The organism is Prevotella sp. oral taxon 313 (assembly GCF_003043935.1).
Taxonomy (GTDB): Bacteria; Bacteroidota; Bacteroidia; order Bacteroidales; family Bacteroidaceae; genus Prevotella; species Prevotella jejuni.
On record NZ_PYXE01000001.1, the window covers coordinates 115343 to 346028 of the forward strand.

Genomic DNA, 230686 nt, shown 5'->3' on the forward strand with positions numbered 1-230686 from the left:
TTACCCCTTGACAATCATGCACATGCTACAAAGGGTTTTTGTAAAGATATTTCCAAACCTTTACAGTACTAAGTTTATTGGATTGTCACAAATAAAAAACTCCCTACAAATCCGAAGACTTATAGGGAGCGAACGGTTCTTGTTCGACGAACTAACTATTTCAAATACTTTTTCAATCGCTTTTCGAGAAGCATATAATGCGCTTTAAGGTCGGGTGTAGACACATGTGGAATGTTCGTTTCTAACAAAGACAGCAGCTTTTGCGCATACTCTAATTGGAACTCAGAAGTGCGGTTAACCGTTGTTCCCCACAGCGGTTCTGGTTCACCATAGCCATTACCGAAGTTGAGGAAATGGGTGTCCTCACTTAAACCTCGTTGCTTGTCGGTCAGATAACAACATGCCGTCTGTTCTACGTCAGCCTCTTTCTGCTGTAACAGACTGGTAATAATATTATTAGCCGACACCACCCCCAACTGAAGATTATGCACATTAGGTGCTTGCTTCATGTCAGAGACGCCCTCTTGTAATAGGTCGACATAGAGACGCTGCATGGAGAGGTCGGCCACTGAAAGATTCTCTTTACCAGCAATCGTCTTGCCAAAGACATCTTGATAAACATCCTCCATATACTCAATTGGTGAGTAAGAAGTAGAGTCAAGATAATAAGAAATAGCGAGCTTTGACGTTGCCATCATAGCAAGCGACTGCACATCACGAGCTAAAATCTTAAAAGGCTTGTTGGCTCCGAATGGTAGTTTCTTCTCAATCGTATCGTTACCCAATGTCGCAAACGTACGGGCCTGCTTCAGAAGCCACTGTACAGACTCCTTTTGTTTAGCCTTTGGTACAACCTTATAGCGAGGCAAGCCTGACTTCTCACTTGTCTGATAGAGATAGATACCAGGTACGTTGACACTGACATTACGCACATAATGCATGGCTTGAGACAAGATCTCGTTGTATAACTCAGCTTTTCTGCTATCGCCATCCTCATCGCCAATCCAGTGGTCAAGGTTCTTGAGAATCATCCTAAGATTCTGCATACCATAAGTAGACGACTTCACAGGGTCGTCACCAAGGTCTTCCTCAATGGCTGAGGGGTCATACTTCGTACCCGTCTGCTGTAGACCATAGCGATAGAAGGGGTCGCCTTCATGCTTATCAGCCAACAAGCGCAGCTGCTTAGCGTCATCCTCGAAGCCCTTTGAGCCTGGGAAAAGTTTATAAGCCCACGCAACAGCATAGTAGTCATAGACCCCAAGGCGTGGAGGAGTAAGTTTAACGCCATGGTCAGTAGGTTGTGCTACGTAATTGAAACGCGCATAATCCATGATAGAAGCCGTTGTACCATACTGCTGTGTGAAGGCCACAGAACGCAAGGAGTCGGTAGGAAGTGCCGCCGATGCCGCCATATTGTGCATAAAACCAAGCGTGTGACCCACCTCGTGCGCAATGATGTATTCCAATGTCTCCTCTATTATACTATCAGGCATTTGTGCTCCTCGAGCACGAGGGTCAATCTGTGCCGTTTGTACAAACCGCCAGTTATTAATCGTATTAACAACGTCATTATAGACAAGTACGGTTGCGTTGATCACTTCTCCCGTCCGTGGGTCAGTCCAAGAAGGTCCCATAGCATTCTCGACATCTGTAGGTAGGTATCTGATACATGAATACTTAAAGTCATCTGGGTCAAAGTTAGGATCGTTCGTAGGGAAGTCTGCCACCTGCATAACATTCTTAAAACCAATCTTCTCGAAGGCCTTATTCCACCATAGAACACCTGCTTTAATAGCTTGCTTCCAAAGAGGAGGGAACGTGTTCTCTACATAATAGACGATAGGCTTAGTCGGTTCGCATAGTTCACCAGCAAAGTAAGCAGTCGTATCCTTCAGTATAATGCGCCAACGCTTGACGAATGTTGCCTTATCAATAGACCCATCTTTCTTAAGTACATCCTTGTTCATTAGGAACATCCCCACACGTGTATCACTCAAACGAGGTGTCATCAAGTCGTTAGGCAACAGTGCTAACGTGAAGTTTACGCCTATGGTTACAGGATAGTTCGTGATAGGTGAGCCCTTTTTACCAGACAGGCTAATAATGTAATGTCTGTCCATTCCGACACAGGCATTCGTGTCGAACACCTTTAACTTCGTCACTCTCGTGAGGTTCTCTTTAAGCGAAGCGTTCACAGAGTACGCCCCCACGTTCTTAGCAATTACTGGGAAGAAGCGGTTCTCCTTGAGGACAAACGACGAAGCATCGAAGAGTACAGCCCCAGTGGAGTCGTTATGCGCCTTTATAGGGAATGAAAAGAAATCGAGATTGTCGTAGTTCAATCTTGCAGCAAGCTTTGCTGAAGGTTGGTCCTTAGGCACATACAAATCGGTGTTGACGACCTGCATCACCACAGAACTATCTTTCTCAATGAAGCGTACATGCACTAAATTGGAGTTCTTGAAGCCTAAGTCGCCCATCTTTGGATTGGAGACAGACGAGATAGTGACGCCAATAAGCATGTCACGCCCCATCGACTCTTTCGGAAGCTCCATCAACAAGCGTCCATCTGTCTTATGGAACGAAACGAAACTACCCCGTACTGACTCCGTTAGTTGCTCAGTAAGGGCCCTTTCGTAGGCTGATTTCTTTTCGGTCTGACTGCTCTGTGCCTTCTTCTTACGTTTCATCAACGGGAAAGCCGACCCCGATGTGACTGCCAGAGAGAAGAGAAGTAGAAGTAATAATATGCGACGCATTAACTTATTAGCTATTAATGAATATTTCATTGACCATCCTCCAAAGCTTTGTTCACCTTAAAGAGTAACATAGAATAATGTGAGTGTGCCTCAGGAGAGAGCTTTGCTTTGACACACGCCTCTAACATTGGCTTCAACTTCAACAGTGAGGTGTAGAAATAGATAGCCGAACCATCTAATAAGGCCGCATCCACTGTTGGTGCGAGTGATGCTGTAGGATTCCCAAAAGATGCGCTATTAGTCTGATTACCAGTAACCATTGTAGACTGAAGAGCTGCTGGTCCGTTGCCGCCTTGTTTGTTAGCTTTGTCAATCACCGCACGTGAATAAGTAAGATAAGCACGTTGCAGCACACGCTCTTCCTGTGATGGTGCTTTGCATAATTGTGCACTCTGGAAGAGAGAAGAGAAGAGGTCGTCAAAGTATTCCTTCTGACTATAACTCTGTGCAGACAGGTGTGACGCTACAGCCAAGCGTGTACGAACGCCAAAGAGGTCATAGCCAATAAACTCTAACAGCTGGTCATAATAGCTTATAGCCATGAAGCCCTTACGTTCAAAGCTTGGGTTGGCATATTGCTTAAAGTGTTTTGCCTGATTTAAGCACCATAACATCGCCTGACGCTGACGTGCCTTAGGTACAACCTCATAGCGAGGAACACCCGAAGAGACTTTCATGTCGTTCAGGAAGATACCTCCGACATTACTCAGTACACGCTTGAAGAAGGCGTATCTCTGCTGAGAGATTGTCAGATACAGGTTCTCTTTAATTCGACTATCATCATCGTCTTTCACCCAGTTATAAAGGTTGTTCTCAACGATTTGCATGTTACGCAATCCGTATTCACTTGCTTTAATGGCGTCATTACCCAATGCCCCCTCCTGAACACGTGGGTCCCAAATCAATGAAGAGGTGCGGAAGAAACGATAACGAGGATTTTGTACACGCTTATCTACCATCTTTTCGAGTGTAGAGGTCTCTTCGCTTAAACTTGTCTTTGCTGGGTCAAAGTAACGATAAGCCCATTCAATGGCATGCTTGTCATACTGTCCGATATTCTCTGGCATATAGACAACACCCTTATCGCTCGGTTGAGCAACATAGTTAAAAGGTGTGTTAGCCATGATAGAAGCCGCAAGATTGTTTGCACGTGTGAATGTGCTGTTACGGAGAGAATCGACTGGATAAGAATAAGAAGCCCCTATATTATCGAGCAAACCAAGACTTCTACCCACCTCACGTGCGACAAGATACTTCAATCCTTGGTTGAACTTGTCTTGTGGAAGATGGGAGGTTCGCATGGAGACATCGGATGCTGCTGACCCTAAGAACAACCAACGATAAATCTGATTACCAACGTTAGCAGGGACAAAGACCGACGCATTGATAATCTCTCCTGTCTGTGGATTGGCCAAGAAAGAAGAGCTAACCTTATCAGAGGTACTGGGTACGTAGCGAATACAAGAATAAGCAATATCGTCTGCATCAAAGTTACGATCATTCTTAGGGAAGTCTAAGGCCTCAATAGCCTTTTGATAACCCGCCTGTTCGAAGGCTTTATTCCATAGCTCCACCCCTTGTTTTATTGCATTCTTCCATTCTACAGGGAAGGCGTCATCGATATAAAAGCATATAGGCTTTACTGGTTTAGAGAGCCTTCCCTGCTCGTAAGCCTTAATACTCTGCGGTACAAGGTTCCAACGTTGTGCTATGAAGGTCTGCTTACTTTTAGCAATATTATTATTAAAGGTGAGCTTTGACACGGATGTTATACCTACTCGCGAATCTGTTATACGCTGGCGCATCTTACTATCTGGCAACAATGCTAAACTATAGGTTACTCCAACGGTTGTCGGAATCTCACTGGCTACAGGTAAGGACATGAGTGATGCTGTGAGTAGATAGTTGAAGTCAACATTCACAACAATGTTGTTATCGAAGCTTTTAATTGCTCTGACAAAGGACATCTCACTCTTAGGTGAAGCGCTCAGTGCCAAGTCGCCCGACTTCTTTGGGATAACAGGTAACATACTGTTAGGGCGTGCTAAGAGGTCGGTTACATCAATCACAAGAGCCGTACTGTCGTTGTTGTAAGCCGCAATCTTAAATCCCATCAAGACTGGATCACGGTAGCTAATCTTCAAAGCCTCTTGCATCTCGGCACTTGCACTACCATCTGAATAAACGACACTGTTAGGCGTCTTCATCACAAGACTACTGTCTTGTACCTCAAAGAAGAAGTGGAGAGGGGTGAAGCTCTTGGTACCGATGGTCAGATAAGTTGGGTCGGTGGTAGAAGAGATACCACCTCCTAACAACATCTCTTTATGCAAGTATTTGACAGGAACCTCCAAGTAGAGTTTCCCATCACACTTATGTACCGTGATAAACTTACTACTTGCGGTCTCTTTCTTCTTGTCTTTGAATAGTTTATCGTATTTGGTCTCCTTCTTAGCCTTCTTGTCTTCGTCGCCTTTCTTATCATCGGCAAAGGCCTTAACATTAACGCACAATAGTAATAAGGCTATTCCTATTGTGCGTATGGTAGCTATTAGATTGTTTGTTTTCATGTTGGAATTATAGTTTGAATGTGGCATGTAGTCATCTTACATGCCACTTTCATTATTGTCTGTATGTAATACTCTTGATACGTCCGGTAATATTCTTCTTCTGCCAGAGCAACTTGTTTTCATTCAAATCATAGCAGTAGATACTTCCTACAAGCTGTCCTGTAGCTGCGTTTGTGGCAACATAAAGCTTATTGCTCCCTTCTGAGATAAGCATGTCAGCGATGGTTTCGCCTGTATCACCAAATGTTGTCAAGGCATTCTGAGGGAAGTTACCACCAGACAACACGTTATAAGCATACAGCTTATTACCTGCAGAATAGTAAACTAAGTTCTTCTCTGCAGATACGCGTACAACTGATTGTGTGGTCAAACCCGCAGTGGCTGGTACAACAGCCTCGTCTTTTACAACGGCAGCCTCAACCTTTGTAGCAGTAGAAGGATAGAAGCCTGGGAAGATATAATAGCACTTAAACTTTGATGAAGTAGCATTCCATGTGAGTAAAACGATGTTACGCTCGTTGTCTACAGCGCCCATGCCAACCAGAGTCTCACCCGTAAACTTACCTTTCAATAGCTCAACAGGTACCTTACCAGTAGCTTGCACCTTCTGTGCTACCAATCGTCCTTCGGCATTATCAAACATTACGTAGCCTTGTACATAACGTAGGTCTTGTTGCTTCCAAGCTGTGGCTGCATCAGCCAAGGAGATGTCTGAGCCTAAAGCATCCTTTATTGACTTACCTAAATTGAAGGGTGTTGTCTCAGAGAGTGTCAATCGGTTTGGAACATGATCAACCATTGTCAGCATTGACTTAGGATAGGTCAAGGCACTCTTCCTAAGGTATGACACGTCGCCTGTACAGGTAGTTGTGAAGCGCTTAACCATCAGATTGCCATCAAACTCATAAATAGTACTTGGACTACCCACCGCTACAAACAAGAGTGGAGTCTTGTTATCACGAGCCAAAGCATAGTCAATTCCCTTAGGTTCGCCTGTGAAATCAATGCTTGGATTGTTCTTTTGCAGCACGTCTAAGTCAAAGGTCTTAGTACTACCAGCCTCTGGCAGATAAGAGACGATTGTCTTTCCGCCATTACTTGCTAATATGTAAAGACCGTCAACATAAGAGTATTGTACGTTAAGACCGAACTCGTAATATTGAATATTGTCTCCATTGCTCACCTTTAAACGGCATGGAAAAGAGCCAAAGTCCTTACATACATATTTAAGAGAGGCATCAGTCGATACGACCTTACCATTTATCTCCCATTCATAGTCAACTTTCTTTTGCTCGTTTGTCTGTACGACATTAGGCGTGATCTTCAGTGTATCCCATCTATTGAGGGTATATTTCTCCTGTAAGTCCTGTGCCAATGATAATTTTGACGAATTGCCTGAAGGACCGTAAGAATCGTCTTTTATGCATGACTGAAATGACAATACCACTAATGGGAGTGCCAAGAGAAGATATAAATATTTCTTTATCATCTTATTGCTTATTTATCTGTTTACCATTATTCTATTATTATAAGGTATGTCTTAGGCTATCCACACGAAGGTTGTTGATAAACCGCATGATAAAACAAAAGAACAGACCTTAACACAAGTAGTGTCTCCTACCCTATCCTTATAGCTCATCTGGATGAGCTGCGAAATAGGCAACAACCTCTTGCACATGCTGATAGAGATAGCCTTGTGCCGTAACATCAGAGCCTTCGATGATGTCTCTGATCGTTGCCTCATTGCTATCATAATACGAAAGGAGCTTACGATACTTGTTTTTGGTAAATGGTCCTAACCCCCAATAACTCTCCATTACCACCCAGAAGTCTGGCTTTGAAAGTACATTATTAAAGGTTATCTTTACCGTGTTACTCTTGGTGAGTCGTGTACCCAACGTCCCCTTTCCAACTAAGTTTAATACTAAGCGGATTGAGTCGTCCTTATCTTCTGATAAGTTAGCACGTATCAGCGTCACAGGGACATAGGTGCGATAGGCATTAGGAGCAAAACGTAAGGTGTCAGCATTCAGTGTGTAATGCTTTCCAGCAATAGCTGTTGTCCCTTTGCCCGCCTCTACGCTGAATGCTTGTGGCTCTGCCGAAAGATTACCAACGAGCTGCACAGGGAGGTAGACGACATGCGTAAGTGTATCAACAGGCTTCACTCCAAATGAATAGTTCACAGTGGTATCGCCTGGCTGTGCATAATAGAAACGAACTTGGTTTGTCGGTTCAAACATACCGTCAGAACTGTGCTCACCATCATAGTCAACGTTGCTGCACGCTGCAAACATGGTTACACCAGTGCAAACAAGTAGTATATTTCTTATTGCTTTTTTCATCTTCATAAAGTGTTTAATTACTTACTGTCCTCCGAACTCTTTCTCCGTATCTGGCCAAGGCAAGACGAAGATGGAATTAGATGGCTGACGTGTGGTAATACCTCTAAAGTCAGTAAATGGTTTGTTGTAGTGCTTCAACGCATAGAACGTTTGTCCCTCACCAGGCATCTCACGCATGCGCTCACGCAACATCTCCTTATTGAAGGCCTCTCTTGTTGCTACCTTAGCACTGTCAACATCCTCCAAACCACGGCTCTTCCTTACCTCATTAAGTAGTCTAACAGCCTCTGTCTTATCGCTATCGTATGTACATTCACTTAAGATATAATACATCTCTGGCAGACGGATGAGTGTCAAACCTTGTAAAGGATTACTACTTACCTGTGCATCGCTCTCTAAGAATCTCACAAAAGAGTAGCTTTTCAAACCGTCTGATGTGGTGTTCTGTCTGTAATAAGCTGTATAGCGCAGGTCGGTACTTGTGGCCGAGAAGGCTGATGTCTCATACAGATTTTCAAGGTCTCTACGCCCTTCAGTAAATGTTCCACGTGCTGTCTGTGATAGGAAAAGGGTGGAGATAGTACTTGAAAGGGTGTTATTATACAAGCCGAATATCAACTCTCCTGCTGCTGGGAAGCGTTTTACATCGCTCAATGAACTATATTTCTTCAGCGAGAAGTTATTGGTTGCGTCGATTACTTGCTTAGCATACTTAGCTGCATTAGCCATGTCGCCCATAGAATAATAGACTCTTGCCTTCGTAGCGGCCACAGCATACTTATTAAAGAACACTGCACGTCCCTTTAGATAATCGCTGGTTGCTGTTGTCTCAACATTTACTACATTATCATTCTTTAGGAGTTCTTCTGCTTTATCAAGGTCGGACAATATCGCTTCATACGTTTTATGCAAAGTCAATAATTGCTTATTGTTGAGGTCGAAAGTCGTTGAGTATGGTATACCACGTGTTGCCTCATTACTTTGACCATAATCCTCAGCAAAAAGACGAACGAGGTCGAAGTGCATGAAAGCACGTAAGCCATAGCACTCACCACGCATCAAAGGCAGCTCTGCATGCTCAAACTTAGCATTCTCTGTATGATAAATTATATTATTGACGTATGCTATTGCTTGATATTGCTTTGCCCAAATAGCATCAACAATAGTACGTACATCACTACGCATATAATCGTATTGACCTACGAAGTAGCTTGTCTCTGACGAGTTATCGTAACCAAACATTTGTCCTAATTGGTCAACAAAACCAAAGCCTAAGTTTCCACCATATAAGTCTGACGTTGCCATGCTACCATAAGCACCATACATCGTATTACGGAAACCACGGATTGATGAGAATTGCTCATCCTCATCAACTTGTCCTGCTGGTTGAACATTGATAAAGTCACTGCATGATACCACCAACAGCACCATCACAGCACTTATCAACAGTTTAGGGTAATATGTTATTTTCTTCATCTTCTTTTTTATTATTGTTACCTAATAGTCTTTCTACATTATATTAATGTGTCTGCTATCTACCGGCTTAAAATCCAAGTCTAACTGATAACTCTACGCTACGTTCGTATGGATAACTTAATCCGCGCTCACGTTTTACTGATGAGAGATAGAAGAGGTCGTTGGCCAACATCTCAAGATGTAAACGCTTAAGTCCATATCTTTGTATCAATGTCAATGGTACCTCGTAGGCAAGTGAGAGACTGCTCAACGTGATATAATTATTTGTCTCAACAAATCGAGAGGTCTGCATTGGTACACTTGAATCGCTGATACGCTTGTACTTAGCCTGCTGACCTACTTCTTTCCATCTGCTGCTAAATACGCGTTCGTCAGCATTATAGCGTGGGTCGGCCCCCTCTACCTTTGTTGCCAATGTCTGATTGTAAACAGCTCCACCAAAGGAATAACGCATAGACATTCCCATTGAGAATTGCTTATAGGTAAGGTAAGAACCGATTGAGCCCATACCGAATGGTGTGGTATCACCATATACAACCTTATCGTTAGGGTCGTAGACGAATGTAAGACTACCGTCACGCTTAATGAAGACTTCATCACCCGTAATAGGGTCGATACCTGCTGAAGAGACTACCTTCAATGCGGTCAATGACTGACCTTCTTCATAGATAGGCAATGGGACCACGCCGCCCTTTGCTTGGTTCTTCTCGTTTTGTTCACGAAGTGCGTTACTGATCTTCTTAATCTTATTCTTGTTGTAAGCATAATTAAGACTTAACGACCACTCCCAGTCCTTGTTCTTGATAGGAATAACACGTGTCTGGAACTCGAAACCATGGTTTTCTACCTCTCCTACATTCTCACGGGAGGTAGTAATACCCAATGATGGGGCCTTAGTGATGTCAAGCAACAGGTTGTCTGTGTTCTTCCTATAGACATCAGCCGAGAAGTCCCAACGTCCCTTAAACATTGTGAGGTCAAGACCGACGTTCGCACTGAGCGTTCTCTCCCATTTAAGGTTCTTGTTTCCGATACCCATTGGGATGGCACCAATACCTTTTATATAGTTAAGTCCTGCCAAGCTGGTGTACATAGTCAATGCCTGATATGGCTCAAAGGAGATGTTACCAAGGTAACCCACACTTGCACGGAGCTTTAACAGCTGAAATGGTGAACCCTTAAGGAACTTCTCATTGTGAATATTCCATCCTGTTCCCACACTCCAGAAAGGTGCAAAACGTGAGTTCTTACCAAACTTAGACGATCCTTCATAACGATAGATGACATCTAAGAAATAACGATTATCCCATATAGAGTTGAGGTTCACGAAGAAACCTGCACCATTATACTTACTATCAACACCACCTGGTTTACCCGTTGGATAGTTGCCTGCCAACAATGGGTGGGCTACATTATCTGAATAATATCCTACTGAACCATACGTACTACCATCGACTGAATTTGACTCAATGGATGTACCGGCCATCGCTGTGAGGAATAACTTACTAAATATGTAGTTGTTGTATGACACCATCAACTTACCTTGGTAGGTCGTTGTACTGGTGAAGGTCTCTGTCAGACGTCCTCTACGTGACACATCGGCCACATTCTTAATCTGATCAGCTGAGAAAGGTGACACAAAATTACGTCCCTCGTATTTCGTCTTTTGTATAGAGAAATCGCCATCAATTCTGAATTTCTCGCCTAACCACACCTGTAATGTTGTTGTGTTTAACACATCAAGCGTGTTACCTTTGTTGAAACTGCCTAAAGACGCTTCATATAATGGGTTAGAGAGGTCGTAGTTCAACTTTGGTTTCAATGCACCATATTCATCGTATGGATACTCGTATGGGTTCTGCTTCACCCAATCAGAGAAGTCACCGTATGGTGATTGATTTGATTTCACTGATGAGATGGTAGCCGTGTTACTGATAAAGAACTTACCAGAAAGGTTGTAGGAGAGTTTGAAATTCGTTGACAAACGCTCACGACTCGAACCTTTCATTACACCTTCTTCGTCTCCATAACGCACACCTAAATTATAACGTGCATGCTCGTCACCACCATCAATACTTAAACTGTGCTGTGAAGAAAGTGCATTACGCAATGGTTTCTTAATCCAATCGGTTGTTACACCGTCTTGAATCTGGTTGTAATAGTATGCGTACTTGTTTTGTAATGTATATAGTTCAGCTAAGTCGGTCGCTGTATAAAGACCTGCTAAACGTTCATACTCAAGCTTTTGTGATGCTGAAAGCAACTTATAATCACTCAAATCAGGGGTTGACAAACGCATAGTACCGCTGTAATTAAATCTCAACTTACCTCCCTTGAGCGCCTTTGTCGTGATAACGATAACACCTGCAGAAGCCTTCGCTCCATAGAGGGCAGAGGCAGAGGCATCTTTGAGTACGGTTATCGACTCTATATCGTTCATATCCATGTCATTGACATAGTCTACCTTTACCTGCGAACCATCAACAACGAAGACTGGTAAGTTGGCTTGACCAGAGAAGGTAGCGCGTCCACGAATATTGATATCAGCTATCTTATTTGGGTCAGATCCGCCGAGGTTGTCTTCTAACACACTAAGACCTGGCACAAAGTTAGCCAAACTTGTAAGTACATTCTTTGTACCCACTGACAAGAGCTCGTCCTTCTTTATAGATACTTGTGAGCCCGTAAAGCTATTTCTGTTCTTTGTAGCAAAACCTGTTACAACGACTTCGCCTAACTCACCAACGTCTTCTTGCATGGTGAAATTACCTGCCGTTCCGTTCTTCACCTTTTTCTCTAAAGGTTTATATCCTATATAATTAAAGGTGAGCGTAACCTCTGGCTGGTCGGTATTTATCTCATACTGACCATCTAAATTCGTTATATAACCACCATTAAAACCTTTCATTCGGATGGTTACACCAGGTAGAGGCAGACCCTCTTTATCGGTTATCTGCCCATACACTCCCTTTCGCTTCTCCTGCGTAGGTTTACGACTAAGTTTGACATTGTTGCCTTCAATACTATAACTGAAGCCTGACTTATTGAACACTTGCCCTAAAACGGCACGAACAGGCTGTCCCTGTGCCTCAATGCTTACTTTCTCCGCTTGAGACAAGAGGTCGGGAGCCACATCAAACTGCAACCCCGTTTGCTTAGACACCTCGTCTAAAAAGGTCTTTAATTCTGTTTGCTTCATAGACAGCGTCACCACCATCTTATCGACATCCTGCGTTTGTGCCGAGACGGTAGACCCTATACTAAGCATTAACATCAGAGCCAGTACTGCCCAAAGACGCAATACAAGATTACTTTTTTGCATTTCTTTTCTCATTTCCCTCTGGTACTTTAATGTTTAGATTTACTCTAATGAGTAAAAAGAATAATATTGCTTATTGTGAGAATAAGGTTTCATTACTCGCTTTTTTAACAGCGAATTTGCAAAAATACATAAAAATTAAAAACCTTGCAAATAATTATGTGTATTATCCGACATTTCGAATGATATTACAGCCCTTTGTAGTAAAAGTGATACATGTACGTGATTATTACCGTTAATCTCTCACAGGACACAAGGACAAAATACACAAAAGACAGAATAAACGGCTTTAGACAGGGTATGGAAAGACAGAGTAACAAAGTGAACGGATTTAGACTGGATATGGGAAGACAGGGTAACAAGGTGAACAATTTTAGATAGGGTATAAAGGAGACAGAGTAACAAAGTGAACGCCTTTGACTGGAGTAACAGAAATATATAACCAAGCTAAGACTGAAGGAGTAATCTATTGCCCTAATAACATAACTATTTTCTCTCAGTTCTCTCGAGCATAGAGCAGAAAGACTGTCAACAGAAGTCTGGATTTATTACACATTACTACGAGAAATAGTTTTATTCTTATTTGCTGTCACTTTTAACATTTCGTGTAACCTCTCTGTGTACTAACAAGTTAAGTGGAGAGCAAGGCTGACAGAAATGACAGGAAACTTTGTTTTGACTGAATACCGTTGTTGTGACGGTATTAACCGAGGACAGGGTATGCAAGAGACAGGGTAACAAAATGAACAGCTTGTAGACAGGGTAAGAGAAAAGACAGGGTAACAAAGTGAACGGATTGTAGACAGGGTACGATAAGACAAAGTAACAGGGTTAACGCCTTTAGGCGGAGTAACAGATTTTTATAGCCTATTTAATACTGTAAAGGGTGAGTAGACTAATCTATTACCATCTGTCTTTTATATATCACCAACTCATACTACCTAACAAAAAACTTGCCCCCAAAACGCCACAGGAACGTTAGGAGGCAAGAAAACGAAAATTAAATTACCATCATATTAGATAATACAAAACCAGAAATTATCAGATATAACTTTACTGGAAGAGTGCAGGCTGAACTTGGAAACCCCAGGTACGATAACTTGGAGCAACAACAGTCATTTCTTCTTGTACACCTAATGCATAGCCACCGCTACTGTACCATGGGGAACTTGTAGATGACCAATAGAGACCCTTTATGCCAATAGAATAAAGCTGTGCATTATCATAAAATCCTATTGTCGGCAAGAAGAAGTAATCGCTTACCGCATTCAATGTAGACACTGAAGAAATATTATGATTTTCAAACTTAGTCCATGGCCAAGTAGTCTTATAACGCCAATCGGTAAGAACATTAGAGTTATCAGGATCAGGATATTTTTCATCAAAGATTTGTGATGATATTCCTTCATCAGATATAATCTTTGCACGCTTTTTTATCCACATTCCACCTTTTCCTAAATGTCCCATTAAACTCCACAAACTATCATCCCAATGTGGGTCACCTTTCATTGCAAACCATAACATAGCATTAACAGTCGGTAAATTGGCACAACTTTGTGTTGCTGTATATGGAGTAGGAGTGGTTCCATTATACTCAGCAACTGTACTCTTATATCTTGGGTCACCTGGTTTAGGATAATTATTGTTTGGTTGATTCGGTGCAACTGGTTGCCAAGGATCAGAGTCTTTCCAATTATGTCCACTCCAATAGTTTGTCTGAGCATCCCACATATAATAATTTTTCGCAAACTCATTCGAATAATCCTTTGGCGTAAGGTTAGCCGTAATATCATTTATCTTACCCTCCTGACAATTATAGCTTGAAACAGTCTTTACGATATCACCCTCAACATTAGTTGTAGGGTCTTTAATCGTATAAGTGATTGTAAAGTTATACGTACCTGGTGCAACAACCATATAAGCTCCGTTGGTAGCGAGAGATGAGGTGGTTGTGTTTAGTGAGAAGTCGCTTGTATTAAGCGTAACGGTGTTTGAATAAGTTTCACCTGCCTTCTGTGTAAGGCTTCCTGTTGAGAAGTCATACTTACCTGCGATAGGCTGGTCGGCTGTTACCTTAATCTTTGTCAACTTGATATTTGGACCAAGGTCGGTATTCATACAACGTGGGACGAAGCAGAGGTAACTTGCCTTATGGTTGAGTGTAAAGGTGTAGTTACCATTGCTGCCTGTTGCTGTTGCAGTACCGCAATCGCCTGATGTACCAAGATGGCTAAAGTCGTTGGCTGTGGTCTGTGTCTGTGTGGTTGCAATGGTCACAGTGTTAGCGTCCGTTCCGTTCTCACCCGTATAACGCACCTCACGGTTGTTCAATGTAAATGAACCAGAAGCAAGACTGAATATTGCCTTTGCTTTATTGGATGGGTTATAAAGGTTTGCAGCATTACTCTGATGGAAGGTATTGGCATCGTCCTGTACGAAAATCTTGTCAGCTGATGACCAGAACACCTTAGCATCGCCACCAAGTGTATAGGTAGCTGTTGTACGTGTCAATGCACGAGTGTCATTCCCTGGCTGTGAACCATCAAAAGTAGCAACACCCTTAGCGGTATTCTGCTTAGCATTGTCCTGCTGTGCACTGTCTTCACTTGAACAAGCCACAACAGACAAGGCAGCTAATGCACACGCAGCAAATTGCGTTAGTTGTTTCATTGAATTACTCATAATTATAGTCTTTTTGTTTCTTTAGTTACTTAATTTATTAATCCCATAAATCGCTTCTTCTTGTTGAGACCCATGAAGACTTCTCCTCTTCCTCATCCTCTTCATTGTCCATCCAGACAGGTGCCTGCTTGGCATCGCCAGCTTGACTGCCATGACCAATAGTTCCTGCAGAACCACTTGCCTGATTCATTAAAGTCTCAATTTCTGTGCAGACAAATCCACACGCAGGCTGTGTGTAAGCCCTCTTTACCTTTTCCATAATTTTCATTTGAGTTTAGCGATACACCTTCGTGCATCATGTTTATTTTATTCTACTTTTTATTATCGTTATGAGTTGATTATTTGTTGGGGTTATCGTCTTGCTTTCCCACCGCTTGTTTGCCTTAACTCTCTATTGCCATCAAGCAAACAACACACGAAAAAAGACAAAGGGAAATCACAACAATTCCTTTGTCTACATGGGTTCACACGGCGCTCCTCGCGCGCACGCGTATGAAGAAAGAAGTGGTGAGGTTAGGCCTGGCCTATATGAGAGAGAGAGAGAGAGAGAGAGAGAGAGTACACAATTATTTGGAACTACCAAATAATTCTCGCTCTTTTTTCTATCTTTTTTTGTTAAAGAATCCATTACGCCACAGAAAGTCTGTGCACCCCTTGTGCGGAGGTCACATCCCATAGCCGTAATAATATTCTTTATCATTTCCATTTGAAATACTGGTTAATTTTAACTTAACTGGGTGCAAAGACAAAAATAAATATTAAATCCCACAAAGAAAAGGCAAAGAAAAATTAAAATAAAAAACTTCCTCTTCTCTCAAAGCATGGAGAGCAAAGGCTTTCAACGCAAGACTGGATTTATTACACATTACTACAAGAAAAAGTTTTATTCTCATTTGCTGTCACTTTTAACATTCAGTGTAACCTCACTGTGTACTAAAGAGTTAAGTAAAGACCAAGGCTGACAGGAATGACAGGAAACCTCGTTTTGACTGAATAGCATCGTTAAGACGGTATTAACCGAGGACAGGGTAGACAAGAGACAGGGTAACAAAGTGAACAGATTTTAGACAGGGTAAGACAAGAGACAGGGTAACAAAGTGAACAGATTTTAGACAGGGTAAGACAAGAGACAGGGTAACAAAGTGAACAGCTTGTAGACTGGGTATGCGAAGACAAAGTAACAGGGTTAACGCCTTTTGGCGGAGTAACAGAACTCTATAGCTGATTTAAGACTGTAAGGGGTGAGTAGACTAATCTATTACAATCTTTGGTATAAGTGACGAAAAGAGACCTAAAACATCTTATATCCCTTTATCTACAAGGGGAATGAGCCTTTAAAAAGTCTTGAATAATGACTTTTCTCCTTTCTTTGCTAATGCCCTTATGTAGGTTTAATTTGGTTCTTCCGTTAAATGTGTAGATTGTTAATAGAATGAGATTAATCCACATACATAGTAAGCTTACCTCCAATAAGATTGTTTTATAAGGGAGGGGTAAACTATATGATAAATAAAGAATATGATTGCCAATCATCCCTTTTTAATTCTATAAGAACCAATAGAAATGTAGCCTATCATACTGTTTTATCACATTTTTATACTTCTTAAACGCAGTTTTTCCATTGGTTATACTGTATTTCGAAATAAAAAAGTTATCTTTGCGGTGTAAAATATGATACTAATATCAAAAATAGTACTCTAATATGATATTTGAACGTAAGAAATATTTGGATGAACTTATCGCAGGACGTGGGAATGGACTTGTGAAGATTATAACAGGTGTCAGACGATGTGGAAAGTCTTTCCTGCTGTTTGACATCTGGCATAACTGGCTGTTGGAACATGGGGTAACTGATAGTCACATCATTGAGATACAACTTGATGATTTCCGAAACAGGCGGTTGAGGAAGCCTGATACCTTGCTCGACTATATAGATTCAAAGGTTGTGGATGATGGCAAACCTTATTATATTGTCTTGGACGAGGTACAGTTGGTAGAAGAATTTGTGGAGGTTATTCTTAGCTTGACACACATGAGGAATGTAGATGTGTATGTGTCGGGCTCAAACTCTCGCTTCCTATCAAGTGATGTTGTGACTGAGTTCCGAGGTAGAGGGGACGAGATACGCATATGGCCTCTCACCTTTGACGAATACTTTAGTGGTATTGGTGGAGATATACGCAAAGCTTGGTTGGATTACTATACTTTTGGAGGACTGCCACAGGTGGCTTTGCTTGAAACGGAAGAAAAGAAAACAGACTATTTGCGTGGTCTGTATGAAACTACCTATCTGCGTGACGTAATTGAGCGCAACCATCTGCGTAATCCTGAAGGAATGAAGGAATTGGTGCGTGTAATAGCCTCGGGCATTGGTTCGTCAACCAATCCAACGAGAATAGCCAATACTTTTCAATCTTCACAAGGGGTAACCATAAAAAGAGACACTATAAAACAATACATTGACTATCTGAAAGACTCTTTCTTGATAGAAGAAGCTTTGCGCTATGATGTGAAAGGAAGAAAATATATCAGTACCGAGACGAAATACTACTTCGCAGACATCGGCATACGTGCTGCCATTCTCAACTATCGCCAACAAGAGGAAACGCACATTATGGAAAACATTATCTATAATGAGCTTCGCAGTCGAGGATATAATGTGGACGTAGGATTGGTTGAACTTGGTGGCAAGGATGAGAACGGTAAGTTTGTCAGAAAACAGTTGGAGGTAGACTTTGTGGTGAACCGCCCTCCATACAGAGTGTATATCCAGTCAGCCTTTCACATGCCTACGCCAGAAAAGGAACAGCAAGAGCGACGTCCTTTATTGTCAATCAATGACCACTTCCGTAAGATTGTCATTGTAGGTGATGATATCCACCGCAAGGAAGACGAACTCGGAGTATTGACTGTCGGACTCTTGGATTTCTTGACAGACAAGAAAATACTTGAACAGGGTTAAACGCAATCAGATAAAAACAGATTCTTTTAAGGACGAAAAACTTATACCTCATATAATAATACGCAAAAAGCATTGGGGGCAGTGTGCACTTCCGATGCTTTTTGCGTTTATATAGTTACCTCAATTCCGCAGCATTATTCTTTGCGATCTACTTTTATATATTGACGTGACATTTTGGTATTTATCCATTGATTTGGGATTTTTCTGGGGTTCTTGGTTCTTGCATAGGCATAAAATCCCCCATCCAAACCCAATGGGGGATATGATAGCCACAAAGAAATACTGTTTATTCAAGGAATACTTCAGAGTAGTATGTTTTATTTGTATATAGGTTTAGAACGTTCTGCCTTCCCGTTCTCACCCATTTTGCTGGTACGCTGACAAAATGCAGGATAAAGGCTTTCAGCCTGCTTGTCTTCTTCAGCGGCTTGACCTTTTCGCTGATATGACGGACGAGATAGAGATAGAAGTTCTTCAGCATGGCGGTAACCATCATGAAAACCATGTTCTCAGCCATAAAGGAAAAGGGCAGATGTGACCATCCAAAGTTATTGTTCTGTATGTCGAAGTTCTTTTCACTTGCCCCACGCTCATTATAAAATGTAATGATGTCTTTCTCGGTAGACACCCAGTCATTAGTGAGGATACAGCGGTATGTGTATATTACTCCGAACATATCCGTCTGTTACTTGCCATCCTTGTCTTTCAAAGGACTACGCTGTACGACAAGTCTGTATGACTTTCCTTCTATCAAGCTGTCCATGCTGATGGATGTGACATCGCATTTCTCATAGCCAATCTCAACGTTTTTCCATTCCTTCAACTGTTGGAAATTCTCGTAGCGACTGCCGCAGTTGGCAGCACGAATGTAGAACGTGTTGCAGCGCTGCTCTACGGTTTGTATGATTTCCTTTGAGAACGACCCGCAGTCAGCACGGAAACGCTCTATTACCACACCAAGTTCTGAGGTTACACGGTCCATAATGCGACGGAGCGTGTCTTCCTGATGGAATCTCACATTGGTGTTTCCGTCACGATTCTCACCTCCGACTATGATTCCTCCAATGGAAGCCCAACCAGGGAAATAGCCATGGTCCTGCTTGTAAGAATACTTTGCATCAAACTTGTTGGCAGGAACAAACTGGTGGTCAAAGTCCAGGTCAACATGACTGCCCGCCTTTATAAGCCCCATTCTCCGTATCATCCGTAAAAGTAAGGTATTCAACTTTTCTGCCGTGTTGAAACTATACGACTTGCCGGGGGTTTCGCTCTTATAGACAGTATTTTCCTCGGCAAGCTCCTTTAGTCCGCGCCCCACAGTGTCGGCACCGGGTAATAGTGTATTAGATCTCTGCCTGAACTGCCCTATAAGCGCATTGATGTCCTCAAGGCAATCTTCACCACAAAGGTAGCTGAAGAAGAGAGAGCCGAAAATACTTCCATGGCTGAATGCCTTGCCGCTACTTCCACGTTTGCCCAATACAGATTCGGTAAGTTTTTCAAAGTCCAGCTTTGAGAAAACGTCCATAATATGATAAATTCCACCGAAAGAAGTGATATTCTCGTTTTTAATTGCTACCTTTGTCATGTCAGATTTTTGCTTACTTATTATGTTTGTAGCACCAAGATAGGTGAAATTTCTGACATATCCAAGTGTTTTGAGAACTTTGTTTCTCAGACACTTGGAGTTCTCACAAGAATTTATGCTGCGGAATTAAGGTTTATGAGAACAGAAGGTTCTTTGTAAGGGCGTATGCATTCAATAAAGCCACCAGCAAGTGCAAAATTATAATATTTTTTTGTAGAACTCGTATTTTGATATTTGAAAATTTAGTGTAAAGCCAACCAGCAAGTACAAAATAATATTTTATTTTCTTTTAGAATATTACAAAAAAATTTATATCTTTGCAACTGGGCATATTATATGCCCATACATTTTGGTAAAAAGAGGCGTTATGCCCTATTCTTGTATGTACGAAGCCTGAGAAACTTCCAAACAATGTGACAAGAAAGGTCGTAATGGTCTCCACGCATATAGCGTGGGGCTGTTATTCCCACATCTGTCACAAAAGGTTTTCTCAGGGCCTGTACATTAAGACGTGGAGCATACAGTTCCACGCTTCTTGCATATTAACTTGAACGGTCCATAGGAATTGTACGACCCAAAGAAAGAAAACTATTATGGCAATTTCAATGATTGAGCGCCACGGTTCTTGGTATGACATCTTTGACGAACGTGGTAAGAAGACAAAATCTGTTAGTGAAAACATTGGAGAAATAATGGGGCATAGCTCAAATTTCTTTATTGTTTTGAAAGGTAGTTGGTATGACCTTTATGACGGGCAAGGGAAAAAGTATAAGTCCTTAAGCTCCAATATAGGTATGTTTGTAAGTGTTAGTGGTGATACTTTTGTTGTTAGAAAAGGCTCATGGCTTGATACTTACGACCGATTCGGTAAAAAAATCAGCTCAAGAGCAGCACGCTAAATTCATTTTGTGTCCTCCAATTCAAAATTTGAATTGGAGGCTAAAATAAAACATCATAATGGAATCATATACAAACATATCAACACTGTTGGCAGGAAAGTCAATTAGTGTGCCTAACTATCAACGAGCTTATTCCTGGGATACAGATAGCTCTAACAAAAGCCCCAAACAAGTCAATACATTCCTGTCAGATTTACAAGATTATGTAAATAGCCACTCTTCTACGCCATACTATTTTGGTCATTTTCTCTTTGAGGAGAAAGGTGAGAATAAATATGCTATTATAGATGGACAACAGCGATTGACAACTACCGTTATCTTTCTGTCAGCCCTCTATAAGCAATTAAAACAAATTAGAAACATAGAGAAGGTGGACGAATTTGATGATGACTTGTATATATTATATTGCAACACCATCAAACAGAGAAGTCAATATCGCTTTTCAACTGTGGGTTATGACAATCAGATGTTCCGAGATTATGTGATAGACCAGACGATCCATAATCGAAATGAGATAGATACTGTTTCAAAGGAAAGAATAGTAAATGCCTTTGATTTTTTTTGCAACGAACTAACCGATAAGACAGAAGAAGAATTATTACAGCTTCTTGAGGCTATGACAAAAGCATCTTGTACAACCCATGTAGTAAAAGATGAGAGCGAAGCTGTACAAATGTTTATTTTCCAAAACAACCGTGGTAAAAAGCCCACAAAGTTGGAGATTATCAAAGCACAGTTTATGTACGACATACATCTGCATGCGCCCGTAGAGGATAAGCAAAACCTATTATCTGAGATTACAGAACGCTTTGAACATATCTATAAATCTATCTCCAAGATTGAGGGAAATATAGATGAAGACAATGTATTGAATTATACCATAAAAGTTTATCGGAATTCTCTTGACGATATAAACTCAACAGACTTTGTAAACAAAGAATTAGACAAAGCCGATAGTTGTATATCATTCATTAGGGAATTTACGCAACTACTATCGTCTTGTTTTAGCCAAATAAGCAACTTTTTAGACGAAACAAAGAAAAACATCACTTATCATGCTTTGCTTGTTGCAGCAGATCGAAGTATTATGTTCCCTTTTGTTATCAAAGCATTATTAAAAGGAATGCCTCAAAAAGAACTAGAAGAATTAGCAAGAGCATTAGAACAAATATTCCTCCGTCATCGGATTATAGGTACACGAGCTAATCTTTTGTGGCGTTTACATGAATGTTATAAGAATATGGATAATAGCGCTAAAACAGTAGTCAATCACATCCAATGGATGAAGAGTAGGAAAGACTGGTGGGGCTATTGGAATAATGATGAATTATTACGTACTCTAAATATGGGAATGAACCACAACACAGCCAAAATACTCTTATGGAAATATGAAAATCACCTTATTCAGTGTGGGAAAGCAGGATATAAGGTGTTGAGATATGACGACATTGAGCAACCTCATCTTGAACATATCGCTCCACAAACAGAAAACAAAGAACCGAATAATGGATATTGCTCTTATGATGAGGACTTCTATAATCGTTATTTGGAATGTTTGGGAAACTACTTGCTACTGTCTGGTAGCCATAACATGTCATTAAGCAATGAAAGATTCCAGAAAAAGCGAGAAAGTTATACATACTTGCAGCAGCAACGGGAAGTTTTAGGAATGACGGAAAAAGACCCAATTTGGGATAAAGATAAAATTCAGCAACGTCACTCAAAGATCGTTGATTACTTAATGCAAATACTTTAAATATCATATTTATGAGTAACAAATTAGAAAAAGTCATAGAGTGGTGTATCTTTCAAAGTCGATGGCTCCAAGTTCCTGTTTATCTCGGTATGTGCGTAGTAATGGGAATGTATTCATACGTCTTTTGTAAAGATGTCATACATAGCCTTATAAATATTGAGACATTCACAGAAGAAACTATGCTTATGCTCGCTATAGGGATTGTGGATGTCTCAATGGTTCTGAATTTAATCATCGTATGTGTAATTGGAGGATATTGGTCGTTTGTTAGCAGACTGGAAATCATAGAGAAAGACAAGGATAGTAATCAGTTTAGTTATCTTGGTAAGATAAATCCAAATGCATTAAAACATAAATTGATGATTTCGCTTATCAGCATTTCTGCCGTTCATTTGTTGGAAACATTTGTAGCAGAAAATATAGATACACAACACACAATTATGCAAATCAGTATTCATATTGTATTTGTTTTGTCTGCTTTGGGCATTACATATATGGATAAAATCGGAGAAACGCAGCATTAAATACAGGATAGAGAATAATGTTAGAGCGACAGCTTGTAGAAAGGGTATAGTCCTTCCCAATCCTTTGTATGCCATAGAATAAGCTCAGCCCCTGCAGCCTTAGTTTGTCTATCTTGCAAAATAGCCGAAATGCAAATAAGGCGAGAAAGATTTTATTCCAAGGAGTTGCATATATCGGATATTTTTAGTAGTTTTGCATCATAAAGCACTTATAATCTTCTACCCCCATGAGAGGTCAGAGAGATAAGAGAACTCCCAATAATAGTTTCTAATGATTGACGTTATAAAAGCAGCTTCTTATATCTTTAAAAGGTATAAAGATGAGAGGAATACTGAGATAGACGAGATGAAACTTCATAAACTCATGTATTTTTCTCAGCGAGAGTCTATTATCCGTACTGGTCAACCCATGTTCGACGAACAGTTTGAGGCATGGAAATATGGGCCTGTAATCGTTAAGGTACGCGATAAATATAAGGCTAAGGCACTCAACGAGCTACCATCACAGACGGAGTTGGCCCCTTTCCTTGAGTCGTTCGATTATGTTTTTCAGCATTATGCCCCTAAAGATTCATGGTCATTAAGTATTCTTGCTCATGGAGAAAGTTCTTGGCAGCATGCTCGTGAAGGCTATGGAGACGACGACCGATGCGATGTTCCGATGGCACTCGATGATATCATACAAGACGCAGAACGCATAAAGATGCGGCGGTTCTATTTCGATGAGATATTACCTCAGCTCAACAAAGAAAACTAAATGTCTAAAGTAATAGAAGAAGCATTAACCTTAATAGATGCCTTTGAGGTAAGAAGAGTACGCGAAATAGATAAGAGTATCTTGGACGCTATGACTGGTCCAACCGTTGAAGGTGTGGAACAGAGAAATATCATAGCGTGGTTTAATTCCGTAGAATATGTAGAAGATGACTTAAAAGGTCATCTTGCCTCTTTTGTTGTAATGTCTCCAACAAATATTCCTTTAATCTTCTTCTCTATACGATGTGGCGAACTATTCGAGATGGCCCAGCCCGAGAGGATGAGAGTAGGCTATAATGCAAGGGAAGCGCTTCGTAGGCTGATGAATAGAGATTTTTCGTCTGATATAGAAAAGGACCAATTATTAAGGGATGTCAAGGCAACCAAAGACTACAATATGACACCTGACGACATCTTTAGGTATGCTGGTAAGAAGGAATCTTGGGAGAAAGACGAGAAAATAGAAAGAACAAAAGAGGTTACAAAGGTGCTCGCTTCCTATCCAGCCGTAGAGCTGAAACTGTTTGGAATCAATGACGCTGCACGAGCGTATTGGGCTTCATTGGGTCTACCAAAGCATATAAGGATGGGCGAAACCCTGTTTTGGTTAAAGGTTGTAGAGACACTTGAAGCGATGCACAAGTATGTTGGTTGCCAATATGTATATTTATTTGCAGCCGACAAAGAAGCTGAAGGAAAATTAGTTCAGTATTATAGAGTGCGCCTAAAGTTTAAGTCTGATGCAAACTTATCGGCTAACAAGCCACAATTCGATTGGCAAAGTCAATTCCTTTACCAAAGCATTGAGGAGTTATTCGAGCAGAAAATTCGGTTTAGAGAATTGCTTATAAAAGATTAAGAGGAGTAAATTTTTTTCCGTTTTAATAAACTTCTCCAGTCTAATACTTACCCTTAATGATTAAAGAAGACGCCCTTCTTTATTCGAGGATATGCCCTTCTTGTGTGTAGAAGGGCCCCTTCTTCGAGCAAGGAGAGGCCCTTTTTGAATGGAGGAGGTAAGTAGTTGATTTTATGTCAGTTGCGAAGTAGGTTTTATGGGGAGTCTCGGCTATGGATTAATGGGTAGTTCTTGTAGTTTTATCAAGTATTTTCATACCATTTGAGAGTGGCTGGGAGTTTTACATCTCACAGAGTTTAGAACGCAACTGGCTCGTTGGATAATTTATCCTCTCACAGAGTTCACAGAGGAACAGAGGCCTTTCAGCGAACAGGGGGAGCACACAGAGAAGAGCGGCCCCTCCCCCATCCCCTCCCCCGAAGGGAAGGGGCGTGATCACCGAGATACCCATGTGGGGTGGATGTAGGCAGCTTGTAACCTCCTTATTTGTATCTACATTAGCAGTAACGCTCTGTGTCATCGGTTGACTTAATGTCTCTGTGGGCCTTTGTGTGTTCTATTCTTCTGTGCATTTCTGTGAGAAAACTAAGATAAGTGACTCGTTGGATAATTTATCTCTCACAGATTTTCACAGAGGAACAGAAGCTTTTCTGCAAACAGGGAGAACACGCAGAGAAGAGCTGAACACTCCCCCGTCCCCTCCCCCGAAGGGAAAGGGCATAATCACCGAGATACCCATGTGGCTAATCATCAACACCTAACACCCATCACCCAACACCCATCAGAAGCCTCACCCCCAGCCCCTCTCCGAATGGAGAAGGGAGTGATTACCGAGGTTACCCCTACTTCGCTGTTTGTGTCGTAATTAGAATGTGGACCCACCCCAACATCTTTATAACTTATCATCAACACCTAACTCTCAACATCCAACACCCACCTTTAGGTATAACGTTCTGTGATATCTGTATGCCGGAGGCCTACTGTGAGTTCGAAACAGTGTGCTAAAAGGTTCTGTTAAATCTGCGAGTTCTGTGAGAGAAAAAACCTTTACGAAGTATGTAAGCAGCCTAATAGGGGTAACCTCACATATCACGCCCCTCCCTGCGGGGGAGGGGTTGGGGGAGGGGCCACTGTCTTATGAGTTCGAAACAGTGCGCTAATGAGTTCTGTTAAATCTGTGAGTTCTGTGAGAGAAAAAAATCCGCAGCGAGTCTCATAGGCCTAATCTCATATCGAGGGTGTGTTCTTTTTCTCACAGAAAAACACAGAAGAACAGAACACACAGCATTCCACAGAGACATTAAGTCAACCGATTTCACAGAACCTTACAGCCACCTTTAACTTAAACGCTCTGTGTTCTCTGTATGCCGGAGGCCTTCTGTGGGTTCGAAACTGTGCGCCAAAATGCTCCGTGAACTCTGTGCGCTCTGTGAGAGAAAAACCTATCCACACACACATACAATGTTCTTTTTCTCACAGAATAACACAGAATAACAGAACACACCAAGGTTCACAGAGACATTAAGTCAACCGATAACACAGAACCTTACAGCCAACATTAGCTGAAACGCTCTGTGATATCTGTATGCCGAAGGCCTTCTGTGGGTTCGAAACTGTGCGCCAAAATGCTCCGTGAACTCTGTGCGCTCTGTGAGAGAAAAACCTATCCACACACACATACAATGTTCTTTTTCTCACAGAATAACACAGAATAACAGAACACACCAAGGTTCACAGAGACATTAAGTCAACCGATTACACAGAACCTTACAGCCATCTTTGGCAGTTACGCTCTGTGATATCTGTATGCCGGAGGCCTTCTGTGGACTCGAAACTGTGCGCAAAAAGGGTCTGTCAAATCTGTGAGATCTGTGAGAGAAAAACCTCCCCACGAATTAAACAGTACGCAAAAAGTTCCTGTTAGATCTGTGAGTTCTGTGAGAGAAAAAACTCTGCAGCGTGAGAGAAAAAACCTCTACAAAGTATGCAAGCAGCCCAATAGGGGTAACCTCACATACTACGCCCCTCGCCATTCGGAGAGGGGTTGGGGGTGAGGCGAGGCCAATAGGGGTAACCTCACATACTACGCCCCTCGCCATTCAGAGAGGGGTTGGGGGTAAGGCCGAACGGGGCTGGAGGTGAGGCCACCATCTATTTGTACAGGTGAAAGCGTTACAATGTGATGACACCTTGATGTTCTTGCGTGAAAAACGGCTCTTTGGTAAATTGTTCTATCCTAACTTTCGCATTGAATCTTTAGCTTTCTATCACAAAGAGGAAATCTTAAAATATATTTTCCTGTCATATCTGTCATCCAAAATAACGACGTAACTCAATAAAAAACAGCACGTTAAGTCGAAGTGTTAAATGTGACAGCAAAACAAAATAAAACTTATCTTGTATTATACGTAATAACCATGCTGTTGTTAGGAGGAGCATTCAGCCCTGCGTCGGACGAACAAAAAGAACATAGTAAGCCTGTGTCGGAGAATAAGAGTCAAACCATGCTTGCTATATCGAACGAATAATAAGAACATAGTAAGCCTGTGTCAGGGAATAAATATCAAACTATGTCTGCTATATCGAACGAATAATAAGAACATAGTAAGCCTGTGTTAGGGAATAAATGTCATACTATGCTTGCTGTATCGAACGAATAATAAGAACATAGTAAGCCTGTGTTGGGGAATAAGAGTCAAACCATGCTTGCTGTATCGAGCGAACAAAAAGAATGCCGTAAGCCTGCATTGTGGTAGGAACCACAGCTGCATACTTACGGCATTAGCCTTTTTCGAACTTATCTTTTTTACTGTTTTATCTCTTCTTCAAGAATGCTGCAGGCTTAGCACTTGTGCTCAAAGGATGGAAGAGCATCACTGGTTGAAGAATATAAGAAACATTGTTAAAAACTTGCGTGCGTCCTTGTTGGGCATACTTATAGATAGCGAGTGCATTTCCATTAAATGAACCAATAGGGAAACCCAGTTTTCCTAAAGCATTATAAGACTGGATGTAAGCAGCACTCGCAGCATTACTCTCAAGGAGACCAGCAACCATGCCATCCTCCTTAGAGTAAGTCATTCGTGCTGTCATTGACAGATTAGGTGAAGCATAGATATCATAGATAGCAGTAACCACTCTCTGGAATTTAGCAAAGTCGTCATCACTCACTTTACCAGCGTTATGTGCTGCCGTCTGCTGTTGGATAAGGTTCATCAATACAGCATAGTGTTTAATATCCCAAAAAGCTGTACGATAGCGATACGTCGTATTATCCCTCGTTTGTGTAAGGATATATTCACCACCTTTCAATGTCAGTGAGAGGTCAGCAGGATCAAAATAGAAAAGCATCCTCAAACCTGTATCATCAGAGGCGAAAGACAACTTTGTATCAGATTCCTTCTTAAAAGTACCAACAAACTGAGTAACCAATGAGTTGATATCAGTTGTTGAGCTTGTCATCTTCAACAAGTCATATCCATAGAGACTATACGTTTTACCAACGAAATCATCAATGCTTCCCTGCGTTACAGTAATCGTATCACGCTGCTCTTGGTTCTTCAGAACGAGCAAGAACGTACGAACCTCGCCTGTTGAATTGGCATTGATATGTGCCACAAAAGCAGAGTCCTTGTCCTCAACAGATGATACCGCAGAAGCATCAGCAGAGTCAGCAAGCATTAAGGCAGGCTCAGCACCTACCTTTGAATAAGGCAACGTAAGCGTTGTATCTTTGTCGCTAACAACAATATTCTTAGCTCCTTTATATTTAAAGACAGCTCCCGACTGCAAGATAGGCAGATTAGTAGAGTCATTCCCATTCTTGATAGTCAACACAGCAGAACGACTGTCGACAGCTGGGTTGTTAGTAACACTGACAACGACCGAGTCATTCAGCAGTTGTGCCGTAGCCCATGAGTCACTGACAGAGACGGTTGAGCCAGCTGGTGCAGTAAACTTCACCCCACCCTTCTGTGCCGCAGCAGAGAAGAAAAGCTTAGAGCTTACCACATTGACAGGATTCTTACGCAAGTAAGTACTACCTGCATCATTGTCGTCACTGCAGGCAATAAAGCCTGCAGCAACAGCAAAGAGAATACAAATATTAAATATCTTTCTCATAAAACATTTACTTGTTTAGTTTTACTTGTTTCGCTACAGATGTGGTGAGGCGTGAGCTAAAGTCTACATCAAAGCTTGGAATACGATTTGGCAGATACTGTGGCATCTGTAATGACAGAGTATTGTCGGATGTCTCCTCTGGTAAGATAGCAGGCTTAGCAGATGAGGATGAAGAAGACTTCTTCGTTATCACTGGGTTAATCCACATATCCAACATAGCAAAAAGATTCCCTTCGCTAAATGGTTCGCTCGTGTAAGCATTCAGAACAAGGCGATCAGCAGTCAATTTCACATACTTAAGCTGTCCTCCAGCGCTAACGAACAATGGACCACAGAGTGATGCACTGATATCACCACTTTCATTTACAGAGAAGGTAATCAGGTTATAGAAATCTGTATATGTACCCGTACCACGATTTTCATCGATATTAAATGCGTTAGCAATGTAGAAGGTTGCTCTACTATTTCGTATTGTTATCACATTCTGACCACTCTGCATTAAGAACGCTTTTGCGGAAGCCACATAGGTCAATGGGAATACAAAGTCGTCACCATAAGGACTGGAAACATTCAAATAGAACTTACGGTTCGCACCAGAGCCTTCATATCTCAGTCGAGCTTGGCGTGTATTGACCTTGAGAACATCCTTGTTATTGTCACCAGCAACGTATGAAGTCATCTTGAGTTCATAGTAACCCATGAGAGCAGAGAGGTCATATTGCATAACCGCTGCACTTGCTTCATCAATACCATTAGAAATCTTAATCTTAGCACCACGAGCCTTGGTAGCAATCGCGTTGGCGTCTACATCGATGGTAAGCGTGTTGCCCTCCTTTGTTAGGTGAACCCATGAAGCGTCACAGCTGACGTTGAGCCAACTAAGATAAGGTATTGTCTTCTTAATTTTCTTAGCACCATTAGAGACATCAACAGTACCAATCAGATTGGCAATAACGTTGACATCAATCTTTGAAGAAGTAGTCTGAACACCGTTACCAGAGAGTTTTGCAGTCTCTTTATCAAAGGTCAAGTCATAGACAACAGCCCCATTAATCGTGATAGGTTCGTACAAACGGATTCCCCTATCAGTAAAGGTATAAGCAGACTCAGCTATAGGAGTATTGCCATCATAGATAGCTAACTGACGATTATCCCTATCGGTAATAACGAGCGTGTAAGTCTTTCCACCGATACTGAGATTGAAATCAGAGAAGACAAAGAGGTTGGTGAGGTCGGTCACCTGCTCTATATAGTCAGTTGCAGGCTCAGAGAGCTTGCGAAGATACATAGTATTCAGCGAACGTTTGCCATGGACCTTGATGTAGTCAGCCTTAATTTCGTCAATAACAAACTCGAAATCACCTTCCATACCACGATACTCACCCTTCTTTGGAGTAGCATACTTATGGAGGAAAGCATTGTAAGTATCGAACGACAAAACAGGTCCGTCGTCCTCTTTCATCTTATACAACGACTTCACTTCGCCATCATCAGGGTTTTTCTCATAGCGTACGATGGCATCATCATGAGTGAACTTAATAGTATAAGCCACGCCACCGTACCTCTGATTACTCTGTGGGTAATAGTCTAACACCCAGCCATATTGCGATGCTGTCAATGTATCTTGAGCCTTCTGCAGGAACTCTCCCATGCGCTCAGAATAAGGCTTATCAAAGACATTATCCTCCTCAGTCTGACAAGACTGAAGGAAGAATGCTGGCAAAGCAAGTAGGAGATATATAAATAATTTAGTTGCTTTCATTATAGTAATCCTTTCTTGTTAGTTAAGACTTGTAAGATTATAACTGCCACTAACAACGTTGTTCTCACGTCTGATGACAGCATCACGCACCTTATCAAGGTCGACATTAAAGGTCTCCTTATAGTAACGTTTGCAAATCTCAAGCTTCTTCTCAAGTGCTTCTACGCCTGGTTGAGGAGCAGGTTTTCCTGTTTCCTGATCCTTGATAGGGTCTCCATTCGCATCAACAAGAGTAGCCTTCTTAATAATAGCATTCCACTGCGCAGGTGTTGAGATAATGTAAGTACTTACCATCTCAGCAAAGTCCTCGCGCTCTTCCTTCTGTGAGTATGCTGAAACGAAACCACGCTTCTCAAAGCCTTCTCCATACGTATCAGAACTCCATGAGTCATTAACATAACCATTTGGAGTCACCTTACCGAAGTCACGTGGGTAGTCTTTGGTCTGGTTAACGATATGAACAAACTCGTGGTGAATGGTCTTAAGGAAATATTCATCAAGTAGAGGACGATTGGTCTTATACTTATCAATATAGTTAACACCCAAGAGACGTATCTTCTTTCCACCCTCTGCAGTACCGAGTTTCTGGCTACCACTGTTCTCGTATTCGAACTCACCTAAGAAGCTAAAGAGCTTTGGGAAGTAACGACGTGTGAAGTCAATGCCTGCAGCTTCGGTATAAGCTTCCACACAGGTGTACTTAATGATATGTGCTAACTCGACTGACTGAGCAGAATCAGCAGGTACGTCATAGTAAGACATGTCTGACTCATTGTCCTCATAACGCCACTGAATCTGGATGTTATAAGGTACTACAAAATTCTTATACAGCCACTTGTCAAAGGCTGTGTCTGCTGTCTTGGAAGACTTGATAACGCTCTCACTTGACAAAGCATCATCTGAACAAGCAGTGAAACCAGCTGCTACTGCTGCCAAGAGCGATAAAGCTAATATGTTTTTCTTCATTTCTTAATCCTTTAATTAGCTATTAAAAAGTATGTGCACCAGCCTGAGCAGGATACTGATTGACCACTGAGAAACCTGGTCCGCTGTAGGCAGAAGGGTTGATGAGTGTAGCATTTGGCACAGCTGTCTTGGTAGGGTTACCTTCAACACCAGCCTCACGAATACTCTGTGGAATCTGAACTGTCTGACGTGGATCGTCCTTCACCAACCAATCAAGGTTCTTAGAAGGTTTACCATTAGCACCGATGAGTCGACGAGGTATCTCGATGTTGTAACGTCGGATATCCATCCAACGCAAGCCCTGATGTACTGTCTCGATACGACGGAAGTTCAGCAAGCACTGCAAGAGTGACTCCTGTACTGACCCTTCAGCATCAATAGCGAAGCGAGGACTGATGTGCTTCTTGAAACTTGGCACCATCTTATCGGCATCAGCGTATGCGTATGGCACTGAATTAAAGTAAGTTTGTACACTTGAAGGCGTCAGCGTCACGCTGGTATTGAAGTAGTTGTGCATCCAAGTGTTCATATCTGCACAGGCAGCATCGTTCTGTCCAAGCATGATTTCAGCCTCAGCACGATTGAGCAAAGCCTCATCCATCGTGAAATCTACATTCAGAGTGCGGGGATAACCCGTACCAGTTGTCGTATTGATAATCTGCACCTCACGTGGAAGTTTCATCAACAAAGCAAAGTTAGCCTCACCTTGATTAGCAGTAAATGGCTTCCAGATGGTGTTTGCGGCTGAACCCCAAATATTATTACTCATAAACAACTCGGTGTTTGCCAAGTAGTTAGTGAGGGTATAACGCTTATTTGACACCCATGGAGCAAGTGCCATACCAGCACTGCTGACACTGGTCTGAACGAGGAGGTTACAGCCTGCAGAAGCACTACAATAAGCCTCAGCAATCTTCACTGCTTGGTCTGAATTACTCAAAGGCATAGCCTGCAATGTTTTATAGTCACGCAGATAAGCTGCAGGATTACTACCCAACAGTTTGTCAGCATATTCTTTTGCCTTCTCCCACTTCTCATAATAAAGATAGAAGCGAGTAGCAAAGGCGTAGGCAGCCTGCTTATTGAAGTGATACTTTGGCACCTCGTATGTATCGTTAATCAATGGTATACCCGCCTCGATATCAGCAGCAATCTTTGCATAGACATCAGCTACCGTACCACGATTACTCTGCTCAGCAGCAGCAGTGAAATCTGCTATTCCGGTTGCATAATAGAGTCCCGGATCAGTCTGACTGGTCTTACCATTATAAGGACGGCAGAACTCATTGGAAAGAATGAAGTGGTTATAAGCACGGAGCAGCAGCGCCTCACCCTTGGAGTTACTGAGTTGCTCATTCTTTGCACCACCCTGTTCCTCAATAGCAGCCAAAGCCTCATTAGCTTTGTAGACGCCATCATAATATAACATCCACACCTGTTCAGGAGAGTCATTACCTCCCTCTGTCTGCTCTTGCCAGAAGAAGTACTGGTCATTACCACGGCTTCCAAGACTGTTATCACGTCCCATATAGTCCGTATTATCAGACATCCACTCGTTAAAGAGGGTCGGTGTACGGTCTGGATAGGCTGTTACGAGCAGCCCCGCAATCTTCTTTGGTGTATCCAAAGTAGTACGGTTATCTGGCAACGTATCCAATTGGTCAGAACAAGATGCAAGTATCGCCACAGATGCAAGCATCAAACTGCCCATATATATGATATTCTTAATTTTCATATTCGTTCTATATTAAGTTACTTCTGGTGCTGGTTCAGTTTCTTTCACATAGCCTGTCAGTTGTCATCTGACAATCCTCAGTCTTGTTAGGGTTTATTCTTATTATCATTAAAGATAGTGATATTCCCAACTGAACCTCCACCTAAGTTAAAATATTAAAGACCTAATCTCAATGTCAAGGTGAACTGCTTTGGAACTGGTGCAGCCACACCACCTGTATTGAAGAACTCTGGGTCCTGACCATTCAGCTTCTTGTCAGAATAGAACAGGAAGAGATTCGTTGCCTGAAGCTTCAATCCTAAGCTGCTAACGCCGATACTTCTAATCATCGTTGCAGGGAAGTTATAACCCAATGAGATTTCCTTCATACGAATGAAATCACCCTTTGCGATACGAACATCAGAATAGTTATAAGCATTGTAAGCAACATCCAACTGCGTGTTGTTACGGTTCTGACGACGTGAAGCAATCACTGGGATATTCGTAACAGCCTCATCACCACTGTATGCCCAGCGATTACGGAACTCCTTAGGTAGGGCGTCCATATCGTCATAGCGGTTATTGAATATATGGTTCAGTCGAACTTTATTGCCAAAGCTATATGTTACGAACACATTGAGGTCCCAGTTCTTATAACGGAAGACGTTACCAAATGAGCCTGTTGTCGTTGGCTCAGCAGGACCTTCGTACTTCAAGTACTTAATCTTCTCCTGATCACGCTCTTGAAGGTTAAGGTCTGAGACCGTTCTTCTACCATTCTCGTTCATATATGTTGGTAGACCCTCACCATCAAGTCCTGCGAATGGGATACTAAAGATAGAGTTTGCAGGATAACCAACAAGACTATAACCAGTTCCCTGTACGAGGTCAACGACACGAGCATGGGTGAAGAGACTTGTAATCTCATTATGTGTCCATGAGAAAATGAAGTTTGTTTCCCAACTGAAGTCCTTTGTCTTGATGTTTTGTGTATTCAATGAGAACTCCACACCATTTGATTTCATTGAGGCAACGTTCGCAAGGTTGTAAGAACCCAACTGTGGATGGTTCACGTAACCAATAAGGTCACTATTGCGACGCCAGTAGAAGTCTGATGTAAGATTGATACGGTTATCAAGGAAACCAAAGTCGAATCCGAGGTTGAACTCACGCTTCTTCTCGTAAGTAAGGTTAGTATTACCGAACTCCTCATCGTATCCTGTCTCTTGAATAGAGGTGAATGGACGCCAAGGCACTGTTGCTGTGAAGATTGGCAATGAGTTGGTTACAGGAGGACGGTCACCAGTAAGTGAGTAGCTGAGGCGCAATGTTGCATGTGTCAACGCCTGCTTGAACAGCTTACTGAACCAACCTTCCTCGTGTGCATTCCATGCACCAGAGACGTTATAGGTTGGCAGCCATCGAGCTGAGGTAGCCTTACCCAGATAGTTCGTACCTTCATAACGGAAGGTACCCGTTACCTGATAGCGACCCTTATAAGAATAGGTACCCGTACCGAAATAAGCAAGACTGCGGATGTGGGTATTTGACAAACCATAGTAGTTAGATCCCTGCTCTTGGAACATCTTGAAAGCACGATAGTTCAGCTTTGCAATCTCACCAGCATCGAACATCATACCCCACTCACGGTCGAAGGTTGCCTTACGGTCAACGCTGTTACTCTCCACACCTGCGTAGAGGTTTACGATATGAGTGTCGTTGAATACATCATTATAAGCGGCAGAGAGACGTGTGTCCCAGCCGAAGAAATTGTTACCAGTCCTATCGAGAATACCGCCTTCTTTGAGGATTGACTCTGGAAGAGCAAATGGGTTATCAGGATCAGTATAAAGGTATGGATTCGCATCACGGATAGTTGTCGTACTCATAGCACGATAAGCCAATGCTTGATTAGAGTTCTCTCGAACAATATGTTCCATCGTTGAGGCTGCACTCTTCACTGCTATCAAGGCTGTAAGTTTAACTTTTGTGATAGGCTTATAGTCTACGCTGGCCTGAACACGGAAGTCGTGCACATTAAGATCCATATAGTTATTGTCCAACTCATTGAAGATGTTGAACGGAGCATAGTTACGTGTGTAAGACTCGTTAGGGTCGAGAGTACGTGAGGTGTTCAGAGAGTAAGAGTAAGGGTTGATGTCGAAAGCACGACTAACAGCACCCGTTGTAGGGTCGATCGTACGGCTCAACGAACCAGGAGCTCTCTGTTTACGATAAGAAGCATTAGCGATAAGGTTCAAGCCTATCTGCTTGTTAATATTATAAGTTGTGTTGATATTACCTGTGTAACGCTGAACACGACTTGACTTATACCATCCTGGATCATACATTGCAGAGAGGGAAGCATAGTACTGACCCTTGTCTGTACCACCAGAAGCACTCACTGAGTGGTTGTGCATGATTGAACTTGAGAAAAGCTGGTCGAACCAGTCGGTGTTACGATACTCTGCAGCACGGAGATAAGCGTCACGTGCATCCTGTGTGTTCTCAAGACCGAACTGTCCCTTTGTAGCATCATACTCAGAGATGAGCTGATACATACGACCATAAACGCCACTTGTAGAGGCGTTAGCGATTTCGGCATAGTTCAAATAGCCCTTCTTCTCCAACTCACGATAAATCTCCATCTGGTCTTGTGAGTTCATGATATTGAAGTTCTTATAGCTTGGCTTCAAACGGAGAGTGTACTCACCGGTATAGCTTAAATGGCTCTGACCAGCTTTACCCTTCTTTGTTGTCACAACAATCACACCCGCCATAGCACGAGCACCATAGATAGATGTAGCCGAACCGTCCTTTAATATCTGGAAACTCTCAATGTCGTCAGCATTCAGTCCTGCGATAGCAGAAGAAATCAAAGTCTTTGCATCACCTGATGACAACGAACTTGCATCAACATTAGCAATGTCTTCCATGATGACTCCATCCACAACCCATAATGGTTTTGACGAACCAAAGATTGACGTATTACCACGCACACGAATCTTAGGTGCTGTACCGAACGTACCAGATACGTTCTGAACGCTCACACCAGCAGCACGACCTTCGAGCGAACGGCTCACATCCGCCATACCATCGAGCTTTGCTTTTGAAGCATCAATCTTTGTTGCAGCACCAGAGAAGAGGCGCTTGTCTTGTTGAGTCATACCAGTTACAACGACCTCATTAAGCTGATGATTGTCGTTACTAAGGACAACCTTCATGCCGTCTTTGGCTGCTACGGTCTGCGTGACCATACCAATGTAACTGACTACGAGTTTCTTTCCTGCAGGAACATCAAGTGTGAAATGACCGTCAATATCAGTGACAGTACCCGTCGTAGTACCTTGTACCATGACAGACGCACCGATAACGGCCTCTCCATCGTCCTGAGAAACTACGGTACCATTAATCTTTGTCTGACCAAATGCTGTCCCTAAAGATAGAAGAAGACCAAACAAAAAGAGAGTAAATCTTTTCTCCATAGATCTCTTTTGATTATTATAAATATTATTGTGTAGTTGTTTCGCTAAACGTTACCCTTATGTTTCACAATGAAACATATCATCAGAGATAGGTCGTAAAATCAAATATATTATCGCTTTCCAGCTTAATTTATAAAGATTTTTACGTCCAATAGATGCAAAAATAAGTATTATTTATAAAAGACACAAGACTTTCCTGATTAAAATTACATTTTCTATTAAAATTTAACTGATTACTTACTAAATTCAACAAAATAGTATGCAAAACACCTATAATTATTAATCTACGCAATTAAAAGACGAGTTGACAGGTTTAGGAGTATGTTGGATAGTCCTTTAACTGATTTTTGTTTATGACAAGTAAACTTATTGACAAATTAACAAAATTCTGTCTTCATTCGGCCTCACCCACAACACCAGCAAGCCACACCCACAAGCCCTCTCGGCCTCACCCCCACCCCCTCTCCGAATGGAGAGGGGCGTGATTACCGAAATAAACCTGTCATTAGGAATAACAAAACCAAATTCTATCGCCTTTACCGCAAAATTCTATTTATACTTTACACCCAGTCTTTATTTGTCATTATGTCATTCTGTCTCTAAAAAAACACTCTGTCATTACTCGTCCCTATGTTATTCTGTCTCTAAAAAACACTCTGTCATTATATGTCTCTATGTCATTCTGTCTCTAAAAAAACTCTGTCATTACTCGTCCCTATGTTACTCTGTCTCCAAACACCCCTCTGTCTCCATCTGTCACTATGTTACTCTGTCTCTAAAACATCCTCTGTCTCTATCTGTCACTATGTTACTCTGTCTCTAAAACATCCTCTGTCTCCATCTGTCACTATGTTACTCTGTCTCTAAAACATCCTCTGTCTCCATCTGTCACTATGTTATTCTGTCTCTAAAATATCCTGACTAAAACCCGTACAAATGTCTGACAAAAACACTGAGGGATATACATAAAAAGCAAGTCTATAACCCACCTATAATCAGTAAGTTATAGACCGCAAAGAAGAAGACGCCCTTCTTGAGGTAAGAAGGGCGTCTTCAACGCTTAAGAAGGGCATGTTCTTAAACCAAGAAGAGCGTCTTCTTAAATCTTAAAGAGAATGTATAGCTTTTATGTTATCTGTCTTTTCTTATCATCAGATGAACAACATACCCACTTGGAAGACCACCGCACTGACTATCCAGGCTAATGCTGTGGTGTATCCAGCAGCAAAGAGCGCCCATCCCCAACTACCTGTTTCACCCTTGATAGCCGCTATCGTTGCTACACAAGGGAAATAGAGCAGTACAAAGAGTAGGAAAGCAAAGGCCGTCAATGTTGCTATAGGCTCAGCTTCCTCATAGCTTACATGGTGCATGGTTGCCACATCCTTTGTTATTAGATTATGTAGTTTGGAGTATTTACCCACCTCACTACTATAACCACTGTCGTCAGAGAAGCTATCATCATTAGAATAGAGCACACCCATTGTTGATGCTACAATCTCCTTCGCACCCATACCTGACAGCAAGCCGACATCCAATTGCCAACTAAAACCTTGTGGACGAAATACGGGTTCGACGGTTTTACCGATTCTGCCGATATAACTCTGCTCCTGTCGAGCCTGTTTCCCCATGTTCGGATCATCTGGAAGAGGGAAATAGCCTAAGGCCCACACGATAATAGAAGCTACGAGAATGATACCTCCCATCTTCTTGAGATACTGCTTACCCTTCTCCCATGTATGGCGACCAATAGCTTTCCATGTTGGGAAACGATAAGGGGGTAGCTCCATCACAAAGGGAGTGTCCTCTCCTTTTACTACAAAGGCAGAGAAGAGACGACTCATCACTACTGCCATCAACACACCTATTATATATAAGGAGAGCATGGCCAGCGAACGATACTTCAAGGCAAAGAACGAGCCTGTAATCATCACATAGATTGGTAGACGAGCCGAACAGCTCATCAAAGGGAGTATCAGCATTGTCACCAACCTGCTCCTCCGGCTTTCTATCGTACGTGTTGCCATCACGGCAGGTACGTTACAACCGAAGCCCATGATAAGTGGGATGAACGACTTACCATGTAGTCCCATCTTGTGCATAAGCCTGTCCATGATGAAGGCGGCACGTGACATATAGCCACAGTCCTCCATATAGGAGATGAAGAAATAGAGTATCAAGATCTGAGGGAGGAATACGATAACGGCACCTACACCACCGATTATACCGTCGACAATCATATCCTTCACCGGACCGTCAGGCATATTCGTAGAGACAAACTGCCCTAACCAGCCCACACCTGCCTCAATCCAGTCCATCGGATACTGTCCGATGACAAAGGTAGCAGTGAACATTACCAACAAGACAAGGAAGAAGATTGGGAAACCAAAGTATTTGTTTGTCAAGACATGGTCGATAACATGGGTGGTCTGATAGGTGTCTTTCTTATCTCCTGTCGAGTAGTTCGCCTCTTTCAGTGCTCCATTAATAAAGCCATACTTGGCATCCATTATCGCAGTCTCGCTGTCATTGCCTGTCTCTTCCTTAACTCTTGCAGCCGCTGTATCACGATGTTTGAATATCTCGACCGAGTCGCCTAACGGACTAATGAGCTGTTCTACATCCTTGTCATGCTCTAACAGTTTGATTGCGAGATAACGGGTTGAATAGCGCCGATAAAGTTCTGGGTACTTCTTCAGGTGCTCTTGCATCTCTTCAATACCATGTTCTATCTCATGACCATGGTTGATATGGATGTGACGAAACTTCAGTGACTCGTCTTCTGTACCTTCATAAACGGCTATTATCTGTCGGAAGAGTTCTTGTACGCCCCTGCCATTGGTGAACACCGTCGGTATCATCGGTATTCCAAAGAGCTCTGAAAGCTTCTGTGCATCAATATGGTCGCCACGTTGTTCTGTCTCGTCATACATGTTAAGGGCACAAACCATACGTATGTGCATATCTATCAACTGGGTTGTCAGATAAAGGTTGCGCTCAAGGTTTGAGGCGTCTATCACATTGATGACGACATCTGGCGTCTTGTCTACCAACTGTTTACGCACATAGAGTTCCTCCGGACTATAAGCCGAAAGACTATAAGTGCCGGGAAGGTCTACGAGGTTGAACTCGTAACCATCAAAGGAAGCATGCCCCACCTTCGCATCTACCGTCACTCCCGAGTAGTTTCCTACTCGCTCGTGTGCACCTGATGCAAAGTTGAAGAGCGATGTCTTACCACAGTTCGGATTACCGACAAGGGCCACATTGATGGTGCGGCTCTTTTGTTCTACGGCATCTGACAGCTTCTCTGGGGTTAGTTCTTTGTCGGTACTATCGTAGGATGTAGAGCCAGCTGATTGCTCACTTTCCTCATACTCTACGTCTTCTACCTGCGCAGGGTCGACTGTGTCGGGCAATACTTCTATCTGGTCGGCCTCGCTATGACGGAGACTAACCTCATAGCCCATAATTTTGTATTTGACAGGGTCGTGCAAAGGCGCATTGAGCAACACCTCAACAGTCTTGCCTTTGATAAATCCCATCTCTATTATTCGTTTCCTAAATCCACCGTGTCCCGATACCTTTACGATAACACCAGTTTCTCCTGTCTTCAATTCTGATAGTTTCATAAGCCTCAATCATCATTTTAATTCTTATCCAAGAATTATCGTTACTTATTCTTAGTTCGCCATGTGTAGCAAGCTACTCGTCTACTTCTTCTCTCGTAGACTCGTCTACTTGTACATATTTGAACAAACAAAGGTAATGAAAAAAAACAAGATAGAAAGTGTTTACAAGAAAAATACCTAATAATGGGGATGGCTAACGACCCTAAACAATGGTTTTAGCTGCTCTATTCCTCACTATAATAACAACACAAGAAGTGGCTTTTGCTGTTCTATTCCTATCTATAATAACAACGAAAGATTCGCTTGCGAAAGGAGCTAATAAAATGTCTCTAAGCTGACAAGAAACATTACTTAATATACAAAAAAAGTTTTATTTTGTTTTGCTGTCACATTTAACATTTCACGTAACTATACTGTAAACAAACAAGTTAACATTCCTCTCCGACTGACAGTAATGACAGCAAATTTCGTTTTAGGTTTTTTCTTGGTTATTAGAACACAGCGATAACAACTCTATCGACAAATGAAACCAAACCTACAAAGCCTATCATCAATGCAAATGTATTATTTCTTGATTTCATTACTTATAAGTTTAATTCCTTAGACTTGTTATGGTTGGACTGATGTTGACGTACCTGATGCCGTGTAAGTCTCCCCATCCAAATCCTCTTCGGGGGTAGGAACGAATGGTGTAACGTCTGTGGTAAAAGTGAGTTCATGCTTAGATTATGCCAAAATCGTCTCTGCCTCTACAATGTTATATACATTGATAGTGGGCGAAAAATACTTCTGTTTCATTCTTTTTAATAGCTATCTTTGTTTTATAAATTACGTTTTCTTGCTCATGTGAGCGATAAAACAGAGGAATGAATAATAGTTATTCTTGTCCTATACAATTGTGACTAAACTGTTTATGTGGCGTAAGAATTATCTTAGTTAGGCATGTTAAGCGGTTACGAAGTTACTACATTTATTACAGATTATCAATGAAATAGACTGAATGTTTAATGTATTTTAACCACATAAAAATACTATAAGATTTCCAAAAAAGTCACGGAAGCCTTGGTTTTAGTTGGCTTTTTGGTCAATTATAAGGTTTTGTCTTATTGCTCACGGACATACCAAAAAGTAGGTATAAACACTGAGATACACGCTCGCTGTGGCACGATATTAATATTACTAATGCAGTTTGGCAAACTATGAAACAATCGACTTTGTAAAGATAATTCATCTTCTTAAAACCAGACTACGGTCTTTAAGGATTAAGAATACGCCTTTCTTGCTCGAAGAAGACGCCCTTCTTGGATGTAGAAGATGCCCTTCTCCACCCTTGAAAGGCAGCTTCTTCTTTACTACTACTTAAATTATTGAATACAAAAGAGTTACAACACCAATAGAGACTACTATCCCCATCCTAAAAGAAGAACACGAATACGTAGTTTTGTAAATATATTTTATTATAAACAAAAGCAGCGTTTTCTGTTTATCTCAGCCTTACAAACGACAAATACGCAATTTCTCAACCATATAATAGACAGACTTTCTGGCACAGAAACAGGGAGAGCAAGCCGAGAAAAGAGGGTCGCCAAGATACCACATAGATGGTATTTTCATCGTCTTCGATAAACTTTTACAGCGTTTTTATGGATAGAAAAGAGAATTATCCCTATCTTTGCAACTGTTAAAATGATAAATTCAGTGCTATTAGTCACACACAGCTACATTTATATAAAAGGTGGGATTGGTGCGCACTACAAGTTGAACAACATAAAAAGAAAGGATTATACGATATGAAAACAGTAGAATTATTATTCCCAAAGGTTGAGAGTACAAAGGCATCCCTCCTTTTGTTGGCATCACGTCTCGTGTTCGGTTTGACCTTTGCGAGCCACGGCCTCGACAAACTGCAGCATTTCGCAGACACTGCAGCACATTTCCCTGCACCCTTCGGGTTGAGTGGTGAGGTAGCTGTAGGACTAAGTATTTTCGGCGAGTTGGTATGCGGTTTGGCTTTTGTCTTCGGTTTTCTCACACGATTAACACTGTTGCCGATGATATTCACCATGATAGTAGCCTTCACAACCGTCCATGGCGGTTCGGTTAGCGGTGGCGAGTTAGCCTTCCTCTACCTTGTCATCTTCGTCCTCTCATGGTTCGCTGGTGCTGGTAGATTCTCTGTTGATGGCATCATCAGAAGCAAATTTTCCCATTAAGAGGTAACCAGCTTCGTAGCGATTCATCCGTTTACTCTGGGAGAGATGATCTGTGAGTTCTGTGAGAGAAAAAACTCCCCAGCGAATTGCTTGTGTGTCATCTCATAGGGTGGGGGCATTCTCTTTCTCACAGAATTACACAGAAGAACAGAACACACAAGGTTCAGTGAAGATAGTGGCCCCTCCCCCGTCCCCTCCCCCGAAGGGAAGGGGAGTAATCACCGAGATACCCCTACAAGGAGGATGTGCGTCTCGTTCTATTATCTTACTGGCTGTCTTGTAGGGGTAACCTCACATACTACGCCCCTCCCTGCGGGGGAGGGGTTGGGGGAGGGGCCACTATCTTGTGGGCTCGAAATGTGCGTCAAAAGGTTCTGTTAAATCTGTGAGTTCTGTGAGAGAAAAACCTCCCCAGCGAGTTGTTTGTGTGTTATCTCATAGAGTGGGTGCGTTCTATTTCTCACAGAAAGACACAGAAGAACAGAACACACAGTATTTCACAGAGACATTAAGTCAACCGATATCACAGAGCGTTACAGCCAACATTAGCTGAAACGTTCTGTGAATTCTGTATGCCGGAGGCGTTCTGTGGGCTCGAAATGTGCGCCAAAAACCTCCGTGAACTCTGTGCGCTCTGTGAGAGAAAAAACGCCCCCACCGAGTCTCGCAATTGTACTTTTTCTCACAGATAACACAGATGAACAGAACACACAGCATTCCACAGAGACATTAAGTCAACCGATAACACAGAACCTTACAGCCAACGTTAGCTAATCGTCAACACCTAACACTCAACACTCAACACCCGTCTTTAGCTGTAACGTTCTGTGAATTCTGTATGCCGGAGGCGTTCTGTGAGTTCGAAATAGTGCGCAAAAAGGGTCTGTTAGATCTGTGAGTTCTGTGAGAGAAAAACTCCCCAGCAAGTCTCATAGGCCTAATCTCATCGAGAGGGTGCGTTCTATTTCTCACAGAAGCACACAGATGAACAGAACACACAGCATTCCACAGAGACATTAAGTCAACCGATATCACAGAGCCTTACAACCAACAGAAGCCTCACCCCCAGCCCCTCTCCGAATGGAGAGGGGAGTGATCACCGGGATACCCCTACGTTTCCTCCGTATGTTAAGCAGCTTATCTCCTATCATTAGCAGGCCAATAGGGGTAACCTCACATACTACTCCCCTCTCCATTCGGAGAGGGGCTGGGGGTGAGGCCTCTGTGTTCTCTGTATGCCGAAGGCCTTCTGTGTGCTCGAAATGTGCGCCAAAAACCTCCGTGAACTCTGTGCGCTCTGTGAGAGAAAAAACTCCCCAGTGTGAGAGAAAAACTCCCCCACCGAGTTGCTTGTGTGGCATCTCATAGAGTGGGTGCGTTCTTTTTCTCACAGAGGAACACAGATGAACAGAACACACAGCATTCCACAGAGACATTAAGTCAACCAATATCACAGAGCCTTACAGCCTTCATTAGCTGAAACGCTCTGTGTTTTCTGTATGCCGGAGGCCTTCTGTGGGCTCGAAATGTGCGCCAAAAACCTCCGTGAACTCTGTGCGCTCTGTGAGAGATAGAAATACCCTCCGTGAGAGAAAGAAATACCCTCCGTGAGAGAAAGAAATACCCACTGTGAGAGAAAGATACTCCCAACAATCTCACGCAGCATAAACCTAAAAAAGGAAAAGAGCTTACCACCAGCACAAGTAAGCCCCTTCCCTCCTACCAACATTCAATATCTTTTTCGATATCAGGCATTGTCTCGCGTTTGAAGACAGGACTCTTCACACCTGCCCGCTTCTGTTGTCGATAGTCATCGAGTAGGCGGAAGGCATATTTACCAAGTGTGATGATGGCTATAAGATTGCATATTGTGACGAGCGCCATAAAGAAGTCGCCAATACTCCATACAAGGTCAAGACTGGCGATAGCACCAAACATCACCATCAAACCGCCTGTGATGATACGCAGAACGAGGATGGCTGAAGGACGCTGGGTGAGGAAGCGCACGTTAGCCTCACCATAATAATAGTTTCCAATAATACTACTAAACGCAAAGAAGAAGATAGCGATAGCAACAAATATCGGTCCACTCGAGCCTACCTCATGCTCTAAGGCATTCTGTGTAAGCATAATACCCGACGCTGAACCGTCTGTATAAAGTCCGCTAATGATAATAATAAAAGCCGTACAACTACAAACGAGCAGCGTATCAGTGAACACTCCGAGCGATTGAATAAGTCCTTGTTTGACGGGATGGGTCGTTGATGCGGTCGCAGCAATGTTCGGTGCCGATCCCTCACCAGCCTCATTACTAAACAGTCCACGCTTTATTCCATTCATCATCGTGGCTCCTAATCCGCCACCTGCAAGCTGTTCAAAGCCAAAAGCATTCTCTACGATAAGGCGGAAGACGTGTGGGATGAGTTGAATATTCATAACGATAACCACCAAGGCAAGGACGACATAGCCCACTGCCATCAATGGAACGAGGACACTACTAACCTTCGCAATGCGCTGAATACCACCGAAGACGATGACCAAAGAGAGTACTGCAAGGGCAACACCCATCCATGTGGGATTGATAGAAAAAGCCTTCTGCATTGCACCACATATCGTATTGCTTTGTATGGAGATATAAGCCATACAGAAAGTCATCGTTATCAGGATGGCAAAAAGCTTCGACATCCATTTGCAATGCATACCATGAAGGATGTAATAGGCTGGTCCACCAATGAACGAGTCGGCATGGCGACGCTTATACAATTGGGCCAGCGTAGACTCGATAAAGGCCGTGGCCGACCCCAGGAGAGCGATGACCCACATCCAGAAGACGGCCCCCGGACCGCCAATGGCTATGGCACTCGCCACACCAGCAAGGTTTCCTGTACCCACACGGGACGCAATAGAGACTGCAAAGGCTTGAAAGGAAGATACATGCTTCTCCCCTTTATCGTGTGTATCAGTCGATTCACCCAAGAGGCGAACCATCTCACCTACCATACGAAACTGCACGAAATGCGTACGAAACGTAAACCATAACGCACAGAGAATAAGTGCCGCAACAAGAATATACGACCATGTAAAATCATTGATTGACACGATGCTCTTATTCAACCATCCGTCAGCAGAAAAGATCTCAACCATAGTATAATCGGTTTATTACTGACCACAAAAATAATAAAAACATCTGAAAGTTGCCCTATTATCCCATAAAAGTTTTGCTATTCACTTGACATTCACAATATTTTCACTAACTTTGCACAAAGCTAATGGTTGACAAACACATGGTAAGAAAAAGAAAGAATAAGTTAAGAGATGTACGCGAGTTCCTGATGATTGCGTTAGCTATGCTCATTGGGAGTTTCGGCTGGTGTGCTTTTCTGTTGCCCCACCACATTACAATAGGTGGTATTGCGGGTATTGCGTCTGTCATTCAGTGGGGTTTCAACATCCCAGTGCAGTACACCTACCTTATTATTAATGGCATACTGCTCTTTGTCGCGTTAAAGATATTGGGTTGGAAGTTCTGCGTAAGGACAATCTTTGCCGTATTGGTCTTTGCCTTCTCGACATCAGTATTGCGTGAGGCCTTCGCCGGCCATCCCTTGTTCTCTGACGAGCCATTCCTTGCCTGCGTCGTAGGTGGTGTGCTCTTAGGGGTCGGAGTGAGCATTGCTCTGCAGTATAATGCCAGTTCGGGTGGTTCAGATGTTATTGCCGCAATGATTCATAAGTACCGAGATATATCGCTCGGACGTGTCATCTTGGCATGTGACCTTTGTATCATCACCTCCAGTTATCTTGTATTAGAGAACTGGGAGAAGGTTATCTATGGTTATATTGTCCTCTTTGTGATGACCTACGTGGTAGACTATCTTATCAATGGTATGCGTGGCTCGGTGCAGTTCTTTGTCATCTCCGAACATTGGGGAGAGATAGGTTCAGCCATAAACAACGATGTCGACCGTGGTTGTACGGTCATTGAAGCACGCGGATTCTACACGGGTAAGAAGGTGGGAATGCTCTTTGTCATCGCACGACGGTCTGAAGCCCACTCTATCTATCAAGTGATTGACGAGATAGACCCTAACGCCTTTGTTTCACAAGGTGCTGTCAACGGTGTCTATGGCATGGGATTTGATAGAATGAAGGTGGCCCACAAGAAGAAAGCGGCCGACGAGAAAGTAAAAGAAAAAGTATAAGTAAGAAGGGAAGAAAGTAAAGATGGATATTCAGGAACTCGAAGGTAAGCGTATTGCCGTTCTCCTTTCTGGAGGCGTCGACAGCTCAGTTGTGGTCTATGAGTTTGCACGCTTAGGACTACATCCCGACTGTTTCTATATAAAGATAGGACCAGAAGAGAAAGAGGACTGGGACTGCAACTCAGAAGAAGACCTTGAGATGGCTACGCTTGTGGCACGTCGCTTTGGCTGTAAGTTGGAGGTCATCGACTGTCATAAGGAGTATTGGGACCAGGTGACACGCTACACTATGGAGAAGGTGAAGGCTGGCTTTACACCAAACCCAGACGTTATGTGCAACCGACTGATAAAGTTTGGGGCCTTTGATGAGAAGAAGGGACATGACTATGACCTCATCGCAACGGGCCATTATGCACAGACTGAGTGGATTGATGGGCGTAAGTGGCTCACAACAAGTCCTGACCCAGTGAAAGATCAGACCGATTTCTTGGCACAGATTTACGACTGGCAGCTGAAGAAAGCAATCTTCCCTATTGGCCACTACGAGAAGAATGAGGTGCGAGAGATTGCCGAACGAGAGAATCTCATCAATGCCCATCGCAAGGATTCGCAGGGTATCTGCTTCCTTGGGAACATCGATTATAACGAGTATGTACGTCGTTATTTAGGCGAACAAATAGGCGACGTCATCGAACTTGAGACGGGAAAGAAGATAGGCGAGCACAAGGGACTATGGTTCCATACCATCGGGCAACGTAAAGGGCTCGGTCTTGGCGGTGGCCCTTGGTTTGTGATTAAGAAAGATGTAACTAAAAATATCCTATATGTAAGTCATGGTTACGACCCTGCTACAGCCTATAAAAAAGATTTCCCGCTCCATGACTTCCATTTCTTAACAGAAGGTATTACAACCTTACCAGAGAAGATTACCTTCAAGATTCGCCATACACCTGAGTACCATCCAGCAACTGTTAATCAGTTGTCGGACGGTAGGTGTTTGATTCACTCTGCCAAAAACATCCATGGGGTGGCCCCTGGACAGTTCTGTGTTGTCTATGATGAACACCATCACCGATGCTTTGGGTCAGGCGAAATAGCGTTGTCAGTGGACGAGTGAACGAGTGGAACTGTTAGCAAGTTGACGAGTTAACGGGTAGACAGGGTATGTCTTTTGCTGATAAGTAGACAGGGTAACAGGTAAACAGGGGGTTTTTTGTAAGTAAACAAGTTGACGAGTTAACGGGTAGACAGGGTATGTCTTTTGCTGATAAGAAGACAGGGTAACAGATAAACAGGAGTTTTTTGTAAGTTAACAAGTTGACGAGTTAACGGGTAGACAGGGTATGTCTTTTGCTGATAAGTAGACAGGGTAACAGGTAAACAGATTTTGTCGTAAGTGGACAAGTAGACAAGGTAACAGATAAACAGGCTTCGCTACATGGTAACAAATTGATAAAGTAACGAGCTTAAAAGTTATATCTCTAACAAAGGATATATTTTTCTCTCACAGAGCACACAGAGTTAACAGAGTATTTTTGCGCACAGTTTCGAGCCCACAGAAGGCCTTCGGCATACAGAGATCACAGAGCGTTACTGCTAAAGATGGGTGTTGGGTGTTGGGTGTTAGGTGTTGATGATTAGCTAACGTTGGCTATAAGGTTCTGTGAAATCGGTTGACTTAACTCCATTTCACTCCCCTTCACTCCTTAACTCCTTCATACTTTATCTCCATTCCACTCCCCTTCACTCCTCAGCTCCTTCACCACTTGTTAAGAATTTTCGCTTCTTTCGGACTGAACATACGCCTTTCATGGGTGAAGAAGAGGCCCTTCAACGTTCAAGAACAGGCTCTTCTTGCATGTAGAACATGCCCTTCTTGAGGCAAGAAAGGCATGTTCTACAAAGCAACTTGTAATATACTGATTTATTGAACGTTATCACATCACATGCACAAGACTTTATCCTCGGATTTAGAGAGTATGATAGTCGACGTATTGTAATACTTTTTTATCATCAATAGGTTCCTTTACACTATGATGAACGGGTATATAGACTATGTCGACTCATTGTTAATAAGCTAATTATCCCATATTTTAACAATCAGCTAAAGCGTCAGCTTAGATATGTGTATTCTGTCGACTCGTCGACTAAACCCGCTTATTTTATAACAACAAGTGTTTTAGTTACGATTTTGTTTGAAATAGATACAAATAAGACTAATTATGAATTAAAATATAATTTTAAGCGAAAAAACTTTGTTCTAACCATAAATAATAACTACTTTTGCAATAGATTTATAAAAGAACAAATAACCTGTAAAAGTGTTTGCTCGGTATTTATCACAACAACTCCTCTGCTTTTAGTGCAGAAACCATAGTGAAAAAGCTTATATCCGATATTTGGTCAATAATAAAATATATGTCTATGAAGCAGGTTTACTCTTATCTATTTTTAGTACTATTGGTGTTCTCATCAGTAAACGCAAAGGCTGATACGCCCGTTAAAATCAATATTGATGATGTTAATAGAGTTACCGTGAAGGTTAATTATGTCCCAGTGGCTGACCTTGCCAATGGTACAAACACGGTTAATGTACCTCAATATGCCTCTTTAAGTATAGAGGCTAAGGAGGGTTACTACCTTAAGGATGTTACAAAACAAGGTAAAGACGGAGCAGTTATAGCTCAAAACATTTCAAATCTCACGTCTTGCAATATCTATCTATCAGATGCTGACAAGAATATACTCATTAAGGTTAAGAGTGGAGTCTTAGCTGATGTTCGCACAGGTTCATGCTCTGTAAAGGTCGATAATGCCTCAAAAGTGAGGGTATCTCGCTATGAGTCACACACGTCAGTAGCGTTGAAAAATGGTGAAAACATTGTAAAATGGATTCCTAATACCGAGAAAACGCTTGTGATAACCAATGCTAATTATAGCGATGCCCCTATATATAAGGTGACAGTCGACGGTAATGACGTAGCTTCTTCGGGTGGTCAATACTTTGTAACGCTGGAAGCAGGCTGTGTTGTAGATATCAAAGCCGATTATCCAGACGTATCTTATCCAGTGAAGTTCAACTTTTCTAACGAGGCTGCGAAGGGTGTTATCTCAAAGGTAATGGCTGATGGTGTGGAAGTTAAGAACTACAATGACGCCGATTTCAAGCTCAAAGCAGGAACGAAACTATCCTTAACTTTCGACCAAAGCAACTATGCCTTAGATGCTTTTAAGGTCAATGGGACTGCCGTTACGATATATGGTAACTACGAATGTTACGTGAAAGACAATCTTGTCTTTGATGTTCAGGCACATAAATATGCTACTGTAAAGGCTGTGTTGACTGTTGACAACGCAGCAAATATCACCGCTTATGAGGGACAAAGCTATAATAATAAGGTGATAACCCTACAGAATGGCAGCAATAATATAGAGTTAGGTGAGAAGAACAACCTTATCCAAATAAAGCCAAATAGCGGTTGTAAGATTGAGTCACTGAAGGTAAATGGAAATCCCGTAACCGCCAATTACGAAGGAGCATACGAGATAAGATTAACCGAAGGAATGACGATTGAGGTTACGACATCAGCCATTGTACGCGACCAGAAGGCAACAGTTTTCATTGACGACATCAGCCTTGCGAACTATGGATTCAACTTCTATCGCTCTGACCACTCAACGGTAAAGATGCAGACAGGTGAAAACACCGTCATGTTCTCAGCCGACGACCATCACTTCATGCTTGGTGCATACGGCAACGACTTGAGTAAGATGGTGGTTAAACTCAATGGAACGAAACTTAACCCACCTTATCCTGGCGGCACAAGCTTTGAGTTTGATTTGAATAATGGCGACCGTCTGGAGGTCTTACTCAAGGGCGAAACAGATGGCATTGAAGCCATAGAAGCCGTAAAACAAGGTAAGGCTGTAGTCTATCGCCTTGATGGAACACGTGTAGAAGGTAGTCAGCTACCTAATGGAGTCTACGTAATTAATGGTAAAAAGATTATAATAAAGAAGTGATGAGAAAATTTCTACTTACAGTATTAAGTATCTGTACGGCAGGAATGGCATTCGGTCAGTCGAAGCTCGACTTACAAAGTCAGTTGGAACTGTATAAGCTCCGCAATACAGCCATACCTACGTACAATAGTCGAACACGCGCGTTTGAACGACCTAAGAGTGTACCAGAAAACACAATGGCAATGGTCGAAATGAAGGATCAGAACGACCGAGCAGACTTAGAAGCACAAGGAGTAAAGGTGTTGCGAGTACGTGGTAATATCGCTATTGTCGTAGCTCCAATAAAAGACATAGAGCGTATTTCAGCCTTGAAGTGCGTTCGTCGTATGGAACTCCCACGTCGTGTCTATCAGAAGATGGATGTCGTTCGTAAGGAGATTGGTGTCGATAAGATTCACCAAGGTGTCGACCTCCCGCAGGCTTACACTGGTAAAGGGGTTGTAACGGGTATTGTTGACGGTGGTATTGACCCTAACCATATCAACTTCCTCAAGCCAGACGGTAGCACACGATTTGGTTATATCAGTAAGATTACAGCCAGTCAGTCGAATAAGGATGGTTATCAATTTGATAACTATTACCCTCGTGCCGTACTTGACACCCTGACTAATCGTGATAACGCATACGCTATTGAGGACTTTACGACCGATTCCTACACTACATTCCATGGTACTCACACTACAGGAATCATGGCGGGTGGATACAAAGGCGATATCACCTATGCTAAGACTAACGATAACGACAAGTCTTATAAGGTGGTTGGTCCTAATCCTTTCTATGGCTGTGCAACAGAGTCAGAACTTGTGGCTTCATGCGGAGACTTGCGTGACCAGTATATTGCATTTGGTGTTGATGATGTCGTACAGTATGCACAACTATCAGGAAAGAAGCCTAAACCATGTGTTATCAACCTTTCATTAGGTAGTAACATTGGTGTACACGACTCTACAAGTGTAATGAATCGCTTCCTTGCAGAGGAAGGAAAGCACGCTATTATCTGTGTTGCTGCTGGTAACGAGGCTAACATGGGCATCGCATTAAAGAAGGATTTTGATGCTGCGGGAGAGACAGTTAAGACCTTCCTTACGCCAATGCAGCCAGATAGTTTAAGTTCTGGAGGTAAGACCTACTATAATCTTCGTAACGGACAGATAGCTGCTTATAGTAATGACTCTACTGCGTTCGAGCTACAAATAGTTGTTACTAACACGAAGCGTGGCAATAAAGCTGCTGTTAGAATCCCTCTTCCAAATAATACAAAAGGCCAACCTATAACCTACGCATCAGGTGGTGACTATTCAATGTCAGGTGCTGTTATCAACCAAACCTTTGCGAAAGCGTTCGATGGATACGTCACAGCAGCTTCTATGATAGACCCTGAAACAGGCCGTTACTACGCTATGGCACAGATAATGACCAGTGATAACCAGAAAACTAACCAAGACGGCAACTATAAACTGGCGTTGGAAATAAAGAGCAAGAAGCCAGGACAGCGTGTTGAAGTTTACAGTGATGCACAGTTTATCTACTTCGATAGCAACAAACAGGAGGGTTTCGTAAGTGGAACACGCAATGGTTCTATCAGTGATATGGCATGTGCTGCAAACATCGTTACTGTTGGTAGCTACAATGTACGCAACCACTGGTCATCTCTCGACGGCTTTGTTTATGGCTACAACAAGCGAGGTGACGAAGATGACTTCCCTGAAGGCGAGGCTTCACGCTTCTCTTCTTTCGGTACATTAGCCGATGGTAGAAATCTTCCACACGTATGTGCTCCGGGCGCATCTATCATCTCTTCTGTCAATACATACGCTGTAGAGAATCCCGACTTAGGCTATGGTGACATGGCATTGCAGGGTAAGTTGGAGAAAGGTGGTAAGAAATACTACTGGCATCAATCACTTGGTACATCCATGGCTACGCCTGTTGTGGCTGGTGCTATTGCCCTCTGGCTTGAAGCGAACCCAAGTTTGACAGTCAAGGACGTAATCCGTATCATCCAGCAGACCGCTCGCAAGGATAAGTATGTTACTGGTACAGGTGACCCAGTACAGTGGGGAGCAGGTAAGTTTGACGCTTACGCTGGCTTAAAGCAGGTACTAAAAGAAAAGGAAACCGATGGTATTAATGGCGTGAAATACGCTGAGAGTCAAGAAGTACCTGTCATCACAATGACTGGCGAACGCTCTTTTTCAGCCTTCCTTGCTGGTGCAAAGCAACTGAACTTACGTGCTTATTCACTCAGCGGACAGTTAGTTCACTCGCTCTCAGCACAAGGTGACGAACTCAATGTTAATGCTTCTTCATGGAACAAGGGCGTTTACTTGATTCAAGTAAATGGTGGTAAGGCACAGCGTATCGTTATCTATTAAGGCTTGATAAAGGTCGGATAATATTCCCAAAGGATAGGAAGAACACTCCTCATCCTTGGGAATACGATAATTAATCACATGCTATAATATAAGAAAACTATAATATTTATAAATATATGAAGCATAAATTTACTTTTCTGCCATCCTTTCTTCTCTTAGTGATGGCAATGTTTTGGAGCTCGCTTGCTGCCCATGCGCAAGACGATCAACAGATCATCAAGTTCCATACTAACATTCCTGCTAAGGCTAAAAGTAGTGGAATTACAGCACAAGTATCCTTTGTGTTGGGCGCAAAAGACAATGCAACTACCGTTAGCATCGATTGTGGTTCAGGTGACGAAGAGTTCGATGTGAATAAAACCATAGTAGAGAATGAGAATGGCGAACAGACCATGAAAGGCTCTCTCTACACTGGTACAGTGTCAGATGATGGGTGGGTAACGATTAAGGGTGACCCAGCTAACATCTATTACTTTAATGCCTCTGGTAACGAGATCGACCAGATTGAGTTTAATGACAACCTAAAGCTACAAGTATTAAACTTGGAGCATAACAGCTTAAAGTCACTCAATATTGATAAGTTACAGAGCCTAAGTGTTATCTACCTGCAGGACAATCCGTTCACAGCCGAGACTCCATTGATGATTGGTCGTATGCCTAATCTTATGGTGTTGGAGGTTCCACAGATTGGACATATCTCTCCTAACTTCACACTGAAGAACTTTCCTAAGCTCCGTTCGTTTGATGCCTACCACACACTCAGCCTTAAGGTAGCAGACCCAACAGAGTGTCCTCTGCTGCAGCGATTGAGCCTTGACATGACAAGCGTGGAGAGTGTAGACCTCTCAAAGAACCCATTACTGCAAATACTCAACGTGGGTGACTCTCGTGTCAAGACCCTTGACCTTAGTCATAACCCTGAGATTACACAGCTCTACATCTCTCACTCTTCTGGAGCAGTCAATACTGACGTAAAGTTTGAGACCATTGATGTGTCTCACTGTCCGAAGCTCTACTACTTCTATTGTGGTGGTAACAACTTGAAAGAGCTTGATTTAAGAAACAATCCAGAGCTCTTCACACTCTCTTGCGACCGTAACCTCCTACGGAGCCTTGACGTTAGTCAGAACGTAAACCTATATAGTGTCAACGTAAGATACAACTACATGGACTTTGCTACACTGCCAGAACCAGGCAACTGGTTTGAGTATTACCACGAGCAAAACCCTATGGAGTTGAACGATACATATAAGGTAGGTGATGTCATCGACCTTAGCAAGCGTGTACTTCGTCCAAAAACAACGACTCAGGCAAGGCTTTACCGTGTTCCAAAGGCCGACCCAACAAAGCCTGTAGAGTTGGATGACAGCTATTACTCATACGAGGCTGGTAAGGTGACATTGAAGAAAGCACTTAATGATCAGGTCTTTGTACAGTTCACGAATAGCCGCCTTAAAGACTACCCTATCCGTACTGAGAACTTCAGAATAAAGACTGTTGCCGAGTTTGGAAAGGACGAGAAGGCTGTTGAAATGTCAAGTCTTGGATCTGAAGGCGACCCAGTTAACATGTCAGTGGGTATCCTTGGTGCTACTGCAGCTAATCCTGTAACAGTAAAGGTTGACTTAGGTAATGGAGAGACAAAGCCATTCCAGATTAAGGAAGAGCGTCCTGCTACACCTAACATTGCTACTACACGTACTGGCGCAGGTAACATTATCGTATATGTTCCACAAGATAAGTACGTAACAAGTCTTGAGTCTAACGGTCAATACATTGATAACATCGACCTCTCTGCACTTACAGAACTTCGCATACTGACGCTGAAGAATGCAGGTCTTACTACTATTGACCTCTCTTACAACAATAAGCTTGAGAAGCTCGACTTATCTAACAATCAGCTAAGACGTGTTGATCTCCGTGGTCCATCATCTTACTTTAATAAGAGTAATTTGACTGATATCAACATTAGTAATAACCAGATTGACTCATTACTCTACTATACCATCTATGGTGTAACGAAGCTGAATGTAAGTCATAACAATCTGAACAAGCTGGATCTTAAGGATGCCGACAACTTGCGTATGCTTGATATCTCTTACAATAAGTTCACTCGTCTCCTCCTTAACCACAGTGAACTGATAGAAGACGTCAATGTTGCTAACAACGAGTTGACCGAGATTGGAATACCAAGCGTTGCACCTGTAAAGAAGTTGAACATCAGTGGCAACTATTTCACATTGGCTAATATGCCTAACGACTTCGGCCTTTCTCGTGGCAACTTCATCTATGCTCCGCAGCACGTTCTACAGATTTCAACCTCTTCACCAGGTATCGACCTCTCTGAACAGTACATCACAAAGAATGGTGCTAAGACTCAGTTTGTATGGAAGAAGAAGGATGGTACACCGTTACAGTTGGGTACAGACTATACCATTACCGATGGTTCTGCTAAGTTCAAGAACCTTGCGCTCGACTCTATCTATTGTGAGATGACGCATGCAGCCTACCCTGATTTCGAAGGCCAGAACGTCTTCAAGACAACATACGTTCATCCTATCGCCTTCCCTAAATATGAGTTGGCATCATTTACTACTGTCAACCAGACTGATAGCGTGGCGCTTTCTCTCGCAAGCTATGTTCCTGGTAAGTCTGTCTACATCGAATGGGAGGGTAATGGTAACGTCACACAGTATGCACTTGGAGAGACTTACAAGCTCTTCCGAGCTAAGTCAAAGCCAAATACAAAGGTACGTGTACTTGTTGCTGAGCCTGATGATAAGGTGAAAGTCTTCAGTATCTCAAACGTTAAGATGGCCGATGCTGACTTCACTGGTATGAAGGAAGCAAAGCTTATCACTGTTTCGAAGGCAGGACTTACAACTATTAAGCTCCCTGTAGCACCAAACCTTACCGACTTGAACCTTGATGAGAATGAGTTGACAGACGTTGACTTGTCACCGTTCCCAAAGCTTTTCTCAGTTTCATTGATTGGTAATAAGATTAAGAACTTCGACTTATCAAAGGCGCCAAGCCTTAATGTTGCTTACCTATCAAGCAACAAGATGAAGGATATCAAACTTGATAACCCTATGCTTTGGAACCTTGACTTGAGCAATAACGAGCTCGAAAGCGTATCACTCGACAAGCTTCCTCAGTTGGAGCAGTTGTGGTTGAACGCTAACAAACTTACAAAGGTTGACGTGTCAAAGAATACTAATCTTAGAGTTCTCAACGTTGTTGGCAACCGTCTGAAGTTCTCTACAATGCCATTGCCAAGCAACAACGGCAGGCGATTTGATAAATACTCTTACAACCTTCAGGCACCAATTGATGTTAAGTGCGTTGATGGTAAGGTCGATCTCAGCTCTGAGGCGGTTGTAGGAGGTGAGCCTACTACCTACCGCTGGTTCGATGGCAATGTGCAATATGTTGATGGTCAGTTACAAGGTGAAGAGCTTACAGCCAACGACGAGTACACCGTTGAGAATGGTGTAACTACTTTGAAGCTTAGTGAAACCTTCACGAAACTTGTTTGTGTGATGGCAAACGATAACTTCCCTAATGCCCTTCTCCACACAAACTACATCACATTCACTCCTTCAACAGGCATTGATAATGTCAGTGCAGATAAGGATATTAAGATCCAGTTCTACGATGGTGCTATTAATATCTTGGGTGCAAAGAATGCTACAACAGCTATCTACACTATCGATGGTAAGCTCGTTTACCAAGCTAAGATTGCTGACGACAGCACTCGCATCTCCCTCGCTCGTGGTACCTACATCGTACGTGTAGGCAACAAGGCTGCAAAGATTAGCGTTAAGTAAGAACGATAACACGTAAATAAAAAGTCCCCTTGTTGGTTGCTGAACACTTGTTCGGCAAACAAACAAGGGGATTTCTTTGTCTAATTACCCCACCCTATACCCTCTGTCATAAGCAACGAACTAAACTCATGAAAGGCTTGGTCATAAGTTTCTAAAAACCTTTGTTATAAACGTCAGAACACTTCACTATAAGTATCAGAAAGCTTTACTATTATCATCTGAGAAACCTTCTTGTAAACCTTTTTCGCTCTACTCCCTCCCTGTACACGCCCGTCAACATTCAAGAAGACGCTCTTCTTGCTTCAAGAACATGCCCTTCTTGCATGTTGAAAACGCCCTTCTTGATGCTTATTAGGCGTCTTCTTCTTTGCTACCTATAACCAACTGAATACATGATAGTTACATACTACGCTTTTATACATATCCCCATTCTTTATCCCAGAGCCTTATACGCATCATTGTCAAGACTTTTCAACACGATACAGACAGAATAAATGAGAGACAGAGTAACATAAGGACAAATAAAGACAGAGGAAGTTTTTGAGACAGAATAACATAGGGACGGATGGAGACAGATGATTTTTTTGAGACAGAATGACATAATGACAAATGGAGACAAATGATTTTTTTGAAGACAGAATGACATAATGACAAATGGAGACAAATGATTTTTTTGAAGACAGAATGACATAATGACAAATGGAGACAAATGATTATTTTTGAGACAGAATGACATAATGACAAATGGAGACAAATGATTTTTTTGAGACAGAATGATATAATGACAAATGGAGACAGATGATTTTTTTGAAGACAGAATGACATAATGACAAATGGAGACAAATGATTATTTTTGAGACAGAATGACATAATGACAAATGGAGACAAATGATTTTTTTGAGACAGAATGATATAATGACAAACGAAAACAGAGGATGGTTCGTACTACGAATGACGCGAATAACACGAATGTAAACTATGAAATCAACCATAAACGGGCTTGTGAGGAAGATGAACGAGATATTATATAGATGTGAAACCATATATTATATAATGATGAGCTAACTATTACATACGTCTACAAAAACCTATTGACTATCAGGAGAAAACAGGTGTAAAGGCAAGGAGAGGAGGCTACCCTTCTATCCTAACTATTCTTATCATTCTGATTGATAGTCATCTACAAATATTGTACATTGTACCAACAAAAAACTTCAGCGTCCTAAAAATTGTCATAAAAGATTAGTTTATATTCTTTTAAATCACTACCTTTGCACCCACTAAACAATACCTTATGGACTGGTTAATTGATATTTTCTCAACAGCAAAACAGGATACGGTAGCACATATCGTGTTGCTTTATTCGATTGTCATTGCCGTAGGTGTACTACTTGGCAAGATTAAGATTGGAGGTATCTCACTTGGAGTAACCTTCGTTTTGTTCGTCGGCATTGCAGCCGGAAGCATTAAATTCACAGGACCACTCCCTGTGTTAAGTTTCTTACAAGACTTTGGATTGATTCTATTCGTCTTTATGATAGGTCTGCAAGTAGGGCCGGGTTTCTTCGAGAGCTTCGGTAAAGGTGGACTAAAACTTAACATTCTCGCCTCGGTGACAATCCTTCTTAACATCCTCGTGATGTTTGCGTGCTACTTTATCTTCTTCGACACGAAAGACTCAAGTAGCCTTCCTATGATGGTAGGTACGCTCTATGGTGCCGTAACAAACACCCCTGGTCTTGGTGCAGCGAATGAGGCTTTACACAGCGTCTTTAAGAACGGGATGGATTTCGACATCACTTCCGGTTATGCTTGTGCCTATCCTTTGGGTGTCGTAGGTATTATCGGTGCAACAATTGCTATACGTTATATCTGTAAGGTAAACCTCGAAGAAGAGAATGAGAAGCTGAATGAGGAAGAAGCAGAGAACCCAAATGCAAAACCTCACACCATGTATCTGAGGGTACAAAACGCTTATATCGCAGGCCGAAAGCTCAAAGAAATATCAGAGTTCCTCAACCGCGATTTCGTTTGTACACGTCTTATGCACAATAACGTACTCAGTGTTCCTACTTTAGACAATGTCTTTGAGTTGGGTGATGAGATACTTATCGTTAGTGCAGAGGTTGACGCACAGGCTATCCAAGCCTTCATTGGTCCAGAGATTGAGGTAGACTGGCATGAGGAAGACCAGCCTCAACCACTCGTTAGTCGCCGTATTATCATCACCAACAGTTCTATCAACGGTAAGACCTTAGGCAATCTACACTTCCGTTCAGTCTATGGCGTGAACGTGACACGTATCATCCGCCAAGGTATGGACCTCTTTGCGGGTCGTAACCACCGCTTTATCGTTGGCGACCGCATCATGGTTGTTGGTCCAGAAGAGAATGTAAACCGTGTAGCAGAGATGATGGGTAACTCCGAGAAACGCCTCTATGCACCAAACATCGCAACTATCTTTATCGGTATCATGGTAGGTATTCTCTTTGGAAGTCTGCCTATCAGCATCCCTAACATGCCTGTAGCTATGAAGCTCGGCTTGGCTGGTGGTCCGCTAATCATAGCCATTCTCTTAGGTCGTTTCGGCCATCGTATAGGTCTTGTCACCTATACAACGACATCAGCCAACCTGATGTTACGTGAGATGGGATTGGCCCTCTTCCTTGCTTCCGTGGGTATCAAGGCTGGCGCAGGGTTCTGGAATACGGTTATCCAAGGAGACGGTTTGAAGTATGTTTACACTGGTTTCCTCATCACCATCATCCCAATTCTTATCGTAGGAACCATCGCACGAATGAAGTATAAGTTCAATTACTTTACAATCATGGGTATGTTGGCCGGTACCTATACCGACCCTCCAGCATTGGGTTACGCTAACTCCATCTGTTCAAGCGAGGCTCCAGCTATCGGATACTCAACTGTTTATCCGCTCAGTATGTTCCTAAGAATCTTTATGGCACAAGTGATAATACTCTTCTTCTGCCATCCTTAAAATGAGAAACAGCATTATTTAGAATAAAAAAGAGTTGGGTGTATCAGCAATCTGATGCACCCAACTCTTTTTGATTATCCACGAGAAAGAAAGAAGAAAGCAACGGTCTCCATCATAGAACGACTAAATCATGTTGTCAAATAAAGATGATAGATAATTCTGTAGTTGCTTAACCCCTATTTGAGAAAAGTTTTGTAAATTTGCCTTTAGATTATAGATTGACTGCGACAAAGACCCTATAAGATAGATGAAGAAAGCAAGAACATACGGTAAAATACAAGGATGGGTAGCCAGCCTACTCCTTCTGTTATGTGTTGCTTGTAGTACGCCCAATCAGAAAGAGGTCGACCTCTATAATGATAAGGCCTACGCTCTCCATTATCGCAACCTCGACTCTGTCACAATCTATGCTAATAAAGCCTATAACTTAGCGAAGAACTATGACGCAGGAAAGGCAGAAGCACTGAACAACCTTGCCTTTGTCGACTTGATGAAGATGCGCTTTACGGCAGCTAACGCTAAGCTCGATTCCGTATTAAAGATTACTGATAACCAGGTAGAATTGCTGGTTGCTGACATCCAGTTGATGCGTCTCTGTCAGCGTGAGTCGCTCAATAAGGAGTTCTACGACTACTATGAAAAGGCGCAGAAAAGACTTCATCGTATTGAAGAAGACGAAGCACTGCTCTCTCCTCGTCAGCGTCGTCGTATGGTCTATGCCCGCTCTGAGTTTGCTATCGTCACCTCCACCTATTATTATTATGTAGGTTTGGAACAGCCATCTATCAAAGCCATCCACCAGATAAACCCTGATGGAGAGATCCAAACAGACATAGCACAGCTGTTGGCCTACTTCTATAACATCGGCTCGGGTGGTATTATCAATACGAACACACAGAAAGCTATTGAACAAAAGGAGTTTGAGTATCTCATAAGATGCTATATGCTTGCACGACAACACAACTTCCCTTATTGGGAGGCAAACTCCTTGCAGGCTATCAGTGAGCTGATTGTGAACGATAAGAGTCGAGAGACACTGATGCACAATAACCTCCCCTCGTTCCAATACATCAATCTTGATAATATGCCTGATAGCCTCCTTGCAGGTAACTTGGCACAGCGTTCGCTGCATATCTTCCAACGTTATGGGGATGTCTATCAGACGGCAGGTTCTTATCGAACCTTGGCTTCATGCTATTGGCAGATTAAAGACTATCGTTCAGCTATCATTTGTCTGAATAAGGCATTAAACAACAATCCTGCTATAAAGCAGGCTCCAGACCTCGTTGCGTCAATCCGTGAGCAGTTGAGTGTGACTTATTCGGCGATTAACAACAAACAACAAAGTGATTACAACCGTAATATCTATCTTGACTTACAGGACGAAACACGACAAGACAGGTATCTCACCTCACGTGCGGAACAATTAGAAAACACCTCACAACAGCTTAACCTCATCATTATTGCTGTGGCTCTTTCTATCATCATCGTATTGGGGTCGCTCGTTCTCTTCCATTACCTCCGTAGAAGAAAAGATACACAAGGGTCGTTAGACGACCTCCTTCAGCCTCTTGAACAATGGCGACAACAGAACGAACAGCACATGGCGGAGTTGGCTGAACAGTATGAAGAGATATCCGAACAACTGGATATCAACAAGTTACACCTCACTGATAATAAACGTAAGAACCTTGAACAAAGGGCCAAGATATCACTCGTAAACGGTGTTATCCCACTCATCGACCGTATGTTACATGAGATAGAAAGACTCAAGAAGGGCGGTGAAAGTGAGACTGTAAAGGCTGAACGTTACACCTATATACGGGAGTTGACGGATAAGATTAATGAATTAAACGCTGTACTCACAGAGTGGATCCAACTCAGACAAGGACGACTGTCGCTACACATCGAGAGCTTCCCTGTGCAACAGGTGTTCGATATCGTGAAGAAAGGACGTATGGGCTTCCACATGAAAGGTATAGAACTACGTGTAGAGCATACCAAGGCTATTGTCAAAGCCGACCGTGTTCTGACGCTTTTCATGGTGAATACCTTAGCTGATAACGCCCGTAAGTTTACAGAGAAAGGCGGGAAAGTGACGATTACATCTACCGAAGCACCAGACTATGTAGAGATAGCTGTTAGCGATACGGGCTGTGGACTCACAGAAGAAGAACAACAACATATCTTCGACCATAAGCCTATTCATGACCAGAAAGACAGTTCATCGCATGGCTTCGGACTGATGAATTGTAAGGGTATCATCAATAAGTATAAGAAGATTAGCCAGATATTCGCTATCTGTGAGATTGGCGTTGAGAGTAAGAAAGGCAAGGGTAGCCGCTTCTTCTTCCGTCTGCCAAAGGGTATCAGTCGTGTCTTGTTGGCCTGCCTCCTTGCTACTGCCTCCTTATTGACTGCTCAGGCTCGACCAACAAGGACCTATGATAAGGCTGCAGCACTTGTAAAGAAGGATTACACCACCCTTGCGGCTATCTATGCTGACTCGGCTTACTTCTCTAATATCAATGGTTCATATAGTAAGACGCTGGCTTATGCGGATACTTGTCGATACTACCTTAATAAACGCTATCTACAGCTTCAGCCTAAAGGAAAGGAACTGATGAAGCGACTTGGGAGCCTATCTATTGTCCCAGCAGAGATTAAATGGTATCATGATAGTATCCCGATGAACTATGGAATTATCCTCGATATACGCAATGAGAGTGCTGTTGCGGCACTTGCCTTGCATGAGTGGGACCTTTATAAATATAATAACTCTGTCTATACCCACCTCTTTAAGGAGCGTTATGCCGATAACTCTTTGGGCGAATACTGCCGAATGATGATGAAGTCGGAGACCAATAAGAATGTGGCTGTTGCCCTTCTCGTGCTCTTCCTACTGTCCATTCTACCAGTGTATTACGTGATGTATTATCGTCACCGTCTCGTCTATCAGTTCTGTTTGGAACGTGTAAGACAAATAAACACTATCCTCCTTAGCGATGTTAGCGAAGAGAACAAACTAAGAGAGGTTGAGAAAGGAGTGAGCGACAGATTTCCTGAACGATTATTGGCTATCGTCAACCAGATTAAGGAGGCACTTGTCGCATCGGTGGAAGAGAACCAGAAGAGCCAGTCTGATATCGAACTGCTCGAAGATGAGGTGCGTTGTGTGGAATACGAGAACGAACGTTTGCACATTAGTAATAGTATTCTTGATAACTGTCTGTCAACGCTGAAACACGAGACAATGTACTATCCTTCACGTATTCGCCAGCTTGTCGACGAAGCTGACGGTCAACTTGAAGCGATTGACGAGTTGGCTATCTACTACAAGGAGCTCTATCAGATTCTTAGTCAGCAGGCTATGAGCCAGATTGAGGCCGTGAAACTTGTGTCGCGTCCTGTGGATATCACGACTTTGGTGAGCCCTGCAAAACTGACGACAGCCTTTGAGTCACCACTTATCAATGGTGACCCTGTCTTCCTGGCCTACTTATTTGAGATCTTATACCTTATTAATAATAACCAACCACTGACAGTCACTGCCGAAGAGCATCAGCCTGGTTACGTGACCTTACACGTCATCATGTCTACGCTGTCACTCTCTGATGATGCTTGTCGCAACCTCTTCCAACCATCTGCCGACCGTTTGATGTTCTTCATCTGCCGACAGATTGCCCGCGACAATGGCGAGGCTACGAACAAACGTGGCTGTGGTATCTCAGCTAACGAGACACAAGAGGGAGTGAGAATAGATGTGGTCTTGGCAAAAGCAAATTAAGAAACAAAATAAAACAAAAGATATCTATGGAGAAGTTTAGAGTCATTATCGTTGAAGACGTACCCTTGGAATTAAAAGGAACGGAGGGTATCTTTAGAAACGAAATACCGGAGGCGGAGATTATCGGAACAGCTGAAAGCGAAGTTGCCTACTGGAAACTTATTAAGCAGAACCTACCCGACCTCGTGCTACTCGACCTCGGATTGGGTGGTTCAACAACGGTGGGCGTAGAGATATGTCGCCAAACAAAGCAGACCTATCCGAACGTGAAAGTACTTATCTTTACAGGTGAGATACTGAATGAAAAGCTATGGGTCGACGTTCTTGATGCTGGTGCTGATGGTATCTGCTTGAAGAGTGGCGAGCTACTGACACGTGGTGATGTGGCAAGTGTCATGTCGGGTAAACGAATGGTATTCAATCAGCCTATCCTTGAAAAGATTGTGGGTCGATTCAAAATGAGCGTGAGCGGTCAGCTAATGCACCAAGAGGCGATGGTCAGCTACGAGATTGATGAGTATGACGAACGCTTCCTTCGCCACCTTGCACTCGGCTATACTAAGGAGCAGATAACCAACCTGCGTGGTATGCCTTTCGGTGTAAAGAGTTTGGAGAAACGACAGAACGAACTCGTACAGAAGCTCTTCCCTGATGGTAACAATGGGATGAGCGTCAATGCTACGCGCCTTGTAGTAAGGGCATTAGAACTGCGTATTATCGATATCGACAATCTCCACGCTGATGAGGAATAAGTTAGGATATATTGTCTTAGTACTTCTCGTTTCCCAACTGGCATTGATACTGCTTTCATGGCTTGTTACGGCAGCTTTTCCTGAGCTCCCGATGCGGTCTGTATTGAGTAGTGAAGGTATCAGATGGTTCTTTGGCTCATTTGTCAGCAACCAACTATCACCACTGCTTATCTACTTTATTATGGCGGTGATGGCAGTGGGTGCGTGTGTTCGTAGCCGCCTCTATGATGCGTTACGTGAGACATTATCCAACACGAGAAGTAGCCTAACAACATCTTCTAACCATCAGCATAAAGTCCATTATCGTGAGAAAGTTGGTCTGCGCATAGCTTTGGTCGAGTTTATCGTCTATGTTATCATTATGATTCTCCTCACTGCTATTCCCCACGCTATCCTCCTAAGTGTGACAGGACAGCTATTCCCCAGTTCCTTCTCGTCCAGTTTTATACCTTCCTTATCGCTCATCATCATCATTATGTCACTTACCTACGGTGTGGCAAGTGGTACGATTGACAGTGTTGCAAAGATGCACAAGGTCCTTGTGGGTGGTTTGGAGGTTGGCTCAAGACTCGTTCCTACCTACGTTGTCGGCATTCAACTCTATATGTCGATAAGGTATGTATTCATCTTATAAACTCCATGTAGATTGTTATTGGTTTGCAAACAGACTGCGAGGGTATGATGCTGTCTGTTTGCAAACCTTTTTGGCTCTTCAGATATTTGGAATGATAAGGATGTAGCCTATGCTTTGGTCTCTAATGAAGTCTCACACAGAGAAAAGGAGAGTACGGAGTTTTCTTAAACACAGCACGGTAGCAAGAGATTCGTTGGGGAGCTTATCTCTCACAGAACTCACAGATTAAACAGATACCTTTCTGCGAACAGGGAGAACCCACAAACGCCGATTGACGGCGACAGATTTATGTCTATTCATCAACACCTAACACCCATCACCCAACACCCATCTTTACCTGTAACGTTCTGTGCTATCGGTTGACTTAATGTCTCTGTGCCCCCTTTGTGAAATCTGTTCTTCTGTGTAACTCTGTGAGAAAAAGAATACAAGAGATTCGTTGGGAATATTATCTCTCACAGAACTCACAGATTAAACAGAAGCCTTTCAGCGAACAGGGAGAAGCCACAAACGCCGATTGACGGCGACAGATTTATGTCTATTCATCAACACCTAACACCCATCACCCAACACCCATCTTTAGCAGTAACGCTCTGTGCTATCGGTTGACTTAATGTCTCTGTGCCCCTTTGTGAGTTCTGTTCTTCTGTGTAACTCTGTGAGAAAAGAACACAAGAGTCTCATAGGAGTACCTCTCACAGATTGAACAGAAACCTTTCAGCGAACAGGGGAAACCCACAAACGCCTGCAAGCAGGTATTATGTCTTTTATCTATAACAAATCACAAGGAGCCACCACCTTCTGATTTGGATCCATACCTCGCCTTTTCATTAACTTTCCAAGTCCAAACACATGGTAAGACTTAATCGGTTTGGGCGTAGCGAGTTGAATACCAAATTGGTCTTTGTAAATATCGTATATAAGTTCTGAACAATAATATTTATTATTATTGAACTTAAAGGCTAAATCATACTTCTTACCAAGATATTTAGCATACCTAATCTTAACGGGTTTGTTAAGTACTCGTCTCCTCTTATACTTACCAAACTTTCCTCTACTAATCCATTTCTTAAGTGGAGTGAGCTTAACGACATTAGAGGCTTCAAGCACATAGACTTTTCCGCCTTTTTCTACTATCACTCCACAATGTGACCACGGCGAATTAGTCGCTAACTGAATAAAAGGAGACTGATTACTTTGTGACACTTGAAAGATTAAATCTCCCTCTTTGAAATCATTTACTATCCGTGGCGTATGCTGTGCATATACTGCTATAGCAATGAGTAGTAACATGATTATTGTATTAAACTTTTTCTTCATTCTTTTCTTTATTTGTTAATGCTGCTTTTATAGGTAATCCTAATAAAAATCGACAATACCAAGCAGGTTATACTTAAACCTATGAATATTGAGCATAGAGACAAGATACCCCTTACTCTTATGCTGTGTAAGCTGTAAGAAACAATTTTTGCTTTCAGCTTCAAGGTTTCTATACTACCTAAACAGACTATATTCACATCTACCATTTCACCCTCGAACGAGGCAATTACATTTCACTAAATATCAACACCAATCTACCTCTTAAAACACGAAAATAGTTTTATTTATCGTTGCTGTCACTTTTAACATTTCGTGTAAGTCATTACTTACTAACCAGTTAACTCCAACATTTGCATGACAGGAATGACAGCAAATTTATTTTTCACCGAAATCAAGCTTTTGGATGACCGCCCTCATAATTGCTATTTTGGGCCTTCTCCATCAGTCCCTTCATGCCTCATCTCCGCTAATGAATGTCATTCGGAATATAATGTTACCAACAACTCATTCCCAAGACTTCCCTACCCTAACCACCAAGAACTCTACTCCCAAAGAGCCATGAGTACTAATGGAAAGCAACTACCTAAATCCACATCGCCATGAACAACGAGGAAAACGATGTATCTTAATCCTTGTTTTAATGGAAAATGCTCTAAGAGTTACTACTTTTGAACACGACACAATCATCAATCAGTCTTTATCCTTGTTCTAATGGAGATTACGCTCAGCATTATGAACATTTTTCCAAGTCTTCGTCAGTATGCAGGTGTTTTAATCCATGTTCTAATAGAAGAAGCCCTCGGAGTTCCTAATTGAGTTCTTATAAATTTAATTTATTCTGGCATAGACATGTTTACCATATATATAATGAGATAAGATAGAATAGAAAATAATCCTACAAATACCCATCTTAAGATGTTAGGTATTTTTCTCATATCTAAATATCTTATATTTTGCAAATCTATATCCAGACGCAGGAAACATCGATTTTTGCTTGAAATCAGAAACCCATTGTTCACCATTCCATATTGCTATATGCCCAAAGATATGGTTTTTAATAGCAGGAAATACGATTATATCACCTTTCTTATAATCTTTTGTATCTATTACCTTAAAACCATATTTCGGTAATACTTTAGAATAATAATACGCTGGATAAATTCCTATTGGACATCCTCCTGCTTGCATAGCCCGCATAACAAACCATGCACAACAAGTATGTGATCTACTTAATGCATTATTTGTGACATATACAGCCGTCTTTTCTGGATTATAACTAAAATTTCTACTCCATATAACAAGAACGGATATCAGAATAATTACTATTGATAAAATCTTTTTCATTATTTAATTGAATCTAATTTATTCATACTATATTATTTGCTATCTTGCACCACAGAACTTGCTGTCATCTTAGTCCTTGTTCTAATGGAACATACTCGCGGAGTTCCTGATTGAGTTCTTATAAGTTTAATTTATTATGGCATAGACATATTTACCATATAATTTCTAATTTCGTTGTTTGATAGATACATTTAATAAATCATATATACAGGCATCAACATAAATATCAGAGTTTGGAGATTTAATCTCTACGAAATCATGATCTTTAGTGAAGTTCTTTAATCTATTATTAAAACTAAAGATACTACTAACTAATGAACATAAGTTAATCCCAGCAAAAGTTACATCTCCAACTACAGGATAAGCTGTTGCATCTATATGATTTACTTGAAATGCATAATTACATACAGAAGCTAATACTTTAGCATACAATACACAATGAGCATTAGTTTCCTTCTTAAATGTAACTGGACTACATTTGTCAGAAAACTTTAATGTCTCAGCAGTTAGCTCAATGCTATAATCAATTATCTCATCTTTAGACATGTTTTTTGTCTTAGACTTAATAATTTCTTTTTGAAACTTTGGAATAGTTATTGAACCATCTCTATTATGGCTTTTTACTAATCCCAAACGAAGAAAAGGAATAACCAAACTTATTAGTAAAATAGTAATTAATCCTCTTTTGAGTAATTTATTTTTAACTCCTATATTAATTAAGTAGATAATAACATATAATACTAATACTACTATTATTAATAAAGGTACTAAAAATAAAAAACTCCATCCAAAATCACCATAGTGTTGAAATGAATAATCTAATTGTTCACCCATAATATAATTGTTATTATTGTTTATATTTTCCTGCTTTAATATCTCTAATCCTTGTTATAATGGAAGATACTCTCGGAGATGTTACGTTCAAGTCAAATCGAATGTCAGATGTTGTGTCTTAATCCTTGTTATAATGGAAGGTACTCTCGGAGTTTTATTAACCAATTAAAGTAAACCATTATGACGTCTTAAACCTTGTTCTAATGGAAGATACTCTCGGAGTTAGTGAAGCTTTGAGAATCCCCACTGGAACTATTGTCTTAATCCTTGTTCTAATGGAAGATACTCTCGGAGTACGCCGTGTATTGTCTTTGTTGCCAAAAGAAGAGTCTTAATCCTTGTTCTAATGGAAGATACTCTCGGAGTTAATGTGTCCGCTATGAACTATTTAGAGCAATTCAAGTCTTAATCCTTGTTCTAATGGAAGATACTCTCGGAGTACATCGTTGGTGAGCTCGAGCGTCCAATCATCCTGTCTTAATCCTTGTTCTAATGGAAGATACTCTCGGAGGGTTAGGGGCGTGAAGGCTTTGTTTTAGGCAGGGGGAGAGTAGTAAGACTTATAAATCCGGGGTTTGTTAACAGAAATTAACTACTTTCTAAGCGGGTGCAAAGGTCGTTATTTTTGGACAAAATGTCAAGGAACGCAGGGTAAAATAACACTAATCAAGAGCGGAAAAACTTATGAGTTCGTTCCTACCTGATGTTTCCAGAAGCGGGAGGTGATATCCTCGAAGGAGCCATCTGGGCATCGGCGGTACATCCGCTGATTGGTGCGTGGGGAGTCGAGGGCACCGAGATGGCGGAGATAGGGCCCCACTTTGATATAGTCGAAACGCTGTTGGTCGATGAGTGGGGAGATTGCTGTGCGCCCAGTGTACCAACCAACTTTCAGTCCTTCGTGGTTCTGTCGCACGTGTTCAGCGAGCCTGTCGACCTCAGCTGGGTCGCCATCGCCCCCCATAAATCCCACACATGTTATCGTGTCTTTCGCTTCATGAATCAGTGCAGACAACGCCTCTGTCGTCAGGTCATGTCCCCTATCCGCCCACAGGAACTGACTATGGCAGCCAGGACAGTGACACGGACAACCAGACACGTTGATGGCAAGGGTCACCTCATCGGGGAACTCCTGAAAAACAATATCTGTATTTATATAATGAAGCATTTCTATCTGACTCTAAACGATAAAACACACTCACGTTCAAGGGGTTATATTCATCCGCATAACAGTGTGTCACATTCTATCGAACGGACGACTATCTGGCCTACAAAGATATAAAGAAAGTATTAAACACGGCAGAGTTTATGCAAAAAAAATAAAAAAGAAACAAATGTTATAGGGGGTGAGAAGAATAAAAACGAAACACTTTTTTGTAAAAGAAAATTATATTCTTACCTCCAACAGAGGCCTACTTGGGTTCAAGAGGAGGCCTTTCTGCGTGGGAGAAGACGCCCTTCTTGACCCTTGAAGGGGCCCTTCTCGACCCTTATTAGGCATCTTTTACTTTACCACCACATAACTTCTTTATAACAAAAGAGTTACAAGAACATTAAAGACTACATTTCTCTCTTATTTTCAACACATATAGCAATGAATAATGTAAAGTAATTTCATGATAACTCAACAGCAAGATGTGGCATCATTAAGCCTCATCCTATTCTCCCAAGTGATGTTCCCAACATACCTTATAGCCGTAACTGCTGTTAAAGCATAGTATTATCCTACATTCACAAATGACGTTCCCAACATTCTTTATAACCGCAGTCACCGGTCAAGCACAGCCTTTATTTTTGCGCCTAATTCTATCCTTTCGCCCTCCTCCCTTTGCCTCTATGCGTCAAAATTCATGAAGTTTTATCGTGGCAAAGTAGCTTTTCATGGAACAAACAAGTACACTCTTCGCACACATAGAGAACACATGAAAAGCAGTATAAACAACCGAGTCCATAGAAAATAATGCCATACATCGGCAAAAGCGACCAACGATTTTGCTTGGCTACAACACCTCCGAGACTCCTACCCGTAAACAGATTACAATGCCACACAGCGATAAGAAAAACCCTTCCACTACGCACATTGAGACCCTCCTTACCATGGTTGGCCCATTACTCCCTCGTTCGGCAGAGCTAATAAAAGGCTCGGTCAGCGCTCTAACCAAGCCTTTGGCATAACATTACAAAAGATATATTGAAGGCTAACGACATAGCCTCTCCAATTATTAGGCAAATGAAAACGAACACACAACATGCCATGTAAGGATTGAAGGAAACCACCCCAGCCACGCTGCCTTCTCGTCCTTATCATCGTAAGCAGCGCATGTAAGGACTAAAGAAAGCCACCCCAGCCACGTAGAATCCCCCCTCCCCTGTCAAGGAGAACAGGGCATACGAGGACTAAGAAGGTCACTCCATCCACTTAGAGATCTCTCCTTTATCAAAGAGAACACGCCATGTAAGGATTGAAGAAAGCCACCCCTGCCTCGTAGAATCCCCCTACCCTATCAAGGAGAACAGGGCATACGAGGACAGAAAAAAGTCACTCCATCCACTTAGAACCCTCTCCATTAATAACATAAACAGGGCATATAGGGGCTGAAGAAAGACACTTCAGCCACTATACACATTGTTCGTGTGCCCACAGAGCGTGTTAGTTACTTCTTGGGTTCTGCTCTAAGTTGCCCTTATAAGCATTGATAGCCGACTGCGGAATAAAGTAGATTACACGGTAGTCGGTCGCTGGGATGTCAACCATCGGCTGATGTGGACCAGGGAAGCGACGTGTTAGTGTATCGCCATTACGGAACACGTCGTAGCTACGCTCAGCTTCAAAGGCAAGTTCCAATTGGCGTTCTTTGTCCACTAAGGTCTTTGCCGTAGCGGCCGTAAACTGTGCACTCGTATAGCTACCACCCACGATAGCACGCTCACGGATAGTGTTCACGTCGGCCATCGCACTACTGATGTTACCCAACTTCACGTTAGCTTCAGCACGATTGAGGTACATCTCATCAAGACGAGAGATGACAGGCGAGTACAACTGGTTCTCCTTACCACCCTGACGAGAGCATTTCACCACATAAAACATAGGATAAACGCGGTTAAGCTTCATCTGATAATCAAGCACACCACGGTAGGTATGCCCCTGATAGTTTATCGAGTAGAGGCGTTGCGCAGGGTCGATAGGTGTCAGAACAAGCGGTGTGGTGTGTCCTGTCCCCGTCGTATCGCATGTCAGACTATTGTCCGGCTGCCGTGTATAACGCAGTTGCACGTAGTTGAAGTTCACCTGATTACCGCTCGCATCATAGACGTTCTTGATGAAACGGAACACTGGGACGTACTTATCAGTCTTATCCTTTACATACTGAGGTTCAATGAATTGCGCACGAATATCAGTATATTTCTTATTAAACCAATCGTTCTGACCCGTCTCATTGAGCAAGTCGAGATATTTAGCCGAGGCATACATCTCTCCCCAACCCATACCGCCAATATTCGAATACATACCGCCGATGGTGTAATAATAGTCCCAACCAGGAAATTCAGAGTCTACCCTCTTCACCACAAAGATGTTTTCAGGGTTGTTCTCAGGCTCCAGCGTGTTACTAACACCATAGTCTTTACGACTTAGCAGACTAAACTTACCAGAGTCAATCACCTTCGTTGCGTACTCAACACTCTTCTGTGCGTAGGCCGTGTTAGGGTTTTCATAGGTACCACTCATATAGAGGTAGACCCTACTCAACATTGCCCAAGCAGCTTCCTTAGATGCGAATATACAGTGTTCCTCGCCATGTATGTCCTCAGTCATCAGTGAAGCCGCCTTCTCCAAGTCGTTAATAGCCTGCTCGTAAGTCTCCTTCACGGTAGAACGATTAGGTAAGACAGCATTAGCAGGGTCGTCAGGAGTACCGTTAACAATCGGCATACCGAGGTTCTTCTCAGGGTTCTGAGCGTACGGTCTACCGTATGCACGACAGAGATAGAAGTAGATCATGCCTCGTAATTAGTAACATTCGCCCAGCTGAGTATCCGTAGTAGTATTCTTACCTTCGGGGATTGCCTTAATAATATTAGATGCTTGAGCAACGACCTTATAGCTGAAATCCCAGAAGTTCTGTAGTCGGTAGTTGTTAGGAGTGCGTGAGTAAGAGATAAACTCATAGAAAGCATCGGTAGAAGTACCACGTATCATGATATTATCTCCAGCGTATTCACCACATCTATACATAGGGTCCGACCATGTTTTTAGGTATCCATAGCATCCCTTCAGTAGTGCCGGAAAACTCTCGTCGATGTTCTTTATCATGGCATCCTCATCCATCATATATTCAGGATGACGCTCAACACTACACGAAACCATTGTGATAGCTGCCAAAAGCAGCAGATATATTTTCTTCATGATAGACTCTTTTGTTTAGAATGTAACATTAACGCCAAGCATAAACTTACGTACGGAAGGATAGACACCAGCGCCAGTAGAGATAGAGAGAGCTGTCGAACGCTCGCCAGAGGCATTGCGGCCACCGTCAGCAGCAGGCAGTTCTGGATCGACACCAGAGTAATCGGTAATGCAGAAGAGGTTTTCTCCGCTTACATACACCCGTAAAGCCTTAACGACATCACTCTTGAGATGGAAATTATAACCCAAGGTTAGAGAGCGAAGCTTTAAGAAGTCGGAGCTTTCTAAGTATCTTGTAGAGGCCTTGTTAGCGTTAGAAGGGTTATTGTATGCGGCTGCTGGGTGAGTAGCAATGTCTCCCTTTTGTCTCCAACGCTTCCATCCTTTCTGCAGACTGAACTGGTTACGGTCGGTATAGGCACCGTCTGAGTCGTACTCCTGTCGTGAGTAGTTATAGATAGAAGCACCCAAAGAATAGCCAAACACGGCATTAAAATCGAAATCCTTATAGGTAAGTGTGGTAGAGAAGCTACCGAACACGCTTGGTGTAGCACGTTTGTCGAGGGCTATCTGGTCGGCTTTAGCATAGCTCTTCGTGATGACCCGCTCGCCATTAGCATCTGTTGTGTACCACTGTGGAGCACCCGTCTCTGGATCAACACCAGCCCATTCGCGCAGGTAATAAGTGTCGACACTCAGTCCGGGGCGTAACAACGTGTTAGCAGAACCCGCTATACCATCGCCTACAATGATTTGGTCTCTACCGCTATACAGCTTCTTAATCTTGTTAGAGTTGGTCGACAAGTTAGCATCAACAGTCCATGTAAGGTCCTTTCCCTTGATGATGTCGGCCGAAAGTGTTGTCTCAAAGCCCGTGTTTGTCAGCTCACCAATATTCTGCCAGATACTTGTCACACCGATAACACCTGATATAGGCACAGCGAAAAGCAGGTTACTCGTGCGCTTGTGATAGAAGTCGAAGGTCATACGAAGGCGGCGGAACATATTGAGGTCGATACCTACACCTGTCGTAAAGCTCTTCTCCCACGTTAGTTTCTTGTTCGCTAACTGAGCGATGACAGCACCCGGTTTCTCGTTATAGTTGGCTCCTAAGCTGTATAACCCATATTGTGGATAAAGGCTGTTAGGTCGACTACCAACCGAGCCATAGGATGCGCGCACCTTCAGATAGTCTATGCAAGGCACCTTAAACCACTTTTCTGCCGTAGCTACCCAGCCCCCACTGACCGAGAAGAACGTACCGTAGGCCGCATCCGAACCAAAGTTACTTGCGCCGTCTGTTCTCAATGACAGTTGAAGGAGGTATTTATTAGCATAGTCAGCATTGAGGTTAGCGAAGAAAGACTGCACTGCCCACTCGTATTTATTACCTCCCACCGACTCAGGTGTCGACGTGATGTCGAGTTGTGCAAAGCCTGGAACAAGTCCTGTCCCACTCCCATTATGATAACGATACTCGCCATCATTAAACTCATAACCGAGCATTAAGAAGCCATGATAATCCCCGAAGCTGCGTGTCGCTTTGATTAACTGGTTCGTATAACGGCGTGTGTTCGTACTGGTACTCTCGCTCACACGACCCTTGTCCTCCGCTCCCGACGTACGAGGGTCTACATAGCTCTTGTCAAGGTGGGTACTCCAACGATAACTGTTCACTGATGAGAAGGTCAGCCAGTCAGTCAGATAGATATCGAAATCGAAGTTTCCATTAAATGAATAAGAGTCATACTTGCTCCAATTATACTGTAACTCATAGAGATAGTTAGTAGAGTTACTGTTCACCCAAGCCGATGATCTATTGCCGACAATCTTCCCATTTTCATCGTAAGGGCTGTCCCATGGCAGCATAGAATACATAGAATAGGTGGAGCGTTGGCGGTCGTCAATAACACCCTTACTACCATTCAAGGACGGACGAATAGCTATCCATGAGAATGGTTTGAAGTTTAGTTTCATCATGGTGTTATATCTCGTGAAGTCATATCCACGTACTGCACCATCTTCCTTATAGACTCCACCAGTGAAGACAGCACTCAACTTATCTCCACCACTATTAATAGTAAGGTCGTAGTTCTGCACGTTTCCCGTGTGAGTAGCCAGTTTCCACCAGTCGAAGTTACTATCTCTCAGTTGTTCATTCCATCGTGGGAAAGCAATCTCGGCAGCGTTGGTAAACGACTTATAGTAGTCGTATAGTTCGGCACCATCCATCATCTTGACCTTTCCATTATTCAAGGTTGAGAGGCCCATCTTGGCTGAGAAGGTGATTGACGTCTTACCAGCTCGTGCACTTTTGGTCGTCACCACGATAACACCATTAGCTCCTTGCGAACCATAGATGGCCGTAGAAGCAGCATCTTTCAGTACGGTGAGCGACTCAATATCGTTTGGATTGATGTCGCCAGGGTCCTTTCCTACGATGACACCATCGATGACCCAGAGTGGAGCCGTACTGCCGTTGATAGTTGACTTACCACGCACAATGATTGCACCAAACGACCCTGGCTTGCCAGAACCAGGCATAACGTTCATGCCAGGTATCTTTCCTGTGAGCATGTTAGTGACGTTTGCGGTCGTTACATTCGTCAGTTCCTTATTGTCAATACTCTTCAGCGAACCCGTCAGACTGTTGCGTTTCTGCGTACTATAGCCCACCACGACCGTTTCACTAAGCATTGTGGAGGTAGCGACAAGGCTAATTGTCATATTCTCAGCAGCCCTCACCGTCTTCTTCTCATAGCCTAACGAAGTGACAACCAGCTCATCACCAACTTGTGCATCGATAGAGAACTCTCCATCAATGTTCGTTATGGTCATCTTCTTAGTACCATTTACGGTAATACTGGCACTGATAAGCGGTTCACCTGACTGTGAATCAACAACTTTACCTTTGATAATAGAGGTCTGCGCTTGTATCGTCATCGCATGTGTAGCGCATGCTTTCTGCACCACGTAAGGGCTACACATAAGAGGGACCGCCAAGAGCAGCGATCGTCCAAGGTTAGTTTTTCTCATAGTTCTCATGTTTTTATAGGTTTTTACTTATATTGTTTTCACATCTCACAACACTTGTGTGCTGTTTAACTTGTCGTAGGTTAGCTATCTGCAAATTTATAGTATTTTTTTTAATTGTAGCCTATTTCAGCTTCTTTAACACGTCTTTATCCTGTTTTTCTACTCACAACTACCCACGACCCACCCATTCACACGCCTCTTGGCAAGTACTAAGTAGATGCTGTCCCCTCCCCTTGTAGAATCGAAACATGCGCTAAAAGACTCCGTGAACTCTGTGGACTCTGTGAGAGATAAAAGTCCTCAGCGAGTCTCAAGTGTTCGTTTTTTCTCACAGAATTACACAGAAGAACAGAACACACAAGCTTTCACAGAGACATTAAGTCAACCGATATCACAGAACCTTACAGCCAATTTTAGCTGAAACGCTCTGTGTTCTCTGTATGCCGAAGGCCTTCTGTGTGCTCGAAACTGTGCGCCAAAAAGCTCTGTGAACTCTGTGTGCTCTGTGAGAGAAAATACTCCCCAGCGAGTTGCTTGTGTGTCATCTCATAGAGTGGGTGCGTTCTCTTTCTCACAGATTTACACAGAAGAACAGAACACACGGGCTCATAGAAGATAGTGGCCCCTCCCCCTTCCCCTCCCCCGAAGGGAAGGGGAGTGATCACCGAGATACCCCTATGGACTGGATGTAGGCTGCTTTTTGCCTCCTTATTGGTATCTTCTTTAGCAGTAACGTTCTGTGTATTCTGTATGCCAGAGGCCTTCTGTGGAATCGAAACAGTGCGCAAATGGGTTCTGTTAAATCTGTGAGCTCTGTGAGAGAAAGAAATGTCCTTCTTGAGAGAAAAAACTCCCCAGCGAATTACTTGTGTATCATCTCACAGAGTGGGTGCGTTCTCTTTCTCACAGATTTACACAGAAGAACAGAACACACGGGCTCATAGAAGATAGTGGCCCCTCCCCCTTCCCCTCCCCCGAAGGGAAGGGGAGTGATCACCGAGATACCCCTATAAGGAGGATGTGCGTCTCGTTCTATTATCTTACTGGCTGTCTTGTAGGGGTAACCTCACATACTACGCCCCTCCCTGCGGGGGAGGGGTTGGGGGAGGGGCCACTATCTTGTGGGCTCAAACTGTGCGCCAAAAACCTCCGTGAACTCTGTGCGCTCTGTGAGAGAAAAATATATCCTCTGTGAGAGGAAAAGCCCCCAACGACCTTAACAAACACCCATCACACGAGTAATTTACTCATCCATACACCCTTTAGAGTTGTCAATAAGAACATAAAAAATCATTACATCTCATCAAGTTAAGGACGCTCAATATAGGAGAACAACACAGCTTTTCATCGGCACTATAACCTACAAGAAATCAAACGATTACAAACACCATTCGAGAACATGCCCTTCTTGCATGAAGAACATGCCCTTCTTGGGCCAAGAAGAGCATGTTCTTGAACGTTGAAGGGCCTCTTCTTCTATCTTGAAGAGCACATACTCCATCCAAGAGGAGCGAAAAATATTGACATAAAGACACGAAGATGGGTGCATGACGTACGTCAAGACGGAGGGAAGACATACGTCGTGCTGACAGAAAACGGGTGTAGTCTGTGTAGATAGTAAGTAATAAGATGTGTGCTTTTAGATAGCGTTACGTATCTCAATATAGTTCTTAAACAGCCAAGAATTGCCCTCGGCGATAACCTTAACAACCTCAGCACAAACGAAGAGGCCGATAAGGACCGAAAGAACAAACGCTATACTGAACCCGAAGAATATCCAGAGATCACCGTCAGCGTACTTCTCTTGAAAACGACGCAGGCGCGAAGACGACTTATTAACAAACTCGGTTGTGGTCTCGGTTGCGTTCTTCAAAGTCTCACCAGCTCGTTGAGACGCTTCAACAAGCTTCTGTCTCATCTCCGCAAGCTTCTCTTTTGAAGGCGTGTGGAGGAGGTGCGTCGGTACAGTCGGTAAGTTTTTAGCCTTCTTAACAACGATAGGTGAGGCCTCAGCCAATGGAATAACGGAGCGAGCATGCGTACGGATAGGTTGCGGTTCATCAAACCTACAAGTCAAGACGTTACCACAATAGGGGCAACGATACTTCATTGTCCCATACTTCTCGGTCTCGGCCACAAAGTCGCGACCGCAGTTATTACATTTGACAGTATATCTCATGATGGGGACAAAAGTATAAAAAAATGTTGAAACAACCGCAAAAAACGATATTATTTATGTGTTGTAAGGCGTTAATTCAGCTTAGAACGAGTAGCCAAGGTTGACCATTATGGAGTTGCTGGCAGCATGATACTTGCCGTAAGCGAGGTTCAGTTTGAACTGTTCGAGGTTGATTCCCGCTCCTACACTGAACCCTGCGCCATGTGCACTGGCGTTCTCTGCCGTTCCGATGGTCATCTCGTCGGCCTTGCGAAAGTTATATCCGCCCCCAATCCATATACTTTCCGATAGCAGAATGTCTGCTCCAAGATTTAAGTGATTGATGAACCGATAGTCATAATGGGTCATATCGACAAGCGTGGCAGACACTCTTACGGGCAAGGCAACGAAGGTCTTGCTCACACCTAACTGTACGTCAATAGGCATCTTACCATAGTCTTCCTCGTAGGCCTTTATCTGTCCACCGAGATTCTTAGCCACTAACGACACCGACCATTGGTGATCTGGCTCATACCAGTTAAGGCCGAGGTCGACACCTACAGCCATGGAGTTGTATTGTCCGATGTAGGATGTGATAAACTTTGCCGTGATACCTCCCACAAGGTTGCGTGCTAACTCGTAGGAAAAGATACCTTCAACGGCAATGTCGCTGGCATTGAACGTACCTGTCTGTACGTTGTTAGCATCGACCTCCTTCATCTTCCCGTAGTTCATATAGAGTACACCGCCAGCGAGGGTAGCCTTCTCACCTAAGGCTTTAGTGTACGATGCACTCATGAAATGGGCTCCTCGCATATAGTTCATATAGTTGAGTCCAACGGTCTTGTCGCTCACTGACGAAGCTAAGGCAGGGTTAGAAAACATCAACGAGGGGTCGTCCTCGATAATTGAAATATTCTCTCCGCCTAAAGCAGCAGCATGGGCACTGACCGGAAGACGCAAGAAGTTGTATTCAGTTTGACTCTCCTGCGCTCGCATAACAGCCGCAAAAAGTGTTAATAGGAGGGTGAAAACGATTTTTTTCATCTGTTCTAAACTAATTTCTCGGCAAAGTTACAGCTTTTTCCGAATATCTTATTACTTTTGTCGTTGCAACCTTTTATATGGCAATAATTAGCCATCTATGGTTTGTATAACGGCAGAAACGAGCGTTTAGTATATCTTATATTGGAAATAAAGAAGTCAAATAGAGCTGATTTAGAGAGTAAACGGTGGGTTGGTTTCCTATTGGGAATCATCGTTGCACTGTCTATTTTCTTTGTTGCCATGGAGTATAATTCATCGGGAACAGAGGACGACTCGGCCAATACCAAGGCCATTAAGAATGTCACACTACACGATATGGACATGCTGCCGGCCATCGACCAGCAAGATTTAGCTAAGACACAAGAGGACAAGAAACCCACGATGGAGGACTTACTCAACCTGAAACGGCGTGATGTACCTAATAAGGTAACACCGCATGATGCGGGGAGTATGAACTCAAACGACAAGAAGACGGGGGCTCCACAAGTAAGTGAAGAACCCATCGTCATGCCTATGGTGACTACAACTCCCGAACCTCCGAAGGTGAAAGAAGAAGCTAAAAAGGAGATGGAGAAGATGTCTGACGATACATCCGACAAGGTTGTAGAACGTTATGACGATAAGGTTAGCAAGCGAATCCTATCCCAGACGCCTACACCCCCAGGTGGTTGGGTGGAGTTTATGAAGTGGCTTACGAAGACATTACAGTACCCTGCCGATGCTAAGGACAATAATCTGCAAGGGACAGTGAATATTACTTTTATCATCAATGCCGATGGTACGGTGCATGATGTGACTGTTAAGAATGGTAAGATACCTGTCCTTAATGCTGAGGCACTGCGTGTCTTGAAGACAATGGGCAAATGGAAGCCTGGCATCGAACGTAATAAACCATGCCGCTCGTTGGTAGAGATACCTTTTGTCTTCCAACTCTCTTAACGCACACGATGGCTGTCTGCCGTCACAACGATTATTCATAACATAACTTTTAACACCTACTCTATATGTACACTGCTGACGAAATCCTATGTAAAGTTAACGAGTATATAAACAATCTGACCTACGATCGCAAGCCACAGAGCTTGTATGACCCTATTAAATACGTACTCTCACTGGGTGGGAAACGCATCCGTCCTACGCTGATGCTCCTTGCCTATAATCTCTTCAAAGATGATCCGGAGACGATACTATCACCGGCTTGTGCCTTGGAGACCTACCATAACTATACTCTCTTGCATGATGACTTGATGGATGATGCACCTCTTCGACGCGGACAGCAGACAGTCCACGTGCGTTGGGATGCTAACACGGCTATCTTGTCGGGTGACTCTATGCTCGTATTGGCCTTCGAACGTATGGAACAGTGTGACAGTAGGCACCTGCGTGAGGTGTTGCATCTCTTCACGACGACGGCACTCGAGATAGGAGAGGGTCAACAGTATGACATGGAGTTTGAGAACCGCAATGACGTAAAGGAGGCCGAATACATCGAGATGATACGCCTGAAGACAAGTGTACTATTGGCTTGTGCGATGAAGATTGGCGCTATCCTTGCTGATGCACCAGCCAATGACGTAGACAACCTCTATAAGTTTGGCGAACAGATAGGACTGGCCTTTCAGCTACAAGACGACTACCTCGATGTCTATGGAGACCCAAAAGTGTTCGGAAAGAAGATAGGTGGCGATATTATCAGTAATAAAAAGACTTACATGCTGATAAATGCTTTCAACAAGGCGAACGTCCGCCAACGTAAAGAGTTGGAGAGATGGATTGGCTGTGAGAACTTTAATCATAACGAGAAGGTGGCTGCCGTCACTGCACTCTATAATAGTATTGGGGTAGACAAGATGGCTATCGAACGTATTAACTACTATTTTGATGAGGCTAATAAATACCTCGATGCGGTGAAGGTGAGTGCTGACAGGAAAACTGAACTGGTGGCATACGCACAGAGAATGCTGCATAGGAAGAGATAACGGGGGACCTCCCCCAGCCCCTCCGAAGGAGGGGAGCCCTAACAGGACAGGCTGGATAAAAGCGAAATAAACGTGGAGTAACTGTTCTCAACATCTATCATTCCTCAGCTTATATACGCTCCTTCAATATCCTATAAACATTTCGTTAACACCCAACACTCATCACCCATCACCCCAACAGACATCACCCAACACCCTTATAAACACCCCATTAACACCCAACACTCATCATCCAACACCCCTATAAACACTCCATCAACACCCAACACTCATCATCCAACACCCCAACAAACATCACCCAACACCCTTATAAACACTCCATCAACACCCAACACTCATCACCTAACACCCAACACTCACCACCTAACACCCAACACCCAACACCCAATGATCATCGACACTCACGCTCATTTAGATGTAGAAGAATTTGCAGAAGACCTCCCAGAGGTAATCAGTCGCGCTCGTGAAGCGGGCGTAGAAAAGATATTCATACCAGCTATCGACCTCAAGTCAATGGACACAGTGATGGCTGTATGCCGTCAGTTCCCTGACACCTGTTACCCAATGATAGGATTACAACCCGAAGAGGTGCGCAAAGACTGGCGTGAGGTATTAGACACAATGCACCAACGTATCATGCTTTCCCTCAAACAGAAGGAGGAAGGAACGGCCTTACCTGGTGAGACAATCATCGCTATTGGTGAGGTAGGACTTGACTTCTATTGGTCGAGAGAATACGAACAAGAACAGTTAGCAGCCTTTGAGGAGGCCGTGAAATGGAGTGTGGAGACACGCTTACCACTGATGATTCACTGTCGGAAGGCCCAGAACGAGATGATACATATCATGCGACACTATGAGAAGGAACTGCCGGGTGGTGTCTTCCATTGCTTCACTGGCAATCAACGAGAGGCTGAGGCATTCCTACGCTTCGACCGTTTTGTATTAGGCGTGGGCGGTGTCTCTACGTTTAAGAGTAGTCATCTTCGTGAGGACCTGCCTGCTGCAGTACCCCTCGATTGCATCGTTCTCGAAACAGATAGCCCTTACATGGCACCTGTCCCCTACCGTGGTAAACGCAACGAGAGTGCTTTCATCGTTGAGGTGATGCGTACCCTTGCTGCAAGCTATGGCCTTGACGAGGCCGAGTTCGCCCAGAGAACCAATGAGAATGTGCGTAGAGTGTTTGGTATTGGGTGATGGGTGTTGAATGTTGGGTGATGGGTGTTGGGTGCTGGGTGATGATGCTTTGATAGGTTGCGAGGGAGGTAGATGCAGCGAGATAAGGTAATGATAAATACGAGAAAAGTAAGTATATGAAGAAAATAACTATCGCCATCGACGGCTTTTCATCATGTGGAAAGAGTACAATGGCAAAGGACTTGGCCAAAGAGATTGGCTATATCTATGTGGACACAGGGGCTATGTATCGCTCTGTAACCCTTTATGCACTCCGTCATAACCTCTTTAACGCTGACGGAACTATCCGTGAACGGGAACTGAAGGAGCAGATGAAGGATATAAACATTAGTTTCCAACTTAATAAAACGACTGGTCGTCCAGACACTTACCTCAATGGTGAGAACGTTGAAAACGACATCCGAACGATGGAGGTATCGTCTCATGTGAGCCCTATCGCCACCCTTGCCTTTGTTCGTGAGGCTCTTGTAGCACAACAACAACGCATGGGTGCAGAGAAGGGTATCGTCATGGATGGGCGAGACATTGGTACGGTAGTGTTCCCAAAGGCTGAATTAAAGATATTTGTCACCGCCTCTGCAGAGGTGAGGGCACAGCGTCGTTACGACGAACTAAAGGCGAAGGGGATGGATGCCGACTATGCCGATATACTCAAGAACGTGGAGGAACGCGACTATATCGACTCTCATCGTGCCACGTCACCACTCCGTAAAGCTGATGATGCCATCGAACTCGATAATAGTAATCTCACAATTGCTGAACAAAAGAAATGGCTTTACGAACAGTATCTTAAGGCTGCCAAGGAATAGAATTCGCTTTACCCTTAGGTCGTTATTAGGGCTAATAGGACTAATAATCTATTAGCCTTATAGGCCCTATAAGGCCAATTAACTATTAGCCCTATAGGCCCTATAAGGCCTATAAGGCCAATAAATGAGCCTAATAGGCCCAATAACAAAGCTCTTTCTGTAAGGTTGAGGAGCATTGTCTTGTCGAATTATTTACGTGAAAAGAAATATTTCCAGTCGTGAAGAAAAATATTTCCAGTCGTGAAAATAAATAATTATTATCGTGTAAATAATTCGCTACGGACAGTTAACACGATAAGTAACGACCGACAATTACATACGAATCATGGATTAAGAAATACTAAAAGAGAGATATTTATACATCCTTCACTCCGCTATCTCAACTTAAAATGTTACCTTTGCAGCTATGAAGTTAATAAGAGTAATATTCCTCATAGCCTGCATCTTCTCTTTTGCAGGTACTAAGGCGCAATATACTATACAATGCGAAGACACCTGCAGGCACATCCACGGACTCGATATGAGCCATTATCAAGGTGACGTATGGTGGGAGACAGTGGCCGAGAACAGTAATCACAAACTCAATTACGTGTACTTAAAAGCTACTGAAGGAGGCTCACGTATCGACCAACGCTATCTTGACAATATCGAAGCGGCACAACGCTACGGTATGAACGTAGGCTCATATCATTTCTATCGTCCGACTGTCCCACAAGAAGAACAGCTTAGGAACTTTCGCATGCAATGCCGCCCACAGGACCAAGACCTCATTCCGATGGTAGATATTGAGACTACTGGTGGACTGGGCCGAGAGGCTTTGTGCGATAGTCTTCAGCGTTTCCTCGTACTCATGACAAAGGAGTATGGGGTCAAGCCGTTGGTCTACACTTACACAAACTTCTATGATCGCTACCTCAGTGGGGCCCTTGATGGCTATAAGCTCTTTATCGCACAGTATAACGGACGAGAGCCGGTACTGCAAGACGGAAGGGACATCTTCGCTTGGCAATACACTGGTAAAGGGCGCATCAATGGTGTAAACGGATATGTCGACAAGTCGCGCTTGATGGGAAGACACAGTATGCGCGAACTAAGATTCCCACGACGACGAAGATAGCCGACAAAGAGAAAAGAAAAAGATAATTATCCAAACTACTATAATCTTACGTTAGATAAATGATCATCAAATGCCCTGAATGTGGCCATCAAGTGAGCGATAAGGCTCCCGTATGCCCCAGTTGCGGTGTAGAGATTGCTGGACATATCATTAAATGTTCTCATTGTGGTGAGTTATACCTCAAGGAAGAGACGTCATGTCCTAATTGTCATCATACGGAAAGTCACTTTGAACCTTCCGAAAATACTACTGAACAGAATTCAAACAAGCTTTCTAACGAACAGGCTACAGCCGCTCCTACTGTCGTTGTCCCTGTCGACAAGAACGAAGCAAACGAGGAGAAGGAGGTTGAACGTCCTGCAGCTGAGGAAGAATCAAGCCATAACAACGTTGAACCACAGCAGCCTTTCGAAGACGAGGGGATTGAGGATGGGACGGTAGATGCCGATTTCATCATGGACAACAAGGCCGATGAGGAGGTGATAGCAAAGGCCGAAGCAATCGCAGAGACCACTGAAGAGGAAGAGGAAAGTAAGTCGTCTAAGGATAACCACCTCTCTTTGGCTGTCTCTTTGCTCATCGCTGCCATCACAGCTGCCGTCTTGCTCTTCCTTTACAACCAAGAGATAGGGTCAAGCAAGGCTAACACTGAGCAGGATGCCTACGCCCAAGCGATTAGTAGTAACGAGGCTACGGTGTTAAAGAACTACCTTGATGGGAACCCATCAGCACCGAAGGCGCATCGTGACAGTATTGCTGCACGACTGAAAGCACTGACAACAACGACGGCAAATGCCCAACAAGCCAATAATGACTTGGCTATTGCCTTAGCAAGCAATTCAAAGGATGTGTTACAGCAGTTCATCGCTAAGTATCCTAACTCTACTCATCGAGGGGAGATAGAGGCTAAGATTGACGAGATAGACTGGGCGCAAGCCGTGGCTAAAAACGATGAGAATGCTTTCCTCGGATACAAAGCTCAACACCCAAATGGCCTCCACAGTAAGGAAGCCGATGAGAAGCTGAAGACGATCCTCGTACCAACTGTATCGGAGGGGGATAAGACGAAAGCTGTCAGTGCGGTACGTCAACTGCTGCAGGGAATGAACAGTAAGAGTACTGACAAGATTTCTGGTGCTGTTGCTTCATCGTTTAATTTCCTCGGCGCGAGCGGTGCCACGGTGAAAGACGTGCGTCGTTACATGACCGACAAACTCTATCAAGCTGACGTGAAGACCATTAACTGGCATCTTGGCTCACCTGCGGAGGTGAAGAAAAGCAGTAATGATGATGACGCAGAACTACGTATTAAAGTCCCTGCCACACTGGACATCGATCGTAAGGGGGGTAAGTCTAAACGTAGCTACGTCATTTCTGCCACCGTAAAGGGCGGCCGAATCACGCAAGTCAACTGGAACCAAATTTAGTCTTAAGGCTGAGCTCGTTGGGAGGATAGAATGGGCTATCCTTCTAAAAGGCTTTGCCTGTCGTATTTCTCATAGCTGTCACAGGGAGACGAAAGGTTTTCTTTTACATCTATAGAGTCCGCAGGCGACCTGTCTCCACTACCCTCTTCCCACTTTATGAGTAGGGGCAACGATTGTAGGAACCAACTATTAGAGGGGTTCCTACCTTTTTGTTTATATCCCCTCGGCCCTCACTCATTCCAAGCACATAACGCCTTCTATCACAACAAAGTCATGTGAACAATCAAGAGTGACGCTACCACAAAGGTAAGACTTACTATATAATAAGGTGTAACGCCCCCTTCTACCAGAGAGCCTTTGCCCCACGACTGCGGTTAGACCTACTATATAATAAGGTGTAACGCTTCTTCTATCAGAGAGCCCATGTCCCACAACTTCGGTAAGACCTAATATATAATAAGGTGTAACGCCTCTTCTATCAGAGACCCCATGTCCCTCTCCGTCTCAAAAGGGCTAAAAACAAAAGGATATAACAAGGCTTGCTTGCTATATCCCAATCGTAATATCGTATGAAGCAAAGGCCGAGCCCTAATTATCTATCTGGTCGATAGTAGGCTTCTTAATATCTGGCACAGGAGCTTTAATAGCCGGCTCCGACTGCCCATCAGGGTTAGTAGGAACGATGACAGGTTCCTCCGGCTCCTGAGACTCCTCTGTCTCAGTCGCTTCAGGCTTATCACTATCCTTCTTCTTCTCCTCTTTTATCTCCTCGTCTTTTACCTCCTCCTTTGTTAACACAGGTATTTTCGGACCATTATCAATACCGATTACCTCACCAGACATGTCCACCTCATACTTACGAGGGGGTGCCATCTGTCGCGTTTCCATAAGAATAGCAAGTACAATAGCCCCGACGAACAAGACAATAGCACAGATAGACACTGGCACTTTATAGGTTGGTTTCTTCTTCATTAGCTTCTTTCTTATCCTTTAATTCAATCCCTTATCGACTTACTCCGTTATCTGCAGGCAGTAAGGCAACGGCTGTTGGAGCGTAAGGAAACTGATGGTGGGCTGATTGTCCTTCGTACATATCAGCGTACTCTTATCCCCTTTCACTGCCGAACCCATGTCGTAGCCCATCGCCTTCACCTGTGCCTGCAGTCCTGCAAAGGCCGTACGATTAAAGACATAGACATAGACCGTCTTACCATCTTGCGCCAGAAGGACCATACTGGAGTTACCACGTCCCATCGCAGTAGGCAAGAAGTCGCTCGTTAAATTCATGTTCTTCACCCAGTTATAGTCTTTTCCGTAAGCGTCAGACGACACACCCTTATAGACATAACCTTGTTTTTCAAGCACCTGTTTGCCCATCTGTAGCGTCTTGGCTTGGAAGATCTTAATCATATCAGCAACCGAGACAACATCTTTCTGAGCATGTGCACCTACCGTAAAGAGGGAGATAGCGAGTAAAAGGAGTATTTTCTTCATTCTTCTTCGTTCGTTTATACCGTATCAATAGGGCCCACCCTCATTTTGACGCAGCCCCACTCCGACACGTTACAAAATTATGAAAAATATGGAGAATGAGCAAGAAAAGGAGGGAAAAAAGGTTGGGGAAGAAGAAAGAACAAGAGAGCCTCACCCCCAGCCCCAGCTGGCCCCTCCCCCAACCCCTCCCCCGCAGGGAGGGGCGTAGTATGTGAGGTTACCCCTACAAGACTGCCAATAAGAGGTATCACGAAGCCAATATCCACTCTATAGGAGTATCTCGGTGATCACGCCCCTCCCTTTTGGGGAGGGGAAGGGGGAGGGGCCAGCTGGCAGTTAGTATGTGAGGCTAACCCTATTGGGCTGCTAACACGGTTCTTGGGTAGTTTTTTCTCTCACAGAACTCACAGATTTAACAGAACCCTTTTGCGCACAGTTTCGAACTCACAGAACGCCTCCGGCATACAGATATCACAGAACGTTACTGCCAAAGATGGGTGTTGGGTGATGGGTGTTAGGTGTTGATGATTAGCTAACGTTGGCTGTAAGGTTCTGTGAAATCGGTTGACTTAATGTCTCTGTGGAATGCTGTGTGTTCTGTTCTTCTGTGTTATCTGTGAGAAAAAGAATATTGGAGAATTGTCGTGGGGAGTTCCTTCTTTCACGAAGGATATTTCTTTCTCTCACAGAACTCACAGATCTAACAGAGCGTTTTGGCGCACATTTCGAGCCCACAGAAGGCCTTCGGCATACAGAGAACACAGAGGCCTCACCCCCAACCCCTCTCCGATTGGAGAGGGGAGTAATATGTGAGGTTACCCCTATTGGGCTGCTTGCACATATCATCGAGTTTTTTCTCTCACAGAACTCACAGAGTTCACGGAGGTTTTTGGCGCACATTTCGAGCACACAAGATAGTGGCCCCTCCCCCAACCCCTCCCCCGCAGGGAGGGGCGTAGTATGTGAGGTTACCCCTACAAGACAGCCAGTAAGATAATAGAACGAGACGCACATCCTCCTTATAGGGGTATCTCGGTGATCACTCCCCTTCCCTTCGGGGGAGGGGAAGGGGGAGGGGCCAACTGGTAGTTAGTATGTGAGGTTACCCCTACTGGCCTACTGATAAAAGGAGATGGGCTGCTAAACATACGGACGTCGTGCAGGGGTATCTCGGTGTTCACTCCCCTCTCCATTCGGAGAGGGGCTGGGGGTGAGGCTTCTGTGGCTGTAACGTTCTGTGATATCGGTTGACTTAATGTCTCTGTGAAACCCTGTGTATTCTGTTCTTCTGTGTTACTCTGTGAGAAAAAGAAATGTCCTCAGAGAGAAAAAGAAATGTCCTCCGTGGGAAAGAGAATTATACTCTGTGAGGGAAGAGACGCTATTCAAAAAGATAGGGACTATCAAGATATTTCAGCAGCTAAGCCCCTCTCTTTTCGAGGACACGCCCCTCTCCATTGAAGAAGACGCCTTTCTGCAATCGAGAAGAGGCCCTTCAAGGGGCAAGAGCATGCCCTTCTTGAGACAAGAAAGGCATGTTCTCGAATGCTACTTGTAAACTTCTGATTTCTTGTGGGTTACAAACTCGAAGAGAGAGGAGAATATACTTCTATTTCGTAGAGCATTAGGTCTATCGCATGTAAAGGTTTTTCACAGCGTTACATATACGAATGAGACGTATAGCGAAACTGACGCTATAAAAATGAGGACCGTGTAGGACATCCCGCAGAAGACAGTATAAGCCGAGAGAAAACCATCCCCGACACAGCAAGGGGGCAAAGGGTAGAAACACAACAAAGGTGTATCAGGACGGAGAAAAACATCCATGATACACCTTCGGTATATATTCTGAAAACCAGTTAACGCACTTTACCGTCTACGTCTTTTAGAGGCTAAACGCTCTTCGCGCATCTTCTCCATCACAGCCTCCTTCTCCTTCGCACGCTGTTCAGCCAGATGAGCAATCAAGCGGTCGAGGTCTAAGGCTATTTCCTTAAATCTATTCAACTCCTCCTCATCCTCAAACAATTTATTGACCATACAAGAAGGGATGTCCTTAGCCTTCTCTTGTAGTTCCTTACCATGCTCGGTCAGCGACACAAAAGTCTCTCTTCCGTCGCGTTCACCTTTGACACGTTCAACCAAACCGAGCTGAGCCATGCGCTGAAGAAGTGGCGTCATCGTGTTGGAATCAAGGTAGAGTCGGTGGGCAAGTGCCATCACCTTCTGATGATCCTCTTCCCAAAGAGCCATCAAAACGAGGTACTGAGGATAGGTGAGACCTAACTCGTCAAGCAATGGATAGTAAGTTTGTGTAACAAGTCTGCTCGCTGTGTACAATCTAAAACAGAGTTGACTCTGCAATTTGAGTTGGTTATATACCATACTTTATTTACTTAATAATGTTCTGTTAAACGTCAAATCCCTTTTTTGGTCTTGAGTTCTAATGTTTCCTAAAATAATCTTTTTCGGTGTACAAAGGTACAATAAATTATATTTTTCGTTAATTGTCTTGCATCTTATTTAACATTAATTACGTTGAAACACGGTAGTTTTAAGGCTTCTTTTGACTTTTTCTTCTAATCTTTCCTCTTATCTTCTCCGAACATAACCCACTTATAGTCAACGTCAAAGCGACATCGTCTATTCCTCTCGCAACCCTCGCCTACCCCACCGCCAACCATCAACAAAAGAGGTGACCACAGACAAGCAGCACTCATCCATGGTCACCTACGATTATTCTAAATGCCGAAGGGCGCTTATTCAAAGTAATAAAGGAAGGTAGCAATACCCTCAAGAGCAGGCTTGCGCTCGCCCTCTATCTCTATTTGGAACTTGATTCCAGCCTTACAAATACCCCTTAGATTCTCGATACTATCGAGTGAAGCGACAAGACGGACACGTGAGTTCACGAGGACAGGACGACCGAAGCGCATCTTATCCATACCGTAGTTGACCATCATCTTTAGGTTGTTAACCTCGATAATCTCCTGCCACATGTGTGGAAGAAGCGACAGTGTCAGGTAGCCATGAGCTATTGTGCTCTTGTATTGGCTCTCGACAGCAGCCCTCTCTGTGTCGACATGAATCCATTGATGGTCGAGTGTCGCATCAGCAAAGAGGTTAATTCTCTCCTGATCGACGAGTAACCACTCGCTTTCACCAAGCTTCTCACCCAGTCGGGCAGCAAGCTCTTCGTAATTGTTTACTGTTAATTTTGCCATAGTTGTTGTTTCCTGTTATTACTACATAACCTTGTTTGATAGCGTTCCTTTACCTTTCATCCCCCTACCTATATATTATAAGGTGTGGAGGGGTGCCCTATCATTTATCGTACAAATATACAAAAAACTTTCTAAATGCCAAAATCTAACGGCCAAGCTGCCCTTTTTAAGCCTCAACAAGATGTACACGCAATTTGTGTTCCATCCCTTTTCTCGATACGTTATTGGCGTTGACAGGCTCAGAAGTGATGTCGATGTAAAATCTATTTTATCGTCACACAACCAAAGATAACACCTTTGTAAGCTACCTTACATGACGAAACTAACGCTGCAAAGGATTGAGTATATCGGCAAAAGATGTAAATGCCCTCCCCTATTCTCAACTGTCAGTAAGATAATGAAAAGTCCTTACATCCCATCAAATAAAATGCCCTTTACATGGAAGTATCTCATCCACTACAAAGCGCACCATAACCCTCACGAAATCAACACATTACATTTAGCTTTCAAGAACATGTTCTTCTTGCTTGTAAAACATGCCCTTCTTAGGGCAAGAAGGGCATGTTCTCGATTGTTGAAGGGCGTCTTCTTCAACAGAGAAGGGCGTGTCTTTGAAAAGAGAGGAGCGTGGCTGCTGAAATATCTTGACAGTTACTATCTTTTTGATTAGTATTTATTCCCTCACAGAGGACAATTCTTTCTTTCACGGAGGACATTTCTTTTTCTCTCTGAGGACATTTCTTTTTCTCACAGAAATACACAGAAAAACAGAACACACAAAGGCCCACAGAGACATTAAGTCAACCGATATCACAGAACGTTACAGCCAATCTTAGCTGAAACGTTCTGTGAATTCTGTATGCCGAAGGCCTTCTGTGGGCTCGAAATGTGCGCCAAAAAAATCTGTTAAATCTGTGAGTTCTGTGAGAAAAAGAAATACCCACAGTGAGAGAAAGAGATACCCACAGTGAGAGAAAAAACTACCCTCAGTGAGAGAAAGAACAACCCAAGAACCTTGTTAGCAGCCCAATAGGGGTAACCTCACATACTACGCCCCTCCCTTCGGGGGAGGGGACGGGGGAGGGGCCGGCTCTTTTCGGTATCAAGAGCCCCCTACAAGGACTCAAACAAAGGAGCAAAAAAAAAGCTTAGGAACCTTATTACTAAGCGTTTCTAAGCTGTAAGTTGCGGGTGCAGGACTCGAACATGCGACCTCCAGGTTATGAGCCTGGCGAGCTACCAACTGCTCCAACCCGCGATATTAACCATTGTCAACCCTTCAATAAACCGTAGTGTATTTCCGAATTGCGAGTGCAAAGGTAGGCATTTAATGCCATACTACCAAAGAATTATACATTATTTAACATACTATCCACTCCGCTCCTGCCGCTTCAAGGCTCTCACGACTCCCATTTCCATAGGTTACTCCGCACGTATGTGTACCTGCATTGCGTCCCATAAGGATGTCGAATTCGGTATCACCTACCACGAGTGCCTCATGCGGTTCGACGTTGAAACAACGCAAGGTGAGGAGTACTGGTTCGGCTGCGGGTTTCTTATTGACCACATTGTCAGCACCAACAAGAAAGCTAATATAGTTTGTGAGTTTCAAATCTGTCATCAGTTTAACAAGCGAACTACGGTTACGACTACTCGCTACCGACATCCTAATGCCCATAGCAATCAGCTTATCAAGCGTTTCAAAGACCCCCGGGAAAATCGTGACAGCCCCCGGCACGTTCTTTATATTGAATATTTCGCTATACACCTCGGCACACTCTTCTGCCTTCTCGTCGCTCATCGGGATAATAGAAGAGAAACATTCTTTCAGTGGAAGACCAATGGTTCGAGCACACTCCTCACGTGTTCGCTTTGGAAGGTGTAACTTCTCGATCGTTGCAAGCATCGTATCAGTAATCAGTCGTTGGGAGTCTCCGAGCGTACCATCAAAGTCGAAGATGACAAGACGTATACCAGCAAGGATATTGGGGTTCGTGAACAGGTCTGGACAACAACGTGGCCTTGCTTCGTCAACGGCCTCAACAGACTTCGACTTGGACAGCTTCTTCCTTTTAAGATAGCCCTTCACCCGCTTATAACCCTCCTTACCAAGAATCGCAACACCAGTGTATTGAAAGGTTTTCGCCAGTCCAAAGAACACGGTGAAGAGTATGCCCTTTGTCGCTGTAGACACTGGAAAAAACACTTGCACAAAGGAGAGTGCATAGAAAGGAAGGCACATCAGTAGTACGATAACCCCTGTGCGAAACGATAGTTGTTGAAGTTTACTCTTGATAGACATATTCTGCTCGAAACATATAAACCATTCTGTCAAAAGTAGACAACGCATAACACGTCTCTTATTGATAATCCCCACCTTGACAGACTTGGACAAATTTCAAGCTACAAAAGTAAGCAAAATCTTCCTAATAACCCCCAAACCTATCCTTATATATAGTAAAAAAGGGAAGAGAAGCACAATTTCTACAGTTGTGCTTTCGCACATTCCAACAATTATTAGTAAATTTGCACGGTAAAAAGTAATATATTCATTTCCCCTATTTATGGCAGAAAAGATTAGGATAAAGGACATTGCAGAACGCGCAGGAGTAAGTGTAGGAACGGTTGACAGGGTATTACATAAACGTCCGAACGTATCGGAAGTAGCACTGAAGAAGGTAGAGAAGGTGCTAAAGGAGATGAATTACCAACCGAATGTATATGCAAGTGCACTTGCTTACAACAAGAGTTACAAGTTCTATTGTCTAATCCCCAAACACAGTAGTGAAGCTTATTGGGAAGAGATAGAGGTAGGGGCTATGAAGGCAGTCGAGGCTCGCAGGGACTTTTATGTTGACTTAGAGATTATGTATTACAGCCGTCTTGACTCCCACTCGTTTGTCGAGACCTATCAAAAATGCCTAAGGAAGAACCCAGACGGAGTAATCCTCGTGCCTACAACATTAGAACTTACACGGCAGTTCACAGAGGAGTTACACGATAGGAACATACCCTTCATTCTGCTTGACTCCTTTATGCCATCGCTGCAACCACTGTCCTTTTATGGGCAGGACTCCATTCAGAGCGGTCATTTCGCAGCCAAGATGCTTATGCTCATAGCACAGAGAGAGGAGAGCATCATGCTCATGAAGCAGACAAAAGATGGGAAAATGGCAAGTAGACAACAGGCGAATCGTGAGGTGGGGTTCCGCAACTATATGCAAGAGAACTATCCTGACATTAAGATACTGGAGGTTAATCTACCCTTGGATGAGGAGAGGAAGCGTTATGACCATATCTTAGAGAAATTCTTTAGTGAGCATCCTGAGGTGCACCATTGTATCACCTTTAATTCTAAAGCACATATCGTCGGTAAGTTCCTACTGAAGACTCGTCGCAAGAACGTGCAGATTATGGGCTATGACGTGGTGCATAAGAATGCTGACTGTCTGCGAGATGGTTCCATATCGTTCCTTATTGCGCAGCATGCCTACCAACAAGGCTACTTCAGTGTAGACTCCCTTTTCCGTGCGTTGGTGCTGAAGAAGAAGGTTGAACCAGTCAACTATATGCCTATCGACCTGTTGACAAGGGAGAACATAGACTTCTATCATAGGGAATGGGGGTAAGTTGGGACCTCCCCCGACCCCTCCGAAGGAGGGGAGAACAAGCCTGACAAAGGCTGAAAGGAGGATGGAAAAAGGTGGAAGGAGATATAATAAAAGATAGTGTAAACGCTTAATGTAAGAGATGGTAACGTTTAGTACGAGAAAAGAGTAGGCTCAGTAGGAAAAGTGTTAGGCAGGAGTACAAAAGCTGTTAGGCATGAGTACAAAAAGTGTTAAGCATGAGTATGAAAGCTGTTAAGCACGAGTACGAAAGGAGGGGACGTCAGATTAGGGCCGTTTCGTAGGTCTTGATAAGACTATAAGACCATCACCATGGATATAAGACTGCCCAGACATGACGCATCAATAGGCGACAGTTGGCACGAGTCAACGACATGTCGTCATTCAATAGAGGGACAAGAACCTCTATAGAAAGCATTAAATACGCAATAGAAAGCATGACAGAAAATAAGAAAGGACTCCTTGCTTTGAGTCCATTGCTGGTATTCATCGTTCTATACTTAGTCACCTCAATCGTTTCAGGCGACTTCTATAAGGTGCCAATAACCGTTGCCTTCATGGTATCGAGTATCTTTGCTATCGCCATATCAGGGGGCTTTCCGCTCGCTAAACGTATTGAGATATACTCTAAGGGAGCCAGTACAGATAACATGATGATGATGTTATGGATATTTGTACTTGCTGGTGCCTTCGCTAACTCGGCAAAGGATATGGGGAGCATCGACGCTACTGTCAACCTAACTCTCTCTGTTCTGCCCGACAATATGCTGCTTCCAGGACTCTTCTTAGCGGCTTGTTTCATCTCAATAAGCATCGGAACGAGTGTAGGAACTATCGTTGCACTAACGCCAATAGCCGCAGGTATAGCCACATCAACCAACAGCTCGCTGCCTTTCGTGGTCGCTATCGTGGTCGGAGGGTCGTTCTTTGGCGACAACCTATCGTTCATCAGCGATACAACAGTCGTCGCTACAAGGACACAAGAGTGCAAGATGGCAGATAAGTTCAAGGTCAACTTCTTCATTGTAGCACCTGCTGCCGTCCTCATCCTATTAGGTTATGTATTCATGGGAAGGGACATCCACACCGTAGGACAGACCTCACACGTCGACTTCTATAGGGTTATTCCTTACATGGCTGTGCTTATCTGTGCTGTTTTCGGTATGAATGTGATGGCCGTTCTGACCATAGGTCTTGTCCTCACAGGCGCTATTGGCATCATTGATGGCAGTTACGACCTCTACGGATGGTTTGGTAGTATGGGCAAAGGTATCACCGGCATGGGCGAGCTAATAATCATCACGATGATGGCAGGCGGTATGTTAGAGATCATCCGAGAGAATGGTGGCATCGACTACCTCATCAAGAAGATCACACGTCACGTCAGTAGCAAGCGTGGAGCAGAGTTAACAATAGCCTTCCTCGTCAGTTTAGTAGATATCTGTACGGCTAATAATACAGTCGCAATCCTCACCGTTGGCGGTATAGCCAAGCAAATTGGCGACCGTTACGGAGTAGATAAACGCAAGGCAGCCAGCATCCTCGACACCTTTTCTTGCTGTGCTCAAGGTCTGATACCCTACGGTGCTCAGATACTGATGGCGGCTGGCTTAGCCAAAATCAACCCCGTTAGCATCGTTCCCTTCCTATATTATCCGATGGCATTAGGCATCACCGCCCTACTATCCATCCTCTTCCATTACCCCCGCCGATACTCATAACATATCATCAACACCCTCCATCAACACCCAACAACACTCTCCATCAACACCCAACACCCATCCATCAACACCCAACACCCATCACCTAACACCCAACTCCATGCAACCAATAGAATCATCTGGGATGGACATCATCCAACGCAACTTCTTTCGTATCCTCTGTTCAGGCGCTTTCGGCACACAGTCGAGCCTCGAACCGATGTCAGCCTTCAAGTGGAGACGACTCATACAGATGGTGGAAGCACAACAGGTAATGCCCATCTTCACCAATGGTATCGCTCGTCACTCCATGGACGAAGGCCTTAACCTACCAGAGAGCATCATTACCGACATCAAAGCAAAGCAAGAAGAGCGCAAGACACTGACTGCGAGAATACCGAAGACCGTCAGACTTAGCAACTCACTACTTAATCGACGACTAAAGAGTCTCATCTATAATGAGCTCCACAGTATCGACACCTCCATCGAAGCCCTCGACCTTTTAAAGCTCATTGTATCCAATTCAGAGACCATGTTCACACGTGGCATGAACTTAGGAGGTATCATCACGATGGGCGAATACCTAAGGATACGTGGCAACAAAGTAGACTTCGTGAAGCTTGAGAACTGGCTGAACACCTTGCAACTAAGTGCGATGGCAGAGCTACAAGGCAATGTACTCATCTCCGTCTTTGGCTTTGAAGAAGACGAGCTACCCTTTGTCACGAAGACTGACCCTAATGCTTATCGACTCACACTACGCAGTATTTCAGACTTGGCAAGGGACACTGCGCATGAATGGCACTTCAAACAAAACGCTGCAGGGTTTGTTCAAAACAACAACACAGTGCTCCAACGCAACGTACGACGCAGTCTTCGCTACGTTAGATATGCACCCATCGAGACGACAAGTAACTTCTTTCGCAACTTCGTTAGAAGCCTTTCTGAAATAGAGGAATAGCCCTGTTCAACCATAGAGAAAGCCTTGCCCCAAGCGGACAAGGCTTTCTTATTTTAGTTAAATAAGTAGTTTTTCTACACTTTTCACCCTCATTAAGCTTTTTATCAGATATTTTTTGTATCTTTGTCCGTGGATAGTTAGAATCCAGAATATAAAAACCTAAATACAAAACATTCGTTTAATCAAGATGAAGAAAATCTTACTATCAGTGGCATTGATGGTAGCGAGCATCTCGCTTCATGCCACAGATGCGAACTATCAGGTAGTTCCTCTCCCACAGAGTGTCACTGCTGAGAAGGGTGCACCATTCGTTTTAGAAGTTTTCACCTCTATCAACGTAGCCAGCAAAGATGATGCGATGCGCCGTAATGGTGAGTTTTTGAAACAGTATATCACGGAGGCTACGGGTATTACTCTCGATGATCAGAACAAGAAGGGGAACACTATCACCTTAAAGCTCAACCCAAAGATTGAGAATGAAGAGGGTTATGTCATCACCATCAAGGCTAACACTATCACCATAGAAGGCAAGACGCCACGTGGTGTATTCTATGGTGTGCAGACCCTTCGCAAGTCTTTACCATTAGAGAAAGCCAAGAGCGTCACCTTCCCTGCAGCCCGTATCGTAGACTATCCACGCTTCGGCTATCGTGGTACGATGCTCGACTGTGCTCGTCACTATTTCAAGATGGACTTTATCAAAGAGTTCATTGACATGTTGGCCCTCCACAATATCAACACCTTCCATTGGCATTTAACAGAAGACCAGGGCTGGCGTGTGCAGATTGATCGCTATCCTAAGTTGACAGAGATAGGCTCAAAGCGTGCGCAGACCGTCATCGGTCGTATGACAGGACTCTATGATGACACACCTTACGGAGGCTATTATACAAAGGACGAGATGCGTGAGGTTGTCAAATATGCTGCTGATCGATATATCACAGTCATCCCTGAAATCGACATGCCAGGCCACATGCTCGGTGCATTGGCAGCCTATCCAGAGCTTGGATGTACGGGTGGTCCATACAAGGTAGCCGAGCAATGGGGTGTATTCCCAGACATTCTCTGTGCTGGAAACCCTAAGACTTACGAGTTCGTAAACAATGTCTTAGACGAAATCGTTGATATTTTCCCATCTAAGTATATCCATATTGGAGGCGACGAGGCCCCACGTGTGCGTTGGCAACACTGTCCTCGCTGTCAAGCTGAGATTAAGCGTTTAGGCTTGAAAGGCTCTAATGGTTTCTCTGCAGAGGCTCAGTTGCAAGCTTACTTCATGAATCAAGTGGCCAAGCACTTGGAGTCTAAGGGTCGTAACATCATCGGTTGGGATGAGATCTTAGAGGGTGATGTAGACAAGGGGACGACTGTCATGAGTTGGCGTGGCGTCAATGGCGGTATTGAAGCGGCTAAGCGTGGATTGGATGCCATCATGACTCCGACCACTTACTATTACCTTGATTTCTATCAGAAGCCAGATAATCGCATGATTCTCATCGGTAATATGCTCCCTGTAGAGACAACTTACAGCTACAACCCAGTGCCTGACGACGCTGCACCAGAGTTGAAGAAGCATGTTAAGGGAGTTCAGGCTAACCTATGGACAGAGTATATCATCGGTCGCGACCTCGCCTTCTTCCAGCTCCTCCCACGTGTTGCTGCTATGGCAGAGACGGCTTGGACGGAGAATAACAAGAAGGACTTTGCTTCTTTCAAGACCCGTGAAACCCGCCTGAACGAGCTTTACAAGCACTTCGGATGGAAGACTTGCCAAGAACTCTACAAAGAAAAGAAGTAATTACGATGGTGTTTTAATATCATCTAATTCGTGTTTTAAGTTTCTCAATAGATTGTGCTGACAGGGTGTGGGGGCTCTCCCCATATCTTGTCGGCTTTCTTTTTGTTTGCTAACAGACTGTTTGTCGATTAGATAGCGACCTTATTAACCACAATGACTGATAGGAGTAATAAATCTTATCCTATCTTTTTCTACTACTGACTGAGGTTTTTTAGCTTTGTATTCAACATTCTCTCATATTAAAATATCCTTACAAAACACACAAGAGAATGCTTGGGGGAAAAGGGTATAACCGCCCCCTTCCTACCACATACAAGTCATTTGTTTTCAAGAAGTTACACGATTGCAAAGGAGAAGGGCCTCTTCAAGGGGCGAGAACATGCCCTTCAGGGGGCAAGAAGGGCGTCTTCTACGAGCAAGAGGGGCGTCTTCTTCAAGATTGTTAAGCCTCTTCTAAAATCAAGAGAGGAATTTTCTTTACAATAGAAGGCGTAAACATAGAGGGAACAGAGGTATCTCTCTGTCTGCACCCATCCGTCAGTAAGATAGTTCAACACTGCCAACACGCAGTAAACAAGCGGTTTATCGTACGACTGTATTAGAAGCAATGGCGTTTAAGGAACTCCTCATACTGATTGCGATAGCCGTTGAAGACATTGATGTCTACCCCACCATGGATGCCACGCACCGTCCCGTCAGGACTCAACTGCCAGTAGGCAAGTTTGAAATTCGGCTTATACTCGCCATAACGAGCTATCCACACGTGATAGTTATCACCTAAGTCGGGGGCTAAGGGCATATAGGTATTGGCGAATACTTGGCTGATATAGAGTATCGGACGCCTACCCGTATGCTTATAGACATAGCTCATCCACGCTCGAATATGATGGAACATCACAGCCGAACCACCCATTGCTGCTATCTGTGCATCAGACGGTTCGACATCTAAGACAGGTGGTAGGTCGCCTTTCAAGAACCTACTGTACTTTAAGAAATACTTAGCTTGTGCTGTACCAGCCGACTTCGTTGAAAAGAAATGGTAGGTTCCTGTACGAATACCATGCGCACGTGCGGCCTTGTAGTCGGCTCCGTAGTAGGCATTCAACACCGTACAACCCTCTGTTGACTTGACGTAAGCGAACGAAACAGGATAGTCTACCCTCCCCTTAATAGTCTTCGTACTCAGCGTACCGAGGTCGGTGATGCGCAGTCTGTCCCAATGTATCTTATAGACCTTACCATGGTCTTCGTGCTGATAGCGCGACAGGTCGATGCCATAGACACGGTCGGGATTATACGTAAGTCGCTCGCCCTTAAACACATTCGCCTTCCATTCGCCCACTTGTAGATACTCATGTGGGGCCACATAGATGCCAAATCCGTTCCGTTTCCCCTCTTTCCAATGACCGTCGTAGTAGCTTCCATCGTCGCCAAAATACTTTCCATAACCGTTGGGCACACCCTTCTCCATCTCGCCCACATATCGGCCGCTTTCAAAACGAACGCCTACTAAGAGATTGCCGACAATACGACTATGACGAGCATAGTATCGTTTCAATGCCGCTAAACCACCCGCTTTCTGCAAAGGAGTGAAGACACCGAGCGGTGTTGACGCATCCTCCGTCTGTAAGAGTACACTTCCTTGCTCCTTATCAGTCTCAAGTCGGTTGCAAGCAACGCCTTTCTCTTTCTTTGATGAGGGCAGAAGGGTGTAACGATTGAGCTGAAGAATACGCAGACGGGCTGAGGTAGCGAGCGTGGAGTCTAACACTTTGATAATTCTTCGTAGTGAGTCCATCGCATGTACGACCTCCGCATTATAGTCGGCAACCTTGTTGTAGCCATAATCCTGCACACTATGAACACGCAGATAATAGCCCATCTCGTTGCGTTTGGTCTGTAGTCCGTCTAACTCTCCGTCCATCTTTGCCACCGTCTGACGCAGGAGTTGCTGCACGCCGACGCCCTTCAAGTTGACTATCGTTGATGGTCGATAGTCCCATCGGATAAGGATACGACCCCGACAAGACGGTATGAGGGGCCAACGGTTGACCCAATAACCTTGTTGTCGGACGCTACGTGTTGGGATAGAGTCCTTGTTCACCGAGCCACTGACAAATGATGAGTCAGCATAATCGGCAAAGTAGGCCACGGTCTTGCCGTTAGCTTCGACAGCATAATACGTCTCTTGACTAACGGATACACCGCATTTATCTACCTCTTCCACTGAAGGAGGCAGACAACGAAAGATGATATATATAAATAGGAGAGTAAGTAAAATACCAGTTCCTACATACTTTATTCGCCTCTGACGGCTCGTACTAAACATTAAAAAAACCTTTAAAAACTTTGCAAAGTTAATGATTATTTCTATCTTTGCAGCCTATTTATGAAGAAATTGGCCAACATATCACTCTCAATCCTGCTATCTGTCATGATACTTTGGATTGGTTCGGGCATCATGGTAATGGTGTGCGAGCATACAGGGAATGTGTCTGTTGCCAAGACGGAGACTAAGAGACACTGCAATGAGAGCAAGGCCGACCATTGCATGAAGTATACTGTAAAGACGCTATCGCCTACGAATACGGCACAGAGTAGCTTCTTTAAGCTCCAACCCTTACAGTTGTCTCTTCTCCCACAGATGGTTAGCTGCAATCAGCTTCTGCCTTTGCCCGTTCTGACAAAGGCACCAGAGAGGGTGTTGTCGTTGCTTTGGCATAGTCCGCCACGACAATATCTTCGTATCCTCACCACGCTTTTAATTTGATTTCTTGATGTGTCTGTTGCCCGCAGAATGGGGTGACAGAGGATTCTTATTACCTGTATCTCAAGTGATTACAGGTGCTAAGGCCGTATCAGTCTACGCCATATACTGATATTGCCCATCTATTCACAAATTCTAAAACATCAAGTAATCAAACAATAATGAATAAGATTATATATTTAGCAGGACTGACCCTATTGTCTGTCCTACCAGCTGCAGCACAGCAGACTGCCCCTGACTCTACCGCAACACTTAAAGATCAGACACTCTCTGACGTGACTGTCACCGCAAGAAGGGCATCAGTGAGATCGCTCGCAGGTGCTATCAACGGGAAAGACATCCTACGAGATGAACTCTTCAAAGCCGCTTGCTGCAACCTTGGTGAGAGCTTCGTAAACAACCCAGCAGTCGATGTTAACTACTCTGATGCGGCCACTGGTGCAAAGCAGGTGAAGCTTCTTGGACTCAGTGGTACGTATGTTCAGATGCTTACAGAGAACCTTCCTAACTTCCGTGGAGCGGCCCTCCCCTACGGTCTCGGCTATGTTCCGGGTAGCTGGATGAAGAGTCTTCAGGTCAGTAAGGGCAACTCCTCTGTCAAAAACGGCTATGAAGCAATGGCCGGACAGATTAATGTTGAATACTTAAAGCCCGAAGATCCGGAGGGAGTAACGCTCAATCTCTATGGTAGTACGATGGGTAAATTCGAGGCAAATGCCGATGGTAACATCCATATCAACGGTAATAAGAACCTTAGTACGGGGATTCTTGCCCACTTCGAGAACAACTGGAGCAAGCATGATGGTAATGGGGATGGCTTCCAAGACGACCCTCGTGTAAGGCAATATAACCTTCAGAACCGATGGTATTGGAAGTCGGGTAGCTACATGTTGCACGCTGGCTTGTCGCTATTAAAGGAAGATCGCACAAGCGGACAGGTCGACCATCATGGCTCTATGACGGCAGGTATGACGCCTTATCGCATCAATATCGGTACGAACAGATATGAGGCTTACATGAAGAATGCCTTTATCTTAGACCCAGCACACGGTACGAACATTGCCTTAATGGGGAATGTTTCTATGCACCAGCAGAACGCTTCGTATGGTATCAAGGACTATTACGTCAATGAAAAGACTGCTTACGCATCGTTGATCTTTGAGACTAATTTCACTGATGAGCATAACCTCTCTGCTGGACTGAGTCTTAACCATGACTACCTGCACCAGAGTCTGACCCTGCCAACCTCTGCTGTGCCTGCTAACTACGGTAATCTCTACCCGCTCACACGGGGTATTGAGAGCGAGACAACACCTGGCGCATACGTGCAATACACTTATAACCTGCATAATAAGCTCATCGCTATGGCAGGATTACGCATCGACCATAGTAATGTCTACGGCACCTTCGCCACTCCAAGGTTTCACTTAAAGTGGGTTCCGACCGATTTCCTCACCCTTCGTCTATCGGCTGGTAAAGGCTACAGGAGTCCTCACGCACTGGCTGAGAACAACTATCTCATGGCTTCTGGTAGACGTCTTATCATCGACAAGCTCAATCAGGAGGCGGCATGGAACTATGGGGCAAGCTTCGCTTTCCTCATCCCTATCGCACAGAAGATGCTGAAGTTGAACGCAGAGTACTATTACACCGATTTCCTTTCACAGACGGTTATCGACTACGATACGAACCCGCAGGAGATTCATGTTACCAATCTCAATGGTAAGAGCTACTCGCATACGTTCCAGATTGATGCGTCTTATCCGCTCTTCAAGGGCCTTGAACTGACAGCAGCCTACCGTTATAACCTCGTGAAGACCACCTACGGCGGTAGACTGATGTGGAAGCCGCTGCAGAGTAGATACAAGGGACTGCTCACAGCAAGCTATAAGACGCCATTAGGTCTGTGGCAGTTTGATGCTACCTTGGCCTTGAATGGTGGCGGACGTATGCCTGAGCCTTACACTCTCGCTACTGGTAACCTCTCTTGGGAACGCAACTATAAGGCTTACGGACAGGTTAACGCACAGATAACAAGATATTTCCGTAATTTCTCACTCTACCTCGGTGGAGAGAACCTTACGAACTTCAAACAGAAAAACCCTATCATTGGCTATCAAAACCCATGGGATAACAGCTTTGAGCCAACAATGGTCTACGGACCTATTCAGGGTGCTATGGCATACGTGGGCATTCGTCTCAATCTCGGAAAACATCAACAATAAGGATATCAAAACACATATTATTAATACATAAAAACAATTCGGATATGAAGAAAACTATTTTCACAATGTTGTTGGTCATGACTGCCATGATCGCAACTGCTAAGAATCTTAAGACCGTTATCTACACGACAACACCACAGATGCACTGTGCTAACTGTGAAGCTAAGGTCAAGAACAACCTCAGATTCGCTAAGGGTGTGAAGGAGATCAAGACTGATGTAAACGAACAGAAGGTCTATGTTACTTACGATGCACAGAAGACTAACGAGGAGCAGATTAAGAAGTACTTTGAAAAGTTTGGTTATAAAGCTGAGAAAACAACTAAGGAAGCTAAGATTCCTGTGCACGAGAATGAGGAGTGCGACAATATGTAATCAACTAAACAACCTCTAAGTAATTGATTGTAAGGGCCATCTGCGTTTACTTGGTGGGACTTAAAAAGCCCTAAAAGTACACGTTCTGCTGCCCTAACAAGCGTTATCCATCGACCATTACACGACTTACATCAGTCTGTGTAATGGTCGATTTGTGTGTTGGGAGGGGTGAGGTAAAAAAGTAACCAGCCGGCCCCTCCCCCGGCCCCTTCCCCGCAGGGAGGGGCGTAGTATGTGAGGTTACCCCTATTGGGCTGCATGCATGAGGCATGGGGAGTTTTATCTCTTACGCTGGGGCATATTATCTCTCACAGAACTCACAGATTTAACAGAACTTTTCCACCAACATTTCGAGCCCACAGAACGCCTCCGGCATACAGAATTCACAGAACGTTATAGCTAATCTTGGCTGTAAGGTTCTGTGATATCGGTTGACTTAATGTCTCCGTGTGACTTTGTGTGTTCTGTTCTTCTGTGTAATTCTGTGAGAAATAGAACGCACCCACTCTATGAGATGACACACAAACAACTCGCTGGGGAGGTTTTTCTCTCACAGAACTCACAGATTTAACAGAACCTTTTTGCGCACAGTTTCGATCCCACAGAACGCCTCCGGCATACAGAGAACACAGAGCGTTACTGCCAATGATAGATGTAACGCTCTGTGCTATCTGCCGGCCGCAAGGCCTCTATGAAACTTTGTGTGTTCTGTTCATCTGTGCTTTTCTGTGAGAAAAAAAACATTACATAAAATCAAGCTAAACGCCCTCTAAACAAGAGCATGGCAACCACTCAAACCGAGCGGATAACCCACAAGAAATCAAAGTGTTACGAATAGCAATAAAGAAGACGCCCTTCTTGCTTCAAGAAGGGCGTCTTCTACATGCAAGAAGGGCATGTTTTGGAATGTTGAAAGGCCTCTTCTATATGCAAGAAGGGCATGTGTTACGTCCGTGAGGGACGAAAAATGTTTACATAAAGACAAGCACGTGGAGGCTTATCGCTGTCCGCTTGTCATCCGCCTCATCAACTGCAACAACGAAGGAACGAAGATGCAGAGTGAGAAAAACAGTCCTCCATACATCATTCGGTCGTCGCCATGGAATAAATCGATGAGCTTTCCATCGTTCATCTCTGGTAGTAAGTTAAACATGAGATAGGCTACACTGTTGTTGACCCAGTGGAAAACGAGTCCTGGGAGTATGCTGCCTGTACGGTAATACATCCATCCTAAGAGCAAACCTATCACAAAGGCGTGGACACCCTGCGCTTTATTGAGATGAATAAAACCAAAGATCAAAGCTGAGATGACGATGGCTATCCAAGGATAACGCTTGCCTAACGCCACTTGCAGCGTGTGCTGTATGGCACCACGAAAGACTATCTCTTCGGCTATCGGTACCATCAAACCTATGGCTACATAACCCCAAGAGACCTTCATGACATCTTCGAACATCATTCTCGTGGTGTCTGGCATGGTCAGATTAATCTTTTCTACAAGGTACTCCGTCGGGAGGATGGAACCTAAAGCTAATAGCGCGGCCCAGACGAAGACGCCCCAAGGACGGCTCCTAAGATAGTTGCGGGAGACAGGTGCCCATCGCATTGCAACGAAAAGGACAATTGTCATAAAACTACTTAGGACTGCTGACACTGCAATACACTCTCCAGAATTATTAGGAATGACGCTATGAACTTTTCCATTACCGCTTAGCAAATTGAAAACATAGCCGCTTCCTAACAAAGAGATAGACTGAATAAAGATGAAAAGTGATATAAACAGTATGATATATAATACTGCGCTCCACACGTTTTTAGTATTCTTTTGCATTATCTTATTGGATATTAATGAGGTTGTCGTCGATATGATAAGACGTATCGAAGAGCTTGTTAATCTGAACTTTATCGTGCTGCAACTGTTCGGCTAAGGCGTCGATAGAATCGAACTTACGCTCGTCTCTTATCTTACTAATAAAACTGACGAGGAGTTCCTGACCATAGAGATCGCCAGAGAAGTTGAAGAGGTTGACCTCCATCGAGGTGGTTGTGCCGTTGAAGGTGGGGCGATGTCCTATGTTCATCATCCCTCGCTTCCAACCAACAGAATCCTTCAAACGCACCAAAACGGCATAAACGCCCGACGCAGGGAGGAGCTGCTGGCAACGTGTCACATCGAGATTGGCGGTTGGAAAACCCATCTTACGCCCGTTCTGATAGCCACTGACGATGCGACTCTCTATCGTGTAATCATATCCCAATAGGCGATTAGCCTCCTCAACCCTACCCTCTCGGAGGCAAGTCCTTATGACTGAAGAGCTTACACGAACGTCGTCAGGCAGGAAGGCATCGGCACGGATGACCTCAATCCCTAACTCCTTACCATAGCGCACATAGTCGTCAAAACATTCCGAACGGTTGTGTCCGAAACGATTGTCGTACCCTATGATGAGTTTTCTTACCTTTAACTCGCCTTGTAGGACGTCTCGCATAAAGTCATGGGCCGTGAGTGCGGCTAAAGAAGCATCGAAGTGCAATACAACAGTATTGTCGACATGCGTCTTGGAGAGCAACAGCAGTTTCTCGTCGAGCGTCGACAGCAAATCAGGCTGATAATCAGTCTGTAACACCTCACGTGGGTGTCGGTCGAAGGTGATTACTGCTGACGACATTCCCGACCGTTGTGCCTCCTCTATGACACGGTCTATCAGAAAACGATGACCACGGTGTACGCCATCAAAGAAGCCGATGGTAGCCACCAATTCAGGCATCTCTCGTGCCTCACCTTTATTTATATATATAATGTTCAATCCTTTTTATCTTATATAATCGCCTAATGGTAAATCCATCTAAACGACATTCTCGTTCCTACTACGAAATCATGAAAGCAATAAAGAACCATGCCCTCCAAAATCGTTCTACGTTTATGCAAAGATACACCAAATCGGTCATAAACCGACCTCGACTCACTCAAAATGTGTTAAAACATTAAATTTCTTTATCATCTATTCTCCTTTTTCCATTTAATTGATTACCTTTGCAGCCGAATTCACGAAATTCAGGACTTGTAGCTCAGTTGGTTAGAGCAACAGACTCATAATCTGGAGGTCCCTGGTTCAAGCCCAGGCTGGTCCACAAATAGGTTTCAAAAGGACGTCAAACAACGCGTCATTTTAGCCTTCAAAACAAGGATAATCGCTGTAAAATCAAGGTTTTACAGCGATTTTTTGTTTTTTATCCATATCCGTTTGACTGCCAAACTATACCTTTTGATAGTCATCATTCGGTCATTTTCTGCTACAGAAATTGCTACACAAAAGCAGGCTCTCAAAAAAATGTAGCAATGAATGGAAAATGACTATCAAATTGACGGCATGCAAAACTTTCGTTTTCAAGAACTTATGTCGAACTTTGTAGCCAAAAAGCTACACTAAAATGATGCGTTATGAAAACAACTTTCAAGGTATCCTACTACCTACGTTCCAACTATGAGAACAAAGAAGGAAAATCACCTGTAATGCTCCGAATATATCTCGGTGGCGAAAAGGCAAATCTTGGATCCACTAAAATTTTTGTGGATAAATCCAAGTGGAGTAACAAAACCAGCAGAATGATTGGCAGAACAGCAGAAGCACTCTCCATTAATGCTTCTATAGATGCACTGACAACAACACTGATGCAGATTTACAGGAAATATGAAACATCAGAAGAACTTTCCATAGACCTTATCAGGTCAGTATTCCTTGGTACAGACAAAGAATATACAACTTTTCTGCCAGTCTTTGATAAGTACATAGACTCCATCACACAACAAGTTGGCAAGACATTAACTAAGTGTACTTTTTATAAGTATAAGGTGGTGAGGCAGAACTTTCAGCATTTCCTACAAGCAAAGTATCATCGCAAGGATATTGGACTGACAGAACTGACAAGTGCCGTTGTTCAGGACTTCGAATTATACCTTACATCTGTTGTAGGTGGTGTGCATAACACAACCACCAAGAAATTGAGAAACCTAAAAACGGTCGTGAACTATGCGAGAAACAGAGGACTTATCATGCATGATCCATTTGCGAATCACAAGCTGCGCTATGAATTGGTAGATCGTGGCTACCTCACAGAAGAAGAGGTACTCCGTATTATGAAGAAGCACTTTGACATAGAACGGCTGGAGTTAGTAAAGAATATTTTTATTTTTTCCTGCTTCACGGGATTAGCCTACATTGACGTATATAATCTTACCTACGATAAAATTGTTACCGTAGAAGACAGACAATGGCTTATCACCAAGAGATACAAGACAAGCGTAGATGAAAACGTCATGTTACTGGACATTCCACTTGCCATTATAAGAAAGTACTACGACATCAATAGAAAAGGGGGGAAAGTCTTTCCTATGATGAGCAACCAGCGTATCAACTCATATTTGAAAGAAATTGCCGACCTTTGTGGCATAAAAAAGAATCTGACCTTCCACATGGCAAGGCATACTTTCGCCACTATGTCTATATCCAAAGGGGTACCAATGGAGTCTGTATCAAAGATGCTTGGACATACAAATATCAGAATAACTCAGATTTATGCACGAATAACAAACAAGAAAGTTGAACGTGACATGGAAGAACTGGCTGGAAAGCTCAGTAAGTTTAATACAGCCATGGGCATATAATATATTAATGTATAACCCTAAAATAATAGACGATTATGGAAACAAAGAAAGAACTATCTTACTTCCGTTTGAAATTAGAGAATTATCTCAGTGAGCATTTCCCCGAAATGCTGAGTGACAAACCATTCATAACGGCAAGAGCCGACGAAGCACTTACCTCCTACTGCGATGCTGTGGCACAAGGCTTCTCGCATCCCGAAGCTGAGACAATGGCAAGTGAAGTCTTATACCAAGGTTTGCACTTTTCCAAGTATGACACGCTTGTATCTGTCTTAGAGAATGAGTTCGAGAAAGAACTCCCTTCTCCTCTTCCTGAAAGACTAACACCAATGCTTCTGAAGAACAAAGCTGTGCAAAGCGTTTTCGACAAGTATGAACTGACGGACGACTTTGGTGCAAGTCCAGAGTATGAGAAACTCTACACCGAACTGACAGGGACAATCGTTCTGATCATCGAGGTTAATAGCCTACCAACAGTCAATAGCGAGAACATGACTTGATGTAACACCATCGGGAGCTTTTGTAGTGTCAAGAGCCAAGATAAACGCTCCGCTCCACACGCCAAGAGTTTGTACAAACACTTGTCTTTGTGTAGCCTGCGCATCTTGTTATTGCTCTTGAAACTATTAAAAGCTCCGATATGAATACATTTATCATGAATCAAGATGTCCACACACCTGCCTTCATCAAGGCAGACGCATCAAACAAAACCGATAATATCAAGCAGCAGCCGATTTCTCCCAAGCAAGTCCGCCGCTTCGGTTGGACACGCTTCATCGAACTCGATATCCTGCTTTCCGTCGTTATCGGTATCATTTGGCTTATCTCAAAGATTGTTACGCCGCAAGTCGTAACTGTCGTCTCTGTCATTGCAGGTTTTCTGATACTACGCTTTATAGTCCGGATAGTTCTGAAAATAACATTTACGCTGCTGAGCATTCTCTTTTGGTTGGCAATTCTCTGTGCCATTCTGCTATGCGTGCTTTGAGAAGCACAGCTCTTTCATGTTATTTCATTAGGTGGTTATCTCGCATTTTGAGATAGCCACCTTTTCTATTTCCCACTACGAGCGTTGCACTTTTGCTTCTTTTCCAATGCTCCACGATATGCGATGACAAGAAGACGGATGCTGTTCCCTTTTTATCCGCAAAGGTAGTACGGGGCATGTGGCTTTCAAAAGGTCTGTGCCGCTTGGTTTGTCTGGAAAATCTCCACACCTACGGGTAGTATTTTCCGACAAAACCTTGTGTAAGCCTGCCCCGCTACCTCTATTTTGCTACAAAAAGGAATCAGCATACTCCGATCTTTGGACGCATAAAAAAAATGTCGCTATGGATAAGCAAAAAGTAAATACAACATCTTCGATGAACAGAAAAGGATATAGCTCCTCCTCTCATTACCGCATTAACCCTACGGCTGAAAAAAGTGAGCAAGTGTTGGCAATTAAGTTTGTACAATGGGACGTTCCCCCGTTGGAGAGCCTTTGTAATAGCAAAGTATATCTCCTGCGTATGAAACTCTATCGTGGCGAAATGATGAGCCGTGAGGAAAAGAATTGGCTATGTGAAGCGGTGAACTCTAATACCTACTTCCGTACTGCCGTTCCCCTACAAGGCTATCGCTTTGACTTCTTCGATGTGCTGAAGAAATACCTTGTCAATCAGTACGGACAATGGACAGAGTATTACGCACCCGACAGAACAAGCCTAAGAGCCTACCTATATGAGCGCATCAATCAGATAGTAGAAATCCCAAAATACTAAGCAATATGAAAGGTACAGAACATTTTACACGGACAATAGCCGAGTATCTCAATCAGCGTGCTATGGCAGACCCATTGTTTGCCCCTAACTTGATGAAACCTAACAAGAATATCGAGGAGTGCATCACCTACATTCTTAATGAAGTGCAGAAAAGCGGTTGCAATGGCTTTGATGATGATGAAATTTTCTCTATGGCTGTTCACTACTACGATGAGGACGATATAGAGGTGGGTAAGGCTGTTTCTTGCCAAGTAGCCGTCAATCACGTTGTGGAACTCACAGAGGAAGAAAAAGCCAAAGCAAGACAGGAAGCCATTAAGCAATATCAGCGTGAGGAACTTGCCAAGTTACAGAGCCGTAACGCACGAGTGAAAAAGACCGAGAATGTAGCAACCCAAGTACAACCATCACTATTTGATTTTTAAGCCTATGAAACCGAGAAACAAATTTGAAAAGGCAGTTTTGGAACAAAGCAAGCATCTTCGCCCGATAACCAAGACACAAAGTAAGTGGGCATTCCGTGAGTGTATTGACCACTTCGCCTACCGCTTGCCAAAAGGTCGCACCACTTGTATGGATTGTGGGCATAGTTGGACAATGGATAAGCCGAAGGACACTTGCACCTGCCCCCATTGCAGGGCAAAGTTGCTGGTCAGGGAAACCTTTGAGCGCAAGTTGCAGCAGAAGCAGTATTTCACCATACTTACTACTTGTGGAGAGTTTCAAGTATTACGTATGTTCCTACTTATCGTGGGTATGGAGAAAGGTTACAAAGCACAGACTTCCATAATAGAGATTGGGCAATATTGGTGGAATATGCAGGGACGAAAAGCTATGGTTGCCATACAGAGGGTTTTGGGACACTATGTTGATACCTTTTCCTATTATAGTCCTATGGCGATACGCAACGATAATGAAGCCTATCAGCATATTGCCTACTCACCCATATATCCGAAGTTCAAGGTTACAAAAATACTTCAGAGAAATGGTTTTAAGGATAATTTCTATGGCATCGTGCCTATCCTGCTTATTCCTGCATTGCTTACAGACAGCCGAGTGGAAACATTGTTAAAAGCAGGTCGCACAGAACATTTACGTTACTTTCTTGGCAACAAGAGGACTTTTGAGGAACTATGGCAGCCCTACAAGATTGCAGTTCGTAACGGCTATGAGATAGCAGACATTTCTCTTTGGAGTGATTATGTAGATACACTTAGAAGATTAGGAAAGGATATTCATAATCCAAAATATTTATGCCCAACAAACCTTAAAGGTGAACACGACCGCAAACACGAAGAACTTCTCAGACAGCGTGAAAGGGAGGAGATTAGACAGAAGCAGCAGAAGGCAATGGAAGACGAAAAACGTTTCAAGGAACTCAAATCCAAATTTTTCGGTATCTGTTTCACGGACGGCACTATCCAAGTCCACGTATTGGAGAGCGTGCAGGAGCATTTGGAAGAAGGTGTATCAATGCACCATTGCGTATTTTCTAATGCATACTACCTCAAGGAGGACTCCCTTATCCTTTCGGCTACCATTGATGGCAAGCGAATAGAAACCATTGAAATGTCTTTACGAACTTTGGAAGTGGTGCAAAGTCGTGGGGTATGCAACAAGAATACGGAATATCACGAGCAAATAGTAAACCTTGTCAATGCCAATCGAGGTCTTATAAGCCGAAGAATGAAAGCGACAGCATAAAGTATGAACCATTAAATTATCAGAGATATGAAGACAGAGATTGAAAACATTATCTACGACTATGCGGATGAGATACCGCATATTCTCATTAGGGTGATTAATGAGATAACCCTATCCGACAACAAAGAGGAGTTAAGGTCGGCTATCAACAAAATAGCCGAAGAAACAGAGCTTGACAAGTTCTTTGCATACGGCTATGGCGCACATCATTTTTGGCTTAAACACCGCAGATTATCCAATGGAGAGCCAAAGGAATACAGGTTATTAAAGGTTGAATTTTAAGATTATGAAGAAGAAAGTTTACAGAGTTCGGACGCAATACATCTTCGATGGAGTGTTTGATGTGGTTGCGGAGAGCAAAGAAGACGCACGGCAAAAAGTCCTGCAAAATTGTGGGTTGGTTATGGGTGGCAGCATTCACAGCACTTTGCCCGATAATGAAATAAACTGGGCATTTGACAGACATCCCAATAAAAGGATAGACAGAATAACGAAAGTGTAGAAATAGTACCTTTAATAAAACTAAGAGCCACGCAAATCGAAAATTTGCGTGGCTTCTTTTCTTTCTCTTTGAACAAGTAGGCGACCAAAGAAAAGAAGCAAAAGAAAGTCGCAGGAAGTTAAAACTTAATACTAAAAAATAAATACCTTTGCAGATGTAATAATAATTTGTATCAATGGAGACTATACATAAACAAGAAGAACTTATCTTCAAAGAATATCAAGCACTTTTAGGTAATAATAGCGAAATCTCTCCAGATGGGTTGCACTATTTGGGAGATTTTTACTATACCAACGATTGCTGGGGCAGAGATTGTGGTGATGAAGAAGAGAAATGGTATCAGTATTGTAATCGAAAACGAGGGTTAGTTGTCCTTACCAAAGAGCTTAACGATGAAAAAGCATGGGATATTAGAGAAGAGCATGCTCGCAAGAATGGAGTTGAAGAGCCAACACCATCCAATCATATATTCTATAGAAACTTACGTAGATGGGTATATGCTCTATTGAATATGGATAATAAGGGGAATATTCCTAATTTTCCTGATATTGAAATTGCTCAAGAATGTTTTGAAACTAAACCCTGGGTAAGAGTGAACCTCAAAAAAGTTCCTGGGGGTAGTTCTATTGATAATGGTCTTTTGGCTCTATATGTCGATAAATTTCGCAGTCTGTTACAGAAACAATTGGTTATATACAAGGATGCCTCTATTTACTTAGATTGCACCCGCCGCTGTGGGATAGATCTCTTGAGAGAATTATATCCAGACATAAAAGCTTTTGGAGATGGAGATGACGAATGGATATATTTCTCGGAAAAGCATCATTTCATTATAGTAAACTCATATCACCCATCATATCCCGTTAGCGGAGGAGAAGAGGCATATTATAACAGGATGAGAAATGCCATACACTCTTTTTTTCAAGAGTATCCAAATTTCTTATAGCAGGAACTAACCTCTTATGGGATATAAAACAGCGCAAACTCAACCTTTCTCCGTTTGACTAACCCACTCAAAACTTTTCCCTTATATCGGCAGAACGAAACATACTCCCGATAGAAGTTTCTGTCTCCAGCTTCTATCTTTCGCAGTAACTTACTCTTGGGGTGCTTGCCATAACCGAGCAATCGCCCCACACCCACATTATAGGCAAGCAATGTAAGTAGCAGCGCATCTTTACCATACCCTTTGAAGTGTTCAAAGCATTTCCAAAGGTCGGCACGGAGCAGTGAGTCCGCCTGCCGTTCTGTCATATCCGCTGTGAAGTGCTCTCCTGGTTGCAACTGATGACCATATCCTACATAAGGAAAATCCTTCGGCTTATTATGGAGTCCCTCAAAGTATTTCACAACAACTACCGCACGCTCAAAAGGTGGCAAGTCTGCCAGCCGCACCCTGCGCTGGGCAAGGGTCGGCTGACAGAACAGGCAGAATACACAAAGTAAAATGAAAGCATTTATCGTTCGCATCAATTACGTTCTTAGTGGCGAGAAGATGCAGGCTTATCCTTGCCCTCTTCTCGCTCGTTGTTGAAACTAAAGGTTAGCTGCTGAACTTTCCCGAAACTATCCTCCACATATACATCAATCGTCTGGCGGTCAGATGACAGCGAAGTGTAGTATAAGCGAAACACGTCCTTTGTAAGCGGATAGCGGTCGTTAGGCTTGAAGACAGTGCCGTTGTCATTTCTTAGCAAGCCCTTGCCATCAGACTGGAAATAACGTATCGTATAGCGAGTGTCGGCAAACTCACCACCTCGCTTCAGCGTGCAGCGTATCTCTGCCGTCTGCCCCCTTATGATGTCCTTCTGAACCGGCATTGTCTCCACCGTAAACGGATAAGACTGCTGAACATCCAAATTCCTATCACAAGCAGATAGGCAAAACACGGCAAAGGTCAGCACACCCATTACCCAAATCGTATTCAATATCTTCTTCATCTTTTCTTCTACTTAAAAGTTAAACCTTAGTCCTGCAGAAACAGCCGGACGAAAACGATGCACGTCCGTTCCAAAGAGGAAACGTCCCTGTGCCTTTACAAGAAAGAGAACCCTGTCCGTTAGGAACACTTCTACCGAACCATGCACGGCACCGCCATAGACAAAGCGGGAACGGTCGAGCAGTGTTGCCCCATCGGGCAGCAGCCTTTTGTCCTCATTCAGTTGCTCGTAGCCACCCAAAGCGGATATACCACCATAGAGAAACACGTTCTTACCTCTGTCGGAGAGAATAGGGTGCATATAGGCCACCTGCAAGAGAGCATCCTTGAGTTTTACGTTATAACTTCTGTACGGCATATTCTGCTGTTCATACTCTGCCATAACAAAGGCATAATTCTCACGACTCAGATATCGGGTGAGTGATGCTCCTATACCGAAATTGTCAGCTGCAAGGAACTTTTCACCCTTAATAAGTGGAACACTCCCTACGATCTCTATTCCCCTTTGCTTGGGTATCAGTCGCTGTGCCTGCGTTGGCAAGCTAAAAGCCATTGCCACCGCTGCACAAACCGATAAAATGATTATCTTCTTCATAATGTCTACCATTTCAGTTTGAGGTTATCAATCTTCTTTGCCAACTGCAGATCTTCCGTCGTTACATAAAAGGTCAGCGTACGACCGCCATTTCTCTCATAGAGTGTCACTTCAAGCTGCTTGTCTTCTGCAAGAGAAAACTGCTCGAGTGCAAACACAGTGTGTTCACTACCCATGCCCTTTACCTGCATCACCTGATGATAGGCACGAAGTGGCTGTAATAGCTGTTCTTGCATAGCGGTACGCTTTGCCATCTTCTTATCTACAACCTTAAAGGTGATAAAATCCACCGAGTACGGCATGTTTGTACCGTTTTCCATTCGAGTGTGGAAATACAGCAAGCCGTTATGGGCATACAAACCACGGAGCAGGAACTTCATGCCGAACTGCTGTGCACCGATATGTTTGATGGTACGCTTGTCGTTCTGATAGATAGTCTGCATCATCAGTTTTACTAATACGGGCGACTCGTTACCGAGTTCCTTAAAGTAAATATCAGAGCGGTTGCTCGGCAGTCTACCTTCTGTTGTAGAGAGAAAATCCTTCATCTCAATGCTGAGCTTCTCCGGCTCATCGGCATACTTCACGTTGAAAGCATAGAAAGAGCCGTCCTCACAGATGACACTCATATTGGTTTCCGTCTCAAAGTCCTTCACTGAAGCCTTTACACGTAGTACGTTCTCTGCATCCTCCGCCTTTCCTGCGATGATGTTCTGTGAACCTAAGTCTACATAGCGGATGGCAGAAGGGAAGATAAGATGCACGGTCTTGTCAAAGGTAACGTCAAGACCATACGGCAGTACGACACGTCCCGTTGGTATGGCACGGCTCATACCTTGAAACAGCTCTCCCGAAGTAAGTGGACGGTTTGGTGTCAGACCATCATTGTTTTCCTGTGCAGTGGCTGTTGCTCCCACCATGGCAAGCATAGCCATTGATAAAATAATTTTCTTCATTGTTCTTTTTGATTTGATGTTATTTTTTACTTATCATTTTCGATTGTTTTATTTGGACTGAACCAAGAAAAGGCGGTAGCCACCCTTGAGCGTTACCTTGATAGTACGCAGTTTCTTCTGAAGCAGCTGACTTGCACCCTGCATCACACCACGTGCAGCCTCTGAGATAATTTGGTCTTTGGCAGAGGAAGCGAAGGTAAAGGATGTGCCCATTGAACCACCGATGTTCGCCCCAACTTCCTTAAGCGCATTGATGTCCTCCGAACCTGGTATATACACGCCCTCCTGTCCGTCTGTGTCATATGCCGAGAGCTTGACAGCTATGATATGGCCGTCCACCTCTATACTTTTGATAAGCAGGTGCATACGGTTACCCTCAATCTTAGCGACGGCTATGAGTCGGCTCTGTCGTGGAATGTGCAGTCCCTGTACCTTGGCAGTTTCAAGCAGACGAAGGACTACATTGTCACCCTCTTTAAGAACAGTAGTCCTGTCCACGACGACTTTCAGCGTATTGCGCATTGTAGGTACAGCCGTGCTTGCAAGCGAATGAAAACCCATATTGCGAGCCTTTTTGCCGTATTCCTCCATAAAGTACACATCGCTCATAGGCTGATCAAGCGAGGATACTATCTGCCTACGCTCTGGCAGAACTTCCATTGCAGGCTTTTCATTCTGCATGATCTTGCCCTTAGCGGCTTCAGAGCCACCTACAGTGTCTTCCGTCTTCTCCTTTCCAGCCGTCAAACCATTATTGAAGGTAGGTGGAGTTGATGCTTTAGGGAGATACTTCGCTGCCATTTGATAGCTCTTTTCCATCAGTGCAAGCTGCCGTTTCTCTTCATTGTCCTCCTTACTATCCTTTTGAGATAGTTCTTTCTTTAGATTATCTATCTCCGAGCGCAAGGCTTCACGCTCCTGCTCGTGTGGTTCGGGAGCGTAAAAAGAGTTCAAGAGCCGATTATTCTCCTCATAGCGATGCATGGAGTTTTCTATCTTTGCCGTAGAAGCAGCTGTCTCTGCACGCTGCTCCTCTGATGGAGCAGTGTTCTGTGCGAAATAGTCCGATAGTCTGCCCATCTCCTCACGGGTCTGTTCTTCCTCGTGTGCCTTGTCGCCTAATTCGTAGGCTTTGAGCTTGTTTTCGGTGAGCTTTTCCGTCGTTGCCTGCGGGATGCTGTCATTGAGTCCCTGCTCCGCAGCAGTCTTATCCTTGCCCGATGGTGCGAAGATAAACCACATCGAAAGGGCAAACAGTAGTCCTAATCCTCCGAAGACCAAGCCTTTCTTCATTTGTTCTTTCTGTTTATTATCCATTTTCTTTGATTGTTTGATGATGTTGTAGGTAAAAATTGCCGTGTAACTCTTGTAAAGTACTGTCCGTCCGTATCGGACTGTCCGTCAGCTTTCCCGTGGGGATGGGTAGTTTTTCCTTCTTTGGAGGAAGGAAAAGCTGCGCTATCATCCAAAGTGAGCAGAGCAGATAGATGAAGCTCAGCCCATAGACGATTTCCTTTCTCTGCCTTATCGTGAGCCTTTCACAACGATGGCGGAGCCATAGGTGAAAGCGCAGATAGTGACGTGAGAGTAAAAAGTTTCTTTTCCTTGCCATAGCCTTATCGTTTATAAGTCTGTATGTCCCTGTTCTCCTTGACAAGGAAGTTCTCCATCAGGAAGCCCTGCGGGTTGTTGTCCGAACGGACTGAGTTCTGCAACGTGCAGGTCGTAATGAGACTGCGCTCTGTAACGTTACTCTGACGGACGATAAACTCCCGTGCATAAGTCGTTACCGCATAAGGGTAAGTATTGAAGTTGCAGTGGATAGAGTCCACCTCTATGCGCTGATTGACATTACCCGATATGGCACGGTTATAATAGCCCTTCTCTGCCAAGTCTTTGTAATAGTTGAAAGCCGACTTGTCACACAGCACAAAAGCACGCTCCATATTCTTTTCGATGGCATCCTTGTCGGGTGCAATGGTGAAGAACAGTTCGTGGAAGCGGCGCACGTGTTCTCTTGCCTCCACGGGACGGTTTCGGCTTGCATCCTGACTGAGGGCAAGCATGAGCGACTTACCCTGATCAAGCACATAGATTTTCTCCCTCTGCTCCTTTGCGAAGCTGTACGAGGCATAGACAGCATAACCGCTTACCGCCACGCAGACGATGGCAAAGACAAAGGCATAGAGTCTTATCTGCCTGAATGAGGTCTCGATATTACCAAGTGATTTGAATTCCATTTCTTTTTTCTTTTATATCTGTTGATTAATTAAGCATAGTTGCTTGATTTCTATTTTCCTTTGAGCAGTGCTCCCTTGATACGTCCACCGACATTTCCCACAGCAGCACCTGCGCCTGCCATAGCAGCCTTGCCACCGGTATATGCACCTTGCGCACCATGCCGTGCTGTCTGGTTGACATTACGACCGTATGAGCCGATACCGCCTCCAGCTTCGATAATCCAGCCTGCCACGGTAGGTACACAGAAGTAGCCTACAATACCGATAAGGAAGAAGACGATGTAGTACCACGTCCCCGAATCAGGCAGGTAGTTAGGGTCACTGAGTGCTTCGATATCCTTCTCTATCATCAGCACCTGTATTTTCGTTAGCAGTGCCGTAAGAATAGAACTGACAGGCAGCCACAGGTAGACAGAGATATAGCGTGAGAACCATGCCGTAAGTGAGCCTGCAAGACCATCCCATACAGCAATGCCGAAGACTATCGGACCGAGAATGGCAAGAACGATGAGTATGAAGGTGCGCAGTGTGTCGATGATAAGTCCTGCAGCATGGAACAGAAGTTCTAAGAGGTCGTGTACCATCTTCATGATCCACTGCTTGGTCTGATAGGCAGCACGCTCGGCATACATACCCGCTATCGTCACAGCATCTTCAGGTCCGATGATGCCCATTTCCTCTATCTTCTCATCGAACTTCTCGTTGGAAACAAGGTAGGCTGTTTCAGGATTTCTAAGGTAGGCTTCCTCTTGCAACTTGTCTCGCTTGGCAGTAAGCTCTGCAAGGTTCCCCTCCTGTTGGTGTACCATCATCTCCGTTCCCTGCACTACGGGCGAGAGAACGGCATTCATCGTACCGAGTACGACTGTCGGGAAGAACATAATGCAGAAGCCTAAGACAAAAGGTCGGAGAAGTGGAAAAACATCTATCGCCTCGGCACGGGCAATGGAAGCCCATACCCGAAGAGCAATATAAAAGAGCGCACCCAAGCCTGCAATGCCTTTGGCAATGCCCGTCATCTGGGCACAGAGCGGCATCATCTCATCGTAGGTCGAATGAAGCAAATCATGTAAACTGGCAAAATCCATAAGCAAAAGTTTTTTATGAAAGTTTTTTCAAGTTCTTTTTTTGTCTGTGGATTTACCAATACCTACTTGCCGTATTACCATAGAGCGCTTTGACAGAAGCAAGGTTGTTCTTCTCCCTTGCACGCACGTAGCTCACGGAAATGTTCTTCCTTGTGTAGTACGATACAAGCGAGCGGTATTCCCTCAGCGTAGTATAGATGCGGTCTATGGACTGCATTCGTTCGTGGTCGTTCATCGAGAAGACATTACTCTTAACGATGGACTTTAGTTCCTTGAGACTCTCACCACTCTGCTCCAAGAGTTTGGCATAGCCCGAAGCCATTGCAGCAAGCTCGGAGGGGCGGAAGTTCTTGTCAGAGAGCATCTTCTTATACGAGGTGACGTAAATCTCCGAGATGTCGCCCACCATCAGGATGCACTCTTTGACCTTATAGGCATCACCAATCAAGTTGTTCACCTTCTTGAGTGCATCGTAATACTTCTTGGTGTCGTTGTAAAGTTTCTCCACCTCCTTGAACCCGTCAAGGGTATTCTTCACCGTCTTGGAGGCGGTGGCTATCTCCTTGACCGAATTGACGATGTTGCCGGCAAAATTACCAGGGTCGGTTACTACCCACTGTGCGTGGGCTTTGGGAACAGAAAGGCTCAATCCTAAGAGAGCCATGAAAATGTACTTTTTCATTGTTACTATAGTTTTGATGGTTTGTACTTATTTCTTTTTATTGTTTCTTTTCTCTATGGCAAGCTGACGGATAGCCGTTTCGATATCACCACCAAGCTGTGCTGCCCTGTTCATCACCTCCACCTTCTCGGTTTCCTCTGTGGTGTAGGTGAGGTATTCCTCCATGCTCACTTCTGTGGCATAGACAGCACTCTGCATACCGCCTAAGCCTATCCAAACCTCCTTGTAGAGTCGGTTCGGGTCATTGTTCTGATTGATGGAGAGTATCTGGCTCTTTTCCTTTTCCGAAAGGCCGAGCATCGCCTGTATGCCATCGAACTTGGTCATATACTTGCGCTGGTCAAGCAGTATCTTGCAGTCAGAGTTGTTGATAATACTTTCCTTGACTATGGGCGACTGAATGATATCGTCTACCTCCTGCGTTACGACAATGGCTTCCCCGAAATACTTTCTCACCGTCTTATAAAGATACTTGATGTAATCTGCCATGTTTGCCGAAGCAATCGCCTTCCATGCTTCCTCAATGAGTATCATCTTGCGAATACCCTTTAATCGGCGCATCTTGTTGATGAAGGCTTCCATGATGATAATCGTGACCACAGGAAAGAGATCTTTGTTGTCCTTCACTTGGTCAATCTCAAAGACGATGAAGCGTTTAGAGAGTAGGTCGATGTTCTTGTCCGAGTTCAGTAGGAAATCATATCGACCACCTTTGTAGTATTGCTTCAATGTCGTCAAGAGGTTGTTGATATTGAAGTCCGAGAGTGTTACCTTGATGTCACGCTTTTCCATATCCTTTCGGTACACGTCCCGCAGATACTCATAGAAAGTATTAAAACAGGGCGTAACGCTGTGGTCAGCACATATCAGCTCGATATAGGAGTTTACGGCAGAACCAAGTTCACCAGCTTCGGTCTTAGTGATATGCTCATCAGCACTTTTCCAAAGCGTAAGCAGTAGCGTGCAGATACTCTCCCTTTTCTCTACATCAAAGAAATAATCATCCGTATAGAAAGGGTTGAAGGATATCGGACTTTCATTGGTATAGGTGAAATACACACCATCCTCGCTCTTAGTCTTGCGGTGGATAAGTTCACACAAGCCTTGATAGGAGTTACCCGTATCGACCAAGAGGACGTGCGCCCCCTGCTCGTAATACTGACGTACCATGTGGTTGGTAAAGAAAGACTTGCCACTACCCGAAGGACCCAAGATAAACTTGTTACGGTTGGTGATGACTCCCTTTTTCATCGGTAAGTCCGATATGTCCAGATGAACAGGTTTTCCTGAAAGGCGGTCTGCCATCTTTATACCGAAGGGAGAGAGCGAGTCCTTGTAGTTTGTCTCTGCCGTAAAGAAACAGAGGGCAGGCTCGATGAAAGTATAAAATGACTCTTCTGCGGGAAAGTCTGCCGCATTGCCGGGAATGCCTGCCCAGTAGAGCGTTGCAGCATCAATGGTGTTGTGGCGAGGATGGCATTCCATAAGAGCAAGTGCAGAGCCCACGTCATTCTTGATCTGGCGAAGTTCTTCCTTGTCTCTACTCCATGCCAGCACGTTGAAGTGGGCACGGATAGATGTCAGCCCCTGTGAGTGAGCAATATTGAGATACTCCTGTATCCACTCCTCGTTGATTTGGTTGCTACGGCTGTAGCGTGCCAGCGAGTGCATATTCCTTGCCTGCTTCTCGAAGCGTTCCAAGTTGACATCGCTGTCCTCGATGAAGAGGTACTGGTTATAGATATGATTGCAGGGTAGCATCAACCCTACGGGTGAGGCAAAGGAAAGACGGCAGTCGCTTCTGTCGGTGGATAACCGCTCATATCAGCTGTCCGTGCTGACGGTTGTAGGCAGGTCGTCCGTGTCGGAAAGAGTATGAAGGCACAGGCGGTTGTCGCCCACACGCACAAGGTCTGCGCCCAAGCGGATGTCCTCCAATGAAGCATGTCCCTCTTCAGAAAGGGAGAAGTAACGGTCCAAGAGACCGCCTTTTTCCTTTGTACCTATCAATTCCTCTTCTGTCATGCGGACAATCCTTATCTGCTCGGTATCGTTGATGATACGCTCGAACTGGTCTACGGCTTCCATGAACTTCATCACCTCGTCCTTGTGGGTAATCTCCTTTGGTAGCAGATGTCCACGGCAGAGCGAAGAGAAATTGCTCTGCTGTGCCATACGCTGCTTGTTGGTCTTGGTCAGGAAGAGATAGACTGAGTGGTGGAGATACGGACGCTCGTTGAAATGCCGTTCAGAAGAACGGGCAAGGAAACTCAGTCCGCCATCGGAGAGCTTTCCTTGATAGTCCTCCTTGATGAACCAGTCCTGCTTGTGCACGATGCTGTAATTGGGTAGCACTTTTATAGCCTTATGCCAGGCAGAGTGCATCGCCTCATACTCTGCAGAAGTGACGGTAAAGAGTTCGGGCAATTCCACACGGAATGCGACCGTGATGTCTGCATCTTTGCTCACTATGCACCCCTGCTCTACAGAGAGTAGCGGAAACTTCGATTCCAAAGTTGTTATCTTACTTTTGTTTCTCATTGCTTCGCTTTTTTGATTGAAGGTTACGGATAAGGTGAAAGGCGGTACGGCGGTTTACAAGGTAGCGTGGGTGCATACGCACTGCTCCCTTTTTCATCAGTCCGTATTGCCCGTACTTTCTATTCATGGTGAACGTTTGCCATACCACAAGGCTGGCACCCACTACACCTATGACAAGACAGGTAACTTGGCTGACTCCACAGAGATAGAGAATGACCACAAGAATAAAGACTGCCAGCAAGCCTCCTGCAAAGAGGAAGAGGTACTGCGCCTTCAAGCCCTTGAACTCTACCGTCCGACCTACACCTTTGTTGATTTCAAATGCAGCCATCGCCTTACAAGAAGAAACTTCTCAAGATAGTAGCAGCCACGATGAGGAAGATACACGCACCGAACCAAGAGGCTGCGGTCTTGCTCGTATCGGGGTCACCACTTGAGAACTTGTTGTACACTTTAATGCCTCCAATCAACCCCACTACCGCCCCTACGGCATAAATGAGTTTCGTGCCGGGATCGAAGTAGGAGGTTACCATTTTTGTAGCTTCATTGATACCGGCAATACCATTGCCTTGTGCGTATGCTCCTATGGTGGCAGTCATCAGCAGGAGCATCATCAGTGTAATTTTTTTGTTCATTTGTATGTTATAATTTTAAGTGTGATAAAATTGCTTGTTCTTAAAAGGAAGGGGAAAGAGAGGCACATTTTCATGTGGAAACCTTGTAGCTGTTAATGAGCCGTTTTCTTTTCCCGCTTCCATCGTTGATTGTTTACAGATAATATGAAAGAGGCTTGTCGTCGTCATTATCGGATGAAGTGTCAGAAGCGCTTGAATCTGCCGGTATTGAGTTTTGAGAAAACGACATTGCTTGTTGCTCGCTTTGTTCTTCCGCTTTACGGATTTTCTCCAATAGCGAAGTTTGCTCACCCTGCATCTTGGCGATGTTCTCCTTGTACTTATCCAATAGATCTGAGTCTTGAAGCTGCCGAATGGTCTCTTTGACTTCTTTCTCATCAGCCTCCTCACAGTTCTTTGCCCATTTTTGCAGGCGGACTAAGTCACGTGCGAGGACGGACTGCCCTGACATCTCTGTTTCGTCTGATGTGGACTCAATGGGCAGAATTAATTCCTCACGGGCGACCTCATTCTCATCAACTCGCTCCATCTCGAAATTAACGTCCATCTCGTTGTCCTCTTCCTTCATGTCCTCTTTCTTTTCGGAGTTCTGAGGTGCAAAATTATTACTATTCTGCTCTGAATTTTCAGATGAAGAAGCAGAGGGAACTTGTGGGATAATAGGGGAAATGGAACGGCTTTTGCCAATCAGCACAAACTCGGCTTGATCTTCTTTTCCTTCTCCTTTTTGTCCGTCTTTTTCCTTCGTCGCTTCATTCTCCTTAGTCTGCTCATTGCCCTTTTTATTTTTCTTGATAAGGATGCCATACGGAGATACATACCGCATATAGAAGTACAGGATACCCAGCATTATCCAAATGATGATGAGTATCAGTATAAAACTGAAAAGTATTGTTTCCATCATAGTGTTATTGTTGTCTTGCGTCTTTGTTTTGCTGCCGCACTGTTGAGCAATTCCAAATGTTCACGCAGGTGTTCCCTAAGAATGTTGTCTATATATGCGGCTATGGAAACACGCTCCCCCAAGTCCTGCAACACGTTGCGCAGGTTCTGCAGCGTTTCCAGATTAATGGAGAAGGCTGTCCGCATTTGGGAGCGGACGGGATGAAAGTACAGGGAACGGTAGTCCTCTATGGAAAGGGAGGACACGCCGGGCTTTTCCATTCTCGGCTTCCTTTCCCGTTTCTGTTCCGTGTTCCCCGTTTCCTCTCTTTCTATTTCATCTACCGGTTTTTCTTTTGCTGTTTTCGTTTCTTTCGTCTCTTCTAAATTATTGTCTTCCTCCCCTGATGCTGCAGGGGAGAACTCAGTATCCTCGGAAGGGTCGAAGGAGTTTGGTATCGTGACAGGTTTCACCACGACATTGTCCTCTGCCATTTTCTTCAGTTTGTTTTCCAGCTGTTGCTTTCTTTCCTCAATCGTTGCCATTTTCTGTTTTCGTTTTTAGTTTGAGACGTTGAATTATCTCATTGACGAGTTCGTCCAGCCCTGTACCCATTCGTAATCCCCTTGCAGGAGGCTGATAGGTAGAGCGGAACACTCCGCGCAGTCCGTATGTGGAAAGTTCGTGAGAGAAGCGGTGCGTGGCATATACATAGCCGGGCAGGAGCGTGAGTTCGTATTCGTCGATGAGCTTTGTATATTCATCGATGATGATGTTCCTTACTCTTCTGTCCACCTTATTCCAGAACAGGATAATGTCCTTTATCCGGGAGTCGGACATCGAAACTCCAATCTCCGTGATAGTCTTGGCGTATGCCAGACATGAAACCAGCGACTGAATATCGGCTTCAATCGGAGAAAGGATATAGTCCATCTGAAGGGACAGTTCCATCAGTTCGGTTGTTCCGGCATGTCCCGGGAAATCAAATATAACCAACTGGTACTTCTCGTTGCTGATTCCGTCGATTTTACTTCGTGCAGTCCTGACGGCTTCCTTGGGTGCGGACTTGTAAATTCTATATGCTTTTTTGCCAAGGTGATGAAAGTACTCTTGCATGGATTTGGAAAGTTCTTCGCTCTCCTGAACGATACTTTTCTCACGTTCCCTCAGTTTGTAGAAAGAGTCTTGCGACAGGTCGCAGTCCATCACGAAGAGGTTGATGCCTTGTTCGTAGTACAATATGCTGCTTACGATTTCGGCAAGAGTACTTTTTCCCACTCCTCCCTTTTGGGAAGAGAAGCCCAGAAAAAGGGGGCGTTGTTCTTTGTTCTCCATAATGATAATTTCTTAGTTCATATTATTTGTCTATTTGATGTTTGGATATTCTCTCATTATTAAGAGTCATCAGCAGACAGTTTGCTCTGACTGCGTATGGTTCGGGCGATAGTCCAAAAGGACGATTTCAAGTTCTTACAATTTGTTGTATTGACAATAGTTTGTCATGACAATAAATTGTTATGAATATGTATTGTTCCTTCTTGTCATCTTTGGTGCAAGCAGGCGATAATATGATATATCTTTTGCTTGTGTTATCATACCATTGTTCGCTCGTTCTGATTGCAAAATAAATGATATTTCTGCTGATTTTATTACAGCGATGAAGTGCAGGGAAATACGAGGAAAAAGAGTGAATATCTCTGATAATGAGATATTTGAAAATCTGCCGTAACTTTGCAGGCGAGAATAATACATGGAGGTAACGTCCCGAAGCAGACACCCCAAAAGGGTGGATACTTCAATCGTATCAACTCTTAATATTGGCAAGGTGTGTCTTTGTAACACAAACCGCCGTTTGTACCACAAAGACCCTTGCCCCGAAGGGGAGATGAATTACTCCAAAGTCGTAATTAAGAAAACAGAAAGGATATGAATAAGGACAAGGAACATGGTTCAGAACGAAAACAAGCAGAAAAGCCCCGTTGGGACAACTGGCATGTACGGTTGCCCAACCCCAAAGACCAGCAACGGGCGATTGATTTGTTTCAGCGTTCAGGGGCGCAGACCAAGTCGGATTTTGTGCGTGGTCGTATTCTTGGAGAGAGTTTCAAAGTGATTATGGTGGACAAATCTGCCGTGGAATATTACCGAAAGCTCTCAGAATTGACGGCGCAAATCCATAAGATTGGCGTGCTGTATAACCAAGCCGTGCGTGCCATCAACAGCTATCACAGCATAAAGACTGCACAGATTATGCTTGAGAAGTTGGAGAAATTGTCGGCTCAAATCATTGCCTTGCAAGAACAGGCTATCAATCTAACCATTGATTATAGAAAGAAGAAGTATTGAGAATTTAGTTAGAAAAATGATAGCAAAAATTTCAGCAACGGAGAACCTCGGAGGGGCATTGGGCTACAACTTCAAAAAGGTGGAGAAAGGGGAAGCAAGCATTCTCCTTGCTCAAGGCTTGTATCAAAACAAAGAGGGAACTTATACGATGGCTGAAGTATTTACCGATATGCAAGCACTTATCTCGGAGAAACACCGAACAAAAAAGATGGTGTTCCATTGTTCGCTCAATCCGCACCCAGACGAGAAACTCTCTGATGAAACACTCATGCAGATTGCAAGAGAGTATATGGAAGCACTCGGCTATGGCAACCAACCCTATATCGTATTCAAGCACAACGACATCGCCCGTGAGCATATACACATTGTTTCACTTCGGGTGGACAGTCGTGGGCAGAAGATTAACGACAGATTTGAAAAGCGAAGGAGCAAGAAGATTACCGATGCTTTGGAAAGGAAGTATAACCTTATTCCGAGTTCAAAGGTTAGTGAGAAAGCGGTAACAGAAACGCCCAAAATTGATACTACCCAAAGAAATATCAAGGAGCAGGTGGCAAGTGCCCTTCGCATGGTGCTGAAACATTATACGTTCTGTTCCTTGGGCGAACTGAACGCCATCCTTTCTGCATACAACCTTACCGTAGAGGAAGTCAAGACAGAGTTTCGGGGAAAGAAATATGACGGACTGGTTTATGTCCCAACTGATGATAAGGGTGACAAGGTAAGCACACCCATCCATGCCTCCGACATCGGTCGTGGTGTGGGCTATACTGCCGTACAGAACAGGATGCAAAAGTCGAAACAAGCTATCAAGCCATTGATACCTGCTATCAGGAACAAGGTTTTGCAAACAATGCGTACCTCTCCAAAGACGGAGGAAGAACTTCAGCAAAGACTGGAGGAACAGGGCTTGCGGGTGGTCATCCGAAAGAATGAGGGTGGGCGCATCTATGGCATCACGTTCATTGACGACAAGGAGGGCATTGCGCTCAATGGTTCTCGATTGGGTAAGGGATATGCCGCTAACGTATTCAATGGCTATTTCTCCAATCCAACACATAATCCATTCTTAGATGAAACGCTGTATGGCAGTCTGTCTGCCCGTTTGGATCAATCTGCAACCGTTCACCCTTCGCAGCTAAATACGGAGGAAAGCGACAACCTTGTCGATGAACTTATCGAGGATATGGCAGATGGTTCTTTCCTATCTACGGGCAACGATGATTGGAAAGAAGCTGCATGGCAGCGTAAGCTCCGAAAACTAAGTAAGGTAAATATTAGACGAAGAAAACATTAAATAAACGAGCATTTCTATCTCCCCTCCCTTCGGAGGGTTGGGGGAGGCTACAAAAACAGCATTATGGCACAAGAAGATGATTTAAGGGCATTAGGTAAAGTCATGGACTTTATGCGGGGTATATCGGTGATATTCCTCTTGATAAATTGTTATTGGTTCTGCTACGAGGCTTTTCATGTCTGGGGTTTTACGCTTGGAATCATTGATAAGATACTGATGAATTTCCAGCGTACCACAGGATTGTTTTCGTCTATCCTTTGGACAAAACTCTTTTGTGTGGTTTTCCTTGCCTTGTCCTGCCTTGGGACAAAAGGCGTGAAAGAGGAGAAAATCACTTGGCCAAAGATTTGGACGGTGCTTTTCTCAGGCTTCGTCTTTTTCTTTCTCAATTGGTGGCTGCTGGTACTGCCCATCGGCAAGGTTGGGGCAGCTACTCTATATATCTTCACACTGTCCGTGGGTTATATCTGCCTGCTGATGGGTGGCGTATGGATGAGCCGACTACTCAAAAACAACCTAATGGACGATGTGTTTAATACTGAGAATGAGAGTTTCATGCAGGAAACTCGGTTGATGGAAAATGAATACTCCGTCAATCTTCCTACACGCTTCTACTATAAGAAGAAATGGAACAATGGTTGGATTAACGTGGTCAATCCGTTCCGTGCATCGATGGTGCTCGGCACACCGGGTTCTGGTAAGTCGTATGCTATCGTGAACAATTACATCAAGCAGCAGATTGAAAAAGGCTTTGCCATGTACATCTACGACTATAAGTTTCCCGATCTTTCCGAGATTGCTTATAATCACCTGCTTAATCACTTGGATGCCTACAAGGTAAAGCCGCAGTTCTATGTCATCAACTTCGATGATCCGAGAAAGTCGCATCGTTGCAATCCCATCAATCCTGCCTTTATGACAGATATATCGGATGCCTACGAGAGTGCCTATACCATCATGCTCAACCTTAACCGCTCGTGGATACAGAAGCAGGGAGATTTCTTTGTGGAGTCGCCTATTATTCTATTGGCAGCCATCATCTGGTTTCTGAAAATTTATGAGAACGGAAAGTATTGCACCTTTCCTCATGCCATCGAGTTCCTGAACCGCCCTTATGCACAGATTTTCCCTATACTCACCTCCTACGATGAGCTTGCCAACTACCTTTCACCCTTTATGGATGCTTGGGAGGGAGGAGCGCAGGACCAGTTGCAGGGACAGATTGCCAGTGCCAAGATACCGCTGTCTCGTATGATAAGCCCTGCCCTTTATTGGGTGATGACGGGTGATGATTTCTCGCTTGATATCAACAATCCCAATGAGCCGAAAGTGCTTGTCGTAGGGAATAATCCCGACCGTCAGAATATCTATTCGGCAGCACTCGGTTTGTATAACAGTCGTATTGTGAAGCTCATCAACAAGAAGAAGCAACTCAAATCCTCAGTGATTATCGATGAGTTGCCAACCATCTACTTTCGTGGGCTTGACAACCTCATAGCTACTGCACGAAGCAATAAAGTTGCCGTATGTTTGGGCTTTCAAGACTTCTCACAACTTACCCGTGATTATGGCGACAAAGAGAGCAAGGTAATACAGAACACTGTAGGTAACGTGTTCTCTGGACAAGTGGTAGGAGAAACAGCCAAGACACTTTCTGAGCGGTTTGGAAAGGTGCTCCAGCAACGCCAATCCATGACCATCAACCGCAATGACAAGTCCACCTCTATCTCCACACAGATGGACAGTCTCATTCCAGCATCCAAAATCAGTAACCTCACACAAGGTATGTTCGTAGGTGCGGTATCCGACAACTTCGACGAACGTATCGAACAAAAGATCTTCCACGCTGAGATTGTTGTGGATTCTGCACAAATTTCTGCGGAGATGAAGACCTACAAGTCCATCCCTGAAATCAATACGTTCCGAAACGCAGTTGGCTCCGACAATCTCAAAGAGATTATCGAAGGCAACTACCATAAGATTAAAAGAGAAATACTCTCGCTTGTAGATTCTGAAATCGAACGAATTAAAAGCGACCCTTTGCTTTGTCATCTTATAAAACTGTAATATACCATAAGTGACATTAGATAACACATTGCCAATATTTACTGTATTACTATTTGGATGAAATTATTAATCGAATAAATGCTTATTAGTGAGGGGAAATTGATATTTAGAGGTTATTTGAATGAATGCCCGATACTATGTTTTTTCATCATTTCTATTTCAAAATTAATCTGTAAATACTCCTTTATATCCATATCCGCAAATTGCAAAGAGCATATATTTCCAATCGGTTTGTCTTTATTTTCAATAATTTTCTGACTACATGGACCTATACATTGTGGCAACATTCTACACTTTAAGCATGTTTCGTTCTCAAAAGTGGCAACATTTCTTCTCAATTGTTCTTCTTTTTTCCATTTTATAGTTCCATTAGGGAGGAGAGTTCCTTCTTTATCTTCTTTCTTTAATGTTCTTCCATTACATTTATATATATTTCCATCCCAATTTATAATGGCATAACTATTTATCTCTGCAGGACATGCCACTCTTTTAAATCCAAAAAGTCCATGTCCTACATTATAACCTTTTGAGGCTATATATAAAAGGGCTTCTTTAAGTTTACGCTTTTGGTCTATGTTTGCCTTTCCTATAGTTTGCCAGACTCTTTCAAGTTGAAAAAAAATTTTATTCTTATCTATTCCGTCCAAATCTCTGATTATATCTATTATGTCATCTAAAGTCTCGTCATTATAATTAATTCTTATCGTTATTATATTGCCATTATTACCTTCCCCTTTATTGATTTTTTCTGCTAATAATAATATTATTTTTATTATATGCTGATAAGTACCTTTATTTGACGATTTCCATATCCTTACACTATTATGTAATTTTTCTCCTCCATCTAAAGTTATCTGAAATACAGGATTAAAAGGTGTCAATTCATTTACAATCTTTTCATTAATTAGGCTGGCATTAGTAACGAAAAATGGAATAAAATTTTTGTTATTCTCTATGCACTCTTGCTTTGCATGGACCAACAGTGGATATACTATATCCTTATAATATAAAAAAGGTTCCCCACCAAAGAAGGTTAGCCTTAATATCCTGTTAGTTGAATTTTGGCATAGTTTCGTAATATAACTCTTTGTATTTTCAAGTACTTCTTCAGACATCTTGCTATTAAGAACATGAGTCTCATAACAATACCAACACTTTAAATTACAATTTTGTGTAGGATATACCATTAGATAGTCAATTCCTGGAGAAAGTCTTTCTTTCTTATTTTCATTTCTAATTATATCTAGTTGATCTATGGATTCATCAATAATAAATCCTGAGTTAACTAGTGCTTCAAAAGTCTTACTATGAGATTTTGCAAGTGATTCTATACCTTCATTCTGCAAACTCATATAAGCTTGTGGAGATATTATCACATAGCTATTTGAAAAACTATTAAAGCATAAGACTTTATTTTTATCTGGGATGAAAATATTGTAGAAACTCTGTTTCATTTTACTTGATATTAATGTTTTAAACAACTCTTTAATGTGTGCATATCTTTATAATGAAAACTTATTTATAAAGAGTATGCACACAAAATTTAGATTTTAAATTGATGTAGGAACAAAGATTGGATGTTGAGGTTCAGGGTCAGAAGGTTGCTCTGCGCAGCTTCCACATCCATTACCACATCCGTTACCACATCCTAATCCACAGTTATATGTGGTTTGCTCATGATCATCGTTTCCACCTAAAATGACGAGTAATTCATCGTCATTTAATTTGATTTCTTCTAATTTCATAATAATAGTAAATTAAATTAAAAACTTTTTGAGCCGTTTTGTTTTTGTCAATGAACATATTACCAATATTACCAAACAGATAATTAGGGAGTATTGCTATAGTAGGGGGACAAGCCCTAGTGTTGGCTCTTTGTTATCATTTCATTACTCCCGAATCCCTGTCCTCATTTTGTATTTTATGACGATACTCTTTGTTCTTACCTTTACTAAGGTAATAGCTAATCGTCAAGTTTACATAGTTATTATTGTATCTAACATATTCAGTTGCTTTAGATTGCAATAGTTGGCTACCTAATTCCATTTTTTTAAGGTATGCGTGGGGCATAAATAGATTATTGACTGCCAAGCTGATTTGCAATCTATTTGTTTTATAGTATGTAGAAAGTTGGAAATTACTGTGCTGTGTTGTCTTTACCTGATTGAACAGAAAACGTACAGGTGAAATAAAACTTGCAGCTATTCCCCAATGCTTGATGTCGTAACTTGCAGTTGTTCCCCATATAAAGGCAGTGAAATGATTACTATAATCGTCAGCGTGATTCACATAATGGTTCAATATGCCATAACTGGAGAGACTTAATTTGTCATTAAACAGCTTTTGACTACCATAAAGTCTGGTCTGAGAATGCAGAAAATGTCCTTGATTACTCATAGAGTAAATGAATTGTTCAGAATATGAATCATAAAGAACCTGATTTTCGAGGTATGGAGATGAGTTGTATTGAAGATACGTTGATAAGCTTAGATAAGTTTTATGTTTAATAAAATTCAAAGCAAGTTGGTTGGTATAAGCCTGATACGGCTTTAGATTTGGATTGCCAACACGTACTTCATACTCTGAGATGGGTTGTTTTACATTGGAAAGAAGAGCAAGTTCTGGCTCATTGGGATTGATGCCTAAATAGTACTGGAGCGACCATTCTTTCGAGAAAGCATATCGAAGACTTAGTTTAGGACGAAAATACGTATAATGTCTATGCAAATTATCGTTCTTCAATTTGTAGAAGGCAAAGCCTGCTCCTATAGTATAAGAGAAGTTCCTTAGTCTTCCGGAGAATTCGGAATAATTGTAAGTGTTGAAAAAATCAAGCGAAGATGGATTCCCTAAGTGGTCTATTGTATAGTCATTTCGGGTGGAAGAAAGTTCGTTCCGAGAGCCGATTACCAAGCTGTATTGCTTGGATAATGGTAGTTGGTACTTGATTTCCCCTATTAACGAACGGTGCTGCCCTGTGGCAAAGTACGTGCTTTCGTAATTGTTATAACCTGATTGGTTATATTTTTTGTAATATTTTTGCTGATAGTCCGTATGAATATAAGTCGCCCTTAAATCTGCAACTATTTCTGAACCATTGCTAAAACCATTAGAAAAATAAACATCTAAGGCGGCATTCCGAACTTTATCCTTTTTGCTCGAGTAATCATCGTAGAAAGATTGACCGGCTATAGAAGACGTAGATACGGCTGTAGCAGGATAGGAGCGGTTCAAATCAAAGAACGTCTTGATACTTAAGAAACTATTTTCTTTAAAAGAATGGGTAAAATCAAACTGCAAGGCAGGGTTGAGCAATCGTTGTTTTGAGGAGCTTCCTATGCTCTTGAAAGCTAATAGACGGGTTGGATAATGCAGTTGCTTGTCTATATAGCTGTATATTCCGTTGGCATAATTGTACGAATCAGATAATTTTAATGAGAAATGATCGTGAGAGAAATTTAGGTTAAAGTAGGCATATTGTGAGCCGATGAGCGCAGAGAGAGATTGTGAAACGCGTCCTCCAATTTGCCAGTTCGACATATTTTTTCTTGTTTTTATCAAAACAACTGCTGCTACACCATCGCCATAAATAACTCCCGGATTAGTTATATATTCAATATTGGCTATGTCTTGGGGTTGAATTGCGATTAAATCGGTCTGCGAAGAGATTACACCGTTGATACGAATCTGCACGCTCCCGTTCTTTAGGGACATGAAAGAATGATTAACAATGTCAAACTTTAAGTCGGGCAAGTTCAACAATCGCATAACATCCAATGCGTCCTGACTACTTTGACGTATTTTCTCATTAGGGAAAAATGTTAGTCTATCCACGCCTTGTCTCACATTTTCAGCAGCCACTACCACTTCATCTAATTGATAAGAGGCAGGTTCCATCAATACATCGTTCAGTTTGTAGTCTTTACTTAATCCTATAACAGCAGACTGAAGATTATTGAAGCCAAGCGAAGAAAACTCTAAAAGATAGTCACCCGACCGTAAATGCCGAAAACAAAATTCTCCTTTCTTATCTGTGTGTATGACGGATACCAAACTGTCTTTTTGGCAAAGCCTTATATTAACGCCTGGCATTATTTCTTTATTTTCAGCATTGAGCACTTTCCCTGATATTGTAATATTCTGGGAGAAAATATATAAAGGAAAAAGTACAACCAATAGTAGAAAAAGAATCCTTTTATTCAGTTTCCTACAATTTGTCACTATAAACTCAGAAGTTCTATATTCCTTAAGAGTTAATTCTATTTTATTTAAAAATACCGTAACTTTCATTTAACTATGGATTTTGTAAAATTAGTTCGCTCATATATAATATCCTATTTTGTAAAGTTTTCCCGTGTCATTATTGGAATACAAGAACCTTTAATATTGTAAAAGTATTTATGGTTCTATATTGCCGAGCATCTTTCTTAAAAGATTGCCCGATGAACTTACTATCTGAAAGTCTACCGTCTGGTTTTCCACAGATTTTATCTCAGTTACCTTGAAACGGCAAATGGCTTTCTGACGTTCAAAAGTGTCTCGGACAGGAGACAGGTCTCGTATCTGTCCTGCAAACGTTCTATATGGAGATTGCAGACAAATTATTTGTCCCTTCACTTTGTCAGGACGTTTGTTCTCAAACTTAAGCAAGATGGTTATATTCGTGCTGTCTACCGGTGTGGTTGCCGTTTTGTGTATGGTAGCCGTACCCGAATATACTTGTTTATAGGGTAGGAAATAGGCTACAGCAAAAAGACAAAGCAACACCATTCCGATGGCGGTAATGCCATAACGGATAAGCGAGGAGGGTATCTGTCCCACGATACTACGAACTTTTTCGCTACGAAGTTCGTAACTGCGTTCTTGTTTCTTCTCTTCTTCCATATTAGTTGCCAAGTTCTAATTGATTCTTTACTAAGGCAAAATATTTACCACGTTTGGCAGTCAGTTCCTCGTGTGTACCTACCTCTACAATTTCACCTTCATCCAAAACTACAATTTGGTCGGCATCGCGAACAGTGGAAAGGCGGTGTGCCACTACTACAACTGTTTTTCCCTTGTAGAACTCCGAGAGGTTTTCTGTAATGGCTCGTTCATTGTTGGCATCGAGGGCATTGGTCGCTTCATCCAGAAAGACAAACATTGGATTCTTATAGACTACCCTTGCAATAAGGATGCGTTGTCGTTGCCCTTGACTAATGCCTTGTCCGTCCTGTCCTATCATCGTGTTGTAAGCCAAAGGCAGGGCTTCTATATAGTCGGCTATGTTTGCTACACGGGCAGCATGACGGATACGTTCGATGTCGGGTTCATCGTCAGATATTGCGATGTTTCTCGCAATGGTATCGGAGAAGAGATATCCCTCCTGCATCACCGCACCGCATTGGCTTCGCCACCAGCCGAGGTTGTATTCACTCAAATTGGCACTGCCTATCTGAATACTTCCGTTTAATGGCTCATAGAATCCCAAAAGGAGTTTTACGAGCGTTGTCTTTCCGCTTCCACTCGCTCCCACGATTGCCGTTACCTTGCCGTTGGGAATAGAGAGATTGATGTCGGAGAGAATATCTTTCAGACTGTAGATATCATATTTGAAGGATAGGTCTTTTATCGTGAGGGAATGTCCTTCGGTAGTCTTGTCCGTATAGGCGGTACGTGTCCGTTCGACATTTTCCTCGTTGGTCTCGGTGTGGATTTCGTTCATGCGGTCAAGGCTGATGCTTACGTCTTGCCATGAGTAGATAAACTGAATAAGTTGTTCCACAGGGCTGTTGAGCTGTCCGATGATGTACTGTACCGCCAGCATCATACCGAGTGTCATATTTCCGTGTATTACGGCTGTGGCTGCAAGTACGGTAATGAGGATGTTCTTCACCTCATTGATGGTGATGCTTCCTGCCTGTTGTACTTGTTGCAGATTGAGCGATTGTAGATTGACCTTAAACAGGTCGGCTTGCACGTCCTCCCATTCCCAACGTTTGCGCTGCTCGCATCCTTGCAGCTTGATTTCCTGCATACCGCCTAAAAGTTGGTAGGTGACGTTGCGGTTGCGTCCTGCCTGCTCGAAATACTTATAGTCAAGCTGTCTGCGCTTTTTGAGGAAGAGTATAATCCAGCCTGCGTAAAGCGATGTTCCCATGAGGAAGACAAAGAAGATGCCGAGATTATAGACTGCAAGGACTACACCGAAGACAAGAAAGGTGAAGAAAGAGAAGAGCAGGCTCAGACTACTCGACGTGAGGAACTGCTCCACACGCCGGTGGTCTTCAATACGCTGCAAGAGGTCGCCCATTAGTTTGGTGTCGAAGAACTTCATTGGCAGTTTCATCAGCTTGATGAAGAAATCCGATATGAGCGAGATATTAATACGTGTGGAGATGTGCAGGAGTATTTTGGAGCGGATAAATTCGATGGCGGTACGGCTGAAAAGTAGCATCATCTCTGCCAAGAGCACCAACCATACAAAGCCTATATCCTTTCCTCCTATACCCGTATCAACGATGGCTTGGGTGAGGAAAGGGAAAATAAGTTGCAGGAGTGAACCGAGTAACAAACCGAGAATGAGTTGCGTAAAGAAACGCTTGTATTTCTTGAGATAGTTCCAGAGAAATTTCACTCGCCTTTGAGTCGGCACTGCTTTCGTATCGTTTTGAGCATAGAATTGTTCTGTTGGTTCGAGGAGAAGAGCAATACCTTTCTCCTCGCCATTGTTCTTAGTGCTTATCCAATGTTCGCAAAACTCCTCTTTGGTATAGGTAACATGTCCTTTGCCCGGATCTGCCACATATACGGTATATTTTTCTTTATTATGCTTTTTTATCTTATAGACAACAACAAAATGGTTCTGATTCCAATGGACGATGCAAGGTAGAGGAATTTCATGGGCGAGGGTATTTAAACTCAAACGCCCTCCAATAGTTTTAAGGCCAATGGTCTCAGCGGCTTTACTGATACCAAGAAGAGAGACCCCGTCTTTGCCTAAGGAACAGATTTTTCGTAATTGTTCTATGCTTACATCTTTTCCATAATATTTGACAATCATTGCCAAACACGAAGGGCCACAATCCATTGCGTCTTGTTGTATTTTTAAAATCATGCTTTGCCTATTTGAGAAGATTGAAGAAAAAAGATTTTCCCTATTCGATGATTATGTATTAGAGACCATATAGGCAGATTAACTCCTTAGCCTTATGATTTATTCCACCATAATATTTCAAAATTAGATTGATTATGAGCATTGCGCCAAAAAACGAGTATTTTAAGGTCTTCAGAGGATTTGCTTTGCTCAGAGATCATACGAATACTAAGATGTTTTGACATATTGGCTTCAGTTATCTCGGTAGTAGAGCGATTATACTGGTGAGTAAAACCTATGGCTAATGAAGTCATCGGATTAAATGTAAAAGTTTTGTCAATACTGGCCTTCGCATTGTCAATATCTTGGCGTGAGGACCAACATTTTTAATATTAAGTGGGACAGAAAGTGTATCCTTTGTTTCAGTCCCATAAACTGCTTGCCTCTGTTTTACAGGAGGAATAATCGCACGATAGCATGCGCTATCTTGCTTTGCAGCTTGATGTGCTGTAGATTCTTCCACTACATAAGTTTCATTGCTACCACCCAAAACTGATTGAAGTTCATTAGTTTCAATCAATGACTGAATGGAAGAATTAATTTCAGCATTCATCTTTGATAAAGTCATCTTTTTCATAAATAAACTAGATAAAGTTATAATCTACTCGTATAGCTTTTCGGTTTCCGCTCCTTTTTACAGTATGGTCTGCTAGATAATTATACTAAAATGGTATTTTCCTTTTCTTGTCGCAAATATACAAATAGATATTGTTTATAACAAGAAAATAGTTATTTTATTTTCAAAAATTTGTATTTCCTTCGTATTTTCACTGTATTTGCTATATTATACTATATATAACTCGTTGGCGGGATTAAATTAAAGGATAATTTAATATGCAAGAAAAGCTGCATATAAAAGATGTTTTGTAACTTAGTAATAACCGACACACTAAGTTCAATAATCCGTATGCACAACTTATATGCGAATTTCGTAAAAACTCTTGATATATGCAAGTTTTTTCAAAAGACTTGGTAAATTCAGCCTTAATTCCGCCAACGGGTCAGGGTATGTTTGAAGGTGCAGTATCCGATAACTTCGACGAGCGTATCGAACAAAAGATCTTCCATGCGGAGATAGTGGTGGATAGTACCAATGTCTCTGCTGAAATGAAAGCATATCAGCCTATACCTATGATAGTGGACTTCAAAAATGAAGTTAGCTCTGATAATCTCAAAGAAACCATCGAAGCCAACTATAAATGCGTGAAGCAGAATATATTAGATTTGGTTGCTTCTAAAATGGTGAGAATAAAGAACGATCCGAGTCTCTGTCATTTAATAAAGGAATAAGAAATAATGATTTGTTAACTTAATAACGTTAAGACCTTTTTTTGCTCATATTATAAATATAAAATAGTACAAATATTATATTTCATATTATAAATTTTATTATTTAATTTTTAGAATGCCGTAACTTCTATAAGTTTATCTTTGGTTCTATTGATTGAAATTTCTAACACTGTTTTCTTCAACTTCCTTGGTATATGCTCGCTCTATAGGATCTTTACCATCTAACTTTTCAAAGATCTCTCTAAGTTTTGTCACATGCTTACGGTCTCGTCTTAGGCGCTTATCAAGCATTGTAGCAACATCATAACCTCCATTTATAAGTTTCTTTACTGGTGCTATATAACCAAAATCTTTCAAATCTCTCCTTGGCATGTTACTTGAAATTTGGTCAACATTAACCCTATATTTCCCCCATACTACTACTTCGTTAAGAGTATTTTCTGATGGATATAGGAACATTGTGTCGCGTGGTACTTCATTTTGGTAGAGAGTTTCTAGTAAATAACCATTAGATCTAAAACTCACAACATTAAATGTCTTTGGTAAAATTATTTCTCCTAAATAAGATGTTCTTCCAACTAATATTCTATCAGCCTTTACTTCCACATCTTTTATTGGGAATCTAGTAACAGCATCACAAATTAATATTTTCTGAGCATTTACTTCTGATGAGAAGGAGCAAATCAAACATAATATCAATGTGAAGATTCTGACCTTGTTGAATAAAGTATTCTTAGTCTGATTTGAAAGAGCAGGAATATAAGCCTTTGGTGGAGGAAACTTATATGATGTTAACTTATCCTTTACCATAATCCTCAATTTTTTATAAACTCCTAAATTATGATCTTTGCAGATTTCTCACTTCTATGATTACTTACGGAACCTAGACGTATTAATTACCTCACTATTCTTAGCTTTATATCCTCCAAACTTGACTGTCAAGGAAACTCCAAATTCACGATAGCAGCTAAAGTTCATCTTCATATACTGTCCTTTGAAATTAATACGGGGATTGACGGAAGAAGTCTTGAACAAGTCATTACAGAAAATATGCAGTATAGCTTGTTTTTTCCAAAATTGCCAGCGAAGGCCAATATCTAAGTTACCGGATCCAGGTAAATCATAAATAGCCTGATGAGCTTTGCTACGTATCATCCCATCAACTGTCAGCGACAAATTGGACTTGGTATTTAGTGTGATAACATTGCTCACCTGTGCCATTCCATATAATATGGCTCTATTAAATGGTAAATCATAAAAGTCATCGCATTTCTCATGCATCCAAAGCCCAGTTAATGTTAATCGGGAGTCTAACCATGAACCGAACTTATGAGGAATAACAGCCTGCAAGAAGGCTTGATGCTGGTAATTAAGATTTACATACTTAAAAGTTGTAACCAAACGGTTTGGACGCTGATATGGTGTCTGTATGAAATAATCGTCAACATAGTTGAACCCTGCCACAAAATGATACTTGTTTTTCAGTACCCATACTATATTTGTTTGGTATGATTTAGCAGGTTTAAGATATGGGTTACCCGTAATCTCATCATATCCACCATTACTATATACTGTAAAATTATTCATTGTCCAATATTCTGGATAAGTTCGGTCGGTTGAGAAACTTAGTATCCATATATTGCTAGGATTGTGAACATATGTCAGGTTCAGTGTGGGATATATATTCCATTGATGCCATTGCGGTGAATGATAATATTCCGCTGCTAAAGAAGCGTCTAAGATAAATTTGTTATTCCAATTCTTCCCTACTCCAATATAAGTGTTGGCTATATCTTCTCTTTGGCGTATGTAGTTGATTACAGATAGGTTTTGATAAAACTGTAAACTATGGTTAAGAGACTGTTTATACCAAACTCCATAATTCAAGTTCCAATTATATTTTAATTGATGTTCCTGAGATAAGTAATAACGCCAAACATTTACACGCTGGTCATTATCGACGAGGAAATTAAGATTCCCAGTAGGTGTAACACTTTGCAGATCTTGTTTCTCGGGATCATGATAATAGGTAGTTTCAATACCTGCTTTTAAACCAAATGGAGCCTGATAGTCTAACTTGATATTGTGTAGCCATGTACGGCGTGTTGATAAGGTTCTACCAACGATGTCACCAGTATAGTTACCATAGATATCACGATTACTGTAATTTGTCAGATATGACAGTGACAGGTTATGATTTTTTGCAAATTCATATTCAGTGCTTATGCGATAGTCGTGCCCAAATTGCTTGACAAGTTGTGCTTGCTTATCTTTTATCTCATGGATTGTTCCATTATTGAGGCTGTGCCGAGAATCTTCATCAGTAATCTTAAAAACTCTGCCATGACTATGTAGATACATTGCATCCATTGTAAACTTCCCTGTGTGGTAAAGAAAGGATGCACGCTCACCGAACATAGCATGATGTGTCTGATTATAGGCTACATTAAATTCACCTTGCAAAGGCACTTCTGATTGGGCACCATTTTTTAATTGTATGTTAATTAGGGCGCCGCGAATCTGCGACTTTGCTGGAGCAGAATACATTACATCAGCCCTTTCAAGTCGACTGGCAGGCATACTCCTCAATAGCTGAGTTATCTGGTCTGAAGTCAAAGACATAACTTTCCCATTCAAAGCTATAGTCACATTTCTATTTGCCAACTGGTATTTGCCGTCTTTCTCAGTAATTCCTGGAAGTTCTTTGATTGCATCAAATACATTATCCACACCTTTCTTCTCAATTATGCGAGGCAAATCATAAGTTATAGCACTTCCATGAACCACTGCCAATGGGTGCTCACCTTTTATCATTACTTCAGGAAGCTGCCTGATAAGACTATCAGCCCCCAGCGAATCTACTACGTTTTGTGCAGAAACTGATTGACAATATATAAATATTATCGAAGATACAAATATGATTACACCCTTTCTCATCTTCACTTTCCCATTTACTTACTTTACTAAAATCTCTATAAGATGGTGTATCGAAAAGGTACACCATCTTATACTATTTAACAAATTGTTATTACTAAAATCTTACACCATTTGTTACTCCAATATCACCAACATCTCTGATAGTAGGTTGGACATAAAGAACAGCATCACTTTCGGACTCATTAAGTCCACCGTTAGTCATCTCATCAAGATAATCCAACGAAGAATCACTAATAATGTTCATTTTATAAAATATTTAAAGTGTTAATAATTGAGATGCATTCTTTGGATTGTTTTCCGACATATAAAAGCCCTACATCTCTTAATTCGTTAATTTGTTTTTTAATCATATCAATATCAACGCCTAAAATCTTACCTAATTGCTCAATCGTTATAATACTTTTGTTTGATAATTCGAGGACTTTCCAAGCCAAATCTGAACGATTAAAATCTATAATTCTAATTGAATTCGAATTATAATATTCTGTATATCTGATAATCTCGTTAGATACTTTTGTGAGCTCGTATGAATATTTGTTTTGGGCATAGTGGCTTTCTATACTAACAAAATAATCCCATGCTATAGCCTGAAATTTTCTCACATATTGATAAATACTTAAACTTTCTTCAAATGGCAAAAAATCATCTGGTAACATTTCTTTTACGGCATCTGAATATGATATTTGGATTTCTGATTTACTTACACGATTAAAATATCTTGAGGCATCGTTGATTGCTAGCGATGAAATTTCATGTTTATATTTATTTCCTAATTGGTAGAATCGCATAAAATGAAGGTTTTGTACACTTTCTTTAATATCTTCTAAATTCTCTTCTAAAAGGCCTCGTAATACATTCATTCCTCCAACATTTATGTTTAATTCATGTGCCCATTTTATGAAAAACAAGTTGCTTGCAAATGAGTTTTTCTTATCTATTTTGTATAGAAGAGTATCACTAGGTGATTCATATCCAATTTGAACATGAAAAAATCCTGCTATGTGCATTTTCTTTATTGTCTCAAAATCAATCCCACGAGTAATTATCTCTGCAAGCATAACTCGAAATTTAGGATAATTGTTCTTTATTTCTATAAGTTTGTCTAAGAGGAAATTGAACTTTTCTCTATCCTTTCCAATAACATCATTATCCAGAAAAGTAAAATCGTAAACAGAATATTTTTTTATGTTATACAAGATTTCTTCTTTTATAACCTCAGCACTCTTTCGACGATACTTATATCCTTGATTCAAAAAACAAAAATGACACCGATTCCAATGACAACCTCTTGCGCCCTCTATTGGTATCATTACGTCTTTTAATCTTCCCTTATAGCTTTTAAAAAAATCATAAAAGTCAGAATATTGTAATTTGTCTAAATCTGCATATTCTTTCTTTATGACAGTGCTTCGAACAATACTATCATCTTTGCGAATATAACACTGAGATAAAGTACTTAAATCTTCTCCTTTTAATTTTTTGTTTGCTAAATCAGAAATGATGCTTTCACCCTCTCCCCAAGAAGAGAGGTCTATATATTTGAAATTTTTGATATATGCTTTTGCTTGCTTTGGATTACCTATGCCACCAGCTGCAATAAATGTATCAGGGTTCAACCTTTTTATAATTATCCCCAAGACATATGCTGGAACCCATTGAAACAGGCTCATATGCATGCCAACAAACAAGCTTTCCTTCACATTATGTTCATTGCATATATTAATTATGGTAGTTTCTAATTCGGATATGCATTCGCGAATATGTTTTTGAAAATTAAAGTTATTGTTTGTATATTGGGGTTTTAAAGCTCTTAAATATAGTTCTTGCTTAATTAACGTATTTTTATCATTGCATTCAATTGCAATATAGGCATAAAATGGACCTAATATTGCAATTTCATCATTTAATACCTTTTTTTCGTTAAAAAAATACTTTAATAATATTTTTTCTAATAATATATTCCAATATATGATCTGTGCATCAAAGCCTGAATCTAATAAAGTTTGCTTTAATACGGTCATAGAAGGAGATGGTAAATATGGTTTAGCTGGTGGCAGCCAACATAATGTTATTCTTGCTTTTTTCATCAATCTCAATTTAAAATTTTAAAAATCATAAATTAACTCCATCTTACTCCTCTATGACATTGGAGAATTTAGACCAATTCTGTGTTTTACGATAAATAGCTGCGGTGCCTTGAGGCACATAGAGAGTACAACCTTCAACTGTAGGAATTATGCGAATCTCAAGAGGCTCTAACCATTTAAGGTGAAGTTTTGAAACAGAACAACCTAAGAAGGTTTCAACTCCCATATTAACAACTGTAGCTGGAATTGTTAGTTCATTCAATGTAGATTTTGTCGTGAAAGCTTGATTTCCAATAGAGGTAAGGCTTACGTTGGATGCAAGCTTGATTTCTTGCAGTCTAATACATCCATAAAATGCTTTACTATTAATTTCCTCTACATCAGCAGGGATATCTATTGTCTTAAGGCTTTTACACCCAGCAAAAGCAGAATAACCAACTATTTTCAGATTTTTAGGGAGAATAATGCTCTTCAAATTAGTAGCATTGCTGAAAACTCCCGATGGTATCTCATCATACATAAAAACATCTTCAAATATTTTATATGGGTGCCAACCGAAATACTCATATGGATTTTGATTACCTGCAACTATATTACATTCAGAGAGGTCTATATCTACAGGATATTGGTATAGGCTTTCATTTGTATCCATGAATAAATTTCTCAACAAGATAAAATCAAGACCATTAATATTACCTATTAGTTTAAGTGATCTGATACGTCGAAGATTGGTTAAATCATTTCCCATGAGCACTTGTAAACAGCCTGGCTTCTCACATATTATGGTCGTTGTGTTAGTAAAAGGTGCAGGCTCCTGAACCAGACATGGGCCACAATCCTGATTTGCAGTTTTCCCATTGACTTTAAAATCAACAGAAGCAACTCTACCTAATCCCTCATTTTTATCAATGGCAACCGTTATTGCATATTCATTGTCACCACTTGGAATAGTCTTAACCACTTTTGCCCACTTACAATCAGTAGGATAAATTCCTGCGGATAACTCTCCCTTTGCTTTTACATGAATTTCGACATTACCACCATCAGCTCCTTGATAATAGATTTTTTTATCTGTACTAACTTTTGGATTACCATCTTGAAAAACCTTTATAGTAACAATCGTTCCCTGCACTATGAAAATAACATTTCCCTCTCTTGATGAAAGAGTATTATTTTCCAATATTTCAATGCTCAATTGCCCTTTCCCGTCAGAAAAAATAACGGTCGGTTTTATCCAGTTTTCACTTGATGAACTTGATATCTTGATTTGAGTATCCGCAGAGAAATCAAGAGAGATTGTTTTATGTTCAAAATCAGTCTTGATGCCACCGTGAACTATTCTTGCTGCTTCTTGTGTCCAACTAATATCTATTTCCTGCCCATTATTATGGCAGGCTGTCATAATAATTGCACTCAATATGAGTAATAATTTTAGTGTTTTGCGCATAATAATTCTATTTTATAGTAAATATCTTTCAAGTGGGATAAAATATTTTACCCCACTTACTCGCTTAGAGTCCTATAATTGTATAGTTTTGAAGTATCATAAGAGATATTTTACGTTTGGGAAGTGAATCTACCCAATCCCTTATTCCATAATAATCCAATACTTCGTCTCCATACTCTGGATCGTACAGATATGAAAAGGCTATTTTTTTAGAAGAGTCATAGATGTATCTCATATTTGAATTTGGATCTTCGAATAGAGTCATTTTACTCTCATCAAAACCATCCATACGGATGCATAGAGGCTTACGAACATTGGGATTATATGTCGTATTGTAATTCGTTGAGAAGGTTAAACCTTGAAAGAACATTTTTTTCTTTGTGAAAATTTTTTGGACTTTACCCATCATTGTCTGATTATCGTTATTTGCGCGCAATTCGGAATCAGAAGCGTTAAGATATGTCCCATCACTGAGAATTATTTTATCTCCCTGTCGTGTATTTAAAATTGCAGCAATCTCGTATAACTTTTCTCCTGTAGATGTTGTCTTCGCTAGGACTTTCACAATCTCTATTTTAGGATCTTGAACCTCACCAAATGACTCAAGGAACCCATTTGTTGTGTCATCCAGCCTGTATCGAAAATTCTTTTCTAACACAAAATCAGACAAGGGATATAGACCGCCCTCTCCCTCGTTGAATCCAGAAGTAATATCTATAATTGTATAAGAGTTACGATTACTGAGAGAATTAAGCCAAGAGGACAAATCGACAGAAAGATTGTCTAATTTTTGGGGAGCAACGATTACTCTATGTGCGGGGTCTCCTCCAAAAGTTTCAACATAAACTTCTGTCTCCTGAGTTTCATACTGTGAGGAACTTCCAGAACCTGTGTTTTTACCAAAAGAAAGATTTCCTGATGCAGAGTTTGATTTCCAAGTGAAAGAGGCGTTAATATCATTAGTCAACCCCTTTTCTTTACTTTCGGATGAAGTACCTTTTGCAGATCTACCAGAATAAAAGGCAGTAGCCTTACCTCCTGTGATATAACTTCTTAAAACAAACGGTCCATATACCTCAATAAGATTTCCCATAGTTCCTCTGTAAAGATCTGTAAGAAAAGTCTCACTTAAACACTCTCGGGCATAAATCTTCCTTTTTGCTGCTGTCGTCAAAAGTTCATATTGACTTCCTTTAATTTCCAAGTTTAATTCACCATAAACGCAATTAGATTCTGAAGAAAAACTAGTCTTGAACAATTCTGTCATTTTTTTCTCTCTTCCAATCTTGAACAGACCTAAATTTAGGCTGAACCCCGCTTTTACAGTTCTCGATACTTGACTGTTTGTTTCATACCTCGACATCCCATTATACGAAAAAGCATAATTACCTGTGGAGTTTAACTGCTTTCTTGTTATTGAAGTGGAATACTTCGTCTTAATCTTGTTAAGGTCTAAGACTGGGAACTTAACGTTTTCTATAGAACCAACTATTGAATTCCCAACTGTATATGAATAACCAAGAAGTATTTCCGAATCTCCAATCATATCATTATTCCCAACATAGCTGCGTGTTTGCTTTTTATTAATTGCCCTAAAAGGCATATTTTTAGCTTTAGGAACTGAAGTTGAGCGCTTTTGAAGAATAATATCCTCTGCCCAAGAATGACTCTCGATAGATGGTACGACATCTTCGTTGGAGCAACTATTCATAATTGTAATGAACAGTATACCCATAAATAAATAATATAGCTTATTCATAATTATGGCTTTATTACTATTAATATATAGCTATCTTTGGAGTGGCAATGTTTTTTCCAAAATTATATCCCCGTCCGAATCAAGGGGCGTGTATGTAATTGATTCTTTCGGTCGTACTTCCTTAGGATCTTCAATTATGCTGCCAGTCCATGTTCCTTTTAAGATACATTCACGAATATTGCCATCAATTGTGCATTGAGCCTTTGCCGTATACTTTATAGTTACATTATATTTAACAAAGTTCAATGTAACTTTTGCTATAGAAGAAGCTTTGCATCTAATAGGATAGGTATATACAACATGTCTATTAATATTTTGATACCCATTACTTAAGAATAGAGCATCTTCTGACGAATTCACATCTGGAGATACGACATTACCGCTTATAACAGAAGGGCGTTTAAACTTGATATTCGGATTACTAAAATTCAAATTAACATTCCAAGAATTCCTATTAAAAAAAGAATTTTCCATTTCATAAAAGTCAAATGGAACATTTATACTTTTTTCTTGTGAAGATGTGTTTTTTACCGTCATTACTTTGGAAAAAGTTGATTTACTGACAGAAGGTGAAACTACATCGTATTCTAAAGATATAATATCGAATTTTGCATCTGGAGTTATTATAAATTCCTGCTGGGCCTTATTGTCAACCCTTTGAGCATAGCGAACCTTATTTCCACTTGCAGCTTCAAGAACATAATAGAAAATTGACCAAGAATTATTTGGATCAGACTGCCCCAAATAGATTTCACTTTGAATTGCATAATAGTTTTTGTAGGTATTTGACCGAAGTAAATCCCATCCCGCACTCATTAATGAAACATTTTCTTCCTTTGCTGCCATTAATATCTTCTCATCTGGCTTTTTAGTATAGTAACCTACGGTCAAAGGAGTCCCTGAAGATGTAGAATAGATAAGGTATGGTATTCCTGTAGAAGCGGGAAGAACTTTAATGTAAAAACGATTATTCCTTGCATCATTAGAATTGTTCAGAGATACCTCTGCCCCTTTTCCTTTACAATAAAGGTTGACGTATCCACTCGTTGATCCATTTGTAGCTATAGAACGAACCTTTATGGTTGCTGGCATTTCACGAATAGCAAACATATTACTCCAGAAAGTATCATCATACGAGTTGTAATCCTCAAAGCGGGCAAGTGCTATTTTGGATTGTGAATGAGTTCTATTATACAATTTTTTCATCTTCTTCATATCTTCTGAAATGACAAGTTCTTTAGGGGTTCCTTCCAAAATCATTTCTTCAGATATTGCACGAGTACGTGCTACTTGCGTCTCCATAAGGTCATCATGGGAAACAACATTTTCCATCTCATCAGTGCATCCACTTAGCAGCATGACTGTTAACATTGTAAAATTTATAAGACGTAATTTCATAACGATATGGATATAAGTTTTGACCTACTCATATAGCTTTTCGGTTTCCGCTCCTTTTTACAGTGAGGTCTGTTTTGTAATATTATGTCAACTAATTATCTTATCGATGCTGCAAATATACATATATATATTGTTTATAACAATAAAAATAGTTTTTTTTTTTTTTTGAATTTTTATTTTCTTAGTATTTTAGCTATATTTGTAGCATTATTTACTATCTATATATTGTTTATATAAAAAAAAGATTTATTACATTAAAAGATTTCGAGATTACTCCAAACGAGAATGTTATTGAGTGGAATCCAAACTTCTATAGTTGCATAGATAAGATGAAACAGTTTGGATGCAAGAGTTATAGGGGCAAAGTTGAGTGGCTTTTCAAATGTCAAAATATCTGTAGAAAGAGAATCTGACAGCCCATTCCCGCGATAGTCAATTTCACAAACAAAAATGGTTTCGATATTCTCATTGAGACTATCGAAACCTACTATTGCGAAGTAAAAAAGAGCATTCTCTTGCTTGTGTGAGGCAGTAGAAATTACATCAATAAATGTTGTAGAATACTTTCTCCTTTTGAGTGAGGATAGGGCATCAAACAGATGACTAACAATAAAACTAGGAATATAGTAACGATTATAGCAGTACCCCATCTTACCAGCGATGGTGGTATTTCTCCTAATAGATTACGGACTTTCTCAGAACGCTGCTCTGTATATCCATCAGATTTTTCTTTTTCCATTTGTATCTTATTTAGTATAGTTTATTTTTTATGTCCTTTTGAAAAATCCCATTTCTCTTAAATGCATCATTAAGAGAATCGAAAATCTTTAACAATTCTACACCTTCTGTTAAATCTGTTAAATTCATTGATGCCAGGCTATCAGGGAGTTTGTGATCCTTAAAAATTTCCATAGGATTTTTGAAATCTGATATAACCTCATCAACGGTTCCTTTATCATATATTTGCAATAGAATCATTCGAGCATCTTCTACATCATAACCTTTCTTCTTAAGAAAAACAAACTTGGCTGCAACAGAGAAATATTTTTTACTCTCATGAGAAATAGAGGCTAACGACCTTAATAAAGAGGTTGTTACATCATAATCTCCAATCTGATATGCTAGCATCATTACCAGTTGCAGTATATTTAATCCTCTTATATCTGAAGATTTTTGATACAAAGCATATGAAGTGAGATCTATTTGCTGCAGGTTTTTATAAGGTATTTGTATGAGCATCTTATATAGGTCTTCAATTTCATCTGAGCTAGAGCTTGGTATTTTTCCTAAACCAGAAAGATCAGTCTCAAAAAAGAAACGGTTATTGTTGCAAAAATGAGTGGCATTATCGTATGGAGTACTCATGCCAGGTATATAAATATATAATGCAGGGATATTGCTAGCAGTATTATCTCTTATATATACATTATAACCTAACTCGCTTATGATTTTGAAAGCAATATTAACGTCCGATTTATTGTCGTCCCCATATACGCTAGGATACAATGAACCTTTATATGATGCTTTTTCATAAAGAATCCAAGATGGCCAAATACCAGAACTATTCTTGATTATATTATTAAAATTGTCATACCAATATTCCTTGTCGCATTCTTTCTCATCCAACCAAGGATTATTTAAAGATAGTCCTCGGAAGCCTTCGGCTGATTGGAAAGCTTCTGTCAAACATCTTTCAAGGGCAATATCTTGAACAAAATCAGAACCTACCTTGAAGTTGTAAGTGGAATTATAAGGATTTACAATATACGCGCCAACTACAGGCAACCCTATACCCAGAGAGCAGTCCTTGATAATAATTCGATATCCAAGAGATATCAGTTTGCGATACATTTCGGATGCTTTTGTCCCCATGAAAGCCTCAATAGGAAGGGTTGGAGGGGTTATTTTACTAAAAATAATCTTACGCACTGCATAACGTTCAAATATTTCGCAAATTCCTTGTAGAAACGCCTCCTGATATGAATTTCCAGCACACATTCCGTTTGAGCCTGAAGCACAATAGCAAAGTTCTACAGGTAAAAATATCTCTTTATCATCTGTTACAGAGTAAAAAGGTATCATAATAGAATCGGCGTTACTTAGGTTCTGTAATACCAAATTTTCAATTTTTTTATTATCTTCAGGTTTATTTGAAAACAATAATACATCATTATCTTTAATTTCTTTTATAGCTATCGCTGTCTTTTCAAAGCGTTCGTGAGGATCGAATATAAACTCGGATCTGATCCCTATGCCTCTGAGAGCAGAGCATAATGATGAGTTTTCTTGATGCAAAATCTGATGAATCTGATGGATAAAGGAAGGCTCAAGTAAAATCCTATTTTGAAATCGCTCCATAAATTCTCCGTACCCAGAAGCAAGTGCATATTCGTATGTACGACCTTTTCCATTTGTTCCTATGTCAAAACAAGAAAGACCAGAATTGGACAATGTGAGTCTGCATGCATAAAAATCATGCTTACACCAAGATTGTTCTCGTAGTAATACATTTATATTAGAAAGAAAATCCCTAATATCACGAATTGTATCTTGTGGAAATTTTTCTTTATATTTTTTTTTCATTTTATATATCAAAATCTTGAATAGTTAGAGTTTTTATTGATGAAATATTCATTCGACTCAAGAAGTCATTTTGAATGTGTTTAATCAGAAGAAATAAATCAAAACAATATACTGAAGGATTAGTAAAGCCACGTCCTTTGGAGAAACGATGTGCTAGCATTCCACCACCACATACACTTTTGATACAACATTTTCTGCATTTCTCAGCTAAAAAATTTTCTTTGTGAGAATTGTAGTACAATTCAAAAATTGGATTATCGAAGATGTCATCAAGATTATTTGATAATACGGATATGTTTTTGGGGGTGCAATTTTCTCCACAAATCAGCATTGTGTCTGGAATGGTAATGTCTCCGTTGGGAGTAATATCAATTACCCCATTCTCAGAATTTCCTAATATTTCACCTCCTATCTTCAGAGTTGGATTGCATAGCAAACGTATGATTGACTCAAATGTCCTTATGGATATACGTTCTTTGTCATTTATCCATATGTCATATAGTTGACAAAGCCATATTCCAACTCCCCTGTTATCACTATTATAAGTTTCATAAGTAGCATCATGAATCAAACAATCGAGATATTGGATGCCTAATTTTTTGAAAAAAGAATAATAAGCGAGTGGGCTTGTATTTACTGGGATAACAGATAGAATACCAATATCCATTTTTCTGCTAAGTGCAATTTTAATGCCTTTTAATGCCTGTAAAAAAGCTGGCTTACCAGACTTCATGATTCTATCTTTATTCGCTTCCTCATCACCGTCAAGACTCACTCCTATAAAGACATTATGTAATCTAAAAAGATTTATCCATTCGGAATTCAATAAAGTGCCATTTGTTTGAATACTATATATTATTCTACCGGAATGAATGTGTTTATTTGCAAGAGCAAAGAAATTACGATAAAAATCAATACCTGTAATTAAAGGTTCGCCTCCTAAGAAAGTCAGTTCAATTGATTTTCTTTTAGTTTTTTTCAGATATTCCTCTATTCTGTTTAAAGTTGCCACAACGACTTCTTGTGTCATTATGTTTGAAAATTGTAGATGAGACTTATCTGATTTGTTGAAAAGGTAACAGTATTTACAATTGAGATTGCAAATAGATGAAACTTTAACTATAATACTTGTTATGTCCATCGTTTTCTTCTAAAAAGTGCCAAACCCTGCAACTCATGTTATTGAATTGCAAAATTTGACACAGTTCAATAATTAATTAGTTAAAATTACTATTTTGTGGAGTGAGTTGGAATAACTCTTCTGTAGTAGATGCTGTCGTTTTTTTCAGATTCAGTTTTGGTAGAATCTGAACTTTCGGACAAATCTTCTTGACATAAGTTTTCCGACATACCACCGAGAATAGATTCAAGATTGTTGTCTTGAATCATGTTCTTCAAAGAAATTTTTTCTGATGAAGAACTTTGTGAAAAAAAGATTTTTTTCATTGTAATTTCGAATAATTGTTTTGCCTCCCATTAACGTAGATCGGCTTCTACGGCATTGCATGCATTATGCTTTTATATTATATCATTAGAATCTATTCATTTCTGCTTCTGAAGCAACTTTACCTTTATACTTGCTTTTTTGAGGATGGAATTGATATTGAACACTTAGGGTTATCCCACGTCTGTCATAACTCTGATATTTATTCATCAGAATGCCGTATGTATACATGCTCCAATCGTTATTACGGGTATTAAAAATGTCGGTAGCTGTCAGTTTTATGGAGAGAGTTTTTTTCAAAAACGTCTTTCGTACGCTCATATCCATTATAAACCAAGAGCCTGTAAAATGATTGGTGTGCATATCACCACGACTTTGACCTCTCATGTTTGCAGAGACATAAAAATCTTTAGGTAGGGAAATCGAGTTTTGAAAATTATAGGAATATATTGGTTTGTTATAACTGTTGCTGCCAAGTTTCATCCACGGTTTTGACATTCCAAGAGTAACCTCGGGACGCCAAAATTTTATTGGATGCCCCCATATAAGGCATGTGCTCAATTCAGATACATTGACATTGACAGGATGAAGAAGCATTTGGAGCGTCGATGCGGGATAAATCTGTTTTACGAAAGCATAGGTATCAAGGCTTCTTATATAGTCCACTTGTAACATAAAGTCTTTCCATTGTCCGAACAATTGAAGATTTTGCATTTTTTCATCACGCAACATCGGATTACCTCCCTCTATTTCGTGTTCACCGGCATAGGTTGTCCCACTCGTTAATTGTGAATAAGGCGGCTTGACAGTAGCCATCTTATAGCTTAGATTTACCATAAAGGTCTCATTGAAAGAATAACTCAGTGATATATCTGGTGTGAAGAAATGATTGGTGCGGCTTACATCAGTATCCTTTTCCCCATCAACGGTGAAAAGATAATCAACATACTCATATCTCAATCCAGCGGACAAACTGAATTTTCCGAACTGTCTTGACCACGAAGTAAAAGCTGCCAAAGAAGTCTGCTTTGCATCGGTAAGAGAAGAAGGGATATAAGTTTCCACTGTTTGGTTAAGCATTCTGTAATCCAGTTTTGTATGGGTATAGGAATCCTGTGTTCCTACAGTTATATTTCCTCCAACGAATGAAAAATCAAGATATGCTTTACCTGCCCAAAGTGTACTAGTTTGGTTTTGAACTGAATTTACATTCTGTCGTTGATAACTCTTGTAGCTCGTTTCATTGAATTTGTCATCATTTGAGCCCCTGTAGTTTCCGTCAAAATGAAAATGTTTGTTTCCGACAAACATGTTGTCATAGTAAATGGATATGAGATGGTTGCGCATGTTGCCTTCACTGGATATTTTGCGAGAAAGAAGGGACTCTGAGTTCATCCATTCGGTTCCAATATTTAACGGATTGGTATGAGAATACATAAAGCGGTAGTATGCACCAAAAGATTGATTCCCCTCTGAAAAATTAAAGCCAATCTTCCCCATTGCATTATTTTCAGCGTATTTGCTACTAAATGTCGTACCAATCTCTGTCGGTATTGCTTCGTAGGTTAGTCTGTTTATTGTCGAGCCTTTTATCAGACTATTGTCATGGTCATAATAACCAGTGCCGAACAGCTCCAACTTAGCAGAATGATAACTGAAATCGAGCATATCATTCATAGACCATTTACGTCGTATACGTGTTTCGATCTCATTACTTATACTGAGTCCATGTACAAATTTCTTTCTTGTTGAGATTTTAAGTACAACTTTTGTGGTGCTCCCATATTGTGCGCCAGGGGCAAGTATCAGTTCTACGTTTCGGATATTTGTAGATTGTAACTGCCGTAATTCGGTATTATCACGTAAGGGTCTTTCGTCTATATAGATAACAGGTACACCTTTCCCTGTTACAGAAACAACGTTATCATCAATGGTAAGCAAAGGTAGTTGCTGAAGAACATCAAGAGCATTCCCTGCATTTCGTAAGTTTGAACCTGCAATATTTGAAACAAGCGAACTACCAACCAGTTTTGTTGCAGTCTGTTTTGCTTTGACTACAACTTCTTGTAACTTGTAATTTAAAGAATCATTCTGTTCGATTTCTTGTGCATAAATATTAGTCCATGCAAATAAAATCAAGATTAAAGATAAGTGTTTACGCTTCATTCTGTTAAATTTTTATGTTATAGAATTTACAAATTAACTACCAAGTTCAAGTTGATTCTTCACGAGATTATAGTATATACCACGCTTTATTGTGAGTACTTCGTGGTTACCGATTTCCACTATCCTGCCTTTATCCAGCACCACTATCTGATCAGCATTCTTCACCGTACTTAATCGATGTGCCACGATAATTACAGTTTTCCCTTTGTAGAACTCGTCCAGATGTTCCACAATCATGCGTTCATTGTTGGCATCAAGAGAGTTGGTGGCCTCGTCAAGGAAGATATAGTCGGGGCTCTTATACACGGCTCTCGCTATCAAGATACGTTGTTTCTGCCCTTGACTCAAACCTACCCCATCGCGCCCAATCTTTGTGTTGTACTTTAGCGGCAGTCCCATTACATAATCATGAATACAGGCTATTTCGGCAGCTTTCTGCAATCGTTCCTTGTCTATCTCCCCATCATCTACGGCTATATTGCGAGCTATCGACTCAGAAAATATTATACCGTCCTGCATCACCACGCCACATTGTCTGCGCCACCACTTTTTATTAAGCGTGTTTATATCTGTTCCACCAACGGTGATTTGTCCACCCAGCACAGGATAATAACCCAGCATAAGTTTGATGAGCGTGGTTTTTCCGCTACCCGATGCTCCGACAATGGCTGTTACCTTGCCTTTTGGGATTGTGAGGCTTACATTGTCTATGATAGTTTTCAGTGCGTGTGGATCGTATTTAAAGTTTACATTTTCAAGTTCTATTCCCTTACTTTCTTCTTTCGCAGCCGTTTCCAATCCTTGCTTTCCATTTTCATCATCCATGCGATGTATCTCATTGATACGCTCAAGGCTTATCTTAACATCCTGCACCGAATAAAAGAAACTCATCAACTGTTCCACTGGTGAATTAAGTTGCCCTATGATATATTGTACGGCAAGCATCATACCCAGCGTGAGTTGTCCGTGAATGACGGCTGTTGCCGCCACCACCGTGATAACGATGTTTTTCAGTTCGTTGATAAAGATACTTCCTGCCTCTTGCGTCTGCTGGAGTTTCAGCGATTTCATCTGCACTCCGAAGAGGTCGACTTGCGTATCTTCCCATTCCCAGCGTCTGCGCTGTTCGCAGTCTTGTAGCTTTATCTCCTGTATGGAGGTGATAAACTCGTAAGTCTTGTTGTTGTTGATGGCTTGCTGTTCAAATAATTCGTAGTCGAGTACCTTTCTGTGCCTAAGAAATAGCGCAAGCCAACCGCCATAGAGTAGGCTGCCGAGCATAAAGATTGTAAAGACAAGCCAATTATAGGACAGCAACACAATACTGAACACCACAAAGGTAAAGAGCGAGAACACGATGCTGAGCGTTTGCTGTGTCAGGAACGTGTTCACACGGCTGTGGTCGCTCATACGCTGCATAAGGTCGCCCATCAGTTTGGTGTCAAAGAACGACATCGGCAGTTTCAAGAGTTTGATGAAGAAATCGCTCACCAATGAAATGTTGATGCGTAGCGAGATGTGTAGCAAGAGCCAACGGCGGATAAAGTCGATTGCAGTTCGACTTATGGTAAGCATCAGCTGTCCCAAGAGTATCAGCCATATAAAGTCGATGTTCTGGTTCTTGATGCCAACATCCACAATAGATTGCGTGAGGAAAGGCAGAATAAGCTGCAATAGACTACCCACTAACAAGCCTAAGGCTATCTGCCCGAAGTACTTGCGATATTTCTTAATATAGCCAAAGAGGAATTTAAACGAGCGTTCCTCTGTTGGCTGTTCATTTATCTGCTTTTCATAAAAAGCAGGAGTTGGTTCCAGAAACATGGCGATGCCTTTTTCCTCACCATCCAACTGCATACTAATCCAATGCTTCTTGAACTCCTCAAGGTTGTATTTCACAAGTCCTTTTGCTGGGTCGGCGATGTAGAAGGTCGTTCCTTTCTTTACTTTATACAGCACCACAAAGTGGTTTTGATTCCAATGGAGGATACAGGGGGCGGATATGTTTTTTATTCCATCAAGATTTATCTTACCACACTCACAATCAAACCCCAGTACATATGCGGTATTCCTGATGCTCAGCATGGAAACGCCTTCTGTTGTTGGACGACAGATTGTAGACAGATAACTTGCGGAATATTTTTTATTATAATATTCACAAATCATTTCTAGGCATGCTACGCCACACAACATTGTATCATGTTGTAATTGTTTTTTTAATTTATGTTTTTTATTTAAGAATGCCATCCTCGTCGTCAATATTTTGTATTTTTTTCCTCAATGTTTGAGATTTGTGTCCCTTATTGAGGTTTAGCGAAACTTGTATATACACCATATTAGCTTTGTCTGCATTCCACGATACAATATTTTTATTAAATTGGCTATTAATATTTTTTCTCTCAGAAAGTTTAATCTTACTTCTAAATGGATCCCAAATACCTGCGGTAAACATCCATTGTTTTAGATGATAAGATGTGGAGAAATAGACGGCATTTTCCTGTGCTAAGTAAAGATTACCTCTAAGTTCCTTACGATTATTAATAATACCGAAATTCATACTCAAGTTCTTTGTTAAGTTCAAGCCAGCTTGTACATAGTAGTTCCAGATATTCTTCGTGTATTCAATATTGTCCTTCTGAAATAAAGTTTTTGAAAACGTGCAGGCTCCCGATAGCGTTAACCGGTTTCTAATAACTTCATAATTGACAAAGGAACTTAGGGCATGAACTCGACTTTTATTATATTCATCTGTAATATAATAAATATTACCATTATCAATATAGCTGTTCGGGGCAAAAGGATGACGACTAAAACTATACAAATAAGCTAACTGAAAATATAATCTGTTGATATTATAGGCGACATCAAATTTATTGTTATATTCTACGTAAGGACGTAAGTCAGGATTACCTTTTTCAATCTCAATGGAATTCAACTTTCTTGTGACATTTGCCATATCTGCCAACTCTGGTACATGGGGAATAAGTTCTGCATTGAAAGAGAAAGTAAAATGGCTTATTGGCGTATATGAAAATTTAATCATGGGTCGCATAAATCTTTTTGTATAGGAGATACTGTCCTTGCTATAGCTAACAATATTCCCTCCAACCCCTATCTGATAACTTAGATTCTTATAGCGACCAAGCAATTGTGCATAACTAAGTATGTCATAGCTATCAGAGTGGTCTTTCTTCATTATATCTTGACTATAGTTGTTATTTGTTCTGGCATAATTTATTCTTACTCCTACAGTAAGATTGTTCAGGTCACTTATCTTATGTTCATATAAGAGTTCTGGAATAAACGATAACCGTTTACCGTGCACATCATACTGATAGTTAAATAAATTCATGGAGTGTTGATTTATCTCCATAAAATTATAACGATAATTACTGGTTCTGTATGTGGTCAGCAAGTCAAATATCAGATTATCCTTTTTTGCAATATTTTGAGACGCATATATGTCTAATGAATATAAATTAGATTTGTACTTGGGTGTTAGAACGGAGTTACCTATGAGGTTATCGAATTCATATACTTTCTGTAAGGTTTCATCTCTGTCATTATTGTAGAATACTGTATTGAAATTAACATTCAAAAGAAATGATTTTGCAACATGACTATACACAGCTTTAAGGCTATGTTGCTGATAACTATAAGGCGAGTCATCTCCTTCTTTTACAAGTGAGAGAGAAAGGGGAACAGATACAAGCCTTGTGTCATTTCTGTTCTTGGTATAATGCCTGAACTTATTGTCATAGATAAACGTAAATTGATTCTTTACGTTATTCAGTTTTAGAAAAATATTATTTTCACTTGATAAAGTCGTGACAGCATCCATCGTTTTGAATCCGAGCCCATAGCCTTTTATTCCGTCTTTAGTTTTTACATTAAGGATTCCGCCATAATTTTGAGTAGCATATCTAACGCCAGGATTATCTATAAACTCAATTGACTTTATCTGGTTGGGTGAGATTGCAAGATATTCTTCAGCAGTAGCTGGCACACCATTTATTTGATAGGCAACGCTTCTTCCATCAAACATAGTGATTCCAATTGACTCTTTGGAAACAATAGCATTAGGCAAATGAAGTCTATCAAGCACTCCCCATACATTGTTGGAACTTTCTCTAAGTTCTTTATTTGGATATATTATTAATCTATCCACCATTTTCTTGTATCTTGGGCCCTTGACAACAACCTCTTTAAGCACTTGAGTTTCCTCCTCTAATATGATATTTACAGAGTCCTGTCCATCATATAGCCATGTTTTAGTTTTATAACCAATAGAGGAAAATGTTAATATTTTTCCTTGGGTAAGATCTTTAATAGTGAATCTTCCATTTTCATCTGTTGCCGTTCTTCCCAAAGGTATAGTGCTATTCGGTGCATATATTAAAATATTCGCGAAAGGTATTGCTGCTTGTTTAGCGTTTATTACTCTACCTTTAAGTTCTTTACCAAAAGACGTAAATGATATAGCTCCAAAAAGGATTAACAGAAGATATCTCATAATATATGTATTAAATTATTAATAAAAACTTAAGATGCTTTTCTTGTTTAACTTTTTCTTGAAACTATTGAATTATTCAATAACTCAATGATATAGTCAACTTTTGAATAGCCTTGTTTCAATACACAAAACTCTTTCGGATCATCTAATAGAGACTGAGAACAACGTTTAGAACAGACAGGGAGCATATCACAATTTATGCATTGTTCCGGAATCTGTAATTTCATCCTGTTCATTAATTTTGTGTAATCCCATATTATCACACCATCTTCTCTAAGAAACCCACAAGAATTAGCTTTGTTAAATTTTCGAGCTGTACACTTATAAACACGACTATCATAATTAATCACAACTTCATTTAAATTGTCGGCATAACAACTGCAAAGTTTATATTTCAAGTCAAGATATGTACACACAAATCCTCTTGTCTGACATTCTTTTACAAAGTTATTTATTATGCAATCGTCTATTTTCTTTTCATTTACTTGCCACACTTTATGTACGGCAATTGTTGCCTTTTGCGGATCAACGAAAGGTTCTATATCAGCAACCAGCGATTGCAATCCTACACTGGTCTGTGGAGAAATATTTATGCGCAATAATAATTCATAATCAGTAAGATGTTCTTTTATTAAAGATAAGGATTCTAAGATTCTGTCATATGAGCCGATTGCTTTCTTATCTTTGTACTTTCTGATTGTATTGTGAATATTTCTACATCCATCGAGAGTTATCTGAAATGTAGAATGGTATCCTTTTATCGCATCTAAAAAATTTTTTGTTAATAGTGTAGCGTTTGTGGTAAAATTTATGGTTATTTTAAACCCTTTCATACCAGCAATAGGGTTTATTAGGGATAGTAAATGTAGAATCTTCTCTTTATACAATAAAGGTTCTCCTCCGAAAAAGCTCAAAGTCAACAACTCAAAGGGTGCTTTGTCATATTTTAATTCTATGTGCTTTATAATTGAGGAGATTGTATCTTTTCCTATCACAGAATTATCAATATGGGTTTCATAGCAGTACCAACATCTTAAATTACAATCCATGGTCATATTGATAATCATGTGGTAAGTTTTGCCCGAGAATTTTCTGTCCATGACATCGCTAATGTAAGTTGCTTTTTCATCAAAATAATCTGGAATAAGCATACCTTTTCTACACAAATCATAGAATAGTTGAGGCTGTTCTTCCTCTAATTCTTCAAGATTTTTCTTTAAAAGAAACTTATTTATGTCTCTTTTCTTTGCAATTAAAAAGGATACGGTATATGCATTGAAGATTATGCATGATTCTCCTTGTTCTATATAATGATTATATTTACTGATATTCATATTGGAACAATTTTGATAAGTGCAAGAATATCTTGCACTTATCAAATTAACACTTCTGCCTGTTAGCAGTTACAATTGTCTAAGAATGGGTTTTCAATAGACGAGCTATTTGTTTTTGGACATGAACAATTATCCAAGAACGGAGATTCAAATTCTGTCCGGTCGGATAATCCTCCGAGCGTTTCAGAGAGTAAATCATCACTAAGAATTGTGATTTTATTAATCTTCTTCATAAGTTTGATATTTAGTTTGCCATCTTTTAGCTTCCGGCATTGCTTTGTAATGTCTGTTCAATAATATTGTCGACAAATTATCTTCTTGACGCTGCAAATATACAAATCTATATTGTTTATAACAAGAAAAATCGGTTTTTTTTTTTTTTCAGAATTTGTATTTTCTTAGTATTTTAACTATATTTGTAGCATTATTTACTATCTACACATTGTTTATATGAAAAAAAGATTTATTACATTAAAAGATTTCGAGATTACTCCCAACGAGAATGTTACTGAGCGTAGCCAAAACTTCCAAAGTTACATTGATCAGATGGAGCAATTCGGCTGCAAGAGTTATTGGGTTATGGGAAAAACAGGAGTTGGAGCCAAGATGCAAATCGAGGGCTATAACGGTGAAGTTTCAGCATACATTTCCAACGATTATTTAGGCATGTCACAAAGGGCTGAAACCAAGGAAGCTGGTATAAATGCCGTCCTGAAATATGGCACAGGGGCAAGTGCCGCACAAGCCATCGGTGGCTATTTAGACATCCATCAGCAGTTGGAACAAGGCATTGCAAAGTTCGTTGGTCAAGAAGATGCCATTCTATTCTCATCAGGTTTTGGTGCCAACGCTGGTCTGCTTCGTGCTATATTGGGAAAAAATGACATAGCTTACATAGATTCGTATATCCATACCAGTGCCACAAGTGGTTTAATTGGAACCAATGTAAAGCATATAGGACACAACGACATTGACTATCTTGACATGATTCTTGAACGGGAAACGGGAAAATATCAGACTCGATTGGTCATCATTGATGGGGTCTATTCTCAAAATGGAGATTTATCAAAACTTCCAGAGTACATTGCAGTATGTAAGAAACACGATTGTCTTCTTATGATGGATGATGCTCACGGTATTGGAGTTATGGGAGAAAATGGCAGAGGAACAGCCGACTATTATAATTGCTTGGGACAAGTAGATATTATTACAGGAACTTTCAGTAAGTCTTTCGGATGTGTCGGTGGTTTTGTTGCCGCGTCAAAAAAACTGATTCAGTATCTAAGATATTATGCTGACAGTAATGTCTTTTCCGCTGCAATGACTCCACAGGTAGCAGCATCTTCATTAAAGGCTTTGGAACTTATACAGACACGTCCTGAAATTCGCAAGAAATTGTGGACCAATGTCAATTATCTGCGTAAACGACTGACAGAGGAAGGCTTTGATATAGGCTGTTCGGTATCAGCAATATTCCCTATTATGGTAAGAGACAATAAAAAAGTATATGAAATAGCACGTGAATTACAAAAAAGATGTATCTTTGTAAGCGGTATCACATATCCTGCGGTAAGAACCAAAGAAGCACGGCTTAGAGTTAGTGTATTGGCTTCTCACGAGATAGAACAGTTAGAGCAATTAGTGACTGCTCTTTTGGAAATCAGAAAATCAATTCCTTTTTAGATGGCAGAAGAAGAAAATAAACCCAAAAGATACAGAAGGACAAACGTCGATATACAGGCAGACATTATCAAGGCAGCAGAAAGTCTGATCAAGAAAAAAGGCTTTGCATCAATGTTGGTAACAGAACTTATCAAGAAAGCCAGAATCGAACCACTTGTCTTTTATAACAGATATGATAATCTTAGTGAGTTTTATGATGAATTTGTTAAGAGATACGACTATTGGTTTAAGGATGTCCTGACTGGTGTTCATTTTCCGACAGATTCAGAATTGGGCTATATCAGTATTTTCAAGGATGTACATAAGGCACTTCAGGACAAATCCGTAATGTTGGAATTACTGCGTTGGGAAATAGCAGAAGGAAATGAAACCACGGTTCGTACAGCTATGCTCAGGGAAATGCACACATTACCTCTTGCCAATTCCTATGAAGAGAAATTTAAAGATATTGACATATCAGCCATATCGGCATTGATTATAGGTGGCATATATTATCTCAATCTCCATCGCGACCGTTCAAAGTTTGCCGATATTGACTTGAATACGGAGCAAGGCAGAAAACGTATAGAAAAAGCCCTGGAGGAACTTGGACACATGGTATTCCACTGCCATGAAACAAATAATTATAAGCAAGCCGTTGCTGAAAGAATGAAAGAAAACGGTATCAGCGATGAAATCATTAAAAGGTGTCTGAATTAAAAGATACATAACAAGGAAAATTCCCAGTTATCCAGCAGGTAATTGGGGATTTTCTTATTATAGCAACTATATCTTACTTAGCAAAGCGGCATTTTAGAATTCCTGTAAGTAAGATATTACAACGCACAAACGACTATTTCCTGTAATCTCCCTTTATTTCCTGCTTTTCCCAAAAACTTTTATTTCTCTTTATATACCTATAATTTAGCAGCTTGATAACAGTATTCATCATTAAAATTATCAAGCAATGGAATCAAATAACAATGACAATTATGTGCTGGTATTGGAAGACCGCACGGAGGTAAAGAACGAAAAGGAAGTGGGTAAATTGTCCGTCATTTCCAGTGTTGACGACAAGGGAAACCTTAAAACAACAGAGGCTGCCGCTGCCAACCAAGCGGCATTCTTGAAGTTCAACAACAAGGACGGACTTCTGAAGAACTTCATGACTAACTTCCTCAAACAGTTCAATAACCCAACTCACTTTGGACTGTACAAGGTATTGGCAGACAATGTGGAGCAGGGCGTGGACAATCTGCGCACCATGCTGCAAAGCCGTGAAAAGCCCGAAAGCAAACAGCAACTGGCTGAGATGGGCATTCCCTTTGGGGACTATCTGCCCCAGCAGAAGAATGCTACTGCCATCGATGAGTCGAAGATTGATTGGAAGCAACTCGATAATCTCGGACTTACCCGTGAGCGATTGGAGCAGGGTGGAGAATTGGAAAAGATGCTCAATTGGCAGAAGAGCAATCTCGTAACGCTTGCCGTACCTATTGGAGACACTACTATCTACACTGAAGCACGCCTTGCGTTCCGTACGGACGATAACGGCAATATCGGTTTGGCAATTCATCCTTTGAGAAAAGAACCACAGCTTGACTTTCCCTATATGGGCTACAAGTTCTCTCCCGAAGAAAAGGAGGCACTACTTGCTACGGGTAATCTTGGCAAGACCATTGAGGTAACACCTAAGAACGGAGAGTCTTTCTCTGCCTACGTATCTATTGACCCGCAGACGAATGAAATCATAGCCCTGCGTGCCGACCGTGTGAACATCCCTAAGGAAATCAAGGGCGTAACGCTCTCTGATGCCCAGTACAAAGACCTTGTGGAAGGCAAGGCCGTGAAAGTGGAAGGCATGACTGCCAAGAGTGGTAAGACATTCAGTGCAACTTTGCAGGTCAATGCCGAGCGAAAAGGCATTGAGTTCATCTTCGACAATAACCGTGGATTTAAGGAACGGCAGCAGCAGACACAGCAGCAAGGCGTACCGCATAAGCTCTGCGGTTTGGAATTGTCAGAAAAACAGCGTGAGGCACTTGACAGCGGCCGCACGCTCTACCTGAAAAACATGGTGGATAAACAGGGGCAATCTTTCAACGCATACGTCCGCATGGACAAGGAACAGAACCGCCCACGTTTTTACAAGTGGAATCCCGATAAGAAGCAGGAAACCGGCAAAGAAAAGGTGGTTGCCGTAGCCGAAGAACACAAAACGCAGGTAGCCGTGAACAACCACGGCAAGACCAACGAAGCCACCAAAAATGTGAAAGAACCACTCAAAACGGGACAGACACAGCCTACTGCTGAGCAGAAGCAAAAGCAGGACGAGAACAAACAGAAGAAGTCTCGTGGACGTAAGATGTAACCCTTAATTCTATTATCGACTATGACAACTTGTATTATCGCCGAGAAACCCTCGGTAGCCAGAGATATTGCCCGCATCGTAGGGGCAAAGAGTAAACAAGAAGGATATATGGAAGGCAGCGACTATGTCGTTACATGGGCAATGGGACACCTCATCGCCCTTGCCATGCCCGAAACCTATGGTTTTTCTACCTATAAAGCCGAAGACTTACCCATCCGTCCCAATCCTTTTCAGTTAGTGGTACGACAAGTACGCAGGGACAAGGAGTATGTATCAGACCCTGCGGCATTGAAGCAACTCAAAGTGATACGCTCCTGTTTTGACAAGGCTGACCGCATCATCGTTGCCACCGATGCAGGCCGGGAGGGTGAGCTTATCTTCAGATACATCTATTCCTATCTCAATTGCCATAAGCCTTTCGACCGCTTGTGGATTTCCTCCCTCACCGATAAGGCTATTTGTGAGGGACTTTCCAATCTCAAACCTGGAAACTGTTACGACAATCTCTATCATTCTGCCAAGGCAAGGAGCGAAGCCGACTGGCTCGTGGGTATCAATGCTAGCCGTGCCCTGTCCATTGCTCGTAAGGGAGGCTATTCTTTGGGACGGGTACAGACCCCAACACTTGCTATGGTCTGCCGTCGGTACATAGAGAACCGTGATTTTTCTTCCGTACCCTATTGGAAATTATCCGTTCTTACAGAAAAAGAGGACTTATCGCTGAAAACCGTTGGCTGTAAAGACTATGAGAGTGAAGCATCAGCACAGACTGCTCTCGCTGCACTCCGCAGTCAGAGCCAGCTTACGGTAGAAACGGTCGTAAGAAAGGTGGCTGGTACACCGCCACCACTCTTGTACGACCTTACTGCCTTGCAGAAGGATGCTAACAGACACCACGGCTTTTCAGCGGACAAGACCCTCTCGATAGCCCAGAGCCTCTATGAGAAGAAAATCACGACCTATCCCCGCACAGGCAGCCGATACATCAGCGAGGATGTCTTCGAGGAAGTCCCCGCCCTGCTACGCAAGATAGGCAAGACACTATCCAATCCACTTAACCGCCATTCTGTGGACAATGCAAAGATTACTGACCACCACGCCATCATTCCGACTGGTGAAACACCATCTGGATTGTCGACAGATGAAATAACTATCTATCAAATGGTAGTTAATCGCTTCATAGAAGCCTTTTCCTCCGATTCCGAGGAAGAGCGTATGCAGGTACGGTTCACGAATGGCACCAACACCTTTACTTGGAAAGCGTGTAGGCAGATCTCCTTGGGATGGAAAGCCGTGCAGAAAGACAAGGCAACAGAAGCAGATAAGAAAGAAGATAGTGATGAACATATTTTGTCTTCATTGCCGAACTTAACAGAAGGTGAAGTCCTATCACTTGTCAATGCAGACATCACCGAGCATAAGACCAAACCTAAACCTCTCTACACAGAAGCGACACTGCTTTCTGCTATGGAGAACGCTGGAAAAGAGGTTGAAGATGCTGAAAGTAAGAAAGCAATGGCAGAGTGCGGTATCGGTACACCAGCCACACGTGCCAACATCATCGAGACACTTATCCTCCGTGATTATATTTGTAGGGAGAAGAAATCCATCATACCTACCGAGAAAGGTCTTGCAGTCTATGAGATTGTCAAAGATAAGAAGATTGCCAATGCGGAAATGACAGGCAGTTGGGAACTTGCCCTTGCCGCTATTGAAGCAGGAAAGATGCCATCTGATAAGTTTGCACAGGGCATCAACTCATACGTGGGAACAATCTGCGAGGAACTCCTTTCACTTTCTTCAGAGCAGAGGTCCTATCCTGTATACCGCTGCCCAAAATGCGGACAGCAGAGTGTCGGCATCTATGCCAAGGTAGCCAAGTGCAGGCATGAAAGCTGTGGCTTTCACGTGTTTCGTGAAGTCTGCGGCATACTTCTCTCTGAAGATAACATCCGTGACTTGATAAGTTCTGGTCGTACGCCTATCCTTAAAGGGCTAACCAGCAAGGCAGGTAAGAAATTCAATGCCCGACTTGTTCTGGGCGAAGACTACGCCACTTCCTTTGAGTTTGAGAACAAGAAAGGAAAACAAAGAGGAAAATAATCCCGACAGAAACGGAGATTTACAGATATAGATCGGGAGGTAATACTTATATCTCCCGACCTTTTTACCTCCACTTATTAAAAGAAAACACTATGGCATACAATAAGAAAGAAGTCCTGCAAGCCAACACGGAAGCTATCCGTATGGTCTTGCGATTAGAGAAAGAACGCCGTGAAGCCACCGAAGCTGAGAAAAGTATCTTACGGAACTATCAGGGCTTCGGTGGCTTAAAATGTGTACTCAACCGCACAGAAACCCCCGATGATATACGCTATTGGAGTAAGTCTGAGCAGAATCTCTTTGAACCTACCCAGCAGCTCAAACAGATGATTTATCGTGAAGCCGTAGATGCCAACACCGCCAAACGGTATTGGGAGAGTATCAAGGCAAGTGTACTGACCTCCTTCTATACCGATACTCGTATTGTCACCGCCATTACCGATGCTCTCACTTCTGTAAATGTACCCATACGCCGATGTTTGGACCCTTCGGCTGGCATGGGAGCATTTGCTGAGATCTTTGCAAGGCAAGCGGGAGTTGTAGATGCAATGGAGAAAGACCTGCTCACTGCCCGCATCAGCCAAGCCCTACACCCTTATGGCAAAGGCAACATTTTCGTTAGAAACGAGCCTTTTGAAGCTATTGGGGAGTTAGAAAACAAAGACAAATACGACCTTATTACAAGTAACATTCCTTTTGGAGATTTCATGGTCTATGACCGAGAGTATAGCAAAGGCAAGGACACTCTCAAGCGTGAGTCCACACGTGCCATTCACAATTACTTCTTCGTGAAAGGTCTGGACTGCATCAAGGAAGGTGGCTTACAGGCATTCATCACCTCACAGGGTGTATTGGACAGTCCCCGCAATGAAGCCATACGCCGTTACCTCATGCAAAACAGCCGCCTTATCTCCGCTCTCCGACTACCATCGGGTATGTTTTCAGACAATGCAGGTACGGACGTGGGCAGTGACCTCATCGTCCTGCAGAAGCAGACAGGTAAAGAAATCAGCAAGGGAATTGAGCAGCAGTTCGTAGAAACTGTTTCTGTTCCCAAGGAAGAAGGCTCTTCTGTCGTCTTCAAGCATAACTCTCTTTTTGTAGGAGATTGGAAGGACATATCTCATCGTACCATTGCCACAGAGCGCATAATGGGTACAGACCCTTATGGAAGACCTACATGGGAGTATCGGTTCACAGGAGGGATTGAGGAAATGGCAGAAAGTCTCCGAACACAACTCTCCCTTGAAATGGAACAACGTATCGACCGTAAACTATATGAGACCGGTATACCGATGACAGAGGCAGAGCGAGAGGCGGAAGCAGAGAAACAGCTTCGCAAGTTGGGTATTACCATAAGTCGGAAAAAAGAAACAGAGAAGACAAAGACTGAAGACAAGGGAATAAACGATGCCTATAACCTCATGCCCGACAGTATCAGGAAGCAACTACCAAAACTTTACAGCACGGAAAAGGAACTCATAGGCGATAAGATAGCCTATGCACGCTATTTCTTCCCTATGGGAGCATACACAGCCTACCTTCTGGAATATGACCCTAAGAGCCGTATTGGTTTCGGTGCTGTCACGATGGGTTATGGCTGGGAGCTTGGCAATATGTCCCTCGATGAGATGGAAGGCGTAAAAGTAAGAGGACTGGGCATTGAACGTGACCTGTACTTCTCTCCTAAGAAATTGCACGAGATAGCCGAACTGGAAGAAATAGTCAGGGGACAATATACTAAAGAAAAAGTGGTGGCAGAGGAAATCAAGGAAGAAGCGGTAATAAAGACAGAGAATAAGGTCAAGGAGACTGTAACCATTGCTTCTGAGAACAATACGCAGATAATGGAAAATACCGTTCCTAACGGCGAGACAATTCCATTACAGCCGTCATCATCAGAGTCTGACCCACAACAATTAGTATCAGAACAGCTTTCCATAACTGTTGAACCTGCGCCCGAAGGCGTACCCGCCTTGACACTTCATCATCAATACGAGCAGGAACCACAGGAAATCCGTACGGATATTGAAGCCCCAAGAGAGATGAACGGGCAGACGATATTCTTTGACGACGATCATCATCCGGTGGTGGACAATAACATGGAAGACATCGGACAACCGGAGCAGCTGTCACTATTTGCCCCAGAGGAATACAGCCTTTGGACAAGAGAGGTCAGCCGTGTGAACAATGAAATCAAAGAAAACACAGGAACTTCACAGGCACGCCGTCCTATAACACAAACTGCTCCCCAGAAACCATCGGAGTTCAAAACGCAAAAGGCAGCGACCATTCCTCAACGGCGTACCCGTGGCAGCAGGAAAGCGGCTTTTTCCTCTTCACGTGAGCCATCCCTTTTCGACTTCATGAACGAAGCCGAGGAGCGCAAGCCGCAGCCGATAGCAGAAGTCAGAAAAGAGTTTGACGCTTCACCGCGCCCTTTTCTCTCTTCGCCGGACTCTCATCTGAGAGACGGCTCCATTGTCGTGCAGAAAGGTCAGGTGGGGTTTCTTTCTGACCTGAAGCGACATCCGACCTTCAACCCGATGGACTTGCCGTATGCGCAGCTTTCCCGTCTCAAAGCCTATATCGAGATACGGGAGTGCTATCATCGTCTTTATGACTACGAGGCAGAGAACCATGCAGAAGACAAGGAGGATCGCAGCAGACTCAATCACTTGTATGATGACTATGTTGCACGCTGGGGCTACTTCAATCAGAAAGCGAACACCGACATCATCAAGATGGATGCTACAGGCGTGGAAATGCTCTTCTTGGAACGCTCCGAAAACGGCAGGTACGTCAAGGCGGACATCTTTGACCATCCTACGGCATTTTCTACTACCGAACTTTCCATTGCTGCCGACCCGATGGAGGCATTGGGTGCATCGCTCAACAAGTACGGCGCAGTGGAACTTGACTACATGAGTTCGCTTTTACCTGATATGGAGGAAAGCGACATCATTTCTTCCTTGGAAGGTCGCATCTATTACAATCCCGAAGAGAATGCCTATGAAGTGGCGGACAAGTTCATTTCGGGCAATGTAATAGAAAAGGGGGAGCGTATCGAGTCGTGGCTCTTGGACCATCCCGACCACGAAGAGGCAAAGCAGAGCCTTGCTGCCTTGCGTGCAGCCACGCCAACACCCATTCCTTTTGCAGACCTTGACTTCAATCTCGGTGAACGCTGGATACCTGCCAAAGTCTATGGCAGGTTCGCTTCGGAGTTCTTCGGGACGGATATTAGCGTATCCTACCATTCCAACATGGACGAGTATTCCATTGTCTGCGACCGAAAGAATGCTAATATCTGGCACAAGTATGCCGTACAAGGTGAGTTCCGCCGCTATGACGGCATCAATCTCCTGAAGCATGCCCTGCACAATACCATTCCCGACATCAACAAGAGTAAGGAGGTGACGGACAAGGTTACGGGAGAGACCAAGACCATCAAAGTAAGGGACGGACATGCTATCCAGATGGCAAATGCCAAGATTGAGGAAATCAGGCAGGGCTTTGTCGATTGGCTCGGACGCACACCAGACACGTTCAAACAGCAGTTATCCGACCGTTATAATCGTCTCTTTAATTGTTTCGTGCGCCCCAACTTTGACGGTACGCACCAGACGTTCCCCGACCTTGATCTCAAACGATTGGGTATTGATGACCTTTACAAAAGCCAGAAGGATGCTGTGTGGATGCTCAAAACCAACGGTGGCGGCATCTGTGATCACGAAGTGGGTGCGGGAAAGACACTCATCATGTGTACGGCTGCCTACGAGATGAAGCGATTGGGACTGGCAAACAAGCCGATGATTATCGGACTGAAAGCAAATGTTTTCGACATTGCCGACACGTTTAGGAAAGCTTATCCCAATGCTAAGGTACTCTATCCAGGTAAGAACGATTTTAATAAGCAGAACCGCCAGCGTATTTTCAACGACATCAAGAACAACGACTGGGACTGTATTATACTTACACACGAACAGTTCGGTATGATACCGCAGGCCTTGGAGATACAGGAAGCGATTATGCAAAAGGAACTGGACTCCGTGGAAGAGAACCTCGAAGTGTTGCGACAACAAGGAAGAGACATCTCCCGTGGGATGCTCAAAGGCTTGGAAAAACGCAAGCAGACACTGGAAGCAAAGCTGCAGAACATACAGGACAGCATCGCCGAAAGAAAAGACGATGCCGTGGACTTCAAGATGATGGGTATCGACCACCTCTTTGTAGATGAATCACACCAGTTCAAGAACCTGATGTTCAATACCCGCCACGACCGTGTGTCGGGCTTGGGCAATCCCGATGGCTCACAACGTGCCTTAAACATGCTCTTTGCCATTCGTACCATACAGGAGAGGTCCGGCAAGGATTTGGGAGCCACTTTCCTTTCGGGAACGACTATTTCCAACAGTCTGACAGAATTGTATTTGCTCTTCAAATACCTCCGTCCGCAGGCTTTGGAGAAGCAGGGTATCAACAGTTTTGATGCTTGGGCAGCGGTCTTTGCCAAGAAATCAACTGACTACGAGTTCTCCATCACAAACGACATCATTCAGAAGGAACGGTTCAGAACATTTATCAAGGTGCCAGAGCTGGCTGCTTTCTATGCGGAGATTTGCGATTTTCGCACTGCCAAAGACATCGGTATTGACAGACCGGAGAAGAATGAGATACTGCATAACATACTACCGACACCCGAGCAGGAAGTCTTTATCGGCAAGCTGATGGAGTTTGCCAAGAGTGGCGATGCTACAATCTTAGGACGTGCACCTCTGAGTGAGAGTGAGGAAAGGGCAAAGATGCTGATTGCAACAGACTATGCGAGGAAGATGAGCCTTGATTTACGCATGATAGATGAAAATGGGTACTCAGATCATATCGACAACAAGGCAAGCCATTGTGCTAAGATGCTCAATGACTATTACCAAAAGTACGATGCACAGAAAGGGACGCAGTTCGTTTTCTCTGATTTAGGTACTTACAAGCCCGGCGAATGGAATGTCTATTCGGAAATCAAGCGTAAACTGGTAGAAGACTTTCATATCCCGTCCTACGAGATACGCTTTATTCAAGAATGCAAGAACGAGAAGGCCAAGAAAGCGATGGTAGATGCTATGAACCGTGGTGACATTCGCATTATCTTCGGTTCTACCTCTATGTTGGGTACTGGTGTAAATGCCCAGCAACGTGCCGTTGCGATCCATCATTTGGACACGCCCTGGCGACCATCAGACTTAGAGCAACGCAACGGACGAGCCGTGCGCAAGGGGAATCTTATCGCCAAGGAATTTGCGAACAACAAGGTCGATGTAATTATCTATGCTGTAGAGCGATCGCTAGACAGCTACAAGTTCAATCTGCTGCATAATAAGCAGCTTTTCATCAACCAGCTGAAGACAAACACGCTCGGCTCCCGTACCATCGACGAGGGCTCGATGGACGAGGACAGCGGCATGAACTTCTCAGAGTATGTTGCTGTGCTATCCGGTAATACAGACTTGTTAGAGAAAGCCAAACTCGACAAGAAGATTGCCACCTTGGAATCCGAGCGTAAGAACTTTCTCCGTGAGCGTGATGCCGCAACAGGCAAGTTGGCTGAGATTGAGAGTTCTGTATCCTTCCATACGGACAAAATAAAAGAGGCACAGTCTGATTTAGCTCTCTTTGAGAAGCGTGTGGAGCGTAATGATGAAGGTACACCTATAAATAAACTGACAATCAAAGGTGTGGAAGACAGTACCGACATCAAGGCTATTGCTGCACGTTTACAGGAGATTGACGAAAAAGCTCGCACCAAAGGGGAGTACAACAAAATTGGCGAAATCTATGGTTTCTCCATTATGGTCAAGACAGAGAGCACTTCCAAGGATTTGTTTGACTGTTCGGTGAACCGCTTTTTTGTGAAAGGGCAGGAGAGTATCTACTATACCTATAATAATGGTAAGTTGGCAATAGACCCGAAACTTGCCTGTCAAAACTTCATTAATGCCTTGGAGCGTATTCCAAAGGTGATAGAGTCGCATGAGAAGGAAATGGCAAAGGTCGTGGCCAACAAAGACGTTTACACCAACATTGCCAACAGTTCTTGGAAGAAAGAGGACGAGCTTCGTACGCTCAAGGGGAAGGCAGCAGAGCTGGACAGAAAAATAACCTTAACACTTTCACCTCAGGAAGAGGAACAAGATGCAAAGGATGAAATGAAACAAGGAGAGGGTCTGTCCGGCAACAATCATTCTGTCGGGAAAGGGAATGATAACCTTTCTGTTCAGGATGCAAAAGAGGAGAAACATTCGCAGAGTTTCAAACCGAAATGGCGGCATTATCCTTAACGTTATTCCTTAGTTCTCTCTATTAGATTTTGGCAAATAACGCTTGTTATTGCCAAAATCTAATAGATTACTTGTGTTGTTTACTATTTGCTTATCCTAAACCTTTCTTGAAGTTCGGATAGTGCATCTAACAGTTCTTCAAATGAAGGCTTTTTGCCATAAATCATTGATTCCATCATTGCCTGATAGTCTGATTTCCATTCTTCAAGAATATCTTTCCGGGGGACAATCCTGAGACGTTTGCGTACATCAGGAGTATAATCCACATCTTTCACTGAAGTATAAATTTCTCTATGATGACGAATAGATTCCCATAATGCATCATCTGCAATGGCTTTCTTTGCAAAATCTTTATTCATCATGACGTAAAGGTCATAAAGATGTCGGCTCTTGCGCTCTGCTATCATTCCGTGTCCGGGAATGGAGAAGAGTTCGTGAAGCAAAAACGCCTTTTCAAGGAATGTCTTTGCGGGAATAGCAGTATGAACGGCACTGTCAGCCAATGGTGTAATCGGAAGATGCTCTCCAATAATACTTTTAATTTGTATTGATTCTGTCGGTTCAAGCAATGAACGTGCACTCACTTCCAATACAATATCAGGGCGGAGATATGTAAGCTCCTTGTCAAAAACTGATTTATAGTGAAGATAAATCTGACGTGGTTCGGGATAGGTGGCGTCACCTTCGCCATTGGGTTGGGCATTAACTGTGATAAACGACTGCAAGCCTTGTCTTTTTAGTTCTTCACAAATCATAGGGGTTAGTTCCTCTAAAACAAAAAGCGATGATGCCTTGCGCAATTTCTTGATTTGTTTTTTTGTGAGATCTCCTTCAGGAGCACCAAGAAAAACAGGATTGACAGCAACATCTATATCTTCCGAGAATCGCTCTATAAGTTTCCAACCTTTGCTCAGACTTGTGCCGCCTTTGAAAACAAGATGCTCTGCTATAGGAAGTGAAAAGATAGTTTGCAAGATTGCAGTTACCCAAAAATCTTTCTCAATCACTTGTGCGGGTAACCCGACTTTATCTGCAATTGATTCATAGACGCTTTTCCGTTGTGAATCGGATAATCCAAGAAACCTATTCATATAGACCAACTATAAATTCCCTTACCTTTGAAGGCATCAGTTTGAGGTCGGCAACTTGAAGGTGAGGATTTTCGTTTAACTTCATTTTAATGGTAGCAACCTGCTCATCAGTCAGGTTCTCTACTTTCCAGTCTTTAAGGGCTGTTGTTAAGAGAAGGGCCAACCGGCTACGGATGGAGAAATATCTGGGAGAGACGCGCTTGAATTTTATGTTTTTCCCTCCGCCAAGATTTATAGTACGTGAGACGCCATCGGTTAAGTAAGCTATGTTCATCGGTATCTGTTGAGTCAGTCCTAACTGGTATTGGGCATAAAGCCCCGTTGGGACAATTCTTGCGCCATCCCTTTTTGCCATTGCTTTGGCAATATCCTCAAGCGATGGAGGAACCATACCCAGGCCATATACTTTTTCCATTTTGGGGTAGCAATAAATGCCACGTGCAACCCTAAGCATCTGCCCTTTTTCTACGAGACGTTCCAAAGCCTTATTAACGGCATCTCGATTGCCATACGAAATAAAATCTCCCACAAAAAACACAGAACCACGTCCGCGCTTCTTTGATTTTATAAGTATTTTACTTTCAATGCTTTTTGTCATAATTATAATTGTATTTTGTCGTGAAATAATGCATTATTCACGACAACAAAGGTACATATAAAATCTCATAATCAGCACAAAAAACAGAAAAAAGTACGAGCTTAGCGAGCTGTGCCCGTATTAATGTACGTATTTTCAATTTTGGGTTCTGCGGGATTTAGTGTGAATTAACATGCCGTATCCCGCATTAAGCGGCACGAAATTCGTATCTTTGTAGTCTGTATGAAGAAATCAAGACCATCGGCAGAGGATATGGTGCTGCCGAACGCTATCGGATAGCGATTCTATTCATCTATGGTGATCTAGACATATGTTAACTCACACTAAATCCCGCAGAACCCAATTTTGTAACCGTTATTTTGTAATGTAACTGCTTGCATTTACACAACAAAACAACAATAAAAACCAACAAATACGCATCACCAACTATCTCGCCTTCTCAGCATCTCGTCAATCTCTTCCCGGAGAAAAAGTAATCGTCCATTGGCTTTGAGATAAGGAATTTTTCCTGCCCACACCCAATTATAGATGGTCTTTTGTTCTACTTTGAGTATCTTGGATACATCTATGATATCCAGATATTCCGGTTTCAGGGGAGGATGGACGGTTGTGTCAACAGATTGATCCTGCAGGACAAGCAGGCGGTCGAGTTTATCCTCGACGCTTATCAGCTTGTCGAACAGGCGTTTTTGCCAAATGTCTTCGGTTTTATAATCTATGTACGGCATAGTTCTCCTTTTTGATAGTTACCATTGGTATCTTGTGCCAAGATACGTTGTTCTTTCATATAGGCGATGTATTTCTTTGCAGTTCTGTCCTTGATTTCCATTTCGCGCATCAGAACCTCACAAAGTTCTTGGTAAGTGAGCTTGAAAGAATTTCGGAAGGCTTCTTTGACAACGGCAATGAGTTCATCAGTCTTGCGCTTTTCCTTGTCCTCTTTAGATTTCTCGCCACGATAGACGTGCATGTCCTCAGCCTTATCCCAGCCGAAAAGCATCATCGGTACGTCCAACGGACTTCCGTCACGGACTTTCAATGCTTTTACGACCGAGTATTCGGGATTATCGTCTTTCTCTATAGAGAGGATACCTGCTGCCTTGCGTTGAAGTTCTGAGCCGATATGCCCACGGAGTTTAATACCATTCGGTACGAAGTGTAGCACGCATATGATACAGGTATTATAAATCCCCGCCAAGCGATAAAGCTCGTCCACAATGGCAATACTTTCCGTTTCATCGTTGGCAGAACGTATTAAGTCGGCTATTCCGTCAATCACCACAAGGTGGATGCCTCCATGCCTGTGATGGAACAAGTCCATGCTCTCACGGATAAGGTTCAGTCTGTCCTTACGAGACAGAGAGGCAAGGTACAGAGAATGGCAAAACTCCGGTACTGCCGTCAAAGAAGCCCTACGCAGTGTCTTACCCAAGTTCTTGTGCAACTGTGCCTCGGACTGTTCCGTGTCATAGTGTAGGACCGCCAAGCCTTTGGGATTGGGGGTAATCTCTAATCCCAAGGTCTTCTCTATCGGCAATCGTTTTTCTCCCAATGTCCCAGCAAGGATAGCACCCACATAGTTGCTCTTGCCCGTACCCTCACCTCCGGTAATGCAGAACAGATTGTCCTGCGTTCCTAGTGGAACACCATTCACAGCCACAACCGATTTGGAAATGTCTGGTGGATTCTCATAATCAATCTCACAGGAACGTAACATCATCATGGTTTGACTATATAGATCAGAGAACATCTTGGCAAGCAGCTCTTTCAGTTCCTTTGCCCCGTTGCCTAAGGCAAAGAAATCTGAAATGTCTTTTTCGGACTTCGTGCCACAGAGTGGAAGTGAAAGGTTCAAGACCTTGTATTCCGCCAGATGTTCAGACTGTTTATGTGCCTCCCGTACACCTGTTTCATCCGCATCATACAAGAGTATTATATGCCTAAAACGAAGCTGAAGGCTCTCAATGATACTTGTCGGTATCTGTGCCGTTTCACTGTTGAAACAAATTGCATTGAAGCCGTGTGCATACAATGAGAGTACATCCTTTTCTCCACCTGTAATGAAAAGCATATCTCCTTTGGCAGGAATCTGCTCCATTCCGAAGCAATACGTGGCAGGCATCCGCCCACCATAAAGAAAGCGGATTTTTGGACTGTGAGGTCGGTATATCTTTACATAGCCATTTCCTATATAGGCAAACATAGGTTCCGTAGGTGATCCATAAAGTTCAAATTTCTTACCTTCAGCAGATACACTTTCATAGCGTTTAAGACTCCGTACACGAAAGCGACGGAGTGTATCCTCATGGATGCCGTAATGCGCCCAATAGTTCAGCAGACCATCGTCAAATGGCTGTATCTCAAAACTATATGGACGTTCTTCCGTACACTTGGTTATATCAGCCTTAGGAGTGGGAACAATAGTTTCTTTATATGCTGACGTGATATGGTTGCTATGCTTTTCACCATTACATAAAGAATACAATCCAAGTTCTTGTACAATCGTTTCCAATACTTCGGGAAAACTTGTTTTCAGGTTCAAATTACGGAGGGTTGCCACAAACCAGAAGCAATCCCCTGAATAGGTAGTATCTCCATGATCATAGAATTTGTAAGAGGAAGTTTTCCTGTCGTAGTAGATATGGCAGGAAGCCCGCCTGTCGTCATAGAATGGACTGCGGAAGTTTCGGTGAAGGTTCACCTCAAAGCCAAGGAAATGGGAAAATACATTCAGACCTCCTTGTGTAAGCAAAAGAATCTGTTCCTTTTCTATCATAATTGTCGGTTTTTAGGATTAATACATGAACTCATGATGAGATTGTCCTTGAAACGGTTGAGCCGACCAAGAATCTCGTCGTTTCTCATACCTGATACGCGGAGCCGGTTACACTTCGTGGCTATCACGATAGACTTGAAGAAGTAGCGTACATCGCCACCCTCCGTGTAGCGATACCGTACCAACTGCTTCTTGCGCCAGCGGTAAAGGGTGGACTCTGAAATATTCAGAGTCCCGATTAGGTCTTTCGTGGTCATCTCCAGCTCGTCGTCAATGTCATGAATAAGACGGGAGGTGCGCTCAACATACTGCTCAATACGATTGAGCTTGTCTATCAGTTCTTGATAGGCTTGGCTTTCTACTGCTATTATTTCCATCAGCGTAATCGTTTGGTTTTAATTGTTACATGTTCTATTCCAAGTTCACTGACTAACTGTGAAAGTCTTCTGAATGCTTCCTCAGTAAAAACCTCCAGATGAATTTCTGCTATAGGTAAAGGACCGGGCTGCCCATTACGTGCAAGAAACTCAAATATTTTGGTAGACGGGATGCCCACCTTTGAAGCGTACATCAGAATTTGGTCAAGAATCATTGCTGTCTTTCCTCTTTCCCAGCGCGAGATCCGACTCGAACTAACTTTCAGAATAACAGACAGATACTCCTGCGAATAACCATTTTTCACTCTTGCTGACTTCAGCATTTCCAATAACTTTTTCATACTTATAAAGTTACTAAAGCACCGTTACAAGAGCAACCCGCCACATGCAAATGTTTGCACACTATGCAATCCGTCTTGCAGACGGTGCAAGTTTGTTTGTTAGTAGCGGAATACACAGTGTACCAATAAATATAACGAACTAAATCTAAAACATTTTATTACTCTTATATCTTTGTATAATTATTATTGTTTTGTAAAACTCCAGTGCAAGGTGCAAGTCCCTTTATATATAAGGGCTTGCACCTTGCACTGGAAAATGTAGCAGTAAAATCTCTAAATATTTATGGCACAAAGATTTGGAGATATAAACAAAAATATCTAACTTTGTACTCCGAGAATGGGAGTGAGCGTGCTTTCAACAGATAGTCAAAATAGCGGTCATAAACCAGTCAGTTTGCTGCTACATTTCTGCTACAGAGACTGTCAGTACAAAAAGGTAAATATTTAGCTAACAGCGATAAGGACATATTGTGGATTAGTTCAGGCTGGTCCACAAAGGGTAAGAAGAGCTTTATACGATGCTGTAAGGCTCTTTTTTTCTTATAGATGATTTGTTATGCCACAGACGGTTTAGGAGGAGAGAGACTGGGACGATATTAAAACGAAGGTGTATGAAAACAAGATATAAGATACTGATAGTACTTATACAAGTGCTTGCTTTCTTCAGCTATATAGGTTGCTTTGTCTATCTAACTTATAGCGCTGATAAAAGGCTGATATACGTAGATATTCCTGTGAAATATACTCGTGATGCTATTACAGGGAAGGAATATGGAATAACCATCACGGGGAGCAGGGGGAAGCACACAGTCAACTTAAAATCAGATAGTTACCCTGACAAACGCTTTGAGGCCAACTACTTTGGGTCTCTTCCTTATCCACAGCGTTCATTTGATAGTATAATAGCCTCCCACCCAACGTCCGTGGGATGCTACTTAGAGCCCGATTTCAAGGAGAAGCAGCAGGTGTACACTCCTTTTGTTTATGCTGGGCAACGAGAGAAGACGTCGGTTTACTACCTAAACTTAGTATCTTTTGTCAAATACGAGTATGGCTTTTTGTGGTCTTTCTTCAGTCTCTTTATAGTACTAATGTGCCTATTTACCGAGAAGATAGACTCGTCTATATTAGCTTGGATCATGGTTTTAAGTGTTATATTTAGTATCCTCACATAACGTAAAGGAGCGTCTTACAGACAGGTAATAGTTGTCGACCTCACGCCACCTCCTCCCACTCATTAATCAAGAAAAGATGATGAAACATTATTATTCATTACTCCTCACGATTGTCTTATTGTGTTGCGTGAACCTATCTTATAGTAGGGTGCTACCCCACAAGGCGGTGGCTTCCTCCCCACAGCACGCAAGTAAGCACATAGAAATAGCCACTTTCGAGAAGGCAGACCACTGTGTAAGCTACCTCTACCACGTAGATAAGCGTGCAAAGCGGGTAGTTTATAAGATTTATTGTGACGATGGAAGCGATATAACCGACTTAGGTAGCTACAAGCGTAGCGGTAAGTCATTACAAATCTATGAGATTTATAATGCATCAGCCGACAGTTATCTCTACGTTATATACGATGCCTCAACCGATAAAGGCTATCTTACACGAACCAGCTCCATGGAGGCAACGCTCCTTAAATCGTCCATCAACCTAAGCGAACCGTCTCTCTCCGTGAAGATGAGGGGCACTAACAGGGTGGTGAAGATTAAACTGAAAAGAGTATTCTAAGCCAAACGGAATATCCGAACAGGAATATTACGCATGTCACTAACCCACTCCACCAATCGTGCTAAACCCTTCTGACGTTTGCAATAAGGCTTTTTCCCATCCGTATTAACCCTTCGAACCATTTTTGTTAACCCTCAAAACCTTTCCAGTTAGCCCTCCAAACCATTTGTAACCGTCCATTGAACCATTTGTAACCGTTCATTGAACCATTCTTATTAAACCTCAAAACTAATTGTATTACCCCTCCGAGCCATTCTTGTTGACCCTCCGAACCACTCTTGTTATCCCTCTGCTCACACCCATAAAACCACAGTAAGCGTTGTCCAGTTAGGTGCCCCACTCCCTTCCGGAGAGGGTTTGGAGGAGGGGACCACACCCACCTCCGTTCAAGAACATGCCCTTTAACGATGAAGAACATGCCCTTCAAGGGGCAAGAAGACGCCCTTCTTGATGCAAAGAAGGCGTCTTCTTCAACACTACTCATAATATGCTGATTTCTTGAATGTTACACACTCTATCACAGAAGATATTACAGTCCTATTCAAACGGTCATTAGCACGGCTTTAACCGATACATCTTTATATTTTTACCTACTCCCCAAAGTAAGAGAAAAAAAGGTAGTTCCCCTCATTTGCGTCCTCAGCCAAGGTAGCTCGACATTCTTACTCTCACAGAGCAAGACCGATTTTTGTATGGGCCCATGCCCTTTCAACCACACTAAAGAAACCCAAAGGCAAAGAAAAAAGCTGATGCTATCATTGTAAGAAAGGTTAGTCACATTGCCCAAATAGGCGAATAAAGTCTAAAAAAAAGTTCTATTTCTCATCTTTCCTGTCCTCCTCTTTACTTTTCGTTTAACTTACTTTCCTATTTAGTGATTATATTTAGTATAACTTTTCACGTTTGAAAGGCTCTTTAACTTAGAATTTTACCAATATTAAGAATGTCAGATTCGTAAATCTTTATTAGCTATTTTTATCAATAAAAGTATAATTGTCTATACGCTTTTTATATACCTTTGTCACAACGAAGTTAAATAAAAGTCAATAAAAAGACAGGTAGTAAATCTGAATCGAGTGTGATTATCTTAATATAATAAGGTGATTACTACGAGTTAACTTATAAACTCAGCCTACTTATCAGATTCTTCTTGCTCAAAAAAGTGTTTAGACCTCAAGAAAACTATTCATAAAAATATATTGAAATAACCAAAAAGTGAACTAAAATGAAAAATTATTTGAAACCGTACACAATGTGTACAAGGGTAGAGAGTGAAGGCTACTTGTTAGCAGGCACGGGTCAAGCAGATGCTGGTCAGTTCTCGCAAGGCGGTAGTGGTAGAGGTTCTGGCACTAGAACAACTACTGCAAGCGATGAAGAGAAATTGAAAACAGAAGGTTATTCTTCATCTGCTAAGGGGGTCTTCTTTGAGAGCGAAGATTAAAGACCATGGAAACCAAATTACAAAACTAAAGACTTAAAGAGTATGACCATTAAAAGTTTTTACACACTATTACTAAGTGCAACCACTGTAATCCTTGCTTCTTGTTCAACAGAGACAGCCGATGAGCGTTCGGCTACAACTGGTTCTGAAACTCGACCCTTTGTCATTACAGAGGTGCAAAAGCCTATGACGCGTACAAATGTGGGTATCAAAAAGCCTACAACGTGGAATAAAGGCGACCGTTTTTTTGCTTATAACATTACGTCTCCACGCGCTGATTATGATTATCTAACGATGACTGGCGAAGGAGTCACAGCTAAGTTTGTGGGCGATGTACATTGGAGTGAAGGCGACGAGTTGGCGACGTTCTATCCTTATATATATGAGAAGAGGGACAATCGCATGGGAGTTATCACCTTAGGCTTGGAAGAGAACACCGTTATGGACCAAGGCGAAGCCAGGAAGGGGCACCAGAACGGTACGCTTGAGAACCTACGATTCTTCGATTACTCATGGACTAAGATAAAGAATATCCAGTCTACTGGCGTCAACGCCTTAGCTAAAGTATCCTTTGAGAAACAGTATTCTCTCGTAGGCTTTAGCGTACGCTACAAGGGAGAACCAGTAAAGAAGATTAAGCGTGTGACGCTAAGTAATGTCTACACCGAAGCTAGGTTCGACCTTGCAACAGGTAAGATGGACTATAGTCCAAAGGGTAGACTGACCATTACTGCCGACTCGCCTGTTGATACCTTCTATGTTGCACTCTTCCCAGACGAGCATTTTGCACCACAGTTTGAGATTGAGACGGTCAATGGCGAGAAATATTACTCTGCCGTGAAAGCGCCTTATAACTGTCAGCGAGCAAAATACTACTTTGAAACACTCGAACTGACGACATGCCCATGGGTTGACATCGACGGCAAGAAATGGGGTAAGTACAACCTACAATACGAACCATGTACCAACTTAAAAGGCTGGGAACCTGGCTACAGATTGGCTAAGCAGGCTTGGGACTACTTCTATACCAACCCTGACCCATTCAATCTCTATCCCGACTTCCTCCCTCGTGCATTCAACACGTCTGCTTTCGACCATTTCCGTTGGGGTAACATCGCTGCTGCCCACAACTATAGCTACTGCTACTCACGCTATTACTCTTATTATACGGGTAATCTTCAAGCAGTGATACAGAACAGATGTTATGGCGACCTCGCCTTCTATGCTTCACAAGGTAAGTGGATGTTGCCAACAAAGGCCGATTTCGATAAGCTCATGGCAAAGACTGGCGAGTATATAGGCTACTATCAAGATGGCTGTAACATCATCGTGGGCGTACTCTTCGACCCAACTGTTCCTGCATGTAAGAAGGGTAAGGTGCTCGACAAGAACGGCCGTATCATCGGTATAACAAACCGTTCTACAGGTATCTATGTAGGTAAGTATAACAACCGTAACACACGTCTGAAGAATTTCTCTAAGGACGATATTGACAAGGGCGTGTTCCTCCCATTCGCAGGAGCCTACACCGAGTATAACGATGGTGCACCACGTCTTCAGCGTCCAGGTGGCCAAGCCTACTATTGGACCTCAGATGCTAACCCTTGCAACTACGCCCAAGCAACCGCCTTCTCGGCTTACTACATGAACAATGGTTGGTTCTATCCGGGTACTGTCAATGCGTGTGGAAGTGCACATAACCCTAAGTATAACATGTATAACATCCGCCCTGTCTATGCAAGTTGTACTAATGAGGGAGTAAAGACAAAGAATACCAAGTAAGGAAGATTGACGAGTTCAGTCGTCTACAAGTTTACGAATAAAAAAAAGCAAGTTGATGAGTTAGCTATAAACTTATCAACTTGCTTTTTTTAGCTCTGTGCTATCTCCTCCCACACAGCTATCCCTCTGTACTTTATTACAGCGTCGGCTTGATGCGGTAAGAGCCATTACGACAAATAAATTTAGGCTGTTGAAGGGCGTTACTCACTATGCTCAAACACCCCATTGCTTGAAGACCTTATCTCTGTCACGAATGTCGAAGAGCGTTACTCACTGTGCTCAAACACCCTTCTCGACGAAGAGACCCATGCAGTCAAACCACCTTACGAATAGAGAAGCCGAACGCCCTTGGATTGAGGAGGACCTGTTCAAGAAAACAGAAAAAGTGTAGTAAGTAATAGGGAGGCATATTTGCATACCCTAAAACTTACTACACTTTCCTATTATTTATTGCTTATTCGAACGTTAACTCACCAAAGAAGGTAGGACAATGGAAGTCGGGAGAAGGCAAGGCAATGGGATTCCAAGAAAGGAAATGAGGCTGCGATGTCTTGTCACCACACTTATAGAAATTGGCTCTTATCGTCTTTCCTGAGAGATTCTCCAGTGTATGACGGAAGTAAGAACTAACAGGAACAACGAGTGCGAGTTCCCATGTCTGTCGTCCCTCTCTCATCTCGAAGGGGTCACGACCCAAAGATGCCCAACGATCAATCTGCTCTAAGGCGGCTGCTGGAGCATGAGTACGATTCTCTCGTCCCTGTCCATTGCATAGCAATATCGTACCGATACAGTTGCTTTCAAGGTTATAATAGCCGCCTTCTTCATCAGGACTGCAGAAGAACTCACAGCATGAGTCCTGCCAAACTGGACCTAAGTCAGTGCCAGCTTCTGCACGCACGCAGTCTTCTTCAACTCGATAATGCAACAGAATGGCATCGCCTTTATGAGCAATAGCAAACTCAACCTGTGGACAATAAGGGAATTCTGCTGACCAGTCTACTGTGTCTATCTTATTATAAGACACACCATTATCCTTGAAAAGGGCTGGAATGTCAACAGCTTTCACTTGCTGACACTCCAAACGTTTTACCTTTAATTGTTTCATTGTTTCAATGTTTTCTTCACAAAGTCAGCCATCATCTGGTCATGACGACGTACGTCACGATAGAGCAAGAGCTGATTACGTGAGCGAACGAGATTATGCTCTGGGTATTTCACCTTGAAATAAACGTCTCCGTTGATGTAATCTGTCAAGAAACGAACGCACTGCATGTATGGGAACAGTGCTACAGCGTATGGAAGATGACTTGTCTCTACAGGGGTAAGGAAGTTGCCTGCCGTACTAAGATAGCCTTCAGTGAATGAGCAGAAGACATCTTCTTTCAGTCCGACAGCATCGTAATTGTCGCTATCCTCAGCCACGTGGTTAGCACCAGTACGCAGGAAGTCGCCATAATCAGAGAAGATAAAGCTTGGCATTACGGTATCGAGGTCGATAACACAGAGCACCTTACCATCCTTATCAAACATCATATTGTTCACCTTTGTATCACAGTGGCAGATACGCTTAGGCAATGCGCCCTCACGATAGAGGCGTTCAGCAAGGCACATCTCGTCTGCATAGCTCTCTAACTCAGCAATCATATCCTTCACAGAAGCCACTCTACCAGCCTTATCAGCACTTACCGCCTCACGCAATTGGCGCAGACGAAGTTCCATATTGTGGAAGTCTGGGATGGTTTCTCCCAATGGTTCCTTCAAATCAACCAACATATTCTGGAAGTTACCGAAGGTTTCACCACAGCAGAAAGCGCTCTCTGGGTTTACTTCCTCTTTTGTAACAGCATTAGGAATGAAGACACTCACACGCCAGTAGAGGTTGTCAGCATCCTTGTAGTAGGTCTTACCGTCCTTAGCCTGTACGAAACGCAGACACTTACGTTCGATATCTGTCTCACCCTTCTCCATCAACTTGTGGCGGATATGGTCAGTTACAAGTTCGATATTATGCTGCAATAGGTCTACATCGGTGAATATAGCGTTGTTAATACGCTGTAAGATATAATCAGGCGTATTAGCATCTACAGTTTTTACACGCAGTGTTTCATTGATCAGTCCATTACCAATTGGATTTACACTCTCAACAGTTCCCTCAATACGGAACTGTGATACAACATCATTAAAATTCGTCATAGCTGTTTATTAGTATTAAAGATTGATACACTATTAGGAGTGAAGGAGTTAAGGAGTTGAAGGGAGTTAAGACAAATGTTATATGGATAAAAATCTGATGGCTTCAATATCAACGTAATGTTTTTTATTAATATAGTCCAACAATACATTTGTCTTAACTCCCTTCAACTCCTTAACTCCTTAACTCCAAAAACTTTTAGGGTCTATCAGCAGGCTTAACACCAAACTGAGAAGGCTTGCTACCCATTACAAACTCAAGTGTTCCACCACGTTTGATGTCCTTGAAGTCGATGTAAGAACGGGTATAAGGCTTGCCATTCAACTTAGCACTCTGAATATAAATATTCTTATCGCTGTTGTTATGAGCCACAACACGGAAGGTCTTACCATCTCCAACGTTCACCGTAGCCTCATCGAAGAGCGGTGTACCGAAGATATACTTGCCACCTGCAGGCTCAACCTGATACATGCCAAGAGAGGAAAGAATGTACCATGCAGACATCTGACCCACATCCTCGTTACCACTCAAACCATCGAAGTTGTCGTGGTATAAGTTCTTGAGTACATAGCGAATCTTATCCGCTGCTTTCCAAGGCTGACCCACATAGTTGTACATATAGAGGATATGATGGCTTGGCTCATTACCGTGAGCGTACTGACCAATCAGACCAGTGATGTCTGGTGAAGCCTCTGCTCCCATATCACCACTAACGATGAAAAGGGAGTCGAGCTTTGAAACAAATGGCTTCTCACCACCAAAGGCAGAAACAAGACCATGTACATCGTGTGGAACAAGCCATACATACTGCCATGCATTACCCTCTGCATAGTCGTCCTGACGATGAACAGTACTGAATGGATCGAATGGTTCACGGAACTTACGATCAGATGTTACACCACGCATAAACTTCGTCTTCTTATCGAAGTAGAAGTCACGATAAGACTGACTGCGCTTTGAGAAGTACTTATAATCAGCTGTCTTACCCAATTCCTTGGCGAGTTTTGCAATACATGCATCAGCCAAAGCATACTCCAATCCCTTTGCTACTGTCTCATGCTCTGGGTCGAGATCACAAGGAATATAACCATACTTCTTCAACAATCCCATACCACGTTCATCAAGCATAGCAGAAGCCTTAGCAGCCTCAAAGACTGCATTCTTATCTACATCAAAGCCTTTCAGTGCGATATCAACGAGCGCAGGAACGCCTGGGTTGCCAATCATACAGTCGGTTTCGTTACCCACAAGGTGCCATACTGGCAACTTACCCTGCTCCTTAAAGATATGAAGCATCGTCTGTGCGATGTCGCGTTGCTTCTCTGGATGGATAATCGTCATCAATGGATGCGCTGCACGATAGGTGTCCCAAAGTGAGAAGGTGGTGTAATCAGTGAAGTCACCCTTATGCGTCTTACCGTCTGCACCACGGTATTCGCCGTTTACATCATTGAAGACAGAAGGTGCAATCATTGAGTGATACAATGCTGTATAGAATATCTTTCTTGCACTCTCATCCTGAGTTTCGATAGCAATCTTACTCAACTCACGGTTCCATTCATCCTTTGCCTGAGCAACAGCATTGCGGAAGTCCCAACCAGGAAGTTCCTTCTGCATATTCAATCGAGCGTTCTCAACACTCACTGCAGAGATACCTACCTTCACGAGAAGTGGCTGCTCAGCATTGTCGAAAGCAAAGACACCAATCGTATCACGCTCGTTTGACTCCAACTTAACAGGCTGTGAGAACTCTGCTACGAAGTAAACGCGCTGGTCTTTAGCCCATCCTTGTGACATACGGTAGCCACTGACGGTCTTAGCTGACTCCTGCTTGAAACTGCAAGAAGTCATCTTGTCCCATCCGATACCCTGTGAGAGGTTCAAAATAACGTAACCCTTTGTTGCATCAGCAGGAAAAGCGTAACGATGGAAGGCTACACGCTGAGTCGCAGTCAACTCTACACGAACCCCAGAAGCCAACATTACAGAATAGTAACCAGGGGTTACATGCTCGGCACGATGGGCAAACTTCACCTCACGCTGTGCTGGATTGGTAGTAGGGAGGAGTGATACATCACCCAAGTCGCCAATACCCGTACCGCTAAGGTGCATCTGTCCGAATCCGATAACTGTTGAATCGCTGTAATGATAACCAGAACACCAGTCCCAGCCCTGCTTCTTCTGTGTAGGACCAGCCTGAATGTTACCGAATGGAACATTAGCTCCAAGGAACACATGTCCGTGTCCGCCTGTTCCAATAAATGGGTCAACATACTGCGTATAGTCCTGCGCAAAAGCGAAAAGACTGGTTGCAGCAAACGCCATTAAAGTTAAGAACCTTTTTTTCATATACTGAATTGTTTTAATCTTCTTGTCTTATATGTCTTGACAAAGCCGTCATTCAACGGCTCATCAAGTATTCGTTTACTTCTGATTGACGATGATTTCGTCTGTGAAAATCCATGCGCCTTTCTCGCGAGGGAGTGCCTTCACACGCACATAACGACCTTTGACATCTCCTTTCCACTTGTAAGGATAGACGAGATAATCCTCTGAAGCCTTAATACCTGGACGTACTGTGTCAATCGTCTTGAAGTCCTTACCATCGTCTGACACCATCAATTCGATTGTTTCTGGCGTATAGATAACAGACTCATAGAGGTGCATAAAGTCAACACGAACGTCACGTATGTCCGTAACCTTACCCATATCAACTACTACATCCACACCAGTACTGTCGATGAAGCCCTGCCAACGACCCTCAAGATAGCCCCAATCACCACGCAAACCATTGGTCAGCGTGTTGTCGCCTTCGGCACGATACTTCTCTGCATAACGTCCTAAGTAAGTGACAGGCTTACCCAATGCCTCATGCTGCACGATGGAACGACTTTCAGGGCGTGCGCCTTTCTCTTTTCGAATGTCGAAAGCATTATAACCAGCACGCTTGAGCGCATCAGTTGCCGTAATTACTCGTTGACGGAAGTCGGCATAGCCTGTACGTTGCTTCGTCCATCCCGTCTCGGCTAATGCAAGCAATCGGGGGTATATCATATACTCTAAATGGTCAGGCTTCTCTATAAATTCCGTCCATACACAACCCTGTACACCATCGATATATTTCTCCAAAGACGTACCCTTATAAGCCGCTGGGATAGGGTCATAGTTGTAAGTCTTCTCCAATCTCGTATATCCTCCTTGCGCCTTTGGTTCCGTCATTGGGTCGTCCTGATACATATTCAAATAGCAGAACTCTTGCGGTGCCATGACCACGTGGTGCCCACTCTTAGCGGCAGTCAATCCTGCTTCAGTGCCACGCCATGACATGACAGCGGCATTGGGAGCTAAGGTGCCTTCCATGATTTCATCCCATCCGAGAAGCTTTCTGCCATTATCGTTAAGGAAGCGTTCTATGCGGTGAGTGAAATGACTCTGTAACTCGGCTACGTCCTTTAGATGATAGTCCTTCATCACACGCTGACAATCGGGACAGGTCTTCCATGTGCGGCGTTCAGCCTCATCGCCTCCTATGTGAATATACTTTGAAGGGAAGAGTTGCATTACCTCCTTCAATACATTCTCCATGAAGGTATAGGTCTGTTCTTTCCCTACGCATAAATCTGACTGAGTATAGGGTTTACCCGTACATGACAACTCAGGGTAAGCATAGACAACCTCATCACTATGCCCAGGCATTTCAATCTCTGGTATGATGGTGATATGGCGTGCAGCGGCATAATCGACAATCTCTTTAATGTCGTCCTGCGTGTAATAGCCACCATGTATATTCATTCCCTTCCAACATACAAGGCGAATAGGATCAGGCGAATACTGGCGGTCCTTTCCGTTCCACCACTTCGTCCAGTCAGATTCTGTTCTATAGGCAGTCTCCTCTGTTAGGAGTGGATATTGCTTCACTTCCATGCGCCATCCACCGCCGTCAGTGAGGTGCCAGTGGAACCTGTCGAGCTTGAAGTACGCCATAGCGTCCAGTTGCTTCTTGATTTCATCTTTCGACCAGAAGTGTCTTGAGCAGTCTATCATCAGACCACGATAAGCGAAACGGGGTGTATCTGTTATCTTTACGCAAGGAATCTGGCGGTCCTTCTCCAGCTGTCGCAGTGTTTGCAAACCATAGAAAAGTCCCATAGGAGTTCTCGCCTGTATGGTCACTGCTGTTGGCGTAACATTTAACTCATATCCTTGTAGGCTTACGCTATCTGCCGCCATCGCCGCCTCCTGTTCCGTACCAGTACAGATGAGGCGCAAGGGTGCATCAGCAGAAGGCTTCTTTACGGATGAGAACGGGATACTCATTATATCTGAGGTGTACTGATTCAGTATCTTGAAGGCCACTCCTTTAAGATTGGTCACACCTTGTAGCCCCTTAGCCAATGTGAAAGTGCCTTGCTGACGAGTGATACTCTCGGGTTGAGGGATAATGCTCTGCGCACTGACAGGTTGTGTGATTGACGCTGATAACAGCAAGAATACTGCGCCTATAAATACTTTTTTAATCATGAATATAGTGTCGTTGTGGTGGGATATACGATAGGTATTAGCCTCGAATGCCCCACCTTATTTCTTTAAATAAAACTTTAATACTCCGCCCTTCAAGAGTTCATCATTCGTGATGCGATAGCGGTTCAATGGCTTACCCCCTAATTCTATCTTCTTAATGATAACAGCCTCATCATTTGGACGAACAGCCTCAATCAAGAGGTTATCTCTGCCCCACTGTGCCTTATCCAAACGGATAGTAACCTTATCAAAGACTGGTGAGGTGAGCGTGTAAGATGGGTCGCCCGGACAATCAGGATAGAAACCTATCATATTGAACACAGCCCAAGCCGACATTGTTCCAGTGTCATCATTACCCGGGATGCCCTCTGGTGCATTCTTAAAATACTCCTTCAAGAGTCTGCGTGTCTGTACCTGTGTACGCCACTCGTCGCCCTTGAAATAAGAGAAAAGGTAAGGATAAGCAATATCAGGCTCATTGGCAGGGTCGTAATAACCCTTGTCGAACACACTCTGGAGCTTGTTTACAAAGTTTTTCTGTCCTCCCATGAGCTTTGCAAGTCCCATAACGTCATGCGGAACATAGAAAGTATAGTTCCACGCATTACCTTCGTGGAAGCCCGGAGATGGTTCGAAGTTCTCTCCCTGCTTTGGATCGAAAGGCTTATAGAAGGTGCCGTCTGGCATCAATGGGCGCAACAAGCCAAACTCCTTGCTGAAGTAATGGCGATAACCCAAAGCACGGTTGTGGAACAGGCGGGCATCATCTTTCTTACCCAATGCCGTAGCCAAACGTGAGAGGGCATTGTCGGCAATGTAGTATTCGAGTGCGTGAGAAACAGAATTGTCGAACTGCTCGTGCAAAGCAACATATCCCTTCTCCATATATTCGTCATTATCTGGGCGCAGCGGATTCTCGCTTCCCTTTGTCAAAGCCGACTTGCGGAACGCCTCGTAAGCCTTATTAATATCGTAACCACGCAGACCTTTCAACCAAGAATCAGTGATAACAGGGATAGCTGGGTCACCTTCCATCGTGTAAGTCTCACGACTAAAGAGTTCCCACTTTGGCATCCAGCCATGCTCCTCGTACATCCCAATCATCGAACGAATCATGTCGCGTTGACGATTTGGATAAACCAACGTAAGCAACTGATGCACATTGCGATAGGTGTCCCACAGAGAGAAGACCGTATAACGGTTGCCCTCCTTCACCGTTCGAATCTCATCACCCTCCATGGCAGGGTACTGTCCGTTGACATCCTGCAGGATATTTGGATGGATAAGCGTATGATAAAGAGCTGTATAGAAGATTGTGCGCTCTGTCTTTGTACCACCCTCAACGAGGATGCGAGAGAGGTCATCATTCCACTTAGCACGCGCCTCAGCACGAATAGCGTCGAAGTTCTTTCCACGCTGTTCGGCATCAAGGTTCTCACGGGCGTTTGCCATACTTACGAATGACACACCCATCTGTACCTCTATCTGCTCGTCAGCCTCTGTGTTGAAGTTCATCCATACACCGATATCATCGCCAGAGAGTTCCTTGTTATAGGTCTTATAGAGCTTATACTTACCATTGTCGACATCCCACTCAGCTTCTACGCCTGTCATCGGACGCTGTTTCTTCCAATAACCAGCCTCTGTAGGCTTCTTGCTGACGCGCATCACGAAGTAAATTGGGAATACAGCCTGAGGGTTATAACAGAATGTACCCTGCAGCTTTACGCCCTCATACTCTGTGTCGCTTACCTTCTTCACCATGGCACCCGACTCATTAGTGAGTCCTTCACCGAGGTTCAGCAAGATATGACTTTCTCCTTTCGGGAATGTGAAACGTGCAACAGAACTGCGAGGAGTAGCTGTCACCTCTGTCTTCACATTATACTTTTTCAGATAATTAGAATAATAACCGGGGTGCGCAACCTCCTTTTCGTATGTACTTCCGTACTCCTTATAGTCTACATTCAGCTTTCCTGTCGTTGGCATAAGCAACAATGAGCCTACCTCTGGGCAGCCCACACCACTCAAGTTGACGTGAGAATAACCAGTGAAAAAGACGTTATGATATTCGTAAGGAGTTGACCACCAGCGTGCATCCTTGTCATATTTATTCAAATCGGAACCCATTACGTTGAATGGTACGACTGACATCAGTCCGTTAGGGCATACTGCTCCCGGATTGGTTGTACCAAAATTAGATGTTCCGATAAAAGGATTGACAAGGTCAACAGGCTCTTCCCCACCCTTACTAATCGCCTTCAGCGAGAGGAAAGACAAGGAAAGAAGTAGTACTAATAGGAATTTACGATTCATTTGGGTGTTGGATGTTGGATGTTAGGTGGTGATGAATAGTAGGTGATAGGTAGTGGGTGTTAGGTGGTGATGGGTGATAGGTGTTGGGTGGTGATGAATTGTGATGAAGCTATCATTATTTACTTCTAAGCAATTCATCAACACCCAACACCTATCACCTAACAAATCATCAACACCCAACACTTAACACCTTATAAAATACTATTGTTCTTAGTGAACTCTACAATCTCTTTAATATAGCCAAATGCCATACCAACGACGGTATCAGCTGCACCATAGTATACGGCTACACGCTCGCCATCCTGCAAAGCAGCACATGGGAAGACAACGTTTGGTACATCACCTTGCAACTCGTAGGTGGCAGCTGGGGCTAAAAGATATGGACGAGTACGATAGAGAACCTTCTCAGGATTGTCCTTATCAAGGATAGCTGCACCCATTGAATAGCGGAAACCATTACAGGTGTTGATTACTCCGTGATAGAACAAAAGCCAACCCTCATCGGTCAAGAAAGGAACTGAACCAGCACCAATCTTCGTACACTGCCATGCACTCTCTGGGAATGGAGTCACCTTCATTACGCAACGATGCTCGCCCCAGTACTTCATATCTGGGCTGAAGCTGATATAGATGTCACCGAAAGGAGTGTGACCATTGTCGCTTGGACGACTCAACATCGCATACTTTCCGTTAATCTTCTCTGGGAAGAGGACGCCATTACGGTTGAATGGAAGAAAAGCATTCTCACACTGATAGAACTTCTTGAAGTCGAAGGTGTAAGCAATACCGATTGTTGGTCCGTGATAACCGTTACACCAAGTAATCCAATAACGATCCTCAATCCATGTAACACGTGGGTCATACTTATACTCAGACTCAATCATTTCAGTGTTACCAGCCTCAAACTTAATAGGCTCGTGATTGATTTCCCAGTTGATACCGTCCTTACTGAAACCAGCAAAGATGTTCATCTGTACCGCCTTGTTATCGCAACGGAACACTCCTGCGTAGCCGTCTTCAAAAGGAACAACAGCACTGTTGAAAATACTGTTTGATGTTGGAATATGATAACGATCGATGATTGGGTTCTTTGAATAACGCCACATCACATCTTTGCATCCTTCTGGACGGTCCTCCCAAGGTAGAATATCTTTTAGACTTTTCATTGTAATTATAGTTTTATGCTTTCAGTCTTATATATGTATTTATACAATAATTACAAGCAAAGTTAGCTTTTTACTTCAACAAACACTAAGTTTTTATTATTCGTTAAATAGGAAAAACACTTCTTAACAAGAACTGTTAAAAATATGTTATTTAACCAACCGAACTTATTATTAAAATAGCCGTAATTATCGTTTAACCCAGTTCTGCACTTCCAATCCTTCTATACGTGCAAGGTGTTTTACATTCTCTGTTGCCACTGGAATCCCCAACGTAAGTGCCGTAGAGGCAATATAAAGGTCATTATCTTCTATCATTTGTCCCTTTCTTCGCAATACTGCTTTCTGACGACAGAACTCTTCGATACAAACAGAGAAAGGGATTATCTCAAGTTGGTTGAGCAAGTCTTTCAAAAGAGTACGGTTCTTTTCTGGATATGCACTACATTCTGCTCCATAAAGCAACTCGACAATAGAAATCTCAGACACACAACAGTTGCGCCACCCTATTTCCAAGATGTGCTGCCGTACACTTTCATTCTTACGTAGGAGATGAATTAGAACATTGCTATCAAGCAAAACCTGACCATGTTGGCTCTTACTTTTCATACGCCTTCAAAGCTAATTGGTTCACTTGAACTGGAATTCTGCTTGATGATACCCATCAATTCTTCAGCAGTTTCGTTTCCTTCCCACTTCCCAAAAAACTTATTAAGCATTTCTTCTGTATAGGCTTCGTCGGACATTTCCTTGCGTTCTTCCTCAAGTACAGAGTTAGTAAGTTTCACAGCTAAGCCCAACCGAATGTTCTTACTCATCGAACGCAATGCGTTCCAATACATGCGTATCGTATTGTTCTCGATGTTTGTCATTGTGCCTGCCATAATTATACCTCCTGTTTATATTTTTCTGCAAAAATAATGCAAACGAGAGCAAAGAAAGCTTGCTTTCAATTTGCCGAGTGCAGCTTATTTTCTGCAAATATAACGTTTTCCAATGACAACTCCAAATCTACATCTTGGTTTTCACATTCTTATTGCAACTAATAATAGGCGGAAGGAGCATTACACTATTACCCTCACTACATAAGAGAATAACGGACTTAAAACCAACAATATTTTTATTTTCAGTTTGCTGTCATTTTAACATTTGGACAGAAAAGCCTGTAAACTAATCTGTTATGTCTTCAATCAGAGTGACAGAAATGACAGGAAAATTATTATTAGAATCGTGTTCCACATTTGAAAAGTCTAAGGAGGAATGGATATTTCTCTCTAAATATAATGGATCTATAACAAATCGTTTGGGTAATTATAGAAAACTCAGATAAAATTATTACCTTTGTTTTATGAATAGTATCGAGATATTTATACAGGCTTTAGGCCTATCAGAAGCAACTTGTTAAAAGGAGGGCAAAGGGATTTGTAAATGCAGAAAACTTTAAGTATATGGTCTATTTCATAACAGGGGATCTTAGGTGTAGATATTTCTATCTACAAAAAACAATATTAAGATGAAAAAAATATTCACTTTAGATCTTGATGGACTCACAATGATCCCATCAGAAGAAGCTGCCCAAATGATAGGCGGAGGCGGAGGCTCAAATGGTACACAACCTTCACCTACATTACCGCCAACAACTGGTTGGACGGTTACCCCTTTTGGTTCGGTGAACACGATGAAAGGGGAAGGAACACTGGGTATAGGTCTCTCGAAAGGGAACTCAAAAATGGACATGTCTCTTGATAGCAACAAAGGAAACTTTCCAAACGCAGGTTTCGGATTTACACAAGGATTTAATCATTTTTATGGAGGAGAAAAGGTAAACACAGATGGAAGTTTTTCTCTTGTTGGTGGGTATAAGAATGGTAACTTTAAAGCAGAACATAGTGAAAACTTAAAAAATTGAGAGTATACTGGTAGTAAAACAAGCGGCAGTGTAACTGTTGGTGCTACAACAATTACCAGAAGTATTACCACAGATAAGCATGGCACTCCTACAGGTTTTGCAGTAGGAATTACAGTTGATATTAACAAGTAGAATTATGTAATATAAACATAGGATATGAAATATTTACGCCTATTTATTTTATTGACCACTCTTGCATTATCTCGACCGAGCCTCGCACAATTGCAAAAACAAGCACAATTAAGTCGATTTTTCGATGCTTTAAATTCTGGCCGATTTTCAGAGTTGGGGCAAATATATGCCCCAACGGATTCAGTGGCCCCTTCCGTCAAGTTAGCAATTCAAGCTTTTACAGAGGTAGGTAAGAATCGCTATGATTTGGCAATTGATCTGTTGTGTAAAAACCTTAGGACTAATTGGAGATTGTATGGTGATGAAGCACTGTCGTTTTCAAACCTTTTGATGAATTTGTATGTTGCTGAAAGGAGGTATGATGATGCAGAATGTCAGTATGATTGGCTGAAGAATACCTATGCACCTGCTCAGCTACAATATTATCAGAACCTAACACTTAATAACGCGGTTAGCAAATGTATCGAAGAAACATATAAGTTCTTAGAAGAAAATCGTAAGATACCACAAATGCGCATCGTATGCAAGGGTGAGCCTAAGCCAATAAAGTTCATCCTTGACAGTCATATTAAAACGCGTTTGAAAATCAATCAGACTTCGGAAATGTTTTTATGGGATACTGGGTCAGAGGGCGCTTTGCTAATACCTCATAGATATGCAGATGCCTTAGGTCTTGATTACAGAAATAAGAGCGTTAATTCTAAGGACGCACAGGATCCGCTTATTATTGTAGATTCTCTAATAATTGGCAATTTCACCCTTTACAATGTTCCGGCTTTTATTCATGATATGGTAAATCCTATTCCAGCCTTGTATGACCGTCGTGCATCTGAAAAAGAACTTCATGATGCTTTAATGGTGTATGAGGCCTCGAATATTCCCATAATAGGGTTGCCAGTCATTAAGCATTTGGAGAAGCTAGGGATAGACTGGAAAAATAATTGCTTCTTCTTTCCCAAGAAGACCTTACCGGCCCCTACCTTGCAAGAACAAATGTTTGTTACCGGTGTCAAGTATTCAAAGTTGATAACACCATTTTCCATAAATTCTGTAAGGGCATTAGCAATGATTGACATAGGCAGTACAACCTTTGCAGATATGCATAAAAATTTGGTAAACGCTTATCCCAAGCGGTTTTCTACAATAAAAGATGTAAATGCTCATTCCTATAGCCTTACTTTGTATGGGGTGAGTGATACGACAAATGTGTTCTTAGTAAAACCTTCTTTAACTTATGCCAATCAATTACTGTTGCCTAAGGAAAGATTAAAAGTAATAGGCTATAGAGATGAAGACCAAGATATGAAATCCTGGGATGTACAATTGGGATACCCTTTTTTCAAATCCTTGGGAGAAGTAATGGTGTTAGATTTTAAAGAGATGAAATTAAAGATCTGGAGAAAAAGTGATGCTATTCACTTGCACTAAAGAATAAAAGTTTTCGAGTGGAATTTAAATAAGTTATAAATAAAGAGTATGAAGAAATTTAGCTTACTAACATTAGGGTTGTTGGCTTTATGTACAATTTCCACGATGGCACAAAGCTATCAATCTAAAATGGAACGATATGGTGGGCTCATCACTGAGGGAAGATTTTTGGAAGCGTGTCAGCTGTTCACTGACACAGATTCAGTTTCACCTTTTATCAAACTTCATAAGCAAATACTGGCAGCAATCGCCCAAAATCAAAATCGTTTGGCAATCAGCTTGATAGATGAAAATTTAAGGTATAACTGGATGGCATATGGTGCTGATGTGTTGTATCTTTCTCGTGAACTCCTAAACCTCTGTAAGGCAGAAGGAATGCATGATAAGGCTGCATCGCATGTAGAATGGCTGAAACGAGAATATTATATTTCCCAAAAGGCTTATTATAATGATGCGGAATATAATAAATCGGTTGAAAAGCTAATCTCAAGCGGAGAACAACGCCTAAGAGAGCGGAACTTATTACCGCCAGTACATGCAATTCGCAAAGGTAAAAGCCAAACCATCAAGTTTACTGCAGTGCCACTTCTCAAGACACCGATTAAAGTCAACGACAAATCTTTAGAAGGCTTATGGATGACTGCGACACCTTATCCAATGATAATAACGCATCAGGTTGCTAAGCAATTGGGATTGGTGGTGGGTGCGGATAGTGTAGCAGGTTTCCCTGTTGTTTACTTAGATTCTATTCGTATTGGCAGTATTCTATTTAAGAATGTACCTGCGTTAGTTTCGAAGGTTGCCACCCCTATAAAAGGCATTGATAAGCATAAGTTGTCAAAGAAAGAGGCAAAAAGAATAAAGGAGATTTATGCTGAAGCAAATAAACCAAAGATAGGACTTCCTATTATCAGGCAGTTAGAAACGATAGCGATAGACTGGAAACGGCAGGAGATTAGTTTTCCTGTAGATAGTCTTCCAAATGCAGATGTAGAAGAAAAAATGTATTTTGCATATGTCGATTATCCTTATTTGTTTATGCCAATTACGATAAGTAAAAAAACAGCTATTGGAAAGATAAGTACAGGTGATGTTGTTTATATTAAGATGTGTGACAAGTTCTATAAGAAGCACCAGTTTCCATCGGAAAATTGGAATAAAAGCATGTATGTAACAACTGATGGTAATGCTGTTTCTATTCCGAATTTAATATTAAAATCACCTTCATTGACTATTAATGGTAGGCCAATAGATACAAAGGAAAAAATAGACATTGTACCAGAAACAACAACTAGCTATGATGTTCTATTAGGCTTGACTTTCTTCCAATCAATAGGACAAACTATAGTCTTTGACTTTAAGCAGATGAAGATAAAAGGTTGGAAAGAAGGAATATCTGCCAAATAGAGTATTTTAGATAAATCATAAAAGATGGAGTCAACCAAAGCGATTACTGTTAGCGCAAGTTCAACATAGAACTACAATTGCATATTAAAGACTGTTACGAGCATATCAATCCTCTTGGCATTACAGCTCCTGTCCTTGTTAGTCAGAAAGGTACAGTTTTCACCGTGCAACGTATCAACGTAATACTCAAAGAACTCAAACAGAGGTACAGACTGAAAATAAAACATTTCAGCTGCCATAGTTTGAGAAAGACATTTGGAAGATAAGTTTATAACATGAATAGTGACAATGCAGAACTGGCACTAATCAAGCTAATGGAGCTTTTCAACCATTCATCTGTAGCTATTACCAAACGCTATCTTGGATTACGTAAGGAAGAAATCTTGGAAACCTACGACTGTCTTACATTCTAAGCAATGACATTTTTCAGAGAATAATTCTTTTATACACCCTATACTAAAAATGTCATCACATACTGAATAATAAACAAAACACTCTTAAATTAGAGAAATTACTCTGTTACACAAACTTTTTGCAAGAAAGAAACATTTAATAAGAAAATTTATCTATCTTTGCAGTGGACTTTCAGTACATCTGTGTGCAGATATGCGTTACAAAGAGTTCAACTTTTAAAAAGAGCGTTTGCTTTAATTATCCTTCCTCTGAAACGTGGAAAATTTCAATACTGCAAGGATGATGACAGCAAGGCTCACGCTTGGGATTATTGTACCCTTACCAATGGGAATAATATACCTCAATGCGTGGGCTATTGTTGATTATCTGCAGTAGGTACTTTCCACGACCACAGAGGAGATAACAGCAATAGTTCCCACGCTTTTTCCATTTACCTAAATAGTAACCGCTTACTTCTGGGAAACAGTTGGCAAGAAACTTTTTCTTATGAATAAGATATGTTTTCAAATTGGTAGTACAGGAAAAGAAATTGAATTTTCTGTAGAATGGGAGTTACCAAAAGAAAGAATTAAAGCAGAAACAGCTATAGCATTGAGTATTCAGCAGTTCTTAAGTAATATAAACAAATGTAAACCTACAAACATTTGCTTTAAGGATAAAGATGGTAATATTATTGCTGATAGAATGGAATTAGATAAATATATGAGTTTAAATTATAATGAAAAATAGGGTTATAAGAGATATAATATTGGTTACACTATTAGGTATTACTTATTATAAGTTCTGGTCAAAATTTCAATTCTACATTAGAGCCAAATTTACAACAATGATGATATTTCCTTTGCCAAGTTTGTAAATGGAAAGAATCAGCAGATAACCCCTTTACAGATATTCACCTTTTATAATGCCATAGCCAATAATGGTAAGATGGTAAAGCCTACTTTTCATAAGAGGGATACCACTATTATAAAAGAACAACTTGCGAGTAAAAAAAACATTGCCATCATTCAGCAATTACTTGTGCAGAAAGTAAAAGATGGTCTTGCACATCAAGCACACTCTAATAAAGTGAGCATCGCTGGTGAACAAGGAGCTGTCGCTGCAAAAGACGATAGAGATAACACAGTTTACTGCTTACAGTTCTGTGGCTACTATCCATCAGACAATCCACAATACAGCATCATCGTTTCTTTGAATAAGAAAGGATTACCAGCAAGTAGTGGAATGGCAGGAGAAATAACAAAACAAATAGTAGAAACAAACAACTTTTTTTGATAGTATAAATATCTATTTAATAAACCCTAAGTGGATTGATTCCACTAAATTTCATAGTTTTCTTGAGATATTAAAGGTAAAAACAATAATCAGTTTTATAAACGAGGAAGATTGCACTAAAAATTTACTGCCCAAATATACAGCAATAAAAGTTCTTGATTTCGCTAAGACTCCATTAAGGATGTATGGTAATAACTTTGAGTATAACAAAAAAATAGTTGATGAGTTCTTACAGCAGGCCGTATATGAGTTTATTAGCCCATTCTCCAAATTAGCGAAAGATACTAAAGGGAAGATTTCAATATGCAAAGTAAACGATGCATATAAGCAAAGCACATTTAATAACCCTATCTACAATATTGAAAAACTTAATGATCCTAATATGTTGATTCTTTATAATAGTTATAAAAATGAGCATCCTTTGTATCGTGCTGTAGCAAGATTCAAAAGATATGCTTTTAGCATACTTGACAAATATTGTCCACAATTTGATTATAAACATAGAATCGCATTCGTCAGTTTTGATGAGTTCTTATTTTCTAATAGTGTATTCTCTTCTAATAGTGTATTCTCTAATAGTGTAGGAAATTCAGATTATTTATTCAGGACAAGGTATTATTCTATATATTCAGCAAATAAAATAGATGATTTATTCTGTCCAATGCTTGTTTATCTAAATCTGAAGGCAAATCAAACCCACTATAAAGAACAAACACTACAAGAACTTTTCTTGCGGGATGGTGCGAAACGAGCTATGGAGAAATTTGTTATTGAAAGCCGTGATGCAGAATTACTAAGCAAAAGTTGTAGTTATGATTGCGATGATTCTAACGATTGGGGACAAGAGGGTGAGTTAGAATATATATATGAGAATGGCGGAGATTGGATATTAGATTAACAAATAATATAAAATATATGAAAAAGATAGAAACGCAAGAAGGTGTTTACATCATTCAAGAGAGGGAACACTATGGCATCATCAACGAAAATAATACCATAATAATTCCTTGCATATATGAGTCTATAGAATATATTCCTACTGACAACATATATCTCATAAGACTAAATAAAAAGTATGGTGTTCTAAATACCAATTTTAAGACTATAGTTCCACCTGTTTACTCTGGATTATACCTATGGGGGAAAAAGTTTATTGCAATCATTGCTGATGGACTTTCTGAAAACTTCAACTGGCTTTGGGTTTATCAAAAAAGAAAAAGTCACAACGCTTTTTATAATCCTAAATATTCACTGTTAAATAAAGATGGACAAGAAATCTTCCATCCACGCTATGACGCAATTACACCTATTGACGAATCATTTGCTACAGTAACACTTGGAGATTATATCGGCTTGATAAATAGTTGTGGAATAGAAATTATCCCTCCTATATATGATATGGAGAAAGATTCTATGATAGAAAAAATAGCAAATGGAATCGAAGAACTAAAGGGTAGAATTCATAATAAAAGCAATAGATATTATCGCTGGGAACTTACCGATGGAAAAATAAGAGAAAAGAGAATATTTTGTTTTTCCCAAGGGAATACTTTATACGTCATGGATGAAGAAGGTACTGTTTTTGGTAGTCAACAATACTTAATCATCCCAAGGTTTGATAAGACTGATATTATTTGTAATAAAGACATCATAGATTTGTTAAGTAACAATGAAACAGAAAAAATACGCGCACAGGATTTTGATTTTAGCAACATAGAACTATTCCGATAAGGGTATTCCAATTAATAGGGTTGTTTGCACCATTTGAGCAATCATTTGGTACTTTTAATTTTATTCTCTTGCCTCTCTCAAAAGAAAAGACTATATTTGCAATATAAACAAAAATATAGGAGGATATGTAATGAATACAGATAGTACACTGACAGACACCTATTCCTTGGAAATACCCAAGGCTGATACATCGTTATTAAAGTCGCTCGTAAAGCGTATGGGGTGGACGATACATAAAACCACAACTAAGCACACCGCTTACGAACAGGCACTTAATGACAAAGAACAAGGACGTGTCAATGAGTATGCCAGTGCAGACGAATTGTTTTCCAAATTAGGCATCTGATGGCATATAAGCTCTTGACAACACACCAGTTTGAGAAAGACCTCAAACGATGCAAGAAGCGTGGGTTGCCAATGGATAAACTCAAAGAGATTATCAACGAATTGGTTACTAACGGTAGAGTTCCTGCCCAATTCAAACCTCACATGTTACATGGTAATAGGGATGGGCAATGGGAATGCCATATACAACCTGACTGGTTGCTTATATGGGAGCAGAATAATACAGAGTTGACCTTACTCATGATGAATACAGGAACACACGCTGATTTATTTGGCAAGAAGAAACGATAAAACCAAGTGATAAATCATTTCGTACTATTGTACTCACTTTTTGCTTTACCTATTTATATAAATAAGACAACTATGAAATTGAAGATTAATCTACTACTCATTGCGCTCACCTTGTCGCTATCTGCAAATGCACAAGAAATGAAGGAACAGGATGTTTTTAAGCACACAGCAATCGACACAACGCAGCTGATTGTTTCTTATGACCTAACCGTTAAATATGACCTATCAGGACAGAATAATCCTGACAATGAAAAAGTATATACTTACATCGGACGTAAGGTGTGCCAAAGTTTTGTGGAGAGCGAGCATAATGCCGACCTGCGCATGGCTAAAGCCTTTCTACGTAATGGGAAGCGTGGCTCAAGAGCATCTATGAAACTCGTCGCTAACATTGGTGAAACCTATATTGGCTATCCAAAGGGAAAGACAACAGTTATTTACAATATGGACGGGGCTGGCTCTTACCTTTATCAAGAAGCTACTCCGAAGATGCAATGGAAGATTACAACCGAGCATAAAACGCTTTTAGACTACGATTGTACAGCCGCAACCTGTTCTTATCGTGGAAGAAATTATAAGGTATGGTTCACTACCAAGATTCCGCTTTCCTATGGTCCGTGGAAGTTTACAGGACTGCCTGGCTTGGTTATGGAGGCTGAAACCGAAGAGGGAGATTATCATTGGACGGTTACTGGCATAGAAAAGCCTAAGACAGCAACGCCTATCTATTTCCTTGACAGGAACTATGTAAAGACTTCTCGTGAGAACACACGAAAGCAAGAGAGGCTCTTGCTGAAAGATCCTGCAGGCTACCTTGAGAGTTATGGTTACAACTTCACTACAACTAATTTCAATGGACAAGTTGTGAAACTAACGCTCTTTACATTCGACAATCCTTTGGAACGAGAATGATAAGACGCCTACTTATCTTACTATCGTTTATCGGCTTATTGTCTATAAACAGTATGGCTCAGAATAGTCAGGGAGACTCTCTGACTATTACTGGGCGTGTGGTTGATAATAAACATCAACCTATGGATGGTTGTATTCTAACCATCATACAAGAGAAGGACTCTTCCATTCTTGCGAGTAGCGTGACCGATGATGGCGGCAGATATTCTATCAGTTACCCAAAGACCACAGACAACCTTCTTTTAAGCCTGACAGGATTCAATATAAAACGGCAGGTGAAGCGGATAACCCCTATAAGTCAAACCGTTAACTTCAATGCTGTCTACGAGAGTATCACACTGAAAGAAGTGGAGATAAAGGCAAGAAAGCTATGGGGAAGTAGGGACACACTGAACTACTTGGTCTCTGCCTATATGAAAGGACAGGACAGAACCATTGGTGACATTCTCAAACAGCTGCCAGGTATCACGTTAGAAGGTGGCATGGTGAAGTATCAAGGTGTACCTATCAATCATTTCTATATTGAGAACATGGATATGTTTGCGGGCAAATATAGCATCGCAACGAATGGTATTAAGGCTGAGGATGTCAGTACGGTGCAGGTGATGGAAAACCATGAACACATCAAGGCATTGCAGGATCAGATACCACCTGAATCGGCAGCTATCAACTTAAGGCTAAAGAAGAAAGCAAAGGGCAGATGGCTAAAAACCATAGACTTAGGGGTAGGCTTCGATTCCAACGGTTTACTGAGAGATATCAATGCTGCCCTTATGTACTTTGCACAAAGACAACAGCACGTTTTCTATTACGAAACAGATAATATCGGTTCAAGTGTCAACTGGCTTAAGTCGTACTATGGAGAGCATAATATTAGACCCTCCAACCTTACTTCTATTATCTTTCCAGGCTCTTCTCCTGTCGGAAAGAGTCTACGTAACAATCAACATAACCTCTGTTTCAGTAATCTCAACAAACTGAGTGAGACGGCGGAAATAAAGTATAACATTACTTACAGGCACGATATCCAACGGCAAAGTAGCTATTCACAAACCACTTACCTACTCCCCGACGCAAGTACTCGTATGATATCAGAAGATATATCAGCCCGTAACACAACGAATGCGACCACAGTGCAGTTGCATCTTGAGGATAATGGCAATAAGACTTATCTTAAGAACACACTTGACTTAGCAGGGAATTGGAGCGATGACAACGGACTGGTTGTAGCTAACAAGGCCAGTTTTCTGCAGCATGCCTTTAACAGGAACTTAGGACTGAACAATCATACAGAATGGATCCAACGTACAACCAATGGCGGAGGTTTCTATCTAAAGACAACCAACTTTGTACAGACAAATCCACAAGCACTCGCCATTGAAGGGGATATGCAGGCAAGACAAGATGTAAGACTCTCAAACATGGGAAGTTACAACAGTCTTACCTTAATAAGAAACATCCGAAAACACAATTGGACCATTGCGCCTTCCGCAGAGTTTGATATTGAATATGTGAGACTGAGAAGTCTATTAAACGATACAGCTGTGATGATGGCGACGAGCGGAGACATGGGTTACTTGCAGATGAAAAGCAACTTGGGAGCCAACCTACAATATGTCAAAAACACGTTCCGTCTATCGTTCAATCTACCTTTATCACTCAACTACACGAAGGTGGATAACGAACCGATAGCTAACGAAACGACGACGGGAAAGCGCATGACCCTACTCTTCTCGCCTTCTTTTACAATGCTTTGGAAAGCAACAGACAATTGGACGCTTTCTGCAGGAGGGAGTTATGGTATGTATCCTACGAACTGGAGAAACCTAATGACTGCTTATCTGATGAGCAACTATAGGACATTGAACCGCTACAAAGTAAACCTATCCGAAAACAAATCGGCTACTATACATGGGAAGATACACTACAAGAATATCCCTCATCAGTTCTTTGCCTATCTCTCTGGGGCGGTTAGTTGTTCATGGAGTGACATCCTCTATGGTACGACAATAGACCAGAATGCACATACACTATTGCAAGCTGAATATGCTCCAAACCATAGTAACAATTACTCAATAACGATAAGCACAAGAAAGGAAATCGCTTGGCACGATACGAGTATTGGCGCAACAGCTGAATACTCCACTAACACAAGTAAGATACTACGCCAGTCTGTCATCACCAACTATCAGTTTAATAGCTTCTTTATCTCTGCTAACCTTGCCTTTAATCTTATCAAGTATATCCGATTGACAGATAACTACAGGTGGACTATCTCCCAATCAAAGGCAGGTAACTACATAAATACTATTCGCAACGTCAGCAATGAGACGTCTCTTGACGTGACTTTCCTCCCTGATAGACTACTGTTGAATACGACCTTACAATACACACATAACAGTGGTTTTACCGATAGAAAGGACTATACCTTTATGACTCTTAGCATCACCTTCAAGCCAAGTAAGAAGGTGCAACTCGTTCTTAACTTCGATAACATCCTCAATACGGACACCTTTGTCTATCGTTCTAATAGCAACCTCACCGAAGGCTACACCCTCTACCAGCTCCGTCCAAGATGTGTGATGCTTACTACTCACTTTGCTTTATGATATATGATGCAAGCGTGCCTATCCCTTTCTTGACAAGAATAGGAGAATACTGTCAACCTCGAATATTGTTTTTTGGAACTTCCGAAATATAGAGTGATAATCTAAAACTCTTACATAATAAGGCACACAGAGGCACGGAGTGGAAGGAGAAGAGCGCTATGTCAGGGAGGTGCCAATGGCACAAAGAGCGACAGAGGTGTAGCATACAGATTCTTGACATCATTTGAGATAAATGCTTTGGGCATAGAATCTCAAATAAAACTGGCAAATAACCTCCGTTGCTCTACGCACCGACGGTGCCTCTGTGACTACCATTACTTTGTATGTAATAATCCTCCGTCTTCTCCTTTTCTCTGTGTGACGTTTCTTATAAGTCCTAAACTCAGGTGGTCCTTATCACTCCAAATCCCCGAAGATATTGATTTCTCTCTATTAAACCACCCCTACTTATTTCCTAAGATATTATCAAGAACGGGATATATCTCCGCTTCTCTCTCGTATGGATAAAGCTTGAAGCGGGTGTTGCCATTCAACATTGCAGAGACATTAGCTTTGCTTTTATCATAGAAGATGTGCACTGGGATATTACGAGCCTCAGCGTATGCCAGTTCATAACCGACGCCATGAGAGGGGTTCGTACACTCTGCTATCAACACATCAGACGCCCTAATCCACTCTGTATCACGCTCATATATATGCACATCATCCTCTTTTGTACGTGTCTTCACGCTTAGGTTTCCTAAACCGATGTGCTCCGTAAGTACTATATCGGTCTTGTTGATATAGTCTATCATCCGCTTATACACTGCAGCATCCTCTCTACCGCCACGGATAGAACCTGCGAAATATACCGTCTTCTTCATTCTGTAACACTTTCTTTGGTAACTAATCAACGAAAATGAAGAGAAATCGAAGCTGACATAAACAAACTGATAATGAGGAATGAACGGAACGATTTGCGTAGAAATGCTCTTTTCAAAAAGGGCAGAATTCACCGATTATATCTTACTACATTACTACAATAGGAGTTAAAGCGGTGAAAGAAAAAGGATTAACGTGTAGTAAAATACCCGAAACAATGGTACTACGCAGTAACTACATCTGCCCTTCTTCTTTCACCGCTTGATTACGATTAAAAAGGAAATTATATGCTGTTTGTTATTTGCCTGCCAATCCTCTGAAGCACGCTTTCATTGCTTACAAGTATGGAGGCTGTACCCGTCATTCCACTGATAATTTTATACTTGCAATCTGTTACTTTTACCTGTGCTGTGAACACGTTGCCTGCTGCCGTTTGTCGGGGCGTATGCATTGTGGCTGTTATCATGCCATTGGCTGCACCATACATTTCTGTATTGTATCCCTCCAACTCGATGCTAACGTTCTTTCCTTTTTTTACAGTATTCACGTATTTATAAGGAATATCTACTGTGCCTTGTTGCCTGTTGGTCATCTCAATTCTTGCGCTGATGGTTTCGGGATAAGGTATAAAATATGCACCTACTAACAGTACTAATAACACAATGGTGATGATTGTGATACCATATCGTACAATTCTTGATGGTATCTCGCCGATGATATGCCTTATCTTCTCGCTGCGGAGTTCTATCTTGTCGTCTGCCATAGTTGTCTTTCCTTTACGTTAGTTGCCTAACTCCAATTGATTCTTTACAAGATTGTAGTATGCACCACGCTTTGCCGTGAGTTCCTCGTGGTTGCCGATCTCGACCACCTTGCCTTTATCCAGTACCACTATCTGGTCGGCATTCTTCACCGTACTTAATCTGTGAGCCACTATAACTACCGTCTTGCCTTTGTAGAACTCGTCCAGATGTTCCACAATCATACGTTCGTTGTTAGCATCAAGCGAGTTGGTGGCTTCGTCAAGGAAAATATAGTTGGGGTTCTTATAGACGGCTCTCGCTATCAATATACGCTGTTTCTGCCCTTGGCTCAAGCCCACACCATCGCGACCTATCTTAGTATTATACTTTAATGGCAGCCCCATCACATAATCGTGAATACAGGCTATCTCTGCAGCTGTCTGCAATCGCTGTTTGTCTATCTCCTTATCGTCTACGGCTATATTGCGTGCTATTGACTCAGAGAATATCACGCCGTCCTGCATAACCACGCCACATTGTCTGCGCCACCACTTCTTATTGAGCGTGTTTACATCTGTTCCTCCAATATTGATTTGTCCGCCCAGCACAGGATAATAGCCCAGCATGAGTTTGATAAGGGTGGTTTTTCCGCTACCCGACGCACCTACAATAGCTGTTACCTTGCCTTTGGGGATTGTGAGGCTAACATTATCTATAATAGTTTTCAGTGCATGCGGGTCGTATTTGAAGTTTACGTTTTCAAGGTCTATGCCCTTATCCTCTTCTTTCACAGAGGTTTCCAATCCTTGCTTTCCGTTCTCATCGTCCATACGGTGGATTTCGTTGATACGTTCAAGGCTTATCTTTACATCCTGTACAGAGTAGAAGAAACTCATCAACTGTTCCACTGGCGAATTGAGCTGTCCAATAATGTACTGCACGGCAAGCATCATACCCAGTGTTAGTTGTCCGTGAATAACAGCAGTTGCTGCCACCACTGTGATGACGATGTTCTTTAGTTCGTTGATGAAGATGCTGCCTGCCTCCTGTGTCTGCTGGAGTTTCAGCGATTTCATCTGCACTCCAAAGAGGTCTGCCTGCACGTCCTCCCATTCCCAGCGTCTGCGCTGCTCGCAGTCTTGGAGCTTTATCTCCTGCATGGAGGTGATAAACTCGTAAGTCTTGTTGTTGTTGATGGCTTGCTGCTCAAAGAGTTCGTAGTCGAGTACCTTTCTGCGTCTTAGGAAGAGCGCAAGCCAACCGCCATAAAGCAGACTGCCGAGCATGAAAATGGCGAAGACAAGCCAGTTATAGGATAGCAATACAATGCTGAACACCACAAAGGTGAAAAGCGAGAACACAATACTGAGCGTTTGTTGTGTCAGAAACGAGTTTACACGGCTATGGTCGCCCATACGCTGCATAAGGTCGCCCATTAGTTTGGTATCAAAGAACGACATTGGCAACTTTAAAAGCTTAATGAAGAAATCACTCACCAACGAAATGTTTATACGCAATGAGATATGGAGCAACAGCCAACGGCGGATAAAATCGATGGCAGTTCTACTAATGGTAAGCATCAGCTGTCCAAGGAGTATCAGCCATATAAAGCCAATGTTTTGGTTTTTAATGCCCACATCCACGATAGATTGTGTGAGGAAAGGCAGAATAAGCTGCAATAGGCTGCCAACGAGCAAGCCTAAAACAATTTGACCGAAGTACTTGCGATATTGCTTAATGTAACCAAAGAGGAACTGGAAAGACCTTGGGCTGCCGTCCTCTTCCTCATTGTCCACCTTATGCGAGTAGAACTCCAGTGTGGGCTCGAGAAACATCGCTATACCTTTCTCTTCTCCTTGAGAAGCAGTGCTTACCCAGTGTTTCCCGAACTCCTCAAGATTATATTTCACGAGTCCCTTGCCAGGGTCAGCCACATAAAAGATACGCCCTTTCCTCACCTTGTAGAGCACGACAAAGTGATTCTGATTCCAATGGAGGACGCAAGGAAGAGTAGCCTTGCTCAGAGTATCAAAATCGGTTCTTGCACACATTGTGCGTAGTCCGAGCTTATTTGCAGCTTCATTGACACCCAGCATCGAAACTCCCTCTGATGTCGCAACACAAAGTTTTGACAATGTACGCAATGAGACTTCCCTGCCAAAATGTTTACATACCATTTGCAAGCAGGTGATGCCGCACATCATACTGTCCGACTGAATTATACACTTGAAGCTATCTTTCATGCTAAAGCCTTTTACAACCTTGACTTTTCATCATTACCGGCACCTGTTCCCTTGTATTTGCCTTTTCCTGTATTGTTGAAATTGTAAGACACAGAGATACCAATGACCCTAGTATAGCCGTACGAGTCCTTAGTCATAGTAGCCACACTGTAATAACCCGTCCAACGGTCGCGCTGCTGCTTGAATATGTCGTTGGCATATAGTGAGACGGTCAGAGATTTCTGTAGGAAATCCTTTTGCAATCGGAGGTTGACGCTAAACGAATGCTTGTTTCTGGTAAATCCATCATCATAGCCTGACCTGTACCTCAAATAGAGCATTGCCTTGCAGGTATTGTTTATTTCAAACCAGTTGCGGAAATCCATCTTCCACAAGGGCTTGTTCAGATCTTCTGATACCCCATATTGTTTCATATCAAGGAACTGCTGCCAGTAGCCTAACAGGAGTGAAGGCTTGTAGAATCCGAATTTCGGCGACAGTGTAATGGAGGCGTTGAACGACTGCTGTTTGTCGAAATTCTTATTTCTCCAGATAGTAATCTCAGAGTCCTCCTGATACAAATCTGCAAATGAGAACCGTGCATCTTTCCGGTAATTGTACCCGGCTGCAAGATGAAGCCATGAATAAGTAAAAAGCAAGTCAACGTTATGTATTATTGTGGGTCTCAGCAGCGGGTTGCCTCCCTCATACTCGTAGCGGTTGTCATATTGCACATTGGAGCTAAGCGACTGATAACTAGGCCTGCTTATGCGCTTCCCATAGCTGAACTGCACCTCGGCCAGCCTGTGGTGCCAGCCAATGGAGACATTGGGGAACAGATCGTTATAATCACGGCTCTGTCCTGTCTGCAATTCCCCAAATGAATAGTAGTAGGATTTCACATCCTCATAACGTAATCCAGCAACGATATTGAAATTTCCAAAAGGAGCACAGTACTCGGCAAACAAGGCAGTGTTGCTCTCGCGTATCTCGTCATCCGATGACGTGAGTATTTGCTCAACATTGTTGTATAACCCATGTGTTTTAGTATGGGACACCTCACTGCCGACACTTACCTCTCCCTTCCATATGGGATAGGTAAGGATGAGCTTTGCAGCCAACATCCTGTTCCTGTTGGTACTTGAAGAATGGATGAGACGGCCCTCTAATTCCTCGCTGCTTTCTGCCGACATCTGGTTGTGGGAAGACTTCTTCCACACCCATGTACCATTTAGGTCTATGCCAAGCATCCCCACTTTGCCCAGGTAATACAAATTAGCCTCGTGTTGTGGGTTTTCGTTTTCAAGAATGGTCATCTGCTGGTCAACATAGCCTTCCAATACTTGGTTTCTCGTTATGGTCTGTTGCGTGTTAGCGTGTCCTCCCTCGTATATAGAGCCATCGAGTTTGTAGGACAGCCCAATAAAGTTGTTCCCACCGATGTCATAGCTTGCCCCAATCTTCCCGTCGGCGATAGTATACCAGAAATCATTAGGGCACACTTGTAATATATTAATATGGTTGCCATTGCTCTTAAAGTCATCTGTGATCGTTGCATCCGCAGCATTATAGCCATTTGTAAAAGATAAGGCCCCAGTCACTTCAAGACCACCTGTATGATACTTGATGGCAGCGTCATCGTAAGTGGTCCATTTCCGGGCATACTCACCTTGGCCGAAGGCTGTCACGCCGATGCCGCTGCTTGTGTTCTTAATGGTACTTATACGAATGACCGAACCCACTTCCGAGTTGTATCTTGCCCCCGGTGTCGTGATGATGTCTATACTTTTTATCTCATTCGATTTCAAGTACTTGAGTTCGTTGGCATTCTGTACCTTCCTGTTGTTGATGTATATTTCAGGTGTGCCTTTGGCAAAGACCGTGAAATTGCCGTTATTACCTTCAATGCCTGGCAGCATAGAGACGACATCGTTTGCCGTTCCCACATCCTTCAGTAAGGAGTTATGAATATCAATGTTCAGTCCACCGGCAACAGCCTTATATTGTGGTAAAGAACCTTTCACGATGACCTCAGCAAGGGTTCGGTTGCCTTCATCCAATATTATATCCCCGATATTACTACTTTTGAATGCTATCAGTGTTGTCACATATCCTATGCTCGACACTTTCAGAATATTGTTAGAGCCCCCTGTCTCCAAAGAAAAAGAGCCGTCTTCCTTAGTCACAGTCCCTGCCATGAAAGTGGAATCCTTGGCGTTGAGCAGCACAACATTGGCAAATGGTATGGGAGCATGATGAGTATCCACTACTTTGCCCATCACGCTTTGTGCGTAAGATAGGACAACAAGCTGTGACAATAAACATATCAAAAGTATTCTTCTCATAGTTCTTTACCGTTTAAACTGTTAATCAATAGCCTCCAAAGAGGTTCATCAGTCCTTATAACCACCAGTAATGTCAAAATCTTCTTAATATATTCTTGACGGAACTCGCAAAACTCCTTTTGGGGACGATTAGTAAAACATCCTTTTTTCTCGTCATAAAAACACTCTACGGTACAGCCGCCACATAGATTCCTGCACCAACAATTAACACAGTCTTGGTTTTCCTTGTTGACATGACTAATTGCATATTTGAACTTTTGCATATCAGTGTATAAATTAGCACCCGCAATGTTACCTAAACTGCAATTGGACTTCTCATTTAATAGATGGCAACCATATATTTCTCCGTTTACAGAAACAGATATGTTGTTGAAGCCAACGTTGCAAAAGAGATTGTTATTCTTCTTGATTAGGTGCTCCAAAATGTTCCAAAATTCAGTGGGCAGACAGCGAAATTCACTTTCACGCATTTGCTCTCTTGTGATAGAATCAATATAAGATAACGCATAACCTTTATCTAAATGAGAATCATTAACAATGGCACCTGAAATTCCAAAAGAACTTTTGAGATACTGCTTTAATTTCATATGCTCGAAGCCTTCTTTTATTGCTTTTTGTGTAAAAGTAGCTTCATAAGATAACTCTATAGTTTTTATTTTCTTAATTTCTGCAATAAAATTGACAACAGAGCTGTAGCTTCCTTTTCCATTCGCACGAATTCTATTAAAGTCATGTATAGTTTCAGGTCCATCTATGCTAACGGTTATACTACTAATATATTTCCTAATGACCCCAAGTAATACGGGATTTAGGATAGTTCCATTTGTTACAATGCAAAATTTTGGAGTTTTGAGTTTTTCCCCTCTGTACATATTGGTTATTTCTTTACATACGAAATCAATAACTTTCTCATTGAGTAAAGGTTCGCCTCCAAAAAAAACAATTTTATTGATAGAATCAAAATTACTTTTGCAAAAGGATATAAAACTCTTTGCTGTATCAATTGTCATTAGAGATCTTACGGCACCATAATCACCTCCTTGTGCATAACAATATTTACATCTCAAATTGCAATTATTAGAAACACATAAAGTAATTCTATTTATATCCCTATGGGGTTCTGTGTTGTTAACCTTTGTTTCTATACAAGGGGCACCTAATATAGATTTCATCTTTTTACTATCGAGTTTTTCGGAAGAAGATTTCATCAAAATCAAAGACATGCTCAAATCATTGTAAATGAATTTCTTATCCCCAACCTCAAGTTCCTTGTATCTTGTACTCTTCATCTGCTTTATATTTAATAAATAGTATCCACCTATCTAAAGGTAGGTGGATACATTTTCTATCTGCTATATCATATTTTTTCCACACTGGTAGAACCGCTACCGCTACCGTTACAGCAATTGAAGCCGGCTGCTTTCCCCGCTTCTGCTTGCTCACCGAATCTTTCACCTCCGCACAAGTTTTCCAATTCATCGAAATTTAAAATTTCAAATGAATCAAAAGATGCAATCTCATTGTTCTTCATTTTTATTTCTTTTACAATTTACTTACTCGTATAGCTTTTCAGTATCCGCTCCTTTATGTTAAAGTTCAGTTTGGTCTGAATTTGCCATCCTATAGCTTCCGGCATTGCTCCTTTAACCAGTTAGGTCTGTTTTATAATCTTGTCGACTTGATTATTTCTGTTGCAAATATATTTATATCTCCAAATTATATCGTTACACTTTTGTGTAATTCTGAATTTGTTGTCTGAAATATTACACAAAAGTGTAATCATACAGCCTTGCAGAGTTCACCATACTTGGAAAAGAAACCCATAATACCTCTTTTGCTAGAACACACAGGAATGGTCTCCGATGTAAGGTAGTCTATGGATTTTCCGATCTGACGTGTGCCAAATCCCAATGCTTTCATTACTTTCAATAGTTTGCTGTCAATCTCTGCAATCATATAACTGTACTTGTCCTCTACTATCGGCTTTACAGCCAATGCCATTAACCGCTTGAACAAAGTCAATGTAGATATTCCCGAATCCTTTGCAACGGCAAAACGTCCAATATGCCAGTAGTTATATTTTCCTTCCTCATGTACTGCATTCAAAGGGTTTATACCATAGACTTTTTCTATCGGAAGAGTCTTGTGCTTATCCCAATGGAAGCTTCTGATGCAACCAATCATTTTCCCCAAATAGTCCCTTGCAATATAGATGCGAGATTTGTTATCATACAGATATTCCTCTTCTTCAAGCACAGATTTGATATCTTTGTTTATCTCTTCCTCTGTAAATGAAGATAAGTGATGAGAGTAATTTTCCTTGACCACAAACTGTGCTATTTCCAACAGACTCGTTTTGTCTGCCATGAAGATGGCGTAGTCCTTAAATGTTGCAATCTGTTTTTCCATAATGCTTTTTGTTTCTTGATTTATATGGCAAAAATACTTCTTATGCAAATATCACCTATTACACTTTTGTGTAAATCTGCATTTCTCTCTTTGTTTTTTACACTTTTGTGTAATCTGTTTGCGGTATTCCGCATTAAAAATGTACTTTTGTAGTGAAATATATCAGAGGACCTTAACATGTTTAGCATATATGACAGACATAAAAGATTTCTTTATAGCATCGAACACCGTGCGCAACGCACCTGACTATGATTCCAATGTACTCTCTACATTGGCGCAAACCGTAGAGGCTTTTGCTCGTGTTACCTATCAGAGTGTTTACTTGATAGACTATTACAGGCAGGAATTTCTTTATGTGTCGGACAACCCTTTGTTTCTTTGTGGACATACGGCAAAGGAAGTGAAGGAATTAGGCTACAGCTTTTACTTGGAGCATGTACCAGAGGAAGAACAAAAAATGCTTGTTGAACTGAACAGCAGTGGTTTTAAGTTCTTTGATACTTTCGACAATGTTGATAAATACCAATGTTCCATGTCCTATCACTTTCATCTGAAGAGTGGAATAAAAAGTAAGTTGATTAATCACCAGCTTACTCCCATTCTATTGACAGATGAGGGCAAGATATGGATAGGTATGTGTGTCGTATCACTATCTTCACATAAAACAGTGGGACATGTAGAGTTTCACAAAAAGGGTAATCTTAACTATTGGAAATATTCTTTCGAAGGGCATCGGTGGAAAGAATGTGATGGAATATCACTCAAAGAAGAAGAACTTGAAGTGCTACGGTTGTCAGCAGCAGGACTTACCATGACGGAAATTGCGAACAGAATGTGCCGCTCGTTAGATTCTATCAAAACCTATAAACGCCACGCCTTTGACAAATTAGGCGTGACGAATATCACCGAAGCTATTTCAAGAGCTACCTTAAACAAACTCTTCTGAAAATAATAACTTACGGTAAAAGCGAAGAGAGATAGAATTTAGGAAAATAGTTCACAGGTTTTCCTGTAGCAAGATTGTACATTGCTGTTGTACACAAGCCTGCTGCAATCCATGATGCTATGGACAGTTGCGGAGGTGGGAGCATTTCGTTTTCTTCCCTATATTGAGTAACTATTTTATCCAACCATTCCTTTGGCTGATTCCAGAAAGCCCCATGTCCGGTAACATACTCAGCAACCTTTAATTCAAATCCCTTTGGCTCTTCAGTCAGTTCAGATAAAGAATGCCCCAATGGGTCTACAATCGTAACAAATCCTGCCCAACCAAAATTGTATGGGTGCAGTACTGGGATTTTTCTTTCCTTGCATATTTCATCAAAGACGAATGGAGTTTTATCCTTAAAGTCCAATGCATTGATGGCTACATCATGCTCATTCAGCATCTCTTCGATGTTATCAGGAGTCAAAAACTCTGTATGGAAATCTATCTGTGCATCAGGATTGATGCTTAGCAAACGCTCAGCCAAACATTCCGCCTTGTATCTGCCAATGTCATTCTCTGTATAGTTCTGCCTGTTAAGGTTGCTTTCCTCCACCTTGTCGCCATCAACGATGGTGATATGTTCGAAACCAAATCTTAAAGCGCATTCAGCGATAATGCTGCCAATACCAGCACCACCAAGGAATATCTTATAATCCTTGATGATGCTTTGTTCTCTTTCGCTCACATAGAGCCTGTTTCTGCTGTATCTTTCTTCCATAACAAAATAATTATTTTAGGCAAAAGTAGATGTAATAATACATATATGCATTACACAAAAGTGTAATAATCAATCACATTGTTGATTATTTTAGATTTTATAACATATTCAGAAGGTAATATGTTTGCGTTGCTACTCCTTATAGTTATCCTCCAACATCCTTTCCAAGTCGGAAGCCTTATAGAGTATCTTCCCTGCAAATTGCGTGTAGGGAATAATCTTCCTGTCCCGATAGTCTTGCAACGTGCGCGGGCTGATATACAGCCGATTGCATACTTCCTTACCTGTGAGGAAGTGCTCACCGCCAAAGAGCGGCTTGTGTGTCTGTGCTACTTCCTTAATTCTCTTGCTTACTCCGCTGATAGCGGACAGCACCACTTGCATATCGTCAGCCTCCATGTTCAAATCTCTTACCTGTTCCATAGTTCTCTTGTCTTATTTGTTGTTCTTGGATTTGTCTGTGTTTGATTTCACAGATTTGGTTTCCAATAATCGGCCCACATCCTCACGCTTGTAATAGCACTTGTGCCCGATTTGGGAGAATGGCAGCACGCCTGTATCCCGATAGTGCTGCAAGGTACACTTGCTGATATTAAGCAACTTACACACACCACCATTGTGTAGCCACTCAGTGTGCTAGCTCTGTTCTCCAAATGAAATGCCTTGTAGCAGGTTTCTGTCAAAATTACCATGTGCTTATCATACTACTCTTTCTCTTCATAATTTCACTCTTGGAAATCAACCAAGCAGATAATGAAAAGAATTGCAGATAAAGGTAAACATACGTTCTTTGTTAGGCAGAAAACAGCGAAGCCAAGTAGCTCGCTCGTTCCTAAATCGTTACCTATTTACTTTTACCAACAAGGTAACTTCTTTATTTTCAATTAGATATATTTTAACAATTATCTTCTTTGGTAACTTTAATCTTTGTAACACCCGTCCACAAAGATAATACTTTATACCGATAAACGAATTAAGCATACTATAAAAAGCTCATAATCACAATGTAATCAAACGAGGACTATGGCAAACTTCATAATAATCATCAAGGGAAGAGCCATTTGAAAACACTATATCCTCATGTTTCTCAATCCCGTAAGCAGAATGAACATGACCAAACAGATGATATTTAGGTTTCGTTCTCATCACCTGACTACGAAGAGGACTATTCCCCCAATGTGTGTTGTTGCTTTCGTCCAATATCATAATTGGCGGTTCATGGGTCACAAGAACGTCTATACCCTTGGGTATCAAGCTCTCTGAATGATTATATCCTAATCCAAAGAACTTGACACCCTCTATCTCACACCCACGGTCTTGAAGAAAATGAACATTATCCGGCAAGTCTTCTATCCCATCTGCTTCCCACAAGCAAAGGTCGTGGTTACCAACAATGAATATCTTGTGCGAATAAGGTAGAGAGATATACCAATTCAGAAAGTCGAGCACTTCTTCTTCCGTACCCATATCGGTGAAGTCACCGCAATGGACAAGGACATCGGCTGCAGGCATACTGGTCAACCGTTGATGTCGGTTGTGTGTATCAGAGATTTGAAGTATTCTCATCGTCGTGTCGTAGTCCTTTAATATAATAGGTAATAATAGTTTATCTTTTAAGAGAGCGTTTATATCACGGTTGTCAGCATCCCCAAGACATCTTCTAATCGTGCAACAGCCTGCTGCGCAATTGTATCTTCCTGATTATCTTCGGCTTGATTTAGTGCAACAGGCTGTTGCACTATTTTGTTAAGCTCACTTGTTAGACCCACAATATTCTCTATTGTAGGCTTCTTAAGCAAGTCGTCAACATTACTCACTACCTTAAGAACCTCCATAGGATAGGCACTGCAAGCATACAGAAACCTATCATGCCACGTTATATTGATAGTTCTTCTAAGATATTGCAGACCTACTTGTTAAATAATAACCCTATCCTGCCACAACCTCATTTCCCTCCGCATATTGTCTGCAACAACATTAAGTGGAAACATCTTGTTCCTTCTATTCGTCATTTCTGACATCTTATGTAAAAAGATAAAAGCAGGGATAAATTTATTACTTACCTCCCATTGTCTTGAAGGATGAACCACACAAACGGCTGGTATCTTATATATACGACCGATTTGAGCTGCTCTATTGCTAAACACATGAGTATATTCTATGGCTGTATCAGACGCTCCACTATTCTCCTTCAACGCCATAAATGCATTTTTCCCCAACAAAACAATATACTTTGGTTTGACTATCTCTATCAGCTCTAAAGTACTTTTTACGCCCTCTGTCATTAGTTCTTTATAAAGGTCCTTATGTCCATTAGCTGAAACAAAAGGACTGAGATTAGTCCACACCGTCCTCTGATCATTATCAATACTCTCTGGATGATAGAAATGGTCATAACCCAGAAACGTATGAGAACCAGCAAGAAACTTCTTCCAATCAGGGTTGATACTACCATCAGCAAGGAACCTTTTTGCCCAAGTAGGGTTCCCTTTTAAGTAATCATCAGCACTGTCAAACACCCTCTCACCACCACCTAAACAGCCTTTCGGGTTTATTCCAATAACCATTGTATCCACATTCCCCTCAACAACATTCAAGGGTGATTGCGTGTAATAGGCGGTTTGATACTTCTTCGACAATTCATTAAATTTAGGTACATACTTTTCTGCCCACTTCTTAACCTCGTCATTCATTGCAGCCATGTCTGTCTATATTCTGTGAATAGTTTTATTATAGCATTAAGTTTTTATTTACTAAAATCAAAAGCACTAATAGTCTATTGCAAAGATAGTATTTTTATCCGAAGAATTACAAGTAATCTTTGATTTATTCGCACAACATTATTGGCGTTCGCAGCACTTGTCTGACAAGTTTAGAAATATCTTTACATATTTAGAGGTGAATTATCTAAAATAAAGAAATGACTGTGCACAAAGCAAATCTATATCCACAAGGAGATAAGCGAGTTATGGACAGCAAAGAAAAGGAGGCCTAACTGTCTTTCAGAAGAGTATCTTCTATGAGCAAGAAGGGTTATCTCAGTCACCGCAATGGATAAGAACATCGGCCTTAGGCATACTGGTCAACCGTTGATGTCGGTTGTGTGTATCAGAGATTTGAAGTATTCTCATCGTCGTGTCGTAGTCGTTTAATATAATAGGTAATAATAGTTCGTCATCGTCGCAAGCCTCTTCTTACAACCTTGCATCAGCTTCTTTGTGAATACATATAACCTCCTTTGGATGCATCATACCGATAACTTTCTTTATCGCATCTCTATCCACATGTCCAGAAGTATGTATATCCACAACGTTATGGAACATCTCTCGAAACTCCTTGTACTTTGCGTTCGCCCTCACCTGCTCCTCTCTCATGTAGTATCCATTCCAAGAAGAGTAGATGAGGATAGTCTCCTCTTGTGGAAGTCGGTTGAGAAGAGCCTTTACCTTGTCGCCATGTGACGGTCCTACAACCATCGTAAAGCCTTTATCTCTCAGTTTGCTATACAGTCTATCAGTATAAAACAGCGGTGAGAAGGAGAACAGACCCCTCCCCAGATTGCCCTCTCGCTCAGTAAAGAGCTCCATCGTTCTTTTCATAAACAAGGACATAATACACAAAGGTTTCTTCGTCTTCTTGGTCGCATGATTTATACTTCCTAATCGTTCTATATCCGTGGCTGAGGCCAAAACAAAGACATACTTGAAGGCTTGCATCACATCTATCATCTCCATCGACACCCTATACTCACTAATAGCTTTGTCTTCTCGGCTTAGCATCGTACCCTCTGTAATCAGCACATCAATGTTTGTTGCGTATTTTCTCAGCATGAGAAACTGTCCTTTACTCATGTAGCCATGTCCACGATAATCGCCTGTATGCCAGAAACGTTGCCCTTCGGCTTCAATGAGAAACATGTGTGCATCATATATACTATGGCAGCAGAAGAAAGGAGTTATCCTAATATTCCCCACCATTATAGGCTTAGGATAATCCCCACGGCCTGTTCGCTTCCAAGTTCTGAACGTCTCTAACTTGTCTATAAGTGTCTTTGTTCTGCGACAACACTCCTCAAGTCGTTCCTCTTCTGACCTATCGGGCGCCCGCTGCCGACCACACTTTTCTCTTGCTATCTCGTATCCCTCCAGTAGAGTCTTATATTTTATAAGTAAAAGGTCCTTACCTCCTTCGCTAATAAACTGGTCAAATGGGATATATGGAAACAAACCTACATGGTCTTCGTGAGCATGCGTATAGAATACTGCCTGGTGTTCTTTCTCATTATTCTCGACAATATCAGCAACCATAAGAGCATCTTCTTCAGGAGTTGTTGGCTTTCCATTGCCTGGCAAATTCTGCCCAAAGTCAATGAAGACTCTGGACGACTCTGTCCATATCTCGGTTATGCAACCTCCTATCTGGTCAAGTCCTCTATGTATTTTTATCTTCATCATACGTCTAAAATGATTTGTACATTATGCCAGACTATCAGTGGCTCAGCCATTCCCCTCGCTTTTGCCCATTCTTGTGCTTTCTCTCCTTCCATCTCTAAAGCCCCCCTTTCTTCGCTTCCTCGGCAGGCAAGGATTAGCATCATACGTGGTGTAGCCGACAAGTTCAACCCTGCATCATCGCCCTCTAACAGTCCTAACGCTACCTTCTGACGGATGATACGTTCCACATCCGCCCTTAGAACGGCACAAGCCTTGGGACTTTTCATAATTTCGTTAGTCTTTTCTATATGGGCGACTATCCCCGACTTACCTCCTGTCGCTCCCATTCCCACCTTTAATTCACCAAGATAAACATCATTCTCACCCCTTTCGTTTCTCTTCGTATCAACCACGACGAGGTCAAATCTCGTCTTGATTATTCTTTCCTCTTTCTTGATATCCGACTGTGGGAGCTGCCACTCCATATCTACAACAACGAATCTGTTGCTAAAACTACGGTTTCCCAAAGCGATATTCTGCTGAACCTCAAACTCCTCCCCCACTTTGTAACTACCGACCAGCCGCTTAGCTTCTCTAAAGTATTGCCTTAACTGACTCTTATCTCTTAGTGTCTGTATCAAATCTCCATCCTCGAAAGAGACAGAAGGTGGCGTAGCGTTCTTGTAATACTTCTCTGATAAGGTGTCTATAGAAGGCTTCCCTTTACAGTAACTTATCGTCAAGATTCTATCCTTATGATAGTAAATCATGACCTTGTTGTTCATTCTGATTTCAAAAGAAAGCGCTGGGTCCTCCTTGATGACATCGAACAATTTTTGTAGACATCCTCCTTCTTGATAAGCCTGTAAATGTTCGTCTGTAATGGTTCTCATATTCTTCTTCTTTTAATCGTTAATACTTTATTGTTATTATTCGTTGTAGACTATCCCTCTGTTCATCTTACTTATTTGTATGGGTAAACCTACTTACTCCTCTATATAAGTGAGGTAATACAGACTGCTGACGGACTATACCTTCCTAAAGGACCGCATATCAAAGCCTTACAACCACCCTGTCAACTACCATTACAGCAAGCGCTTATCGTCTCAAGGGGATAGTTGTCGTTGATATAAGGAGCTTTTCTGCCCACTCCTTAACCTCGTCATCCACTGCAGCCATGTCTGTCTATATTCTGTGAATAGTATTATTATAGCATTAAGTTTTTATTTACTAAAAATCAAAAGCACTAATAGTCTGTTGCAAAGATAGTATTTTTATCCGAATAATTACAAGTAATCTTTGATTTATTTGCACAGCGTTATTAGCGTTCCCTGCACTTGTTTGATTCATTTAGAAATATCTTTACATATTTAGAGATGAATTATCTAAAACAAAGAAAAGCCTGCGCACGAAGCAAGTCTATATCCGCAAGGAAATCAGAGAGTTACGAATAGCAAAGAAGAGGAGGCCTTACTATCTTCCAGAAGGGCCTTAGTAAGGGGCAAGAAGGGCGTCTTCAATGAGCAAGAGGGGCGTCCTCTTCAAGCTAACTAACGCCTTTCTTCTTTCGTGTTTAGAATTTTCTTTACAACACCCACACCCACCAAAAGCCTCACCCCCAGCCCCTCTCCGAATGAAGAGGGGAGTGATCACCGAGGTTACCCCTATTGGTTAGCGGCCCCTCCCCCTTCCCCTCCCCCGAAGGGAGGGGCGTGATCACCGAGGTTACCCCTACTTCGCTGCTTGTGTCTTGATAGGAACGTTGACTCACCCCGATACCTCTATAGCTAATCATTAACACCTAACACCCATCACCCAACACCCATCAGAAGCCTCACCCCCAGCCCCTCTCCGAATGGAGAGGGGAGTGATCACCGAGATACCCCTACGTGTCCTCCGTATGTTAAGCAACCCTTCTCCTTCTATTAGCAGGCCTGTAGGGGGTAACCTCACATACTACTCCCCTCTCCATTCGGAGAGGGGCTGGGGGTGAGGCCTCTGTGAATTCTGTATGCCGAAGGCCTTCTGTGGGTTCGAAACAGTGCGCAAAAAATTCTGTTAAATCTGTGAGTTCTGTGAGAAAAAGAAATACCCTTTGTGAGAGAAAAACCTCCCCAGCGGGTTGTTTGTGTGTTATCTCATACGAGTGGGTGCGTTCTATTTCTCACAGATGAACACAGATGAACAGATTTAACAAAGGTGCACAGAGACATTAAGTCAACCGATTTCACAGAACCTTACAGCCAACGTTAACTAATCATCAGCACCTAACACTCATCACCCAACACCCTTCTTTGGCTATAAAGTTCTGTGAGTTCTGTATGCCGAAGGCCTTCTGTGGGTTCGAAACAGTGCGCAAAAAAATTCTGTTAAATCTGTGAGTTCTGTGAGAGAAAAACCTCCCCAAGAACCGTGTTAGTAGGCCAGTAGGGGTAACCTCACATACCACGCCCCTCCCTGCGGGGGAGGGGTCGGGGGAGGGGCCACTCTCTTATGGGTTCGAAACTGTGCGCAAAAATGCTCCGTGAACTCTGTGCGCTCTGTGAGAGATAAAACTCCCCAGCGAGTCACATGTGTCTCATCTTTTAGAGAGGGTGCGTTCTTTTTCTCACAGATTTACACAGAAGAACAGAACACACAGGGGTCAGAAAAATAGCGGCCCCTCCCCCTGCCCCTCCCCCGAAGGGAAGGGGAGTAATCACCGAGATACCCCTATGGCTAATCATCAACACCTAACATCCACAACTCAACACCCCTCCTTGACTAATCATCAACACCTAACACCCATCACCCAACACCTCTTCTTGGAGAAAGAAACGGCCTGAAAAGGGCAGATAAAAACACCCTCGCACGATATTTATACGGTTTACTCTTGGCAGTTTGATAATATATTATTACTTTTGCATCGGTTTTCAGAATGGAAACTAAGGGGTGCTTGCCTGTTTGGGCTTGCTGAGATTATACCCATTGACCTGATACGGATAATGCCGTCGTAGGGAGATTCCCCCTTTATCTATTATCTTCAATCATCAACCTGGGATATGAAAAGAACTATCCTGTTTACTGCTGCACTTACGTGTGTGGCGTCGTTAAGGGCACAGACTGTGACAGACACGCTGAAACAACAGCATCTCGACGAGGTCGTTGTGGCAGGTGTACGTGCGCCGAAGAGTGCTCCGTACGCTGTATCTAACATCAAAAAAGCAGAGCTTGAAGCCTTCTCGAAGAGTGGACGCGAGCTACCTTTCCTCCTCTCACAGACGCCAGGCGTGTTGGCTTGGGGCGAGAACGGACTCGGAACGGGTACGGCTGCAATGCGCATCCGAGGTGCTGCGGGTAGCCGTATCAACATCACCTTAGACGGTGTGGCACTCAACTCTCCAGAGGACCAGACGGTGTTCTGGGCAAATATGAACTCCTACGCTTCCCTGATGAGTAGCGTACAGATACAGCGTGGTATCGGTACTTCTACCAATGGCGACGGTGCTTTCGGTGGTTCGGTGTCGTTGGCTACGAGTGCACCGAGCACGAAACCGAGTGTTGAGGTGAGCGGTTCCTACGGTTCTTACCATACGTATAACACTGGTGTAAAGTTCTCTACGGGTCTTCTCTTTAATCATCTTGTCTTCGATGGGGCCTATCACGAGACCGCCACTGACGGTTATGTTCACGGTACGAGCGGTCGGTCGGGTTCTTACTATGGTGGATTAACATGGTTGGGCGATAACTTCCGCATCAGTTATAAGAACATTGGTAACTTTGAGAAGACTGGTCAAGCATGGAACGGAGTCGTTACGGGGAGTAATGACCTTAGTCTGATGGATGGCACCTACGGCTCTAAGACAGGTATCACCACTTATAAGGATATGTATGAGAGAGGTTTGGGCAAGTTCAACCAGCTCTATGAATACCTGCAGACCGATGCTAACGGGGCCTTTGTTAAGGATGGGAATGGTAACTACGAGACGGCACGTTACACAATGCGCGACGGCTCTTTCTGGAACAAAACGACAGATAATTTCTATCAGAACCATAACCTCTTGTCGTTTGCTTTCCATCCTTCTGAGCACTGGAGTCACAATGTAACACTGCACTACACCTACGGCTACGGTTATTACAGCGAACTTAAGCCTAAGACAAAGTTTGCTAAATTCGGCTTGACGTTCACCGATAGCAATGGTAACTTCGTCAAGAAGAGTGACTTCGTACGCCTGAAAGGATTGTCACAGCACACCTACGGCATTGTCTACACAAGTAATTACAAGGACGAGAGTTGGGATGTAATGGGCGGACTGAACCTTCAGCAGTTCCGTGGCAGCCACTTTGGCTACCTAACTTATATAAAGAATGAGGAGGCAGATGCGCTGTATCGTGCGGGTGGCAAGGACTATAAGTACTATGACTCCAAGGCTCATAAGTATGACTACAGCGGCTTCTTCAAGGCAAAATATAACTTTGCAGACTACTGGAACGTGTTTATGGACCTGCAGATACGCCATGTGGAGTATATGACCGATGGTCAGAACGACCGTTTCTATAAGGTGGCTAATGGCTACAAGAACCAGCTCTTAGACATCAGCGAGCGTTATGACTTTGTCAATCCGAAGGCAGGTGTAAGCTACTACCGTGCTGGCCATAAGGCTTACGCATCTATTGCATACGCTAACCGAGAGCCTGAACGCAACAACTTCACCAATAATGGTAGTTATCCTGCACCATCGCCAGAACGCATGATGGATATCGAGATGGGCTATCAATACAATGGTCATAACTGGAGAGCGGGCGTTAATCTCTATTACATGGACTATAACAACCAGTTTGTACAGACGGGTGCGCAGAGTGATATAGGCGAGAATCTGACGACAAACATCAAGGACAGCTATCGTATGGGAGCTGAGCTGGAGGCAGGATGGAGTCCTCTGTCATGGTTGACGGTTGAGGGTAATGCTGCTTTGAGCCGTAACATCATCAAAGACTTTGACGAGATGGCAAGCGTAGACTGGGAGTCTTCGTTCCGTAAGATACATTATAACCACTCTACTTTGGCCTTCTCTCCTTCCGCTATCCTCAATGGTATGCTCACTCTCCACTATAAAGGGCTTGAGGCAATATGGCATACTAACTTCGTGAGTCGCCAGTATTTAGACAATACTGAGAATAGGACACGGTCGTTGCCATGCTATTCACAGACGAATGTCAACCTCAGCTATACCCTTCACCCAAGTCGACTGATTGCTGGAATGAGGGAGGCTGTCTTCGGTTTGAACCTCAACAACATCTTTAATCGCCATTATGCAGCCAGTGGATGGGTGTATAGTTCCATCCTCGACCACGACGGTCATCCTAATGAGAACCGTTATACGCAGATTGGTTTCATACCGATGGCGGGCTTTAACATGATGGGGAGTGTTACTCTGAAGTTCTAAGACATCAGGACACCGACCTCCTCAACTGGCTCCTCCCCCGTTCTCTTCCCTGCAGGGGAGGGGCGTGTAATGTACTGTTTACGCAGGGATTGGTAACTAAAAACATCCTATTAAAATAGTGATGGCCCTTATCGACAACAAAGAGATAGGACTCACAGACTACTTAACACTACTTTTCTATAAGCGAAGTAGCCGCAAGCAAAGTCTAAGTAGAGTATCAGCCATCAAGAAGTAAGAGCCTGGGCTCATATCAGTAATTAGTATATGCCTATCGCTAAGTAGTAGGGGTATCTCGGTGATTACTCCCCTCCCTACGGGGGAGGGGTTGGGGGAGGGGCCGACCGTGGTATTACTACATTATCTTATTGACTTATGACATTAGACATGCTGGGCTGCCTTGTCGGCCTTATTTACATCTATCAAGAATACAAAGCGAGTATATGGCTTTGGCTGACGGGTATTATCATGCCTGTCATCTATATGTTTGTCTATTACGAAGCAGGACTGTATGCCGACTTTGGGATGCAGATCTACTATACATTGGCAGCCATCTATGGGTTCTTGTATTGGAAGTTTGGACGGAAGAAGGGTGCGAAGGAGATACCTATCACACACTTTCCTCGGCGGTTGATACTCCCCTCACTGCTTGTATTCTTCCTCCTCTGGGGCGTACTCTACCTCCTCCTCGTTCGTTTCACGAACTCTACTGTCCCCGTGTTAGATAGCTTCGGCAATGCACTCAGCTTCATCGGACTATGGGCATTGGCAAAGAAATACATCGAACAATGGTGGATCTGGATTGTTGTCGATGCCGAATTGGCTGCTCTCTACCTGTATAAAGGAATCCCATTCACCGCTGGCCTCTATGCTCTCTATGCCGTTATCGCTGTGGCAGGATACTTTAAGTGGAAGAGAGAGGCGGCCTCCCTCAACCGCTCGAGAGGGTCTGCTAATGGGGACCTCCCCTAACCCCTCCGAAGGAGGGGAAGCCTAACGGGACAAAACCTCACCTGTGACTCCCCACATAATAACCATTGATTGGAGTAAAAGATATAGATTTAATGAAGATTGTTATACGCTATTACATCTATTTATAACACTCGATAGTGGTATAAAAGAGGATTAAAGCGATGATTAAGAACAATCCATAAAACGCATACAAGTGCTTAAAGCGATGATTGACAACAATCAATAAACCGCATACAAGTGCTTAAAGCAATGATTGACAACAATCCATAAAACGCATACAAGTGCTTAAAGCAATGATTTACAACAATCAATAAACCGCATACAAGTGCTTAAAGCAATGATTTACAACAATCCATAAAACGCATACAAGTGCTTAAAGCAATGATTAAGAACAATCAATAAAAAGCTAATAAAGTACCTTGAAAGAGAAGGATAATAGTAGATAAAACTAAAACAGATGAATATCAACAACAAAGACAACAATAAGGAAGGGCGCAACCCACACATACCAAGCGAGTACCCCTACGTCCCCAGCGACCATCCACACGCTCCCAGCGAACATCCATACATCCCCAGCGAACACTCCGTTAGGCTTTCCCCTCCTTCGGAGGGGTTAGGGGAGGTCCCTTCCCACAGCCCCTTCTCGGCCGTTATCCTGGCTGCTGGCGACTTTCCCAACCATGTTCTGCCCCTTCGCATCCTACGTACTGCAAAGAACCTAATAGTCTGTGACGGTGCTTTGGAGGAACTCCTTGATTATGAGATAGCGCCAACAGCAGTGGTGGGTGACGGCGACTCACTCTCTGAAGAGTTGAAGCAACGTTATGCACACATCTATCATCCTATCTCGGAGCAGGAGTTTAACGACCTTACCAAGGCCACTCTCTTCGCTCGTTCACACCTAAAAATGGACGCATCAACCCATACTCGTCCTCGATTCTGCTATCTCGGAGCGACTGGGAAGCGTGAGGACCACACCTTAGGGAACATTTCTCTCATGCTCTACTACTATCGGCAGTTAGCTATCGACCCTGTGATGATTACCGACTATGGCTATTTTGTAGTAGCATCGGGACCCATGCGCTTTGCTTCCTACCCCGGTCAGCAAGTCAGCATCTACAATGCTACCTGCAAGGAGTTATCCAGCAGCGGACTAAAATGGGACATCTACCCCTTTAGCGAGCTGTGGCAAGGAACACTGAACGAAGCTTTGTCGAGCGAGTTTACGGTCCATGCGGATGGAGACTACCTTCTTTACCGAACGCATAAGGTATAACAAACCTTTTTCTACAAGCCAAAAGAGCCATATCTTCATCTCCTAAAAGATGTCGATATGGCCTTCTTTTTGTAAGTTAGATTAGTGGAGTAGTACCGAATATATTAGTTTATTTAATCATTACCTTTACGGTCTTACCGCCTTGACGCTTTACATACACACCTGCAACGGGCTTCTCTACCTGCATGCCACCTAAGGTGTAATAGCTTACAGGAGCCTCACTTGTCGTCTCCACAGCATTGATAGCAGTTGGGTCAACCTTAGTAAACGAAACAGTCATCGCTGCAACGTCAACCGTAACATCGTATGTAGCCTCCTCTGTGATATTCCATTTATTATCGTTACCACCAAAGACTATCTTCCCCTCATCGGTCACGTCGCGCAGATAGAACATCTGGTCGAAGCCTGCATAGACATTCGTACCGAACTTCAATTCGCCTGGCTTCAATTCTGTTCGTGCTGAGAACTTAGCAGGATTAGTTGCATCTTGCTTCATCACAGTACCTTCACCGATACTCCAACCGCCCTTTGTTGCACTACCAATCATCCATAAAGCAGTGTGCTTTAAGGCTGTTGCTTGATACGTAGCCTTGGTCACGACAACCGTCTTCTCGGCCAAGTTACATACGACATCATAGTTGGCTGACTCGCTAACAAAGAACTTCCCGTCCGTAGGCTCATCTTCGCTGCTCACCAACGGAGCCTCAACACCCGACTGCAAGGTGACAGGACCAGCACCAGCACGGTACTCTAAATTACCCCAACCAAGCTCGGTAAGGAACTTAAACTCCTTATTTGCATCTAAATGAACGGTTGCCTTGAAGACATCAGCGTTCTCGTCAGACTTCTGCATAACGGTAGACTGACTAAGATTCCACCCACCCCATGTAGCGTCACCAACAATCACCAAGCGGTCAGCAGCATGTGCGGTTAATGCGCCAACAACGTAGAGTGCGCAACATAACATAGACTTTGTAAATGTTTTTAATCCCATAAAGACTTATATTAAAAGGTTATTAAAATCAGATCTTGCCTTATTAGGCACTTCAAACCTTCTTTTTTAATTACGAAGATTTAGGTTTCTTATCTTTCTTTTTCACGTACAATATTACGAAGAAAAAGCGAAACTAAAATCGAGTACAAGCTCTTGTCCTCTATAATATAAGTCGTTTTATTAGCCCTATAAGGCCCATAAGGCTCATAAGGCCCTATTTATCAATAGATTACCAAATAGCCCAAAACCCTCCCCAACACCCTCCAATACAAAAAAATATAAAGCTTTGAATAACCTTATAAAGCACTCAACCCTAAGAAAACGGGCACGCCAAAGCCCCAAAACCACATTTTTTAAGGATTCTTCGAGGCTATCACAGGCAACTTGATACCCACCTTATAGAATCGAACATACCCCGACACCTTTTCAAATTGTGGCTCAGCTGTCCTTGTAAAGGTGAACCTCTCTTCTTGCTCTTGGTCCGGATAGATGATTAAACACTTAATAGGAGCAACCGCATCAGCGTCCATGTCCAACTCACTATAGACCCAACTCAACCGAGCATAACCACTTACTTCCCTCGCATCGTCGATGCTTATGTCCTCACACTCCCCATAACGTGGTTTATACTTAGCATCGACAACGTAGGGCTCGGCCCACTCCGCAGGCTTTAAGAGGTAGTCGAGCTCTTGACGACGTTCTTTCACATGATACTGAACCTCCTTTCGTCCAGTAAATACCGCCCTTAACTTACTGTATACATATAGTTCGAAGAGCTTACTCATGTCTATCCAGAACGGCGGTGTGTCTATCTCTTTCTTACCAGCAAGGGTAATGTCATAACTGAAGCGCCTCAACAGCAACTGCGCATACTCAACTGCCGTGTAGTATTCCTTGTACACAGGATTACCCTTAAACGTCCTCATTGACTTGACACTTATCTCATCGCTCACCCGCTCAAAATAAGGTTTTATCTGTCTTATCTTCCTCTCCAAGACGCTTGTGTCAAGTGCATTACGATACACCCCCACCTGTTTTCTACAAAAGGCAAGGGCTTTCTTGAGTATTCTGTTCTCTGGTGAGTCGATGTCATAGACCTGATAACGACATACATTATCCGTTATCCGACCCTTCGCAAGACTGCGTTGTATCGTTCTACCCACCTGTATGCGTCCTTTAACCTTATTATTTAACGTCTCTTCAACCCTATAGTAGCTCCTCTTCAGCCCCTTTCTCACGATACGATGAAGGATATTCAAATACTCAGTAATCAAGAAGATACTCAACAGGTCTTGCTGCTGACTGATACGGATAGACGGCTTCTCGAAATGAATTGTCAGTAAATCCTTCAGATGCTTGTAGTTGTCTGTCTCGGTCAACGCCTCGTTTAGCATACGAACATAGTCTATCTCAAAACCATCATTCAGCTTAGGACTGACCTGCACAGCCACGTCCTCTTCCTTTATCCAGTCTACTCCAACGAAGTAAGAACCGGTAGCACGGACTGCATCTGACTCACGTGTTAGCCTAAGACAAAGCTCCTTCTCCTCACGATCTCGCCTGACAGTACACTCCACCTCTGCCCCATCATCCATATAGGGGAGGATAGCCTCACACTCCGACTGCCGAAGACAAGTGTCTTCCAACAGCTGTTCTTGAAGTTGCACAACCCTCATGACGCTGTCGCCTGCTTATACAGTTTGTCGATAACCGCCTGTGCATCAGCCGTCAAGACACCGTCCCGAACATATTCCTCTAAGAGTGGGATAAGCTCATATAAGATACGTTCACGGGAGTTGTCTACTCCCTCCTCGTCTTGCATTAAGAAATAACTATGCCCTATCCAGACGTCTTCTGGCTTATACTCATCGCTTAGCGTGTCGGCAGGAAGGAGTCGCATCGTTGCATCCCAACCACTCGCTTTATACGCATCAAAGTTCTTAACAAACAACCGGCTGACCTTCTCAAACAATTCTGCATTGAATCTGTCGTCCACTAAACCAATGGGTCGCTCCGCAATAAAGGCAAACCGACGTCGAATAGCATAATCTAACGACCCTAAAGAGCGGTCGGCTGTGTTCATGGTTGCTATCAGATACACATTATCAGGGACGTGAAAGGTCTTCTTAGAATAAGGTAGTTTCACACTTTCCTCATTCTTACTCCCCTTTCGTTTGTCTGCTTCAAGCAGCGTTATCAGTTCACC

162 protein-coding genes, 2 tRNA genes, 7 pseudogenes, 1 CRISPR repeat array and 1 riboswitch (1 of these 173 only partly in view) are annotated in these 230686 nt (G+C 42.3%); of the genes and pseudogenes, 68 read left to right on the plus strand and 103 right to left on the minus strand.

Annotated elements, in window-relative coordinates; translation table 11 throughout:
* Positions 1-155: 155 nt before the first annotated feature.
* The 8 genes from AXF23_RS00565 to AXF23_RS00600 all read right to left on the minus strand — a co-directional run bounded on the left by AXF23_RS00565 (position 156) and on the right by AXF23_RS00600 (position 15413).
* Complete coding sequence (locus tag AXF23_RS00565; RefSeq protein WP_107625749.1) at positions 156-2762, minus strand: zinc-dependent metalloprotease; 2607 nt, start codon at positions 2760-2762, stop codon at positions 156-158.
* A gap of 26 nt (positions 2763-2788) precedes the next feature.
* Positions 2789-5332 (minus strand): zinc-dependent metalloprotease, encoded by a 2544-nt coding sequence (locus AXF23_RS00570; RefSeq protein ID WP_107625750.1) that lies wholly within the window; start codon positions 5330-5332, stop codon positions 2789-2791.
* Positions 5333-5384: 52 nt separating this feature from the next.
* On the minus strand, positions 5385-6821 hold the full coding sequence (locus tag AXF23_RS00575; RefSeq protein WP_107623924.1) for a PKD-like domain-containing protein: 1437 nt from the start codon (positions 6819-6821) through the stop codon (positions 5385-5387).
* Between the two features lie 139 nt (positions 6822-6960).
* Positions 6961-7677: a DUF4843 domain-containing protein gene (locus AXF23_RS00580; protein ID WP_233251206.1), complete on the minus strand. Its 717-nt coding sequence runs from the start codon at positions 7675-7677 to the stop codon at positions 6961-6963.
* A 21-nt stretch (positions 7678-7698) separates the two neighbouring features.
* Positions 7699-9153 (minus strand): RagB/SusD family nutrient uptake outer membrane protein, encoded by a 1455-nt coding sequence (locus AXF23_RS00585; RefSeq protein WP_107623926.1) that lies wholly within the window; start codon positions 9151-9153, stop codon positions 7699-7701.
* 67 nt (positions 9154-9220) lie between these two features.
* A complete protein-coding gene (locus tag AXF23_RS00590) occupies positions 9221-12487 on the minus strand; it encodes a SusC/RagA family TonB-linked outer membrane protein (RefSeq protein WP_107623927.1) in 3267 nt (1088 codons plus the stop codon).
* A 1038-nt stretch (positions 12488-13525) separates the two neighbouring features.
* Positions 13526-15154 (minus strand): hypothetical protein, encoded by a 1629-nt coding sequence (locus AXF23_RS00595; RefSeq protein WP_146156713.1) that lies wholly within the window; start codon positions 15152-15154, stop codon positions 13526-13528.
* 37 nt (positions 15155-15191) lie between these two features.
* Positions 15192-15413, minus strand: coding sequence for a hypothetical protein (locus tag AXF23_RS00600; RefSeq protein WP_146156714.1), 222 nt, complete (start codon positions 15411-15413; stop codon positions 15192-15194).
* 1443 nt (positions 15414-16856) lie between these two features.
* Between AXF23_RS00600 and AXF23_RS00610 the strand changes: the two genes are divergently transcribed.
* The gene (locus tag AXF23_RS00610) at positions 16857-18116 is read left to right on the plus strand and encodes an ATP-binding protein (RefSeq protein ID WP_102048250.1); all 1260 of its coding nucleotides are present in this window, start codon (positions 16857-16859) and stop codon (positions 18114-18116) included.
* A gap of 286 nt (positions 18117-18402) precedes the next feature.
* Here the strand turns inward: AXF23_RS00610 and AXF23_RS00615 are convergent.
* Positions 18403-19704 (minus strand): annotated as a pseudogene (locus AXF23_RS00615) (IS1380 family transposase).
* A gap of 593 nt (positions 19705-20297) precedes the next feature.
* Between AXF23_RS00615 and AXF23_RS00625 the strand changes: the two are divergent.
* From AXF23_RS00625 to AXF23_RS00645, 5 genes are all read left to right on the plus strand, one after another.
* Positions 20298-20603, plus strand: a complete 306-nt coding sequence (locus AXF23_RS00625) for a hypothetical protein (RefSeq protein ID WP_107623931.1) — start codon at positions 20298-20300, stop codon at positions 20601-20603.
* A 58-nt stretch (positions 20604-20661) separates the two neighbouring features.
* Complete coding sequence (locus AXF23_RS00630; protein ID WP_107623932.1) at positions 20662-22359, plus strand: DUF262 domain-containing protein; 1698 nt, start codon at positions 20662-20664, stop codon at positions 22357-22359.
* An 11-nt stretch (positions 22360-22370) separates the two neighbouring features.
* Positions 22371-22883 carry a TIGR00645 family protein gene (locus AXF23_RS00635; RefSeq protein WP_089366324.1) on the plus strand — a complete coding sequence of 171 codons (513 nt, stop codon included), beginning with the start codon at positions 22371-22373 and terminating at the stop codon, positions 22881-22883.
* 271 nt (positions 22884-23154) lie between these two features.
* Positions 23155-23640, plus strand: a complete 486-nt coding sequence (locus AXF23_RS00640; RefSeq protein WP_009011711.1) for a Panacea domain-containing protein — start codon at positions 23155-23157, stop codon at positions 23638-23640.
* The gene (locus AXF23_RS00645; protein ID WP_233251209.1) at positions 23641-24498 is read left to right on the plus strand and encodes a hypothetical protein; all 858 of its coding nucleotides are present in this window, start codon (positions 23641-23643) and stop codon (positions 24496-24498) included.
* A gap of 2814 nt (positions 24499-27312) precedes the next feature.
* Here AXF23_RS00645 and AXF23_RS00650 read toward each other — a convergent pair.
* From AXF23_RS00650 to feoB, 6 genes are all read right to left on the minus strand, one after another.
* Positions 27313-28620: a BACON domain-containing protein gene (locus AXF23_RS00650; protein ID WP_107623933.1), complete on the minus strand. Its 1308-nt coding sequence runs from the start codon at positions 28618-28620 to the stop codon at positions 27313-27315.
* Positions 28621-28627: 7 nt separating this feature from the next.
* The gene (locus AXF23_RS00655; protein WP_107623934.1) at positions 28628-30382 is read right to left on the minus strand and encodes a DUF4302 domain-containing protein; all 1755 of its coding nucleotides are present in this window, start codon (positions 30380-30382) and stop codon (positions 28628-28630) included.
* 18 nt (positions 30383-30400) lie between these two features.
* Positions 30401-31348, minus strand: coding sequence for a zinc-binding metallopeptidase (locus tag AXF23_RS00660; RefSeq protein ID WP_107623935.1), 948 nt, complete (start codon positions 31346-31348; stop codon positions 30401-30403).
* A 22-nt stretch (positions 31349-31370) separates the two neighbouring features.
* Positions 31371-33083 carry a RagB/SusD family nutrient uptake outer membrane protein gene (locus AXF23_RS00665; RefSeq protein ID WP_107623936.1) on the minus strand — a complete coding sequence of 571 codons (1713 nt, stop codon included), beginning with the start codon at positions 33081-33083 and terminating at the stop codon, positions 31371-31373.
* A 155-nt stretch (positions 33084-33238) separates the two neighbouring features.
* The gene (locus AXF23_RS00670; protein WP_107623937.1) at positions 33239-36547 is read right to left on the minus strand and encodes a SusC/RagA family TonB-linked outer membrane protein; all 3309 of its coding nucleotides are present in this window, start codon (positions 36545-36547) and stop codon (positions 33239-33241) included.
* Between the two features lie 1151 nt (positions 36548-37698).
* Positions 37699-40179 carry a ferrous iron transport protein B gene (gene feoB / locus AXF23_RS00675; protein ID WP_009011702.1) on the minus strand — a complete coding sequence of 827 codons (2481 nt, stop codon included), beginning with the start codon at positions 40177-40179 and terminating at the stop codon, positions 37699-37701.
* A gap of 1790 nt (positions 40180-41969) precedes the next feature.
* Here feoB and AXF23_RS00680 point away from each other — a divergent pair.
* Positions 41970-42392: a DoxX family protein gene (locus AXF23_RS00680; RefSeq protein ID WP_107623938.1), complete on the plus strand. Its 423-nt coding sequence runs from the start codon at positions 41970-41972 to the stop codon at positions 42390-42392.
* Between the two features lie 1719 nt (positions 42393-44111).
* Here the strand turns inward: AXF23_RS00680 and AXF23_RS00690 are convergent.
* Positions 44112-45536, minus strand: a complete 1425-nt coding sequence (locus tag AXF23_RS00690; protein ID WP_107623939.1) for an alanine/glycine:cation symporter family protein — start codon at positions 45534-45536, stop codon at positions 44112-44114.
* Between the two features lie 140 nt (positions 45537-45676).
* Between AXF23_RS00690 and AXF23_RS00695 the strand changes: the two genes are divergently transcribed.
* The 9 genes from AXF23_RS00695 to AXF23_RS00735 all read left to right on the plus strand — a co-directional run bounded on the left by AXF23_RS00695 (position 45677) and on the right by AXF23_RS00735 (position 64990).
* A complete protein-coding gene (locus tag AXF23_RS00695; RefSeq protein ID WP_107623940.1) occupies positions 45677-46594 on the plus strand; it encodes a YitT family protein in 918 nt (305 codons plus the stop codon).
* 22 nt (positions 46595-46616) lie between these two features.
* Positions 46617-47711 carry a tRNA 2-thiouridine(34) synthase MnmA gene (gene mnmA, locus AXF23_RS00700; RefSeq protein WP_107623941.1) on the plus strand — a complete coding sequence of 365 codons (1095 nt, stop codon included), beginning with the start codon at positions 46617-46619 and terminating at the stop codon, positions 47709-47711.
* Between the two features lie 1307 nt (positions 47712-49018).
* The gene (locus AXF23_RS00705; protein WP_107625753.1) at positions 49019-50617 is read left to right on the plus strand and encodes a hypothetical protein; all 1599 of its coding nucleotides are present in this window, start codon (positions 49019-49021) and stop codon (positions 50615-50617) included.
* Positions 50617-52992 carry a S8 family serine peptidase gene (locus tag AXF23_RS00710; RefSeq protein WP_107623942.1) on the plus strand — a complete coding sequence of 792 codons (2376 nt, stop codon included), beginning with the start codon at positions 50617-50619 and terminating at the stop codon, positions 52990-52992. Before AXF23_RS00705 ends, AXF23_RS00710 begins: the two co-directional genes overlap by 1 nt.
* Before the next feature lie 116 nt (positions 52993-53108).
* A complete protein-coding gene (locus AXF23_RS00715; protein ID WP_107623943.1) occupies positions 53109-56822 on the plus strand; it encodes a DUF6383 domain-containing protein in 3714 nt (1237 codons plus the stop codon).
* A 1294-nt stretch (positions 56823-58116) separates the two neighbouring features.
* Complete coding sequence (locus AXF23_RS00720; protein WP_107623944.1) at positions 58117-59817, plus strand: putative transporter; 1701 nt, start codon at positions 58117-58119, stop codon at positions 59815-59817.
* Between the two features lie 247 nt (positions 59818-60064).
* A complete protein-coding gene (locus tag AXF23_RS00725; protein WP_107623945.1) occupies positions 60065-63604 on the plus strand; it encodes an ATP-binding protein in 3540 nt (1179 codons plus the stop codon).
* A gap of 26 nt (positions 63605-63630) precedes the next feature.
* Positions 63631-64356, plus strand: a complete 726-nt coding sequence (locus AXF23_RS00730) for a DUF5932 domain-containing protein (protein ID WP_009011685.1) — start codon at positions 63631-63633, stop codon at positions 64354-64356.
* Positions 64346-64990 carry an AbgT family transporter gene (locus AXF23_RS00735; RefSeq protein ID WP_107623946.1) on the plus strand — a complete coding sequence of 215 codons (645 nt, stop codon included), beginning with the start codon at positions 64346-64348 and terminating at the stop codon, positions 64988-64990. The genes AXF23_RS00730 and AXF23_RS00735 overlap by 11 nt, the downstream gene beginning before the upstream one ends.
* Before the next feature lie 771 nt (positions 64991-65761).
* Here AXF23_RS00735 and AXF23_RS00740 read toward each other — a convergent pair.
* From AXF23_RS00740 to porQ, 8 genes and pseudogenes are all read right to left on the minus strand, one after another.
* Positions 65762-66283, minus strand: coding sequence for a YiiX/YebB-like N1pC/P60 family cysteine hydrolase (locus tag AXF23_RS00740; protein ID WP_233251210.1), 522 nt, complete (start codon positions 66281-66283; stop codon positions 65762-65764).
* Positions 66284-67228: 945 nt separating this feature from the next.
* Positions 67229-67654 (minus strand): CHAP domain-containing protein, encoded by a 426-nt coding sequence (locus tag AXF23_RS00745; RefSeq protein ID WP_009011682.1) that lies wholly within the window; start codon positions 67652-67654, stop codon positions 67229-67231.
* A 165-nt stretch (positions 67655-67819) separates the two neighbouring features.
* Positions 67820-68488 carry a hypothetical protein gene (locus AXF23_RS00750; protein ID WP_089366342.1) on the minus strand — a complete coding sequence of 223 codons (669 nt, stop codon included), beginning with the start codon at positions 68486-68488 and terminating at the stop codon, positions 67820-67822.
* 41 nt (positions 68489-68529) lie between these two features.
* Positions 68530-69000: direct repeats of the CRISPR family, unit length 37 nt; unit sequence GTCTTAATCCTTGTTCTAATGGAAGATACTCTCGGAG.
* A gap of 170 nt (positions 69001-69170) precedes the next feature.
* Complete coding sequence (gene nrdG, locus AXF23_RS00755) at positions 69171-69656, minus strand: anaerobic ribonucleoside-triphosphate reductase activating protein (RefSeq protein ID WP_107623947.1); 486 nt, start codon at positions 69654-69656, stop codon at positions 69171-69173.
* 1482 nt (positions 69657-71138) lie between these two features.
* Positions 71139-72893: pseudogene (locus AXF23_RS00760) on the minus strand (RagB/SusD family nutrient uptake outer membrane protein).
* 15 nt (positions 72894-72908) lie between these two features.
* Positions 72909-75938 (minus strand): SusC/RagA family TonB-linked outer membrane protein, encoded by a 3030-nt coding sequence (locus tag AXF23_RS00765; protein WP_107623948.1) that lies wholly within the window; start codon positions 75936-75938, stop codon positions 72909-72911.
* Between the two features lie 1630 nt (positions 75939-77568).
* Positions 77569-78108: a TFIIB-type zinc ribbon-containing protein gene (locus tag AXF23_RS00775; RefSeq protein WP_199222143.1), complete on the minus strand. Its 540-nt coding sequence runs from the start codon at positions 78106-78108 to the stop codon at positions 77569-77571.
* An 81-nt stretch (positions 78109-78189) separates the two neighbouring features.
* Positions 78190-79134: a type IX secretion system protein PorQ gene (gene porQ / locus AXF23_RS00780; protein ID WP_009011675.1), complete on the minus strand. Its 945-nt coding sequence runs from the start codon at positions 79132-79134 to the stop codon at positions 78190-78192.
* Between the two features lie 141 nt (positions 79135-79275).
* Between porQ and AXF23_RS00785 the strand changes: the two genes are divergently transcribed.
* The 6 genes from AXF23_RS00785 to AXF23_RS00810 all read left to right on the plus strand — a co-directional run bounded on the left by AXF23_RS00785 (position 79276) and on the right by AXF23_RS00810 (position 85666).
* Positions 79276-80073: an energy transducer TonB gene (locus AXF23_RS00785; RefSeq protein ID WP_089366348.1), complete on the plus strand. Its 798-nt coding sequence runs from the start codon at positions 79276-79278 to the stop codon at positions 80071-80073.
* 65 nt (positions 80074-80138) lie between these two features.
* The gene (locus AXF23_RS00790; RefSeq protein WP_107623949.1) at positions 80139-81113 is read left to right on the plus strand and encodes a polyprenyl synthetase family protein; all 975 of its coding nucleotides are present in this window, start codon (positions 80139-80141) and stop codon (positions 81111-81113) included.
* A gap of 387 nt (positions 81114-81500) precedes the next feature.
* Positions 81501-82313 carry a TatD family hydrolase gene (locus tag AXF23_RS00795; RefSeq protein WP_107623950.1) on the plus strand — a complete coding sequence of 271 codons (813 nt, stop codon included), beginning with the start codon at positions 81501-81503 and terminating at the stop codon, positions 82311-82313.
* Positions 82314-82429: 116 nt separating this feature from the next.
* The gene (gene cmk, locus AXF23_RS00800; protein ID WP_107623951.1) at positions 82430-83122 is read left to right on the plus strand and encodes a (d)CMP kinase; all 693 of its coding nucleotides are present in this window, start codon (positions 82430-82432) and stop codon (positions 83120-83122) included.
* A gap of 406 nt (positions 83123-83528) precedes the next feature.
* Entirely contained in the window at positions 83529-84239 is a 711-nt protein-coding gene (locus AXF23_RS00805; protein ID WP_009011670.1) for a glycoside hydrolase family 25 protein, read from the plus strand.
* A 59-nt stretch (positions 84240-84298) separates the two neighbouring features.
* Positions 84299-85666 carry a zinc ribbon domain-containing protein gene (locus AXF23_RS00810; protein ID WP_107623952.1) on the plus strand — a complete coding sequence of 456 codons (1368 nt, stop codon included), beginning with the start codon at positions 84299-84301 and terminating at the stop codon, positions 85664-85666.
* Between the two features lie 588 nt (positions 85667-86254).
* On the opposite strand, the gene AXF23_RS00815 is transcribed toward AXF23_RS00810, so the two are convergent.
* The 6 genes from AXF23_RS00815 to AXF23_RS00850 all read right to left on the minus strand — a co-directional run bounded on the left by AXF23_RS00815 (position 86255) and on the right by AXF23_RS00850 (position 92734).
* Entirely contained in the window at positions 86255-86638 is a 384-nt protein-coding gene (locus AXF23_RS00815; RefSeq protein WP_107623953.1) for a hypothetical protein, read from the minus strand.
* A 39-nt stretch (positions 86639-86677) separates the two neighbouring features.
* Positions 86678-87160 carry a hypothetical protein gene (locus AXF23_RS00820; protein ID WP_009011667.1) on the minus strand — a complete coding sequence of 161 codons (483 nt, stop codon included), beginning with the start codon at positions 87158-87160 and terminating at the stop codon, positions 86678-86680.
* Between the two features lie 1869 nt (positions 87161-89029).
* On the minus strand, positions 89030-89545 hold the full coding sequence (locus AXF23_RS00830) for a MarR family winged helix-turn-helix transcriptional regulator (protein WP_107623954.1): 516 nt from the start codon (positions 89543-89545) through the stop codon (positions 89030-89032).
* A 374-nt stretch (positions 89546-89919) separates the two neighbouring features.
* On the minus strand, positions 89920-90384 hold the full coding sequence (locus AXF23_RS00835) for a MaoC family dehydratase (protein WP_107623955.1): 465 nt from the start codon (positions 90382-90384) through the stop codon (positions 89920-89922).
* Positions 90385-91569: 1185 nt separating this feature from the next.
* Positions 91570-91642 (minus strand) — tRNA-Met (locus AXF23_RS00845).
* 102 nt (positions 91643-91744) lie between these two features.
* A complete protein-coding gene (locus tag AXF23_RS00850; protein WP_233251211.1) occupies positions 91745-92734 on the minus strand; it encodes an HAD hydrolase-like protein in 990 nt (329 codons plus the stop codon).
* A gap of 214 nt (positions 92735-92948) precedes the next feature.
* On the opposite strand from AXF23_RS00850, the gene AXF23_RS00855 reads away from it, so the two are divergent.
* The 4 genes from AXF23_RS00855 (at position 92949) to AXF23_RS00870 (ending at position 98472) form a co-directional block, all read left to right on the plus strand.
* Positions 92949-94013, plus strand: a complete 1065-nt coding sequence (locus tag AXF23_RS00855) for a LacI family DNA-binding transcriptional regulator (protein WP_107623957.1) — start codon at positions 92949-92951, stop codon at positions 94011-94013.
* Positions 94014-94450: 437 nt separating this feature from the next.
* Complete coding sequence (locus AXF23_RS00860; protein ID WP_107623958.1) at positions 94451-95734, plus strand: Na+/H+ antiporter NhaC family protein; 1284 nt, start codon at positions 94451-94453, stop codon at positions 95732-95734.
* A gap of 124 nt (positions 95735-95858) precedes the next feature.
* Positions 95859-96674, plus strand: coding sequence for a hypothetical protein (locus tag AXF23_RS00865; protein ID WP_107623959.1), 816 nt, complete (start codon positions 95859-95861; stop codon positions 96672-96674).
* Between the two features lie 187 nt (positions 96675-96861).
* On the plus strand, positions 96862-98472 hold the full coding sequence (locus AXF23_RS00870; protein ID WP_107623960.1) for a beta-N-acetylhexosaminidase: 1611 nt from the start codon (positions 96862-96864) through the stop codon (positions 98470-98472).
* Between the two features lie 598 nt (positions 98473-99070).
* Here AXF23_RS00870 and AXF23_RS00875 read toward each other — a convergent pair.
* Positions 99071-100801, minus strand: a complete 1731-nt coding sequence (locus AXF23_RS00875; protein ID WP_107623961.1) for a GH25 family lysozyme — start codon at positions 100799-100801, stop codon at positions 99071-99073.
* Positions 100802-100861: 60 nt separating this feature from the next.
* On the opposite strand from AXF23_RS00875, the gene AXF23_RS00880 reads away from it, so the two are divergent.
* From AXF23_RS00880 to AXF23_RS00890, 3 genes are all read left to right on the plus strand, one after another.
* Positions 100862-101242 (plus strand): hypothetical protein, encoded by a 381-nt coding sequence (locus AXF23_RS00880; protein ID WP_107623962.1) that lies wholly within the window; start codon positions 100862-100864, stop codon positions 101240-101242.
* 158 nt (positions 101243-101400) lie between these two features.
* Complete coding sequence (locus tag AXF23_RS00885) at positions 101401-103464, plus strand: TonB-dependent receptor plug domain-containing protein (RefSeq protein ID WP_107623963.1); 2064 nt, start codon at positions 101401-101403, stop codon at positions 103462-103464.
* A 44-nt stretch (positions 103465-103508) separates the two neighbouring features.
* Complete coding sequence (locus AXF23_RS00890; RefSeq protein ID WP_009011656.1) at positions 103509-103838, plus strand: heavy-metal-associated domain-containing protein; 330 nt, start codon at positions 103509-103511, stop codon at positions 103836-103838.
* A gap of 997 nt (positions 103839-104835) precedes the next feature.
* On the opposite strand, the gene AXF23_RS00900 is transcribed toward AXF23_RS00890, so the two are convergent.
* Positions 104836-105669 (minus strand): CPBP family intramembrane glutamic endopeptidase, encoded by an 834-nt coding sequence (locus tag AXF23_RS00900; RefSeq protein ID WP_107623964.1) that lies wholly within the window; start codon positions 105667-105669, stop codon positions 104836-104838.
* A 4-nt stretch (positions 105670-105673) separates the two neighbouring features.
* A complete protein-coding gene (locus AXF23_RS00905) occupies positions 105674-106645 on the minus strand; it encodes a bifunctional riboflavin kinase/FAD synthetase (RefSeq protein WP_107623965.1) in 972 nt (323 codons plus the stop codon).
* A 251-nt stretch (positions 106646-106896) separates the two neighbouring features.
* On the opposite strand from AXF23_RS00905, the gene AXF23_RS00910 reads away from it, so the two are divergent.
* From AXF23_RS00910 to AXF23_RS00960, 10 genes are all read left to right on the plus strand, one after another.
* A tRNA-Ile gene (locus AXF23_RS00910) sits at positions 106897-106970 on the plus strand.
* Positions 106971-107280: 310 nt separating this feature from the next.
* Positions 107281-108504 carry a site-specific integrase gene (locus AXF23_RS00915; protein WP_107623966.1) on the plus strand — a complete coding sequence of 408 codons (1224 nt, stop codon included), beginning with the start codon at positions 107281-107283 and terminating at the stop codon, positions 108502-108504.
* Between the two features lie 35 nt (positions 108505-108539).
* The gene (locus AXF23_RS00920; RefSeq protein WP_008824114.1) at positions 108540-109004 is read left to right on the plus strand and encodes a DUF1896 domain-containing protein; all 465 of its coding nucleotides are present in this window, start codon (positions 108540-108542) and stop codon (positions 109002-109004) included.
* A 140-nt stretch (positions 109005-109144) separates the two neighbouring features.
* Positions 109145-109492 (plus strand): hypothetical protein, encoded by a 348-nt coding sequence (locus AXF23_RS00925; RefSeq protein WP_107623967.1) that lies wholly within the window; start codon positions 109145-109147, stop codon positions 109490-109492.
* Positions 109493-109835: 343 nt separating this feature from the next.
* A complete protein-coding gene (locus AXF23_RS00935) occupies positions 109836-110267 on the plus strand; it encodes a hypothetical protein (RefSeq protein ID WP_004364805.1) in 432 nt (143 codons plus the stop codon).
* 5 nt (positions 110268-110272) lie between these two features.
* Positions 110273-110692, plus strand: coding sequence for a PcfK-like family protein (locus AXF23_RS00940; RefSeq protein WP_009236093.1), 420 nt, complete (start codon positions 110273-110275; stop codon positions 110690-110692).
* A gap of 4 nt (positions 110693-110696) precedes the next feature.
* The gene (locus AXF23_RS00945) at positions 110697-111971 is read left to right on the plus strand and encodes a PcfJ domain-containing protein (RefSeq protein WP_107625757.1); all 1275 of its coding nucleotides are present in this window, start codon (positions 110697-110699) and stop codon (positions 111969-111971) included.
* Between the two features lie 27 nt (positions 111972-111998).
* Positions 111999-112253 carry a hypothetical protein gene (locus AXF23_RS00950; protein WP_107623968.1) on the plus strand — a complete coding sequence of 85 codons (255 nt, stop codon included), beginning with the start codon at positions 111999-112001 and terminating at the stop codon, positions 112251-112253.
* Between the two features lie 4 nt (positions 112254-112257).
* Positions 112258-112473: a hypothetical protein gene (locus AXF23_RS00955; RefSeq protein ID WP_107623969.1), complete on the plus strand. Its 216-nt coding sequence runs from the start codon at positions 112258-112260 to the stop codon at positions 112471-112473.
* Positions 112474-112648: 175 nt separating this feature from the next.
* Entirely contained in the window at positions 112649-113419 is a 771-nt protein-coding gene (locus AXF23_RS00960) for a hypothetical protein (RefSeq protein WP_107623970.1), read from the plus strand.
* 14 nt (positions 113420-113433) lie between these two features.
* On the opposite strand, the gene AXF23_RS00965 is transcribed toward AXF23_RS00960, so the two are convergent.
* The 15 genes and pseudogenes from AXF23_RS00965 to AXF23_RS01035 all read right to left on the minus strand — a co-directional run bounded on the left by AXF23_RS00965 (position 113434) and on the right by AXF23_RS01035 (position 125367).
* Entirely contained in the window at positions 113434-113943 is a 510-nt protein-coding gene (locus AXF23_RS00965) for a glycoside hydrolase family protein (RefSeq protein ID WP_107623971.1), read from the minus strand.
* An 11-nt stretch (positions 113944-113954) separates the two neighbouring features.
* Positions 113955-114413, minus strand: a complete 459-nt coding sequence (locus AXF23_RS00970) for a DUF3872 domain-containing protein (RefSeq protein ID WP_107623972.1) — start codon at positions 114411-114413, stop codon at positions 113955-113957.
* A gap of 12 nt (positions 114414-114425) precedes the next feature.
* Positions 114426-115019 carry a conjugal transfer protein TraO gene (locus AXF23_RS00975; protein WP_107623973.1) on the minus strand — a complete coding sequence of 198 codons (594 nt, stop codon included), beginning with the start codon at positions 115017-115019 and terminating at the stop codon, positions 114426-114428.
* Entirely contained in the window at positions 115013-115963 is a 951-nt protein-coding gene (traN, locus tag AXF23_RS00980) for a conjugative transposon protein TraN (protein WP_107623974.1), read from the minus strand. The genes AXF23_RS00975 and traN overlap by 7 nt, the downstream gene beginning before the upstream one ends.
* Before the next feature lie 48 nt (positions 115964-116011).
* Positions 116012-117280 carry a conjugative transposon protein TraM gene (gene traM / locus AXF23_RS00985; RefSeq protein ID WP_107623975.1) on the minus strand — a complete coding sequence of 423 codons (1269 nt, stop codon included), beginning with the start codon at positions 117278-117280 and terminating at the stop codon, positions 116012-116014.
* Entirely contained in the window at positions 117273-117575 is a 303-nt protein-coding gene (locus AXF23_RS00990; protein ID WP_107623976.1) for a hypothetical protein, read from the minus strand. Before AXF23_RS00990 ends, traM begins: the two co-directional genes overlap by 8 nt.
* A 4-nt stretch (positions 117576-117579) precedes the next feature.
* Positions 117580-118203, minus strand: a complete 624-nt coding sequence (gene traK / locus AXF23_RS00995; protein WP_107623977.1) for a conjugative transposon protein TraK — start codon at positions 118201-118203, stop codon at positions 117580-117582.
* A 50-nt stretch (positions 118204-118253) separates the two neighbouring features.
* Positions 118254-119291, minus strand: coding sequence for a conjugative transposon protein TraJ (gene traJ / locus AXF23_RS01000; RefSeq protein WP_107623978.1), 1038 nt, complete (start codon positions 119289-119291; stop codon positions 118254-118256).
* A gap of 52 nt (positions 119292-119343) precedes the next feature.
* The gene (locus AXF23_RS01005; protein WP_004378851.1) at positions 119344-119973 is read right to left on the minus strand and encodes a DUF4141 domain-containing protein; all 630 of its coding nucleotides are present in this window, start codon (positions 119971-119973) and stop codon (positions 119344-119346) included.
* 27 nt (positions 119974-120000) lie between these two features.
* Positions 120001-122514: pseudogene (locus AXF23_RS01010) on the minus strand (TraG family conjugative transposon ATPase).
* On the minus strand, positions 122498-122845 hold the full coding sequence (locus AXF23_RS01015) for a DUF4133 domain-containing protein (protein ID WP_107623979.1): 348 nt from the start codon (positions 122843-122845) through the stop codon (positions 122498-122500). The pseudogene AXF23_RS01010 and the gene AXF23_RS01015 overlap by 17 nt, the downstream one beginning before the upstream one ends.
* 4 nt (positions 122846-122849) lie before the next feature.
* The gene (locus AXF23_RS01020; RefSeq protein ID WP_004342556.1) at positions 122850-123149 is read right to left on the minus strand and encodes a DUF4134 domain-containing protein; all 300 of its coding nucleotides are present in this window, start codon (positions 123147-123149) and stop codon (positions 122850-122852) included.
* 133 nt (positions 123150-123282) lie between these two features.
* Positions 123283-124053 (minus strand): hypothetical protein, encoded by a 771-nt coding sequence (locus tag AXF23_RS01025; protein ID WP_107623980.1) that lies wholly within the window; start codon positions 124051-124053, stop codon positions 123283-123285.
* Positions 124050-124577, minus strand: a complete 528-nt coding sequence (locus AXF23_RS01030; protein ID WP_107623981.1) for a DUF3408 domain-containing protein — start codon at positions 124575-124577, stop codon at positions 124050-124052. Before AXF23_RS01030 ends, AXF23_RS01025 begins: the two co-directional genes overlap by 4 nt.
* Positions 124564-125367, minus strand: a complete 804-nt coding sequence (locus AXF23_RS01035) for a division plane positioning ATPase MipZ (protein WP_107623982.1) — start codon at positions 125365-125367, stop codon at positions 124564-124566. Before AXF23_RS01035 ends, AXF23_RS01030 begins: the two co-directional genes overlap by 14 nt.
* Before the next feature lie 591 nt (positions 125368-125958).
* On the opposite strand from AXF23_RS01035, the gene AXF23_RS01040 reads away from it, so the two are divergent.
* From AXF23_RS01040 to mobC, 3 genes are all read left to right on the plus strand, one after another.
* Complete coding sequence (locus AXF23_RS01040) at positions 125959-126378, plus strand: plasmid mobilization protein (protein WP_107623983.1); 420 nt, start codon at positions 125959-125961, stop codon at positions 126376-126378.
* A 16-nt stretch (positions 126379-126394) separates the two neighbouring features.
* Positions 126395-127675, plus strand: coding sequence for a conjugal transfer protein MobB (mobB, locus tag AXF23_RS01045; RefSeq protein WP_107623984.1), 1281 nt, complete (start codon positions 126395-126397; stop codon positions 127673-127675).
* A 63-nt stretch (positions 127676-127738) separates the two neighbouring features.
* Positions 127739-129742 (plus strand): conjugal transfer protein MobC, encoded by a 2004-nt coding sequence (gene mobC, locus AXF23_RS01050; RefSeq protein WP_107623985.1) that lies wholly within the window; start codon positions 127739-127741, stop codon positions 129740-129742.
* A gap of 113 nt (positions 129743-129855) precedes the next feature.
* Here the strand turns inward: mobC and AXF23_RS01055 are convergent, their stop codons facing one another.
* The 6 genes from AXF23_RS01055 to AXF23_RS01080 form a co-directional block, all read right to left on the minus strand.
* Entirely contained in the window at positions 129856-131196 is a 1341-nt protein-coding gene (locus tag AXF23_RS01055) for a radical SAM/SPASM domain-containing protein (protein WP_107623986.1), read from the minus strand.
* Between the two features lie 96 nt (positions 131197-131292).
* The gene (locus AXF23_RS01060; RefSeq protein ID WP_107623987.1) at positions 131293-131487 is read right to left on the minus strand and encodes a hypothetical protein; all 195 of its coding nucleotides are present in this window, start codon (positions 131485-131487) and stop codon (positions 131293-131295) included.
* 136 nt (positions 131488-131623) lie between these two features.
* Positions 131624-134032 carry a TonB-dependent receptor gene (locus AXF23_RS01065; RefSeq protein WP_107623988.1) on the minus strand — a complete coding sequence of 803 codons (2409 nt, stop codon included), beginning with the start codon at positions 134030-134032 and terminating at the stop codon, positions 131624-131626.
* Between the two features lie 108 nt (positions 134033-134140).
* Positions 134141-134626: a hypothetical protein gene (locus tag AXF23_RS01070; protein WP_107623989.1), complete on the minus strand. Its 486-nt coding sequence runs from the start codon at positions 134624-134626 to the stop codon at positions 134141-134143.
* Between the two features lies 1 nt (position 134627).
* On the minus strand, positions 134628-136838 hold the full coding sequence (locus AXF23_RS01075; protein ID WP_107623990.1) for a peptidase domain-containing ABC transporter: 2211 nt from the start codon (positions 136836-136838) through the stop codon (positions 134628-134630).
* A 289-nt stretch (positions 136839-137127) separates the two neighbouring features.
* Positions 137128-137454, minus strand: a complete 327-nt coding sequence (locus AXF23_RS01080) for a hypothetical protein (RefSeq protein ID WP_146156716.1) — start codon at positions 137452-137454, stop codon at positions 137128-137130.
* A gap of 419 nt (positions 137455-137873) precedes the next feature.
* Here AXF23_RS01080 and AXF23_RS01090 point away from each other — a divergent pair.
* Positions 137874-138167, plus strand: a pseudogene (locus AXF23_RS01090) (conjugal transfer protein TraG); the annotation flags it as partial.
* 147 nt (positions 138168-138314) lie between these two features.
* Here the strand turns inward: AXF23_RS01090 and AXF23_RS01095 are convergent.
* From AXF23_RS01095 to AXF23_RS01160, 15 genes are all read right to left on the minus strand, one after another.
* A complete protein-coding gene (locus AXF23_RS01095) occupies positions 138315-138977 on the minus strand; it encodes a hypothetical protein (protein ID WP_009013359.1) in 663 nt (220 codons plus the stop codon).
* Between the two features lie 60 nt (positions 138978-139037).
* Positions 139038-140924, minus strand: a complete 1887-nt coding sequence (locus AXF23_RS01100) for an outer membrane beta-barrel protein (protein WP_233251212.1) — start codon at positions 140922-140924, stop codon at positions 139038-139040.
* A 274-nt stretch (positions 140925-141198) separates the two neighbouring features.
* Positions 141199-141348, minus strand: coding sequence for a hypothetical protein (locus tag AXF23_RS15890; RefSeq protein ID WP_155812157.1), 150 nt, complete (start codon positions 141346-141348; stop codon positions 141199-141201).
* Position 141349: 1 nt separating this feature from the next.
* Entirely contained in the window at positions 141350-143191 is a 1842-nt protein-coding gene (locus AXF23_RS01105) for a B12-binding domain-containing radical SAM protein (protein ID WP_107623994.1), read from the minus strand.
* 43 nt (positions 143192-143234) lie between these two features.
* Positions 143235-144638 (minus strand): leucine-rich repeat protein, encoded by a 1404-nt coding sequence (locus AXF23_RS01110; protein ID WP_107623995.1) that lies wholly within the window; start codon positions 144636-144638, stop codon positions 143235-143237.
* A gap of 64 nt (positions 144639-144702) precedes the next feature.
* The gene (locus AXF23_RS01115; protein WP_107623996.1) at positions 144703-146397 is read right to left on the minus strand and encodes an MAC/perforin domain-containing protein; all 1695 of its coding nucleotides are present in this window, start codon (positions 146395-146397) and stop codon (positions 144703-144705) included.
* A gap of 30 nt (positions 146398-146427) precedes the next feature.
* Positions 146428-147795, minus strand: coding sequence for a hypothetical protein (locus tag AXF23_RS01120; protein ID WP_146156717.1), 1368 nt, complete (start codon positions 147793-147795; stop codon positions 146428-146430).
* Positions 147796-148333: 538 nt separating this feature from the next.
* A complete protein-coding gene (locus AXF23_RS01125) occupies positions 148334-148534 on the minus strand; it encodes a hypothetical protein (RefSeq protein ID WP_107623998.1) in 201 nt (66 codons plus the stop codon).
* Positions 148535-148545: 11 nt separating this feature from the next.
* Complete coding sequence (locus AXF23_RS01130; protein WP_107623999.1) at positions 148546-150378, minus strand: YcaO-like family protein; 1833 nt, start codon at positions 150376-150378, stop codon at positions 148546-148548.
* A 1-nt stretch (position 150379) separates the two neighbouring features.
* On the minus strand, positions 150380-151519 hold the full coding sequence (locus tag AXF23_RS01135) for a radical SAM protein (protein WP_107624000.1): 1140 nt from the start codon (positions 151517-151519) through the stop codon (positions 150380-150382).
* Positions 151520-151608: 89 nt separating this feature from the next.
* Complete coding sequence (locus AXF23_RS01140; protein ID WP_107624001.1) at positions 151609-151824, minus strand: hypothetical protein; 216 nt, start codon at positions 151822-151824, stop codon at positions 151609-151611.
* Between the two features lie 85 nt (positions 151825-151909).
* On the minus strand, positions 151910-153988 hold the full coding sequence (locus AXF23_RS01145; protein ID WP_107624002.1) for an outer membrane beta-barrel family protein: 2079 nt from the start codon (positions 153986-153988) through the stop codon (positions 151910-151912).
* A gap of 33 nt (positions 153989-154021) precedes the next feature.
* A complete protein-coding gene (locus AXF23_RS01150; RefSeq protein ID WP_107624003.1) occupies positions 154022-156235 on the minus strand; it encodes a peptidase domain-containing ABC transporter in 2214 nt (737 codons plus the stop codon).
* Complete coding sequence (locus AXF23_RS01155; RefSeq protein WP_107624004.1) at positions 156219-158501, minus strand: carboxypeptidase-like regulatory domain-containing protein; 2283 nt, start codon at positions 158499-158501, stop codon at positions 156219-156221. Before AXF23_RS01155 ends, AXF23_RS01150 begins: the two co-directional genes overlap by 17 nt.
* A 47-nt stretch (positions 158502-158548) precedes the next feature.
* Complete coding sequence (locus tag AXF23_RS01160; RefSeq protein WP_107624005.1) at positions 158549-159835, minus strand: radical SAM/SPASM domain-containing protein; 1287 nt, start codon at positions 159833-159835, stop codon at positions 158549-158551.
* Between the two features lie 450 nt (positions 159836-160285).
* Between AXF23_RS01160 and AXF23_RS01165 the strand changes: the two genes are divergently transcribed.
* The 5 genes from AXF23_RS01165 (at position 160286) to AXF23_RS01185 (ending at position 172306) form a co-directional block, all read left to right on the plus strand.
* Positions 160286-161518 (plus strand): aminotransferase class I/II-fold pyridoxal phosphate-dependent enzyme, encoded by a 1233-nt coding sequence (locus AXF23_RS01165; RefSeq protein ID WP_107624006.1) that lies wholly within the window; start codon positions 160286-160288, stop codon positions 161516-161518.
* Positions 161519-162217 carry a TetR/AcrR family transcriptional regulator gene (locus tag AXF23_RS01170; RefSeq protein ID WP_107624007.1) on the plus strand — a complete coding sequence of 233 codons (699 nt, stop codon included), beginning with the start codon at positions 161519-161521 and terminating at the stop codon, positions 162215-162217. It begins immediately after the preceding gene.
* Between the two features lie 247 nt (positions 162218-162464).
* A complete protein-coding gene (locus AXF23_RS01175; RefSeq protein WP_107624008.1) occupies positions 162465-163868 on the plus strand; it encodes a DUF3945 domain-containing protein in 1404 nt (467 codons plus the stop codon).
* A gap of 21 nt (positions 163869-163889) precedes the next feature.
* Positions 163890-165971, plus strand: a complete 2082-nt coding sequence (gene topB, locus AXF23_RS01180; RefSeq protein WP_107624009.1) for a type IA DNA topoisomerase — start codon at positions 163890-163892, stop codon at positions 165969-165971.
* A gap of 92 nt (positions 165972-166063) precedes the next feature.
* Positions 166064-172306, plus strand: a complete 6243-nt coding sequence (locus AXF23_RS01185) for a helicase-related protein (RefSeq protein ID WP_107624010.1) — start codon at positions 166064-166066, stop codon at positions 172304-172306.
* A gap of 83 nt (positions 172307-172389) precedes the next feature.
* Here AXF23_RS01185 and AXF23_RS01190 read toward each other — a convergent pair whose 3' ends face one another.
* From AXF23_RS01190 to AXF23_RS01215, 6 genes are all read right to left on the minus strand, one after another.
* On the minus strand, positions 172390-173397 hold the full coding sequence (locus AXF23_RS01190) for a nucleotidyl transferase AbiEii/AbiGii toxin family protein (protein WP_107624011.1): 1008 nt from the start codon (positions 173395-173397) through the stop codon (positions 172390-172392).
* Positions 173390-173995: a DUF6088 family protein gene (locus AXF23_RS01195; protein ID WP_107624012.1), complete on the minus strand. Its 606-nt coding sequence runs from the start codon at positions 173993-173995 to the stop codon at positions 173390-173392. The genes AXF23_RS01190 and AXF23_RS01195 overlap by 8 nt, the downstream gene beginning before the upstream one ends.
* A gap of 419 nt (positions 173996-174414) precedes the next feature.
* Entirely contained in the window at positions 174415-174723 is a 309-nt protein-coding gene (locus AXF23_RS01200; RefSeq protein ID WP_107624013.1) for a helix-turn-helix domain-containing protein, read from the minus strand.
* Positions 174711-176771, minus strand: a complete 2061-nt coding sequence (locus tag AXF23_RS01205; protein WP_107624014.1) for a bifunctional DNA primase/helicase — start codon at positions 176769-176771, stop codon at positions 174711-174713. The genes AXF23_RS01200 and AXF23_RS01205 overlap by 13 nt, the downstream gene beginning before the upstream one ends.
* On the minus strand, positions 176768-177148 hold the full coding sequence (locus AXF23_RS01210; protein ID WP_107624015.1) for a DNA-binding protein: 381 nt from the start codon (positions 177146-177148) through the stop codon (positions 176768-176770). The genes AXF23_RS01205 and AXF23_RS01210 overlap by 4 nt, the downstream gene beginning before the upstream one ends.
* Positions 177148-177489, minus strand: a complete 342-nt coding sequence (locus AXF23_RS01215) for a helix-turn-helix transcriptional regulator (RefSeq protein ID WP_107624016.1) — start codon at positions 177487-177489, stop codon at positions 177148-177150. Before AXF23_RS01215 ends, AXF23_RS01210 begins: the two co-directional genes overlap by 1 nt.
* A gap of 611 nt (positions 177490-178100) precedes the next feature.
* On the opposite strand from AXF23_RS01215, the gene AXF23_RS01225 reads away from it, so the two are divergent.
* Positions 178101-178664, plus strand: coding sequence for a hypothetical protein (locus tag AXF23_RS01225; protein WP_107624018.1), 564 nt, complete (start codon positions 178101-178103; stop codon positions 178662-178664).
* Positions 178665-178740: 76 nt separating this feature from the next.
* A complete protein-coding gene (locus tag AXF23_RS01230) occupies positions 178741-179223 on the plus strand; it encodes a hypothetical protein (RefSeq protein ID WP_146156718.1) in 483 nt (160 codons plus the stop codon).
* Here AXF23_RS01230 and AXF23_RS16460 read toward each other — a convergent pair.
* Positions 179220-179345: a hypothetical protein gene (locus AXF23_RS16460; protein WP_255413674.1), complete on the minus strand. Its 126-nt coding sequence runs from the start codon at positions 179343-179345 to the stop codon at positions 179220-179222. The genes AXF23_RS01230 and AXF23_RS16460 overlap by 4 nt on opposite strands.
* A 1103-nt stretch (positions 179346-180448) precedes the next feature.
* Between AXF23_RS16460 and AXF23_RS01240 the strand changes: the two genes are divergently transcribed.
* Positions 180449-180667, plus strand: a complete 219-nt coding sequence (locus AXF23_RS01240) for a hypothetical protein (RefSeq protein WP_107624021.1) — start codon at positions 180449-180451, stop codon at positions 180665-180667.
* 42 nt (positions 180668-180709) lie between these two features.
* Complete coding sequence (locus AXF23_RS01245) at positions 180710-182449, plus strand: fimbrillin family protein (protein ID WP_107624022.1); 1740 nt, start codon at positions 180710-180712, stop codon at positions 182447-182449.
* Between the two features lie 454 nt (positions 182450-182903).
* Here the strand turns inward: AXF23_RS01245 and AXF23_RS01250 are convergent, their stop codons facing one another.
* The 8 genes from AXF23_RS01250 to AXF23_RS01285 all read right to left on the minus strand — a co-directional run bounded on the left by AXF23_RS01250 (position 182904) and on the right by AXF23_RS01285 (position 193527).
* Positions 182904-183557 (minus strand): carbohydrate-binding family 9-like protein, encoded by a 654-nt coding sequence (locus AXF23_RS01250; protein WP_107624023.1) that lies wholly within the window; start codon positions 183555-183557, stop codon positions 182904-182906.
* Complete coding sequence (locus AXF23_RS01255; RefSeq protein ID WP_107624024.1) at positions 183554-184645, minus strand: phosphotransferase enzyme family protein; 1092 nt, start codon at positions 184643-184645, stop codon at positions 183554-183556. The genes AXF23_RS01250 and AXF23_RS01255 overlap by 4 nt, the downstream gene beginning before the upstream one ends.
* A gap of 196 nt (positions 184646-184841) precedes the next feature.
* Positions 184842-186992: a GH92 family glycosyl hydrolase gene (locus AXF23_RS01260; RefSeq protein ID WP_107624025.1), complete on the minus strand. Its 2151-nt coding sequence runs from the start codon at positions 186990-186992 to the stop codon at positions 184842-184844.
* A gap of 75 nt (positions 186993-187067) precedes the next feature.
* Positions 187068-189164: a glycoside hydrolase family 20 protein gene (locus tag AXF23_RS01265; protein ID WP_107624026.1), complete on the minus strand. Its 2097-nt coding sequence runs from the start codon at positions 189162-189164 to the stop codon at positions 187068-187070.
* Between the two features lie 57 nt (positions 189165-189221).
* Positions 189222-191480 (minus strand): GH92 family glycosyl hydrolase, encoded by a 2259-nt coding sequence (locus tag AXF23_RS01270; protein WP_107624027.1) that lies wholly within the window; start codon positions 191478-191480, stop codon positions 189222-189224.
* Positions 191481-191671: 191 nt separating this feature from the next.
* Entirely contained in the window at positions 191672-192646 is a 975-nt protein-coding gene (locus AXF23_RS01275) for a glycoside hydrolase family 130 protein (protein ID WP_107624028.1), read from the minus strand.
* A 186-nt stretch (positions 192647-192832) separates the two neighbouring features.
* Positions 192833-193252 (minus strand): type II toxin-antitoxin system VapC family toxin, encoded by a 420-nt coding sequence (locus tag AXF23_RS01280; RefSeq protein WP_107624029.1) that lies wholly within the window; start codon positions 193250-193252, stop codon positions 192833-192835.
* Positions 193249-193527, minus strand: coding sequence for a hypothetical protein (locus AXF23_RS01285; protein WP_089366310.1), 279 nt, complete (start codon positions 193525-193527; stop codon positions 193249-193251). The genes AXF23_RS01280 and AXF23_RS01285 overlap by 4 nt, the downstream gene beginning before the upstream one ends.
* Before the next feature lie 629 nt (positions 193528-194156).
* On the opposite strand from AXF23_RS01285, the gene AXF23_RS01295 reads away from it, so the two are divergent.
* From AXF23_RS01295 to AXF23_RS01350, 12 genes and pseudogenes are all read left to right on the plus strand, one after another.
* On the plus strand, positions 194157-194552 hold the full coding sequence (locus tag AXF23_RS01295; protein WP_107624031.1) for a hypothetical protein: 396 nt from the start codon (positions 194157-194159) through the stop codon (positions 194550-194552).
* Between the two features lie 156 nt (positions 194553-194708).
* Entirely contained in the window at positions 194709-196112 is a 1404-nt protein-coding gene (locus AXF23_RS01300) for a retropepsin-like aspartic protease (RefSeq protein WP_004381093.1), read from the plus strand.
* A 48-nt stretch (positions 196113-196160) separates the two neighbouring features.
* A complete protein-coding gene (locus AXF23_RS01305) occupies positions 196161-197519 on the plus strand; it encodes a pepsin/retropepsin-like aspartic protease family protein (protein WP_107624032.1) in 1359 nt (452 codons plus the stop codon).
* 56 nt (positions 197520-197575) lie between these two features.
* Positions 197576-197932, plus strand: a pseudogene (locus tag AXF23_RS01310) (tyrosine-type recombinase/integrase); the annotation flags it as partial.
* Between the two features lie 487 nt (positions 197933-198419).
* Positions 198420-198662, plus strand: coding sequence for a hypothetical protein (locus AXF23_RS01315; RefSeq protein WP_107624033.1), 243 nt, complete (start codon positions 198420-198422; stop codon positions 198660-198662).
* A 105-nt stretch (positions 198663-198767) separates the two neighbouring features.
* Positions 198768-199208, plus strand: a complete 441-nt coding sequence (locus AXF23_RS01320; RefSeq protein ID WP_255413681.1) for a penicillin-binding transpeptidase domain-containing protein — start codon at positions 198768-198770, stop codon at positions 199206-199208.
* Positions 199209-199389: 181 nt separating this feature from the next.
* Positions 199390-200106 (plus strand): hypothetical protein, encoded by a 717-nt coding sequence (locus AXF23_RS01325; RefSeq protein WP_107624034.1) that lies wholly within the window; start codon positions 199390-199392, stop codon positions 200104-200106.
* A 17-nt stretch (positions 200107-200123) separates the two neighbouring features.
* Positions 200124-200939, plus strand: a complete 816-nt coding sequence (locus AXF23_RS01330; RefSeq protein WP_107624035.1) for a WG repeat-containing protein — start codon at positions 200124-200126, stop codon at positions 200937-200939.
* Between the two features lie 130 nt (positions 200940-201069).
* Positions 201070-201285 carry a hypothetical protein gene (locus AXF23_RS01335; protein ID WP_107624036.1) on the plus strand — a complete coding sequence of 72 codons (216 nt, stop codon included), beginning with the start codon at positions 201070-201072 and terminating at the stop codon, positions 201283-201285.
* Complete coding sequence (locus tag AXF23_RS01340; RefSeq protein WP_107624037.1) at positions 201285-201575, plus strand: type II toxin-antitoxin system YafQ family toxin; 291 nt, start codon at positions 201285-201287, stop codon at positions 201573-201575. The genes AXF23_RS01335 and AXF23_RS01340 overlap by 1 nt, the downstream gene beginning before the upstream one ends.
* A 72-nt stretch (positions 201576-201647) precedes the next feature.
* Positions 201648-202487, plus strand: a complete 840-nt coding sequence (locus tag AXF23_RS01345) for a GLPGLI family protein (RefSeq protein WP_107624038.1) — start codon at positions 201648-201650, stop codon at positions 202485-202487.
* Positions 202484-205096, plus strand: a complete 2613-nt coding sequence (locus tag AXF23_RS01350; RefSeq protein WP_233251213.1) for a TonB-dependent receptor — start codon at positions 202484-202486, stop codon at positions 205094-205096. The genes AXF23_RS01345 and AXF23_RS01350 overlap by 4 nt, the downstream gene beginning before the upstream one ends.
* Before the next feature lie 443 nt (positions 205097-205539).
* Here the strand turns inward: AXF23_RS01350 and AXF23_RS01355 are convergent, their stop codons facing one another.
* The 7 genes from AXF23_RS01355 to AXF23_RS01380 form a co-directional block, all read right to left on the minus strand.
* Complete coding sequence (locus AXF23_RS01355; protein WP_107625758.1) at positions 205540-205959, minus strand: nucleoside 2-deoxyribosyltransferase; 420 nt, start codon at positions 205957-205959, stop codon at positions 205540-205542.
* Between the two features lie 281 nt (positions 205960-206240).
* The gene (locus AXF23_RS01360; protein WP_009013044.1) at positions 206241-206720 is read right to left on the minus strand and encodes an RND family efflux transporter; all 480 of its coding nucleotides are present in this window, start codon (positions 206718-206720) and stop codon (positions 206241-206243) included.
* An 18-nt stretch (positions 206721-206738) separates the two neighbouring features.
* Entirely contained in the window at positions 206739-208943 is a 2205-nt protein-coding gene (locus AXF23_RS01365) for a peptidase domain-containing ABC transporter (RefSeq protein WP_009013045.1), read from the minus strand.
* A gap of 11 nt (positions 208944-208954) precedes the next feature.
* The gene (locus AXF23_RS01370) at positions 208955-211267 is read right to left on the minus strand and encodes an outer membrane beta-barrel family protein (protein WP_107624040.1); all 2313 of its coding nucleotides are present in this window, start codon (positions 211265-211267) and stop codon (positions 208955-208957) included.
* Complete coding sequence (locus tag AXF23_RS01375; protein ID WP_107624041.1) at positions 211264-212556, minus strand: radical SAM/SPASM domain-containing protein; 1293 nt, start codon at positions 212554-212556, stop codon at positions 211264-211266. Before AXF23_RS01375 ends, AXF23_RS01370 begins: the two co-directional genes overlap by 4 nt.
* Before the next feature lie 68 nt (positions 212557-212624).
* Positions 212625-212798 (minus strand): hypothetical protein, encoded by a 174-nt coding sequence (locus tag AXF23_RS15895; protein WP_158267673.1) that lies wholly within the window; start codon positions 212796-212798, stop codon positions 212625-212627.
* A 248-nt stretch (positions 212799-213046) separates the two neighbouring features.
* Complete coding sequence (locus AXF23_RS01380) at positions 213047-213676, minus strand: hypothetical protein (RefSeq protein ID WP_107624042.1); 630 nt, start codon at positions 213674-213676, stop codon at positions 213047-213049.
* Positions 213677-213866: 190 nt separating this feature from the next.
* Here AXF23_RS01380 and AXF23_RS01385 point away from each other — a divergent pair, with 190 nt between their 5' ends.
* Complete coding sequence (locus AXF23_RS01385) at positions 213867-214622, plus strand: helix-turn-helix domain-containing protein (RefSeq protein ID WP_107624043.1); 756 nt, start codon at positions 213867-213869, stop codon at positions 214620-214622.
* A 10-nt stretch (positions 214623-214632) separates the two neighbouring features.
* Here AXF23_RS01385 and AXF23_RS01390 read toward each other — a convergent pair whose 3' ends face one another.
* The 9 genes and pseudogenes from AXF23_RS01390 to AXF23_RS01435 all read right to left on the minus strand — a co-directional run bounded on the left by AXF23_RS01390 (position 214633) and on the right by AXF23_RS01435 (position 220708).
* A complete protein-coding gene (locus AXF23_RS01390) occupies positions 214633-215382 on the minus strand; it encodes a ThiF family adenylyltransferase (protein WP_107624044.1) in 750 nt (249 codons plus the stop codon).
* Between the two features lie 132 nt (positions 215383-215514).
* Positions 215515-215805, minus strand: a complete 291-nt coding sequence (locus AXF23_RS01395; RefSeq protein ID WP_107624045.1) for a helix-turn-helix domain-containing protein — start codon at positions 215803-215805, stop codon at positions 215515-215517.
* A gap of 12 nt (positions 215806-215817) precedes the next feature.
* Positions 215818-216074, minus strand: a pseudogene (locus AXF23_RS01400) (helix-turn-helix domain-containing protein).
* 307 nt (positions 216075-216381) lie between these two features.
* Positions 216382-216948, minus strand: coding sequence for a metallophosphatase domain-containing protein (locus AXF23_RS01410; protein ID WP_107624046.1), 567 nt, complete (start codon positions 216946-216948; stop codon positions 216382-216384).
* A gap of 59 nt (positions 216949-217007) precedes the next feature.
* Positions 217008-217217 carry a hypothetical protein gene (locus tag AXF23_RS01415; RefSeq protein ID WP_107624047.1) on the minus strand — a complete coding sequence of 70 codons (210 nt, stop codon included), beginning with the start codon at positions 217215-217217 and terminating at the stop codon, positions 217008-217010.
* A gap of 81 nt (positions 217218-217298) precedes the next feature.
* Entirely contained in the window at positions 217299-218084 is a 786-nt protein-coding gene (locus tag AXF23_RS01420; protein ID WP_089366289.1) for a uracil-DNA glycosylase family protein, read from the minus strand.
* Positions 218085-218423: 339 nt separating this feature from the next.
* Positions 218424-218513, minus strand: a pseudogene (locus AXF23_RS16190) (serine/threonine protein phosphatase); the annotation flags it as partial.
* 63 nt (positions 218514-218576) lie between these two features.
* Entirely contained in the window at positions 218577-219836 is a 1260-nt protein-coding gene (locus AXF23_RS01430) for an MBL fold metallo-hydrolase (protein ID WP_107624048.1), read from the minus strand.
* The gene (locus AXF23_RS01435) at positions 219833-220708 is read right to left on the minus strand and encodes a hypothetical protein (RefSeq protein WP_107624049.1); all 876 of its coding nucleotides are present in this window, start codon (positions 220706-220708) and stop codon (positions 219833-219835) included. The genes AXF23_RS01430 and AXF23_RS01435 overlap by 4 nt, the downstream gene beginning before the upstream one ends.
* Before the next feature lie 2024 nt (positions 220709-222732).
* Positions 222733-222831: riboswitch (TPP riboswitch) on the plus strand.
* 25 nt (positions 222832-222856) lie between these two features.
* On the opposite strand from AXF23_RS01435, the gene AXF23_RS01445 reads away from it, so the two are divergent.
* The 3 genes from AXF23_RS01445 to AXF23_RS01455 all read left to right on the plus strand — a co-directional run bounded on the left by AXF23_RS01445 (position 222857) and on the right by AXF23_RS01455 (position 227486).
* On the plus strand, positions 222857-225241 hold the full coding sequence (locus AXF23_RS01445; RefSeq protein ID WP_107624050.1) for a TonB-dependent receptor: 2385 nt from the start codon (positions 222857-222859) through the stop codon (positions 225239-225241).
* A 372-nt stretch (positions 225242-225613) separates the two neighbouring features.
* Positions 225614-226210, plus strand: coding sequence for a nicotinamide riboside transporter PnuC (gene pnuC, locus AXF23_RS01450; protein ID WP_107624051.1), 597 nt, complete (start codon positions 225614-225616; stop codon positions 226208-226210).
* A 457-nt stretch (positions 226211-226667) separates the two neighbouring features.
* The gene (locus tag AXF23_RS01455; protein ID WP_199222144.1) at positions 226668-227486 is read left to right on the plus strand and encodes a thiamine diphosphokinase; all 819 of its coding nucleotides are present in this window, start codon (positions 226668-226670) and stop codon (positions 227484-227486) included.
* A gap of 109 nt (positions 227487-227595) precedes the next feature.
* Here the strand turns inward: AXF23_RS01455 and AXF23_RS01460 are convergent, their stop codons facing one another.
* The 3 genes from AXF23_RS01460 to AXF23_RS01470 form a co-directional block, all read right to left on the minus strand.
* Positions 227596-228480, minus strand: a complete 885-nt coding sequence (locus AXF23_RS01460; protein ID WP_107624052.1) for a SusF/SusE family carbohydrate-binding protein — start codon at positions 228478-228480, stop codon at positions 227596-227598.
* Positions 228481-228833: 353 nt separating this feature from the next.
* Positions 228834-230156 carry a 5-methylcytosine restriction system specificity protein McrC gene (locus tag AXF23_RS01465; protein WP_107624053.1) on the minus strand — a complete coding sequence of 441 codons (1323 nt, stop codon included), beginning with the start codon at positions 230154-230156 and terminating at the stop codon, positions 228834-228836.
* Positions 230153-230686 carry the final stretch of an AAA family ATPase gene (locus AXF23_RS01470; protein WP_107624054.1) on the minus strand. It continues 1929 nt past the right edge of the window, so 534 of the gene's 2463 nt are visible here — the last part of the coding sequence; its start codon lies off the right edge, out of view; its stop codon occupies positions 230153-230155. The genes AXF23_RS01465 and AXF23_RS01470 overlap by 4 nt, the downstream gene beginning before the upstream one ends.

Coding starts and splice junctions, on each gene's coding strand:
- AXF23_RS00655 (WP_107623934.1), bottom strand. CDS start 30,382: ATGAAAGCAACTAAATTATTTATATATCTCCTACTTGCTTTGCCAGCA.
- AXF23_RS00920 (WP_008824114.1), top strand. CDS start 108,540: ATGGAAACAAAGAAAGAACTATCTTACTTCCGTTTGAAATTAGAGAAT.
- AXF23_RS01070 (WP_107623989.1), bottom strand. CDS start 134,626: ATGGAAGAAGAGAAGAAACAAGAACGCAGTTACGAACTTCGTAGCGAA.
- AXF23_RS00820 (WP_009011667.1), bottom strand. CDS start 87,160: ATGAAGAAAATACTCCTTTTACTCGCTATCTCCCTCTTTACGGTAGGT.
- AXF23_RS01315 (WP_107624033.1), top strand. CDS start 198,420: ATGAATAAGATATGTTTTCAAATTGGTAGTACAGGAAAAGAAATTGAA.
- AXF23_RS00830 (WP_107623954.1), bottom strand. CDS start 89,545: ATGGTATATAACCAACTCAAATTGCAGAGTCAACTCTGTTTTAGATTG.
- nrdG (WP_107623947.1), bottom strand. CDS start 69,656: ATGCTTCATTATATAAATACAGATATTGTTTTTCAGGAGTTCCCCGAT.
- traJ (WP_107623978.1), bottom strand. CDS start 119,291: ATGGATTTTGCCAGTTTACATGATTTGCTTCATTCGACCTACGATGAG.
- AXF23_RS01275 (WP_107624028.1), bottom strand. CDS start 192,646: ATGAAAAGTCTAAAAGATATTCTACCTTGGGAGGACCGTCCAGAAGGA.
- AXF23_RS00815 (WP_107623953.1), bottom strand. CDS start 86,638: ATGAAGAAGAAACCAACCTATAAAGTGCCAGTGTCTATCTGTGCTATT.
- AXF23_RS01185 (WP_107624010.1), top strand. CDS start 166,064: ATGGCATACAATAAGAAAGAAGTCCTGCAAGCCAACACGGAAGCTATC.
- AXF23_RS01285 (WP_089366310.1), bottom strand. CDS start 193,527: ATGGCAGGCACAATGACAAACATCGAGAACAATACGATACGCATGTAT.
- topB (WP_107624009.1), top strand. CDS start 163,890: ATGACAACTTGTATTATCGCCGAGAAACCCTCGGTAGCCAGAGATATT.
- AXF23_RS01420 (WP_089366289.1), bottom strand. CDS start 218,084: ATGGCTGCAATGAATGACGAGGTTAAGAAGTGGGCAGAAAAGTATGTA.
- AXF23_RS00765 (WP_107623948.1), bottom strand. CDS start 75,938: ATGAGAACTATGAGAAAAACTAACCTTGGACGATCGCTGCTCTTGGCG.
- AXF23_RS01350 (WP_233251213.1), top strand. CDS start 202,484: ATGATAAGACGCCTACTTATCTTACTATCGTTTATCGGCTTATTGTCT.
- AXF23_RS01465 (WP_107624053.1), bottom strand. CDS start 230,156: ATGAGGGTTGTGCAACTTCAAGAACAGCTGTTGGAAGACACTTGTCTT.
- AXF23_RS00940 (WP_009236093.1), top strand. CDS start 110,273: ATGAAAGGTACAGAACATTTTACACGGACAATAGCCGAGTATCTCAAT.
- AXF23_RS01295 (WP_107624031.1), top strand. CDS start 194,157: ATGAAAAAAATATTCACTTTAGATCTTGATGGACTCACAATGATCCCA.
- AXF23_RS00900 (WP_107623964.1), bottom strand. CDS start 105,669: ATGCAAAAGAATACTAAAAACGTGTGGAGCGCAGTATTATATATCATA.
- traN (WP_107623974.1), bottom strand. CDS start 115,963: ATGAAGAAAATTATTTTATCAATGGCTATGCTTGCCATGGTGGGAGCA.
- AXF23_RS00790 (WP_107623949.1), top strand. CDS start 80,139: ATGTACACTGCTGACGAAATCCTATGTAAAGTTAACGAGTATATAAAC.
- AXF23_RS00630 (WP_107623932.1), top strand. CDS start 20,662: ATGGAATCATATACAAACATATCAACACTGTTGGCAGGAAAGTCAATT.
- AXF23_RS01245 (WP_107624022.1), top strand. CDS start 180,710: ATGACCATTAAAAGTTTTTACACACTATTACTAAGTGCAACCACTGTA.
- AXF23_RS01105 (WP_107623994.1), bottom strand. CDS start 143,191: ATGAAAAAAGCAAGAATAACATTATGTTGGCTGCCACCAGCTAAACCA.
- AXF23_RS01145 (WP_107624002.1), bottom strand. CDS start 153,988: ATGAAGCGTAAACACTTATCTTTAATCTTGATTTTATTTGCATGGACT.
- AXF23_RS01210 (WP_107624015.1), bottom strand. CDS start 177,148: ATGGAAATAATAGCAGTAGAAAGCCAAGCCTATCAAGAACTGATAGAC.
- AXF23_RS01075 (WP_107623990.1), bottom strand. CDS start 136,838: ATGATTTTAAAAATACAACAAGACGCAATGGATTGTGGCCCTTCGTGT.
- AXF23_RS00580 (WP_233251206.1), bottom strand. CDS start 7,677: ATGAAAAAAGCAATAAGAAATATACTACTTGTTTGCACTGGTGTAACC.
- AXF23_RS00625 (WP_107623931.1), top strand. CDS start 20,298: ATGGCAATTTCAATGATTGAGCGCCACGGTTCTTGGTATGACATCTTT.
- AXF23_RS01140 (WP_107624001.1), bottom strand. CDS start 151,824: ATGAAAAAAATCTTTTTTTCACAAAGTTCTTCATCAGAAAAAATTTCT.
- traK (WP_107623977.1), bottom strand. CDS start 118,203: ATGGAATTCAAATCACTTGGTAATATCGAGACCTCATTCAGGCAGATA.
- AXF23_RS00965 (WP_107623971.1), bottom strand. CDS start 113,943: ATGCGAACGATAAATGCTTTCATTTTACTTTGTGTATTCTGCCTGTTC.
- AXF23_RS01025 (WP_107623980.1), bottom strand. CDS start 124,053: ATGATGGAAACAATACTTTTCAGTTTTATACTGATACTCATCATCATT.
- AXF23_RS00650 (WP_107623933.1), bottom strand. CDS start 28,620: ATGAGAAAGATATTTAATATTTGTATTCTCTTTGCTGTTGCTGCAGGC.
- AXF23_RS01260 (WP_107624025.1), bottom strand. CDS start 186,992: ATGAAAAAAAGGTTCTTAACTTTAATGGCGTTTGCTGCAACCAGTCTT.
- AXF23_RS00835 (WP_107623955.1), bottom strand. CDS start 90,384: ATGGCAAAATTAACAGTAAACAATTACGAAGAGCTTGCTGCCCGACTG.
- AXF23_RS00950 (WP_107623968.1), top strand. CDS start 111,999: ATGAAGACAGAGATTGAAAACATTATCTACGACTATGCGGATGAGATA.
- AXF23_RS01280 (WP_107624029.1), bottom strand. CDS start 193,252: ATGAAAAGTAAGAGCCAACATGGTCAGGTTTTGCTTGATAGCAATGTT.
- AXF23_RS01020 (WP_004342556.1), bottom strand. CDS start 123,149: ATGAACAAAAAAATTACACTGATGATGCTCCTGCTGATGACTGCCACC.
- AXF23_RS01370 (WP_107624040.1), bottom strand. CDS start 211,267: ATGAGAAGAATACTTTTGATATGTTTATTGTCACAGCTTGTTGTCCTA.
- AXF23_RS00870 (WP_107623960.1), top strand. CDS start 96,862: ATGAAGAAAATCTTACTATCAGTGGCATTGATGGTAGCGAGCATCTCG.
- AXF23_RS01130 (WP_107623999.1), bottom strand. CDS start 150,378: ATGAAAAAAAAATATAAAGAAAAATTTCCACAAGATACAATTCGTGAT.
- AXF23_RS00690 (WP_107623939.1), bottom strand. CDS start 45,536: ATGGTTGAGATCTTTTCTGCTGACGGATGGTTGAATAAGAGCATCGTG.
- AXF23_RS01095 (WP_009013359.1), bottom strand. CDS start 138,977: ATGGTAAAGGATAAGTTAACATCATATAAGTTTCCTCCACCAAAGGCT.
- AXF23_RS01255 (WP_107624024.1), bottom strand. CDS start 184,645: ATGACGAATTTTAATGATGTTGTATCACAGTTCCGTATTGAGGGAACT.
- AXF23_RS00970 (WP_107623972.1), bottom strand. CDS start 114,413: ATGAAGAAGATATTGAATACGATTTGGGTAATGGGTGTGCTGACCTTT.
- AXF23_RS01030 (WP_107623981.1), bottom strand. CDS start 124,577: ATGGCAACGATTGAGGAAAGAAAGCAACAGCTGGAAAACAAACTGAAG.
- AXF23_RS01055 (WP_107623986.1), bottom strand. CDS start 131,196: ATGAAACAGAGTTTCTACAATATTTTCATCCCAGATAAAAATAAAGTC.
- AXF23_RS00640 (WP_009011711.1), top strand. CDS start 23,155: ATGATTGACGTTATAAAAGCAGCTTCTTATATCTTTAAAAGGTATAAA.
- AXF23_RS01115 (WP_107623996.1), bottom strand. CDS start 146,397: ATGAATAAGCTATATTATTTATTTATGGGTATACTGTTCATTACAATT.
- AXF23_RS00745 (WP_009011682.1), bottom strand. CDS start 67,654: ATGAAAAAGATTTTATCAATAGTAATTATTCTGATATCCGTTCTTGTT.
- AXF23_RS01330 (WP_107624035.1), top strand. CDS start 200,124: ATGAAAAAGATAGAAACGCAAGAAGGTGTTTACATCATTCAAGAGAGG.
- AXF23_RS01270 (WP_107624027.1), bottom strand. CDS start 191,480: ATGAATCGTAAATTCCTATTAGTACTACTTCTTTCCTTGTCTTTCCTC.
- AXF23_RS01040 (WP_107623983.1), top strand. CDS start 125,959: ATGAATAAGGACAAGGAACATGGTTCAGAACGAAAACAAGCAGAAAAG.
- AXF23_RS00740 (WP_233251210.1), bottom strand. CDS start 66,283: ATGTTACTACTCATTGCTATAGCAGTATATGCACAGCATACGCCACGG.
- AXF23_RS00975 (WP_107623973.1), bottom strand. CDS start 115,019: ATGGTAGACATTATGAAGAAGATAATCATTTTATCGGTTTGTGCAGCG.
- AXF23_RS01060 (WP_107623987.1), bottom strand. CDS start 131,487: ATGAAATTAGAAGAAATCAAATTAAATGACGATGAATTACTCGTCATT.
- AXF23_RS00805 (WP_009011670.1), top strand. CDS start 83,529: ATGAAGTTAATAAGAGTAATATTCCTCATAGCCTGCATCTTCTCTTTT.
- AXF23_RS01360 (WP_009013044.1), bottom strand. CDS start 206,720: ATGGCAGACGACAAGATAGAACTCCGCAGCGAGAAGATAAGGCATATC.
- AXF23_RS01355 (WP_107625758.1), bottom strand. CDS start 205,959: ATGAAGAAGACGGTATATTTCGCAGGTTCTATCCGTGGCGGTAGAGAG.
- AXF23_RS01135 (WP_107624000.1), bottom strand. CDS start 151,519: ATGGACATAACAAGTATTATAGTTAAAGTTTCATCTATTTGCAATCTC.
- AXF23_RS00935 (WP_004364805.1), top strand. CDS start 109,836: ATGGATAAGCAAAAAGTAAATACAACATCTTCGATGAACAGAAAAGGA.
- AXF23_RS00860 (WP_107623958.1), top strand. CDS start 94,451: ATGACAGAAAATAAGAAAGGACTCCTTGCTTTGAGTCCATTGCTGGTA.
- AXF23_RS00600 (WP_146156714.1), bottom strand. CDS start 15,413: ATGGAAAAGGTAAAGAGGGCTTACACACAGCCTGCGTGTGGATTTGTC.
- AXF23_RS01200 (WP_107624013.1), bottom strand. CDS start 174,723: ATGCCGTACATAGATTATAAAACCGAAGACATTTGGCAAAAACGCCTG.
- AXF23_RS01240 (WP_107624021.1), top strand. CDS start 180,449: ATGAAAAATTATTTGAAACCGTACACAATGTGTACAAGGGTAGAGAGT.
- AXF23_RS00880 (WP_107623962.1), top strand. CDS start 100,862: ATGAAGAAATTGGCCAACATATCACTCTCAATCCTGCTATCTGTCATG.
- traM (WP_107623975.1), bottom strand. CDS start 117,280: ATGGATAATAAACAGAAAGAACAAATGAAGAAAGGCTTGGTCTTCGGA.
- AXF23_RS00645 (WP_233251209.1), top strand. CDS start 23,641: ATGTCTAAAGTAATAGAAGAAGCATTAACCTTAATAGATGCCTTTGAG.
- AXF23_RS00595 (WP_146156713.1), bottom strand. CDS start 15,154: ATGAGTAATTCAATGAAACAACTAACGCAATTTGCTGCGTGTGCATTA.
- AXF23_RS00635 (WP_089366324.1), top strand. CDS start 22,371: ATGAGTAACAAATTAGAAAAAGTCATAGAGTGGTGTATCTTTCAAAGT.
- AXF23_RS01375 (WP_107624041.1), bottom strand. CDS start 212,556: ATGAAGAGTACAAGATACAAGGAACTTGAGGTTGGGGATAAGAAATTC.
- AXF23_RS00990 (WP_107623976.1), bottom strand. CDS start 117,575: ATGGCAAGGAAAAGAAACTTTTTACTCTCACGTCACTATCTGCGCTTT.
- AXF23_RS01120 (WP_146156717.1), bottom strand. CDS start 147,795: ATGAAATTACGTCTTATAAATTTTACAATGTTAACAGTCATGCTGCTA.
- AXF23_RS00610 (WP_102048250.1), top strand. CDS start 16,857: ATGATATTTGAACGTAAGAAATATTTGGATGAACTTATCGCAGGACGT.
- AXF23_RS01340 (WP_107624037.1), top strand. CDS start 201,285: ATGGCATATAAGCTCTTGACAACACACCAGTTTGAGAAAGACCTCAAA.
- AXF23_RS01125 (WP_107623998.1), bottom strand. CDS start 148,534: ATGGAAAAAGAAAAATCTGATGGATATACAGAGCAGCGTTCTGAGAAA.
- porQ (WP_009011675.1), bottom strand. CDS start 79,134: ATGAAAAAAATCGTTTTCACCCTCCTATTAACACTTTTTGCGGCTGTT.
- pnuC (WP_107624051.1), top strand. CDS start 225,614: ATGACATTAGACATGCTGGGCTGCCTTGTCGGCCTTATTTACATCTAT.
- AXF23_RS00775 (WP_199222143.1), bottom strand. CDS start 78,108: ATGAGATATACTGTCAAATGTAATAACTGCGGTCGCGACTTTGTGGCC.
- AXF23_RS01015 (WP_107623979.1), bottom strand. CDS start 122,845: ATGGCTGCATTTGAAATCAACAAAGGTGTAGGTCGGACGGTAGAGTTC.
- AXF23_RS01395 (WP_107624045.1), bottom strand. CDS start 215,805: ATGGAACAGGTAAGAGATTTGAACATGGAGGCTGACGATATGCAAGTG.
- AXF23_RS01415 (WP_107624047.1), bottom strand. CDS start 217,217: ATGGAGGTTCTTAAGGTAGTGAGTAATGTTGACGACTTGCTTAAGAAG.
- AXF23_RS01380 (WP_107624042.1), bottom strand. CDS start 213,676: ATGGAAAAACAGATTGCAACATTTAAGGACTACGCCATCTTCATGGCA.
- AXF23_RS00720 (WP_107623944.1), top strand. CDS start 58,117: ATGGACTGGTTAATTGATATTTTCTCAACAGCAAAACAGGATACGGTA.
- AXF23_RS01035 (WP_107623982.1), bottom strand. CDS start 125,367: ATGGAGAACAAAGAACAACGCCCCCTTTTTCTGGGCTTCTCTTCCCAA.
- AXF23_RS01190 (WP_107624011.1), bottom strand. CDS start 173,397: ATGAATAGGTTTCTTGGATTATCCGATTCACAACGGAAAAGCGTCTAT.
- AXF23_RS01205 (WP_107624014.1), bottom strand. CDS start 176,771: ATGATAGAAAAGGAACAGATTCTTTTGCTTACACAAGGAGGTCTGAAT.
- AXF23_RS15895 (WP_158267673.1), bottom strand. CDS start 212,798: ATGAAGAACAATGAGATTGCATCTTTTGATTCATTTGAAATTTTAAAT.
- AXF23_RS00955 (WP_107623969.1), top strand. CDS start 112,258: ATGAAGAAGAAAGTTTACAGAGTTCGGACGCAATACATCTTCGATGGA.
- AXF23_RS00585 (WP_107623926.1), bottom strand. CDS start 9,153: ATGAAGAAAATAACATATTACCCTAAACTGTTGATAAGTGCTGTGATG.
- AXF23_RS00660 (WP_107623935.1), bottom strand. CDS start 31,348: ATGAAGAAAAACATATTAGCTTTATCGCTCTTGGCAGCAGTAGCAGCT.
- AXF23_RS00565 (WP_107625749.1), bottom strand. CDS start 2,762: ATGCGTCGCATATTATTACTTCTACTTCTCTTCTCTCTGGCAGTCACA.
- mobC (WP_107623985.1), top strand. CDS start 127,739: ATGGCACAAGAAGATGATTTAAGGGCATTAGGTAAAGTCATGGACTTT.
- AXF23_RS01300 (WP_004381093.1), top strand. CDS start 194,709: ATGAAATATTTACGCCTATTTATTTTATTGACCACTCTTGCATTATCT.
- cmk (WP_107623951.1), top strand. CDS start 82,430: ATGAAGAAAATAACTATCGCCATCGACGGCTTTTCATCATGTGGAAAG.
- feoB (WP_009011702.1), bottom strand. CDS start 40,179: ATGAAACTATCAGAATTGAAGACAGGAGAAACTGGTGTTATCGTAAAG.
- AXF23_RS01065 (WP_107623988.1), bottom strand. CDS start 134,032: ATGAAAGTTACGGTATTTTTAAATAAAATAGAATTAACTCTTAAGGAA.
- AXF23_RS01160 (WP_107624005.1), bottom strand. CDS start 159,835: ATGAATATCAGTAAATATAATCATTATATAGAACAAGGAGAATCATGC.
- AXF23_RS01265 (WP_107624026.1), bottom strand. CDS start 189,164: ATGATTAAAAAAGTATTTATAGGCGCAGTATTCTTGCTGTTATCAGCG.
- AXF23_RS01080 (WP_146156716.1), bottom strand. CDS start 137,454: ATGAAAAAGATGACTTTATCAAAGATGAATGCTGAAATTAATTCTTCC.
- AXF23_RS01430 (WP_107624048.1), bottom strand. CDS start 219,836: ATGATGAAGATAAAAATACATAGAGGACTTGACCAGATAGGAGGTTGC.
- AXF23_RS01230 (WP_146156718.1), top strand. CDS start 178,741: ATGATGAAACATTATTATTCATTACTCCTCACGATTGTCTTATTGTGT.
- AXF23_RS00885 (WP_107623963.1), top strand. CDS start 101,401: ATGAATAAGATTATATATTTAGCAGGACTGACCCTATTGTCTGTCCTA.
- AXF23_RS01165 (WP_107624006.1), top strand. CDS start 160,286: ATGAAAAAAAGATTTATTACATTAAAAGATTTCGAGATTACTCCCAAC.
- AXF23_RS00570 (WP_107625750.1), bottom strand. CDS start 5,332: ATGAAAACAAACAATCTAATAGCTACCATACGCACAATAGGAATAGCC.
- AXF23_RS01445 (WP_107624050.1), top strand. CDS start 222,857: ATGAAAAGAACTATCCTGTTTACTGCTGCACTTACGTGTGTGGCGTCG.
- AXF23_RS01170 (WP_107624007.1), top strand. CDS start 161,519: ATGGCAGAAGAAGAAAATAAACCCAAAAGATACAGAAGGACAAACGTC.
- AXF23_RS00750 (WP_089366342.1), bottom strand. CDS start 68,488: ATGGGTGAACAATTAGATTATTCATTTCAACACTATGGTGATTTTGGA.
- AXF23_RS00925 (WP_107623967.1), top strand. CDS start 109,145: ATGAATACATTTATCATGAATCAAGATGTCCACACACCTGCCTTCATC.
- AXF23_RS01005 (WP_004378851.1), bottom strand. CDS start 119,973: ATGAAAAAGTACATTTTCATGGCTCTCTTAGGATTGAGCCTTTCTGTT.
- AXF23_RS00855 (WP_107623957.1), top strand. CDS start 92,949: ATGGCAGAAAAGATTAGGATAAAGGACATTGCAGAACGCGCAGGAGTA.
- AXF23_RS00890 (WP_009011656.1), top strand. CDS start 103,509: ATGAAGAAAACTATTTTCACAATGTTGTTGGTCATGACTGCCATGATC.
- AXF23_RS00725 (WP_107623945.1), top strand. CDS start 60,065: ATGAAGAAAGCAAGAACATACGGTAAAATACAAGGATGGGTAGCCAGC.
- AXF23_RS01335 (WP_107624036.1), top strand. CDS start 201,070: ATGAATACAGATAGTACACTGACAGACACCTATTCCTTGGAAATACCC.
- AXF23_RS01110 (WP_107623995.1), bottom strand. CDS start 144,638: ATGCGCAAAACACTAAAATTATTACTCATATTGAGTGCAATTATTATG.
- AXF23_RS00730 (WP_009011685.1), top strand. CDS start 63,631: ATGGAGAAGTTTAGAGTCATTATCGTTGAAGACGTACCCTTGGAATTA.
- AXF23_RS00680 (WP_107623938.1), top strand. CDS start 41,970: ATGAAAACAGTAGAATTATTATTCCCAAAGGTTGAGAGTACAAAGGCA.
- AXF23_RS00715 (WP_107623943.1), top strand. CDS start 53,109: ATGAAGCATAAATTTACTTTTCTGCCATCCTTTCTTCTCTTAGTGATG.
- AXF23_RS01175 (WP_107624008.1), top strand. CDS start 162,465: ATGGAATCAAATAACAATGACAATTATGTGCTGGTATTGGAAGACCGC.
- AXF23_RS00875 (WP_107623961.1), bottom strand. CDS start 100,801: ATGTTTAGTACGAGCCGTCAGAGGCGAATAAAGTATGTAGGAACTGGT.
- AXF23_RS01155 (WP_107624004.1), bottom strand. CDS start 158,501: ATGAGATATCTTCTGTTAATCCTTTTTGGAGCTATATCATTTACGTCT.
- AXF23_RS01435 (WP_107624049.1), bottom strand. CDS start 220,708: ATGAGAACCATTACAGACGAACATTTACAGGCTTATCAAGAAGGAGGA.
- AXF23_RS00665 (WP_107623936.1), bottom strand. CDS start 33,083: ATGAAAATTAAGAATATCATATATATGGGCAGTTTGATGCTTGCATCT.
- AXF23_RS00795 (WP_107623950.1), top strand. CDS start 81,501: ATGATCATCGACACTCACGCTCATTTAGATGTAGAAGAATTTGCAGAA.
- AXF23_RS00695 (WP_107623940.1), top strand. CDS start 45,677: ATGGTAAGAAAAAGAAAGAATAAGTTAAGAGATGTACGCGAGTTCCTG.
- AXF23_RS00575 (WP_107623924.1), bottom strand. CDS start 6,821: ATGATAAAGAAATATTTATATCTTCTCTTGGCACTCCCATTAGTGGTA.
- AXF23_RS01215 (WP_107624016.1), bottom strand. CDS start 177,489: ATGAAAAAGTTATTGGAAATGCTGAAGTCAGCAAGAGTGAAAAATGGT.
- AXF23_RS00915 (WP_107623966.1), top strand. CDS start 107,281: ATGAAAACAACTTTCAAGGTATCCTACTACCTACGTTCCAACTATGAG.
- AXF23_RS00865 (WP_107623959.1), top strand. CDS start 95,859: ATGGACATCATCCAACGCAACTTCTTTCGTATCCTCTGTTCAGGCGCT.
- AXF23_RS00710 (WP_107623942.1), top strand. CDS start 50,617: ATGAGAAAATTTCTACTTACAGTATTAAGTATCTGTACGGCAGGAATG.
- AXF23_RS00850 (WP_233251211.1), bottom strand. CDS start 92,734: ATGCGTTGTCTACTTTTGACAGAATGGTTTATATGTTTCGAGCAGAAT.
- AXF23_RS01455 (WP_199222144.1), top strand. CDS start 226,668: ATGAATATCAACAACAAAGACAACAATAAGGAAGGGCGCAACCCACAC.
- AXF23_RS15890 (WP_155812157.1), bottom strand. CDS start 141,348: ATGAACATTATTAGTGATTCTTCGTTGGATTATCTTGATGAGATGACT.
- AXF23_RS01150 (WP_107624003.1), bottom strand. CDS start 156,235: ATGGCATTCTTAAATAAAAAACATAAATTAAAAAAACAATTACAACAT.
- AXF23_RS01390 (WP_107624044.1), bottom strand. CDS start 215,382: ATGGAAGAAAGATACAGCAGAAACAGGCTCTATGTGAGCGAAAGAGAA.
- AXF23_RS01225 (WP_107624018.1), top strand. CDS start 178,101: ATGAAAACAAGATATAAGATACTGATAGTACTTATACAAGTGCTTGCT.
- AXF23_RS01325 (WP_107624034.1), top strand. CDS start 199,390: ATGTATGGTAATAACTTTGAGTATAACAAAAAAATAGTTGATGAGTTC.
- AXF23_RS00945 (WP_107625757.1), top strand. CDS start 110,697: ATGAAACCGAGAAACAAATTTGAAAAGGCAGTTTTGGAACAAAGCAAG.
- mnmA (WP_107623941.1), top strand. CDS start 46,617: ATGGATATTCAGGAACTCGAAGGTAAGCGTATTGCCGTTCTCCTTTCT.
- AXF23_RS01195 (WP_107624012.1), bottom strand. CDS start 173,995: ATGACAAAAAGCATTGAAAGTAAAATACTTATAAAATCAAAGAAGCGC.
- AXF23_RS01365 (WP_009013045.1), bottom strand. CDS start 208,943: ATGAAAGATAGCTTCAAGTGTATAATTCAGTCGGACAGTATGATGTGC.
- AXF23_RS01345 (WP_107624038.1), top strand. CDS start 201,648: ATGAAATTGAAGATTAATCTACTACTCATTGCGCTCACCTTGTCGCTA.
- AXF23_RS00590 (WP_107623927.1), bottom strand. CDS start 12,487: ATGAGAAAAGAAATGCAAAAAAGTAATCTTGTATTGCGTCTTTGGGCA.
- AXF23_RS00670 (WP_107623937.1), bottom strand. CDS start 36,547: ATGGAGAAAAGATTTACTCTCTTTTTGTTTGGTCTTCTTCTATCTTTA.
- AXF23_RS00960 (WP_107623970.1), top strand. CDS start 112,649: ATGGAGACTATACATAAACAAGAAGAACTTATCTTCAAAGAATATCAA.
- AXF23_RS01460 (WP_107624052.1), bottom strand. CDS start 228,480: ATGGGATTAAAAACATTTACAAAGTCTATGTTATGTTGCGCACTCTAC.
- AXF23_RS01305 (WP_107624032.1), top strand. CDS start 196,161: ATGAAGAAATTTAGCTTACTAACATTAGGGTTGTTGGCTTTATGTACA.
- mobB (WP_107623984.1), top strand. CDS start 126,395: ATGATAGCAAAAATTTCAGCAACGGAGAACCTCGGAGGGGCATTGGGC.
- AXF23_RS00705 (WP_107625753.1), top strand. CDS start 49,019: ATGAAGCAGGTTTACTCTTATCTATTTTTAGTACTATTGGTGTTCTCA.
- AXF23_RS01410 (WP_107624046.1), bottom strand. CDS start 216,948: ATGAGAATACTTCAAATCTCTGATACACACAACCGACATCAACGGTTG.
- AXF23_RS00810 (WP_107623952.1), top strand. CDS start 84,299: ATGATCATCAAATGCCCTGAATGTGGCCATCAAGTGAGCGATAAGGCT.
- AXF23_RS00735 (WP_107623946.1), top strand. CDS start 64,346: ATGAGGAATAAGTTAGGATATATTGTCTTAGTACTTCTCGTTTCCCAA.
- AXF23_RS16460 (WP_255413674.1), bottom strand. CDS start 179,345: ATGGTTCGAAGGGTTAATACGGATGGGAAAAAGCCTTATTGCAAACGT.
- AXF23_RS01385 (WP_107624043.1), top strand. CDS start 213,867: ATGACAGACATAAAAGATTTCTTTATAGCATCGAACACCGTGCGCAAC.
- AXF23_RS01250 (WP_107624023.1), bottom strand. CDS start 183,557: ATGAAACAATTAAAGGTAAAACGTTTGGAGTGTCAGCAAGTGAAAGCT.